At 72.4% G+C, this 225475-nt stretch carries 208 protein-coding genes, 7 tRNA genes, 1 rRNA gene and 1 riboswitch (2 of these 217 cut by a window edge); of the genes, 66 read left to right on the forward strand and 150 right to left on the reverse strand.

Features of this window, described 5'->3' with window-relative positions:
• Positions 1 to 228 (reverse strand): 16S ribosomal RNA (locus OG509_RS07715); it reaches 1297 nt to the left of the window's first position.
• Between the two features lie 718 nt (positions 229 to 946).
• On the opposite strand from OG509_RS07715, the gene OG509_RS07720 reads away from it, so the two are divergent.
• Together OG509_RS07720 and ptsP are read left to right on the forward strand one after the other, a co-directional pair.
• Positions 947 to 1396 (forward strand): PTS glucose transporter subunit IIA, encoded by a 450-nt coding sequence (locus tag OG509_RS07720; RefSeq protein ID WP_385591640.1) that lies wholly within the window; start codon positions 947 to 949, stop codon positions 1394 to 1396.
• A 75-nt stretch (positions 1397 to 1471) separates the two neighbouring features.
• A complete protein-coding gene (ptsP, locus tag OG509_RS07725) occupies positions 1472 to 3142 on the forward strand; it encodes a phosphoenolpyruvate--protein phosphotransferase (protein ID WP_406181196.1) in 1671 nt (556 codons plus the stop codon).
• A gap of 90 nt (positions 3143 to 3232) precedes the next feature.
• Here the strand turns inward: ptsP and OG509_RS07730 are convergent, their stop codons facing one another.
• Both OG509_RS07730 and OG509_RS07735 read right to left on the reverse strand, forming a co-directional pair.
• Positions 3233 to 4183, reverse strand: a complete 951-nt coding sequence (locus OG509_RS07730) for a hypothetical protein (protein WP_406181198.1) — start codon at positions 4181 to 4183, stop codon at positions 3233 to 3235.
• 63 nt (positions 4184 to 4246) lie between these two features.
• The gene (locus tag OG509_RS07735) at positions 4247 to 6229 is read right to left on the reverse strand and encodes an acetoacetate--CoA ligase (protein ID WP_406181200.1); all 1983 of its coding nucleotides are present in this window, start codon (positions 6227 to 6229) and stop codon (positions 4247 to 4249) included.
• 208 nt (positions 6230 to 6437) lie between these two features.
• On the opposite strand from OG509_RS07735, the gene OG509_RS07740 reads away from it, so the two are divergent.
• The gene (locus OG509_RS07740) at positions 6438 to 8831 is read left to right on the forward strand and encodes a glycoside hydrolase family 31 protein (protein ID WP_406181202.1); all 2394 of its coding nucleotides are present in this window, start codon (positions 6438 to 6440) and stop codon (positions 8829 to 8831) included.
• An 84-nt stretch (positions 8832 to 8915) separates the two neighbouring features.
• The gene (locus OG509_RS07745; RefSeq protein WP_406181204.1) at positions 8916 to 9452 is read left to right on the forward strand and encodes a hypothetical protein; all 537 of its coding nucleotides are present in this window, start codon (positions 8916 to 8918) and stop codon (positions 9450 to 9452) included.
• A 58-nt stretch (positions 9453 to 9510) separates the two neighbouring features.
• On the opposite strand, the gene OG509_RS07750 is transcribed toward OG509_RS07745, so the two are convergent.
• Positions 9511 to 10023, reverse strand: a complete 513-nt coding sequence (locus OG509_RS07750) for an NUDIX domain-containing protein (RefSeq protein WP_406181205.1) — start codon at positions 10021 to 10023, stop codon at positions 9511 to 9513.
• Positions 10024 to 10123: 100 nt separating this feature from the next.
• On the opposite strand from OG509_RS07750, the gene OG509_RS07755 reads away from it, so the two are divergent.
• From OG509_RS07755 to OG509_RS07765, 3 genes are read left to right on the forward strand one after another with little or no spacing between them, the layout of a single operon-like run.
• A complete protein-coding gene (locus OG509_RS07755; RefSeq protein WP_406181206.1) occupies positions 10124 to 10492 on the forward strand; it encodes an Mpo1-like protein in 369 nt (122 codons plus the stop codon).
• 41 nt (positions 10493 to 10533) lie between these two features.
• Positions 10534 to 11001 (forward strand): Zn-ribbon domain-containing OB-fold protein, encoded by a 468-nt coding sequence (locus OG509_RS07760; protein WP_406181207.1) that lies wholly within the window; start codon positions 10534 to 10536, stop codon positions 10999 to 11001.
• Entirely contained in the window at positions 10998 to 12188 is a 1191-nt protein-coding gene (locus tag OG509_RS07765) for a lipid-transfer protein (RefSeq protein WP_406181209.1), read from the forward strand. The genes OG509_RS07760 and OG509_RS07765 overlap by 4 nt, the downstream gene beginning before the upstream one ends.
• A gap of 272 nt (positions 12189 to 12460) precedes the next feature.
• Here OG509_RS07765 and OG509_RS07770 read toward each other — a convergent pair whose 3' ends face one another.
• From OG509_RS07770 to OG509_RS07785, 4 genes are read right to left on the reverse strand one after another with little or no spacing between them, the layout of a single operon-like run.
• On the reverse strand, positions 12461 to 13087 hold the full coding sequence (locus tag OG509_RS07770; protein ID WP_385591571.1) for an ATP/GTP-binding protein: 627 nt from the start codon (positions 13085 to 13087) through the stop codon (positions 12461 to 12463).
• Entirely contained in the window at positions 13068 to 13505 is a 438-nt protein-coding gene (locus OG509_RS07775; protein ID WP_385591572.1) for a DUF742 domain-containing protein, read from the reverse strand. Before OG509_RS07775 ends, OG509_RS07770 begins: the two co-directional genes overlap by 20 nt.
• A 10-nt stretch (positions 13506 to 13515) precedes the next feature.
• Entirely contained in the window at positions 13516 to 13953 is a 438-nt protein-coding gene (locus tag OG509_RS07780) for a roadblock/LC7 domain-containing protein (protein WP_030162639.1), read from the reverse strand.
• On the reverse strand, positions 13950 to 16700 hold the full coding sequence (locus OG509_RS07785; RefSeq protein WP_406181212.1) for a nitrate- and nitrite sensing domain-containing protein: 2751 nt from the start codon (positions 16698 to 16700) through the stop codon (positions 13950 to 13952). Before OG509_RS07785 ends, OG509_RS07780 begins: the two co-directional genes overlap by 4 nt.
• A 347-nt stretch (positions 16701 to 17047) precedes the next feature.
• Between OG509_RS07785 and OG509_RS07790 the strand changes: the two genes are divergently transcribed.
• The gene (locus OG509_RS07790) at positions 17048 to 17539 is read left to right on the forward strand and encodes a hypothetical protein (RefSeq protein WP_406181214.1); all 492 of its coding nucleotides are present in this window, start codon (positions 17048 to 17050) and stop codon (positions 17537 to 17539) included.
• A 49-nt stretch (positions 17540 to 17588) separates the two neighbouring features.
• Here the strand turns inward: OG509_RS07790 and OG509_RS07795 are convergent, their stop codons facing one another.
• From OG509_RS07795 to OG509_RS07805, 3 genes are all read right to left on the reverse strand, one after another.
• Positions 17589 to 22268: a hypothetical protein gene (locus OG509_RS07795; RefSeq protein WP_406181215.1), complete on the reverse strand. Its 4680-nt coding sequence runs from the start codon at positions 22266 to 22268 to the stop codon at positions 17589 to 17591.
• Positions 22269 to 22334: 66 nt separating this feature from the next.
• Positions 22335 to 23282, reverse strand: a complete 948-nt coding sequence (locus tag OG509_RS07800; protein WP_406181216.1) for a hypothetical protein — start codon at positions 23280 to 23282, stop codon at positions 22335 to 22337.
• Between the two features lie 139 nt (positions 23283 to 23421).
• Complete coding sequence (locus OG509_RS07805; protein WP_406181218.1) at positions 23422 to 24945, reverse strand: hypothetical protein; 1524 nt, start codon at positions 24943 to 24945, stop codon at positions 23422 to 23424.
• Positions 24946 to 25048: 103 nt separating this feature from the next.
• Here OG509_RS07805 and OG509_RS07810 point away from each other — a divergent pair, with 103 nt between their 5' ends.
• Genes OG509_RS07810 through OG509_RS07820 form a run of 3 tightly spaced genes read left to right on the forward strand, consistent with a single transcriptional unit; the run spans position 25049 to position 27323 of the window.
• Entirely contained in the window at positions 25049 to 25840 is a 792-nt protein-coding gene (locus OG509_RS07810) for a LamB/YcsF family protein (RefSeq protein ID WP_406181220.1), read from the forward strand.
• Positions 25837 to 26454, forward strand: a complete 618-nt coding sequence (locus tag OG509_RS07815; protein WP_406181222.1) for an allophanate hydrolase subunit 1 — start codon at positions 25837 to 25839, stop codon at positions 26452 to 26454. Before OG509_RS07810 ends, OG509_RS07815 begins: the two co-directional genes overlap by 4 nt.
• Positions 26451 to 27323: a biotin-dependent carboxyltransferase family protein gene (locus OG509_RS07820; RefSeq protein WP_406181224.1), complete on the forward strand. Its 873-nt coding sequence runs from the start codon at positions 26451 to 26453 to the stop codon at positions 27321 to 27323. Before OG509_RS07815 ends, OG509_RS07820 begins: the two co-directional genes overlap by 4 nt.
• A gap of 356 nt (positions 27324 to 27679) precedes the next feature.
• Here OG509_RS07820 and OG509_RS07825 read toward each other — a convergent pair whose 3' ends face one another.
• Together OG509_RS07825 and OG509_RS07830 are read right to left on the reverse strand one after the other, a co-directional pair.
• Entirely contained in the window at positions 27680 to 29077 is a 1398-nt protein-coding gene (locus OG509_RS07825; RefSeq protein ID WP_406181225.1) for a HEAT repeat domain-containing protein, read from the reverse strand.
• A 344-nt stretch (positions 29078 to 29421) separates the two neighbouring features.
• A complete protein-coding gene (locus OG509_RS07830; protein ID WP_387291487.1) occupies positions 29422 to 29844 on the reverse strand; it encodes an ankyrin repeat domain-containing protein in 423 nt (140 codons plus the stop codon).
• Between the two features lie 292 nt (positions 29845 to 30136).
• On the opposite strand from OG509_RS07830, the gene OG509_RS07835 reads away from it, so the two are divergent.
• The gene (locus OG509_RS07835; protein WP_030162614.1) at positions 30137 to 30331 is read left to right on the forward strand and encodes a hypothetical protein; all 195 of its coding nucleotides are present in this window, start codon (positions 30137 to 30139) and stop codon (positions 30329 to 30331) included.
• A 48-nt stretch (positions 30332 to 30379) separates the two neighbouring features.
• The gene (locus tag OG509_RS07840) at positions 30380 to 32047 is read left to right on the forward strand and encodes a hypothetical protein (protein ID WP_406181228.1); all 1668 of its coding nucleotides are present in this window, start codon (positions 30380 to 30382) and stop codon (positions 32045 to 32047) included.
• Between the two features lie 22 nt (positions 32048 to 32069).
• Here the strand turns inward: OG509_RS07840 and OG509_RS07845 are convergent, their stop codons facing one another.
• Entirely contained in the window at positions 32070 to 33572 is a 1503-nt protein-coding gene (locus OG509_RS07845) for a PLP-dependent aminotransferase family protein (protein ID WP_406181230.1), read from the reverse strand.
• A gap of 192 nt (positions 33573 to 33764) precedes the next feature.
• Between OG509_RS07845 and OG509_RS07850 the strand changes: the two genes are divergently transcribed.
• The 3 genes from OG509_RS07850 to OG509_RS07860 all read left to right on the forward strand — a co-directional run bounded on the left by OG509_RS07850 (position 33765) and on the right by OG509_RS07860 (position 36686).
• Positions 33765 to 34535, forward strand: coding sequence for a glycerophosphodiester phosphodiesterase family protein (locus OG509_RS07850; RefSeq protein WP_406181232.1), 771 nt, complete (start codon positions 33765 to 33767; stop codon positions 34533 to 34535).
• 67 nt (positions 34536 to 34602) lie between these two features.
• Positions 34603 to 35988, forward strand: coding sequence for an MFS transporter (locus OG509_RS07855; protein WP_406181233.1), 1386 nt, complete (start codon positions 34603 to 34605; stop codon positions 35986 to 35988).
• A 323-nt stretch (positions 35989 to 36311) separates the two neighbouring features.
• Complete coding sequence (locus OG509_RS07860; protein WP_007262928.1) at positions 36312 to 36686, forward strand: RNA polymerase-binding protein RbpA; 375 nt, start codon at positions 36312 to 36314, stop codon at positions 36684 to 36686.
• An 85-nt stretch (positions 36687 to 36771) separates the two neighbouring features.
• Here OG509_RS07860 and fxsA read toward each other — a convergent pair whose 3' ends face one another.
• From fxsA to OG509_RS07880, 4 genes are all read right to left on the reverse strand, one after another.
• The gene (gene fxsA / locus OG509_RS07865) at positions 36772 to 37350 is read right to left on the reverse strand and encodes an FxsA family membrane protein (RefSeq protein WP_406181235.1); all 579 of its coding nucleotides are present in this window, start codon (positions 37348 to 37350) and stop codon (positions 36772 to 36774) included.
• A gap of 61 nt (positions 37351 to 37411) precedes the next feature.
• Positions 37412 to 38221, reverse strand: a complete 810-nt coding sequence (locus tag OG509_RS07870; RefSeq protein ID WP_406181237.1) for a polyprenol monophosphomannose synthase — start codon at positions 38219 to 38221, stop codon at positions 37412 to 37414.
• Positions 38222 to 38547: 326 nt separating this feature from the next.
• Positions 38548 to 40182, reverse strand: coding sequence for an amidohydrolase (locus OG509_RS07875; protein ID WP_406181239.1), 1635 nt, complete (start codon positions 40180 to 40182; stop codon positions 38548 to 38550).
• A gap of 66 nt (positions 40183 to 40248) precedes the next feature.
• Positions 40249 to 40689 carry an Lrp/AsnC family transcriptional regulator gene (locus tag OG509_RS07880; protein ID WP_030011705.1) on the reverse strand — a complete coding sequence of 147 codons (441 nt, stop codon included), beginning with the start codon at positions 40687 to 40689 and terminating at the stop codon, positions 40249 to 40251.
• A gap of 217 nt (positions 40690 to 40906) precedes the next feature.
• On the opposite strand from OG509_RS07880, the gene OG509_RS07885 reads away from it, so the two are divergent.
• Complete coding sequence (locus OG509_RS07885; RefSeq protein ID WP_406181240.1) at positions 40907 to 41350, forward strand: hypothetical protein; 444 nt, start codon at positions 40907 to 40909, stop codon at positions 41348 to 41350.
• A 47-nt stretch (positions 41351 to 41397) separates the two neighbouring features.
• On the opposite strand, the gene OG509_RS07890 is transcribed toward OG509_RS07885, so the two are convergent.
• Together OG509_RS07890 and OG509_RS07895 are read right to left on the reverse strand one after the other, a co-directional pair.
• A complete protein-coding gene (locus OG509_RS07890) occupies positions 41398 to 42495 on the reverse strand; it encodes a phosphotransferase family protein (RefSeq protein WP_406181242.1) in 1098 nt (365 codons plus the stop codon).
• Positions 42496 to 42508: 13 nt separating this feature from the next.
• Positions 42509 to 43642 (reverse strand): hypothetical protein, encoded by a 1134-nt coding sequence (locus OG509_RS07895; RefSeq protein WP_406181244.1) that lies wholly within the window; start codon positions 43640 to 43642, stop codon positions 42509 to 42511.
• 583 nt (positions 43643 to 44225) lie between these two features.
• Here OG509_RS07895 and OG509_RS07900 point away from each other — a divergent pair.
• Complete coding sequence (locus tag OG509_RS07900; protein WP_406181245.1) at positions 44226 to 45041, forward strand: phytanoyl-CoA dioxygenase family protein; 816 nt, start codon at positions 44226 to 44228, stop codon at positions 45039 to 45041.
• A 73-nt stretch (positions 45042 to 45114) separates the two neighbouring features.
• Here the strand turns inward: OG509_RS07900 and OG509_RS07905 are convergent, their stop codons facing one another.
• Positions 45115 to 46287 carry an acyl-CoA dehydrogenase family protein gene (locus OG509_RS07905; protein WP_406181247.1) on the reverse strand — a complete coding sequence of 391 codons (1173 nt, stop codon included), beginning with the start codon at positions 46285 to 46287 and terminating at the stop codon, positions 45115 to 45117.
• 149 nt (positions 46288 to 46436) lie between these two features.
• Entirely contained in the window at positions 46437 to 47159 is a 723-nt protein-coding gene (locus tag OG509_RS07910) for a TetR/AcrR family transcriptional regulator (RefSeq protein ID WP_406181249.1), read from the reverse strand.
• 100 nt (positions 47160 to 47259) lie between these two features.
• Here OG509_RS07910 and OG509_RS07915 point away from each other — a divergent pair, with 100 nt between their 5' ends.
• A complete protein-coding gene (locus tag OG509_RS07915) occupies positions 47260 to 47898 on the forward strand; it encodes a DUF6230 family protein (RefSeq protein WP_406181251.1) in 639 nt (212 codons plus the stop codon).
• Positions 47889 to 48806: a DUF6114 domain-containing protein gene (locus OG509_RS07920; RefSeq protein WP_406181253.1), complete on the forward strand. Its 918-nt coding sequence runs from the start codon at positions 47889 to 47891 to the stop codon at positions 48804 to 48806. Before OG509_RS07915 ends, OG509_RS07920 begins: the two co-directional genes overlap by 10 nt.
• 25 nt (positions 48807 to 48831) lie before the next feature.
• On the opposite strand, the gene OG509_RS07925 is transcribed toward OG509_RS07920, so the two are convergent.
• From OG509_RS07925 to OG509_RS07935, 3 genes are all read right to left on the reverse strand, one after another.
• On the reverse strand, positions 48832 to 48984 hold the full coding sequence (locus tag OG509_RS07925) for an SCO1431 family membrane protein (protein ID WP_106977289.1): 153 nt from the start codon (positions 48982 to 48984) through the stop codon (positions 48832 to 48834).
• Positions 48985 to 49136: 152 nt separating this feature from the next.
• Positions 49137 to 49559: an SPW repeat protein gene (locus OG509_RS07930; protein WP_385582066.1), complete on the reverse strand. Its 423-nt coding sequence runs from the start codon at positions 49557 to 49559 to the stop codon at positions 49137 to 49139.
• A gap of 95 nt (positions 49560 to 49654) precedes the next feature.
• Positions 49655 to 51073, reverse strand: coding sequence for a peptidase C39 family protein (locus tag OG509_RS07935; RefSeq protein WP_406181255.1), 1419 nt, complete (start codon positions 51071 to 51073; stop codon positions 49655 to 49657).
• A 147-nt stretch (positions 51074 to 51220) separates the two neighbouring features.
• Between OG509_RS07935 and OG509_RS07940 the strand changes: the two genes are divergently transcribed.
• Together OG509_RS07940 and OG509_RS07945 are read left to right on the forward strand one after the other, a co-directional pair.
• Positions 51221 to 51856: a uridine kinase gene (locus OG509_RS07940; RefSeq protein ID WP_406181257.1), complete on the forward strand. Its 636-nt coding sequence runs from the start codon at positions 51221 to 51223 to the stop codon at positions 51854 to 51856.
• A gap of 378 nt (positions 51857 to 52234) precedes the next feature.
• Positions 52235 to 54184 (forward strand): AAA family ATPase, encoded by a 1950-nt coding sequence (locus OG509_RS07945; RefSeq protein ID WP_406181259.1) that lies wholly within the window; start codon positions 52235 to 52237, stop codon positions 54182 to 54184.
• Between the two features lie 52 nt (positions 54185 to 54236).
• Here OG509_RS07945 and OG509_RS07950 read toward each other — a convergent pair whose 3' ends face one another.
• From OG509_RS07950 to ribD, 10 genes are all read right to left on the reverse strand, one after another.
• Positions 54237 to 55310, reverse strand: a complete 1074-nt coding sequence (locus tag OG509_RS07950; RefSeq protein WP_406181261.1) for a hemolysin family protein — start codon at positions 55308 to 55310, stop codon at positions 54237 to 54239.
• The gene (locus OG509_RS07955; protein WP_406181263.1) at positions 55307 to 56776 is read right to left on the reverse strand and encodes a hemolysin family protein; all 1470 of its coding nucleotides are present in this window, start codon (positions 56774 to 56776) and stop codon (positions 55307 to 55309) included. Before OG509_RS07955 ends, OG509_RS07950 begins: the two co-directional genes overlap by 4 nt.
• A gap of 328 nt (positions 56777 to 57104) precedes the next feature.
• On the reverse strand, positions 57105 to 57569 hold the full coding sequence (locus OG509_RS07960) for a PH domain-containing protein (RefSeq protein ID WP_030157594.1): 465 nt from the start codon (positions 57567 to 57569) through the stop codon (positions 57105 to 57107).
• Between the two features lie 52 nt (positions 57570 to 57621).
• On the reverse strand, positions 57622 to 58470 hold the full coding sequence (gene hisG, locus OG509_RS07965; protein WP_053693951.1) for an ATP phosphoribosyltransferase: 849 nt from the start codon (positions 58468 to 58470) through the stop codon (positions 57622 to 57624).
• 77 nt (positions 58471 to 58547) lie between these two features.
• The gene (locus OG509_RS07970; protein ID WP_403740563.1) at positions 58548 to 58829 is read right to left on the reverse strand and encodes a phosphoribosyl-ATP diphosphatase; all 282 of its coding nucleotides are present in this window, start codon (positions 58827 to 58829) and stop codon (positions 58548 to 58550) included.
• 35 nt (positions 58830 to 58864) lie between these two features.
• Positions 58865 to 59350: a 6,7-dimethyl-8-ribityllumazine synthase gene (gene ribH, locus OG509_RS07975; protein ID WP_048475497.1), complete on the reverse strand. Its 486-nt coding sequence runs from the start codon at positions 59348 to 59350 to the stop codon at positions 58865 to 58867.
• An 81-nt stretch (positions 59351 to 59431) separates the two neighbouring features.
• Complete coding sequence (locus OG509_RS07980) at positions 59432 to 60730, reverse strand: bifunctional 3,4-dihydroxy-2-butanone-4-phosphate synthase/GTP cyclohydrolase II (RefSeq protein ID WP_406181267.1); 1299 nt, start codon at positions 60728 to 60730, stop codon at positions 59432 to 59434.
• A complete protein-coding gene (locus OG509_RS07985; RefSeq protein ID WP_406181269.1) occupies positions 60727 to 61380 on the reverse strand; it encodes a nicotinamide riboside transporter PnuC in 654 nt (217 codons plus the stop codon). The genes OG509_RS07980 and OG509_RS07985 overlap by 4 nt, the downstream gene beginning before the upstream one ends.
• A complete protein-coding gene (locus OG509_RS07990) occupies positions 61377 to 62000 on the reverse strand; it encodes a riboflavin synthase (protein ID WP_406181271.1) in 624 nt (207 codons plus the stop codon). The genes OG509_RS07985 and OG509_RS07990 overlap by 4 nt, the downstream gene beginning before the upstream one ends.
• Entirely contained in the window at positions 62001 to 63095 is a 1095-nt protein-coding gene (ribD, locus tag OG509_RS07995; RefSeq protein ID WP_406187503.1) for a bifunctional diaminohydroxyphosphoribosylaminopyrimidine deaminase/5-amino-6-(5-phosphoribosylamino)uracil reductase RibD, read from the reverse strand.
• Positions 63096 to 63347: 252 nt separating this feature from the next.
• A riboswitch (FMN riboswitch) is annotated at positions 63348 to 63477 on the reverse strand.
• Between the two features lie 278 nt (positions 63478 to 63755).
• Between ribD and OG509_RS08000 the strand changes: the two genes are divergently transcribed.
• The 3 genes from OG509_RS08000 (at position 63756) to OG509_RS08010 (ending at position 68055) form a co-directional block, all read left to right on the forward strand.
• Positions 63756 to 66113, forward strand: coding sequence for a chitinase C-terminal domain-containing protein (locus tag OG509_RS08000; protein ID WP_406181273.1), 2358 nt, complete (start codon positions 63756 to 63758; stop codon positions 66111 to 66113).
• 200 nt (positions 66114 to 66313) lie between these two features.
• The gene (locus tag OG509_RS08005) at positions 66314 to 67063 is read left to right on the forward strand and encodes an SDR family oxidoreductase (protein WP_406181275.1); all 750 of its coding nucleotides are present in this window, start codon (positions 66314 to 66316) and stop codon (positions 67061 to 67063) included.
• A gap of 17 nt (positions 67064 to 67080) precedes the next feature.
• Positions 67081 to 68055 (forward strand): CorA family divalent cation transporter, encoded by a 975-nt coding sequence (locus OG509_RS08010; protein WP_406187504.1) that lies wholly within the window; start codon positions 67081 to 67083, stop codon positions 68053 to 68055.
• 20 nt (positions 68056 to 68075) lie between these two features.
• On the opposite strand, the gene OG509_RS08015 is transcribed toward OG509_RS08010, so the two are convergent.
• Positions 68076 to 69233, reverse strand: coding sequence for an ROK family transcriptional regulator (locus OG509_RS08015; RefSeq protein WP_406187505.1), 1158 nt, complete (start codon positions 69231 to 69233; stop codon positions 68076 to 68078).
• A gap of 55 nt (positions 69234 to 69288) precedes the next feature.
• Between OG509_RS08015 and OG509_RS08020 the strand changes: the two genes are divergently transcribed.
• The 3 genes from OG509_RS08020 to OG509_RS08030 all read left to right on the forward strand — a co-directional run bounded on the left by OG509_RS08020 (position 69289) and on the right by OG509_RS08030 (position 72752).
• Positions 69289 to 70503: an MFS transporter gene (locus OG509_RS08020; protein ID WP_406181277.1), complete on the forward strand. Its 1215-nt coding sequence runs from the start codon at positions 69289 to 69291 to the stop codon at positions 70501 to 70503.
• 84 nt (positions 70504 to 70587) lie between these two features.
• Positions 70588 to 72018 carry a uracil-xanthine permease family protein gene (locus tag OG509_RS08025; RefSeq protein WP_406181279.1) on the forward strand — a complete coding sequence of 477 codons (1431 nt, stop codon included), beginning with the start codon at positions 70588 to 70590 and terminating at the stop codon, positions 72016 to 72018.
• Positions 72019 to 72110: 92 nt separating this feature from the next.
• On the forward strand, positions 72111 to 72752 hold the full coding sequence (locus tag OG509_RS08030) for a DUF5995 family protein (RefSeq protein WP_053693960.1): 642 nt from the start codon (positions 72111 to 72113) through the stop codon (positions 72750 to 72752).
• A gap of 81 nt (positions 72753 to 72833) precedes the next feature.
• Here OG509_RS08030 and OG509_RS08035 read toward each other — a convergent pair whose 3' ends face one another.
• Positions 72834 to 74531: a flavin monoamine oxidase family protein gene (locus tag OG509_RS08035; RefSeq protein WP_385582029.1), complete on the reverse strand. Its 1698-nt coding sequence runs from the start codon at positions 74529 to 74531 to the stop codon at positions 72834 to 72836.
• A 51-nt stretch (positions 74532 to 74582) separates the two neighbouring features.
• On the reverse strand, positions 74583 to 75383 hold the full coding sequence (locus OG509_RS08040; protein ID WP_406181281.1) for a carbon-nitrogen hydrolase family protein: 801 nt from the start codon (positions 75381 to 75383) through the stop codon (positions 74583 to 74585).
• A gap of 289 nt (positions 75384 to 75672) precedes the next feature.
• On the opposite strand from OG509_RS08040, the gene OG509_RS08045 reads away from it, so the two are divergent.
• Together OG509_RS08045 and OG509_RS08050 are read left to right on the forward strand one after the other, a co-directional pair.
• Positions 75673 to 76389 (forward strand): GNAT family N-acetyltransferase, encoded by a 717-nt coding sequence (locus OG509_RS08045; RefSeq protein WP_406181283.1) that lies wholly within the window; start codon positions 75673 to 75675, stop codon positions 76387 to 76389.
• Positions 76390 to 76483: 94 nt separating this feature from the next.
• On the forward strand, positions 76484 to 76801 hold the full coding sequence (locus OG509_RS08050) for a WhiB family transcriptional regulator (RefSeq protein WP_406181285.1): 318 nt from the start codon (positions 76484 to 76486) through the stop codon (positions 76799 to 76801).
• 88 nt (positions 76802 to 76889) lie between these two features.
• Here OG509_RS08050 and OG509_RS08055 read toward each other — a convergent pair whose 3' ends face one another.
• Positions 76890 to 77345 (reverse strand): Lrp/AsnC family transcriptional regulator, encoded by a 456-nt coding sequence (locus OG509_RS08055; protein WP_007262967.1) that lies wholly within the window; start codon positions 77343 to 77345, stop codon positions 76890 to 76892.
• Positions 77346 to 77355: 10 nt separating this feature from the next.
• Complete coding sequence (locus OG509_RS08060) at positions 77356 to 78828, reverse strand: amino acid transporter (protein ID WP_406181287.1); 1473 nt, start codon at positions 78826 to 78828, stop codon at positions 77356 to 77358.
• A gap of 333 nt (positions 78829 to 79161) precedes the next feature.
• Between OG509_RS08060 and OG509_RS08065 the strand changes: the two genes are divergently transcribed.
• The 7 genes from OG509_RS08065 to OG509_RS08095 all read left to right on the forward strand — a co-directional run bounded on the left by OG509_RS08065 (position 79162) and on the right by OG509_RS08095 (position 88679).
• On the forward strand, positions 79162 to 80193 hold the full coding sequence (locus OG509_RS08065) for a GDSL-type esterase/lipase family protein (RefSeq protein WP_406181289.1): 1032 nt from the start codon (positions 79162 to 79164) through the stop codon (positions 80191 to 80193).
• A gap of 125 nt (positions 80194 to 80318) precedes the next feature.
• A complete protein-coding gene (locus OG509_RS08070) occupies positions 80319 to 81284 on the forward strand; it encodes an SCO0930 family lipoprotein (RefSeq protein WP_406187506.1) in 966 nt (321 codons plus the stop codon).
• 122 nt (positions 81285 to 81406) lie between these two features.
• Positions 81407 to 82273: a LytR/AlgR family response regulator transcription factor gene (locus OG509_RS08075; RefSeq protein ID WP_406181291.1), complete on the forward strand. Its 867-nt coding sequence runs from the start codon at positions 81407 to 81409 to the stop codon at positions 82271 to 82273.
• A 167-nt stretch (positions 82274 to 82440) separates the two neighbouring features.
• Entirely contained in the window at positions 82441 to 82716 is a 276-nt protein-coding gene (locus tag OG509_RS08080) for a hypothetical protein (protein ID WP_385582009.1), read from the forward strand.
• A 115-nt stretch (positions 82717 to 82831) separates the two neighbouring features.
• Entirely contained in the window at positions 82832 to 84571 is a 1740-nt protein-coding gene (locus tag OG509_RS08085) for a cation acetate symporter (RefSeq protein ID WP_406181293.1), read from the forward strand.
• A complete protein-coding gene (locus OG509_RS08090; protein ID WP_406181295.1) occupies positions 84568 to 85803 on the forward strand; it encodes a histidine kinase in 1236 nt (411 codons plus the stop codon). The genes OG509_RS08085 and OG509_RS08090 overlap by 4 nt, the downstream gene beginning before the upstream one ends.
• 65 nt (positions 85804 to 85868) lie before the next feature.
• On the forward strand, positions 85869 to 88679 hold the full coding sequence (locus OG509_RS08095; RefSeq protein WP_406181297.1) for an AAA family ATPase: 2811 nt from the start codon (positions 85869 to 85871) through the stop codon (positions 88677 to 88679).
• On the opposite strand, the gene OG509_RS08100 is transcribed toward OG509_RS08095, so the two are convergent.
• Entirely contained in the window at positions 88625 to 89194 is a 570-nt protein-coding gene (locus OG509_RS08100) for a sigma-70 family RNA polymerase sigma factor (RefSeq protein ID WP_406181299.1), read from the reverse strand. The genes OG509_RS08095 and OG509_RS08100 overlap by 55 nt on opposite strands.
• 208 nt (positions 89195 to 89402) lie before the next feature.
• Positions 89403 to 90845, reverse strand: coding sequence for a GuaB1 family IMP dehydrogenase-related protein (locus OG509_RS08105; RefSeq protein WP_406181300.1), 1443 nt, complete (start codon positions 90843 to 90845; stop codon positions 89403 to 89405).
• A gap of 230 nt (positions 90846 to 91075) precedes the next feature.
• Here OG509_RS08105 and OG509_RS08110 point away from each other — a divergent pair, with 230 nt between their 5' ends.
• Positions 91076 to 91441, forward strand: a complete 366-nt coding sequence (locus OG509_RS08110; RefSeq protein ID WP_406181302.1) for a hypothetical protein — start codon at positions 91076 to 91078, stop codon at positions 91439 to 91441.
• A gap of 11 nt (positions 91442 to 91452) precedes the next feature.
• Here OG509_RS08110 and OG509_RS08115 read toward each other — a convergent pair whose 3' ends face one another.
• From OG509_RS08115 to OG509_RS08245, 27 genes are all read right to left on the reverse strand, one after another.
• Positions 91453 to 92610, reverse strand: a complete 1158-nt coding sequence (locus OG509_RS08115; RefSeq protein WP_406181304.1) for an XdhC family protein — start codon at positions 92608 to 92610, stop codon at positions 91453 to 91455.
• Entirely contained in the window at positions 92610 to 93935 is a 1326-nt protein-coding gene (locus tag OG509_RS08120) for an IS701 family transposase (protein WP_406181306.1), read from the reverse strand. Before OG509_RS08120 ends, OG509_RS08115 begins: the two co-directional genes overlap by 1 nt.
• 71 nt (positions 93936 to 94006) lie before the next feature.
• A complete protein-coding gene (locus OG509_RS08125) occupies positions 94007 to 94654 on the reverse strand; it encodes a TMEM175 family protein (RefSeq protein WP_403740627.1) in 648 nt (215 codons plus the stop codon).
• A 137-nt stretch (positions 94655 to 94791) separates the two neighbouring features.
• Positions 94792 to 95133, reverse strand: a complete 342-nt coding sequence (locus tag OG509_RS08130) for a nuclear transport factor 2 family protein (protein WP_383512019.1) — start codon at positions 95131 to 95133, stop codon at positions 94792 to 94794.
• A 15-nt stretch (positions 95134 to 95148) separates the two neighbouring features.
• Positions 95149 to 96663 carry an ATP-binding protein gene (locus tag OG509_RS08135; protein ID WP_406181309.1) on the reverse strand — a complete coding sequence of 505 codons (1515 nt, stop codon included), beginning with the start codon at positions 96661 to 96663 and terminating at the stop codon, positions 95149 to 95151.
• A complete protein-coding gene (locus OG509_RS08140) occupies positions 96660 to 97922 on the reverse strand; it encodes an MFS transporter (protein ID WP_406181311.1) in 1263 nt (420 codons plus the stop codon). Before OG509_RS08140 ends, OG509_RS08135 begins: the two co-directional genes overlap by 4 nt.
• A gap of 25 nt (positions 97923 to 97947) precedes the next feature.
• Positions 97948 to 98772, reverse strand: coding sequence for an FAD binding domain-containing protein (locus OG509_RS08145; protein ID WP_406181313.1), 825 nt, complete (start codon positions 98770 to 98772; stop codon positions 97948 to 97950).
• Positions 98769 to 101174 (reverse strand): xanthine dehydrogenase family protein molybdopterin-binding subunit, encoded by a 2406-nt coding sequence (locus tag OG509_RS08150; RefSeq protein WP_406181315.1) that lies wholly within the window; start codon positions 101172 to 101174, stop codon positions 98769 to 98771. Before OG509_RS08150 ends, OG509_RS08145 begins: the two co-directional genes overlap by 4 nt.
• A gap of 5 nt (positions 101175 to 101179) precedes the next feature.
• Positions 101180 to 101770, reverse strand: coding sequence for a (2Fe-2S)-binding protein (locus tag OG509_RS08155; protein ID WP_406181317.1), 591 nt, complete (start codon positions 101768 to 101770; stop codon positions 101180 to 101182).
• A complete protein-coding gene (locus tag OG509_RS08160) occupies positions 101755 to 102369 on the reverse strand; it encodes an NADPH-dependent F420 reductase (protein WP_406181319.1) in 615 nt (204 codons plus the stop codon). Before OG509_RS08160 ends, OG509_RS08155 begins: the two co-directional genes overlap by 16 nt.
• Before the next feature lie 68 nt (positions 102370 to 102437).
• On the reverse strand, positions 102438 to 103922 hold the full coding sequence (locus OG509_RS08165; protein ID WP_030157530.1) for an aldehyde dehydrogenase: 1485 nt from the start codon (positions 103920 to 103922) through the stop codon (positions 102438 to 102440).
• Positions 103923 to 103956: 34 nt separating this feature from the next.
• The gene (locus OG509_RS08170) at positions 103957 to 104697 is read right to left on the reverse strand and encodes a type 1 glutamine amidotransferase domain-containing protein (protein ID WP_406181322.1); all 741 of its coding nucleotides are present in this window, start codon (positions 104695 to 104697) and stop codon (positions 103957 to 103959) included.
• A 71-nt stretch (positions 104698 to 104768) separates the two neighbouring features.
• On the reverse strand, positions 104769 to 105512 hold the full coding sequence (locus tag OG509_RS08175) for a MinD/ParA family protein (RefSeq protein WP_385581967.1): 744 nt from the start codon (positions 105510 to 105512) through the stop codon (positions 104769 to 104771).
• Positions 105512 to 106780, reverse strand: coding sequence for a PP2C family protein-serine/threonine phosphatase (locus tag OG509_RS08180; protein ID WP_406181324.1), 1269 nt, complete (start codon positions 106778 to 106780; stop codon positions 105512 to 105514). Before OG509_RS08180 ends, OG509_RS08175 begins: the two co-directional genes overlap by 1 nt.
• Positions 106762 to 107226 (reverse strand): anti-sigma regulatory factor, encoded by a 465-nt coding sequence (locus tag OG509_RS08185; RefSeq protein WP_234318218.1) that lies wholly within the window; start codon positions 107224 to 107226, stop codon positions 106762 to 106764. The genes OG509_RS08180 and OG509_RS08185 overlap by 19 nt, the downstream gene beginning before the upstream one ends.
• Positions 107227 to 107231: 5 nt before the next feature.
• Positions 107232 to 107543, reverse strand: a complete 312-nt coding sequence (locus OG509_RS08190; protein ID WP_030157520.1) for an STAS domain-containing protein — start codon at positions 107541 to 107543, stop codon at positions 107232 to 107234.
• Positions 107544 to 107602: 59 nt separating this feature from the next.
• Positions 107603 to 109738 (reverse strand): glycogen debranching protein GlgX, encoded by a 2136-nt coding sequence (gene glgX / locus OG509_RS08195; RefSeq protein WP_406181327.1) that lies wholly within the window; start codon positions 109736 to 109738, stop codon positions 107603 to 107605.
• A complete protein-coding gene (locus OG509_RS08200) occupies positions 109735 to 110079 on the reverse strand; it encodes an STAS domain-containing protein (RefSeq protein ID WP_385581958.1) in 345 nt (114 codons plus the stop codon). Before OG509_RS08200 ends, glgX begins: the two co-directional genes overlap by 4 nt.
• 37 nt (positions 110080 to 110116) lie before the next feature.
• Positions 110117 to 111946, reverse strand: coding sequence for an AGE family epimerase/isomerase (locus tag OG509_RS08205; RefSeq protein WP_406181329.1), 1830 nt, complete (start codon positions 111944 to 111946; stop codon positions 110117 to 110119).
• Position 111947: 1 nt separating this feature from the next.
• Positions 111948 to 112394, reverse strand: a complete 447-nt coding sequence (locus tag OG509_RS08210; RefSeq protein WP_406181331.1) for a VOC family protein — start codon at positions 112392 to 112394, stop codon at positions 111948 to 111950.
• On the reverse strand, positions 112394 to 113005 hold the full coding sequence (locus OG509_RS08215) for a DJ-1/PfpI family protein (RefSeq protein WP_406181332.1): 612 nt from the start codon (positions 113003 to 113005) through the stop codon (positions 112394 to 112396). Before OG509_RS08215 ends, OG509_RS08210 begins: the two co-directional genes overlap by 1 nt.
• The gene (locus tag OG509_RS08220; protein WP_406181334.1) at positions 112998 to 114611 is read right to left on the reverse strand and encodes a GMC family oxidoreductase; all 1614 of its coding nucleotides are present in this window, start codon (positions 114609 to 114611) and stop codon (positions 112998 to 113000) included. The genes OG509_RS08215 and OG509_RS08220 overlap by 8 nt, the downstream gene beginning before the upstream one ends.
• Before the next feature lie 13 nt (positions 114612 to 114624).
• Positions 114625 to 115005 (reverse strand): nuclear transport factor 2 family protein, encoded by a 381-nt coding sequence (locus tag OG509_RS08225; RefSeq protein ID WP_406181336.1) that lies wholly within the window; start codon positions 115003 to 115005, stop codon positions 114625 to 114627.
• Between the two features lie 13 nt (positions 115006 to 115018).
• A complete protein-coding gene (locus tag OG509_RS08230; RefSeq protein ID WP_385581942.1) occupies positions 115019 to 115474 on the reverse strand; it encodes a nuclear transport factor 2 family protein in 456 nt (151 codons plus the stop codon).
• A 35-nt stretch (positions 115475 to 115509) separates the two neighbouring features.
• Positions 115510 to 115941, reverse strand: coding sequence for a nuclear transport factor 2 family protein (locus OG509_RS08235; RefSeq protein WP_389019772.1), 432 nt, complete (start codon positions 115939 to 115941; stop codon positions 115510 to 115512).
• A gap of 75 nt (positions 115942 to 116016) precedes the next feature.
• A complete protein-coding gene (locus tag OG509_RS08240) occupies positions 116017 to 117660 on the reverse strand; it encodes a thiamine pyrophosphate-binding protein (protein ID WP_406181338.1) in 1644 nt (547 codons plus the stop codon).
• An 8-nt stretch (positions 117661 to 117668) separates the two neighbouring features.
• Entirely contained in the window at positions 117669 to 118493 is an 825-nt protein-coding gene (locus OG509_RS08245) for a type 1 glutamine amidotransferase domain-containing protein (RefSeq protein WP_053693989.1), read from the reverse strand.
• 267 nt (positions 118494 to 118760) lie between these two features.
• Between OG509_RS08245 and OG509_RS08250 the strand changes: the two genes are divergently transcribed.
• The 5 genes from OG509_RS08250 to OG509_RS08270 all read left to right on the forward strand — a co-directional run bounded on the left by OG509_RS08250 (position 118761) and on the right by OG509_RS08270 (position 122228).
• A complete protein-coding gene (locus OG509_RS08250; RefSeq protein ID WP_385581934.1) occupies positions 118761 to 119033 on the forward strand; it encodes a UBP-type zinc finger domain-containing protein in 273 nt (90 codons plus the stop codon).
• The gene (locus OG509_RS08255; RefSeq protein ID WP_406181341.1) at positions 119030 to 120751 is read left to right on the forward strand and encodes an FAD-dependent oxidoreductase; all 1722 of its coding nucleotides are present in this window, start codon (positions 119030 to 119032) and stop codon (positions 120749 to 120751) included. Before OG509_RS08250 ends, OG509_RS08255 begins: the two co-directional genes overlap by 4 nt.
• A 54-nt stretch (positions 120752 to 120805) precedes the next feature.
• A complete protein-coding gene (locus OG509_RS08260; RefSeq protein ID WP_406181343.1) occupies positions 120806 to 121333 on the forward strand; it encodes a hypothetical protein in 528 nt (175 codons plus the stop codon).
• An 83-nt stretch (positions 121334 to 121416) separates the two neighbouring features.
• Entirely contained in the window at positions 121417 to 121752 is a 336-nt protein-coding gene (locus tag OG509_RS08265; RefSeq protein WP_030157498.1) for a putative quinol monooxygenase, read from the forward strand.
• The gene (locus OG509_RS08270; protein WP_406181345.1) at positions 121749 to 122228 is read left to right on the forward strand and encodes a group II truncated hemoglobin; all 480 of its coding nucleotides are present in this window, start codon (positions 121749 to 121751) and stop codon (positions 122226 to 122228) included. Before OG509_RS08265 ends, OG509_RS08270 begins: the two co-directional genes overlap by 4 nt.
• Positions 122229 to 122289: 61 nt before the next feature.
• Here the strand turns inward: OG509_RS08270 and OG509_RS08275 are convergent, their stop codons facing one another.
• From OG509_RS08275 to fmt, 8 genes are all read right to left on the reverse strand, one after another.
• Positions 122290 to 122697: a barstar family protein gene (locus tag OG509_RS08275; protein ID WP_406181347.1), complete on the reverse strand. Its 408-nt coding sequence runs from the start codon at positions 122695 to 122697 to the stop codon at positions 122290 to 122292.
• Entirely contained in the window at positions 122694 to 123152 is a 459-nt protein-coding gene (locus OG509_RS08280; RefSeq protein WP_406181349.1) for a ribonuclease domain-containing protein, read from the reverse strand. Before OG509_RS08280 ends, OG509_RS08275 begins: the two co-directional genes overlap by 4 nt.
• A 70-nt stretch (positions 123153 to 123222) precedes the next feature.
• Positions 123223 to 123444, reverse strand: a complete 222-nt coding sequence (locus OG509_RS08285) for a CarD family transcriptional regulator (RefSeq protein WP_030157491.1) — start codon at positions 123442 to 123444, stop codon at positions 123223 to 123225.
• 158 nt (positions 123445 to 123602) lie between these two features.
• A complete protein-coding gene (locus tag OG509_RS08290; protein WP_385582103.1) occupies positions 123603 to 124616 on the reverse strand; it encodes a sugar-binding transcriptional regulator in 1014 nt (337 codons plus the stop codon).
• 124 nt (positions 124617 to 124740) lie between these two features.
• The gene (gene rpe, locus OG509_RS08295) at positions 124741 to 125427 is read right to left on the reverse strand and encodes a ribulose-phosphate 3-epimerase (RefSeq protein ID WP_406181351.1); all 687 of its coding nucleotides are present in this window, start codon (positions 125425 to 125427) and stop codon (positions 124741 to 124743) included.
• Positions 125428 to 125530: 103 nt separating this feature from the next.
• Positions 125531 to 126412 (reverse strand): alpha/beta fold hydrolase, encoded by an 882-nt coding sequence (locus OG509_RS08300; RefSeq protein WP_406181353.1) that lies wholly within the window; start codon positions 126410 to 126412, stop codon positions 125531 to 125533.
• A 14-nt stretch (positions 126413 to 126426) separates the two neighbouring features.
• Positions 126427 to 127887, reverse strand: coding sequence for an RsmB/NOP family class I SAM-dependent RNA methyltransferase (locus tag OG509_RS08305; protein ID WP_406181355.1), 1461 nt, complete (start codon positions 127885 to 127887; stop codon positions 126427 to 126429).
• A gap of 98 nt (positions 127888 to 127985) precedes the next feature.
• Positions 127986 to 128930, reverse strand: a complete 945-nt coding sequence (gene fmt / locus OG509_RS08310; protein WP_406181357.1) for a methionyl-tRNA formyltransferase — start codon at positions 128928 to 128930, stop codon at positions 127986 to 127988.
• A 323-nt stretch (positions 128931 to 129253) separates the two neighbouring features.
• Here fmt and OG509_RS08315 point away from each other — a divergent pair, with 323 nt between their 5' ends.
• Positions 129254 to 129775, forward strand: coding sequence for a hypothetical protein (locus OG509_RS08315; protein WP_406181359.1), 522 nt, complete (start codon positions 129254 to 129256; stop codon positions 129773 to 129775).
• Positions 129776 to 129892: 117 nt separating this feature from the next.
• Here the strand turns inward: OG509_RS08315 and OG509_RS08320 are convergent, their stop codons facing one another.
• The 14 genes from OG509_RS08320 to pyrR form a co-directional block, all read right to left on the reverse strand.
• Positions 129893 to 132025, reverse strand: coding sequence for a primosomal protein N' (locus OG509_RS08320; protein ID WP_406181361.1), 2133 nt, complete (start codon positions 132023 to 132025; stop codon positions 129893 to 129895).
• A gap of 107 nt (positions 132026 to 132132) precedes the next feature.
• The gene (metK, locus tag OG509_RS08325; protein WP_030873691.1) at positions 132133 to 133341 is read right to left on the reverse strand and encodes a methionine adenosyltransferase; all 1209 of its coding nucleotides are present in this window, start codon (positions 133339 to 133341) and stop codon (positions 132133 to 132135) included.
• 197 nt (positions 133342 to 133538) lie between these two features.
• Complete coding sequence (gene coaBC, locus OG509_RS08330) at positions 133539 to 134768, reverse strand: bifunctional phosphopantothenoylcysteine decarboxylase/phosphopantothenate--cysteine ligase CoaBC (protein ID WP_406181363.1); 1230 nt, start codon at positions 134766 to 134768, stop codon at positions 133539 to 133541.
• 99 nt (positions 134769 to 134867) lie between these two features.
• Entirely contained in the window at positions 134868 to 135140 is a 273-nt protein-coding gene (rpoZ, locus tag OG509_RS08335) for a DNA-directed RNA polymerase subunit omega (RefSeq protein WP_004948662.1), read from the reverse strand.
• A 63-nt stretch (positions 135141 to 135203) separates the two neighbouring features.
• Entirely contained in the window at positions 135204 to 135767 is a 564-nt protein-coding gene (gmk, locus tag OG509_RS08340) for a guanylate kinase (RefSeq protein WP_134074642.1), read from the reverse strand.
• Positions 135768 to 135828: 61 nt separating this feature from the next.
• Entirely contained in the window at positions 135829 to 136152 is a 324-nt protein-coding gene (locus tag OG509_RS08345) for an integration host factor (RefSeq protein ID WP_008740406.1), read from the reverse strand.
• A 267-nt stretch (positions 136153 to 136419) separates the two neighbouring features.
• Positions 136420 to 137253, reverse strand: coding sequence for an orotidine-5'-phosphate decarboxylase (gene pyrF / locus OG509_RS08350; protein WP_406187507.1), 834 nt, complete (start codon positions 137251 to 137253; stop codon positions 136420 to 136422).
• Positions 137254 to 137276: 23 nt separating this feature from the next.
• Positions 137277 to 138386, reverse strand: coding sequence for a quinone-dependent dihydroorotate dehydrogenase (locus OG509_RS08355; protein ID WP_406181366.1), 1110 nt, complete (start codon positions 138384 to 138386; stop codon positions 137277 to 137279).
• A 156-nt stretch (positions 138387 to 138542) separates the two neighbouring features.
• A complete protein-coding gene (carB, locus tag OG509_RS08360) occupies positions 138543 to 141851 on the reverse strand; it encodes a carbamoyl-phosphate synthase large subunit (protein ID WP_406181368.1) in 3309 nt (1102 codons plus the stop codon).
• Positions 141844 to 143001 carry a glutamine-hydrolyzing carbamoyl-phosphate synthase small subunit gene (gene carA, locus OG509_RS08365; protein ID WP_406181370.1) on the reverse strand — a complete coding sequence of 386 codons (1158 nt, stop codon included), beginning with the start codon at positions 142999 to 143001 and terminating at the stop codon, positions 141844 to 141846. Before carA ends, carB begins: the two co-directional genes overlap by 8 nt.
• Positions 142998 to 143579 (reverse strand): hypothetical protein, encoded by a 582-nt coding sequence (locus OG509_RS08370; protein WP_406181371.1) that lies wholly within the window; start codon positions 143577 to 143579, stop codon positions 142998 to 143000. The genes carA and OG509_RS08370 overlap by 4 nt, the downstream gene beginning before the upstream one ends.
• Complete coding sequence (locus tag OG509_RS08375; protein ID WP_406181372.1) at positions 143576 to 144862, reverse strand: dihydroorotase; 1287 nt, start codon at positions 144860 to 144862, stop codon at positions 143576 to 143578. Before OG509_RS08375 ends, OG509_RS08370 begins: the two co-directional genes overlap by 4 nt.
• A gap of 2 nt (positions 144863 to 144864) precedes the next feature.
• Positions 144865 to 145854: an aspartate carbamoyltransferase catalytic subunit gene (locus OG509_RS08380; RefSeq protein ID WP_406181374.1), complete on the reverse strand. Its 990-nt coding sequence runs from the start codon at positions 145852 to 145854 to the stop codon at positions 144865 to 144867.
• Between the two features lie 161 nt (positions 145855 to 146015).
• Positions 146016 to 146585 carry a bifunctional pyr operon transcriptional regulator/uracil phosphoribosyltransferase PyrR gene (pyrR, locus tag OG509_RS08385; RefSeq protein ID WP_406181376.1) on the reverse strand — a complete coding sequence of 190 codons (570 nt, stop codon included), beginning with the start codon at positions 146583 to 146585 and terminating at the stop codon, positions 146016 to 146018.
• Between the two features lie 240 nt (positions 146586 to 146825).
• Here pyrR and bldD point away from each other — a divergent pair, with 240 nt between their 5' ends.
• Positions 146826 to 147326, forward strand: a complete 501-nt coding sequence (gene bldD, locus OG509_RS08390) for a transcriptional regulator BldD (RefSeq protein WP_007263032.1) — start codon at positions 146826 to 146828, stop codon at positions 147324 to 147326.
• Between the two features lie 153 nt (positions 147327 to 147479).
• Here the strand turns inward: bldD and nusB are convergent, their stop codons facing one another.
• The 17 genes from nusB to rpsD all read right to left on the reverse strand — a co-directional run bounded on the left by nusB (position 147480) and on the right by rpsD (position 164380).
• Positions 147480 to 147911, reverse strand: coding sequence for a transcription antitermination factor NusB (gene nusB, locus OG509_RS08395; protein ID WP_030157452.1), 432 nt, complete (start codon positions 147909 to 147911; stop codon positions 147480 to 147482).
• Between the two features lie 2 nt (positions 147912 to 147913).
• A complete protein-coding gene (efp, locus tag OG509_RS08400; protein ID WP_053694008.1) occupies positions 147914 to 148480 on the reverse strand; it encodes an elongation factor P in 567 nt (188 codons plus the stop codon).
• A gap of 59 nt (positions 148481 to 148539) precedes the next feature.
• Complete coding sequence (locus OG509_RS08405; RefSeq protein ID WP_385590356.1) at positions 148540 to 149649, reverse strand: aminopeptidase P family protein; 1110 nt, start codon at positions 149647 to 149649, stop codon at positions 148540 to 148542.
• Between the two features lie 109 nt (positions 149650 to 149758).
• A complete protein-coding gene (locus OG509_RS08410; RefSeq protein ID WP_406181379.1) occupies positions 149759 to 152146 on the reverse strand; it encodes an ATP-binding cassette domain-containing protein in 2388 nt (795 codons plus the stop codon).
• A gap of 61 nt (positions 152147 to 152207) precedes the next feature.
• A complete protein-coding gene (locus tag OG509_RS08415; RefSeq protein ID WP_406181381.1) occupies positions 152208 to 152564 on the reverse strand; it encodes a VOC family protein in 357 nt (118 codons plus the stop codon).
• Positions 152565 to 152646: 82 nt separating this feature from the next.
• Positions 152647 to 153426: an AAA family ATPase gene (locus tag OG509_RS08420; RefSeq protein WP_406181383.1), complete on the reverse strand. Its 780-nt coding sequence runs from the start codon at positions 153424 to 153426 to the stop codon at positions 152647 to 152649.
• Positions 153427 to 153506: 80 nt separating this feature from the next.
• Entirely contained in the window at positions 153507 to 153947 is a 441-nt protein-coding gene (gene aroQ / locus OG509_RS08425; RefSeq protein ID WP_030157440.1) for a type II 3-dehydroquinate dehydratase, read from the reverse strand.
• Entirely contained in the window at positions 153944 to 155035 is a 1092-nt protein-coding gene (gene aroB / locus OG509_RS08430; protein WP_406181385.1) for a 3-dehydroquinate synthase, read from the reverse strand. The genes aroQ and aroB overlap by 4 nt, the downstream gene beginning before the upstream one ends.
• The gene (locus OG509_RS08435) at positions 155032 to 155550 is read right to left on the reverse strand and encodes a shikimate kinase (protein WP_406181387.1); all 519 of its coding nucleotides are present in this window, start codon (positions 155548 to 155550) and stop codon (positions 155032 to 155034) included. Before OG509_RS08435 ends, aroB begins: the two co-directional genes overlap by 4 nt.
• Positions 155547 to 156731, reverse strand: coding sequence for a chorismate synthase (gene aroC, locus OG509_RS08440; RefSeq protein WP_053694014.1), 1185 nt, complete (start codon positions 156729 to 156731; stop codon positions 155547 to 155549). The genes OG509_RS08435 and aroC overlap by 4 nt, the downstream gene beginning before the upstream one ends.
• Positions 156732 to 156970: 239 nt before the next feature.
• Positions 156971 to 157792 (reverse strand): shikimate dehydrogenase, encoded by an 822-nt coding sequence (locus OG509_RS08445; protein ID WP_406181390.1) that lies wholly within the window; start codon positions 157790 to 157792, stop codon positions 156971 to 156973.
• Entirely contained in the window at positions 157789 to 159435 is a 1647-nt protein-coding gene (gene mltG / locus OG509_RS08450; RefSeq protein ID WP_406181391.1) for an endolytic transglycosylase MltG, read from the reverse strand. Before mltG ends, OG509_RS08445 begins: the two co-directional genes overlap by 4 nt.
• A 230-nt stretch (positions 159436 to 159665) precedes the next feature.
• Positions 159666 to 160136 (reverse strand): Holliday junction resolvase RuvX, encoded by a 471-nt coding sequence (gene ruvX / locus OG509_RS08455; RefSeq protein ID WP_030157428.1) that lies wholly within the window; start codon positions 160134 to 160136, stop codon positions 159666 to 159668.
• Positions 160137 to 160138: 2 nt separating this feature from the next.
• The gene (gene alaS, locus OG509_RS08460; protein ID WP_406181393.1) at positions 160139 to 162808 is read right to left on the reverse strand and encodes an alanine--tRNA ligase; all 2670 of its coding nucleotides are present in this window, start codon (positions 162806 to 162808) and stop codon (positions 160139 to 160141) included.
• A complete protein-coding gene (locus tag OG509_RS08465) occupies positions 162808 to 163149 on the reverse strand; it encodes a DUF6167 family protein (protein WP_030157424.1) in 342 nt (113 codons plus the stop codon). Before OG509_RS08465 ends, alaS begins: the two co-directional genes overlap by 1 nt.
• Before the next feature lie 8 nt (positions 163150 to 163157).
• The gene (locus OG509_RS08470; protein WP_406181395.1) at positions 163158 to 163589 is read right to left on the reverse strand and encodes a DUF948 domain-containing protein; all 432 of its coding nucleotides are present in this window, start codon (positions 163587 to 163589) and stop codon (positions 163158 to 163160) included.
• 179 nt (positions 163590 to 163768) lie between these two features.
• The gene (rpsD, locus tag OG509_RS08475) at positions 163769 to 164380 is read right to left on the reverse strand and encodes a 30S ribosomal protein S4 (RefSeq protein WP_030026606.1); all 612 of its coding nucleotides are present in this window, start codon (positions 164378 to 164380) and stop codon (positions 163769 to 163771) included.
• Between the two features lie 235 nt (positions 164381 to 164615).
• Here rpsD and OG509_RS08480 point away from each other — a divergent pair, with 235 nt between their 5' ends.
• A complete protein-coding gene (locus OG509_RS08480) occupies positions 164616 to 165326 on the forward strand; it encodes a DUF2470 domain-containing protein (RefSeq protein ID WP_406181397.1) in 711 nt (236 codons plus the stop codon).
• Between the two features lie 420 nt (positions 165327 to 165746).
• Here OG509_RS08480 and OG509_RS08485 read toward each other — a convergent pair whose 3' ends face one another.
• Together OG509_RS08485 and OG509_RS08490 are read right to left on the reverse strand one after the other, a co-directional pair.
• On the reverse strand, positions 165747 to 167099 hold the full coding sequence (locus OG509_RS08485) for a replication-associated recombination protein A (RefSeq protein ID WP_406181399.1): 1353 nt from the start codon (positions 167097 to 167099) through the stop codon (positions 165747 to 165749).
• A gap of 41 nt (positions 167100 to 167140) precedes the next feature.
• The gene (locus OG509_RS08490) at positions 167141 to 167755 is read right to left on the reverse strand and encodes a vitamin K epoxide reductase family protein (protein ID WP_406181400.1); all 615 of its coding nucleotides are present in this window, start codon (positions 167753 to 167755) and stop codon (positions 167141 to 167143) included.
• 137 nt (positions 167756 to 167892) lie between these two features.
• Between OG509_RS08490 and OG509_RS08495 the strand changes: the two genes are divergently transcribed.
• From OG509_RS08495 to OG509_RS08510, 4 genes are read left to right on the forward strand one after another with little or no spacing between them, the layout of a single operon-like run.
• The gene (locus tag OG509_RS08495; protein WP_406181402.1) at positions 167893 to 168774 is read left to right on the forward strand and encodes an ABC transporter ATP-binding protein; all 882 of its coding nucleotides are present in this window, start codon (positions 167893 to 167895) and stop codon (positions 168772 to 168774) included.
• Entirely contained in the window at positions 168771 to 169631 is an 861-nt protein-coding gene (locus OG509_RS08500; protein WP_406181404.1) for an ABC transporter permease, read from the forward strand. Before OG509_RS08495 ends, OG509_RS08500 begins: the two co-directional genes overlap by 4 nt.
• A complete protein-coding gene (locus OG509_RS08505; RefSeq protein ID WP_406181406.1) occupies positions 169607 to 170827 on the forward strand; it encodes a sensor histidine kinase in 1221 nt (406 codons plus the stop codon). The genes OG509_RS08500 and OG509_RS08505 overlap by 25 nt, the downstream gene beginning before the upstream one ends.
• A gap of 13 nt (positions 170828 to 170840) precedes the next feature.
• Positions 170841 to 171470 (forward strand): response regulator, encoded by a 630-nt coding sequence (locus OG509_RS08510; protein ID WP_385590394.1) that lies wholly within the window; start codon positions 170841 to 170843, stop codon positions 171468 to 171470.
• A 27-nt stretch (positions 171471 to 171497) separates the two neighbouring features.
• Here the strand turns inward: OG509_RS08510 and hisS are convergent, their stop codons facing one another.
• On the reverse strand, positions 171498 to 172757 hold the full coding sequence (hisS, locus tag OG509_RS08515) for a histidine--tRNA ligase (protein WP_406181409.1): 1260 nt from the start codon (positions 172755 to 172757) through the stop codon (positions 171498 to 171500).
• Positions 172758 to 172767: 10 nt separating this feature from the next.
• Positions 172768 to 173478, reverse strand: coding sequence for an MBL fold metallo-hydrolase (locus OG509_RS08520; protein ID WP_406181411.1), 711 nt, complete (start codon positions 173476 to 173478; stop codon positions 172768 to 172770).
• Between the two features lie 163 nt (positions 173479 to 173641).
• Here OG509_RS08520 and OG509_RS08525 point away from each other — a divergent pair, with 163 nt between their 5' ends.
• Positions 173642 to 174424: a peptidylprolyl isomerase gene (locus OG509_RS08525; protein WP_406181413.1), complete on the forward strand. Its 783-nt coding sequence runs from the start codon at positions 173642 to 173644 to the stop codon at positions 174422 to 174424.
• Positions 174425 to 174614: 190 nt separating this feature from the next.
• Positions 174615 to 175844, forward strand: coding sequence for a DUF349 domain-containing protein (locus OG509_RS08530; RefSeq protein ID WP_406181415.1), 1230 nt, complete (start codon positions 174615 to 174617; stop codon positions 175842 to 175844).
• A gap of 67 nt (positions 175845 to 175911) precedes the next feature.
• Here the strand turns inward: OG509_RS08530 and OG509_RS08535 are convergent, their stop codons facing one another.
• The 18 genes from OG509_RS08535 to pgsA all read right to left on the reverse strand — a co-directional run bounded on the left by OG509_RS08535 (position 175912) and on the right by pgsA (position 194027).
• Positions 175912 to 177054, reverse strand: a complete 1143-nt coding sequence (locus tag OG509_RS08535) for a caspase family protein (protein WP_406181417.1) — start codon at positions 177052 to 177054, stop codon at positions 175912 to 175914.
• Positions 177038 to 177466, reverse strand: a complete 429-nt coding sequence (locus OG509_RS08540; RefSeq protein ID WP_406181419.1) for a hypothetical protein — start codon at positions 177464 to 177466, stop codon at positions 177038 to 177040. The genes OG509_RS08535 and OG509_RS08540 overlap by 17 nt, the downstream gene beginning before the upstream one ends.
• Positions 177459 to 178889 (reverse strand): protein kinase domain-containing protein, encoded by a 1431-nt coding sequence (locus tag OG509_RS08545; RefSeq protein ID WP_406181421.1) that lies wholly within the window; start codon positions 178887 to 178889, stop codon positions 177459 to 177461. The genes OG509_RS08540 and OG509_RS08545 overlap by 8 nt, the downstream gene beginning before the upstream one ends.
• 45 nt (positions 178890 to 178934) lie before the next feature.
• Complete coding sequence (locus tag OG509_RS08550) at positions 178935 to 181373, reverse strand: RelA/SpoT family protein (RefSeq protein ID WP_406181423.1); 2439 nt, start codon at positions 181371 to 181373, stop codon at positions 178935 to 178937.
• A gap of 242 nt (positions 181374 to 181615) precedes the next feature.
• Complete coding sequence (locus OG509_RS08555) at positions 181616 to 182167, reverse strand: adenine phosphoribosyltransferase (protein ID WP_406181425.1); 552 nt, start codon at positions 182165 to 182167, stop codon at positions 181616 to 181618.
• Positions 182164 to 183222, reverse strand: coding sequence for a protein translocase subunit SecF (gene secF / locus OG509_RS08560; RefSeq protein WP_406181427.1), 1059 nt, complete (start codon positions 183220 to 183222; stop codon positions 182164 to 182166). The genes OG509_RS08555 and secF overlap by 4 nt, the downstream gene beginning before the upstream one ends.
• Before the next feature lie 3 nt (positions 183223 to 183225).
• The gene (gene secD / locus OG509_RS08565) at positions 183226 to 185007 is read right to left on the reverse strand and encodes a protein translocase subunit SecD (protein WP_406181429.1); all 1782 of its coding nucleotides are present in this window, start codon (positions 185005 to 185007) and stop codon (positions 183226 to 183228) included.
• 153 nt (positions 185008 to 185160) lie between these two features.
• The gene (gene yajC, locus OG509_RS08570) at positions 185161 to 185676 is read right to left on the reverse strand and encodes a preprotein translocase subunit YajC (protein WP_406181431.1); all 516 of its coding nucleotides are present in this window, start codon (positions 185674 to 185676) and stop codon (positions 185161 to 185163) included.
• A gap of 164 nt (positions 185677 to 185840) precedes the next feature.
• The gene (gene ruvB, locus OG509_RS08575) at positions 185841 to 186902 is read right to left on the reverse strand and encodes a Holliday junction branch migration DNA helicase RuvB (protein ID WP_406181433.1); all 1062 of its coding nucleotides are present in this window, start codon (positions 186900 to 186902) and stop codon (positions 185841 to 185843) included.
• A 67-nt stretch (positions 186903 to 186969) separates the two neighbouring features.
• Positions 186970 to 187602 (reverse strand): Holliday junction branch migration protein RuvA, encoded by a 633-nt coding sequence (gene ruvA / locus OG509_RS08580; RefSeq protein ID WP_406181435.1) that lies wholly within the window; start codon positions 187600 to 187602, stop codon positions 186970 to 186972.
• A complete protein-coding gene (gene ruvC, locus OG509_RS08585) occupies positions 187599 to 188129 on the reverse strand; it encodes a crossover junction endodeoxyribonuclease RuvC (protein ID WP_406181437.1) in 531 nt (176 codons plus the stop codon). The genes ruvA and ruvC overlap by 4 nt, the downstream gene beginning before the upstream one ends.
• Positions 188130 to 188238: 109 nt before the next feature.
• On the reverse strand, positions 188239 to 188991 hold the full coding sequence (locus OG509_RS08590) for a YebC/PmpR family DNA-binding transcriptional regulator (RefSeq protein ID WP_366106905.1): 753 nt from the start codon (positions 188989 to 188991) through the stop codon (positions 188239 to 188241).
• A gap of 57 nt (positions 188992 to 189048) precedes the next feature.
• A complete protein-coding gene (gene pdxT, locus OG509_RS08595; protein ID WP_406181439.1) occupies positions 189049 to 189639 on the reverse strand; it encodes a pyridoxal 5'-phosphate synthase glutaminase subunit PdxT in 591 nt (196 codons plus the stop codon).
• A 5-nt stretch (positions 189640 to 189644) separates the two neighbouring features.
• Positions 189645 to 190562: a pyridoxal 5'-phosphate synthase lyase subunit PdxS gene (gene pdxS / locus OG509_RS08600; RefSeq protein ID WP_030157377.1), complete on the reverse strand. Its 918-nt coding sequence runs from the start codon at positions 190560 to 190562 to the stop codon at positions 189645 to 189647.
• A 148-nt stretch (positions 190563 to 190710) separates the two neighbouring features.
• The gene (locus tag OG509_RS08605) at positions 190711 to 191250 is read right to left on the reverse strand and encodes a hypothetical protein (RefSeq protein WP_053694040.1); all 540 of its coding nucleotides are present in this window, start codon (positions 191248 to 191250) and stop codon (positions 190711 to 190713) included.
• Between the two features lie 43 nt (positions 191251 to 191293).
• Positions 191294 to 192457: a glycosyltransferase family 4 protein gene (locus OG509_RS08610; protein WP_406181440.1), complete on the reverse strand. Its 1164-nt coding sequence runs from the start codon at positions 192455 to 192457 to the stop codon at positions 191294 to 191296.
• Complete coding sequence (locus OG509_RS08615) at positions 192457 to 193362, reverse strand: phosphatidylinositol mannoside acyltransferase (protein WP_406181442.1); 906 nt, start codon at positions 193360 to 193362, stop codon at positions 192457 to 192459. The genes OG509_RS08610 and OG509_RS08615 overlap by 1 nt, the downstream gene beginning before the upstream one ends.
• Positions 193362 to 194027 carry a phosphatidylinositol phosphate synthase gene (pgsA, locus tag OG509_RS08620; RefSeq protein WP_406181444.1) on the reverse strand — a complete coding sequence of 222 codons (666 nt, stop codon included), beginning with the start codon at positions 194025 to 194027 and terminating at the stop codon, positions 193362 to 193364. Before pgsA ends, OG509_RS08615 begins: the two co-directional genes overlap by 1 nt.
• A gap of 243 nt (positions 194028 to 194270) precedes the next feature.
• Here pgsA and OG509_RS08625 point away from each other — a divergent pair, with 243 nt between their 5' ends.
• Positions 194271 to 196472 carry an elongation factor G-like protein EF-G2 gene (locus tag OG509_RS08625; protein WP_406181446.1) on the forward strand — a complete coding sequence of 734 codons (2202 nt, stop codon included), beginning with the start codon at positions 194271 to 194273 and terminating at the stop codon, positions 196470 to 196472.
• 138 nt (positions 196473 to 196610) lie between these two features.
• A complete protein-coding gene (locus OG509_RS08630; protein WP_406181447.1) occupies positions 196611 to 198278 on the forward strand; it encodes a hypothetical protein in 1668 nt (555 codons plus the stop codon).
• A 63-nt stretch (positions 198279 to 198341) separates the two neighbouring features.
• Here OG509_RS08630 and OG509_RS08635 read toward each other — a convergent pair whose 3' ends face one another.
• Positions 198342 to 198902, reverse strand: a complete 561-nt coding sequence (locus OG509_RS08635) for an HIT family protein (protein WP_406181449.1) — start codon at positions 198900 to 198902, stop codon at positions 198342 to 198344.
• 67 nt (positions 198903 to 198969) lie between these two features.
• Between OG509_RS08635 and OG509_RS08640 the strand changes: the two genes are divergently transcribed.
• Positions 198970 to 199659: a potassium channel family protein gene (locus OG509_RS08640; protein ID WP_406181451.1), complete on the forward strand. Its 690-nt coding sequence runs from the start codon at positions 198970 to 198972 to the stop codon at positions 199657 to 199659.
• A 16-nt stretch (positions 199660 to 199675) separates the two neighbouring features.
• Here the strand turns inward: OG509_RS08640 and thrS are convergent, their stop codons facing one another.
• The 3 genes from thrS to OG509_RS08655 all read right to left on the reverse strand — a co-directional run bounded on the left by thrS (position 199676) and on the right by OG509_RS08655 (position 203631).
• A complete protein-coding gene (gene thrS, locus OG509_RS08645) occupies positions 199676 to 201652 on the reverse strand; it encodes a threonine--tRNA ligase (RefSeq protein ID WP_403737618.1) in 1977 nt (658 codons plus the stop codon).
• Between the two features lie 144 nt (positions 201653 to 201796).
• A complete protein-coding gene (locus OG509_RS08650) occupies positions 201797 to 203041 on the reverse strand; it encodes a hypothetical protein (RefSeq protein ID WP_406181453.1) in 1245 nt (414 codons plus the stop codon).
• Entirely contained in the window at positions 203041 to 203631 is a 591-nt protein-coding gene (locus tag OG509_RS08655; protein WP_406181455.1) for a DUF4365 domain-containing protein, read from the reverse strand. The genes OG509_RS08650 and OG509_RS08655 overlap by 1 nt, the downstream gene beginning before the upstream one ends.
• 231 nt (positions 203632 to 203862) lie before the next feature.
• Here OG509_RS08655 and OG509_RS08660 point away from each other — a divergent pair, with 231 nt between their 5' ends.
• Positions 203863 to 204588: a 3'-5' exonuclease gene (locus tag OG509_RS08660; RefSeq protein ID WP_406181457.1), complete on the forward strand. Its 726-nt coding sequence runs from the start codon at positions 203863 to 203865 to the stop codon at positions 204586 to 204588.
• Between the two features lie 85 nt (positions 204589 to 204673).
• Here OG509_RS08660 and OG509_RS08665 read toward each other — a convergent pair.
• Both OG509_RS08665 and OG509_RS08670 read right to left on the reverse strand, forming a co-directional pair.
• A tRNA-Val gene (locus OG509_RS08665) sits at positions 204674 to 204745 on the reverse strand.
• A 39-nt stretch (positions 204746 to 204784) separates the two neighbouring features.
• The gene (locus OG509_RS08670; RefSeq protein ID WP_406181459.1) at positions 204785 to 205291 is read right to left on the reverse strand and encodes an SRPBCC family protein; all 507 of its coding nucleotides are present in this window, start codon (positions 205289 to 205291) and stop codon (positions 204785 to 204787) included.
• A 152-nt stretch (positions 205292 to 205443) separates the two neighbouring features.
• Between OG509_RS08670 and OG509_RS08675 the strand changes: the two genes are divergently transcribed.
• Entirely contained in the window at positions 205444 to 207810 is a 2367-nt protein-coding gene (locus tag OG509_RS08675; RefSeq protein ID WP_406181461.1) for an SCO7613 C-terminal domain-containing membrane protein, read from the forward strand.
• A gap of 64 nt (positions 207811 to 207874) precedes the next feature.
• Here the strand turns inward: OG509_RS08675 and OG509_RS08680 are convergent.
• Both OG509_RS08680 and OG509_RS08685 read right to left on the reverse strand, forming a co-directional pair.
• Positions 207875 to 207946: transfer RNA gene (locus tag OG509_RS08680), tRNA-Val, on the reverse strand.
• Positions 207947 to 207992: 46 nt separating this feature from the next.
• Positions 207993 to 208463 (reverse strand): TIGR02611 family protein, encoded by a 471-nt coding sequence (locus OG509_RS08685; protein WP_406181463.1) that lies wholly within the window; start codon positions 208461 to 208463, stop codon positions 207993 to 207995.
• Positions 208464 to 208640: 177 nt separating this feature from the next.
• Between OG509_RS08685 and OG509_RS08690 the strand changes: the two genes are divergently transcribed.
• Together OG509_RS08690 and OG509_RS08695 are read left to right on the forward strand one after the other, a co-directional pair.
• Positions 208641 to 209054 carry an SsgA family sporulation/cell division regulator gene (locus OG509_RS08690; RefSeq protein WP_030011909.1) on the forward strand — a complete coding sequence of 138 codons (414 nt, stop codon included), beginning with the start codon at positions 208641 to 208643 and terminating at the stop codon, positions 209052 to 209054.
• Positions 209055 to 209342: 288 nt separating this feature from the next.
• Complete coding sequence (locus OG509_RS08695; RefSeq protein ID WP_406181465.1) at positions 209343 to 209948, forward strand: CGNR zinc finger domain-containing protein; 606 nt, start codon at positions 209343 to 209345, stop codon at positions 209946 to 209948.
• 3 nt (positions 209949 to 209951) lie between these two features.
• On the opposite strand, the gene OG509_RS08700 is transcribed toward OG509_RS08695, so the two are convergent.
• Together OG509_RS08700 and OG509_RS08705 are read right to left on the reverse strand one after the other, a co-directional pair.
• Positions 209952 to 210131, reverse strand: a complete 180-nt coding sequence (locus OG509_RS08700; RefSeq protein WP_030157343.1) for a hypothetical protein — start codon at positions 210129 to 210131, stop codon at positions 209952 to 209954.
• Positions 210132 to 210239: 108 nt separating this feature from the next.
• Positions 210240 to 210746, reverse strand: a complete 507-nt coding sequence (locus tag OG509_RS08705; protein ID WP_406181467.1) for a hypothetical protein — start codon at positions 210744 to 210746, stop codon at positions 210240 to 210242.
• A 180-nt stretch (positions 210747 to 210926) separates the two neighbouring features.
• On the opposite strand from OG509_RS08705, the gene OG509_RS08710 reads away from it, so the two are divergent.
• Entirely contained in the window at positions 210927 to 211427 is a 501-nt protein-coding gene (locus tag OG509_RS08710) for a DsbA family protein (protein ID WP_385584518.1), read from the forward strand.
• 14 nt (positions 211428 to 211441) lie between these two features.
• Here OG509_RS08710 and OG509_RS08715 read toward each other — a convergent pair whose 3' ends face one another.
• The 3 genes from OG509_RS08715 to OG509_RS08725 all read right to left on the reverse strand — a co-directional run bounded on the left by OG509_RS08715 (position 211442) and on the right by OG509_RS08725 (position 214284).
• The gene (locus tag OG509_RS08715) at positions 211442 to 212266 is read right to left on the reverse strand and encodes a GNAT family N-acetyltransferase (protein WP_406181468.1); all 825 of its coding nucleotides are present in this window, start codon (positions 212264 to 212266) and stop codon (positions 211442 to 211444) included.
• Positions 212267 to 212387: 121 nt separating this feature from the next.
• A complete protein-coding gene (locus OG509_RS08720; protein WP_406181469.1) occupies positions 212388 to 213212 on the reverse strand; it encodes an aminotransferase class IV in 825 nt (274 codons plus the stop codon).
• Positions 213213 to 213228: 16 nt separating this feature from the next.
• Complete coding sequence (locus OG509_RS08725) at positions 213229 to 214284, reverse strand: chorismate-binding protein (protein ID WP_387290198.1); 1056 nt, start codon at positions 214282 to 214284, stop codon at positions 213229 to 213231.
• 180 nt (positions 214285 to 214464) lie between these two features.
• Between OG509_RS08725 and OG509_RS08730 the strand changes: the two genes are divergently transcribed.
• The 5 genes from OG509_RS08730 to OG509_RS08750 all read left to right on the forward strand — a co-directional run bounded on the left by OG509_RS08730 (position 214465) and on the right by OG509_RS08750 (position 214963).
• Positions 214465 to 214537 (forward strand) — tRNA-Gly (locus OG509_RS08730).
• 40 nt (positions 214538 to 214577) lie between these two features.
• Positions 214578 to 214651 (forward strand) — tRNA-Cys (locus OG509_RS08735).
• Position 214652: 1 nt separating this feature from the next.
• A tRNA-Val gene (locus tag OG509_RS08740) sits at positions 214653 to 214724 on the forward strand.
• Between the two features lie 34 nt (positions 214725 to 214758).
• Positions 214759 to 214830 (forward strand) — tRNA-Val (locus tag OG509_RS08745).
• A gap of 58 nt (positions 214831 to 214888) precedes the next feature.
• A tRNA-Val gene (locus tag OG509_RS08750) sits at positions 214889 to 214963 on the forward strand.
• Positions 214964 to 215015: 52 nt separating this feature from the next.
• Here OG509_RS08750 and OG509_RS08755 read toward each other — a convergent pair.
• The 3 genes from OG509_RS08755 to OG509_RS08765 form a co-directional block, all read right to left on the reverse strand.
• Entirely contained in the window at positions 215016 to 215321 is a 306-nt protein-coding gene (locus tag OG509_RS08755; RefSeq protein WP_366102179.1) for a zf-TFIIB domain-containing protein, read from the reverse strand.
• Positions 215322 to 215386: 65 nt separating this feature from the next.
• Entirely contained in the window at positions 215387 to 216427 is a 1041-nt protein-coding gene (locus tag OG509_RS08760) for a phosphotransferase (RefSeq protein WP_406181472.1), read from the reverse strand.
• 231 nt (positions 216428 to 216658) lie between these two features.
• Entirely contained in the window at positions 216659 to 216844 is a 186-nt protein-coding gene (locus OG509_RS08765) for a hypothetical protein (RefSeq protein WP_030157329.1), read from the reverse strand.
• Positions 216845 to 217400: 556 nt separating this feature from the next.
• Here OG509_RS08765 and OG509_RS08770 point away from each other — a divergent pair.
• Positions 217401 to 218666 carry a serine/threonine-protein kinase gene (locus OG509_RS08770; RefSeq protein WP_406181474.1) on the forward strand — a complete coding sequence of 422 codons (1266 nt, stop codon included), beginning with the start codon at positions 217401 to 217403 and terminating at the stop codon, positions 218664 to 218666.
• On the opposite strand, the gene OG509_RS08775 is transcribed toward OG509_RS08770, so the two are convergent.
• The 4 genes from OG509_RS08775 to cbiE all read right to left on the reverse strand — a co-directional run.
• On the reverse strand, positions 218663 to 219523 hold the full coding sequence (locus OG509_RS08775; RefSeq protein ID WP_406181475.1) for a TrmH family RNA methyltransferase: 861 nt from the start codon (positions 219521 to 219523) through the stop codon (positions 218663 to 218665). The two genes, OG509_RS08770 and OG509_RS08775, sit on opposite strands and share 4 nt — an antisense overlap.
• A gap of 58 nt (positions 219524 to 219581) precedes the next feature.
• A complete protein-coding gene (cobA, locus tag OG509_RS08780; protein WP_406181477.1) occupies positions 219582 to 220811 on the reverse strand; it encodes a uroporphyrinogen-III C-methyltransferase in 1230 nt (409 codons plus the stop codon).
• Positions 220812 to 221027: 216 nt separating this feature from the next.
• Positions 221028 to 224276 carry a nicotinate-nucleotide--dimethylbenzimidazole phosphoribosyltransferase gene (gene cobT, locus OG509_RS08785; protein ID WP_406181479.1) on the reverse strand — a complete coding sequence of 1083 codons (3249 nt, stop codon included), beginning with the start codon at positions 224274 to 224276 and terminating at the stop codon, positions 221028 to 221030.
• 250 nt (positions 224277 to 224526) lie between these two features.
• Positions 224527 to 225475, reverse strand: partial view of a precorrin-6y C5,15-methyltransferase (decarboxylating) subunit CbiE gene (cbiE, locus tag OG509_RS08790; RefSeq protein WP_406181480.1) — the 3' portion only. The gene runs 263 nt beyond the window's last position; only the last 949 of its 1212 coding nucleotides appear in the window; its start codon lies beyond the right edge, outside the window; the stop codon is at positions 224527 to 224529.

Consider the following 225475-nt stretch of genomic DNA (forward strand, 5'->3'; position numbering starts at 1 on the left):
CGGGCTCATCCTTCACCGCCGGAGCTTTCAACCCCCGCCCATGCAGGCAGGAGTATTATCCGGTATTAGACCCCGTTTCCAGGGCTTGTCCCAGAGTGAAGGGCAGATTGCCCACGTGTTACTCACCCGTTCGCCACTAATCCACCCCGAAGGGCTTCATCGTTCGACTTGCATGTGTTAAGCACGCCGCCAGCGTTCGTCCTGAGCCAGGATCAAACTCTCCATGAATGTTTACCGGTAATCCGGTACACACACTTAGAGCGGGTCAGTCATGTCGGAATATGACCGACTGACCACTGCGTCCTCGCTGTGTTGTTGCCTGCAAGCATCACCCGAAGGCGACCTCACAGGTCTTTTTCAAAGGAACCTCATCCACCGAAGTGGACGGGGTATCAACTTCTGGCGTTGATTTTTGGCACGCTGTTGAGTTCTCAAGGAACGGACGCTTCCTTTGTACTCACCCTCTCAGGCTTTCCTCCGGGCTTTCGTTCTTTCGTTCTTGCGTTTCCGACTCTATCAGAGTCAGTTCCGCTCGCTTTCCAGGTCGTTCACTTTCGCGTTTTCCCTTTCCAGCGATTCCGACTCTATCAGGGCTTTTCCGGCTCCTTGACCACTCACTCGATTTACCGGGAAGGCAATACGAAGAGCAGCACGGATCAAGACCAGCACTGAAGAGGAGGAGTCCCGTCCATCGGTTGTTCGCGAGAAGTTCACGCGGCACGTCCTGGCGGGAGTCACGACAGTACAGGGCCCGTGGTGCCCAAGCAAATCGATTCAGGCGTATGGTCTAGTCCACTACGTCGTCGCGGTCGCGCGTCGTGCCCTCCGGCAGGGGGTGCACATCGAGTGAACCGGGACATGTCGTGACATACCCTTCTGAAAGTACGTCGTCACAGCACGGGTTGTGACGACGACACGTAGAAGCACCACCCCTGGGAGGCCCCCCATGACCAGCGTGACGTCCCCACTTGCCGGGCAGGCCATCGGACTCGCGGCAGTGCCCGATCCGGTGTTCTCCGGCGCAATGGTGGGTCCGGGCACCGCTATTGACCCCGTGCGCGAGCCGTCGGAGGCGGTGGCCCCCGTCGACGGTGTGGTCGTCTCCCTGCACCCGCACGCGTACGTCGTCGTCGACGGCGAAGGGCACGGCGTACTCACCCACCTCGGGATCGACACCGTTCAGCTCAACGGCGAGGGCTTCGAGCTGCTCGTCAACAAGGGCGACACCGTGACCCGTGGGCAGGCCGTCATCCGTTGGAACCCGCAGGCCGTCGAGGACGCCGGCAAGTCTCCGATCTGCCCCGTCGTGGCGCTGGAGGCGACCCCGGACTCCCTGGGCGATGTCGTCGAGTCCGGAGACGTGAAGGTCGACGACGCCCTGTTCAGCTGGCAGTGACCTCGTCCGCCTGCACGGGCGGGTCGGACATCCACCGCGGCGGCTGGGCCCGCCGCTCAATCGGAGACGGGTGAAATGGAGACAACGCTGCGAGGCGTCGGCGTGAGCCACGGTGTGGCGATCGGCGAGGTGCGGCACATGGGCACGGCGGTTCTGGAGCCGCCGGCCAAGCAGATCACCGCGGACGAGGCGGAGCGCGAACAGGGGCGCGCCCGCAAGGCCGTGGAGGCTGTGTCCGCCGACCTGATCGCGCGCGGCCAGCTGGCAGGCGGCGAGGCCCAGCACGTGCTGGAGGCCCAGGCGATGATCGCCACAGACCCCGAGCTGATGGCGGACGTCGACCGGCGCATCGCCGTCGGCAGCACGGCCGAGCGCGGCGTGTACGACGCGTTCGCCTCGTACCGCGACCTGCTCGCGGGGGCCGGGGAGTACATGGCCGGCCGAGTGGCCGACCTGGACGACGTCCGGAATCGCATCGTGGCGCGGCTGCTGGGCGTGCCGATGCCGGGTGTGCCGGACAGCGACGAGCCGTACGTGCTGATCGCGAGGGACCTGGCCCCCGCCGACACCGCGCTGCTCGACCCGGCGCTCGTCCTCGGCTTCGTCACCGAGGAGGGCGGCCCGACCAGCCACAGCGCGATCCTCGCGCGGGCGCTGGGCGTGCCGGCGATCGTGGCGCTGCCGGGTGCCGGTGAGATCGCCGAGGGTACGGTCATCGCCGTCGACGGCAGCACCGGTGACCTGTTCGTCGAGCCCACCGCCGAGAAGCGGGCCGAGCTGGAGGCCGCGGCCGCCGAGCGCAAGGCCGCTCTCGCGTCCTCGTCCGGTCCGGGTGCGACCTCCGACGGTCACAAGGTGCCGCTGCTGGCCAACGTCGGCGGTCCGGCGGACGTGCCTGCGGCCGTGGAGGCCGGGGCGGAGGGTGTGGGCCTGTTCCGCACCGAGTTCCTGTTCCTGGACGACAGCAAGAAGGCGCCGTCCGAGGAGAAGCAGATCGAGTCGTACCGCAAGGTGCTCGAAGCCTTCCCCGAGGGTCGCGTCGTCGTACGTGTCCTGGATGCCGGCGCCGACAAGCCGCTGGACTTCCTGACTCCGGCCGACGAGCCGAACCCGGCGCTGGGCGTGCGCGGTCTGCGGTCGCTGCTGGACCACCCGGACGTGCTGCGTACGCAGCTGACCGCGCTGGCCAAGTCGGCCCAGGGCCTGCCGGTCCACCTGGAGGTCATGGCTCCGATGGTGGCCGACCGGACCGACGCGAAGGCGTTCGCGGACGCGTGCCGCGAGGCCGGGCTGCAGGCGAAGTTCGGCGCGATGGTGGAGATCCCCTCCGCCGCGCTCCGGGCGCGCTCGATCCTCCAGGAGGTCGAGTTCCTGTCGCTGGGCACGAACGACCTGGCGCAGTACGCGTTCGCCGCGGACCGTCAGGTCGGTGCGGTGTCGCGGCTCCAGGACCCGTGGCAGCCGGCGCTGCTCGACCTGATCGCCATGTCGGCCGAGGCCGCCAGGGCGGAGGGCAAGAGCTGCGGTGTCTGTGGTGAGGCCGCTTCCGACCCGCTGCTGGCCTGTGTGCTGACGGGTCTGGGTGTCACCTCTCTCTCGATGGGTGCCGCTTCGATTCCCTACGTGCGGGCGACGCTCGCCAAGTACACGCTGGCCCAGTGCGAGCGCGCGGCGGCCGCGGCGCGTGCGGCGGACAGCGCCGAGGAGGCCCGCGTGGCTGCCCAGGCGGTGCTGTCCGGCGAGTAGCCGAGCAGGGTGGTGTCGATCGAGGGGCCTTCGCCGGTGGCGGGGGCCCCTCGGTCGTGTCCGGTCGTGTCCGGTCGTGTCCTCCTTGGGTCAGTGGTTCGGGGTGGGGTCGTCCACCTCGTAGCCGGGGCAGTATTCGACGCCGGACTCGGGGGCCACGGGGTCCCCGGTGTCGGCGTCCGTGCAGTAGGCGTTGAACACGGCCGCCGCGGAGAGCGGGACCAGGCGGCCGCGGTCCAGGCGCCAGCCGTGGACCCGGTCGCCGAGGCCCTCGATGGTGCTGCGCAGCACCAGGCCCCCGGGACCGCCGAGGGCGAGGCCGGCGGCGAGAACGGTCACGAAGTCGAGTCCTTCGCGGCCCTCGATGCGCGGCGGACCGTCCCGGTCCGGGTCGACCTCGGCGTGCAGGACGGCGACGAGCTGTTCGTCCTGGGTCGGGACGCTGCAGACGAGGTGGTGGTGTCCCGGCCCGGCGCCGTCGACGAGGCGGGTGAGCGCCCCGCTCGCCCGGGTGAAGGAGGCGTGGCCGATGTCCTCGCCGCAGTCGGCGCAGCTGCCGACGCCGGCGAGCAGGGTGGTGGCGTACTCCCAGGTGGCCTGGCGGACGGCCTCGTCGACGAGGAGCGGGACGAGCTCGTCGATGGGCTGGCCGGTGTACGGCAGTAGGGCCCCGGCGCCGGCCAGTTCGGCCGTGAAGCGCGTACGGGCCCCGGCGGTGTCCGGGTCGATGCCGTGTTCCCTGCAGAACTCGGCGTACTCGTCGGGGTCGAAGAGGGCGACGGTGGTGTGGATGCCCTGAGCCGCGAGGGACCGGAGCAGGCCGTCGACGTGGCGGAGGTAGTCGCTGTAGTCGTCGTGGTGGTCGAAGGTGAAGCTGCGGTAGTCGCGCATGGCCGCGAAGTCCCCGGCGTCGGCCAGGAGGCCGACGGTGCTGGGGACTTCGCGGCGCAGCATGCGGCGCCGGGTGGTGCGGCCACCGGCCTGCGGGGCCTTTGCGGCCCTCCCGGTGGTCCGGCTGGTGTCGTGGCGTGTCCGTGGCATGGCTCCCCCTGAGTGACGCATTCGATTGCTCACTCACAGTAACCGTGACCACTGACAGTGACCTCAGTCGCGCGTGCGCGTACGGGCGAGCTCCTCGTAGAAGTGCAGGAGTTCGAGGTTGTCGACCGAGCCCGGGTTGACCGCCTTCGCCAGCGGCGTGCCCTGGAGGAGGCGCTTGACCGGGACCTCGATGCGCTTGCCCGTCAGGGTGTGCGGGATGGCCGGCACCTCGATGACCTCGTCGGGGACGTGGCGCGGGGAGAGCTCCTCGCGGATCGTGGCCTTGATCCGGCCGCGGAGGTCGTCGTCGAGGGTCGCGCCGGGTGCGAGGTGGACGAACAGCGGCATCCAGTAGCCCCCGTTGGGCTCCTCCAGGCCGATGACCAGGGACTCTTTGATCTCGGGAAGGCGTTCGACGGCCTCGTAGATATCGGCGGAGCCCATCCGGACGCCCTGCCGGTTGAGGGTGGAGTCGGAGCGGCCGTGGATGACGACGGAGCCGTGGTCGGTGATCGTGATCCAGTCCCCGTGGCGCCAGACGCCGGGGAACATCTCGAAGTAGCTGTCGCGGTAGCGACTGCCGTCCGGGTCGTTCCAGAAGTGGATCGGCATGGAGGGCATCGGGTTGGTGACGACCAGCTCGCCGACCTCCCCGATCAGCGGCTTGCCGGACGGGTCCCAGGACTGGAGGTCGGTGCCGAGGCAGGCGGCCTGGAGCTCGCCGATGTGGACGGGGAGGGTGGGGACGGCGCCGGCGAAGCAGCTGCAGACGTCGGTGCCGCCGCTGACGGAGGCGATCCAGAGGTCTTCCGCCACCTCGTCGTGCAGCCAGCGGAAGCCGTCGGGCGGCAGCGGGGAGCCCGTGGTCGCCACGCACTTCACGGCGGAGAGGTCGAAGTCCCGGCCGGGGTGGACCTCCGCCTTGCGGCAGGCCATGACGTACGCGGCGGAGGTCCCGTACAGGGTGGCCCCGGTCCGCTCGGCGATCCGCCACTGGGCCCCGGTGTCGGGATAGCCCGGGCTCCCGTCGTACAGGACGACCGTCGTCCCGGTGAGCAGGCCGGAGACGAGGAAGTTCCACATCATCCAGCCGGTGGAGGTGTACCAGAAGAACCGGTCCTCGGGACCGAGGTCGCAGTGCAGGCCGAGCTGCTTCAGGTGCTCCAGGAGGATGCCGCCCTGGGACTGCACGATCGCCTTCGGCAGGCCCGTCGTACCGGAGGAGTAGAGCACCCAGAGCGGGTGGTCGAACGGGACCGGCTCGAAGACGGGCTCGGCGGCGCCGGAGATCAGGTCCGCCCAGGCGACGGCGCCTTCGGGGGCCTCCGTGCCGAGCAGCGGGATGTGGACGACGGCGCGCAGCGAGGGGAGCTCGGCGCGCAGTTCGGCGACGGCGTCGCGGCGGTCGTGCTCCTTGCCGCCGTAGCGGTAGCCGTCGACGGTGAACAGGACGACCGGCTCGACCTGCTGGAAGCGGTCGAGGACGCTGCGGGCGCCGAAGTCGGGGGCGCAGGAGGTCCACACGGCGCCGACGGCGGCGGTGGCGAGGAGCGCGGTGACGGCCTCGGGGATGTTGGGGAGGTAGCCGCTCACCCGGTCGCCGGGGCGTACGCCGAGGGCGCGCAGCTCGGCGGCGAGTGCGCCGACCTGGCGGCGGAGCTCGGCCCAGGTGACGGGGGTGGCCTCGTGGGTCTCGTCCACGTACAGCAGCGCGGCGTCGTCCGCGCGCGCCGGGTCCTCGGCGGCGCGCAGGGCGTGCTCGGCGTAGTTGAGGGTGGCGCCGGGGAACCAGCGCGCGCCGGGCATGGAGCGGTCCGCGAGGACGGATTCGTACGGGGTGGTGAAGCGGACGTCGAACCACTCGGCGACGGCCTGCCAGAAGGTGTCGAGCTCGTCGACGGACCAGCTGTGCAGTGCGGGGTAGCCGCCGTCCGCGGGGGCTCCGAAGCGCTCTGCGGCCCAGGCCTGGAAGGCGGTGATGCGGGCCGCGGCGATCCGGTCGGGGCCCGGGGACCAGAGGGGTTCCGGCGGGGTGGCTGAGGTCATGGGTCGGCTCCCGGTCAAGTCTGCGGCTCGCGCGTCGTGTGCGTGATGTGTGCGTGGCGTGCGTACGGCGCCCCCGCGCGGTGGGTGTGCGCGGCGGCTCACAGGGACCATGCCATGTGATCCACCTCCGCACCAGGGGCCTCTTGGACGAGTGAACGGAAGTTGAACGCCGCCCGCTCGCCGGGCGGCCGGTGGCAGGGTGAGCAGCATGAACGGTCGTGATCTGGTGCGTGCGGTGAAGGAAATCGGTACGGAGCGCGGGCGGCGCGCGTGGCGCTCGGCCCTGCGCAACCGGCGCGCGGACGCGGTGGGGCTCCCGCGCCGGGGCGCGGAGCGGGCCCGCGTGCCGGGTCTGCTGACCGGTACGGAAGCACGGCCGGGCGGCGGGGTGCTCAAGTTCACGCGCTCGGAGCTGCTGGTACGGGTCACGGCCGGCGGTGCGGTGTTCTGGGGCTGGGACGGGGCCGGGCCGACCCCCTCGTACGCGCTGGTCGGCAGCGGGCCGGAGCCCGATCCGCGGGCCGTGCTGGAGCCGGACACCGGCGGCGGTTGGCGGGTGGTCTCGGAGCGGGTGACGGTGGCGGTGTCCCGGCACGGGGCGATCGAGGTCCGTACGCCCGGCGGGACGGTGCTGCGCCGGGAGCTGCCGCCGCGTTGGTGGGAGCCGGTCCAGCCTGTCGCCGGGGAGCCGGTCGAGTCGCGGTGGCTCCAGCGGGCGGAGGTGCCGGCGGACGCGCGGTTCTTCGGGCTGGGCGGGCGGGCCGGCGGTCCGCGGCTGCGCGACGGGGTGTACCGGCTGTGGAACACGGACCCCAAGGGCGGCTTCGGGCCCGGTGACGATCCGCTGTACATCACGATGCCCGTGCAGATGGTGGTCGCGGACGCGGGTACCCACCTGGTGTTCCACGACAACTCCTGGGACGGCCGGGTGGCGCTGCGCGAGGGCGAGGAGGGCGCCGGCTCGGGGGCGGACCGGCCGGGGGCGAGCGAGCTGCGCATGGAGGGCGGGCCGCTGCGCTGCTGGGTGCTGGTGGGAACGCCGGCGCGGGTGCTGCAGGGCTGGTCGGGGCTGACCGGCGGGGCCGCCGTACCGCCCGAATGGGCGCTCGGCTACCAGCACGCGCGGTGGGGGTTCGGGAGCGCGCAGGAGGTGCGGCGGGTGGTGTCGGGCTACACCGCGCGCGGGCTCCCGCTGTCGGGCGTGCACCTGGACATCGACCACTACGACGAGCACCGTGTCTTCACGGTGGACAAGGAGCGGTTCCCCGATCTGCCGGGGCTGGCGCGGGAGCTGGCGGAGCAGGGCGTACGGCTCGTGTCGATCGTCGACCCGGCGGTGAAGGCGGGCGACGCCGTCCACGAGGCGGGCCGTGCGGTGGGGGCGGGCGGGGCCTTCGTACGGGACGCCCGGGGGCAGGAGGTGCGGGGCGAGGTCTGGCCCGGCGAGTGCGCGTACCCGGACTTCACGGATCCGGCGGTGCGCACCTGGTGGGGCGGGCTGTACGCGGAGCGGCTGGAGCAGGGCTTCGCCGGGGTGTGGCACGACATGAACGAGCCGGTGTCCTTCGCCCCCTTCGGGGACATGACGCTGCCCCGTTCGGCGCGGCACTCGATGGACGGGGCGGGCGGGGACCACCGGGCCGCGCACAACGTGTACGCGCTCGGGATGGCGCGGGCGGGCTGGGAGGGGCTGGTCCGGCTGCGGCCCGCGGAGCGGCCGTTCCTGTTCTCCCGGTCGGGGTGGGCGGGGATGCAGAGGTACGGGGGCACCTGGTCCGGGGACGTGGAGACCGGCTGGGAGGGGCTGCGGGCCTCGCTGGCGCTGGTGCTGGGGCTCGGCCTGTGCGGGGTGCCGTACTCGGGCCCGGACGTGGGCGGTTTCGGGGGCTCGCCCTCGCCGGAGCTGTATCTGCGGTGGCTCCAGCTGGGGTCGTACCTGCCGCTGTTCCGGACCCACTCGGCGATCTGGGCCGGGCGGCGGGAGCCGTGGGAGTTCGGGCCGGAGGTGGAGGAGGCGGCGCGGGCCGTACTGGCGGAGCGGGAGCGGCTGCGGCCGTACTTCCTGACGCTGGCCCAGCTGGCGCGCCGGACCGGGGCCCCGTACGTGCGGCCGCTGTGGTGGGGGGCGCCGGAGGACCGGGCGCTGCGGGACTGCGAGGACGCGTTCCTGCTCGGCGACGCGCTGCTGGTGGCGCCGGTGCTGGAGTGCGGGGCGGACCGGCGGGCGGTCCGGCTGCCGCGGGGGCGCTGGTACGACACCGCGACGGGGACGGCGTACGAGGGCCCCGGACAGGTCCTGCTGGACGCCCCGCAGGGGCGGATCCCGGTGCTGGCCCGGGCGGGCTCGGTGCTGCCGGTCCGCCGGGCCGGTGAAGGCGGGGTGGCGTTGGAGGCGTGGGCTCCGGCCCGGGGGCGTACGGGCGGCGGGGTGGTGATCCGGGACCCGGGGCCGGGGTTCGAGGCGGGCGGGGTCGAGCGGTACGCGGTGCGGTGGGTGGAGGACGCGGTGGTGGTGGAGAACGAAGCCGGCGAGCCGGTCGAGGGGGTGGAGGTACGGGGGCTCGGGCTCGGGGCCGCGCAAGGCGTTCCGGGGCGGCTCTAGGAGCGTTCCAGGCGGCCGGGGGACCCTGCCCCTGCGCGCGGACCGGCCGCGCCGCCGTCGGAACCGTCGGTCAGGGGGTCAGTGGTGGTCTGGGCGAATCCGGCCGGCAGTCGTCCGCGCCGCCGGGACATCGCGCCGGGGTCCGAGGTCGTGGGCGCCTGCCAGCTGCTCCTGGCGTGGGGGCTGCTCGTCGCGGCGCGGCAGGCGTCGCCGGTCGCGTCCCTGGTGGTGTTCGGGGTCGGGTCGGTCGCCGCGGTGGCGGTGGGGTTCCTGCACGGGCTGCTTCTCGTCAAGCCGGTGGCGGTACTGGGGCGGCTGACGGCCCGTCTGACGGCGTGGCCGGAGCCGGTGGCGGTCCTGGTCATGACGGTGCCGGTCTCGGCGCCGCCGGCCCTGCTGGCCCACGGGTGGCTGAGCGGCCACCTGGCGTCGGCTCCCGGCTTCGGAGTGGTCTGGGCGAGCGCGGCGGCGAGCGCGGTGCTCCCGATGGTCGCGGGGGCTTGTCTGCGGGTCCGGCCGGTGCCGTTGCGCGCGCTGTGGGCGCGCGGTCTGGCCGTGACGGCAGTGGTGGCTGTGGCGGCGGTGGCCATGGCGGACTTCGTCCTGCCGTCGGGGGCGTGAGGTGCGGGCGCGCGAGCCGCATGGGCGTGAGCGCGGGTGCGAGCCGGGTCGCCCGGCGTCAGCCGGTGTAGCGGCCCGCGAACCAGGCTGCCGTGGCGCGGGTGTGGAGGGGGAAGGCCAGCTCCGTCGGGGTGCGCAGGACGTGCCAGCCCGAGGTCTCGTCCGTCGGGGCCGACGGCGGCAGGGATGCCGTCGGGCGCGGCGGCAGCAGCCCGAAGAGCAGCAGGTGGCCCGCCGGGGAGCTCATCGCGTCGGCCAGGGCCACCTCCGAGGCCGGGGCGCGGATGCCCGTCTCCTCGCGCAGCTCGCGGACGACCGCGTCGCGCCAGTCCTCGCCGAAGTCGATGAAACCGCCGGGCAGGGCGATGCCCCCGAGGGCCGGCTCGATGGTGCGGGTGATCACGACCAGCCCGGTGCCCGCCTCGTCCTCGACCGGGAGCAGCGTGATGGCCACCGGCAGGGGGTTGCGGTACGTGACGGCCCCGCACGAGGCGCACGTACGGGGCCAGGAGGTCGTGTCGAACAGCGATCCGCAGGTGGAGCAGTGCGAGTCCCTCTGCTGTGCCGGCATGCGGCGATCGTATGCCAAGGGGCATGGGGGCGCTCTCGGTTGTGCGAGTTCGGCTTTCCGGTCCCTGTCGTCCCCATCCGGCCGTGAGTACCGTGCCCGCATGACTTTCGCTTCGTACGAGGAGTTCTGGCCCTACTACGTCGCCCAGCACTCCCGCGCCGCCACCCGCTGGATCCACCTCACCGGCACGCTGACCGGGCTCGCCCTCACCGCGTACGGCCTGGCGCGGGGCCGGAAGCGGTTTCTCGCCGCGCTGCCCCTGATCGGGTACGGGACGGCCTGGCCGGCGCATTTCCTGGTCGAGGGGAACAACCCGGCCACCTTCGGGCATCCGGCCTGGTCGTTGCGCGGGGACGCGCAGATGATCCGGATGATGCTGGCCGGGCGCGACGCGGAGCTGGGGGCGATCGCACAGAAGTGGCTTGCCGAGAACCCGTGCCAGGACTGCCCGCCCGTGACAGACTTCTGACGATCCATCAGATTTCTGTGACCGGCTGGGGAGGGGTTCCCTTGGGACGTACACGTACACCCGTCGTGAGCGGGTGGTTCACCGAGGACGGACCGGAGGAGGGCGGCGGCTTCCGGCTGCTCGGCACCCGGTGTTCCGCCTGCGCCGCGGTGTTCTTCCCGCGCGAGGACGCGTACTGCCGCAATCCGCACTGCCCCGGCGACGGCCTGCTCGCCGAGGTGCCGCTGTCCCCGCGGGGCCGGGTGTGGTCCTACACCGACGGGCGGTACCGGCCGCCCGCGCCGTACGTGTCCGACGCGGACGCGCCCTGGGAGCCGTACTCCCTGGTCGCGGTGGAGCTGGAGGCCGAGGGGATGGTCGTGCTCGGGCAGACGGTCCCCGGGGTCACCGTCGCCGATCTGGCGGTCGGGATGGAGGTCGAGGTGGTCGGCGGCGTGCTGAACGAGGACCCGGACACCGGGACCGTCTGGACCACCTGGCGGTTCAAGCCGGCGGGAGGCGCCGCGTGAGCGCCGACATCGCCGTCCTCGGGGCCGGTATGCACCCCTGGGGCAAGTGGGGCCGCAGCTTCGTCGAGTACGGACGGGCCGCGGCCCGGACCGCGCTCGCCGACGCCGGGCTGGAGTGGGCCGACGTCCAGTCGATCGTCGGCGCCGACACCGTGCGCTCCGGGTACCCCGGCTACGTGGCCGGCGCGACCTTCGCCCAGGCCCTCGGCTGGCAGGGCGCGCGGGTGACCAGCGTGTACGCGGCCTGCGCCTCCGGGGCCCAGGCCATCGGGGCGGCGCGGGCGCAGATCCTGGCCGGGCTGGCCGACGTCGTCCTGGTCGTCGGCGCGGACGCGGCGCCCAAGGGGTTCTTCGCCCCGGCCGGCGGGGACCGGCCGGACGATCCGGACTGGCTGCGGTTCCGCGTCCTGGGCGCCACGAACCCGGCGTACTTCGCCCTCTACGCGCGCCGCCGGATGGCCGTGTACGGCGACACGCTCGACGATTTCGCGCAGGTGAAGGTGAAGAACGCCGCGGCCGGCGCCCTGAACCCGCTCGCCCGGTACCGCAAGCCCGTCACGGCCGAAGAGGTCGCGGACTCGGCGGTCGTCGCCGATCCGCTGCGGCTGCTCGACATCTGCGCCACCTCGGACGGGGGCGCGGCCCTGGTCCTGAGCAGCATGGACTTCGCGCGCTCGCGCGGGGTCGCCGATCCGGTGCGGATCCGGGCGGTGTCGACGGTGACGCCGACGTATCCCCGTACGGTCCTCGACCTCCCGGACATCGCCACGGACTCGGTGACCGCCGTACGGCCGGCGCCGGGCTCGTTCCGGGCGTCGATCGCGCGGGCCGCGTACGAGGAGGCCGGGCTCGGGCCCGGGGACCTCTCGCTCGCCGAGGTGTACGACCTGTCCACCGCCCTGGAGCTGGAGTGGTACGAGGACATCGGCCTGTGCGCCGAGGGCGAGGGGGCCAAGCTCGTACGGGAGGGCGCGACGGCGCTCGGCGGGCGGGTGCCGGTGAACACCAGCGGCGGACTGGCCTCCTTCGGGGAGGCGGTGCCGGCGCAGGCCATCGCCCAGGTGTGCGAGCTGACCTGGCAACTGCGCGGCACGGCCGGGGACCGGCAGGTGCCGGGGGCCCGGGCGGGGATCACCGCGAACCAGGGGCTGTTCGGGCACGGATCGGCCGTCGTCGCGGTGCGGTGAGGGCCCGTGGCCGGGGGCGGGGACGGAGGCGGCCACGTGACGCCGGCGGCTACGCCGGGGTGACGGCGGCCGGCCGGGTGCGGACCCTGAACAGGTGCTGTCGTCCGAACGCTTGACGACCCCCGGAGGCAGGTTCACACTCGCTCCACAGCCTCCCGCCGCGTACGACGCCGCGGCCGGGGCCCCCGTCCCCCCATGAGAGCCGCGGCCCGTACCCCAGTCGGCGGGGGTACGGGCCGCCTCCTGTGCGCCGGGGGCTCGGAGGGTGCCTCCTAGCTCCCCGCGGTCAGGCTCCGGCGGCGGGCCCGCGCCAGCGACATCGCGTGTTCCACCACCCCCACCAGCACGTCCTTGACGGACTCCCGGTCCCGGGCGTCGCACAGCAGGACCGGCACCTCGGGATCGAGGTCGAGCGCCTCCCGTACGGTCACCACCGGGTGGCGTTCGGCGCCGTCGAAGCAGTTGACGGCGACCGTGAACGGGATCCCCCGCCGCTCGAAGTAGTCGACTGCGGCGAAGCAGTCGGCGAGGCGGCGGGTGTCGGCGAGGACCACGGCGCCGAGCGCGCCCTGGGCCAGCTCGTCCCACAGGAACCAGAACCGGTCCTGTCCGGGCGTGCCGAACAGGTACAGCACCAGGTCCTCGCGCAGCGTGATGCGACCGAAGTCCATCGCCACGGTGGTGGTGCTCTTGCCCTCCACTCCCCCGGTGTCGTCGATGCCGACGCCCGGCTCGGACAGCAGTTCCTCGGTCCGCAGCGGTCTGATCTCGCTCACCGCACTGACCAGGGTGGTCTTGCCCACCCCGAAGCCGCCCGCGACCAGGATCTTCAGGGTCAGCGGCTCGACCGGTGACACGGCATGCATGGCACCGGTGCGGCTAGAGCGCCCGAAGGCCATCGATCACCTCACGCAGAATGGATTCATCGGGCAGTTCGGCCGGGGGTACCGGCCGGTTCACATGGACCAGTTCCTCATCGGCCAGGTCGCCGATCAGGACCCGTACGACCCCGACCGCGAGGTCGAGTTCGGCCGCGAGTTCGGCGACCGACTGCGGCCGCTCCCGGCACAGTCCGAGGATGTGGGAGTGCTCCGGGGACAGGGTCAGGTCCCAGACCGGATCGTCGGCCGCCGGTTCGGCGACGACGAGCGCGATCAGGTCGAGCCGGTGCTGGCCGGCGTGGCTGGTCCGGCCGCGGGTCATGGCGTACGGGCGCACGACGGGGCCGGCCTCGTCGTCGAACCAGTGCGGGTGGGCGGGGTCGTACGGCCGGCCCGGATCGTTCTCGGCCGGATGGTTCTGGCCTGGATCGCTCATGCCGTCCGCCTCACCCTCCGGCTGGCAGCCCGGAGCGGGGAGCGGTCGCCAGGTGGTCGCCTACCCGCTTGACCATGAGGGTCATCTCGTACGCGACCTGCCCGACGTCGGAGTCGGCGTCGGAGAGCACGGCCAGGCAGCTGCCGTCCCCGGCGGCCATGACGAAGAGGAAGGCCTCGTCCAGCTCGACCACGGTCTGGCGGACGCTGCCGGACTCGAAGTGGCGGCCGACGCCCTTGGCCAGGCTGTGGAAGCCGGAGGCCACGGCGGCCAGGTGCTCGCTGTCCTCGCGGGTCAGGTCCTTCGAGCTGCCCGTGGGCAGGCCGTCGCCGGAGAGGACCACGGCCTTGCGGATGCTGCCGACCCGGTCGACGAGCTCGTCGAGGAGCCAGTTGAGCGGACCGGAGCCGCGGCCCCGGGTGTCGTTGCCGGTCTGCGGTGCGGTCATCGACCGTCCCCCTCGTTCTCGTTTCCGGGACCTGTGGCGGCGGAAGTGCCTGCCCCGGTTCCGGACTGCTGCTGTGCCTGCTGGGTGCGGCCCGCCGTCCAGCCGCGCTGGAGTGCGGACATGCGCGTACGTACCTCTTCCGCGTCGCGGTGGACCACCTGGTCCGTGGCGGCTTCGGCGGGTGCGGCGGCCTGGGCGTTCTTCAGCTGGGGCGCCAGGTTGGCCTGGCGGACGCGCTTGGGCAGCCCGCCGGGGCCCGGGGCGGCCGGCTCCGGCTGCGCCGAGGTCTTCGGGACCGCGGTGACCGGGCGGGGCTCCACGCGGCGGCCGTGCTCGGCGACCAGCGTCGGGGTGGGCCTGCGGCGCGGCAGCGGCACGGCGCCGGGGGACCGGGTCCCGTCGGGGCGGGCGCCGCGGACCGGATCGGCGCGGTGGCTGTCCAGCCGGACCGGGCCGGTGGGGGCCAGCGGCTCCCGCTCGCGCTCCTGGCCGCCCTTGCGGTCGGTGTGCGCCCGGTCCGCCGGGCGGAGCCCCAGCAGGGCGCTGCGCGGGGTGCCGTTCGGCGGGGTCTCGTCGTCGAGGGTGGCCATGGCGGGGCGGCCGCCGACGCCGGTGAGCCCGGAGATCCCGGTGGTGATCTCGTCCAGGGCGGCCGGGTCGTCGAGGCCGAGCACGCCGAGCGGGGCTTCCAGTTCGACCGGGCCGCGCAGTTCGGGGGCGGCGAGGGAGCGGCCGGCCGGGGCGCGCTCCATGGCCGCCGGGGCGGGCCGGGCGGAGCCCTGGCCGTTCTTGGCTCCGAGGCCGGCCCGGGCGCCCTTGCCGTCTCCGAGGCGCAGGCCGGTGCCGTTGGTCTCGGGGGCCTCGGTGAGCAGGGCCGCCGGGAGGAACACCACGGCGGTGGTGCCGCCGTACGGGCTGGGCTGGAGGACGACCTTGACGCCGTGGCGCTGGGCGAGGCGGCTGACGACGAACAGGCCGAGGCGGTCGGTGTCGGAGAGCTCGAACTCGGGGGTCTCGGCGAGGCGGAGGTTCGCGTCGAGCAGCGCTTCCGGGTTCATGCCGAGGCCGCGGTCGTGGATTTCGAGGGTGAAGCCGTTGGCCACGCGTTCGCCGTGCACCTGGACGGCGGTGTGCGGCGGGGAGAACACGGTGGCGTTCTCCAGGAGTTCGGCGACGAGGTGGGTGACGTCGGCGACGGCGGGGCCGGCTATGCCGAGCCGCGGCAGCCTGCGTACCTCGATGCGCTCGTAGTCCTCGACCTCGGCGACGGCGGCCCGTACGACGTCCATGAGCTGGACGGGCTTGCGCCACTGGCGGGAGGGGGCCGCGCCGGAGAGGATCACGAGGCCCTCGGCGTGGCGGCGCATGCGGGTGGTCATGTGGTCGAGGCGGAAGAGGTCGGCGAGCTCCTCGGTGTCCTCGGTGCGCCGCTCCATGGTGTCGAGCAGGGTCAGCTGGCGGTGGAGCAGGACCTGGTTGCGGCGGGCGAGGTTGACGAACACCTCGGAGACGCCCCGGCGGAGCTCGGCCTGCTTGACGGCGGCCTCGACGGCGGCGCGCTGGAGGGTGTTGAGGGCTTGGCCGACCTGGCCGACCTCGTCCTTCTCGTACTCCAGGCGCGGGGCCTCGGTCTCGACGTCCACGTGTTCGCCGGCGGCGAGGCGGCGCATGACGGCGGGCAGCCGGACGCCGGAGACCTCGTGGGCCTCCTTGCGGAGCCGGGACAGGTCGCGGACCAGGTCTCGGCCGATGCGCACGGAGAGGACGACGGAGAAGACGAGGGCGATGAAGCCGAGGACGCCGGCGATGGCCGCCTGGACGAGGACGTCCATGGCGACGGGTTCGACGCGCTTCTGGTAGCGGTCACCGGCGGCGGTGCCCATGACGGCGAGGTCGTCGAGGACCTTGTTCGCGGCCTCGTCCCACTGGGCGGCGGTGATGCGCGGGTTCTTGCCGGAGCCGCCGGTGATGAACCGCTCCTCGGCGTCGCGCAGTGGTTTGCTCTCGGCGCCGCCCCAGTACTGCTCGAACTGCTCGCGGTCGTCGGCGGGGAGGATCGCGAGGTTGAACTCGTAGAGCAGGGCGCGGTTGGCGGCGAAGTCGGAGACGTGCCGGACGTCCGCGGGGGTGACGTTGCGGGCGGCGAGGGCGGCCGCGACGACGGCGTCCTCGCGGGAGAGCGTCTCGCGGGCGCGGGTGACGCCGACCAGGGCGCGGCCCTGCTTGTCCATCTCCACGTTCTCCAGGGCGTGGAGGTTGAGGAGGAAGTCGTAGCAGGGGTCGACGAGGCGGCTGTAGAGCTCCAGCGCCTGGTTCGGGTCGAGGGTGTTCTGGTCGACGGAGCGGCGCAGTGCGCCGATGCCGTGGAAGGCGTCGAGGATGGAGTCGAGGCGCTGGGCGGCCTCCGGGGCGAGCTCGTCGGAGACTTCGGGGTCCTTGGCGTTCTTGCCGATGCGGTCGACGAGTTCGTCGGTGGCGGCGCGGCGCTTGGCGAGTTCGGCGGTGGCGGTGGAGGCGCGGGGGTCGCCGAGGACGACGAGGGTCTGGCGGCGTTCCTTCTGGATGACGCGGACGACGTCCTCGACGGGGTAGCCGACCTTGTCGATGACATAGGCCACGTCGAGGAGTTCGAGGGCCTGGCGGCCGGTGAGCACGGTCGCGAAGCCCCAGAGGGCGGTGAGGGAGACGAGCGGCACAAGGAGCAACGCCACGATCTTCCGGCGGATGGACTTCCCGCGAAAGCGCATGGCCTCCCCAGCCTCCCCCAGCTCAACCCCGTTGTCGGGGGTCGGTGTTCCGTCATTTAAACGGCGTGAGCCTACTACTGCCGGGGAGCGGCTTCGAAGGCGTGTCCGGACGTTTTCGGCCGGGCGTCAAGGCGTAGATCACCAGTTGTCCGACACATCCGGTCAAGAGCGGCCCGTTATGTGGCAGATGACACTTGGTGGGGTGTCAGTTCCCGCAACCGAATGGATGGCTGGAATTCTTCGTTCCGGGATGGGCAGGTGCTGGGGAGAAGTCCGGTGGATACGGGAATCTCTCGGCGGTGTCGAACGTCTAGCTGGTTGAGGGGACGGGGCAGGGGGAGCGTGCGATGGGGATGTACGAGGAAGACGGAGCCATGGTGGGCGCGCGGGGGCGGTCGCTGTGGGAGGAGGAGCCGGCCCGTCGGCGCCGGATGCCGGATCCGGTGCGGGATTCGGCGGTGCGGGCGGTGCTGATCGTGGCCGTCACGCTGACCGGGGCGACGGTCGCCTTCTTCCTGATGGTGACCGGCTCCTGGCTGGCCCTCCCGATCGCGCTCTGCGCGATAGCGGGGACGGTCGTGGCCACCTGGGGCGTACTGGACGTGCTGATCACCCGGCAGATGTGGAACCAGCGGTACGGGGTGGTGTCCGAGCCGAGCAGCACGGCCCGGGACCGTCGGCGCGAGCGGCGCCGGGCCCGCCGGGACGCCCGCCGGGAGGCCCGCCCGGAGCCGGGCGCCGGGACGGGCCGAATACCGCGGGGCGGCGGCGAGGCCCCGGGCCCCCGGCCGGCCGCGTGGCCGCCGCCGGGCGCGGACCGGCGCTACCGGGCGGGCTGAGACCGGGGCTGACACCCGTGCGGGCCCGCCGGGAGGGCCGGGGCTGCGGTCAGGAAACGGTCGCGGAGCGGCGGAACATGCGGGTCGCCGTGATCTCTCCGTGGATGGTCTCCTCCTCCGGGGACTGCTGGGGCAGGCCCGGGCGCAGGTGCTCCTCGACGCTGATGTACTTCAGGCCCGCCCGCAGGTCCGCGTCGTTGCGCAGCCGGATGACCAGCGGGAACTCGGCGAGGGCCGTGGTGTCGAACAGGCCGGTCGTGTAAAGGAGCTGGACGCCGAGCGCGTCCGAGACGGCCCGCTGGAGTTCCAGCAGGTACGTGGCGTTCGCGCGCCCGATCGGGTTGTCGAGGAAGAGCGTGCCCGCGTGGCGGTGCTTGTCGCGGCCCCGGTCGTTGCTGCGCAGCGCCGCCATCGTGCAGTACAGCGCGATCGCGGCGGTCAGCAGCTGGCCGCCGGAGAACACATCGCCCATCTGGCCCACCGGGACGCGCTCGGCGCGCAGCACCGCGTCCGGCTTCAGGATCTCGACCGAGATGCCCTTGGGCTCCAGGGCCGCCTGCACTCCGCGGAGCAGCAGGGACATGCCGTCGCGGCGGCCCTCGCCGAAGGAGGCGCTGCTGTTCTTCTTCACGGCAGTGCGGGTCGCCTCGTCGATGACCTCGCCGAGGCGCTCCGTGAGGGTGGCCTGGTCCGGCTCCTCGAAGCGGATGCGCAGGAACTCCTGGCCCGACCACTCCCCCAGGCCCTCGGGGAGCTGGGAGAGCCGCTGGGCGGAGCGCAGGGTGGCCAGGGCGGACTCCACCAGTCCGCGCAGCCGGTCGACGATGCTGTCGCGATTGCGCTCCAGCTGGGCCAGCTCGTCGGTGAGGACGCGCAGCCGGGGCGCGAAGGCCGCCGCCCAGGCGGCGGCGTGCTCGGGCAGGGCGGAGGCGGGCAGTTCGCGGATCTGCTGGCGCGCGGGGGTGCGTACCTGCTCGTAGCGGTTGGCGTTGGCGTGGCGGACCAGGATGTCGCTCGCCTCGCGCACCGCCGACTCGGCGGCCGAGAGGTCGGCCGCGCAGCCGCGCAGGGAGCGGCGGGCCTCGGCGGCGGACTGCCGGGCCTCCTCCAGCGTGCCCGGGTGGGCGCCCGGCTCCTGCTCGTCGTCCTGGTGGGTGTGGTCGCGCAGCAGGTCCCGCAGCATCGCCGCGGTCTCGTCGAAGCCCCCGGCGCCGTCCTCGGCGGTGCGGTGGGCGCGCAGCAGGTCGGCGTGGGCGGCCCGGGCGGTCTCGACGGCCGCGGTGTGCGCGGCGAGCTGGGCGGTGGCGGTGCGCAGGAGGGCCTGGGCCTGCTCGACGTCGCCGGGGATCAGGTCCTCGGGCAGGTCGGTGTGGGCCTCGCCCTCGGCGGGGGCGTGCCGTTCGGCCTCGCCGCGGAGCCGGCCGAGCTGCTCGCTGGCGACCTGCGCGCGTGTCTCCAGCATCTGCACGAGGGACTCGGCGCGGGCGGCGGCCGCCTGCCGGGAGGGCCCGTCGGCGCCGTCGGTGCCTTCGAGGAGCTGGGCGGCCCGGGTGCGGACCTTGTTGGTGAGCCGGTCGAGTTCGGCGAGGGCGGCGCTCTCGTCGCTCTCGGCGCGGGCCTGTTCGGCGCGCAGGTCGGCGCCGACGCCGACCTTCTCGTACAGCCGGGAGGCGGCCCGGTAGGCCTCGCGCAGATCGGGCAGGGGCGCCTTGGCGGTCCCGTCCTCCTCGGGCAGGGCCTCGGGGGCGCCGGCGATCTCGGTGCGCTCGGCGCGCAGCGCGCGGGCGGTGCGGCGGGCGTCGTCGGCGGCGCGCTGGGCGGCGCGGCGGTCCTCGTCCGCGGCGCGGGCCCGGTCCAGGCAGACCTCGGCGCGGGCCTCGGATTCGGCGGCGTCGTCGGCGAGTTCACGGACCTTGGCCTGCCAGCCGGCGCGTTCGCGCAGCCGGAAGGCGAGCCCGGCCAGCGCGTCGGCGGCGCGGCGCGCCCGCTGGGCGGCGTCCTGGCGCTCGTCGCGGACGCGGGCGGCGTCGGCGGCGGCCTCGTCGGCCTCGGCGCGTACGGTACGGGCCTCCGCGAGCTCGGCGTCGGCCTCCTCGGCGAACGCGCGGGCAGCCTCGGCCTGCTGCGCGAGCTCGGCGAGACGGCCGGGCGGGCAGCCGGTGCGCCAGGAGGCGAGGCGGGCGGCGAGTTCGCGGTCCCCGGCGAGGCGGGCGGCCAGGTCCCGGATCTCGGTGTCGCGGGCGGTGGCCCGGGTGCGCAGCGCCTGGCGCTCCTCGTCGGCGGCGTGCTCGTCGTGCATGGCCGGGTTCGGCGGTACGAGGAACACCCCCGTTTCGGAGTGATCGGCGGGCGGCACCGGTGCCAGCAGGGCGGCGGCCGTACCGACGGCGACGGTGGAGCGGGGCAGCAGGGCGGCGCCGGAGAGGACCTCGCGGGCCCGGGCGTGGGTGTCGGGGTCGGTGATGACGACGCCGTCGACGAGCTCGGGGCGGGCCGCGAGGACGGCGGCGTGGTCGGCCGGGTCCACGGACTGGGCGAGGTAGCGCCAGCCGGGCAGGGCCGGAATGCCGTGTTCGCCGAGGTACTCGACGGTGGCGAGTACGTCGGGGCCGGGCGGCAGCAGTCCGCCGTCGCCGAGCGCGCCGAGGATGCGGGCGTCGTCGGCGGCGGCGGTGCGCAGCTCGAACAGTTGCCGCTCGGCCGCCCCGACTCCGTGGGTGAGCATCTCGCGCAGCTCGTCGGCGTTCCGGTCGAGGTCCGCGACCGTGAGCCCACCGCCCGCGTCGGCCGCCCCGGCGGAGCCGGCGGTTCCCGTCGGGCCGGTCGGCGTGCCGGATGCGGCGGGGGTGCCCGTGCGCGGGTGCGGGAGGAAGGCTTCGGGGACCGGCGGGAGGCCCAGGAGCTCCGCGAGGCGGGGGGAGGCGGCCAGGGAGCCGGCCGCCCGGTGCTCGGCGTCGTGCGCGGCCTCGGCCGCGTCGGCGGCGTCCGCCGCACGGGCGGCAGTGAGTTCGGCGCGGGACTCCGCGGCGGCGGCCTCGCGGGCGGCGTCGGCGGTGGTGCGGGCGGCCTCGCGGGACTCGTCCCAGGCGGCGACGGCGGTCTTCTCCGCGTCGGAGGCGGCCAGGGCCGCCCGCGCCGGGTCCGCGTCGGGCGCCGAGTCGTCGAGCCAGCCGGCCCGTACGGCCTCGGCCGTCTCCTGCTGGACCTCGGCGAGCCGGGCCCGCAGGTGTTCGGCCTCGCTGCGGGCCCGCTGGGCCGCCGTGGCGGCGGCGGTGGCATCGCGGTGGGCCGCCTCGCCCGCCTCCTGGAGGCCGGCGGAGCGCTCCTCCTCCTCGTTGGCGACTCGCTCCCCGTCCTCGGCGGCCGTGTGCAGGGCCCGTACGAGCGCGGCGGCGGCCGTGGCGCGGGCGGCCAGCGCCGGGGCGGCGTCCCGCTCGGCCTCCAGGATCGCGGCGGCGACCCGGGCGGAGCGGTCGGCGGCGGCGCGGTGGCGCAGCACGATCTCGGCGGCCTGCCACGCGGAGTGCAGGGTGCGGGCTTCGAGGAGCTCGCGGCGCTGGGCGGCGGCGGCCTTGTCGGCGACGGTCAGCGCGAGCGAGGCGTGCCGGTAGGCGAGTTCGGCGGAGACGGCGGCGCTGCGGGAGCGCGCGGACTCGGCGGAGGTGACCCCGTGGGCGGCGGCGGTGACCCGCTGTGCGAGGTCGGCGGCGCGGCCGCGCTCCTCGCCGGCGCGGGCGGACAGCCGCCGGGCGAGGGTGCGCGTACGGCGCTCGGCGCCCGCGTGGACGTCGCGGAGCCGGGAGCGGGTCTCGGCGGCCTCGACGATCTTGGTCAGGAGGTCCACCGAGCCGGCCGTGAACTCCCGTTCGGCCATCAGCTCGGCGCGGCGGCCGAGCTTGTTGCCGAAGCCGTGGACCAGGTCGGCGAGGCCCTCGGTGTCGCGGGTGTCGGTGACGGCGCGCAGCAGCAGGTCGGTGAAGTCGGAGTCCTTCTTGACCGCGAAGAGGCCGGCGGCCTCGCCCTCGTCGGCGTTCATCTCGCGCTGGTAGCGGAAGAGCTCGGGGTCGAGGCCGAGCTCGGTGAGGTGCTCGTTCCAGCGGTCGTGGATCTCCTCGAAGTACACCTCCAGGTGCGGGTACGCCTTGCCGGCCTCGGTGAGGGCGTCGCGGAAGCCCTTCATCGTGCGGCGGCGGCCCCGGGCGCCGGAGGCGCCTTCGACGGACGGTCGGACGGCGGTGGCCTCGGCGACGGGGAGGTTGTCCAGGCTCAGGCCCGGGCCGGGGCGGAAGGAGTACCAGGCCTCGGCGAACTTGCGCGGGTCGTTGGAGACCTGGCGGCCGCGCCATTCGCTGACCTTGCCGACGACCACGCACTCGCCGGTCTGGGTGTGCTGCCACTCCAGGGCCACGTGGCCGCAGTCGTCGGCGAGCAGGAACTTGCGCAGGACGCCGGAGCTGGCGCCGCCGAGGGTGTTGCGGTGGCCGGGGAGCATCACCGAGAAGATCAGCTTGAGCAGGACGGACTTGCCGCCGCCGTTCTCCAGGAAGAGCACGCCCGCGGGCGCCGGGCGGCGCGGCGGGCCGGTGGGCTCGTCCTCGAAGAACTCCGCCTGTGCGGGCGCCGGATGGGGCACCGGCTCGCCGACTCCGCGCAGGTCGAGCACGGTGTCGGCGTAGCGCGCACCGGCGGGCCCGATGGAGTAGAGGCGGATCCGGGACAGCTCGTACATGGCGGCGGACTCTCGTGAATTCTCGGTACGGAGGGCAGGTCGGGCGGCGGTGCTCGGCGGCGGGACTCAGGCGTGGAAGGGCAGGCCGGCGTCGGCGGCGAGCTCCAGGTCGTCGCCCTCGGGCGGCGGCAGGAGGCTGGCGGAGCCGTCGCTGACGGGGACCACGCCGAGTTCCAGGAGCTCGGCCATGGCCGCGCTGCCCGCCATGTCGCGGACCTGGAGCTGGTAGCGGGGGGTGGTGCGGTAGGTACCGCCGGCGTCGTCGCCGGTGCGCTGCAGGAACCCGGAGTCGGTGAGGAACGCGGCGGCCTTGCCGACGATGCCGGTGGTGGAACCGGCCAGGCGGCGGGCATCCTTGGTGGCGCCGGTCGCACTGCGGCGGGCGTAGACGCGCCAGGCGGCTTCGAGGCCGGGGGCGTCGGTGGCCGGGTCGGTGTTCTCGCCGAGCTCCTCGGCGCGCTCCTCCAGGCGGCGGCAGGTCTGCCGGACGAAGGCGTCGACCCCGTTGACGGTGATACGGCCGATGTAGCCGTCGTCGGCGAGGTCCTCGGGGCGGGGGAAGGCCAGGGCCGCGACGGCGAGGTGGGCGAGGCCGTGCAGGAACCGGTCGGCGGAGTCGGCGGTGGTACGGCGGGCGTAGTCGCCCATCCGGACGGCGAAGACGGAGTCCTCGCCGGCGGCGACGGCCATGCCGGCGCGCGGGGACACCTCCAGGACGACGAGGCCGAGGCCGGTGGCGACGGCGTCGGCGAGGCGGCCGAAGGCCGGGTCTTCGCGGTAGCGGCGCAGCAGTTCGGCGTACTCGGCGTCGCGGGCCGGGAGCAGCTTGGGCTGGAGCCCGAAGGCGACGAGCCGGGCCGCGTCCGCGGCATCGGCGGGGGTGACGGCCGCCGGCGCGACGGGCCCCCCGAAGGCGGGCGCGACGAAGGCGGGCGCCACGGAGGCGGGCGCGACGGAGGCCGACGGCGCGTCGGCCTCGCTCCACGCGGGGTTCTCGGCGTGGTGGTCGCTCACGGGTACTGCCTCTCGTGGTGTGCGGTGGTTGCGGCGGCGGGCCGGTGCTCTTCCCGGGCCGGCGCCTTCCCGCTGTGCTGGATCATGCTGCGCGTCCCGGCGCCGGTCCGCGGGCGCGGGCGGAGCCGTCGGCCGGGGGTCATGCCGCCTCCGTGCGGTCCGCGGCCATCGCGGCCGCGTCCAGGAGGGCCGTGCCGACGATCAGGTCCGCGCCGCCGAACTCCGGATCGTCGAGCTGCGTGCCGTCGTCCACGGCGAAGAGCAGCCGCTCCTCGCCCTGGCGGTACGCCGTGCCGACGGCCGGGCTCGCTGCGTGGACGGCCAGCAGGGCCACCAGGTACGGCAGGTCCGGGTCGCTGCGCCGGGCCTGCGCCAGCAGGCCCGAGAGCCGGCGCGGGGCGTCGTGCGGCAGGTCCAGGAGCTCCATCGCGGCGGCGAGCTGCTCCTCGCTGAACCGGCTGTCGTCCGGCGTCGCGATGAGGTCCGGCTCCGGCATCTCCACGCCGAGGTGCTCGCGCTCCACCGGCGGCGTCAGCAGTATCTCGACCAGGTCGGCGACGCGCACCGAGACCGGGGTCCGCAGCCCGACCGCCGACGCGAAGAAGGCGTCGGTGACCCGGGAGGCCTGCGCCAGCGGCAGCGGCAGCACGGGCGCCACGAGCTGCGCGTACAGGTCGATCCCGGAGCGCGGCGCCGGGGCCGCGAAGGCCTGCCGGTCCTGCTCGGCGCGGAACAGCGGGCCCGCGTCCAGGAGCCTCGACTGGAGCTGGGTGTGGCGGCGGATGCAGTCCTTGACGATGTCGACGAGCTCGGCGGCGCGCCGCTTGTTGTCGGCCGTCTTCGAATCAAACACAGCCTCGGCCTCGTCGCGCGCCCGGCGGATGTTCGTCAGGATCGCGTTCTCGTGCCGGTAGCGGTCGGCGACGTGGTCGAGTGCCTCCTCGATCATGTCCGGCACCGACTGCAACCAGTCCACCGCCCGCACGTTGCGCCGGGTCGCGTCCAGCGTGCGGCGCAGGGTCTCCGCGTACTGCACCGTGCGGTACCTGGCCTGCTCGGCGGCGAGCTGGGCGTCGGCCAGCCGGCCCCGGCTGATCAGGACCTCCAGCTTCACCTCGGCGGCGATCTGCGCGCTGGTGACGTCCGTGTCGAGGGCGCCGACCAGCACGTTGACGGCCTCGTCCGTCGTACGGAGGTAGACCGCCCCGCCGTAGCCGGGGACCTCTTCGATCAGCTTGAAGTCGTAGTCCCGGCGGACGTACACCCCGTCGGGGCCGAACGTGCCGTAGATCGCGCGGAAGCCCCGGTCGACGCTGCCTACGTTGATCAGGTTCTCCAGCACCCAGCGGGCCACCCGCTCGTGCTCGGCCGCCGGGCGGTGTGGTGCCTGCGCGGCGACGCGCGGCAGCAGACGGGCCACTATCTGCTCGTGGTCCGCGCCGGTGTCGAAGTCCATGTTGAGCGTGACCAGGTCGATCGCGGCGAGCGCGACCTCGGCCATCGCGTAGATCCCGTACTCGCCGGCGAGATTGGCCTTGCGTACGTCGAGGTCGTGCAGCGGGGCGGTGCAGGCGAGCGCGCGCAGCCGCCGGGCCAGGCCCTCGTCGGCAGCCGGGCCCGGCGCCGGGGACGGAAGGGTCTTCGCCGGGGCAGGGAGAGTCACGGACAAAGACTAGGCGCTGACACCGACAACATCCCAAACGGCATGGTTCGGCCGGATCGGTCCCACGCGCCCCGGCATGCGGGCGCTGTTCTACGCTCACCGCATGGCTTCCATGATCACACCTCTGATCACACCTCTGATCGACCTCAACGCCGATCTCGGCGAGGGCTTCGGGCGCTGGACGCTGACCGACGACGAGGCCCTGCTGTCCGTGGTCACCAGCGCCAACGTGGCGTGCGGCTTCCACGCCGGGGACCCGTCCATCATGCGCCGGGTCTGCGAGCTGGCCGCGGAGCGGAGCGTACGGATCGGCGCGCAGGTCTCGTACCGGGACCTGGCGGGCTTCGGGCGCCGCTCGATGGACGTGCCGGCGGGCGAGCTGGCAGACGAGGTGGCGTACCAGATCGGGGCGCTGGAGGTCTTCGCGCGGGCGGCCGGCTCCAGGGTGTCGTACGTGAAACCGCACGGTGCGCTCTACAACCGCACCGTCCACGACGCTGATCAGGCGGGCGCGGTCGTCGCCGGGGTCCGGACCGCGGCCGGGGCCGGTGACCTGCCCGTACTGGGCCTGCCGGGTTCGCTGCTGCTGGCCGCCGCCGAGGCGGCGGGGCTCACGGCCGTAGCGGAGGCCTTCGCCGACCGGGCGTACACGCCGGCCGGGACGCTCGTGCCGCGCGGCGAGCCGGGGGCGGTGCTGCACGACCCGGACGCCGTGGTCGCCCGGTCGGTCGCGATCGCGACCGAGGGCGCGGTGACGGCCGCCGACGGCTCCCGGGTGACGCTGGGGGCGCGCTCGCTGTGCCTGCACGGGGACACCACGGGGGCGGCCGGGCTCGCGCTGCGGGTCCGCGAGGCGCTGGACGCCGCGGGGGTACGGGTCGAGGCCTTCACGTGAGGCCCCTGATGATGGGCGGCGAGGCGCTGCTGATCGAGCTGGACTCGGCGGCCGAGGTGGCGGCGCTCCACGCGGAGCTGCTCCGGCGGCGGGACGCGGGCGAGCTGGGCGGCGTACGGGACCTCGTACCGGCCGCGCGGAGCGTGCTGCTGGACGGTGTCCGCGAGCCGGGCGCGCTGGCGGAGCGGATCGCGCGCTGGCAGGTGCCGCCGCTCGCGGAGACCGAGGGGCCGCTGGTCACCGTCCCGGTGCGGTACGACGGGCCGGACCTGGCGGAGGTGGCCCGGCTGTGGGGGGTCGCGGACGGGGAGGTGGCCGGGATCGTCGGCGAAACCGTCTTCCGGGTGGCCTTCTGCGGGTTCGCGCCCGGCTTCGGCTACCTGACCGGGCTGCCGGAGCGCTTCCACCTGCCGCGGCGGGACACGCCCCGTACGGCCGTCCCGGCGGGCTCGCTGGCCCTCGCCGGCGAGTACGCGGGGGTGTACCCGCGCTCCTCCCCCGGCGGCTGGCAGCTGATCGGGACGACGGACGCGGTGCTGTGGGATCCGCAGCGGGAGCCAGCGGCGCTGTTCGCGCCGGGGGTACGGGTGCGGTTCGAGGAGGTGGCGGGGTGAGGGGAGCTGCGCTGGAGGTGCTCCGGGCCGGGGCGCTGACCACGGTCCAGGACCTGGGGCGGCCCGGCCACGCGCACCTGGGGGTGCCGAGGTCGGGCGCGCTGGACGCGGGGGCGCACGGCCTGGCCAACCGGCTGCTGGGCAACCCTCCGGACGCGGCCGCCCTGGAGACCACCCTGGACGGGGTCTCCCTGCGGGCGCTGGCCCCCGTGACCGTGGCGGTCACGGGCGCGCCGTGTGCGGTACGGGTGTCAGGTCGCGCGGTGGCCTGGGGAGCGCCGGTATGGCTCCGGGCCGGGGCGGAGCTGGAGGTGGGCCGGGCGGAGTCGGGGGTCCGCAGCTACGTCGCGGTGCGGGGAGGGTTCGCCGTACCGCAGGTCCTGGGCAGTCGCTCGACGGACCTGCTGTCGGGGCTGGGGCCGCCCGTCCTGTCGGCCGGGACGCTGCTGCCGGTGGGCCCGGCCGGTCCGGATCCGGTCCGCGGGGCGGATGCGCCGGCGGCGCCTGGGATGCCGGCCGAACTGGTGCTGCCGGTGCGGCCGGGGCCGCGGGCGGACTGGTTCGAGCCGGCTTCGGTCGCGGCCCTGTGGCGTGCGCGGTTCCGTGTCTCGCCGGCGTCCAACCGCATCGGCCTGCGCACCGAGGCCGGGGCCCCGCTGGTCCGGGGCCGCGGCGGTGAACTCCCGAGCGAGGGCATGGTCCTGGGCGCGGTCCAGGTCCCCCCGGACGGCCTGCCGGTGGTCTTCCTGGCCGACCACCCGGTGACGGGCGGCTACCCGGTGGTGGGCGTGGTCCCCGCGGGCCCGGCCCTGGACGCGGCGGCCCAGGCCCGGCCGGGGGTGCCGGTGCGGTTCGTGAGGGCCCGATGAAACGCCCGGGGGGCTTGCGGCCAAGTACCGGGTGAGGGGGCCGACCGGGTCCCCGGCGCAGGGGAGGGGCCGGGTGCACAGCCCACGTCATGAGACCGGACCGCCGGATCTCACCACGCCCGAGGGGTTCGGGGCGTTCTACGAGGAACACGTCGACGCCGTCCTCGGCTTCGTCACCCGCCGGGTCTGCGACGCCCACCTGGCGGCAAGGCGCTCGGAAAGGCCCGCGAAGAGCCCGGCGCCCCGCAGTCGGCACCCCACGGCACGCCGTCTCCGCGGCCGTGACAACAGACCTGGGCCCGGCCCCCTCGTCAGGGGGCCGGGCCCAGGTCTGTGCAGCGGGGGCGGGCCGGGGCCTACACGGCCGACTCCGGTGTGATCCGGCTCCTGACCGCCGACTGGACGTCCTCTTCCTCGGCGGGGTCGGCCGCCAGGCGGCGCAGGCGCGGTGCGACCCGGGCGTCCGCGGTCTCCGCGTGGCGGGCCGCCACCTCGCGGGTGGTCTCCTCGCAGTCCCAGAGGCATTCGACGGCGAAGCCGGCCGCGAAGGACGGGTCCGTGCTGGCCAGGGCGCGCGCCGCGCGCCCGCGCAGGTGGGAGGAGGCCGTCTCGCGGTAGATGTGGCGCAGCACCGGTGCCGCGCAGCCGATGGACAGCCGGCCCGCCCCGTCGACCAGGGCGAACAGCCGCTGGGCGTCCGGCCCGGAGCCGCGGACCGTCGAGCGCAGGGCGCCCAGTACGAGTCCGGTATCCTCCGCTCCGCCCCGGGCCGCCAGCAGCGCGGCCGCGGCCGCGCCCAGTGCGTCGGGGCGGTGGATCCACTGCCGGGCCCGGTCGACGGCGGCGGGGCCGCACATGCGCTCGTAGGCGGCCACGGCGGGCTCGTCCCCGGCGGCTTCGATGAGGTCCAGTACGGCCGGGTTCTCCGGCTCGGCGAGGACCAGGTGGTGCAGGGCGGTGGCCCGGGCGGCCTCGCCGCCCGCGCCGGCGGCGGCCGCGAGGATCGCGGAGCGGTCCTCGGGCGCCGCGACGGCGGCGAGGCAGCGGGCGGCGGGTACGTGCAGCGGGGTGCCGCGGCGCAAGCCGTCGGCGGCCCAGTCGAAGACGGCCTGGACCCCCCAGCCGGGCCGGGGCCCGTTCGGGGTGAGCTGGCGCTGCCAGCGGTCGAAGGAGCCCTGCTGTCGGGCCGCGCGCAGGCGGTCGCCGTACTCGGGTGACTCTTCCCACAGACACCAGGGCCGGGGCTCGTAGGCGTCGCGGACGGCGGCGGCCAGCCGCGCCTCACCCTCGGCGTCGGCCGGGAATCTGGCGAGCACGGGCGCGGCGAGGCCGCGCAGCCCCTCGTCGTCGTCGCGCAGGGCGAGCTCGTCGAGGGCCCAGGCCCAGTTGGCGCCGGAGGCGGCGTAGCGGCGCAGCAGCATGAGCGCGTCGTCGCGGCCGTACGAGGCCAGGTGGCCCAGGACGGACAGGGCGAGGCCGGTCCGGTGGTCCGCGTCGTCGACGAGGTCGTCGGCGCTGAAGAGGTGGCTCTCGATCGCACCGAGGGGGCCGTCGAGATCCAGGTACAGGCGCGCGTAGTACAGCGAGCGGTTCTCGACCTGCCAGTCCTGGCGCGGGTCGCTGACCACGCACTGGTTGAGGGCCGCGAGGGCCTCCGCCCGGGGCGCCGCGAGGGCGTGCAGCGTACCGTCGCCGCGGCCCCGCTGGAGGAGCCCGAGCAGGGTGCCGCTTGGCGCTATGACTGGTTCGAACATGGGAATGGCCTCAAATCAAGCTGGGGACGCAACCGGGAATCGGGATTCACAGGGCCGCGTAACAGCATGTGAGGACGTCCGCCGTCATGTTCCGCTCGATGTAGACCATTGCCTTCTCACTCTCGTCGGTGCTCCGCGACCACGTCGGCCGGGTTTGCGCAGGGGATGGGCCCGGACACCCTTCGTGTCCTGCCCGCTCCTGCCCGTCCGCCGCGTTCGCGAATCGAATCCGTCGCCATGATGACCCAGCCGGTTTGTGCGCCGCGACCACATTTACGGCCGCCGTGACCATTCCGTGAGGTGGCGGACCGATCAGACCCTGCCAGGTCACGGGCAAAAACGGACTACTCGGCTCCGAACAGTTCCAGCAGGTCGGCCTTGGCGAACATGCGGGCGGTGTCCACGGCGGAGGGGGTTCCGGCCGTCGGGTCGGCGCCTCCGTCGAGCAGCGCGCGGATGACGGTCTCCTCACCCTTGAAGACGGCGCCGGCGAGCGGGGTCTGGCCGCGGTCGTTGGCGCGGTCGGCCTCGGCGCCGCGGGCGAGCAGGGCCGTGACGGTGGCGGCGTGGCCGTGATAGGCGGCCAGCATGACGAGGGTGTCGCCGCGGTCGTTGGTGAGGTTGGCCGGGACTCCGGCGTCCAGGTACGCGGTGAGCGTCTCGGTCTCGCCCTGCCGGGCGAGGTCGAAGATCTTGGTGGCCAGCTCGATGACGTCCTCGTCGGGAGCGCCCTGGGAGCCGCCCTGGGTGGGCTCGTGCTCGCTCATCTGTCGTACCGCCTTCCACTCGCTGTTGACGTGAGATTCCCCGCGCCGGGCGGGCAGGGGGGCGTACGGCACTGCGACCGTACGGGTGAATCGCCAGAGTAGCGCCCGGACCTGCACATACGGGGCCCCGGCCGAGGCAAGGATCCCCCTCGCGGCGGACGCGCCAGCCGGACTGCGCCGGGCAAGTGAAAAAAGACGGGATTCACCCGTATGCACCTTTTATCGCATTGATACTTCCTGTGAGCCTGGAACAACTGATGGTGACCGTCCCCTCCCACCAGGAGAACCTCTCATGATCCTGTCCATCTCAGGCGTCGTCCTGCTCGGCATCATCGCCTTCCTCTTCTTCAAGAAGGACGGGATGAAGCTGTCGCACGCGTTCGTCTGCGCGCTGTTCGGCTTCTTCCTCGCCGGTTCCGCCATCGCCCCGAGCATCACGGCGAGCACGGCGAGCCTCGCGAGCCTCCTCGGTGGGATCAAGCTCTAGCCCCCCAACCGCACCGTCCCGCACCGCACACAACTCCAGGAGACGACCGTGGCCCGGCGCCCACTCCCCCGCATCCTCAGCAACGGCACCACGTCGCTGGCACGGGGCCGCGACCTTGCTCGCACGGCCGCCGACAGCGCCACGGACGTCCTCCATCCGCTCCTCGTCATCGGGCGCGGCCTGCGCGTCCTGGCCGCGGCCGGGCGGCGCAAGTGGGCCCGGACGCCCAAGGACAAGCGTGGTCCCGCACTGTTCCTGGGCGCCGCCTGCGTCCTCGTGGTCGCGCTCGTCCCGTACGGCCCGCTGCTCGCCCTGATCACCCTGATGGCGGCCGCGGCCTGGCAGGGGCGCGACCGGGCCCCGGTGAAGACCGGGCCCAGCGAGGCCGAGACCGAACGGCTCGGCTCCCTCTACGAGGCGCTCGTGCCGTACTTCTCCATCCCCGAGGACCCGAACCCGCTCTTCGCCCACGGCGGGGAGTGGGACAAGGCCTTCAGCGACTACGCCTTCGACGAGGCGGGCCGTGTCACCCGCCTCCGGATCCGCTACCCCGCCTACTTCACCGACGGCGAGGCCGCCTCGCGGGCCCGGATCGAGACCCTGCTGCACGCCAAGTCCGGGCGCGGCCGGGAGTACCTCTTCGACTGGGACGAGGAGGGCAACCAGCTCGACCTGACCGTGCTCGCGCCGCTGCCGACGGGCATCGCCGCGCAGCCGTTCGTCACCTCGCCCGGCGAGACCGTGCTCGGCTTCACCGACGTCGGCGCCGTGCAGCGCACCCTGCCGGTCCTGGAGGACGACGAGCCGCGCGACGTGCCGCCGGTGATCTGGCGCACCGGCCCCCGCTCCACCGAGCCGCACCTGCTGGCCGTCGGCCGGCCGGGCAGCGGCACCTCCTCCCTGCTGCGCTCGATCGCCCTCCAGGCCCTCCACCACGGGGGCGACGTACTGATCGTGGAGGGCGGCGGCAGCGGGGAGTTCTCCTGCCTGTCCGGGCGTACGGGCGTCCTGGCCGTGGAATGCGGTCCGGCCGGGGCGCTGGCCACGCTGGAATGGGCCGCGCGCGAGACCGAGCGGCGGCTCATCGCCACGCACCGGGCCCGCGAGGCCGGCCGGCCGGCGCCCGAGGACACCCGGCGGCCGCTGTGGATCCTGCTGGACCGGCCCAGCGTGCTCGCGCACCTCGCGACCGCCGAGGGGAGCCCCGATCCGCTCTCCCAGCTCCAGGTACCGCTGCGGCACGGGCGCGCCGCGTACGTCACGGTCGTGGTGGCCGAGCAGTTCGACCACCTGGAGCTGCTGAACGACGCCGTCTGGCAGCACACCCGGGCCCGCATCGTGCTCGGCCCGGCCGCGAGCCAGCAGATCACCGACGTACTGGGGCTGCCGCCGCACACCACGCCGACGGCGCAGGTGCCGCCGGGGCGCGGGTACGCGCGGCTCGGCTCGGGTCCCGTGCACCGGTTGCAGGTGCCCGCCACGCCGGACCCGTACGACGACGCCACGCACCCGGGACACCGCCAGGCGGTGCTGGAGCTGCTGCCGGGGCGCCAGCTGCCGGCCCCGGGCGGACCGGGCCGGGTCACGCTGGCGAAGCCGCTGCACATCGTGCAGCCGCCGGCCCGGGCGCAGGGCCCGTCGATCGACGCCGCGGAGGCCGGGGAGGTCCCGGCCGAGGCCCCGCCGGCCCGCGGCCCCTGGCCGGTCGGCCCCTGACCCTCTTGCGCGACCGACCCTCTTACGCGACGAACGTGCGCGGGGGTTCCGCGCTGCTGCCCGCCGCTCCCGTGCCGACCAGGCGGGCGGCCGCAGCGAGGCGGACCGCGGCCTCCTCGGCCACCGGCCCGCCGACGGTGAACGGCAGCCGGACGTAGCCCTCGAAGGCCCCGTCGACGCCGAACCGCGGCCCCGAGGGGACCCGTACGCCGACCCGCTCCCCCACCTCGGCCAGCCGGGAGCCGGACAGCCCGCCCGCGCGGGCCCACAGGGTCAGCCCGCCCCGCGGCACCTCGAACTCCCAGTCCGGCAGCTCCCGGCGCACCGCGGCGACCAGCGCGTCCCGGTTGTCCCGGGCCTGGTCGCGGCGGATCTGCACGGCCTGCGCCCAGCCGCCGGTCCGCATCAGCCAGTTCACCGCGAGCTGCTCCAGCACGGGCGTGCCGAGGTCGGCGTACGCGCGGGCCGCGACGAGGCTGCGGATCACGTCGGGCGCCGCGCGGACCCAGCCGATCCGCATGCCGGCCCAGAAGGCCTTGCTGGCCGAGCCGACGGTGATCACCGAGGAGCCGGCCGGGTCGAAGGAGCAGACCGGACGCGGCATCTCCAGCGCCGGGTCGAGCTGGAGCTCGGCCATGGTCTCGTCGACGACGAGTACGGTGCCGGCCGAGCGGGCCGCCTCCACCATGGCGCGGCGCTGCTCGTCCGAGGCGAGCGCCCCGGTCGGATTGTGGAAGTCGGCGACGACGTACGCGAGGCGCGGCGCGGCGTCGCGCAGCACCTGCCGCCACACCGCCATGTCCCATCCGGCCAGCCCGTCGGCCATCGCGACGGGTACGAGCCGCACCCCGGCGGCGCGCATGAGCTGGAGGATGTTGGCGTAGGAGGGGGATTCGACGGCGATCCGCTCCCCGCGCCCGGCGAAGAGGCTGCAGATGGCGTCGATGGCCCCCATCGCCCCCGTGGTGACCATGATCTGCTCGGGCATGGTGGGGATGCCGCGCTCGGTGTAGCGGTCGGCGAGCATCCGCCGCAGCGCGGGCAGCCCGGCGGGGTAGTCCCCGTGGGTGTGCGCGTACGGCGGGAGCTCCTCCAGCGCGCCCTGTACGGCCTTGGTGAGCCAGGGCTCGGGGGCCGGGAGCGCGGCGCAGCCGAGGTCGATCATCGAGCCGAGGGATTCGGGCGGCAGCGGCTCCAGGCCGCGGGCGGGCAGCGGGTTCCCGGCCGGTACGGAGGTCCAGCTGCCGGCGCCGCGGCGGGACTCCAGGAAGCCCTCCCCGCGCAGGGCCTCGTACGCGGCGGCGACGGTGGTGCGGGAGAGGGAGAGGGAGACGGCCAGCTCTCGCTCGGCGGGCAGCCGGGCGGCGACCGGGACGCGGCCTTCGAGGACGAGGAGCCGGATGCCGTCGGCCAGGGTCCGGTACGCGGGGAGCTTGCGCGCGCCGGGGACGCCAGGGCGCGCCTGCTGGGAGGTGATGAGACGGGCGAGCTGTGCGGCACCCACCGCCGAAGTCCACTCTGCCATGCTGTCCGGTCCACCTTCGTCGAATTGGCCCCACCCGGCCCCGGGTGCGGCCGATATTGGATCGCTTCCGCCCCCACAGCCTGTCATGCCTGGGTCCACCGGGACCAGGGCGCCGCGGCGTTCACCGTGCGGCCACCGTGCGGCCATCCGGCCGCTCACTCCCGACGGGGCACACGGTGCATACTGCGACGGGTGACGCACGTACGCCTTCGCCATCCGTATCTGGACCACCCGGCTCCGATCCCCTTCGCGCACCGGGGAGGTGCCGCGGACGGGCTGGAGAACACCGCCGCCGCCTTCCGGCGGGCCGCCGACGCGGGATACCGGTACTTCGAGACCGATGTGCACGCCACCGCCGACGGGAAGCTCGTCGCCTTCCACGACTCCACCCTCGACCGGGTCACCGACGGGCAGGGCCGGATCGCGGAGCTGACCTGGAGCAAGGTGCGCCAGGCGCGGGTGGCGGGCTCCGAGGCGCTGCCGCTCTTCGAGGAGCTCCTCGAAGAGTTCCCGGAGGCCCGCTGGAACGTGGACATCAAGTCCGAGTCGGCCCTGCACCCGCTGGTCAACCTGATCGCGCGGGCGGGGGTCTGGGACCGGGTGTGCGTGGGCTCGTTCTCGGAGAGCCGGGTGGCCCGCGCCCAGAAGATCGCCGGCCCCCGGCTGGCGACCTCGTACGGGGTGCGCGGAGTGATCGGCCTGCGGCTGCGCTCGTACGCGATCCCCGCGGCGCTGCGGGTCGGGGCGGTGGCGGCCCAGGTTCCGGAGACCCAGGCGGGCATCCGCGTGGTCGACCGCCGGTTCGTACGCACCGCGCACGAACGGGGACTCCAGGTGCACGTGTGGACCGTGAACGAACCGGAACGCATGGAGGCGCTGCTCGACCTGGGAGTCGATGGCATCATGACCGACCAGATCGACATCTTGCGCACGGTGCTGGACCGGCGCGGGGCCTGGGCCTGAGCGCCCGTACGGCCACCGTGCCCGGTGGGGCGGCCGCAGCGGTACGGGGACCAGCGAGGGGGCACTCATGAGTGCGCAGACCACAGAGGAAGCGGAACCGGGCGCGGAGGACGGCAGAGCCGCCGTTGCCGCCAAGGCGGCCCGCAAGCGCGAGCAGCACGGCTGGTACTTCTACGACTTCGCCTGCTCGGTCTACTCGTCGACCGTGCTGACGGTGTTCATCGGCCCGTACCTCACGACGATGGCCGAGGCCGCCCAGGACGCGCACGGATACGTCCACCCCCTGGGGATCCCGGTCCGGTCGGGCTCGTTCTTCGCGTACGCCGTCTCGATGTCGGTGATCGTCGCAGTGCTGGCCATGCCGCTGGTGGGCGCGGCCGCGGACCGTACGGGCCGCAAGAAGCCACTGCTCGCGGCAGCGGCGTACACCGGCGCGGCGGCGACCACCGCGATGTTCCTGCTGGGCGGCGACCGCTACCTGCTGGGCGGTGTCCTGCTGATCGTGGCGAACGCCGCGATGTCGGTGTCGATGGTGCTCTACAACTCCTACCTGCCGCAGATCGCGGAGCCGGCGGAGCGGGACACCGTCTCCTCGCGCGGCTGGGCGTTCGGCTACACGGCGGGTGCGTTCGTCCTGATCCTGAACCTGGTCCTGTTCCAGTCGCACGAGTCCTTCGGGATCTCCAAGGACGCGGCGGTACGCATATGCCTGGCCTCGGCAGGGCTGTGGTGGGGCGCGTTCGCGATCATCCCGCTGCGCCGGCTGCGAGACCGGGCGGTGGTCCGCTCGGATGCCGACCACGCGGCCGCCGGGTCGGGGTGGAAGCAGCTCGTCGCCACGCTGAAGGACATGCGGCGGCACCCGCTGACGCTGTCGTTCCTCCTGGCGTACCTGGTCTACAACGACGGGATCCAGACCGTGATCTCGCAGGCGTCCGTCTACGGCAAGCAGGAGCTGAAGCTGGAGGACTCGACGCTGATCACGGCCGTGCTGCTGGTGCAGATCCTCGCGGTGGCGGGCGCGATGGCGATGGGCCGGCTGGCCGTGTCGTACGGCGCGAAGCGGACCATCCTCGGGTCGCTGGTGGCCTGGACCGTGACCCTGGCCGCCGGTTTCTTCCTGCCGGCGGGTGCGCCGGTGTGGTTCTTCGCACTGGCGTCGATGATCGGACTCGTGCTGGGCGGCAGCCAGGCACTGTCGCGCTCGCTCTTCTCGCACCTGGTGCCGGCGGGCAAGGAGGCCGAATACTTCTCGGCGTACGAGATGAGCGACCGCGGCGTGAGCTGGATCGGACCGCTGGTGTTCGGCCTGACGTACCAGGTCACCGGCAGCTACCGGGACGCGATCATCTCGTTGGTGGTCTTCTTCGCACTGGGTTTCGTGCTCCTGGCGCGAGTGCCGGTGCGGCGCGCGGTGGAGGCGGCGGGGAATCCTGTTCCCGAGCGGATCTGAGTGGATCCGGTGGCCGCTCCGACCGGGGCCACGACCCGGATCTTCATACGAATTCCGAACGGATTTCGACGTTGAAGCGAAGGGCCGGTAGTGTACGCCTTTGGCCTGCCAGCCGGACCGTTACTGCGCGCTAAAGAACTGAAGACGTTGGGTGACATCTGCTGCCAGATGTGACAAAACGGGCACTGGTGGGTACAACAAGGGGCGGCACGACGGGCGACGCATCAGCCGGAGCGGGAATCTATACCGCCGACCGGACGTTGACCGGATGACGACGACAGCGACACCTGTCCTGTGGGCGACAAGCCCGGGAGGCACGATTCATGAGTGAGCGAGCTCTCCGCGGTACGCGGCTCGTGGTTACCAGCTACGAGACGGACCGCGGCATCGATCTGGCCCCGCGCCAGGCGGTGGAGTACGCATGCCAGAACGGACATCGATTTGAGATGCCGTTCTCGGTTGAGGCAGAGATTCCGCCGGAGTGGGAGTGCAAGGCGTGCGGCGCCATGGCACTCCTGGTTGACGGGGACGGGCCCGAAGAGAAGAAGGGCAAGCCTGCGCGAACGCACTGGGACATGCTCATGGAGCGGCGCACCCGCGAGGAACTGGAGGAAGTGCTGGCCGAGAGGCTGGCGGTCCTGCGTTCCGGCGCCATGAACATTGCCGTGCATCCGCGGGACAGCCGCAAGTCCGCCTGACAGCCGGACGTGTAGCAGAACGAAGCCGAGGGCCCCCGCCACGAACTGTGGCGGGGGCCCTCGGCTTCGTTCCGTCCCTGCTCGCTCAGGGCGCCAGCGGCGGCCGGTACCCGGCGTCGGGCCCCGGCTGCTGCGGCTGCTGCCCGTCGCGGATGACCTCGCCCTGGACGATCTTGCCGTCGGGCTGGTGGATCCGGGCCTGCTGGAAGGCGTCGCCGAAGCTGCCGGCCGGAGCGGTGGCCATCTTGCGCTCCAGGGAGCCGGACAGTCTGCGGCCGGTCCATGCCCGGACGGGCGGGACCAGGAGGAGCAGGCCGACCACGTCGGAGAGCAGGCCCGGCAGCATCAGGAGCAGTCCCGCCAGCATGGTGAGGCCGTTGCCGCCGCCCGGCTGCTGCGGGGCGGGCTGCTGCCCCTGCTGGGCCTGCTGGAAGGTGTCCGCCAGGTTCTTGAAGGCCCGCCGCCCGGCCCGCTTGATGACCACGACACCGAGCACGATCCCGCCCGCGAGCAGCGCGGCGACGGTCAGCCCGCCGGCCGCGCCGGCGACCAGGCTCAGCAGCCAGATCTCCAGGATCAGCCAGGCGGCGACCGCCAGCGGAAGGAAGGTGCGGGCACGCGAGCGCCGCCGGGGGGCCGTCGAGAGGGGAGCGCCGGTCGTCATACCACCCAGTGTGCCTGGGGCGGCGTAAAAAGCGGCCTCAGCCGGAGGTACCGGACATCCCCTAAGGGGCGTCCGGGCCCTTGGCCGGGCCCTTGGTCAGGCCTTTGGGCTTGTCCTGGCCGGTCAGCTTCGCCGCGTGGCCCTTGAGCCCCCACTGGGTGACCCGCCACAGGGCCTCCACCACGATGTCCTTGCTCATCTTGCTGTCGCCGAACTCGCGCTCGACGAACGTGATGGGCACCTCGACGACGCGGAAGCCCTGGTGGACGGCGCGGCGGGCCAGGTCGACCTGGAAGCAGTAGCCCGCGGAGGCCACCTCCTCCAGACCCAGCCCCTCCAGGGTCGCGCGGCGGAAGGCACGGTAGCCGCCCGTCACGTCGCGGATCGGGACGTCCAGCATCAGCCGGGAGTACACCGAGCCGCCGCGCGAGAGGAACTCGCGGCTCTTGGGCCAGTTGACCACCCGGCCGCCCGGCACCCAGCGCGAACCCAGGACCAGGTCGGCCCCGGCCAGCGCGGTGAGCAGCCGGGGCAGCTCCTCCGGCTGGTGGGAGCCGTCGGCGTCCATCTCGACGAGCACGCCGTAGTCGCGCTCCAGGCCCCAGGAGAAGCCCGCCAGGTAGGCGGCGCCGAGGCCTTCCTTGCCCTTGCGGTGCAGGACGTGCACGTGGTCGTCGGCGGCCGCCAGCTCGTCGGCGAGCTTGCCGGTGCCGTCGGGGCTGTTGTCGTCCGCGACCAGGATGTGCGCCTCGGGCACCGCTGCGCGCACGCGGCCGACGATCGGCCCGATGTTCTCCGCCTCGTTGAAGGTCGGAATGATCACCAAGGCCGTGCCGAGCGGTCCGTGCCCTCGCTGTCCGCCGTCGCTCACTGAGTCCGCCTTCGTGTTCTTGTCCGTCCTGTCTCAGAGGATGACTTTAGAACAGTGGTCGGGGCCCGCGGTCCTTCGGGCCGGTCCGGCTCCCGCTGGCTGCGGGTCGCCGTGACCGTTGTCTACTGGACCGCGGGCCCCGACCGGGGCCACCTTCCCCCGAGCTCTTGGGGAGCAGGGAGGACCCCCTTCCCGGCGAAACCTTCCCTCGCCCCCGAGGCGCGGGCGCGCTGAGCAGACGGATCCGCCCGGTACGGACGTCCGGTGGTGGACCCGGCCGAACCTATCCGGGTCCGAGCGCCCGTACCGAACCGAGGCCGACCGGATCACCCCTGTGGCCGTACGAATACCTCCCGCCCGCCGACGACGGTGGCGAGGCACACCGGCAGATCGCCGCCGGGGGTGAGGTCGGGCAGCCCGGGGGTCCCCGAACGGGGGTCCGTGGACCAGCGGGCGACCCGGTCGTCGGGGGCCTGGACCACCAGTTCGGCGGTCTCCCACAGCGCGTAGTCGGCGGGGGCGCCGGGCACGAGCACACCGGCTCCGTCGCGTCCGAGGGCCCGCCAGCCGCCCCGGGTGTGGGCGGTGAAGGCGGCCCGTACGGAGATCCGGTGCTCGGGGGTGCGGTGGAAGGCCGCCGCCCGGACGGTGCCCCACGGGTCGAACGGGGTCACCGGGGCGTCGGAGCCGAAGGCGAGCGGCACACCGGCCTTGAGCAGGGCGGCGAAGGGGTTGAGCGTACGGGCGCGCTCCGCGCCCAGCCGGTCGGCGTACATGCCCTCCTCGCCGCCCCAGGCCGCGTCGAAGGCGGGCTGTACGGAGGCGGTGAGGCCGAGGTCCGCGAAGGCGGCGATGGTCTCGGGGGTCATCATCTCGGCGTGCTCGACGCGGTGCCGCGCGGCGCGGACGCGGGCGAGGCCGACCTTCTCGGCGGCGGCGCGCATGCCCTCGACGACGGCGGTGAGGGCCGCGTCGCCGATGGCGTGGAAGCCGGCCTGGAGCCCCGCCTCGGTGCACGCGGCGACGTGCTCGGCGACTTCGGCGGCGTCGAGGTAGCCGGTGCCGGTGTGGCCCGCGTCGGCGTACGGGGCGTGCAGGCAGGCGGTGTGGGAGCCGAGGGCGCCGTCCACGAAGAGGTCGCCCGCGGCGCCGATGGCGCCGAGCGCCTTGGCCTGTTCGAGGTCCCGGTCCGCCCAGTAGCCGAAGACGCGGGGTCCGGGCCGCTCGCGGGCGAGGTTGAGGAGGTCCGCGAAGTCCTCGGCCGAGGAGATGTCGGGTCCGCCGCACTCGTGGACGGAGCCGATGCCGAGGGAGGCGGCCCGGTCGAGGGCGGCCCGCTGGGCCTCGGCGCGCTGGGCGGGGGTGACGGCGGCGAGCGCGGCCCGGCGGACGGCGTGGTGGTCCTCGCGGGTCAGCGGCTCGTCACCGCGGACGGAGACGGCCGGTACGAGGTCCAGCAGGGCGGTGGTGACGACGGCGGAGTGCACGTCGATGCGGCTGAGGTAGAGCGGGCGTCCGGCGGCGGCCTCGTCGAGCTCCGCACGGTGGGGCGCACGGCGCTCGGGCCACCGGGAGGCGTCCCAGCCGTGGCCGAGGAGCACCCGGTCGGCGGGGCGGCGCTCGGCGTACGCGCGGACGAGGCGCAGGGCGTCGGCGAGGGAGGCGGCGCCGGTGAGGTCCAGCCCGGTGAGGGCGAGGCCGGCGGAGGTGGTGTGGACGTGCGCGTCGGTGAAGGCGGGTGTGACGAGCGCCCCGCCGAGGTCGACGACCTCGTCGACGCCTTGCGCGAAGGCGTCGGCGGCGCCTTCGGAGCCCACCCAGGCGATGTGTCCCCGCTCGACGACCATCGCGGTGGCGAAGGGGTCGGCGGGGCTGTGTACCTCGCCCCCGCGGAGGAGAACGGTCCGTTCGGATGCGGGGGCTCCGGCGGCGTCGGCGGAACTGGCGGTGCGGTCGGTCATGACCTTAGTTTCGCGGGTCCGCGGCCCCGCCTCGACCGCGCCCCCGGGGGCGCGGCGGAAAAGGCGTCACACCCGGGGCGGGCGGGCCTCGTACGGGGTGGAGAGGACCACCGTGGTGCGGGTGGAGACGTGGGCCAGGGCGCGCAGGCGGCCCAGGAGGTCCTCCAGCTCCAGCGGGGTCGCGACCCGGACCTTGAGGATGTAGTTCTCGTCGCCGGCGACGCTGTGGCAGGCCTCGATCTCCGGTACTCCGGCCAGCCGGTCGGCGATGTCGTCCGGCGCGCTCGGGTCGAAGGGCTTCACCGAGATGAAGGCCGTCAGGGGCAGGCCCACGGCTTCGGGGTCGACGACGGCCGCGTACCCGCGGATCACTCCGCGCTGTTCCAGACGGCGTACTCGCTGGTGGACCGCCGACGTGGACAGTCCCGTGGCCTTGCCCAGATCCGTGTAGCTCATCCGCCCGTCCCGCACGAGCAGATCCACGATCTGGCGGTCCAGCTCCTCCATTGCGCTCATAGCCGCTCAACCTAAGGCCCAAGGGCGCTCCAGGCACAGTGCTGTCCGGCCACAAGTGGCACCTGCGGCGGGCATGTGACCAAGGCCACAAGGGTATGGAGGCGTACGCCGGGATGTTGTGGTTACTCGTGCCGCGCGGCGGGAAGTGCTTGCTGTGGCCGAGGCCGTAGAACCTGCCCGCCCGGCCCACCCAAGGGGGAGTACATCCATGCTGAACACCAAGCGCGCCGGTCGCACCGAACCGGAGCCCCTGGAATTCGTCGACGCCGAGGACGGTGAGTACCTCGAAGACGCCGACGGGTTCGACGGCTTCGAGATCCACCACGCGATCTGCCCGGACTGCGGCCAGTCGATCGCCCTCGTCGCGGACGAGGAGTACCTGCCGGAGCACGCGCTCTGCCTGACCCCGTGGAACCCGTTCGGGCTCACGGTGTGCGCGGGCACGGGCCGCCCGGCCTCCGACGCGCTGCCGACGGTGGGCATGGCCCAGGGCGAGCCCCAGGAGCTGGAGGTCGTGCTGCTGGACCTGCCGCAGGGTCTGGACTGGCGGACGCAGCCGTTCTCGCACGTCGGCGGTCCCGGTTCGCGTCCCGTGCGGATGCCGGCGCCGGCGCTGCTGCCGCAGATGCGGCAGCACGCGCAGGCCGCCTGACGGCCTTCCCGGCCGCGGGCGCCGGATCCATCGGGATCCGGCCGGATCTACCAGTACGTGCCCTGCACCATGGCCCGGAGGCTGGCGTGGTGCAGGATCAGGCCGTCCGGATCCGCGGGGATCTCGACCTCCCCGAAGTGCGCCTGCCGGTAGGCGATGCGCAGCATCACGATCCCGTGCCGCAGCGCCGCGTACAGGGTGTGGAACTCCATGTCCCGCGGGGTGTGCCCGGTGAGTTCGGCGTACCGGCGCTCGATGTCCTCGCGGCGCAGGAAGTCCGGCAGGCCCCTCTGGCCGAAGCCGACGGTCAGGTCCTGGAAGAAGCGGTGGAGGTACACGGTCCAGCCGAGGTCGACCTCGCGCGGGGCGTACGCGGCCATCTCCCAGTCCAGGACGGCCACGGGCTCGAACCCGTCGGCCCGGTAGACGACGTTGCCGATGCGGGCGTCGCCCCAGTTGAGGACGGCCGGGCCCTCGTCCGCGGGCCACAGCTCCTCCAGGCGTTCGAAGGCCCGCTCCAGCAGCGGGGACGGCGCGAGTGCCTCGACCACCCAGGCGTAGTAGGCGCGTTGGGCGTCGACGTGTCGGCGCAGCGGGCTGCCGGCGCCCTCGGGGAGGAGGAACTCGGCCTCCTCGGCGGGGAACTGGTCGTGCAGCCGGGCCAGCAGCGAGATGCTCGCCTCCTGGAGTGCGGCGCGTTCGCGGTCGCCGGCGGCGTGCAGCCAGTTTCCCTCGTACGTGTAAGGCATGACGTCGGGCGGGACCCGGCCCTCGGCGCGGGCCATGACGAAGAAGGGCGCGCCGAGCGGCCCCGGGTCCTGTTCCAGCCAGAGCACGCGCGGGACGGGCAGGTCGGTGTGGGCGGCGACCAGGCTCATCACGCGGTGCTGGCGGGGCATGTCGTACGTGGGGAACACCGTGTAGGCGGCCGGGTCGGCGGCGAGCCGCAGGGCGCAGGCGCGGACCGGGGTGTCGGGGTGCTCTATGTCGAAGAGCAGGGTCTCGCTGGACATGCCGTTGGACGCGGGGACCGCGACGTTGGTGACCTTCGCGCCGGGGAGCCTGCCGTCCAGCCAGGCTGCGAGGCGGAGGCCGAGTTCCCCGGGCTCCCGGGTGGAGGTGCGCGGACGTGGTGCGGTGGCCATGTGAGCCCCTTCCCTACTGGGCGACGGAGGAGTAGTCGGCGAAGCCGCTCGGGTCATGGCGGCCGAAGCTGCCGTGCTCGAAGATCCCGAAGCCGGTGCGCCCGTCGAGGGTGAAGCGGGCGGAGTGATCGGTGACGCCGAAGGCGGCCATGGGGTGGGCGGCGGGGTCGGAGAGGTCGTAGACGCGGCGGTCGGTCCAGCCGCGGCCCTGCCAGGTGCCGTGCTGCCAGTCGGCGGCGGGCGGGTAGCCGGCGCCTACGGCGAGCGGGGAGGAGTTCAGGATCTCGACGCCGAGTTCGAGGGGTTTGCGGGCCGGGTCGGCGAGGTGGACGACGGCGCTCTCGGGGTGGCGGGTGCCGGGGCGGTAGCGGATCTCGGTCTGGGGCCAGCCGAGTTGTACGTCGTGGCGGCCGCTGTCCTCGGGGAAGACCTGGACGGCCTCGTTGAGCGTGCGGTGGCCGTCGGCGTCCTCCTGAGCGATGACCATGAGGAAGCGGTCCTCGAAGCGGACGGGGATCCAGAGCCAGTGGAAGCCCTCGGGCCGGTGCTCCTCGGCGGCGCGGCCGCCGTCCTCGCCGGGGACGGGGCGCACGCCCCAGCTGCGGTCGCGGGTTCCGGTCCACTCGCCGGGGGTGAGGGCGTACTCCTCGCCCTTGGCCCGGATGGTGCCGGTGACCTGGCCGGCCTGGACGAAGCGGCGGCCTTCGAGCATGAGGCGGTCGCCGCGGCGCTGGACGTGGTGGGGCTCCCAGACGGCGGGGAACCCGGCGGTCCAGGTGATGTCGTACGAGAGCCCGTCGGGGTCGGCGGGGTCGGCCTCGCACCGGAGGGTGATCCGCTTCAGGGGTTCGTCGACGGTGATCCGCAGCGGGCCGACGGAGAGGTTCATGCGGTCGTCGGTGAGGGCGTCGGAGGCGCGGACGGCGAGGAGTTCGTCGCCGGTGCGGAGGGTGGCGTAGGCGTCGATGACCCCGGCGTTGGGGTAGACGCCGAGGCCGAGGATGAGGACGGCGCGGCCGGCGTGGTCGAAGACGTGGAAGATGCAGCGGTCGTAGGCGTTCCGGTCCCCGGTGACGAGGTGCTTCATCGACAACGGGGCCTGGTGGACGGGGTATTCGTCGAGCGGTACGGGTCGGTCCGCGGGCATGGCAAGCCTCCTGGGGCAGCGGGCTCAGGCGGATATGACGGTACGTCAGATACCGGGTTCGGGGCCAGAGTTCTGTCACTCCCTGACAGCCCGGCACGTCTGGCCACTCGGAAGGGGTCCGGGGACCTCGGGGCGGGGGGTGGGGGCGGGGGCGGGGACATCTCGAACGGATACCCGGAGGGCGGGGGCGGTTACCCGTGCGTCGGGTGGCGCGTTGGCCGGGCATGACCACGCTCGAATCCCCTGGGGCAAGAACGGGACGGCGGCGGCGTCCGGCGCCTCCCCGCCACGAAGAATCGGTTCCTCGCCATGAAGAATCGGTTCAGCAACGGCAGCCGGACCCGCCGATCTACGATGCGCTGCTGGCCCGCTGGGCCGCCGACGGACGCACCCTGCCGGGCCGCCGCGATCCGGAGTGGTCCCGGGTCGCCACTTCCCCGATCTGGCCGTCGGGCCCGGCCTGATCCGAAAGACACGGCCTACGGCGGCCGCCGGCAGGAGCGGCCGGGGGTGACCCGGCGCACTCCCTGTGCGCTCCCCGTGCCGCCTCGCCCGGGCGGGGGCCGGGCTGCACCCTGGGCCCATGACGGACCCGAAGCGGCTCCTGGCCGAATACCGGCGCGACGGCTTTGTCGTCGTACCCCCGATGACCCCGCACGAGATCTGGGGCCCCCTGACCGAGGAACTGCCCGGCGTACTCGCGGAGGAGGGACCGCAGCGGTTCTTCGAGGAGGACGGCACGACCGTGCGCGCCGTCTACGGGCTCCACCGCAGGGGCGGTCCCTGGCAGGCACTGGCCGAGGCGTCACCGCTGACCGCGCTGGCCCGGCTGCTCCTCGGGGAGGACATGTACGTGTACCAGTGGAAGGTCAATCCGAAGGCGGCCCGGCGCGGCGACCGCTGGCAGTGGCACCGGGACTTCGACTTCTGGCGGGCCGCCGACGGGATGCGGCGCCCGGCGGCGCTGACCGCCGCCGTGTTCCTCGACGAGGTCACCGAGGAGAACGGGCCGCTGCGCCTGATACCTGGCACGCACACCGACCGGCCGGGGACGGCCGCGCCGGCCGGGAACACCGGGCCCGCGGAAGGCGGAGAGGGCGACTGGGCCTGGATCACGTCGAGCCGCAACGCCTACGCGCTCCCGGAGCCCTCGACCGAGGAGCTCGCCCGCACCCGGGGTGTGCACGGGGCCACCGGCCCCGCCGGCACGGTGGTCCTCTTCCACGGCAACCTGGTGCACAGCTCGGGCCCGAACCGCTCCACGCGCGCCCGTACCCTCGCCCTGATCAGCTACAACGCGGTGTCCAACGCCCCGCCGGCCGACCACCCCGCCGCGCGCCAGGACCTCTTCGTCAACCACGACGCGAAGCCACTGCCCGTCGGTGACGACCTGCCTTAGTCCGACTGGTGGCAGCCCGGCCGGTCGCCCGGCCGGGCCAGGGCCGGGCGTGCCCCGAGGGGCGGGTCGGCCGTCAGTGGGACTCGGGGCCCGCCAGGTGGCGGGCGATGACCATGCGCTGGATCTGGTTGGTGCCCTCGACGATCTGGAGGACCTTCGCCTCGCGCATCAGGCGCTCCACCGGGAAGTCCGCGGTGTAGCCGTAGCCGCCGAGGACCTGGACCGCGTCCGTCGTGACGGCCATGGCGGCGTCCGTGCAGAACAGCTTCGCCATCGCCGCCTGGCGGGAGAACGGCTTGCCCGCGTCGCGCAGCCGCGCCGCCGCCAGGTACAGCGCCCGGCCGGCCTCGATCTTGGTCGCCATGTCGGCGAGCATGAAGCGCAGGCCCTGGAAGTCCGCGATGGGGTGCCCGAACTGCTTGCGGTCCAGGGCGTACGTGAGGGCCTCGTCCAGGGCGGCCTGCGCGACGCCGATGGCGCAGGCGGCGATGCCCAGGCGGCCCGCGTCCAGGGCCGCCAGCGCGATGGTGAAGCCCTGGCCCTCCTCGCCGATGCGGCGGGTGTCGGGAACGCGGACCCCGTCGAAGTGCAGCTGGGCGGTGGGCGAGCCCTTCATGCCCATCTTCTTCTCGGGGACGGCGGCCGTCAGGCCCTCCGCGTCGCCGGGCACCAGGAAGGCGGTGATGCCTTTGGGGCCCTCGCCGCCGGTGCGGGCGAGGACGGTGTAGAAGTCGGCGACCCCGCCGTGGGTGATCCAGGCCTTGGTGCCGGTGATGACCCAGTGGTCGCCGTCGCGCACGGCCTTGGTGGTCAGCGAGGCGGCGTCGGATCCGGAGGCGGGCTCGGAGAGGCAGTACGCGCCGAGCAGGCCGCCGCCGAGCATGGCGGGCAGGTGGGCCTTCTGCTGCTCCTCGGTGCCGTATCCGGCCAGGCCGTGGCAGGCCAGGGAGTGCACGCTGACGCCGAGCCCGACCGTCAGGCGGGCCGCGGCGAGCTCCTCCAGGACCTGGAGGTAGACCTCGTACGGCTGCTCGCCGCCGCCGTACTCACCGGCGTACGGGAGACCGAGCAGGCCGGCTTCGGACAGGAGGGTGAAGATCGCGCGCGGGAACGTCCCGGCGTCCTCCTCGTCGGCGGCCACGGGGCGGATCTCCCGCTGCGCGATCTCTCGCACGAGCGCGAGAAGATCCCGGGACTCCTCGGTGGGCAGCTGACGGTCCACCGGCTGCGGGGCGCGGTCTGTCATGGCGGCGCTCTCCTCCCTCGTCGGGCACGGCGGCGGCACGTGAGGTGTGGGACGGGCCGCCGGGTCTCGGTGCTTCTCACAGCCGATACTGCCCTCCCGGATCACGGAAGCGGCAGATCAGTGGCTGCGGGCGGCTTGAGTATGCCCGATCAGGGACTTCCCGTCACTGGGGCAAGATCACCGGTCGGCTCGAACGCGTCTTCGGGCAGAGGTGGCGGCGGACACTCCGGGACGAACTCCCCGATCACCGTCAGCGTCGCGCGCAGCTGGCGGACGAGGAGGACCCCGAGCCGGTCCCGGTCGGGCTGCCGCGCGGCGGATTCCGCGTCGGCATCGGCATCCGTGTCTGCGGCCAGGGCACCGATCCACTCCAGCGTGGTCCCCTCGACCCCGGACAGCCAGCCCACCAGCGCGAGCCGGGCGAGCGGCGGGACGGCACGGCGCCCGTACGCGCCTTCGGCGATGGTGGCCACCAGTTCCTCGCGCACCGCGTCGCGGATCGCGAGCACCTCGGCGTCGGAGCCCACTCCCCCGGTGACGATGGTGCGGTAGGCGGCTTGGTGGTGCTCGGCGTAATAGAGGTAGCCGTCGATGGTGCGGCGCACCCGCTCGGCGTTGGGCAGGTCCGGTTCGCCGGCGGCGCGGGCGACGAGCTCGGCCACCGAGTCCTCGACGATGGCGAGGTAGTAGCCGCGCTTGCTCTTGAAGTAGTAGTAGATCAGCCCCTTGGCGACACCCGCCTGTTTGGCGATGTCGTCCATGGAGAGCGCGTCGTACGAGGTGTCGGCGAACAACTTGCGCCCGGTCGCTATGAGTTCGGCCCTGCGGACCTGCGAACGCTCGCTCGCGCCCCGCTGTTGACTATTATTCAAATTCGGCCCTAGCCTCGAACTGCCACAGGATGCCCGCAGTATGGCAGACCTGCCTCATGCACTTCCCCTGCGCACCGGACGACGTACGGGAGGCACTTCCATGAGCAAAAACAGCGGCGTGAACAGCGGCGCGGGAACGATCCGCGGTCGCGAAGGCCGGGTCAACTGGCGGAAGTCGGCCGCGGTCGCGGTGCCCGCGGACCTCGCGGTCGGGGCGATGGCCGTGGTCATGGCCCAGGGCGCGCTCGCCGCGTCGTTCGCCGTCTCGGGGACCGCCTTCCAGGTCTCCTCCTCGAAGCTGAGCAGCAAGGGCCTGGCCTCGTACGTGCAGACGGACCGATCCGTCGACGGCAAGGGGCATCCGGTCGCGCTGCTCGGCATCGGCGAGGCCACGCTCACCGACATCTGCCAGTCCGCCGAGGTGGACACCCCGCTGGGCACGGTGGTCTTCAAGCTGACCGCGGGCGGTCCGGCCGGGGAGGTCACCGCGAGCAACCTCGTCATCGACGGCGAGGACCTCGACGGCGACGCGACCTTCGGCACGGCGCAGATCGGCCGGGACGCCTCGACCCTCGACCAGGTGGAGGGGGTCAGGGGGGAGCCGGGGAAGTTCGGCCTCCAGGCCGGGGACATCGAGGTCGTCGGGGTGAAATCGCACGCCTGGTCCGCGACCGGCGGGAACTTCCGCCTCAAGGGCATGCGGGTGAGCGTCGGCCTGGACGGCAAGAAGTGCTTCTGAGCCGCCTTCGGCTGCGCGCCTGGCGCCGGACCCGGCCGTTCTGGGGCGGGCTGCTGGTCATCCTGGGCGGGGCCGAGCTGCTGCTGGTCCCGCTCTCCCCGCTGACCGTGCTGGTGAGCCTGGGCCTCGGCGGGATCGCGGCGATCGGGATCGGCGCCGCACTCGTGGTGGCGGGCCTGTTCCTGTGGTTCCTGCCGCAGGCCCGGGCGTACGTCTGCGTCCACGCCCTGCTGCTGTCGGTGCTGTCGTTCCTGGCGACCAACCTGGGCGGGTTCCTGGTCGGCATGCTGCTCGGGATCGCCGGGAGCGCGCTGGCCTTCGGGTGGACGCCGCTCCCGGAGGGAGCCGCGGACGGATCCGCGGACGAGGAGGCGTCGTACGAGCGCGGGCCGGGCGGTCCCGGTCCGCGGGTGCTCGCCGTCGTACTGCCGGTGCTGCTGGCGGCCGCGCCGGCGACGGGAGCCCCGCCGGCCAGGGCGGCTGCCCCGCCCCACGGGCCGCCGACGGCGCCCCGGACTCCCCCGACGGTCACCACCTCGCTCTTCGCCCCGCAGGGCTTCGCCTTCGCGGGCGTCACCGAGGTCGCGACGTCCGACGGGCCGCTGAGGGTGCTGGTGCTGAAGATGCGCGCGGCCTCGCTGGCCGACTACCGGCTGCGCACCCGCGACGGCCGCGAGGAGTACGGGCTCGCCGCCGCCTCCCTTGAGCTGCGGGGCAATGTGACCTTGTACCTGACCAAGTTCAGCGGCTGTATCGAAGGGCTGCTGTGCGTCACGTTCAGCCCGGACGGACTGCCCGCTCCCCCGGTGATCCCGCCGTTCGTCTTCATGACCCGGGTCAGCGCCGAACAGGCTCTGGTCACCTCGGACCTGATCGTCACGGACGGCCTGCGGCTGGAGGCCTTGTAGGCCTCGTCGGCGCAGGCCCCGGAGGTCAGAGCCAGCCGACCTGCGTGACGAACATGGCGACGACGACCACCAGCGTCCAGCCGAGCACGTGCTCCAGCCACTTGGAGTGGTCCTTGGGGCCACCGGTCCGGACGAGGTTCCGGGCGCGGGCGGTGAGGGAGGCGCTGTATGCGGTCATACCGTCCAATGTGACAGCGTTCGCGGCTTTGGCGGTAGAGACGATCGTCACGCGTGGCACGCGTCACGCCGCCCCGGCGTGCCACCGGGCCCCGGCCGCCTCGCGGTCGGGGCCCGGTGCGTACCGGGTGCACCACCCGGTGCGTACACGGGTCAGGTCGCGCGGTTGCGTCCCGCCATGCCCGCCATGGCGAGGGCGAGCAGCAGCGCGACGCCGCCGGTGATGACGTTGCTGACCACGGACCGGGTCGTGCTGACGTCACCGGCGATGACCCAGGGAGCCACGATCGTCCAGGCTCCGATGGCGACCGCCGTCCAGGCCATCGCGTGGGTGCGTTCGTAGGCGGAGCCGAGTCCGCTCATGCACAGGCAGTACGCGACGCCGGCGATCAGGTTGTTGATCGCCAGCGAGCTGAGTCCGCTGAACCCGGCGATCCAGGGCGAGGCCGCCAGGTACAGGCCCGTGATGAGGGCCAGTGCCTCCACGGCCTGCGCGGCGGGGGTGCTGGTGACCCGCTCGAACCGGGAGCGCATCTCGGCGAGGTCGGGGTGGTGTTCGATGCTGTGGGTGGTCATGGCGGGCCGCCTCCTGTAGAAGCCTTATCTGCCCTTTATGGCTTTATGTTCCGCTTATCTATGCTCGCGGTCAACGGGAACTTCCGGCACTCCGATCACAGCACTCCCACCGCCCGGAGGGCGGCGATCTGGGTGACGCTCGGGCGGGCCGGGGCGTACAGGTAGCAGATGCCCCCGGAGCCGGACGCGACCTTTCCGGCGGAATTGTGGCGCTTCGTCCGCAGCCAGACGTTCTCCCACTCCCGGCGCCCGTACACCCGGCGGACGGCCGTGTCGTCGGGCGAGTTCGGGTCGTTGGCGACCACGTCCCCGGCGGCGGTGAAGCCGACGACGGTCATCAGGTGGCCCGCGGTGCCGTAGCCCGCACCGGTGAGCTCCTCCGCAAGGAAGGACTGCGAGGTGATCACCGGGATCCCCGCCCCGACGAGGATCTCCAGCTCGGCGAGGGAGCGGAGCCGGGTGACGACCCCGGCGAGATCGGTGTACGTGGCGGCGTACGCGGCGTTGAACGGCCAGTTGCCGCAGCCCTTGTACGCGCTGTCGTACGTGAACCGGGCCGCGTGGCAGACCTGCGGGTCGGGGTAGCGGGAATCGACCCAGGCCAGGTCCCCGGCGGCGGGCTTGCGGCCCCAGTACTCGATGATCATCTGGGAGGAGGTGGGGCTGCACCAGGCCTCGCCGCCGTTGTCGTACTGGGGGTAGTGGCCCTTGTGGACCTCCTGCGAATAGCGGGGGACCTTCAGCTCGTGGGCCTTGCCCGAGGGGGCGGAGGCGGCGACGGTGAACCGGTCCGGGACGTCGGAGACCATGACCCCGGCCAGCCACACCGTCGGGCCCTGGGCGGCGCCGGGCTTGCGGTGGAGGGTCAGGCGCAGCTGCCAGTCGGCGATCCGTACGCCGCTCGCCCGCGCGGGGGCGTCGACGGCCAGGGTGTCGGTCCACACGGTGGTGCTGCCGTCGGTCTGGCCGTCCACGGAGGTGCGGCGGATGTCGCCGTCGCCGGAGGCCCAGCGGCCCATCACGTACCAGGGGGTGGCTGCGCCGCTGCCGTACGTGCCGCGCAGTTCCACCTGGATCCAGGTGCCCGCCGGGGTGTGGGCGTTCCAGGAGGCGATGGCCTCGGTGCCGGGCACTCCGGAGCGGTGCACCGGGGAGGTCCAGACCGCGTACTCCCAGGTGGCCTTCTTCGCAGTGTGCGGGTCGGTGTACTCGGTGCGGCCGGCCGGGGTGTCGATCACCAGGCCGGGGCGGGCGCCGGCGAGGGCGGCGGTGCCGCGGTGGGTGCCGGCCAGCCAGTGCGCGTACGAGTACCAGAACCGGTTGTCCACGGTCTTGGCCGCGGCTGCGCCTGCCGCCGCCCCTTCCGCTTCCGCCTCGGCCGGGCCATCGCCGGCGCCCGTGCCGGCCGGGGGCTTCGCGCCGGATGCCGAGGCCCGGCCGCCCGGGACGGTGGCCGCCGCGGCCGCGGCGAGCGCGAGGGCCAGCAGGGCACGGCGTGGTGTGGGTGCGGTCATCGGCGTGGCCCCCAAGGGTCGGTGCGGCTGGGTCGGCTCCCCCACCCTTCCAGTTCCCGCCCGCCGGACGGCGAAGCCACGGCCCCGTGTCGGGGTGACGCGGGACCGGAGCGGACCAGGGTAGGGCCGGGGCCCTACCCTGGCCGGGTGGAGCCTCACCAGTCACTTCAGTCACTCGCGCGCGAACTCGTCGCCCTGCCCCCGTCGCTGGGCCCGGTCCGGCTGATCGCCGTCGACGGGCACGCGGGGTCCGGGAAGAGCACCTTCGCCGGGCGGCTCGCCGAGGCCCTGGGCGGGGCGCCGGTGCTGCACCTGGACGACGTGGCCACCCACGAGGAGCTGTTCGAGTGGCCGGAGCGACTGCGCGCGCAGGTGCTGGAGCCGCTCGCGGCCGGTCGGCCGGCCCACTGGGCCCCGTACGACTGGGTGGAGCGCCGGTTCGGCCCCGAGCGGGTGCTGGAGCCGGTTCCGGTTCTGCTGATCGAGGGGGTCGGGGCCGGGCGGCGGGCACTGCGCCCGTATCTGGCGCGGCTGCTGTGGATGGAGACCCCGCGCGCGCAGTCCTGGGGGCGCGGGCGAAATCGGGACGGGCGTGAACTTTCCGACTTCTGGGACGGATGGGAGCGCGCGGAGCTCGCGCACTTCACGGACGATCCTTCGCGCCCCTTCGCGGACACTTTGGTACACCAGAGCGGTACGGGGTACGAGTGGACTTCCGAGACGGATGCGACCGCCGGAAGGGCCTCTTCCGTTACGGAAGGTGACGGATTCCCCCAGGCCTGAGCAGCTCGCGAGAACCGCCCGAGCGGGCCTGTACCGACTTGCTTGACCTGGGCCCCGCACCGGCCTTACGTTCTGAATGCGCGGTCTTTCCAGGCCGCAGCGGACGCGAAGCCCCCGATCGTTCCCCCGTGATCGGGGGCTTCGTTCTGCCCCGGGCCGGCTTCCCACCGGCGCCGCACGGGCCCGGTCTCCCCGAAATCTTCACCCTGAGTCACCTTGTGCGCCCCTGGTGCGCCTTCGACCGGTGTCCGCCGCACCCTACGTATGGTGCTTGGCCGCAGGTACGATGCATCCCTGATTTCATCGGCGCAGTGGACAACTCGCGGGCGCGACGCGGGGGTTGCTGTGCACCACGGGGGCAGGCTTGTGGGGGATGTGATGGACTTCGGCACGCCGGGCACGCACGCCCCGGCCGAACTCGCCTGGCTGCGCGGGGTGGACGCCTGCACCATGGGCGCCTATCCGCAGGCCGAGGAGGAGTTCCGGGCGGCCGTACGACTGGATCCCTCGATGGCCGACGCATGGCTGGGCCTGCACGCGCTCCGGGTGGACACCACGAACGCCTTATTGCGCATGTACGCCCACCGCGACCGCTTCGGCGAACAGCGGGCCCGCCACCGGCGGACCCTGAACTCCTGGTACTGGCTGGGCTGGTGGGTACAGCCTGTGCTGGAGAGCCGGCGGGACCTCCTGCTGGCCCACGCCTCGCACTGGCTGGACGGACGGCACGTCCCCGAGCTGGACCAGGCACTGGCGGCGCTGCCGCCGGTGGACACCGATACGCAGGTGCGGTTCCTGCACGCCTGCCGGTCCTACCTGGTCAAGGACTGGGAGCAGCTGGTGCGGCACACCGAGCCGCTGGTGGACGATCCGCTGCTGGGGATCGAGGCCGGCCTGTTCGGCGGGATGGCCCGGGTCCGCCTGGAGATGTACGGGCAGGCCGAGCCGATGCTGTCGGCGGCGCTGATGCGCTGCCGCAGCGAGCAGCCGCAGCGCAAGGAGCTGCGGTACTGGCTGGCGCGGGCGCACGAGGGGACCGGGCGCAGCGCGGCGGCGCTGCCGCTGTACCGGGCGGTGCACCGGGTGGACCCGGCGTTCATGGACACGGCGGCCCGGCTGACGGCGATCGAGGACAGCGACTACGTCGACGGGGCCGACGGATACGCCGGATACGCCGCGTCCGGCTACGAGGGGTACGCGGGCCACGATCTCTCGCCGGTCGGCGGGGACTTCGCGGCGGTGGCCCTCGGCGGCGGCCCCGTCCAGGACATCGCGGCGGACGGGCAGGCGGAGCCGGACCCGCTGATCGCGCCGGATCCGGACCCGCGGTTCGGGGCTCCGGGCGGCCCGGGCACCGGCCGGGTGGAGGGCGTACGCCGCAAGGTGGCGGTCCCGCCGCAGGCCGAGCCCGGGGGGCTGCCGGCCGGACCGGCCGATCCGGCGCTGCTCGCCGAGGCGCTGGCGGAGCTGGAGCGGATGGTGGGCCTGGAGCCGGTGAAGCGGCAGGTGAAGGCGCTCTCCGCGCAGCTGCACATGGCCCGGCTGCGGGCCGGGCAGGGGCTGCCGGTGCAGCCTCCGAAGCGGCATTTCGTCTTCTCCGGGCCTTCGGGCACCGGCAAGACGACGGTGGCGCGGATCCTGGGCCGGGTCTTCTACGCGCTCGGGCTGCTGGGCGGGGACCATCTGGTGGAGGCCCAGCGGGCGGACCTGGTGGGCGAGTTCCTCGGGCAGACCGCCGTGAAGGCGAACGAGCTGATCGATTCCGCGATCGGCGGGGTGCTGTTCGTGGACGAGGCGTACAGCCTCTCCAACACCGGGTACAGCAAGGGCGACGCGTACGGGGACGAGGCGCTCCAGGTGCTGCTCAAGCGGGCGGAGGACAACCGTGACCACCTGGTGGTGATCCTGGCCGGCTATCCGGCCGGGATGGACCGGCTGCTGGCCGCCAACCCGGGGCTGTCCTCGCGGTTCACGACCCGGGTGGACTTCCCCAGCTACCGGCCGCTGGAACTGACCGCGATCGGCGGGGTGCTGGCGGACGCGAACGGGGACTGCTGGGACGAGGAGGCCCTGGAGGAGCTGCGCAGCATCAGCGGGCACGTGGTGGAGCAGGGCTGGATCGACGAGCTGGGCAACGGCCGCTTCCTGCGCACCCTGTACGAGAAGAGCTGCGCGTACCGGGACCTGCGGCTGGCGGGTTTCCCGGGCGATCCCTCCCGGGAGGACCTGGCGACGCTGCGGCTGCCCGACCTGATGCAGGCGTACGGGGAGGTCCTGTCGGGGCGCGGCCCGCAGGACCGCGACCGGCAGGAGCCGCCGCCGCTGTAGCGGGGGCGGCTCCTGCCCCCGCCACAGCGGCGGCGCCTCACACTCCGTCCTCTCAGACCCCGGCGGTGCTGGTCTGCCGGGGGCCCGGGCGGCGGGCCGGGACGCGGTGCGCGGGGTCGCGCACCTCGCCGACCAGCATCTCCAGGACGTCCTCCAGGGCGACCAGCCCCAGCACCCGGCCGGCCGGGTCGGCGACCTGGGCCAGATGGGTGGCGTCCCGGCGCATGACGCTGAGCGCGTCGTCCAGCGGGAGGGTGGCGGACAGGGTGGTCATCCGCCGCCAGACCCGCTGGGGCACGGCCCGCTCCCGCTCCTCCAGGTCCAGTACGTCCTTGACGTGGACGTAGCCCATGAAGGCGCCGTTCTCGGAACGGACCGGGAAGCGGGAGTAGCCGGTGCGGACCGTCAGCTGCTCGATCTGGCGCGGGGTCGCCGAGGGGCCGACCGTGACGAGCCGGTCCCGGGCGAGCAGGACGTCGGTGACCGGGCGGCTGCCCAGTTCCAGGGCGTCTTCCAGGCGCTCCTGCTCGCCCGGCTCCAGGAGCCCGGCCTGCCGGGAGTCCTCGACGAGCCGGCCGAGCTGGGCGCTGGTGTAGACGGCTTCGACCTCGTCCTTGGGCTCCACCTTGAAGAGGCGCAGGACCAGGTGCGCGCAGGAGCCGAGCGCGGAGGTGACGGGGCCGCAGAGCCGGGCGAAGGCGACCAGGCCCGGGCTGAACCAGAGGGCGGTCTTCTCCGGTGCGGCCATGGCGAGGTTCTTGGGGACCATCTCGCCGATGACCAGGTGCAGGAAGACGACGGCGGCGAGCGCCACCGCGTAGCCCAGCGGGTGGATCATGCCCTGCGGGACGTGCGCCGCATGGAAGAGCGGCTCCAGCAGGCGGGCCACCGTCGGCTCGGCGACCGCGCCGAGGGTCAGGGAGCAGACGGTGATGCCGAACTGGGCCGCCGCCATCATCCGCGGCAGGTTCTCCAGCCCGTACAGCACCTGGCGGGCCCGCTTGGACTCCTTGGCCAGCGGCTCGATCTGGCTGCGCCGTACGGAGACGAGCGCGAACTCGGCGCCGACGAAGAAACCGTTGGCCAGCACCAGGAGCAGGGCGAAGAGCAGTTGGAGGGCGTTCATCGTCCGGCGCCTTCCAGCTGGGCCGACTGGGCCGGCTGCGGCGATCGCCCGTCCGGGGAGCCCTGCCGGCCCGGCCCGGTGCGTACGGAGCCGGCGTCGATCAGGACGGTGGCGCGGGTGGCCTCGGGGCCGGTCCCGTGCCCGGCGGCGGGGACGGCACCCAGCCTGACCAGCCTGACGCGTTCGGCGCGGTTGCGGCCGACCTGGCGGACGGACAGCTTCCAGCCGGGCAGTTCGGCACGGTCCCCGGGGGCGGGGATCCGGCCCAGCAGGTCCGCGACGAGGCCGGCGACGGTCTCGTACGGGCCCTCGGGCACCTCCAGGCCTATCCGGCGCAGGGTCTGCACCCGGCAGCTGCCGTCGGCCTCCCAGGAGGGGCGGCCGTCCTCGGCGGGCACGGCCGCCAGTTCGGGGTTCTCGTCCTCGGCGAGGTCGTGCTCGTCGCGGACCTCTCCGACGAGCTCCTCCACGATGTCCTCCAGGGTGACCACCCCGGCGGTGCCGCCGTACTCGTCGACGACGACGGCCATCGGCTGCTCGCTGCGCAACCGTTCCAGCAGCGGCTGCACCGGCAGGGAGCCGGGCACCAGCAGCGGGGCGACGCAGATCCGGCTCACGGTGGTGCGGGCGCGCTCGGACTCGGGCACGGCGAGGGCGTCCTTGAGGTGGACGACCCCGGTGACCTCGTCGATGCGCTCCCGGTAGACCGGGAACCGGGACAGCCCGGTGGCGCGGGTCAGGTTCAGCACGTCGGCCGCGGTGGCCGTGTGCTGGAGGGCGCTGACCTTCACCCGGGGGGTCATGACGTGCTGGGCCGTGAGCTCGCCCAGCGAGAGGGTCCGTACGAAGAGGTCGGCGGTGTCCTGTTCGAGGGCGCCGGCCTGGGCCGAATGGCGGACCAGGGAGACCAGTTCGCCGGGGGTGCGGGCGGAGGCCATCTCCTCGGCCGGCTCCACGCCGAGCGCCCGTACGAGACGGTTGGCGACGGCGTTGAGGCCGGCGATGACCGGCCGGAAGGCACGGGAGAAGACCTGCTGCGGGCCGGCCACGAACCGGGCCACCTGCAGCGGCCGGGAGACCGCCCAGTTCTTCGGGACGAGCTCGCCGACGACCATCTGGACGGCGGAGGCGAGCAGCATGCCGATGAAGACGGCGACGCCGGAGACGGCTCCCGCGGGCAGGCCGGTGGCCGCGAGCGGCCCGGCCAGCAGTCCGGCGAGGGCCGGTTCGGCGAGCATGCCGACCACGAGGGAGGTGATGGTGATGCCGAGCTGGGTGCCGGAGAGCTGGAAGGACAGCTCCCGCAGGGCTTCGACCACCGTGCGGGCACGGCGGTCGCCGTCGGCTGCGGCGCGTTCGGCCTCGGGCCGTTCCACGGTGACGAGGCCGAACTCGGCCGCCACGAAGAAGCCGTTGGCGAGGATCAGGGCGAATGCCGCCACGAGCAGGAGTAGCGGGATGGTCATGCCGCCGCCTCCGTGGGGAGGGCGGCGCGGGTACTACCGGACGATCCGTCCATTGCTGGAGGGAGTCACTCCTCAAGTCGCAGGTGCCCGCGGGCCTCGGGGTCCCGGGGCCGGTGGGAGGGCGTTGGGGTGCGCCCCGCCACCAGGGTAGTCACTGAGATCGCCGCCGCAATGGGACGCAGCCGTCGGCTGTGGCTCCGGTGCTTCGTCCGAGAGCCGCTCAAGGCCTGTTCGAGGCCCGTTCCACGACTGTTCGCCGAGTGTTCGAGCTCCGCTGTCCGGGCGTGCGTCCGTGGGAGGTCCGTGGGACGTCCGTGCGGCGGACGGGTCAGTGGTGGTGCGGCCCGGTTCCCCGGGCCTCGGCGAGCGCGCGCAGCGCGCGGGCGTCGCCGATGGCCTGCTGCTTGGCCACGCCGGGCTGGATGCCGAGGGCGGGCAGGCTCGTACCGTCGCTCAGGTCCAGGAACACCCACGGATCGCCCGGGCGGAGGTTGACGCGCAGGATCTGCGCCCACTCCAGGCGGCGGGTGTTGGTCAGGTTCACGACGGTGACGCCCGCCTCGTCCGCGACCACCTTGGGGCGGCTGAGCAGGACGAGTACGGACGACAGCAGGACGGCGGTGAAGATGAAGCTGATCCGCTCCCCCGGGCCGAGGTTCTCCAGCAGGAGGGCGATCGCCGTGATGGTGGCGAACATGGCGAGCCCGACGCCCAGCAGGACGGCCCGGGTACGGGTCGGCCGGAAGGTGACCGGCAGAGCGGGCAGTGCGGGCTGGGCGGCGGACTCGGCCATGATGCGGGAGATGCCTTCGGGAGGGGGCGTACGGATCGGAAGGACGTACGGGTCAGAGACGGCAGGCGTGGATCGAGGTGGTGAGGATCGCGCGCGCGCCGAGCTCGTACAGGTCGTCCATGATCCGCTGCGCCTCCTTGGCCGGGACCATCGCACGGACGGCGACCCAGCCCTCGTTGTGCAGCGGGGAGATGGTCGGCGACTCCAGGCCCGGGGTGAGGGCGACGGCCCGCTCCAGGTGCTCGGCGCGGCAGTCGTAGTCCATCATCACGTAGCTGCGGGCCACCAGGACGCCCTGGAGGCGCCGCAGGAACTGCTGGGCCTGCGGGTTCTCGGCGTCGGCCCCGTTGCGGCGGATGACCACGGCCTCGGAGGTGAGGATCGGCTCGCCGATGACCTCCAGGCCGGCGTTGCGCAGGCTGGTGCCGGTCTCGACGACGTCCGCGATGACCTGGGCGACGCCGAGCTGGATGGCGGTCTCGACCGCGCCGTCCAGGTGCACGACGGAGGCGTCGATGCCCTGCTCGGCGAGGTGCTTGGCGACGATTCCCTCGTACGAGGTCGCGATCGTCATCCCCGTGAAGTCCTCGGGGCCCTTCGCCGTGCCGGGCTTGGTGGCGTAGCGGAAGGTGGAGCGGCCGAAGTTCAGCGGGAGGATCTCCTCCGCGCTGGCGCCGGAGTCGAGCAGCAGGTCACGGCCGGTGATGCCGATGTCGAGCTTGCCCGAGGCGACGTAGATCGCGATGTCCTTGGGGCGGAGGTAGAAGAACTCCACCCCGTTCTCGGGGTCGAGGACCACGAGCTCCTTGGACTCCTTGCGCTGGCGGTAGCCGGCCTCATGGAGCATCGCCGACGCCGCTCCGGAGAGTGAACCCTTGTTGGGGACGGCGATGCGCAGCATGGGTCTTCCTTCAGTGCGTGGATTGCGAAAGGTGTGGGGTGAGCGGCGGGCGGGGGACCTGCGGGACGGGCTCCGGCCTAGAGGTGCGCGTAGACGTCGTCGAGGGAGATCCCGCGCGCGACCATCATCACCTGGACGTGGTACAGCAGCTGGGAGATCTCCTCGGCGGCGGCTTCCTTGCCCTCGTGCTCGGCGGCCATCCAGACCTCGGCGGCCTCCTCGACGATCTTCTTGCCGATGGCATGGACGCCCTTGCCGACGAGCTCGGCGGTGCGGGAGGAGCCGGGGTCGCCGGTGGCGGCCTTGAGCTGGAGCTCGGTGAAGAGCTCTTCGAAACTCTTGGAGGGTGTGTTCGCCATGATGGTCCTCAGAATACGGGGTCCCCCGTCGCCACTCAGCGCCAGGGTTCGCTGACGGACCGCAGGGTCGCAGCAGTCGAGACGGCGGCGATGACCGCTTCGTGTCCCTTGTCCTCGTTCGACCCCTCGAGCCCGGCGCGGTCCAGCGCCTGCTCGTCGTTGTCGCAGGTCAGTACGCCGAAGCCGACGGGGACTCCGGTGTCGATCGACACCTGCACCAGGCCTTGGGTGACGCCCTGGCAGACGTATTCGAAGTGCGGGGTGCCGCCGCGGATGACGACTCCGAGGGCGACGATGGCATCGTAACCGCGACCGGCCAGTACCTTCGCCACGACCGGGAGCTCGAAGCTGCCCGGGACGCGGAGCAGGGTGGGCTCGTCGATGCCCAGTTCGTGCAGGGCGCGCAGGGCGCCGTCGACGAGCCCGTCCATGACCTTCTCGTGCCACTGGGCCGCGATGACGGCGACCCGGAGGTCTCCGCAGTTCCTGACACTCAGTTCGGGTGCGCCCTTGCCGCTCACAGCTGTGCTCCTCGGTTCTTCGTGGTTCGTGGTTCGTGGTGTGTGCTGGTGCTGGTGCTGGTGCTGGTGGTTCGTAGGTGCTTACTGGTTGCCGCAGGCGGAGGTGGTCACGGCCTGGTCCAGCCAGGGCAGGTCGTGACCCATCCGGTCCCGCTTCGTGCGCAGGTACCGCAGATTGTGCTCGCCCGCCTCCGTGGGCATGGCCACCCGGTCGTTGACCGCGATGCCGTGCCGTACGAGGGCGGCGGACTTGTCGGGGTTGTTGGTCAGCAGCCGGACGCTCTTGACGCCGAGGTCGGCGAGGATCTGCGCGCCGGCGCCGTAGTCGCGGGCGTCGGCCGGCAGGCCGAGTTCCAGGTTGGCGTCCAGGGTGTCGCGGCCGCGCTCCTGGAGCTCGTACGCGCGCAGCTTGGACACCAGTCCGATGCCGCGGCCCTCGTGACCGCGCAGGTAGACGACGACGCCGCGGCCCTCCTCCTTGATGCGGGCCATGGAGGCGTGCAGCTGGGGGCCGCAGTCGCAGCGCAGGGAGTGGAAGATGTCGCCGGTCAGGCACTCGGAGTGGACTCTGACCACGATGTCCTGGCCGTCGCCGATCTCGCCGTGGACGAGGGCCACGTGCTCGACGCCGTCGGAGATGGAGCGGTATCCGTACGCCGTGAAGTCGCCGTGGGCGGTCGGCAGGGCCACCGTGGCCTCGCGGCGCACGGTCGGCTCGGCGGAGCGGCGGTAGGCGATCAGGTCCTCGATGGAGATGATCGTCAGGCCGTGCTTGCGGGCGAACGGGATCAGCTCGGGCAGGCGCAGCATGACGCCGTCCTCGCCGGCGATCTCCACGATCGCGCCGACGGGGCGCAGGCCCGCGAGGCGGGCGAGGTCGACGGCGGCCTCGGTGTGGCCGTTGCGGACCAGGACGCCGCCGGGCTTGGCGCGCAGCGGGAAGACGTGGCCGGGGCGCACGAAGTCGGACGGCTCGCAGACCCCGTCGGCGAGCATCCGCAGGGTGGTGGAGCGGTCGGCGGCCGAGATGCCGGTGGTGACGCCGTGGGCGGCACTGGCGTCGACGGAGACGGTGAAGGCGGTCTGCATCGACTCGGTGTTCTTCTGGACCATCTGGGGCAGTTCGAGCCGCTCCAGCTCGGGGCCCTCCATGGGGGCGCAGATCAGGCCCCGGCACTCGCTCATCATGAACGCGACGATCTCGGGGGTGGCCTTCTCGGCGGCGATGACGAGGTCGCCCTCGTTCTCGCGGTCCTCGTCGTCCACGACGACCACCGGCCGGCCGGCCGCGATGTCGCGGATGGCCTGCTCGACGGGGTCGAGCCGGAAGACGGCGTCGAGGACGGCGTCGATGTCGGGCACGGGCTTGAGGGTGGTCATGCCGTTGCTCCTTCCAGGGCCGTGGCGGGGGTGGTGCGCGAACGCTGGTACCAGTCGTGGGCGCCCCACAGGACGAGCGCGAAGTAGACGACGTAGACGAGGCCGGAGAAGGCCAGTCCGTTGGTGAAGGCGAGCGGGACGCCGACCAGGTCGACGAGGAGCCAGGCGAACCAGAACTCGACGAGGCCCCGGGCCTGGGCGACCATCGCGACGATCGTGCCGACGAAGATGTAGGCGTCGGCCCACGGGCTCCACGACAGGTTCGGGAAGAGCGTGAACAGGCCGCCGACGGCCAGGGTGCCGAGGGCCGCCCCGCCGAGGAGCAGTCCGCGCTCCGTCCAGGTGGCGGTGCGCACCGCGAGGGTGCCGTCCTGGGCCTGCCGGCGGCCGCGCTGCCAGGCGCGCCAGCCCCAGGCTGCCACGCCGATGACGAGGAGCTGCTTGCCGACGCCGCCGGTGAGGTGGGCGGAGGCGTACGCGGCTATGAGGATCAGGCCGGACAGGAGCTGGGCGGGCCAGGTCCATAGGGAGCGCCGCCAGCCGAGGGCGAGGGCCGCCAGGCCCATCAGGTTGCCGATCATGTCGGACCAGATGACCTTCTGGCCGAAGACCGCGAAGGCCTCCGCGTTGAGCCAGGTCAGGGCGGTCACGGCTGGTCCTCCTTGGCGGTCAGCGGGTCCACGCCCGAAGCCAGCAGGCGCTCGACGTACTTCGCGAGGACGTCGACCTCCAGGTTGACCGGGTCGCCGGGCTGCTTGAGGCCGAGGGTGGTCAGCGCGAGGGTGGTGGGGATGAGGCTGATGGTGAACCAGTCCGCGGCGGCCTCGACCACGGTCAGGCTGACGCCGTCCACCGTGATGGAGCCCTTCTCCACGACGTACCGGGACAGGTTCTGCGGGAGCGAGACCTTGACGATCTCCCAGTGCTCGGAGGGCGTCCTGGACAGGATCTCGCCGGTGCCGTCCACGTGCCCCTGGACGAGGTGTCCGCCGAGCCGTCCGCCGAGGGCCATCGGGCGCTCCAGGTTGACCCGGGAGCCCGCGTGGAGGGCGCCGAGGCTGGAGCGGTTCAGGGTCTCCTGCATGACGTCCGCGGTGAACTCGCCGTCGCCGGTCTCCACGACGGTCAGGCAGACGCCGTTGACGGCGATGGAGTCGCCGTGCTTGGCGCCGTCGGTGACGACGGGTCCGCGCAGGCGGAAGCGGGAGGCCTCCGAGAGTTGCTCGACGGCGGTGACCTCGCCCAGTTCTTCGACGATTCCGGTGAACACTCAGTGCTCCTTGGGGGCGGTGGGGGTGGGGACGGCTTCGGACACGGGTACGGCGGTGATGCGGAGATCGGTGCCGACGCGGACGGCCTCGGTGATGTCGAGGCGCACCGCGCGGGTGATGTCGGTGATGCCGGCGTCGGCGAGGGCGGCGGGGCCGGAGCCGAGGAGGGCCGGGGCGAGGTAGCCGACGACGCGGTCGACGGCTCCGGCTTCGAGGAAGGCGCCCGCGAGGGTGGGGCCGCCTTCCAGGAGGAGGGAGCGCACACCGCGGGCGTACAGCCGGCCGAGCAGGTCGTGGACGGCGATGCGGCCGTCGTGCAGGGGGAGCCGGAGCAGGTCGACGCCCGGCAGGTGCCGGGTGTCGGCGTCCTCGCCGACGACGAGCAGCGTGGGCGCGGCGTCGTCGAGGATGCGGGCGGTGGGCAGCAGGCCGGCGCGGGTGTCGAGGGCGATGCGCAGGGGCTGGGTGGCGGCGGTGGTGCCGGCGAGTCCGCGTACGGCCAGGTGCGGGTCGTCGGTGCGCAGGGTGCCGCCGCCGACGAGGACGGCGTCGGCCTCGGCGCGCAGCCGGTGGACGTCGGCGCGGGACTCCGGGCCGGTGATCCAGCGGCTGCTGCCGTCCGCGGCGGCGCTGCGGCCGTCGAGGGTGGCGGCGTACTTCCAGGTCACGTGCGGGCGGCCCAGGCGTACGGAGGTGAGCCAGGCGGCGTTGCCTGCCGCGGCCTCGGCCTCCAGGAAACCGCCCTCGGCCTTGATCCCGGCGGCGCGCAGGGTGGCGGCGCCGCCGCTGGCCTGTGGGTTCGGGTCCGGGACGGCGTAGACCACGCGGGTGACGCCGGCCTCGACGAGCGCCTGGGCGCAGGGCCCCGTACGACCGGTGTGGTTGCAGGGTTCGAGGGTGACGTACGCGGTGCCGCCGCGGGCCGCTTCGCCGGCGGCGCGCAGGGCGTGGACCTCGGCGTGCGGGCCGCCGGCCCGCTCGTGCCAGCCCTCGCCGACGACGGTGCCCGCGGCGTCGGTGATGACGCAGCCGACGACCGGGTTGGGGCTGGTGGAGCCGAGGCCGCGGGCGGCGAGCTCGACGGCGCGGCGCATGGCCTGCGCGTCGGCGACGGCGCCGGCGTCGACATCGGGCTCGCCGAAGGCGTCGTGCGGTGCGTGCGCGGCGTGGTTCGCCACCGGGTCCTCCTGCCTCGTCGGGCACGGACTCCGGGGCCTGTCGGGATACGACAGATGAAGCGGTACAGCACACACGGGGACGCCGAGGCCGGAGAAACGGTCCGTCCGGACGTATCCGCAGGGATACGCCGATGAACCGCCGACGGCGGCGTACCGGTGACTGGCCCGCCGCGCACTGCCTCCCATCCGGACTTTCACCGTCGGTCCAGGAATTTCACCTGATCAACCGGCCGCTGGCTGCGGACGGGTCGCGGACTATACCGCCGGTTCGGAATTACACCGACCCCGGAGTGCGCTGCTTACTGGTACTGCTGCCAGTTTGCCACGGGTGATCGGCGGCCATGCGAGCGAGGGACTGTGGCCTGGGTCACAGGGAGCCCGTCGCGCGGGAGTCCGTCAAGTAGGCCCGCTATTGGTCCAGACCTATTGACGGGGTGGTCTAGTCCTCTTAACGTTCCCTTCATCTTCCCCGGGAGGCAGCCCGTCAGATGTGCGCACGTCACGGGCCAACACGCACCACTTCTCCGCCTGTTGTGTCCTTCGTGTCCTGCCATCCTCCCCTCCCCAGGAGGCACCATGCTGTCCCCCACACGTACGAGAGCGATGCTCCTGGTATCCGGCGCGGCGATCGCCGGACTGCTGGTGGGCGGGCTCTCGGCGGGCGTTTCACACGCTGCCGACAACGAGAGCTGTCGCCCGGACGGGCTGTACAAGACGGCCGGCGTCGACGTCCCGTACTGCTCCGTCTACGGCTCCGAGGGCCGCGAGAAGATGGGCGCCGATCACCAGCGGCGGGTCATCGGATACTTCACCGGCTGGCGGACCGGCAAGGACGGCACCCTCGCCTACCTCGCCAACAACGTCCCGTGGTCCAAGGTCACCCACCTGAACTACGCCTTCGCCCACGTCGGCTCCGACAACAAGATCTCGGTCGGCACCGACAACGCGAACAACGCCGCCACCGGGATGACCTGGCCGGGCGTGGCGGGCGCCGAGATGGACCCGGCCCTCCCGTACAAGGGCCACTTCAACCTGCTGAACAAATTCAAGAAGCAGTACCCGAACGTCAAGACGCTGATCTCGGTCGGCGGCTGGGCCGAGACCGGCGGCTACTTCGGCGACGACGGCAACCGCGTCGCCTCCGGCGGCTTCTACTCCATGGCCACCAACGCCGACGGCTCCGTCAACCAGGCCGGCATCGACACCTTCGCGGACTCCTCCGTCGAGTTCATCCGCAAGTACGGTTTCAACGGCGTCGACATCGACTACGAGTACCCGACCACCATGAAGGACGCGGGCAACCCGCTGGACTGGCAGCTCTCCAACGCCCGCCGGGCCGGCCTCGTCCAGGGCTACGCCGCCCTGATGAAGTCGCTGCGCGAGAAGCTCGACCGCGCGGGCGCCGCCGACGGCAAGCACAACCTGCTCTCCGTCGCAGCCCCCTCCTCCGGCTACCTGCTGCGGGGCATGGAGACGTTCCAGATGCAGCAGTACCTGGACTACGTCAACATCATGTCCTACGACCTGCACGGCGCCTGGAACGAGTACGTCGGCCCGAACGCCTCGCTCTTCGACGACGGCAAGGACGGCGAACTGGCCGCCGCCGGCGTCTACTCCACCTCCCAGTACGGCGGCATCGGCTACCTGAACTCCGACTGGGCCTACCACTACTTCCGCGGCTCCATGCCGGCCGGCCGCATCAACATGGGCCTGCCGTACTACACCCGCGGCTTCAAGAACGTGCAGGGCGGCACCGACGGACTGTGGGGCAAGGCCCCGTCGGCCACCTGCCCGGCCGGCGCGGGGCTGACCAAGTGCGGCGACGGCGCGGTCGGCATCGACAACCTGTGGCACGACCTGGACACCAACGGGGTCGAGTCCCCGGCGGGCTCCAACCCGATGTGGCACGCGAAGAACCTGGAGAAGGGTGTCGTAGGCGACTACGTCACGAAGTACGGCTTCCCCGCGAACACCACGCTGACCGGCACCTACGTCCGCAAGTACGACTCCACGCTGGTGGCGCCGTGGCTGTGGAACGCCCAGAAGAAGGTCTTCCTGTCGACGGAGGACGAGCAGTCGGTCGCCGCCAAGGCCGACTACGTGGTGGACAAGGGCATCGGCGGCACGATGGTCTGGGAGCTGGCGGGCGACTACGGGTACAACGCCGCCAAGGGCCAGTACGAGATGGGTGACACCCTCACCTCCCTGATGTACGAGAAGTTCAAGTCGGCCGCCCCCTACGGCGCGAGGAAGGCGGGCGCGGCCCTGCCCGCCCAGGCCGTGGACATCAAGACGGAATTCACCGAGTTCAAGCTGGGTGACGCCAACTACCCGATCACCCCGAAGCTCAAGATCACCAACAATACGAAGACCACGCTGCCGGGCGGCACCGAGTTCCAGTTCGACTACGGGACCTCGGCCCCGAACAACGCCTCCGACCAGTCCGGCTTCGGCACGAAGGTGATCACCAGCGGCCACACCGGCACCAACGTCGGCGGCCTGAAGGGCGACTTCCAGCGGGTCTCGCTGAAGCTCCCGGCATGGCAGACGCTGGCTCCCGGCGCCTCGGTCGACCTGGCGTTCAACTACTACCTGCCGGTCTCCACGCCCTCCAACTGGACGGTGAACATCTCCGGCACCACCTACGCCCTCGCCGGGGACCTGGCGCGCGGCACGACGGTGACGGAGCCGGGCGGCACCCAGCCCCCGACCACCCCGCCCACCACTCCCCCGACGACGCCGCCGACGACTCCCCCGACCACACCGCCGGGCGGGACCTGCACGAGCCCGGCGTACGTCGCGGGCACGGTCTACAACAGCGGGAACCTCGTCTCGCACAAGGGCCACACCTGGAAGGCCCAGTGGTGGACGCAGAACGAGGAGCCCGGCACCACCGGCGAGTGGGGCGTCTGGAAGGACCAGGGCGCCTGCTGACACCGCGCAGGTGCCGCAGGTGAAGGGACGTGAGGACCCGGTGGCCCGGCGGCCACCGGGTCCTCGCACGTCCGGCCGCGGGGTGCGGGGTGTGGCGAATCCGGAGAAGCTGGAACTCCGTCAGCGGCAGCCGTCACATTTCCCGGGGCTGTCCGGTCTCACCTGGTGAACGGAAACCCTGCAGGGAAGGAACGGACGCCATGAGCACGATCCTGGTCACCGGAGGCACCGGAAACCTCGGCGGGGCGGTCGTCACCCGGCTGCGGGCGGCGGGCCACGACGTACGGGTCCTGAGCCGCCGCGCGAAGGACTACCCGGTGGATCTGCGGGACGGCAGCGGGCTGGACGCGGCGATGGCCGGCGCGCAGGTGGTCGTGCACTGCGCGAGCACCCCGCGCGGCGGCGACGACGTGGCCGCCGGGCACCTGATCGAGGCGGCCCGGCGGGCCGGGACGGTCACGAACATCGTCTACATCTCGATCGTCGGGGTGGACGCGGTCCCGTTCGGCTACTACACGATGAAGTACCAGGTCGAGCGGATGCTGGAGGCGTCGGGGCTGGGTGTCACGATCCTGCGGACGACGCAGTTCCACGACCTGGTGGCGATGCTGGTGGACGCGCTGGCGAAGGTGCCGGTGGTGCCGGTTCCGCTGCCGAAGGGCGTCCGGGTGCAGCCGATCGCCGTCGAGGAGGTGGCGGACCGGCTGGCGGAACTGGCCGTCCCCACCCCGGCGGGGCGGGTCACGGACATGGGCGGCCCGGAGATCCACACGCTGGTGGAGCTGGGCCGGGCGTACCTGGCGGCGACGGGGCGCAGGCGCAAGGTGTTCGCGCTGCCACTGGCGGGGAAGGCGTACGCGGCCTTTCGCCGCGGCGGCAACCTGGCCCCGTCCCACGCGGTCGGCAAGATCACCTTCTCCGAGTTCCTGACGGCCCGGGCGGCACGGTGATCGTTTCGGTGGTGTCCATGCCGGAGGGCATCGTGCGGCGCACCTCGGTGTCGGAGGCCCGTGAGCGGCTCGCGGAATCCCGTTTCCTGTTCGTGGACGCGGAGCTGCCCGAGGTGGCCCCGCCCGGGGAAGAGCCGGTCGCCCACCTGCTCGGGCTGGAGGCCGAGGACCTGGCGTGGCTCGGCCGGGAGGAGGAGGCCGCCCGCGCCGAGTACCTCGGGGACGCCGCCGCGTTCGTCGTCCCCGCGATCGAGGCGGGCGAGATCATCCACCTCCACGTCCTGGCCACCGAGCGGTACCTGGTCACCGTGCACCGGGGACCGGCCGGGCTGGTGGAGAGCCTCGTCGCCCGCTTCAAGCACGAAAGGCCGCCCGACGCCGTGGCCACGCTGTTCCTGTTGCTCGGCGAGGCTCTGGAGACCTATCGGCGGTCAGCCGTCCGGGCCCTTCTGGAGGTGGAGGACCTGGAGGACGAAATGTTCCGGCAGCGGGAGCCGGAGCAGCTCTACCGCCTGGCGCGGCTGCGCCGGACCGCGGCGCTCCTGCACCAGACCCTCCTCCCCTACCGCCAGGCGGCGGAGGAGGCCATCACGCGCCGGGTGCTGAACCGCGACTTCCCGGAGGAGCGCAAGCGGCTCGCTCGTGAGTACCAGCGCACGTCGGGGCTGGTCCTCACGGACATCGAGGCACTCCAGGAGGCCGCCCGGCGAGGCTTCAGCACCTACTCCTCGCTGGTGTCCGGCGAGCAGAACGGTGTGATCAACCGGCTGGCGATCGTTTCCACGATCTTTCTGCCGCTGAGCTTCGTGACGGGGTTCTTCGGCATGAACTTCGCCTACCTGTCGGACGAGCTGGAGAGCCGGGCCATCTTCTGGGTGCTCGCCGTGGGCCTCCAGGTGATCTTCCTGGCCGGCGCGCTCTTCCTCCTGCACCGCACCCGCATCTGGCGCAGGCTCCGCGACGACGAACGCATCGAAGACGACGGCGGGTAGGCCGTCCGGTCCGGTGCGGTTCAGGGAGCGAAGAGGTCCGCCTGGGCGGCTTCGCGGGCGGCCAGGCGGGCACCCGTGAGGACCGCCGGGTCGCCGAGTGCGGTGGCGCGGACCTCCATCGGCACGGGGGTCAGCTCGGCCAGCCGGCGGGCGACCGCGGCCGCAAGGCCCGCGCCGCCCGCGTGGCCGAGCGCGCCCGCCAGGACCAGGCATCCCGGGTCCAGGACGGCCGCGACGGCGGCCGCACCCAGGGCCAGCCGCTGGGCCAGCGCCTCCAGGAAGGCCTCGCCCGCGGCGCCCGCCACCGCCTCCTCGACCGGCCCGGCGTAGCCGTGCTCCGCGGCGAGCGCGGCCACGGCGTCCCGGCCGACCAGCGCGTGGAAGCCGCCGCCGCAGTCCGTGGCGGAGGGCAGCCGGCCCGTGCCCGGCACCGGGAGGAAGCCGATCTCGCCCGCGCCGCCGGAGGCTCCGCGGCGCAGCCGCCCGTCCAGCACGACCGCCGCGCCGACGCCCGCGCCGAGCCACAGCAGTACGAAGGAGTCCAGGTCCCGGGCCGCGCCGACCCGCTGTTCGGCGAGGGCCGCCAGGTTGGTCTCGTTCTCCACGACGACCGTGGCCGTCAGCCGCCGCTGGAGGGCCGCCACCAGGTCCCGGTGCCAGGCGGGCAGTCCGGCGGTGCTGTGCAGCTCCCCGGCCGGGGCCACCAGACCCGGGGCGCCGACCACCACCGTGTGCAGCCGGTCCGCGCCTGCCTCCCGGGCGAGGTCCTCCAGCCGGGTCACGGCCTCGTCGACGGCGTCCACCGGGAGCGCGGCCCGGGCCAGCGGGCGGCCGAGCAGGTCCGCGACCACCGCCGTCGCGCTGTCCGTCCGTACGTCCAGGGCCGCCAGGTACGCGCGGCGGGCGACGATCCCGTACAGCCGGGCGTTGGGGCCGCGGCGCTGCTCGCCCGACTCCCCCACCACCTCGATCAGCCCGGCGTCGGTGAGCCGCTCGACGAGATCGGCGACCGAGGGGCGGGACAGGCCGGTCATGGCCTTGAGCTGAGTGGCGGTCAGCGGCCCCTGCTCCTGCAGGAGTCCCAGGGCCAGACGGTCGTTGATGGCCCGGGCCGTGCTCGGCGAGGCGGGCGACGGGGCGGCGGGGGTCAGGGCCTTGGCAGGAGTCACGGCGCCCATCTTAGGTAGCTCGGGCATGCTAACTATCAGGCAGGGTCCCTGATAGTTTAAATCCATGACAGGGGAAACAGACCTCAGCCCGGCGCGCCTGCGCCATGCCCGCTTCGCCATCGCCGCCGTCTTCTGCACCCACGGGGCCGTCACCGGCTCCTTCGCCACCCGTATCCCCTGGATCCAGGACCACGCCCAGCTCAGCGCGGGCACCCTGGGCCTCGCCCTCGCCTTCCCGGCCCTGGGCGCGGCGGTCGCGATGCCGCTGGCCGGCCGGATCAACCACCGCTTCGGGGCCCGCGCCGCGCTGCGCGCGCTGCTGGTGCTGTGGACCCTGTCCCTGATCCTGCCGAGCCTCGCCCCGAACCTGGCCACCCTGTGCTTCGCCCTGTTCGTCTACGGAGCGACCGCCGGGATGGCGGACGTGGCGATGAACGCGCTGGGCGTGGAGACCGAGAACCGGCTCGGCCGCTCGATAATGTCCTCGCTGCACGGCATGTGGAGCGTGGGCGCGCTGATCGGTTCGGCGGCCGGCACGGTCGCCGCGCACGCCGGGGCCGACGCCCGGCTGCACCATCTGGTCGCCGCGCTCGCCCTGACCGCGGCCGGGCTGGTCGCCGTACGAGGGGTGCTCGATCTGCACAGCGCCGCGGGGGCTCAGGCCCCGCCGCACTTCGCGCTGCCCCCGAAGTCCGCGCTGCTGATCGGCGCGATCGGGTTCTGCGCGGTCTTCGCGGAAGGCGCGAGCATGGACTGGTCCGCGGTCTACCTGCGGGACGTGCTCGACACCAACGCCGGGGACGCGGCCGCCTGCACCACCGCGTTCGCGCTCACCATGGCGCTCGCCCGGCTCGTCGGGGACCGGGTGGTGGACCGGTTCGGGGCGGTGCGCACGGTCCGGGCGGGCGGGCTGCTGGCCACCGCGGGCGGGGTGCTCGTGGTGGCGGCCGGGGATCCGGCCGTGGCGATCGCGGGCTTCGGGCTGATCGGGCTCGGCATCGCGGTGGTGGTCCCGCTGGCCTTCGCGGCGGCCGCGCGCAGCGGGCCTGCCCCGGCGCAGGCCATCGCGGGCGTCGCGACGATCACGTACACCTCGGGGCTGATCGCACCGTCGGCGATCGGCGCGGTGGCGGACGCGACCTCGCTCGTGGTGTCCTTCGGGCTGGTCACGCTGCTCGCGTTCGCGCTGGTGGCGGGGGCCGCCGTACTGCGGCAGAAGCCGGCGGCGGCCGGGGCCGTGCCCGTGGATCGGGACGAACCGGCGGGTATCCGACCGTAAAATGGCGCCGGCCGCCGGGGCATGCCCCGGCGGCCAGTTGCTTGACCAATCGGTGTCGTTCGGTTCGACGGAAGTGGTGGAGACATGGGCCTCGGCGTGCGCTGGACCCTGCACGGAGACGGGCGGACCCCCGCCCCCGGAGCGGTGGTGCGGCCGGACGAGCGGCTGTCGTGGCCGCGGACCGCCGGGCTCGGTGCCCAGCACGTCGTGGCGATGTTCGGGGCGAGCTTCGTCGCGCCGGTCCTGATGGGCCTGGACCCGAACCTGGCGATCATGATGTCGGGTGTCGCGGCGGCCATCTTCCTGCTGGCCACGCGCGGGCGGGTGCCCTCGTACCTGGGCTGCTCCCTCGCCTTCGTGGGCGTCGCGGCGGCGATCCGGGCGGGCGGCGGGGACAGCGCGGTCGTCACGGGAGCGGTGTTCGTGGTCGGCGTGGTCCTGTTCCTGGCGGGGCTCGCCGTGCAGCGCTTCGGGGCACGGATCATCCACGCGGCGATGCCGCCGGTGGTGACGGGCGCGGTGGTGATGCTGATCGGCTTCAACCTGGCGCCGGTGACGGCCTCGACGTACTGGCCGCAGGACCAGTGGACGGCGCTGCTGACCATGCTGTTCACGGGGATGGCCGTGGTCTGCCTGCGGGGTTTCTGGTCGCGGATCGCGATCTTCCTCGGGCTGATCTTCGGGTACGCCATCTCCTGGGTCTTCGACCTGGTCTTCGGCAAGATCCACTCGACGGTGGGCGGGGCGGAGGCCGTCGACCACTGGCGGCTCGACCTCTCCGGGGTCGGCAAGGCGGACTGGATCGGGCTGCCGAGCTTCCACGCGCCGCAGTTCGAGTGGTCGGCGATCCTGATCGCGCTGCCGGTGGTGATCGCCCTGATCGCCGAGAACACCGGGCACATCAAGGCGGTCGGCGAGATGACCGGCGACCCGCTCGACGACAAGCTCGGCACGGCGATCGCGGCCGACGGCGCCGCGTCGATGCTGTCCACGGCGGTGGGCGGCCCGCCGAACACCACGTACTCCGAGAACATCGGCGTGATGGCGGCCACCCGCGTCTACTCGACCGCGGCCTACTGGGCGGCGGCCGGCTTCGCGCTGCTCTTCGGCGTGTGCCCGAAGTTCGGCGCGGTCGTCGCCGCGATCCCCGGCGGGGTGCTCGGCGGGATCACCGTCATCCTGTACGGGATGATCGGCCTGCTCGGCGCGCAGATCTGGATCAACGGCGGGGTGGACCTGCGCAATCCGCTGAACCTGGTGCCGGCCGCGGCGGGCATCATCATCGGCATCGGCGGGGTGAAGCTGCAGTTCACGGACAGCTTCGAGCTGGGCGGCATCGCCCTCGGCACGATCGTGGTGATCACGGGCTACCACGCGCTGCGGTACTTCGCGCCCGCGCACCTGAAGCAGCAGGGGCCCCTGCTCGACTCGGGCACGTCGGCGTACGACACCGGCGACGCGGACACGGCCGCGGACCTGGACGAGGGCGACGCCGCCCGGGGCACCCGCCCCTGAGCGAGCCGGCGAGCGGTCCGGGTTCGCCCGAACCGGCGAAGCACACGGCCAAGTTCCCCGGATCCGCACCGCCGGCTGCGACGCTGCCACCCATGGAAGCGGTACTCGCGCGGATGCGCGCCCTGGACGAGCGGCTCCCCGCGCAGGACGGTGTCGCCGTCTTCAACCGGGTGTACCTGACGGTGACGGAGACGCTGCACGCGCGCATCTCCCACGGGGAGTTCCCGGCGCCGCGGCGGGCGGAGGCTCTGAGCGTACGGTTCGCGGAGCGGTACCTGACGGCGGTGGAGGCGGACCGGGCCCCGGCCTGCTGGCGCCCACTGCTCCAGTACCGCCGCCACCCCGGGGTCCGGCCGCTGCAGCACGCGCTGGCCGGGATCAACGCGCACATCGGGCACGACCTGGCGCTGGCGGTGGTGGCCACCTGCCGGGCCCTGGACTGCGAACCGCGGGCTCTGGAGGCGGACTTCGACCGGGTCGGCGACACCCTGGTCTCCCTGGAGGAGCACATCCGGGAGGACCTGATGCCCGGCCCGGACCTGCTGGAGATCGCGGACCCGCTGACCCATCTGCTCGGTTCCTGGAGCCTGGACCGCGCCCGCGGCGCCGCCTGGTCGGCGGCCCGCCTCCTGTGGACCCTGCGCCGCTCGCCCGACCTGGCCGAGGAGTTCACGGACTCCCTGGACGCCGGCGTGGGCCTGGTGGGCCGCTGCCTCCTGACCCCGACCTCCTGAGCGGGCGCATGAAGACGGGCCGCCGCCGCGCTCGTGGCGCGGGGGCGGCCCGTGGTCATGGGGCCGGAGTGACCGGGTGGGTCAGTCCTCCGGGAGTTCGACCGGGGCTATCTCGTCGTAGAGGTCGCCCGGGCCGGGGTTGGTGGCGTCGGTGGAGCCGCCGAGGTGGTGCATGACGCCCCAGACCGCGTTCAGCGCCGTCTGGACCGCGCCCTCGGCCCAGCCCGCCGTCCAGGAGATGTCGTCGCCCGCGAGGAAGATGCCGCGCTTGTCCTCGGGGAGGCGGTCCTGCATGAAGTGGGTGAACAGGCGCCGCTGGTAGCGGTAGTGGCCCGGCAGGTTGGCCTTGAACGCGCCCATGAAGTAGGGCTCGTTCTCCCAGGACACGGTCACCGGGTTGCCGATGATGTGGCGGCGGATGTCGACCTTCGGGTAGATCTCGCCGAGGGACTTCAGCATGACCTCCATCCGCTCGTTCGCGGACAGCGGCAGCCACTTCAGGCTGTCGTCGCACCACGTGTACGAGAGGCAGATGACGGCCGGCTGGTCCGGGCCGTTGTCCAGGAGGTACGTACCGCGCGTCATGCGGTCCGTCAGGGTCATCGACATGACGTCGCGGCCCGTCTCCTCATCCTTGTCCAGCCAGAACGGCCGGTCCACGGGAATGAAGAGCTTGCTGGACTCCATGTAGTGGGTGCGCTCGATCGCCGTCCAGTGGTCGATCGGGAACAGCGTGTCGTCGCACTCGATCTTGGACAGGAGCATCCAGGACTGGGCGGTGAAGATCGCGGCACGGTACGTACGGATGTCGCCGGAGGCGTCGGTGACCGTGATGCGGTTGCCGGCCGTGCGGTGCAGGCGGGTCACCGCCGGGCGCGGGGCGCCCTCGTGCAGGGTGGACAGCGAGGTGCCCTGCGCCCAGTGGACGATCTTCTCGGGCTCGCGCTCCCACAGCCGCACCGGCAGCTGCTGCGAGCCGCCCACGATGCCGCGGTGGTGGTCGTCCGCCTCGGTGTAGACGACGCGCAGGATCTCCAGGATGGAGTTCGGGAAGTCGGTGTCCCAGCCGCCCGTGCCGAAGCCGACCTGGCCGAAGATCTCGCGCTTGCGGAAGGACTGGAAGGCCTCGGACTTGCAGAGGAAGCCGTAGAAGGTCTCGTCGTCGAGCTTCTCGACGAGCTTGGCCCAGATCTCGCGGATCCGCGGGACGTCCCGCTCGCGCATCGCCTGGTTCATGTCGGAGAAGTCGGCGCCCTCGTCGAGGCAGGCGTTCCACGCGGCCGACACGTCGCGGTAGACCTGCGGGAGGTCGGCGATGGTCTCGGCGTAGTGGGTCTCGCCCTTGAGGTCCACGACCGTCGAGGGGGTGGACTCGGCGAGCGGGTTCGGGAAGGGCTCGGTGACCAGGCCGACCAGGTCGATGTAGTGCTGGAGCGCGGTGGAGGACGGCGGGAAGCGCATGGCGCCCATCTCCGCCGTCAGACCCTCGGTGCCGGCGCCCTCGAAGCCGACGGTGCGCAGCCGGCCGCCGATCTGGTCCGCCTCGTAGACGACGGGCTTGAGGCCCATCTTCATCAGCTCGTAGGCGGAGATGATGCCGGACAGCCCGCCGCCGATGACGGCGACCTCGGTGCCGAACTCGGTCGCCGGGATCTGGCCCAGGCCCGCGGGGTGGGCGAGGAAGTCGTCGTACGCGTACGGGAAGTCCGGGCCGAACATGGTGATCGGCGGCTGTCCGTCGCTGTGCGGGACGGCGGTGGTGGGCACCGTGGACGTCATGGGGTACGGCTCCTTGCGGGGGTGGGGCAGGGGGGAGGGCGCTGGCGGGGCTCAGACGAGGGAGGCGTAGAGCCCGGGGCGGCGGTCGCGCAGGTACGGGTTGGTCTCGCGCGAAGCGCGCAGCAGCTCGGGATCGGCCTCGCCGATCACCAGCTCCTCGCCGCGCCCGGCCCGGGTGCGGGTCGCCCCGTCGGGGCTCGCCAGGCAGCTGAGTCCGACGAACTCGAACTCGCCTTCCGGACCGGTGCGGTTGACGTACGCGATGTACATCTGGTTCTCGAAGGCCCGTACGGGGACGAGCTGTTCGGCGACGAACTGGAACGGGTGCATCTGCGCGGTCGGCACCAGGAGGAGGTCGGTGCCGGCCAGGGCGTGGGCCCGGACGTTCTCCGGGAACTCCACGTCGTAGCAGATCATGATGCCGATGCGCAGGCCGTTCAGCTCCGCCTGGACGACGGGGGTGTCGCCGGGGGTGAAGGCGTCCTGCTCGAAGCAGCCGAAGAGGTGGGTCTTGCGGTAGTTCGCGAGCCGGGCCCCGTCGGGGCCGATGAGCTGGGCCGCGTTGTAGACGGTGTCGCCCTCGCGCTCGGGGTAGCCGTACAGGACGGCTACGCCGTGGCGGCGGGCGATCTCGCCGATGGCGCGGGCCGACATGCCGTCGGCGGCCTCGGCGAGGGCGGCGACGTCCTCGACCTCCAGCGCGTAGCCGGTCAGGAACATCTCCGAGGTCACGAGGAGCCCGGCACCCGCCCGTGCGGCGCGTTCCGCAGCCCCGTCGAGCGCCTTCAGGTTCTCGGCGGTGTCGCCGAGCCGTCCGGAGCTCTGGAGGAGGGCGGTGCGCAGCGGGGGCATGGGCGTACCTCTGTGGCAGGAGGGGAGTGGGTCCTATTGAAGGTACGTTCACCCGTTCGACGCCGACAAGCCATGACTGTTGCGCTCCGCGCATCGATTCGTTGCGCGTTTCACGGCTCGGACGGAGATTCGTTGTGCGGGGCCGTTCATTCCCTGCCGACGGGCGCGTAGCGACTGCCGGGGTGTGAGGGGCATAAACGCGACCGCGCCGGATGCTGACCTTCTTGACCGTCCTCATGACCGTCGTCACCAGCAGAAGTCGTCACCAGCAGAAGGAGTCTCCCACCTCATGGCGCCCGACATCGACACGGCCACCCCGCTCCACGTACTCGACAACCCGGTCTGGGCCGCCCTGAGCGGCCCGAGCAGCGCCTTCGCCGAGACCGGGCCCCGGGGGCTCGCGGCCCGGTACGTCGCCGACACCTCGCCGTTCGTCGCGCTCGCGGACCCCGAGGACCCGGAGGCCTGGGCCGATCTGGCCGCGCTGGCCGGGCCGGGCCAGACGGTCTGGATCACCGGCCTGCCGACGCCGCCCGCGGGGTGGACGACGGAGGACTCGATACCGGGCGTGCAGCTCGACGGCGGGGCGGTACGGGCCGAGTCCGCGCCCGAGGCGGTCCTGCTGGGGCCGGCCGACGTACCGGAGATGCTGGAGCTGGTCCAGCTCACGAAGCCGGGGCCGTTCGCGCGGCGCACCGTCGAGCTGGGCACGTACCTCGGGATCCGCCACGAGGGCCGGCTCGTCGCGATGGCGGGGGAACGGATGCGCCCGCCGGGCTGGTCGGAGATCAGCGCGGTGTGCACGCACCCGGACCACCGGGGCAAGGGGCTCGCGGGCCGGCTGATCCGGGCGGTGTCCGCCGCGATCCGCGAGCGCGGCGACCGCCCGTTCCTGCACGCGGCGGCGGAGAACACGGGTGCCATCGCCCTCTACGAGTCGATGGGCTTCACCCTGCGCCGCCGCCCGCTCTTCATCGGAGTCCGCACCCCGGACACGACGGACTGACGCAGGGCCTCGTACGGCCGGAGGAACCCGGCGGGCAGGTTTCGCGGAGCGGAGAGCGGTCAGACGCGTCGGTAATCCACGGAAAGGAACTGCCATGACCGACGTCTCAAGGCTGCCCGGCTCCGCGCACCATCACTGGCAGTGGCAGCTGCGCGCGGCCTGCCGGAACCTGGGCCCCGGGCGCTTCTACCACCCGGCGGGTGAGCGGGGCGAGGAGCGCGAGGACCGCGACGAGGCCGCGAAGCGGGTGTGCGCCGTCTGCCCGGTCCGTGCCGCGTGCCTGGAGCACGCGCTGCGGACCCGGGAGCCGTTCGGGGTGTGGGGCGGGCTGACCGAGGAGGAACGCCGTCCCCTGCTGGTGTCGGCCGGCCGCCGCACCGATGCGGCCCACGTGAGTGCCGGGCACCGCTGAACGCCGCCCGCGGGACCCCGGACGCGGCTGCGCCCCGGCATAGGGATGCCGGGGCGCAGGGGTGTCCGGGGTGCGGGGGGTACGACCTCTAGGCCGGGGCGCCCGAGGTGAAGCGGCGCAGGAGTGGGGACAGGACCAGCACCGACTTGGTGCGCTCCACGAACGGTTCGCCCGCGATGCGCTCCAGTACGCGCTCGAAGTGGCGCATGTCGGAGGCGAAGACCTGGACGAGGGCGTCCGCGTCGCCGGTGACGGTCGACGCGGACACCACCTCGGGGTACCGCTCCAGCCCTCGCCGGATGTCGTCCGGCGAGGTGTTGTGGCGGCAGTAGATCTCTATGAAGCCCTCGGTCTCCCAGCCCATGGCGGCGGGGTCGACGCGGACGGTGAAGCCCGTGATGGCTCCCTCGGCCCGCAGCCGGTCCACGCGACGCTTCACGGCCGGGGCCGAGAGTCCGACCTCGGAGCCGATGTCGGCGTAGGAGCGGCGGGCGTCCTCGGCGAGGGCGTGCACGATGCGTTCGTCGAGATCGTTCAGTCGCACTGCGGGTGGATCACTTTTCTGCTGTGGCCACTTCTGCCGTGGCCAGTCGGGAGCGGCGGATGCCGTACAGGAAGTAGACCACGAGGCCGACGGCCATCCAGACACCGAAAGCGATCCACGTGGCGGTCGGCAGGCTGTACATCATGTAGCCGCAGGCGAGGAAGCCGAGGATCGGCGTGACCGGGAAGAGCGCCACGTTGAAGGTGCGCGGCATGTCCGGCTTGGTGCGGCGCAGGATCACGACGGCGATGTTGACGAGGGCGAAGGCGAAGAGGGTGCCGATGCTGGTCGCGTTGGCCAGCTCACCCAGGGGGATGAACGCCGCGAGCGCGCCGCAGAAGAGGGAGACGATCACCACGTTGGCGCGGGGGGCGCCGGTCTTCTCGTCGACCTTGGCGAAGACCTTGGGGACGAGGCCGTCGCGGGACATCGCGAAGAGGATGCGGGTCTGGCCGTAGAGGACGGCGAAGACGACGGAGGCGATGGCGACGACCGCGCCGGCGGCGAGGACGACGCCCCAGAAGGAGTCACCGGTGACGTTGGTCATGATCTGCGCCAGCGCGGCCTCGGTTCCCTCGAAGTCCTGCCACGGCATGGCGCCGACGGCGACGAAGGCGACGAGGCAGTACAGGATGGTGACGATGCCCAGCGAGAGCATGATCGCGCGGGGCAGGTCCTTCTTCGGGTTCTTGGCTTCCTCACCGGCGGTGGAGGCGGCGTCGAAGCCGATGTACGAGAAGAAGAGCGTGGAGGCGGCGGCGCTGATGCCGGTGACGCCGAGCGGGGCCAGCGGGGCGTAGTTGCCGGACTTGATGCCCATGACGCCGATGCCGATGAAGAGCACCAGGGTCACGATCTTCACGACGACCATGATCGTGTTGATCCGGGCGCTCTCCTTGGCGCCGCGGAGCAGGAAGACCATGGCGAGCAGGACGACGACCAGGGACGGCAGGTTGATGATGCCGCCGTCGCCCAGCGGGGCGGCGGAGAGCTTCTCGGGGAGCGTGACGCCTATGGTCCCGTCGAGGAGCTCGTTGAGGTACTGGCCCCAGCCGACGGCGACGGCCGAGACCGAGACGGCGTACTCCAGGACCAGGCACCAGCCGCAGACCCAGGCGATGAACTCGCCCATGGTGGCGTACGAGTACGAGTACGAGGAGCCGGAGACCGGCACCGATCCGGCCAGCTCCGCGTAGGAGAGGGCCGAGAAGAGGGCGGTCAGGCCCGCGATGATGAAGGAGATCGTGACGGCCGGGCCGGCCTTGGGGGCCGCCTCGCCGAGGACGACGAAGATGCCGGTGCCCAGGGTGGCGCCGATGCTGATCATGGTCAGCTGCCACATGGTGAGCGAGCGGCGCAGGTTTCCGCCCTCGCCCTGGCCGCCCTCGGCGACCATCTGCTCGACCGGCTTGCGGCGCAGCAGAGGGTTCACAGGCTTGCGGGGCCCGGAGGTGAGCGGTGGCGCCTGGCCGGTTTCGAGCACGAGGGGACTCCTTTGACACTGCGGATGGGGACTGAGGCATCGACCGCAGCGGTCCGGAGCAGGACACAGACAAGGAGCCTGGGCATGGGGGGACCGCCGAGCAGGCGGTCCGCGCCACTCCACGTACAGCGAGTGAGCCTACGAGCTGAGTGATACCGCCCGTAATGCACCATCCTTGCACATTGCCGCACGATCGTTGCGCGGATCTGTCCTGGATGGTCCTTTGTTGCGCACGGATGATCGATCAATGCGTACGCCCCCTTTGTCCCTTCCGTTGACACCTCGTCAGATCTGCCGCAGCATGCCGCCGGGACCGACGACCGGAGGCGCGCCGTGAACGCCGAGAACGCCGTGAACGCCGAGAGCACCGCCACGCACTGGCTGGACCCGGGGCCCTTCCTGCGCGGGGTCGCCTGGCTGGACAAGGGGCGCCCGGTCCGGGCCGACCCGGAGGACGGCATGCGGCTGCCCTGGGACACCGGGGAGCGGGCCACCCTGCCGATAGGGGTGCGTCTGGAGTTCACGGCGCACGCGGCGCACGCCGTGGAGATCCGCTACCGGGCGACCGTGCCCGGCCCCACCGACGCGCTGCGCGACCTCGCGCACTGCTTCGCCCTGTGGGACCGGCACGGGGTGGTCCGCGAGGTCTGGACCGACCCGGCCGCGGAGGCCGTCGTACGGATCGAACTGCCCGGCGGGAGCGGCCCGTTCACCCTCCACCCGCCGGAGGGGCAGTCCCCTCTGATCCTCGGCCTGCGCGGGGTCGGCGGTGCCGTGGCCCCTGCTCCGGCCGGCCCGCGCTGGGTGGTGCACGGCGATTCGATCACCGAGGGCTGGTGGTCGACCCGGCCCGCCCACGGCTGGCCCGCGGTCGCCGGGCGGGCGCTGGGCTGGGACACGGTCAACCTCGGGTACGCGGGCGCCGCCCGCGGGGAGCTCGCCACCGCCGAGCAGATCGCCGGCCTGCCCGCCGATGTCCTCACCCTCGCGTTCGGCACCAACTGCTGGTCCCGCGTGCCCTTCTCGGCGCCCCTGCTGTACGAGACCACCCGCGCGTTCCTCGACCTGGTCCGCCAGGGGCATCCCCGCACCCCGCTGCTGCTGGTCTCCCCCGTACTGCGGCCCGACGCCGAGCGCACCCCGAACCGGCTCGGCGCCACCCTGGGCGCCCTGCGCGATGCGATGGAGCGGGCGGCCCACGACCGGATCGCCGCCGGGGACGACCGTCTCGCCCTGCTGCCGGGCCGTGACCTGCTGGGACCGGAGCACCTGGCGGACGGACTGCACCCCAACGACTCCGGACACCAGGTCCTCGGCCTCGCTGTGGTCACGGCTCTGCGGCGCTCCGGGTTCGGTCCCGGGTGAGTGAAACAGCCCACAGGAATCCGCTTGAACAGATCGACCCCAACAGGGCGTGTCCTGAGCACAGTTGCCGACGCACCGCGGAAACGGGCGGCGGACACGGAGACACCGACGTGGGAGAGATCAAGATGGGCATCAAGCGCGGAACCACCCTGGCCGCCGTCGCAGTCGTCGTCGCCCTGACGGCGACCGCCTGCGGCGGGGACGACAAGGCGGGCGATGCGAAGCCGGCCGGGGCCGCGGCCCAGGCTCCCGCCGCCGCTTCCGGCGCCGGCGCCTACGGCTCCGACTACGGTTCCGACTCCGGCGCGGGAGCCGCCGCCGGCGCGGACGCCAAGGGTGCCGGACAGCTGGCGGTCGCCCAGAACGAGCAGATCGGCGCCCTCCTCACCGACAGCGCCGGCTTCACCCTCTACCGCTTCGACAAGGACACCGCCAAGCCGCCGAAGTCCAACTGCGACGGGGACTGCGCGAAGGCCTGGCCCGCCGTACAGGCCGGCGACGCCACCGCGGCCGCGGGCATGGACGCGTCGCTGCTGGGCGAGGTCGTGCGCACCGACGGCAGCAAGCAGCTGACGGTGGCCGGCTGGCCGGTGTACCGGTACAGCAAGGACACCAAGGCGGGCGAGACCAACGGGCAGGGCGTCGGCGGGACCTGGTTCGCCTTCGCCCCCGACGGCAAGAAGGCCGCCAAGGCGGCCCCGGCGCCGGCGCCGGCCGGTGCGGGCCAGGCCTCGGGCGCGCTGACCGTGGCCAAGGACCCCAAGCTGGGCGAGCACATCGTCGACGGCAACGGGATGACCGTCTACCGGTTCAAGAAGGACACCGCCTGGCCGATGGCCTCCAACTGCACCGGCGACTGCGTGGCCAAGTGGCCGGTCGTGCCCCCGGTGGACAAGGCCAACGCCAAGGGCATCGTGGAGAAGGGCTACTCGGTCCTGGACCGCCCCGACGGCATGAAGCAGCAGGCCATCGACTGCTGGCCCGTCTACACCTTCACCGGTGACAAGAAGGCCGGCGACATCAACGGCCAGGGCGTCGGCGGCACCTGGTACGCGGTGTCCCCCGACGGCAAGCTGATCACCACTTCCTGATCCACCGCCCCTCCCCCGTATCCCCCCACACCCGAAACCGCGCGGCCCCCTGCCCCTCTCCCCCCTGGCAGGCGGGCCGCGCACCGTTCCGCCCCGGCGCGCTCGTCCATACACTCCACCGCATGCTGCGCGTACTGGCCGTCGACGACGAGAAGCCGCTCCTGGAGGAGCTCCTCTACCTGCTGAGCTCCGACCCCCGGGTGCTGAGCGCCGAGGGCGCCTCGGACGCCACGGAGGCCTTGCGGCGGATCACCCGGGCCCTGGAGAGCGGCCCCGAGGGGCCCGACGGCATCGACGTCGTCTTCCTCGACATCCACATGGCGGGGCTGACCGGCCTGGACATCGCCCGGCTGCTGGCCGGGTTCGCGCGGCCGCCGCTGATCGTGTTCGTCACCGCCCACGAGGGGTTCGCCGTCCAGGCCTTCGACCTCAAGGCCGTGGACTACGTGCTCAAGCCCGTCCGCCCGGAGCGGCTCGGCGAGGCCGTCCGGCGGGCCTGCGCCCAGCTGGGCCGGGCCGCCGCGCAGCCGCCCGAGCCCGCGGAGCCGGCCGGGACCGCCGGTCCGGCCGGCCGGGCCGGTCTCCCCGCTCCCCCCGGCCCCTCCGTCCCGCCGCAGCGCCGCCCCGCCCCCGAGCTCACCGTCGCCGACCGCACCGCGGACCAGATCGCCGTCGAGCTGGGCGGCGTCACCCGGTTCGTGGCGATCGCCGACATCGCGTACGTCGAGGCCCAGGGCGACTACGCCCGGCTGCACACCGACGAGGGCAGCCACCTGGTCCGCATCCCGCTCTCCACGCTGGAGGAGCGCTGGGCGGCCCGCGGGTTCGTCCGCATCCACCGCCGCCACCTGGTGGCCCTCGGCCGGATCGACGAGCTCCGGATGGACGCCGGCACCACCAGCGTCCGCGTCGGATCCGCCGAGCTCCAGGTCAGCCGGCGCCACGCCCGCCAGCTGCGGGACCTGCTGATGCGCCAGGCGACCGGCTAGGCCGTGTCGGCCGCCGACCGTCCGGCGTGCCCGTGTGCCGTTCGTCGCGCCGAACGGGACGTACGGCGCCCCGCGCCCGCCGTCGGTCGCAGGGCGGTCGCCGCCGCCCGCAGCCGACCGGCCCCGGACCTATGGTGGAGCCGCCGGGAACGAGCTGGGGGGTGCGGATGGCCGAGATCCAGGCGCTGCTCGACGCGCTGGCCGTACTGCCCCGGACCCCGCCCGCCGGCCCCGCCGAGGCCGAGCTGCTGCTCGCCCGGCTGCGCAGCGCCGCCGCCCGCTGGGCCGACGTCCTGTACGAGGCCAACGAGGGCGTCCGCCAGCAGCTCCCGCCCCGCGCGGAGGCGGCGCTGACCCTGGCCTTCCGCCGCGCCGAAGACTCGTACGTGGAACTGGAGATCGCGCTGCGCGACTGCGCAGAACACCGCGACCCCGCCCGCTGACACCCCTTTTCGGCCGGTGGGAGGGGGTGGGATCGGCCCGGTTCGCGTCTGTTGCGGGGTCCGGGGCCGTGCGTAGACTCCGGTACCCCCTTCCCCGGGCGATGAGGACCGAGCCTTGAACCAGACGTACGCGCTGACCGCGGTCACCGTCGTCGTCCTGGTCACGGTGCTGGTCGGTGCGCTGGGGCTGCGGATATCGCGGACCACCTCCGACTTCTACGTCGCCTCGCGGACGGTGGGGCCCCGGCTCAACGCGGCGGCGATCAGCGGGGAGTACCTCTCCGCGGCCTCCTTCCTCGGGGTGGCCGGGCTGGTGCTGCTGCAGGGGCCCGAGATGCTCTGGTACCCGGTCGGCTACACCGCCGGATACCTGGTGCTGCTGGCGCTGGTGGCGGCCCCGCTGCGGCGCTCGGGGGCGTACACGCTGCCCGACTTCGCCGAGGCCCGGCTGGAGTCGCAGGCGGTGCGCCGGGTCGCGGTGCTGTTCGTGGTGGGGGTGGGCTGGCTGTACCTGCTGCCGCAACTCCAGGGCGCCGGGCTGACCCTGGAGATCCTGACCGGGGCCCCGCACTGGGTGGGCGGGGTGGTCGTCGCGTTCGTGGTGACCGCGGCCGTCGCGGCCGGCGGGATGCGGAGCATCACCTTCGTGCAGGCCTTCCAGTACTGGCTCAAGCTCACCGCGCTGCTGGTGCCCGCCTTCTTCCTGCTCGCCGCCTGGGCCGGTGACGGGGCCCCGCGCGCCTCCTTCGACGCCCCGGCGGTCTTCCGCGAGCACACCGCCGTCACGCTCGCCGAGGACGTACGGCTGTCGCTGGACGTGCCGTTGGCGGTGAAGGTCACCGGGCAGGTCGACGGGCGCGGCTACACGGCGGCCCCGCTGACCCTGGAGCCCGGCGAGCACTCCGTACGGGCCAGGGCGCGGCTGGAGTTCGCCCCGGACACCCGGGTTCCGCAGACCCGGGCGAAATCCGGGCGGGACACCGCCCGCTGGTCCGAGCCGATGGACGGGGACCGGCCGGCGCTCGGCCTGTACGCGACGTACGGGCTGGTGCTGGCCACCTTCCTCGGCACGATGGGCCTGCCCCATGTGGCGGTGCGCTTCTACACGAGCCCGAACGGCCGCGACGCGCGGCGCACCACGCTGGTGGTGCTCGGGCTGCTCGGCTTCTTCTACCTGCTGCCGCCGGTGTACGGGGTGCTCGGCCGGACCTACGCCCCGGAACTCGCCCTCACCGGGGACGCGGACGCGGCGGTGCTGGTGCTGCCGGAGCGGATGGTGGGCGGGGTGCTCGGCGATCTGCTGGGGGCGCTGGTGGCCGGGGGCGCGTTCGCGGCGTTCCTGTCGACGGCTTCGGGGCTGACCATGGCGGTGGCCGGGGTGCTGCACCAGGACATCCTGGCGACGCGCGGGGTGCGGACGTTCCGGCTCGCGGTGCTGGTGGCGATGCTGGTGCCGCTGGGCGGGAGCATGCTGCTGACGGACGTGCCGGTGGCGGACGCGGTGGGGCTGGCCTTCGCGGTGTCGGCCTCGTCGTTCTGCCCGCTGCTGGTGCTGGGCATCTGGTGGCGCGGGCTGACCCCGCCGGGCGCCGTGGCCGGGCTGGTCGCCGGGGGCGGGGCGGCGCTGGGCGCGGTGCTGGCGACCCGCGCGGGGCTGCCCCCGGCGGGGTGGGTGCACACGCTGATGGCGTGGCCGGCGGCGTGGTCGGTACCGCTGGGGTTCCTGACGATGGTGCTCGTATCGCTGGCCACCCGGTCGCGGATACCGGCCGGGACGGCGGCGACGCTGGCCCGGCTGCACCTTCCGGAGAGCGTGACCGGGGCCGGTGCGGCCGGTGCGGGCGGTGCTCCATGACCGGAGCGGTGCTCTCGGCCCTCGCGGTGGCGGGCGCGGCCCTGCTGCTGGGCCTGGGCTGGGCCGGCGGCCGCTGGCACGCCCGGCGCGGTGAACGGGCGACCGGCCTGGCCCTCGGCACCCCCGTGGAGCGAGCCACCTTCCACACCCTGCACACCGCCTCGCTGGCCGCTCCCCCGCTGCGTGCCGGGCTCACCGAGGACGCCGCCCGCAAGGCCGCGAAGCGGCTGCGCTCGTTGCTGGGCACGGAGGCGCTGTGCCTCACCGACCGGCGGTCCGTGCTGGCCTGGGACGGGCCGGGCGCCGACCACCACGAGCGGCGGGCGATGGCCCGGGTCGCCGTCATGCTGGACTCCGGCCGCAGCATGAGCGTACGGACGGAGTGCACCCGCCCCGACTGCCCGCTGAAATGGGCGGTGTTCGCCCCGCTCACCGGAGAGGACGGGGTGCTCGGCGCCCTCGTGGCCTACGGTTCGCGGGAGTCGGCGGTGCTGGTGCGGGCCGCCACGGAGCTGGCCCGCTGGGTCTCCGTCCAGCTGGAGCTCTCCGAGCTGGACCGTTCGCGCACCCGCCTGATGGAGGCGGAGATCAAGGCGCTGCGCGCGCAGATCTCCCCGCACTTCATCTTCAACTCCCTCGCCGCGATCGCCTCGTTCGTCCGGACCGACCCGGAGCGGGCCAGGGACCTGCTGCTGGAGTTCGCCGACTTCACGCGCTACTCCTTCCGGCGGCACGGCGAGTTCACCACGCTCGCCGAGGAGCTGCGGTCCATCGAGCAGTACCTGGCCCTGGCCGGGGCCCGGTTCGGGGACCGGCTGAAGGTGACCCTCCAGGTGGCGCCCGAGGTGCTCCCGGTGGCGCTGCCGTTCCTGTGCCTGCAGCCGCTGGTGGAGAACGCCGTCAAGCACGGGCTGGAGGACTCCACCGGGGAGTGCCTGATCACCATCGCCGCCCGGGACGCGGGCGCGGAGGCGGTGATCACCATCGAGGACAACGGGGTCGGCATGGATCCGGCCGTGCTGCGCCGGATCCTGGCCGGTGAGCGCGGCGCCTCCTCGTCGGGCATCGGGCTGACGAACGTGGACGAGCGGATCCGGCAGGTGTATGGGGACGCGTACGGCCCGGTGATCGAGACGGGGGTCGGCGCGGGCATGAAGATCTCCCTGCGCATACCCAAATACCGCGCGGGCGTGCACAGTTCGGGTCCGGGGCAGCAGCCGCCCCGGTACTGAGGCACGGACCGACCGCCGGGGCTTCCCCGGCGGCAGCCGGGGGACAGTCGGGGAGGTTCGCCGAGGTGCGGGTCGGGCGGGAACAGCAGCGCGAGGAGTTACGGGACTGGGTGCGCGGCAGTGCGCGGGGCCCCGGTGGCCGCCTGGTCGTGGAGGGCGAGCCCGGCGCGGGCCGGACGGCGTACGTGCGCGAGGCGCTGGCCGAGGCGGCCGCGCTGGGCTGCCGGGTGCGCTACGGGGCTGCCGATCCCTTCACGGCGGAGCTGCCGCTGCGGTCCGCACTGGACTGCCTGCACCCCGAGGGCCCCGATCGGGCGGCCGTGGTCGCCCTGCTCCGGGAGGCCCGGGATGCGGAGCAGCCCGGCGGGGCGTGGCTCGCCGCCATGGACCTGCTGGTGTCCGGGGTCGAGGGGTGGTGTGCGCGGGGCCCGCTGCTGCTGGTGCTGGACGACCTGCACTGGGCGGACCCGGCCAGCCTGCTGCTGTGGCGGCGCCTGGGCCGGGTGGCGGACCGGCTGCCGCTGCTGCTGGCGGCGACCCGAAGAACGCTGCCCCGGCGTCCCGAGGTGGAGCAGCTGTGCGCCGGGCTGGGCGCGGGCCCGGGCGGGCACACCGTACGACTGGAGCCGCTGACCGGGCCGGAGTCCGCCGGGCTCCTCCACGGGCTGCTGGGCGCACCCCCCGGCCCGCGGCTGCGCCGGGCCGCCGACCAGGCGGGCGGCAACCCCCGCCTCCTGCAGGAGCTCGCGGCGCACTGGTCCCGGGCCATCGAGATCACCGCAACCACCGCCGAACTGTCCGTCGCGGAGGAGGAGCTGCCCGATCCGCCCGGCTCCCTACCCCGGGGCCTCGGCTACCTCTCCCGCGCCGCCTACACCACCCTGCGCCACGCGGCGCTGCTCGGGCCGGCCTTCACCCCGCGCGAGCTGGCCCTCGTACAGGCCAGGCCCGCCCGCGAGGTGCTGGCCGAGCTGGAGGAGCCGCTGCTCGCCGGGCTGTTGGAGGACACCGGCGAGCAGCTGCGCTTCCGGCATCCCGCGCTGCGCCGGGCCCTGTACGCCGAACTGCCCCGGCCCGCCCGCTCCGCCCTGCACCAGGAGGCGGCCCTGGCCCTCGCCGAGGCCGGGCACGATCCGGCCCGGACCGCCGAACAGCTGCTGGCCGGGGGCGCCTTGGACCGCTGGGCGGTGCACTGGCTGGCGGACTCGGCGCGGGCCCTGATCGCGGCGGCGCCCGGAGCGGCCGCCGAGCTGCTGGAGCGGGCCGTGGGCCAGGCCGACCGCGCGGACCGGGACGCCCTGGAGGGGAGCCTCGCGGACGCCGCCCTGATGCTGCGCCGCCCCGAGTCGGCGGAGCTGCTGACCACCCTGCACCGGCGGGCGGCGGATCCCGCGGCCCGGGCGGCGCTGGCCTTCAAGCTGGTGTCGGCGCTGATGATCGAGGGGGACATGGGCCGGGCGCTGGCCGTCACCGAGGACGCGCTGGAGCAGCCGGTCCCCTCCCCCTCGCTGCGGCTGCGGCTGGAGGCCTGCCGGGTCCTGGCCCTGGCCGAACGGGGCTGCCCGGCGCAGGCCCACGTCCTGGCCGTCCCGGTGGTGGCGGAGGCGGCCCGGCTGGGCGATCCGCTGTGCGGGGCGGAGGCCCACCACGCGATGGCCTTCGCCCTGTTCCACCTGGGCCGCGGCCGGGAGTCGCTGCGCCATGTCGCCGAGGGAATCGCCTGGGCCCGGCGGGACCCCGAGGCCAACGACATGCGGCTGCTGCTCCTGGCCAACCAGGCCGAGGGCCATGGGCAGTTCGACGAGCCGGAGCCCGTCGCGGCGGCGCTGCGCGAGGCGCGGGAGCTGGCGCTGGCCACCCGCTCGACGGGGCGGCTGGTGGTGACCGAGGCGCTGCACGCCGAGTTCCACTACCGGCTCGGCGACTGGGACGCCGCGCTCGCCGGGGTGGCCCGGGCGGACGGGCTGCCCGTCTCGGACGGCTGGCTCCCGGTGGTGGTGCACGGGCTGCGGGCGCTCGTACGGGGCCACCGGGACGAGCGCGAGGCGGCGCAGGCCGAGCTCGCACTGCTCCCGCCGGCCGCGTTCACGGCCCCGGCGGCCCGCCGCTACAGCGGGCACGTACTGCTGGCCCGGGCCCTGCTGGCGGAGCGGGCGGGCCGGCCGGCCGACGCGGTGCGCGAGCTGCTGCCGGCGCTGGCGGACGGCCCGGACGAGGCGAGGACGTACGAACGCCCCTGGATGCTGTCGGAGATCGTCCGGCTGTCCCTGGAGTGCGGGGACACGGCGACGGCCCGGGCGGCGGTGGCGGCCTGCGGGCGGACGGCGGCGGCGCTGGCCGAGTACCCGGGCCCGGCGCTGGCGCTGTTGCGCTGCGAGGGCCTGTTCGCGCAGGACCCGCAGCTGCTGGCGCGGGCGCTGGAGCGGGCGGAGCGCAGCGGTCGGCCGCTGGTGCTGGGCCACGCGTGGGAGGACCTGGCGGTGGCCCGGGCCTGGCACGGCGATCTGGCGGCGGCGCGGTCGGCGCTGACGCGTGCGGTGGCCGCGTACGAGGAGCTGGGCGCGCGGTGGGACATCGCGCGGGCCGACGCCCGGCTGCGGAGCCTGGGGGTGCGGCGCGGCAGCCGCTCGGCGCGGCGGCGGGCGGCCAGCGGGTGGGAGGCGCTGACTCCGGCGGAGCTCAAGGTGGCCCTGCTCGTCGCGCAGGGCCGCTCGAACCCGGAGATCGCGAGCGCCCTGTTCCTGTCCGTGCGGACGGTCCAGACGCACGTTTCGCACATCCTGGCGAAGCTCCAGGTCCGCTCGCGGGCGGCGGTGGCGGCTCAGGCGGCGACGCGATGGGCGGGGCCGGGCCCGACGCCGAGGCCCGGGCCGTAGCCGGGCATGGCCTCCCTCAGTGCCCGCAGGGCGTAGTACGTACGGGACTTGACGGTCCCGGCGGGGACGCCGAGCGCTTCGGCCGCCTCGCAGACCGATGCCCCGCGGAAGTAGATCTGCACGAGCACCGCGCGGTGCTCCGGGCTGAGTAATCTCAGCGCGTCGCGCACGTCCAGGACGGTGACGGCCTGTTCGGTGCCGTCGTCGGCGACGGGCGCGTGGGTGTCGAGCGCGTCCGGCCCGACCTCGGCGGGCCGTACCTGGCGGGCCCGCCGTGCGTCGATGGCGAGGCGCCGGCCGACGGTGTAGAGCCAGGGCCGCATGGAGGCGTGGTCGCTCTCCAGCACCTCGGGGTGTTTCCAGGCGCGGAAGAGGGTCTCCTGGAGGAGGTCCTCGGCGCGGTGCCGGTCGCCGAAGGTGAGACCGAGGAGGAAGCCGTAGAGGGCTTTGCCGTGTTCGCTGTGCAGTCGCGCGAGGGCGTGGGCGTCGGTGCGGCGGCAGAGGGTCGTGGTCACGGGATGCCCCTTCCGGGTCGGATGACCTGAGCGTGACGGACCCGGCGCCCGGAGTTATCCGCCGCATGGCGTATCCGCCCGCCACCTGCGCCCACCGGTCGAACGGCTCGCCGAACGGTTCCGGCCGAACGCCGGTGGCCCCGGGCCACGTCCGCGGAGGACGGGCCCGGGGCCACCGGGAAAGCGGGGAAAGCAGTGAATGCGGGGACTAGCTCCAGCTGGCGTGCAGCGGCTTGCCCTCGGCGTAGCCCGCCGCCGACTGGACGCCGACCACGGCCTTCTCCTCGAACTCCGCGAGGGAGCCCGCGCCCGCGTAGGTGCAGGACGAGCGCACGCCCGCGATGATCGAGTCGATCAGGTCCTCGACGCCCGGGCGGGCCGGGTCCAGGAACATCCGCGAGGTCGAGATGCCCTCCTCGAACAGGCCCTTGCGGGCCCGGTCGTACGCCGACTCCTCGGACGTGCGGTTCTGCACGGCACGCGCCGAGGCCATGCCGAACGACTCCTTGTAGAAGCGCCCGTCGGCGGCCTGCTGGAGGTCGCCCGGGGACTCGTACGTCCCGGCGAACCAGGAGCCGATCATCACGTTGGACGCACCGGCGGCCAGCGCCATCGCCACGTCGCGCGGGTGGCGGACGCCGCCGTCGGCCCACACGTGCTTGCCGTACTTCTTCGCCTCCGCCGCGCACTCCAGCACCGCGGAGAACTGCGGGCGGCCCACACCGGTCATCATGCGGGTGGTGCACATGGCGCCGGGGCCCACACCGACCTTGATGATGTCGGCGCCGGCCTCGACGAGGTCCTTGACGCCCTCGGCGGCCACGATGTTGCCCGCCACGATCGGGACCTGCGGGTCCAGCGCGCGCACGGCCTTGATCGCGCTGATCATCGACTCCTGGTGGCCGTGGGCCGTGTCGATGACGAGCGTGTCCACGCCCGCGTCGAGCAGCTGCTTGGCCTTCTGCACGAAGTCGCCGTTGATGCCGACGGCCGCCGCGATGCGCAGCTTGCCGTTGGCGTCGGTGGCCGGGGTGTAAAGGGTCGCGCGCAGCGCGCCCTTGCGCGTGAGGAGGCCGACGAGCTTGCCGTCCTTGTCGACGGCAGGGGCCAGCTTGCGGTGGCCGGCGTCGAGCTTGTTGAAGGCCTCGCGGGGGTCGATGTCGGCGTCGATGAGCAGGAGCTCCTTCGACATGACCTCGGAGAGCTGGGTGAAGCGGTCCACGCCGGTCAGGTCGTGGTCGGTGACCACGCCGACCGGGCGGCCTTCGGCATCGACGACGACACCGGCGCCGTGCGCCCGCTTGGGCAGCAGGGACAGCGCGTCGGCGACGGTCTGGGTGGGCGCCAGGGTGATCGGGGTGTCGAGCACGTGGTGGCGGGTCTTCACCCAGGAGATGACGTCGGTGACGACCTCGATGGGGATGTCCTGCGGGATGACCACGATGCCGCCGCGGCGGGCGACCGTCTCGGCCATGCGGCGGCCCGCGATGGCGGTCATGTTCGCCACGACGAGCGGAATGGTGGTGCCGGTGCCGTCGGGCGAGGACAGGTCCACGCCCTGGCGGGAACCGACCGCGGAGCGGCTCGGCACCATGAACACATCGTCGTACGTCAGGTCGTACGGCGGCTTCTGGTCATTGAGGAAACGCACGTGCTGAACATCCCAGTCGATCGAAGGATCCGGCTGCGGCCCCGGCGGGCGGCCGAGGAAACGCACGTACTTCATTCTCCCATGGCCCGGGATTAATGCCGCCCGGGCTGATCGTCCAGGACATACCGGGCCGCCTGGTCTTTTCCTACGGGACCTTGGTCCCGTAGGCGAGCGGGATGCGCCGGACAAGCGGAGAGTGGGGAGCAAGGGAAGAGGAGAGGACGGACACCATGGCCGGAGTAACGCGCGACGAGACTCCCGTCGTCATCGAGGGCGGCGGCCTGGAGGTCCGGGCCAAGGAGATCGGCGGAGAGTTCAGCGTCGGCTTCTTCCGCCTGCCGGCGGGCACGGACATGACTGCGGCGGTCAAGGGGCTGCAGGATGACATGTGCCCGTGCCCGCACTGGGGCTATCTCCTCAAGGGCCGGCTGATGATGCGCACCGGCGACGGGGACACGGTGTACGAGGAGGGGCAGGCCTTCTACTGGGGGCCGGGCCACATCCCGGTGGCGCTCACCGACACCGAGTACGTCGACTTCTCCCCGACCGGGGAGTTCGACAAGGTCGTCGCGCACGTGAAGGCCCAGGCCGGATAGCAGCTGCGCCGTCATCCCCTCCCCGCCGCCCGGGCGACCTGCCTCGTATGCGTGTGCACCGGGCCCGGGCGCTGTGCCAGGGGAACGACGGATCCGCCGTAGCGGACCGCCGTGAACTCGGCGGCGATCGACAGGGCCGTCTCCTCGGGCGTGGCGCCGCCGAGGTCCAGTCCGATGGGCGAGCGCAGGCGGGCGAGCGCGGACCGCGGCACCCCCTCCTCGCGCAGCCGCTGCTCGCGTGCGGCGTGGGTGCGCCGCGATCCCATGGCTCCGACGTAGCCGAGCGGCAGCCGCAGGGCCAGCGCCAGCAGGGGTACGTCGAATTTGGCGTCGTGGGTCAGGACGCAGACCGCCGTACGGGAGTCCACCCGGCCCGCCTCCCACTCCGCGGCCAGGTGCCGGTGCGGCCAGTCCACGACCACCTCGTCGGCGTCGGGGAAACGGGCCGGCGTCGCGAAGACGGGCCGGGCGTCGCAGACGGTCACCCGGTGCCCGAGGAAGGCCCCGATCCGGGCGAGGGCGGCGGCGAAGTCGATGGCCCCGTAGACGATCAGCCGGGGCGGTTCGGCGGCCGATTCGACCAGCAGTGTCAGCGGCTGCCCGCACAGCCCGCCGGCCGTGCCGAGTTCGGCCGTCCCGGTGCGCCCGGCCAGCAGCAGGTCCCGTACGTGCACGGCGGCGGCCCGGTCCAGGGCCGCACCCCCGCCCAGGCAGCCCTCGTACGATCCGTCGGGGTGGACGGCGAGCGCCCGGCCGAGCTGCGGCGGCGGGCCGGAGACCACCCGGGCCAGCGCGGCCCGGGCCCCGCCGGCGGCGGCCTCCAGCACGGAGCCGAGGACGGGCCGCACCGGATCGTGCCCGCGCACCGGGGTGACCAGCACGTCCAGGACCCCACCGCAGGTCAGGCCGACGGCGAAGGCGTCGTCGTCGCTGTATCCGAAGCGGTGCACCCCGCCCTCGCCGGAGGTGATGGCGTCGAGGCACAGCTCGTGCACGGCGGATTCCACGCAGCCGCCCGAGATGGAGCCGAGCGCGGTGCCGCCGGCGTCGACGGCGAGCGAGGCGCCCGGGCCGCGCGGCGCGCTCCCGGTGACGGCGACCACGGTGGCCAGGGCGAATTCCCGGTGCGCGGCACACCACGCGCGTAGCTCGTCGGCGATGTCGAGCATCAGCGGATGTACTCGCGTCTCGCGCTCTGGCCGGGGATCAGCGGCCGCGGCGGCAGCACCGGCGGGCCGGTCCGCGGCACGGGTCCGGGCGCCCCGGTGCGCGGCCGGGGAGCCGGCGCCCCACCGATCGCGGGCCGGCCGGGCGGGGGGAACCCGTCGGGGACCCGGCCGCGGGCGCTGAGCAGCTTCGACGCGTGGGCGACGCTCGCGAGCGTGGCGTGGTGGTGCCAGCCACGGAAGGAGCGGCCCTCGAAATCACGGATGCCTACGGGTTCGCAGGTCTCGGTGAAATCGAGGGATACCCGGTCGGTGAGTTTGGCGAGCAGGAACAGCTGGGCCAGCGGCCGGTCCCCGATGTTGGTGATCCAGAACTCGGAGGGCAGCAGGGCGGCTTCGGTCCAGGCGCCGACGAGCAGCAGCGGAGTGGGCGGCATCGGTATGGGGCGGTCCTCGCCGGGGGTCGCGAGGATGGCGGCCGAGGTCAGCAGGGTCACTGCCCCTTCGGCGCGGCCGTGCCGGGTCCATTCGACGACGCGCCGCTGGGAGCGCAGGGAGTCGATGAGTTCGCGGGCGGGGGCGGTGTTCGGTCCGGGCTTGTGCCGGCCGGCGCCGCCGAAGGAGACGGGCAGCGAGCCGTCGACCTTGAAGACGAAGGGGATGTCCTGCAGGGCGAAGGACTCGATGCTCTGCGGGATGTCGGTGTTGGCGACCTCCATCACCACGGGCCGGCGCTGGAGTTGCCAGGTGGCGGCCATCCGCTGGACGGCGTGTACGGCGTCCTGGGCGGGGGTGAGCGAGCGGGCGGTGTCGGGGATGCCGGCCCGCCTGCGGCGCATCAGCTCGTTCGTCCAGGGCCCCGGGAGGGTGAGGGTCCATTCGACGGGGAAGCTGGCCTCGCTGGAGGCGAGCCAGATGCCGCTGGCCTGCTGGCAGTTGGCGGTGCGGCCGAGCTGGGGGACGAACTGCCGGCCGACACCGACGGAGCGGTCGCCGGCCTTCTCTATGACCATGGGCTGGACCACCCAGGCCAGCGGGCGCTGGGCGGTGCGTTCGAGGTACTGGGCGAGGGAGCGGCGCACCGGCGTCCAGTCCCACGGTGACTTGCTGATGAACTGCTGGAGGCTCTGCTCGACGGAACTGGCCCCGGTTCCGGCGATGTTACGGATTGTTTTCTTCCCGCTGGTCCGCACGAGGCCGTTGAGATAAACGCGGGCCCAGTTTCGCTGGTCCCGCCGGGGTAAGGATTCGAAGAAAAGAGAGATCAGGACGTCGATCAATTCGGAGATTTCCTTGGTGGATTCCTCCGGCAGGACTGCGCGAGCCATCTGGGCCTCCCCCGCGACCACTAGATCCAATACCCTACTTGACCGTACTGAGCGGCCGTAGGCCCCCGCGGCTACTTCCTGAGGTCGCTCGCAGATTCGAGCCGCTCTTCCTCTACCACGAGGGGGATGGGGATCTGGTTCGCCGCATAGTAGAGCGCGATCAGGAAGTGTGTGGCGAGAGTGAGGGGAGCGGAGAAGAAGGACAGGAGAACGGTCAAGGGGTAGGCCACGGCGCCGAGGCCGAAGCGCACGCGGGTGGCCCGGGCGCCTTCCTTGTCCACCCGCTCGTGGAACAGGTGGCCGACCCGCGTGACGTACCACCAGAAGGCCAGGAACGCCAGCGCGTAGGCGACGGTGACCGAACTGTAGAGGACCGCGGCGGCGTTGGCGGAGCCGCCCTCCTCGACAAGGTGCTCGGCGAGCACGGTGGTGGTGTAGGGAATCACCGATACCACCATCAGCACCAGGAGATTCAGGAACAACAGCGGCCGGTCCACCCGCTTCAGGTGACTGAAGATGGTGTGGTGATTCACCCACATCACGCCGATGATGAGGAAACTCACCACGTATGCGGCATAGTGCGGCCACTGTTCCGACACCCCGTGCCAGAAGTCCGATCCCTTTTCCTCCGGAACCTTGAGTTCCAGGACCAGAATCGTGATGACGATGGCGAATACACCGTCACTGAATGCCTCGACACGTCCGGTTTCGCGTTCCATGACCTCCCCTTTGCCATTTCACGAGCCAAGCCGTGCCGGGCGGGGCCGAGCCCGGTCCCCGGTCGCCGGAAGGGCTTGCACGTACGGGGAGGGCGCTGCCTCCGCCCTCCCCGCACACGCTACCCAGATATCGTTGGTCAGCCGCCGAAACCGGCGGTCTGGCGCCAGATCCGGCCATCGCGGACCACCAGTGTCCCGAACGCGTGCTCCGGTTCGCCGTTCAGGTTCATGATCGCGCGGTAGAAGATCGTGTCCTCGGTCTCGATGTACTCCTGGAGCTCCACCAGGGTCGGCTTCACCGTCAGGTAGCCCGTGAACGTCTCGCGCACGGCGTCGATGCCGACGGAGACCCCCTCGAAGCGCAGCAGCACCGCGTCGTCGGTGTAGTTCTTCATGACCGCCTCGATGTCCAGGGCGGCCAGCGCCTCCATCTGGCGGACGAACACCGGGTGGAGCTTGGAGATGTCGTACTTGGCCATGTCGACTCCGTTCGTTCAACTGGTGGTGGAGTGGTTGGAGCTGGCTTCATCAGGTGTTTCGGCGCAGGCGGCGGCCGCGGTGAGCGGCAGCCGGACAACCATCCGGGTCTCGCCGGGACGCGAGCGGGCGGTGATCGAGCCGTGGTGTCGCTGGGTCACGATGCGATAGCTGAGGTGCAGTCCGAGGCCCGTTCCCTTGCCCACGTCCTTGGTCGTGTAGAAGGGTTCGAAGATCCGCGGCAGGGAGTCCTCGGGGATGCCCCGCCCGGTGTCGGCGATCTCCACGACCAGGCACACGCCTTCGGCGCGCACCCGCAGGGTGAGGGTGCCGGCGCCCTCCATGGCCTCGGCGGAGTTGTCGACCAGGTTGGTCCACACCTGGTTCAACTCGCTGGGATAGCCCGTCAGTTCGGGCACATCCGGTTCGTACTCACGCACGATGGTGATCCCGGAGAGCTTGGCACGCAGGACGACCAGCGTGTTCTCGATCCCGTCGGCCACCGCGAAGCGCTGTTCGGGTGCCCGGTCGAGATTGGCGTAATCCCGGGTGGCGGCGACGAGTTGGGAGATCCTGGGGCCGGCCGCGCGCAGCTCCGCGGCGAGCGAGCGGATCTCCAGCAGGGCCGCCAGGTGGTCGAGGGCGGCGGGCAGGGCCGGCTCCCCGACCCCTTCCAGCCGCTCCAGCAGCCAGCCCAGTTCCAGTCCGAGGTCCGAGATCCCCGAGCCGAGCAGTCCGGGCCGCTCGGTGCCCGCTTCCTCGGCCCAGTCGGCGATCTCCTCCTCGGCGTCGGCCTGGGCGAACGGATCGGTGGTGACCGGCGGCGGCAGCTTGTCGAGCTCCTCGGCCAGCCGGTCGAGTACGGAGCGCTCCGCGCCCGTCGCCGCGGCGCCCCAGGCCTGGGCGGTCCGCGTGAGGCCCTCCAGGGCCGGTGCCAGCTCCTGCGCGGCCCGGGCCACGGCGGCCGCCGGGTTGTTCAGCTCGTGCGCGAGGCCGGCGGCCAGGGTGCCGAGCGCCTCGACGGTGGCCCGCTTGCGGGCCTGCACCTCCGAGGACTTGATCCGCCAGGCCAGCACCGGGATCAGGACGGCCGCCACCCCGTGGCAGCGGGTCAGCATCTCGAAGAACACCGGCTTCGGGTAGGCGACGATGGTGGTCGCCGGCCCGCTCGCGGCGGCGGTGGCCACGTACGCGCCGTCCGTCAGCAGCGGCAGCTCGCCGGTGAAGCGGTGCGCGGCGGAGGGCTTGCCGTCGTGCTCCTCGGCGGCGGCGCTCTCCTCCTGCGTGGAGTGCCGGGTCAGCACCTCCTCCCGGCCGTCGACGACCTTGGTGACGACCAGCCCGCCCGCGAGCAGGACGTGGAAGCCGGTGGCCTCCTCGCCGTCCCGGAACAGGACCTCCCCGTCGCCGAGGACCCGGGGCTCTGAGACGGAGACCAGCCAGTCCAGCTGGTCCTCGGTGAGTCCGGCGAAGATCTCCAGCCCGATCAGGGCCGACCGCAGCTCCGCGGTGCTCATGTCGGCAGCCTTCATGTCGTGCTCCCTTCGGCCCGGGTGCGGGCGGCCAGCCGCAGTGTGACGAACAGGGCCAGCGCGCACACCCCGGCGACGGCGGCCATGAAGCCGACCGAGGTGCGGTGCAGGCCGTGGATGTTGGTGAGCATTCCGGCGAGGACCGCCGGCACGCTCATCGCGAGGTACGCGAAGACGTATACGGCGGCGGTGAGTTCGCCTCGGTGCGCCGGGTCGGCGAGCGCGCTCAGCGCCCGGAAGGAGCCGAGGAACGCCGCGCCCCAGCCGCCGCCGAGGACGGCGGTGCCCACGAGGAACACGGGCGCCGAGCGGAGGCCCAGCGCGAGCAGGACCAGGCCCAGTCCGGCCAGCAGCCCGCACAGGCCCAGGACGGCGGTGCGCAGGGGCTCGAAGCGGCCCAGCAGCAGCTGGGCCGCGGTGGCGGCGCCCGCGAGCAGGGCCACGGTGGCCCCGCCGACCAGGTAGTTGGAGCTGCCGAGCAGCGAGAGGGCCAGGTGCGGCCCGAGCGAGAGGTAGAAGCCGCCGACGGACCAGACGGCGACGATGGTCAGGACGAGGACCGCGAACCGGCCCCGTACGGCGGCCGGTACGTGGATCCGGCGGGCGCTGATCCGCATCCGGCCGCCGGATCGGGCATCGGGAGCGCTCTCACGCATCCTGAACACCCCCACCAGCGTGACCGCGAAGGCGGCGACCAGCAGCAGGTAGCTGAGCACGGTCGGGGCGGGTGCGTACTGGACGAGCAGCCCGGCCCCGATCCCGCCGAGCCCGATCCCCACCGTCGGCCCCGCGCTGTTGACCTGGGCGCCGAGCGCCGGCCGTGAGCTGGGGCTGAGTTCGAGCAGGGCGGCGCCCATCGCCCCGGTGGCCAGGCCCACCGCGAGGCCCTGCACCGCGCGGGCGGCGAGCAGCAGCCCGAGCCCCTGCGCCCCGGCGAACAGCCCCATGGAGACGATCGCCAGGACCAGGCCGACGCCCAGCACGGGGCGCCGGCCCAGGGTGTCCGAGAGGGACCCGAACAGCAGGAGCCCGATCAGCACGGTGACGGCGTACAGGGCGAAGACCACCGTGATCATGCCGGAGGACAGGCCCCATCTCTGCTGGTAGAGCACGTAGAGGGCGGAGGGTACGGACGAGGAGAGCATCAGCAGGACGAGCACCGCCCCGACCACCCAGAAGCCGGAGCCTCTGGGGGCCGCGGCCGCCTGGGCGGCCGGCCCGGCCGGAACCCCCGTGGTCGTCCTGGACAATTCGGCCACTGCGTCAACTCCCCGTGGTGGGCGGTCAGGCGAGGGCCTGGTCTGCCCTCTGCAGCGCGCGGGCGGCGAGCACCCCCGCGAGGTGGCCGAGGTACTCGGCCGAGGTGCCGCGCCCGGGGACGAACAGCTCCCTGGGCTCGGCACGGAAGGCCGCGAGCACGGCCTCCGTCGTGTACGGGCCCCCGCGCAGCCGGTCTTCGACCCCGCGCAGCCGCAGCGGGCGGGCGGTGGCCCCGGTGACCGCGATGCGCGGCCCGTCGGGGGTGATCCGTACGGCGGTGGCGCACACCGGGTAGCGGGTGGCCCGGTCGGCGGTCTTCTCGAAGGCGGCGGCCCGCCCGGCGGCGGGCACCAGCAGTGCGGTGACCACGGCCCCGGCCGGCACCCCGGAGACCGCGAACTCCTCGGCGGGCACGGTCCAGCGCCCGCCCGGTCCGGCCAGTTCGACCAGGGCGTCCGCGGCGATGGCCGCGACCGGCAGGTCGGTGGCTCGCCCTGTGGCGGCGAGGTTCCCGCCGGCCGTGCCGAGGTTGCGGACCTGGGGGTCCCCGTTGGCCCGGGCGGCGGCCGCCAGTTCCGGGGCCTCGGCCAGCACGGCCGCGTGGCCCGCGAGCTCGGCGAGGGTGGTCAGCGCGCCGATCCGGATCACGGCGGCGGTCCGCTCGATGCCGCGGAGCTCTTCGAGGTGGCGTACGTCGACGAGCAGACGGGCGGTGTCCTCCCCGGTGCGCAGCCCGGGCAGCAGGCTCTGGCCGCCGGCCAGCACCCGGGCGCCCCGGGTGCCGGAGAGCAGGGTCAGGGCCTCTTCGAGGCCGACGGGCCGGACGTAGTCGAACTCGGTGAGGATCACTGGGCTTCCCCTCTCAGGCGGCGCCAGACCTTCTCGGGGGTGAGCGGCATGTCGATGTGCTGTACGCCCAGGTCGGACAGGGCGTCGACGACCGCGTTGACGACGGCCGCGGCGGGCGGCACGGTGGCGATCTCGCCGGCGCCCTTGGCGCCCAGCGGGTTGTGCGGGCTGGGCGTGGTGGTCTTGTCGAGCGTGAAGAACGGCACGTCCGCGGCGCGCGGCAGGGCGTACTTGGTCAGGTCCGAGCTGAGCAGCAGGCCCTGTTCGTCGTATACGGCGGCCTCCATCAGCGCCTGGCCCAGGCCGTGCGTGATGCTGCCCTCGATCTGCCCTAGGACGATCTTCGGGTTGCCGATGTTGCCGGCGTCGTCGACGGCGGTGTAGGCCACCACCTCGGTCTCGCCGGTGAGTTCGTCGACCTCGACGACCGCCACGTGCGTGCCGAAGGGGTAGTTGAAGTCCGGCGGGTCGAAGTGGGTGGTCTCGTCGAGGGCCGGTTCGATCTCGTGGGGCAGCCCCCAGCCGTACCACATGGCCATCGCCAGCTCGGCGAAGGTCTTGGTGTTCTCCTCGTTGCCGTCCTCGTAGACCTTGCCGCCCGCGTAGACGACCTTGTCCTCGGGGACGCCGAGGAACACGGCCCCGGCCTTGACCAGCTTCGCCTTGATCTTCCGGGCGGTGAGGGCGACGGCGGGCGCGGCCATGCTATAGGAGCGCGAGCCGTACGTGCCCTGCCCGTACGGGGCCTTGAGCGTGTCCCCCTCGTACACCTGGACCAGCGCCGGGTCGATGCCGAGCTCGTCGGCGGCGACCTGCGCGAAGACCGTGTGGTGGCTCTGGCCGGTGGAGGCGGAGCCGACGGTGACGGTGACCTCGCCGGTCGGGTGGACGCGGATGTTCGCGCTCTCCCAGGTGCCGCCGAGCATGCCCTCCTTGGACATCCGGGTGGAGGGGCCGACCCCGCAGATGGCCACGTAGGTGGCGATGCCCACGCCGAGCCGCTTGCCGCGGGTGCGGGCCTCGGCCTTGCGGGCGGGCATGTCGGCGTAGCCCGACAGCTCCATCGCCTTGTCGAAGTTGACCTGGTAGTCCCCGGAGTCGTACGTCCAGCCGAGGCCGTTGTCGTACGGGAACTTCTCGTTCGGCACCAGGTTCTTGCGCCGGACGACGGCCGGGTCCATGCCGATCTCGGAGGCGAACCGGTCGACGAGCCGCTCCATCAGGAAGGCCGCCTCGGCGCGCCCGCTGCCGCGCTGGGCGCCGAGCGAGACGGTGTTGGTGAACGCGGCGTACACCTCGCAGAAGGCGGCCGGGATGTCGTACATGCCGCTGATGGAGCGGCCCATCAGGGCGGTGGCGACACCGGGGCCGATGGTGGAGGGGTACGCGCCGAGGTTGGCGTAGCTGGTGGCCCACAGGCCGGTCATCCGGCCGTCGCGGGTGCCGGCGAGCACCACGTGCTGGCGGTGGTCGCGGCCCTGGACGGTGGAGTTCATCAGCCCGGTGCGGGTGTCCACCCATTTCACGGGCCGGCCGAGCGCCTTGGAGAGCAGGAGGACCAGCGCCATGTCGGGGTACAGGTACCCCTTGGTGCCGAAGCTGCCGCCGACGGTCGGGGCGATCACCCGGAGCTTGTTGAACGGGATGCCGAGGACCAGCGCGGCGAGCAGGAAGCGGTGGTTGTGCGGGCCCTGGGTGGAGGCGTACAGCGTGTACTCGTCGGTGGCGGCGTTGTAGTCGCCGACCGCGCCGCGCGGCTCGATGGGGCTGTTGATGGTGCGCTGGTTGACCAGGTCCAGCTCCACCTTGACCTCGGCCTCGGCGAGGGCCGCTTCGGTGCGTTCCTTGTCGCCGCAGGTCCAGTACGCGTTCAGGTTGCCCGGTACGGCTTCGTGCAGCTGGGGCGCGCCCTCGGCGAGTGCCGCGTCGGCCCGGGTGACCACGGGCAGCGGTTCGTACTCGACGGCGATGGCGGCCAGGGCGGCGGTGGCCTGGCGCGGGGTCTCGGCGACGACGACGGCGATCGGGTCGCCGACGTGCCGGACGGTGTCGCCGGTCAGGACCGGGCGGGCGCCGGGAAGTCCGTACGGGTGGGGCGGGAAGTGGCTCTCGACCCCGCCGGGGATCCAGATGCAGGGCAGCGGCATCACGTCGGTGAAGTCGGCCGCGGTGGCCACCTTCAGCACGCCGGGCATCTGCTCCGCGGCCTTGGTCTCGATGGAGAGGATCTTCGCGTGGGCCACCGGGCTGCCGAGGATCGCCATGTGGGCGGTGCCCGGCAGGTTGATGTCGGCCACGTACTTCGCCTCGCCGCGCAGCAGCTGCGGATCCTCGCGGGCGTCCAGCGGCCGGCCGAGCAGGCCCGATCCCTGGAGGGGTGCCTCCCCCGTCACTGCGGTCATCTCCCTCACACCTCCTTGCCGGACGCGGACGCGGACGCGGAGGCGGACACGGACGCCGGCCGGGGCTCGGGCTCGGCGGGCGCGGAGACGGCGGCGCCCCCGCTGATCTCCTCGGGTATCTCGGTCCGGGCGGCGGAGCAGGCGCGCTGCACGCCCCGTACGACGCTGTGGTAGCCGGTGCAGCGGCACAGGTTGCCGGTGAGCCACTCGCGGATCTCGGGCTCGGTGGGCGCCTCGCGGTCCGCGGTGTTCTCGACGAGCTCGCCGAGGGCCATCACCATGCCGGGGGTGCAGAACCCGCACTGGGTCCCGTGCTCCTGGCGCAGGGCTTCCTGGAGGCCGTTGAGTTCGCCGCCGCGCGTGGTGACCCCTTCGATGGTGGTCACCCGGGAGCCGGTGGCGGACGCGGTGAGGATCAGGCAGCTCTTGACCGACCGTCCGTCGAGCTGGACGACGCAGGTGCCGCACTGGCCGGTGTCGCAGCCGACCTTGGTTCCGGTCAGCCCGAGGCCGTCGCGGAGCCGTTCCACGAGCAGTTCGTTCGGCTCGGCCGAGAACTGCTCGGGTCTTCCGTTCACGTTCAGTGAGAGATCCATGCCAGCGCCTGCGCTTCCGTGAGCGGCCGGTTGAAAAGGGGCCCGCCGGGCTGCTGGAGAATTCCTCCGGAGTGCAGCGAGCCGGTGTCGACGGGCGCGAATCCCAAATCCGCGATGATTCCCGCGACGATTTCCTTCGCCTTCTCGTCGTCGCCCGCCGTGAAATGGGCCAGGCGTTCGCCCTCCAGGCGGCCGGCGACGGCGAGGGTCTCGAAATGCATGGTGTTCAGGGATTTCACGACCCGGGCTCCGGGATACCACTCGGCGACCAGTTCGCTGGAGGCGCGCCCGCCCAGGTCGGCGGGGGCGCCGCCGCCGCTGAACGCGTTCGTGGCGTCCACCAGCACCTTGTCCTGCACGGCCGCGGACGGGAGGAGTCCTTGGACGCTCGCGTACGGCACCATCAGCACCAGCAGTTCGGCCTGGTCGGCGGCCTCGGCGGGGTGCGCCGCCGAGGCCGCCGGGCCCAGTTCGGCCAGTAAGGGGCCGAGGGACCGGGGGCCGCGGGCATTGGCCAGTAAGACCTCGTGCCCGGCCGCCACCAGGATCCGCGCGAGGGTGGAACCGATCCGCCCGGTGCCGATGATGCCTGTGCGCATTGCCGCTCCTACTCGGTCGGTCGCTCAGTCGGTCGGTCGGTCGCTCGGCCGGTCAGCCGGCCGGGCGCTCAGTCCATGCCGATCCAGACCGACTTGGTCTGCGTGTAGCTCTCCAGGGATTCCGGTCCGCACTCGCGCCCGTATCCGGAGGCCTTGTAGCCGCCGTACGGCACGGAGGGGTCGTACTGGTTGTAGCAATTCACCCAGACCGTGCCGGCCTTGATCTGGGAGGCCACCCGGTGGGCGCGCCGCAGGTCCTTGGTGTGGACGCCCGCAGCGAGCCCGTACGCGCTGTCGTTGGCGATCCGGATCGCGTCTTCCTCGGTGTCGAAGGGGATGATCGACAGGACCGGGCCGAAGATCTCCTCCTGCGCGATCCGCATGCCGTTGTCGACGCCGGTGAAGATCGTCGGCAGGAAGTACAGGCCCTGGCTGGAGGCCCCCTCCGGGGTCCAGCCGGTGCCGCCGGTGCGCAGGACCGCGCCTTCCTTCTCGCCGATCTCGATGTACGAGCTGACCTTCTCGAACTGGCCGCGGTGGGCCAGCGGCCCGAACAGGGTCTCCGGGTCGCGCGGGTCACCGGGCTTGAGGGCCGCGGCCCGGCTCACCAGGCGTTCGACCAGTTCGTCGTGGATGGGGCGCTGGAGCAGCAGGCGCGAGCCGGCGGTGCAGATCTCGCCCTTGTTGTAGTAGATGCCGAAGAAGGCGAGCTCCTCGGCGGCGTCCAGGTCGGCGTCGGCGAAGACGATGTTGGCGGACTTGCCGCCGAGCTCCATCGTCACCTTCTTCAGGGTGCCGGCCGACTTGCGGATGATCGTCTGACCGACCGCGGTGGAGCCGGTGAAGGCGATCTTGTCGATGTCGGGGTGGCCGGTGAGGGTCTCACCGAGCTCCACGCCCGGCCCGGTGATCACGTTCAGCACGCCGTCCGGGATCTCCGCCTCCTGGAAGAGTTCGGCGATCTTCAGCGCGGTGAGCGGGGTGGCCGGGGAGGGCTTGTGGACGACCGTGTTGCCCGCCGCCAGCGCCGGTGCGATCTTCGTCATCGACAGCAGCAGCGGGAAGTTGAACGGGGTGATGGCGCAGACCACGCCCAGCGGCTCGCGCAGGGTGTACGCGAGCTGCCCGCCGGCCGGGGCCCGCGAGGAGCCGTCGACCCGGGTCACGGCGCCGGCGTAGTAGTGCATGAGCTGGGCGGCCATGGGGGCGTCGACCGTGCTGGAGAAGGCGAACGGCTTGCCCATGTCCACCGTCTCCAGCAGGGCGATCTCCTCCAGGTCGCGCTCGATGAGCTCGCCGACCCGGTTCAGCCGCAGCGCGCGTTCCTGGGCCGAAAGTCTGCTCCAGGGACCTTCCTCGTACGCCTGGCGGGCGGCGGCCACGGCCGCGTCCGCGTCCGCGGCGGCGGCCTGGGCCACCGGTACGATCTCCTGTCCGTCCACGGGACTGATGTCCGGCTCGGTACGGCCGTCTTGGGCCGAGACCCATGTGCCGCCGATGAACAGCTTCCCGGGGTTGGCCAAGGGCTGGTCGCTGAGCGCGCGCTTGGTCATGGCTGCCTTCCGGTGTCGGATGCGGGGGCGTTCTCTATCCCTTGGCGAGCTGCTCCAGGAACGTCTCGGCAAGGGCCTTGGAGGAGTACGGGTTCTGGCCGGTGGTGAGCTTGCGGTCCACGACCACGTGCGAGTCCCAGATCTTCTCGGCCTTCTCGTAGCGCGCGCCGAGCCGGGTGAGCTCGGCCTCCAGGATCAGCGGGAGACGGCCGGCCATGTTGGTGACCATCTCCTCGCTGTGCGAGAAGGCCGTCATCCGGTAGCCCTCGAACGGCCAGCGGCCTTCGCCGTCGCGCAGCGCGAGCAGCGAGGTGTGGCCGTGGCAGACGGTGGCGAGCGGCTTGTCCTGGGCGAGGGCCCAGCGCAGGATCTGGGCGAGCTCGTCGGAGTGGGGCAGGTCTCCGATCGCGCCGTGGCCGCCGCTGACGTAGATGCCGTCGTACTCGGCTATGTCCTTCTCTCCGAGGGACTCCAGGGCGAGGGGGTTCGTGAGCTGGGGGGTGCTCTCGACGACTCTCACGTACTCGGCGGCATTGGCCGCGTCCTCGTCGGGCGAACCCTCGGGGCGGACCCACTGCAGGAACTGGGGGTCGATGCTGGTCTGGTCGACCGTGGGGGCCTGGCCCCCGATCGTCGCCACGTCCACGGTGTGGCCTGCGGCCTTGAAGAGGGTGTAGGGAACGACGAATTCCTCGGCCCAAAAACCCGAGGGGTGTTGTTCCCCGTCCAACAGGTGGAGCGTTGCCTTGGCCGTCATGACGACGAGAATCTTCATGACTGTTCTCCTTGTTCTGGAATCGCTGCCGATTCAACACGCCCCCCGCAGGGGGCGTAAGGGGGGGAGCGTCAGGCGCGCGATACTTCGTGAGGTGCGTCCAACGCGGAGATGATGGTGCGGAATTCACCGACCAGGGGGTGGTCGGGATGGGCTTCGGCGAATATGCGTTCGCCGTACAGGGCGGCCATTTCCGGCACATAGGGAAGGATTCCGGCCAGGGGGGCGCCGTACACCTCCTCGGCACGCCGGCGGATCCGCTCCCCGTCGATGCCCTCGGGGGCCATGCTCATGACCAGAGCCCGCCGGCAGGCCAGCCGCCCGGCGAGGGCGATGGTCTCCTCGACCCCGGAGAGGTCGATCCGGTCGGCCCGAGCCATGATCATGAGTACGTCGGCGCTCGCCATGGCGGTCACCGACTCGTTGTTCAGCCCGGCGTGGGTGTCGAGCAGCAGCACGTCGAGGGCGTAGCGATCGACCAGCCGGTCGAAGCCCTCCGGCAGCAGCCCCACGTCGTAGCCGCTGGTCATGAGCTCACGCAGGGCCGCCGTCCCGGTCCGTGCCGGTACGACGTACAGCCCGGGCACGCCGACCTGCTGGGCCGTGGACTCGATCTCGCAGCGCCCGAGCAGGTAGTCGGCCAGGGAGGGACCCGGGCCGAGCCGGAAGAGCAGGTCCAGGGTGGGCGACTGGATGTCCGTGTCGACCACCCCCACCCGGCGCCCCTCGCCCGCGATGAGCAGGGCGAGGTTCGCCAGTACCGAGGACTTGCCGGTGCCCCCGCGGTGCGAGTGCACCACGATGGTCCGGGCCATCAGGCCACCGCCGCACGGGCCGCCGCCGTGGTCCGGTCCCCGTGCGGCCCCCGCGCCGCACGTGGCCGGTGCAGGGCCAGCATGGTGACATCGTCGTGCTGTTCGGCCGTTCCGGTGTGCTCCCGTACCGCGGTGTCCATGAGGTCGACCACCTCCCTGCCGCTCCCCGGGGGGCCGGCGAGCAGCTCCAGCATCCGCTCGTCACCGAGGAAGCTGCCGTCGGGACAGCGGGCCTCCGGCACTCCGTCGGTGAACACGAACAGGGTGTCGCCGGGGTTCAGCTGGGCGTAGCCGAGCGTGTACACGCAGTCCGGCAGCACCCCGACGGCGGGTCCGGTGACCTCCAGGGCGAGCGGCTCGCCGCCGTCGGCGCGCAGCAGCAGCGGCGCGTTGTGGCCCCCGTTGATGTACACGAGGCTGCCGGTCACGGGGTCGAGCACACCGAAGAACAAGGTTGCGAAGTAGCCCTGTCTCAGGTGGTTGCGGGTCAGGTAGCCGTTGGTGGCGGTGACCGCGTTGAGCAGCGGTGTCGCGCCGACCACCGGGATCCGCCGGCTGCCGCCCGCGCGCCCGGCCGCCACCAGGTGCTGGAGTCCGCTGTTCTCCGCGGTGTGCCGCAGCAGCGAGCGGATCAGCGCCATGAACAGCGCGGCGCCGACCCCCTTGTCGCAGACGTCGGCGACGACGAAGGCGAGGCGGCGGCCGCGGGAGATCTCGAAGACGTCGTAGAAGTCCCCGGCGACCTGCCGGGCGGGCCGGAAGCAGACGTCGATCTCCCAGCCTTCGGGGACCGGCAGCGATTCGGGCAGGAATCCGGCCTGGATCTCCCGGCCGATCTCCAGCTCCTTCTCGTAGCCCATGAGTTCGGCGCGGGCGTCGGCTTCGCGCAGGGTGCGGCCGAGTCCGGCGCGCTCCGAGCAGCTGTGCAGCCGGGCCCCTACGAGAGCAGGCAGGAAGGGCGGTACGAGGTAGTCGTGGCCGAGCCGGACGTGCTCCTCCAGGGCGGCGAACTCCGTCACCGTCCAGACGACCACGATGGGAGCCCCGGCCCAGCGGCGCAGCCGCCGTACCGCGAGGCGCACCGACTCGCCGTCGGCCTCGGCCGGGGCGAGCAGGACGTCGGCGACGGGCAGCTCGTCGAGCGGGCCGCCCCGCAGTTCCGCCAGGGTGCGGGTGACGAGCTCCGCGTCCATCGAGCGCAGCGCGTCGAGCAGTTCGAGCGGAGGCGGCGGGTACTCATCAAGGATGATCACGGTCGTGGAGGGCATGGGTCCGTCCCCTCAGCGTTCACAGTCAGCGTGCTGATGTTGCGGCCGTCCCTGCGTACGTAGCTGAATTCGTCCACGCTGGTCAGCGCCAGGTGGATGCCGAGTCCGCCGATCCTGCGCCGCTCGGGGGGAACCCCGGGGGCGGGGGGCAGGCAGCCCTCGACGGGGTCGAACGCCGGCGCGGAGTCCGCTATGGAGATCTGCACCCGGCCGGGACCGGAGCGGCCGCGGACGGTGATCCGCCCGTCGCCGCCCCGGTACCCGTGCATCACGATGTTCGTGGCCAGTTCGTCCACGGCCAGCCGGATCCGGTACGCGGGCCCCTTGCCCAGGCCCGCCCGGCCGGCCAGCCGCAGGACGAACGAGGCGATGTCGCCCAGTGCCCCCAGCGTGGCGGGCACCTCCAGTTCGGCGGGCGTCCTCGCCAGTTCGACCATGTCACTCATGCGATTCACTCATCGGAGAGCACGATGCTGCGGTCCAGCCCGGCCGTCCGGATGGTCCGGGACACGGGCTCGATCGCGCCGACCACCTTGATGGTCACGTGGTTCGCGACCTTCTGCTGGGCGAAGACCAGGGACCGCAGTCCGGCACTGGCCATGTAGCCGACACCGGCCATCCTGATCTCGACCGTGCCGGTGCCGTGCCCGGCGGCCTTCTCGATGGTCTGGTGGAAGTCCGGCGCGGTCTTGGCGTCCAGCTCGCCCGCCAGCTCGATCACGGTGGTGTCGCCCTCGATGCTCAGGGACACGGAAAGCGGCATGTCAGGTCTCCTTCGGCGCTGCGGTTGGAGCGTTCGGTGGGATCAGGGAGCGGGTGCGGCTAGAGCTCGGGATCGGGCGTCCGGCCGACGAGGATCACGACCGAGCGCGGACCGATCAGGTACTTCCCGGCGTTCTCCAGCTCGGGCTCGCCGCCCGGGGTGCGGATGTCGTGCGGGGCCTCGGCCCCCGTGTCCGCGAACAGGTGCCAGCTGCGCCCGTGCGGCAGCGCGGGCAGCTCCAGGTCGTGCGCCTCCCAGTGCGAGTTCATGGCCACGTACACCACGTCGTCGTCCCCGGTGCCGCAGCGGGCGACCGCCAGCAGCCGGCTCTCCGCAGACCAGTCCGGCTGCCAGGCCCGCTCGCCGTGCCAGCTGATGTCCGGAAGGCCGAGGCTCTCGCGGACCTGGCCGGTGGGGTGGGAGGTGGAGCGCAGTTCGCGGTGGTGCCCGCGGAAGGCGATCATCTCCCGGGTGAACCGGAGCAGTTCGGCGTTCTCGTCGACCTGGTCCCAGTCGAACCAGGACAGCTCGTTGTCCTGGCAGTACGTGTTGTTGTTGCCCTGCTGGGTGCGGGCGACCTCGTCGCCGGACAGGAGCATCGGGATGCCCTGGCTGGTCATGAGGATGGCGATCGCGTTCTTCATCTGGCGCGTGCGCAGCCGGTTGACCTCGGGGTCGTCGGTCGGCCCCTCGGCCCCGCAGTTCCAGCTGGCGTTGTCGTTGCCGCCGTCGTTGTTGCCCTCGCCGTTCGCCTCGTTGTGCTTGTCGTTGTACGAGACGAGGTCGGCCAGGGTGAAACCGTCGTGGGCGGTGAGGAAGTTGACCGAGGCGGAGGTGCCGCGGCTGGAGTACAGGTCGGGAGAGCCGGCGATGCGGGTGGCCAGCTCCCCGGTCACCCCGGGGTCGCCCTTGAGGAAGCTGCGCACGGTGTCGCGGTACTTCCCGTTCCACTCCGCCCAGCGCCCGTACGCCGGGAAGTTGCCGACCTCGTAGAGGCCGCCCGCGTCCCAGGCCTCGGCGATGAGCTTGGTGTGCCGCAGGACGGGGTCGTAGGCGAGCAGCTCCAGCAGCGGCGGGTTGGGCAGCGGGGTGCCGTCCAGGGCCCGGCCGAGGATGGCCGCGAGGTCGAAGCGGAAGCCGTCGATGTGGTAGTCGGCGACCCAGTGGCGCAGGCAGTCGAGCACGAAGTTGCGCACGACGGGATGGTTGCAGTTGACCGTGTTGCCCGTGCCGCTGAAGTTGAAGTAGTACCCCTCCGGCGTGAGCATGTAGTACGTGGCGTTGTCGAGCCCCTTGAAGGAGATCGTCGGGCCCTGCTCGTTGCCCTCGGCGGTGTGGTTGAAGACGACGTCGAGGATGACCTCGATGCCGGCCGCGTGCAGGTCCTTGATCAGGGTGCGGAACTCGTCACCCTGCATCCCGTAGCGTCCGGTGGCCGCGTAGCCGGCCTTCGGCGCGAAGAACGAGACGGTGTTGTAGCCCCAGTAGTCGAAGAGGTGCTCGCCCGTTTCCGGGTTGGAGCGCATGTTGTCGCTCTCGTCGAACTCGAACACCGGGAGCAGTTCGATGCAGTTGACCCCGAGCTCCTTCAGGTACGGGATCTTCTCACGCAGCCCCGCGAACGTGCCGGGGGCGGTGACCTGCGAGGAGGGGTGCCGGGTGAAGCCGCGCACGTGGGTCTCGTACACGACGAGGTCCTCGGCGGGGAGCCTCAGCGGCGTGTCGTCCCCCCAGTCGAAGTCCTGGAGGCAGACCCGCGAGCGGTACTGGTAGCCGCGGCTGCGGTCCGGCTCCACGCCCCACACGTCACGGCCGGAGATCAGCCGGGCGTAGGGGTCGGAGAGGACCTGGCGGGCGTCGAAGCGGTGCCCGGAGACCGGGTCGTAGGGGCCGTCGGCCCGGTACCCGTACTCGATGTTCTCGTGGTCGAGGCCGAAGACCGTCATGGCGAAGACGCTGCCGGTGCGGAACTCCTCGGGGAATTCCAGCTCGGCCATCGGCTCGGGCTCTCCGCGCTTGAAGATGACCAGGGTCATGGAGGTCGCCTGGTCGGAGAAGACGGAGAAACTGACCCCGCCGGGGACCACGTTGGCCCCGAAGGGGAACGGCTTGCCGGCGCGGACGCGGTACCCGCCCACTTCGTGGGTCGGGTACGCGTCGACGCGCAGCACCTGCTCGGACTGGGCCTCGGTCATCGCGCGGCCTTGGCCTTGGCGCTCGCCGCGACGGCCTCGCCGGTCTCGAAGAAGTCGAGGAAGCCGGTGGCCGACATGACGAACCGGACTTCCTCGCTCACCCCGTACAGGGTGACGGCGACACCGGCGTGCTGGGCCTCGCGGTAGACGACGAGCAGGGTGCGCAGGCCCGCGCTGGACACGTACGTGACGGCCGTGAGGTCGATCCGCAACGGCCGGCCCTCGCGGACCAGCGGCAGCAGGGTCTGCAGCAGCTGTCCGGAGGTCTCACTGTTGATCTCGCCGGTGGCGACGAGGACGGTACCGCCCTTGTTGCGGCGTTCCTTGACGTTCAGAGACATTGCTTTCCCCTCTAGTCGGGGCGCCCCCCGTTGAGCGCTATGAAGTCACCGGGCGCAGCCGGACCTTGACCTTGATCCGCCCCTGGACGTCCGGCAGCCGGACGGTCAGGCCGTCGGCGTCGAAGTCCCGGTACGGCTTCTCGTCGATCTCGACGGACGCGATCTGCACGGAGCCGGCGGGCAGCAGGTCGGGAGAGACGCGCAGCACGCGGTCGGGCAGGTTGGTCGGGTCGGGCTTGAAGTGGAAGTCCATCTCCCGCTTGTTGATCAGCAGGTTGTTGTAGACGGCGGACAGGTAGCAGAGCTCCGCCGAGTGGTACATGGACATCGAGTGGCTGCCCTTGAGCCGCTCCGTGCCGAGCAGGTACGGCGTACCGCTGGCGAGCACGTTGAAGTAGACGGCTCCCTCGTCGTGGTCGAGGAAGAACGTGTTGTAGAAGGCCTCCGCCTGCCGGGCCTCGCGCAGGAAGGCGTCGCCGCCGACCGTCCCGTTCAGGATGAGGTAGGCGAGGATCGCCTGCTCCTGCTGCCACCAGGCCTTGCGGTCGTGCCAGGCGAAACGATACGTCTCCTGCCCGTCCTTGCTGGTGGACTTGACCCGCTCGACGACGTCGTACCAGCCGCCGCGCTGCACGTCGCTGCCGACCGCCGGCATGATCTCGCCGATCTTCTTGGCGAGGTCCTCGTACGCCGGCTTGGCCTTCAGCGAGTTCATCCGCATCAGGTTCCAGGCGATCTTCAGGTTGTGCCCGACGACCGCGCGGTTCTGCTGCCAGCTGTGCGCGGTGTCGTGCGACCAGTCGCGGAAGAAGCGCTCCTGGACGAAGGGGCTGTTCTTGTAGTCCGGGAACTTGTCCGCGATGGTGTCGAAGGTGTACTCCAGGAAGTCGGCGTACTTCTGGTCGCCGGTCGCCAGGTACAGGTTGATCAGGTACGCGGGCGCGTGGTCGCCGACCGAGTTCCAGTTCTTGCGCTCGGCGTTCTCGCCGAGGGACTCGTGGTCCGCGCTGAACAGGATCGGGTCGATGTGCGAGTAGTAGCCGCCCTGCTCCGGGTCGAAGAAGAACTTGTCGAACAGCCGGATGGTGGCGTCCGCGTCGTTCTTGATCCGTATGTCACCGGTGACCCGGTAGGTCTGGATCGGGCCGGCCAGCGCGTAGATCTGCTCGTACATCGGGATCGCGTCGTAGTCGTCGGAGAACTCCGAGGTGAACAGCTTGCGCTCGCTGTCCCCGTCGACGCTGATGCCGTGGTACCAGAAGACCACGTCCTCCTCGCTGTCCACGACCCGCATGTGCTTGCGCAGGTACTCGGTGCCGCGCTCGGCGACCTCCAGGTACTCGTCCTTGCCGGTCAGCAGGTAGGCCGAGGCCATGCCGTAGACCAGGCGGGAGATCGTGTCGGTCTCCTGGACGTGGCTGGCGGTCTTGTCGCCGCCGAGCCGGATCTCGGTGCGGTACTCGGTGAAGTCCACCGGCCCGTCGCCGAACTGCGCCCGCTTGTAGAAGTCGGCCAGCGACTCGATCTGCTTGACCCACCAGCTGGGCTCCTCGAACCGGTAGTCCTCGGCGCCGCGGCCCAGGAACACCAGGCGTTTGGCGTCGAAACGCCCGCCGTGCTCCGGGTAGTGGACGCCGTAGACGAAGAGGAACCGGCCCGGGGAGAGCATCTCGTCGATGTGCCCGGAGGCGTCGATGTACGGCTCGTCCAGGTTGCGGACCAGCTCGGCACTCGGGTCCCCGGCCAGGGAGACGTCGAACTCGCGCCCGTCCGAGGTCTTCAGCCGCAGCACGCGGGACTCGGAGTCGAAGCGGCCGACGTAGCCGGCGATGGTGTCGGAGAAGGAGAAGCTCACGGCGTCCGCCATGTCATGCACCGTCCTTGTCGTGTGAGCGGTCGTCCTCGAATCCCTGGCTGACCTCGACGATCACCCCGTCGGGATCGCGGACCCACACGGTCCGCCAGCCGCAGATGAAGTCGTCGAAGTCCAGCGGCCCCAGGGTCACTTCGGCCGCGTCACCCAGCTCGGCCAGGAACGCGTCCACGCTGTCGGTCTGGAAGGCCAGGTGTCGCATCCGGCCCGGGGCCTGCGGCCCGTCGTCCTGCGCCGGCCGGGCCGCGGGGGTGCCGGCCGCGAAGAGCTCCAGGTACGCGTCCCCCTTGCGCAGGAACACGATCCGCGCCTCCCCGAGGTCGACCACCCGGGCCCGGGTGAAGCCGAAGTACCGGGTGTAGAACTCCTCGGTCGTCTTCTGGTCCGTGCAGTTCAGGCCCACGTGCGACCAGACCATCACGCGTTCCCCGGCGCCGGGCATCAGGCGCTCCCCCGGCCCCGCCCCGCCGCGATCAGCTCGATGATCCGGCGGGCGAAGAGGTGGTGGTGGGCGCCGGTGCGGCCGGTGACCAGGTCACCGTCGACCACCACGTCCTCGTTGACGTACTCGGCGCCCATGTTCCGGACGTCGCCGATGAGGTTGTTGTGGCAGACCACCTTGCGGCCCTGGATCTTGTCCGGGATCGAGGCGGCCAGCCACATGCCGTGGCAGATGATCCCCTTGAGGACCGTCGGCTCCTCGAAGGCCCGGCGCAGCAGCTCCGTGGCCGGAGCCAGCACGTCCACGTCCTCGGTGTAGCGCAGCCGGTCGGCCACCATGCCCGAGGGCACGATGATCGCCGCGTACCGGCGCAGCTCCTCGTCGCCGAGCCCCTCCAGGGACTTGTCGGCGGTGAACGGCGCCCGGTACTCGTGCCCGGAGAAGGTGATGGAGTCGTTGCCCCACAGCCGGGTCAGGAAGTCGACCTCGGCGCCCTCCTCGGCGAACCGGTGCTGGTAGTAGAAGATCTCCGGCTCGTAGAAGTCGCTCTCGACCAGGACCGCGATCCGGGTCCCGCTCAGCGCACCCTCGCGCAGTACGGCGTCAGGCACGGGAGGTCCCCCTCAGGAAGTCCGCCGCGCGCTCGGCGATCATCGCGATGGCGGTGTGGCAGTTGCCCGACGGGACGGCGGGCATCACGCTGGCGTCGACGACGCGCAGGTTGCGTACGCCGTGCACCCGCAGCTCGGGGTCGACGACGGAGAGGTCGTCGATGCCCATGCGGCAGGAGCCGGCCTGGTGGTGGTAGCTCTCCGACTTCTGCTTCGCGAAGGTCCGCAGGTCCTCGTCGGAGACGAAGCCGGGACCGGGCTGGAGCTCCTGCTTGTACCAGGGCGAGAAGGCAGAGGTCGCGAAGATCTCCCGGGCCAGCTTGATGCCCTGCACCATCCGCTCCAGGTCCCACCGGTCGCCCAGGTAGTTCGGGTTGATCAGCGGGTGGGCCAGCGGATCGGCGCTCGCGAGCCGGATCCAGCCGCGCGAGACGGGGCGTACGACACCGGGAAGGATGCTCACCGTGTTCGGGTGGTCCTTGCCGACGATCACGTCGAACGGCACGTGGACGAAGGCGATCTGCAGGTCGGGCGCGGGAAGACCGGGCCGGGACGAGAGGAACAGAGCGCTCTCCGACAGGTTCTGCGCCGGGGGCGGGAGTTCCTGGGTGACCTCGGCCATCAGCCCGGTCAGGACGTGGTTGTGGAAGTTCTCGCCGACCCCGGGCAGCGCCGCGACCGTCCCGATGCCGTGCTCGCGCAGCTGCTCGGGGTTGCCGATGCCGGAGAGCAGCAGCAGCTTCGGGGACTCGATCGCCCCGGCGGCCACGATCACCTCGCGGCGGGCCCGTACGGAGTGCGTACCCGGTGCGGTGGCCGCGCTGTGGCTGTCGCGGACGGTCCGGCCGGGGATCTCCGCGGGCGGTGCGAGCTGCGTGTACGCGACGCCCGTGCAGGTGTCGCCGTCGAAGAGCAGCCGGGTGGTCTGGGCGCTGGTGCGCAGCGTCAGGTTGGAGCGGTCCAGCGCCGGCTCCAGGTAGGCCGCGAGGGTGCCCTGGCGGCGCCCTTCGGCCACGTCGATGTGGTGCCAGCCGGTGCCGAAGAGCCCGCGCCGGGGCCCGTCGGTGTTGAAGTCGGCGATCTCCTCGTGGCCGAGCTCGACGGCCGCGTCGATGAAGGCGCGGGAGACCGGGTTGGGGCCGTGCTGCCCGGCGTTGGTGATGCGCTGCGGGCCGCGGGTGCCGGTGGTGGGCGCGGTGGCGTCCTCCTGGCCCTCCAGGAGGGCGAAGTACGGCAGGACGTCCTCGTACCCCCAGCCGGCTGCGCCCTGGTAGGCCCAGTTGTCGAAGTCCGAGGCGTGGCCCCGGATGTGCATCATGATGTAGAGGTTGCTGCTGCCGCCGGGGGCCTTGCCGCGCGGTTCGTACGTACGGCGGCCGTCGAGCCCGGGCTGCGGGACGCTGGTGTAGCCCCAGTCGACGGGCCCGCCGAGCAGCTTGTACCAGGAGGACGGGTCGTCCACCTCGGGCGGGATCCGGTTGCCGCCCGCCTCCAGGACCAGGACGGAGACGTCCGGGTCCGCGGAGAGCCGGTTCGCGAGGACGCTGCCCGCGGTGCCGGATCCCACGATGACGTAGTCGTACTCTTCTCTCTCGGCGATCGCCACGAGTCGGCCCCCCTCAGCCCTGGTTCAGCACCTGGAAGGGGACGGTGTCGTGGTAGTTCGCCATGTAGGCGATCTTTCCGTCCACGATCCGGAAGAAGTTCATGACCTCGGCCTCGATCGCCTCGCCGGAGGCGCTGACGGCGCTGAGGTGGGAGACGGCCGCGGCCTTCTCCCCGTCGACGAGGAAGTGCACGGGCTTGTTCCGGAAGACGCGGTACATCGTCCCCATGCCCTTCATCATCGAGCGCAGGAGCTCCAGGCCCTCGACGTGTCCGGCGAGCTGCTCGTCCATGACCTGGTCGTCGGCGAACAGGTCGCACCAGCGGTCCCAGTCGCCCGCGTTGGCGTACTCGTAGTACTTCTCAAGGATCTGTCGTGCGTCCACAGCGCTCATCGCGCTCCTCCCCCTATCGGTCCCGGCGGGTTCCGTCGGGCGCGAACGGCGCCCAGAACTGGCTGAAGGCGGTCGCCGAGTCCCCGAAGAGCCCGTCGCGGCCCTCGATGATCCGGCCGTCCCGCCACCGCATGAAGTGGAAGACGGGGTAGTCCATGCGCTCGTACGGGGACTGGCTCGCCGGGTCCGCGCCGTCGCGCACGGCGACGTTGCGGCAGACGTCGGCGCTGCAGTCCTCGCCGACGAGGACCGCCTGGATGTCCATCCGGAAGGTGCCGCCGGTGAGCTTGTGGGTCTGCCCCATCAGCTCCAGGAAGGCGTCCAGGCTCTCGTACCAGCCGGCCAGCGGGTGGCTGCCCGGCACCAGCCAGCGCAGGTCCTCGGAGTAGTACTCCAGGATGCGGGCCCGGTCGCCGGAGCCGAGGGCCGCGTACGCCGCCTCGACCCGCTCCCGTGTCACTTCGGTCATCGTCGCTTCTCCTTCGCCTGAGCCTGCGCCCGCGCTCAGAGCGAGCCGGAACCGGGCATCGGGGCCAGGTCGTTGACGGTGTACTGCTTGATCAGCGGTCCGTCGGGGCCGGCCACGACCGTCCAGGTCTGGTCGGCGTCGAAGCCGAGCCACTCGCTGCGGGCGGCCGGCGGGTCCCAGATCTTGGCCTGCCAGTTGACCAGGACCCGGACGACGGCCCGGTCGCCCTCGATGACGGGCTCCACCTTCGTGACGGTGTGGACCTCGTCGAAGAAGCGGTTCGTGACCGCCTCGTACCAGCGGCCGAAGCCCTGGTGTCCGAGGAAGGTGTCCTCGGGGACCTTGAACTCCAGGTCCCCCGTGATGAGGGGGAGCACCTGGTCCAGCGGAAGGTGCTGGTCCAGGGCCACGTACCAGTTCTCCGCGAAGGTGCGGATCGCGTCCTCGGTCAGCCGCTCGGCGGGCATGCGGTCTCCTCCTGTCCGTGGTGGTTGCTGTGCGGTGGGTGGCGGCGGTGCGGTGCGGTGCGTCGCGGCGGAGCGTCAGATCTGTACGTCGACGAGGAACGGTCCGGGGTGGTCGAGCATCCGGGCCACGGCGGCGACCGCCTCGTCCGGCTTCTCCACCCGCATCCCCTCGGCGCCGAGCGCCCGCGCCAGCCCGGCGAAGTCGATCTCGGGGTGGGAGAGGTCGAAGGAGCCCGGGAACCCGTGCTCCGGGATGTCCCGCTCCCGCCAGTACTGGGCGATGTTGTCGTCCAGCAGCCGGTACTTGCGGTTGTTGCAGACCACGAACTTGGCGTCGATGCCGTGCCGGACCGCGGTCCACAGCGCCTGGTACGTGTACATCGACCCGCCGTCGCCCGCGAAGCCGACGACCAGGCGGTCCGGACGGGCCAGCTTGGCGCCGACCGCCCCCGGGAAGCCCACCCCGAGCGAACCGCCCCGGGTGAGGTGGTAGTCGCCGGGGCGCTCCGCCGGCAGGTACCGGGTGACCAGCGGCGAGGTGGTCAGCGCCTCGTCGAAGACGATCAGGTCCCCGCCGGTGCGCTCGGCCAGGGTCCGCAGGAAGACGGCCATCGGCGTGCCGTCCTGCTCGGTGTCCCCGCCCCTGGCGGACAGCGCCCGCTCGCGGGTGCGGGCGTCGAGCCGGGCGGCCGCGGCCGCCCGCCGCTGCGGGCTCAGCCGGCGCTCCAGTACGCCCGCCAGCGCGCGCAGGGCCTGCTTCGGGTCGGCGGCCAGGCCCAGGTCCACCGGGTGGTTCTTGGCGATCTCGTACGCGTTCAGGTCGATGTGGACGACCTTGGCGCCGGCCCGGAAGGGGCTGTCCAGCTCGGGGAACACCTCCGGGAAGACATAGGTGCCGACGATCAGCACCCCGTCCGCGCCGGCCACGAGCTCCTTGCTGTGCGGGCCGAACATGTGGCCGGTCTGGCCGCGGCGCAGCGGGTGCGAGGCCGCGATGTTCACCTCGGAGGAGTCGACCTCGTACACGTCGGCGCCCAGCAGCTCGGCGACGGCGGCGAGTTCGCGCTGGGCTCCGGAGAGCGAGACCCCGTCCCCGACGAGGATCACGGGCCGCTCCGCGGAGGCGAGCAGCTCGGCCGCCCGCCCCACCGAGGCCGGCGAGGGCGCCACGTCCGTGAGCGGCACCGCGGCGGGCAGGACGGGCTCGGAGTTCAGCTCGTCCAGCACGTCCATGGGCAGCGCCACGAAGACCGGGCCGCGCGGAGGGGTCAGGGCGATCTTGACCGCCCGCCGGATGGTGCGCAGTACGGAGTGCCGGTCGGTGACCCGGGTCGCGTACTTCGTCACCGGCTTCGCCATCGCCACCAGGTCGCAGGCCATCTGCGCGTCCATGGCGTCGTAGCGGACCCCGGCGTCGCCGGCGACCACGACGAGCGGGGTGTGGCCGCGCAGCGACTGGTAGAGCATCCCGATGCCGTTGCCCAGCCCCACCCCGGAGTGCAGCTGGAGCAGGGCCGCGCCGCCGGTGGCCCGGGCGTAGCCGTCGGCGATGCCGGCGGCCACGGTCTCCTGGAGGGCGAGGACGTAGTGGAAGTCCTCCGCCGCGTCCACCGCGTCGAGGAATCCCTGTTCCACCGTCCCCGGATTTCCGAACATCACATTCAGGCCGTCGGCCTTGAACTGCTCGATCAGCCTTTCCCGTCCGGGAGTGGCTTCCATGATTCCCCCTACCACCCGTAACGGGTGAGACCGTCCTCCAGGACTTCCACGATCTTCTGCCCCGTCAGATACGAATCAGGGGTGGAACGGCCGGTCACGAACGGGTAGTCGACGATCACCGAAAGCGGGTGGCCGAAATTCCCGTGATAGGCGCCGCGCGGCCCGGTGGCATCGCGCAGGATGTACTCCAGCGGGTACGGCGGCGGACCCATGTTGAAGTCGGTACCGAGGAATCCGGTGCCGTCCTTGTAGTCGTACTCCTTGCAGTGGCCGGTCACGTGCTTGCCCCAGATGATGCTCTTGCGGTCGCCCCAGTCGCGGGCGAAGGCCAGGCAGGCCACGCCGTAGCACTCGGCGGCCACGACCTTGCCGGCGTTCTTGAAGGCCAGGATCAGCGCGTGGACGCGCTCGTTGTTGGCGAGGTCGACGATGGGGCCGCTGCCGCCGACGATGAGGAGCGCGTCGTAGCCGGCGATGTCGGCCTCCAGCTTCTCCAGATCGCGGTGGTACTGCTCCAGCTTGCGCAGGTAGCCCTCGTCGCTCGTGTACGGGCGCTCGGGTGCCCACGCCTCGATGTCGAGCGGCGTGTCCAGCCGGCTCGACTGCTCGAACTCCCGCCCCAGCCGGGCGTTCTCCTCGGTGGTGACCGAGCGCCCCAGTGGAGGGTCGATGAAGTTCGCGTCGAGGCTCGGCGGAAGAGCGTGCGGACGCTTTCCGGTCGGCGTGGCGAATACGACTTCGTAGCCCCGCTCGTCGAACTTCGAAACCGGGCCTATCAGTTCTTCGGCCCAGTAACCGTGTTCGGAGACAATGACCAGAATCTTTCTGCTCACGGATTCCTCCAGGCGCCGCCTGTTGTCGTTGGCCTGACCCACACTGCTTGTGCCCGAGGGCTGCGTCAAAGCGCCCGTATGCGACTTCATGAGGTGGGAGGGCAGGTCGCGGGGCCACTTCAGGTAGTCGCTTCCGGAGGTCATGAAGTAGCCGCAGGACTTCATGACCTCGGCCGAATCACTGAACCATTACGGGGGCACCGCCCTATGGTCTGGACGCGCCGTGAATCAGGGGTGCGCGAAGGATCGAGGAGAGGGACGGGGACGATGACGACGGACCTGTTGTGCACACACATCGATCAGATACGTCCGGTGGAACCAGGCACCGAGGGCTGCGAGGAGTGCCTCGCCCTCGGCGACAGCTGGGTGCACCTGAGGATGTGCCTCAGCTGCGGGCACGTCGGATGCTGCGACTCCTCCAAGAACCGCCACGCCACCAAGCACTACCGCACCAGCGAGCACCCCATCGCCGCCTCGCACGAGCCCGGCGAGGCGTGGGCCTGGTGCTACGCCGACAAGCTGATGCTGGACGCGGCGTGAGCGCGGCCCCGGAGAGCGCCACCGCCCCCGCCACGGCGGCCGCGACCGAGCGCGCCGAGAGCAGGAAGCCCGTCATCCTCGCCGTGGACGACGATCCGCAGGTGCTGCGGGCCGTCCGCCGCGACCTGCGCAGCGCGTACGGCGACCGCTACCGGGTGCTCGGCGCCTCCTCCGCCGCCGACGCCCTCAAGATCCTGGACTCCCTCGACGAGCGCGGCCACGACCCGGCGCTGTTCCTCGTGGACCAGCGGATGCCCGACGTGACCGGCGTCGAGTTCCTCCTGGAGGCCGTCAGCCGCTTCCCGGACGCCCGCCGCGTGCTGCTCACGGCGTACGCGGAGACGGACGCGGCGATCACCGCCATCAACCGGGTGCGGCTCGACTACTACCTGCTCAAGCCGTGGGACCCGCCGCACGAGCGGCTCTTCCCGGTCCTGGACGACCTGCTCTCCGACTGGCTGGCCACCTACCGCCCCGCGTACGACGGCATCATCGTCGCCGGGCACCTCGTCTCCCCCGGCACGCACGCCGTCCGGGACTTCTTCACCCGCAACGGCCAGCCGTTCCGCTTCCTGAACGTGGAGCGGGATCCCGAGGCGCTGACCCTGATCGCCGCCCAGCCCGACGCGGCGCTGCCCCTCGTCCGGTTCCCGGACGGGGCGGTGCTCTCCGCGCCGTCCGACACCGAGCTCGCCCAGCGCCTCGGGCTGGCCACCACCGCCTCGCGCCCGCACTACGAGTGCGTCATCGTCGGAGCGGGCCCCGCGGGTCTGGCGGCCGGGGTCTACTCGGCCTCCGAGGGCCTCTCGACGCTGATGCTGGACTCCCGCGCCCCGGGCGGCCAGGCCGGCACCTCCAGCCTGATCGAAAACTACCTGGGCTTCCCCTCGGGCCTCTCCGGCGGCGACCTGACCCGCCGGGCCACCATCCAGGCCTCCCGCTTCGGCGCCGAGATCCTGCACCCGGTGGAGGTGGTCTCGCTGACCCGGGACGACCCGGCGAAGATCCTGACCCTGGCCGACGGCACGGAGATCAGCGCCGAGACGGTGCTGCTGGCCACCGGGGTCTCGTACAACCGTCTGGAGGCCCCCGGCGCGGACCGCTTCGAGGGCGCCGGGCTCTACTACGGCGCGGCGACGACGGAGAGCTCGGCGTGCATCTCGCAGCACGTGTTCATCGTGGGCGGTGCGAACTCGGCCGGCCAGGCGGCGGTGCACTTCGCCAAGTACGCGGCCAAGGTGACCATCCTGGTCCGCGCCGAATCCCTGGACGCGAGCATGTCCCGCTACCTGATCGACGAGATCGACCGCACCCCGAACATCGAGGTCAAGGTCCGTACGACGGTGGTCCGGCTGGACGGCGACGAGCACCTGGAGAGGCTGACCCTCCACGACGCGACGACGGGCGGGAACACCGAGGTCCCGGCCCGGTTCATGTTCACCTTCATCGGCGCCCGCCCGCACACGGACTGGCTGTCGGGCGTGGTCGAGCGCGACGAGTACGGCTTCGTGCTCACCGGGTCCGACCTGATCGCCAACGGCGGGGAGCTCCCGGCGGAGTGGAGCCTGGAGCGCGCCCCGTACCCGCTGGAGACGAGCGTCCCCGGCGTCTTCGCGGCCGGCGACGTGCGGGCCCACTCGGTCAAGCGCGTGGCCTCGGGCGTGGGCGAGGGGGCGATGGCGGTCTCGCTGATCCACCGGTACCGCTCGATGGGCTGAGAGCGAACACGAATCGCTTGCGATCAAGCGAGCATCGGATGCAACGTTAATTACATGATTACATCCGAGCAGAGCGAGCAGCTTCGCGCGTGGTTCGCGGACCGCCTTCCGGTGGACGTGTACGAGTCCCTGGTCGACGTGGCGGTCGACCGCGAGGAGATCACGGTCGTCGGCACCATCCCGGCGACCGAGTCCGTCAAGGAGTTCCGCGAGCGCACCCGGGAACAGCGCATCGAGGTGGCGCGGGAGGCGGAGGAGCTCTACCGCCGCAAGGTCGCCTGGGCCGTCCAGTCCGGCGACGACCGCGTCCTGTTCACGCACCTGGCGGTCCCGGTGATGACGCGCCTGCGCCAGCCGGAGCGCAAGGTCCTCGACACCCTGGTGGCGGGCGGCGTCGCCCGCAGCCGGGCCGACGCCCTCGCCTGGTGCGTCCGCCTCGTCGGCCGCAACACCGACGAGTGGCTGACCGAGCTCCGCGACTCGCTGGCCAAGGTCCAGCAGGTCCGCGCGGCCGGCCCCGACGTGGCGGAGGCCTCCGACGCCTCCGAGGCCACGGACTCCAAGAAGTCTGAGTCGGAATGACGAAAGTCCTCCCCACCGGGGCATGATCACGCAAGTCTGACAGCGAGCCGACCGGCACCCGATCACAGGGAGAGGCACGCCCCATGACCACCACCGTCGAATACATCCGCTACCGGATCGCATTGGACGACCAGCAGGCCTTCGAGGACTCGTACCGGCAGGCCGCGGAGGCCCTGGCCGCGTCACCCGAGTGCATCGACTACGAGCTGGCCCGCTGCGAGGAGGAGAACGACCGGGAGCGCTACATCCTCCGCATCCGCTGGACGTCGGTGGACGCCCACCTCAACGGATTCCGCAAGGGCGAGCACTTCCCGGCGTTCTTCAGCGCGATCCGCCCGTACGTGAAGGCCATCGAGGAGATGCAGCACTACCGCGTCACCGACGTGGCCGGCCCCGGAAAGGCCGCACCCCAGTCATGAGCACCACACCCGGCACCACTCCCACCATCTACGAGTGGATGGGCGGGGCAGAGGCGATGAACCGCCTCACCGACGCCTTCTACGCGCACGCCCTGCAGGACGAGATCCTGGCCCCGGTCTTCGCGGGCATGGACTCGGAGCACCCCCAGCACGTCGCCGTCTGGCTGTCGGAGGTCTTCGGCGGCCCGGCGGAGTACACGGCCCACCACGGCGGCCACCAGCACATGGCCACCAAGCACCTGGGCCGCGGCATCACCGAGAAGCAGCGCCGCCGCTGGGTGGACCTGCTGATGGACACGGCGGACGAGGTCGGCCTCCCGGCGGACCCCGAATTCCGAGCGGTGTTCGCGTACTACATCGAGTGGGGCACCCGCATGGCCCTGATCTACTCGGGCCCCAACCCGCCACCGGTGGACGCGGCCAAGATCCCGGTCTGGTCCTGGGGCCAAACGCCCCCGTGGATCCCGAAGGGTTAGTCCCCGTGGGGGGCGGGGGCGAGGCCCCCGCCCCCCACGGCCATGTCCGTCCCGCCCCGGCTCAACGCCCGGACGGCTCGTGCGCGGTCCCCTCGGGCGACCCGCCCGGAGCCTCGGCGAGCAGCACGGTCAACTCGCCGTCGGCGCCCTCGCGCCAGAAGTCGACGGCCTGCTCCAGGATCTCCTGCAAGGTCTCCCAGTCCCCCGGCCGGACCTGTGCGTACGACCGCCAGGACGTCACCGCCACCAACCGCCCCGGGGCCCGCGGCAACCACGACAGGTCCATCAGCGCATCGGCCAACGCGTCCCAGTTCCCGCCGAACCAGGACGGCACCTGGAGCGCCGCCCCCCACCGCCGCATCAGCTCGGCCTTGCCGCGTACGCCGGCCAGGTCCACCCGGAGCGTCGTCCAGCCCGCTTCCTCGGCGGCGGCCAGCGCCGGCCCGAGCGGCCGCGGATCCAGGGTCATCGCAGGACCGCCTTGAAGGTGTCGTAGTGGTCGTCCGTGTAGTAGAACTCCCCACCCTCACCGGTCACGATCCGCCGCGCCCCGCGGTCGCCTTCCCCCGGCGTCTTCACCGTGAACTCGTGGTAGTACCCGCGCTTCTGCTTCGGCAGGGCCTTCTCGAAGTTCCCGAACACGGTGCCGTCCTGCCGGTACGGATACGGGCCGCCCGTGTCGATGAGCACGAGCAGGTCCCGGGCCTGCGCCGGCAGCGCGTCCGCCCGTACGGTCGCCATCCCCTTGGCCCAGACGGGCGGCGCGGAAACAGCGGAACCCGGTACGGAAGCCGACACCGAGGGGGCGGCGGACGGCGCGGCCTTCTCCCCACCACACCCCGCCACGCCGATCAGCGCAGCGCACAGGAACACCGTCCCCACGACCAGACGCAGCAACGACCGGGGCACGTCCCTGAAGATCATGCACCGATCGTGCCAAATATCCGATTCGCTCGCGAATCGCGCGGCGACGGTGCCCGCGGCGGCGACAGCCTCAGAGCGCGGACATCTTGGTGTAGGGACTCAGGATTCTCTTCTGGACCGACCCGAAGTCGACCAGTACAGCGATCCCCTCCTCGATACCGACGACACGGCCGAGGCCGTGCTCATCGTGAGAGACCCGGTCGCCGACGCTGAACTGCCGGAGCGGCGGTTCCACGGGGGCCTTGAACGGGCTGGACGGCAAATGGCGGCGAGGTACTGCTGACTTTGTCATTGAGACCAGTATGCGCCCCACAGGCCCCCGCAGAGGCCGCCGTTCGGATCTCAATTGCGGCACCATCCGCCCGGGGGCCCGCCCCAGGGCCCGCGCCGGGCCCGGGCAGGGCGGCGGCGCGGGGGCGGCGCACACGATCCGCAAAAGAACCCGAGGACTCAGTCGTCCGGGTCGGCCCGCTCCAGCGCCGGCCGCAGTCCCGGCTCCGACTCGGTGAGCAGGTAGTCCGCGACCGCCGTGTCGGTGACCAGGCTGGTCACCAGCCCGGACCGCAGCACCGCCCCGATCGCGGACGCCTTGCGCAGCCCGCCCGCGATGGCCACGACCTCGGGGATCCGCCGCAGCCGGTCCGCCTCGACGGTGATGCAGCGCTCGCCGAGGTCCCGCCCGACGCGGCGCCCCTCGGAGTCGAACAGGTGGGCGGACATTTCGGCCGCGACACCGAGCGAGGCGTAGTGCGCCCGCTCCTCGTCGGTGAGCATGTCGTGGACGGTCGAGATGCCCGGTTCCCACGACCCGATCGAGACCGCGGCGACCGTGACCTTGTCGAAGTACTCGAAGGCCCGGGCGATCCCCGTCTGACTGCGCAGCGCGGCCGCGGTCGCCGGATCGGGGAGCAGCATCGGCGCGTAGATCGGGTGCGCGTCGCCGCCCGAGACCTGGGCGGCCCGCCGTACGGCCTCCACGGACCCGCGCTCGGCCGTACCGGCGTCGTACACGCCCGTCAGCTGCACCACGGTGCACGGCGGCAGCCGGTGCAGGGAGGCGGCCATGTGGATGGTCGACCGCCCCCACGCCAGGCCCAGTACGTCGCCCTCGTTGACGAGCTCGCCGAGCAGGTCGGCGGCGACCGCGCCCAGGTTCTCCGGATCCGGCGCGTCCTCGGTCGCGTCGGCCGGGGACTCGACCACCACCGCGTGCCGGAGCCCGTACCGGGCCCGCAGCGCGTCGGACCGCTCCGCGTCGAGCTCGGCCGGCACCCGGATCTCGATCCGTACGAGGTCGCGCTCAAGGGCGGTCTCCAGGACCCGGGCCACCTTGAAGCGGCTCACGCCGAACTCCTCGGCGATCTGGATCTTGGACTTGCCCTCCAGGTAGAAGCGGCGGGCCATGGCCGCCGCCTGCACCAGCTCCGCGGGTCCCATCCGCAGGGCTGACCGTCCCGCCGACATTGCAGACACCGCGTTCTCCTCACTGCTGTTCACACTCTCGACTCGCCGTTCATCCTGTCAGATCCGGCGGCCGTTGATCAGCCTGGACAGCTCCCGTTCACCGAGCTGTTCACCAACTCTCGTTTCAGTGGTCGCAAGCCCAGGGCGCCGCGGCGATCGCGACGTCCGCCCGCTCCCGCAGCGTACGTACGGCCGCGGCCGGGTCGACCGCCCCGTAGACCGCGCTCCCCGCGACGAACACGTCGGCGCCGGCCTCCGCGCACCGCTCGATCGTCGTGGCCGAGACCCCGCCGTCGACCTGGAGCCACAGCTCCAGGCCGTGCTTGGCGATGAGCTCCCGGGTACGGCGGATCTTGGGGAGCATGATGTCGAGAAAGGGCTGGCCGCCGAAGCCGGGCTCGACCGTCATGATCAGCAGCATGTCCAGCTCGGGGAGGATGTCCTCGTACTGCTCGATCGGCGTGGCGGGCTTGAGCGCCATGGACGCCCGCGCCCCCTTGGCCCGGATCTCCCGCGCGAGGCGCACGGGCGCGGCGGCGGCCTCGGCGTGGAAGGTGACCGATCCGGCGCCGGCCTCGACGTACTGCGGGGCCCAGCGGTCCGGGTCCTCGATCATGAGGTGCAGGTCCAGCGGGATGTCCGTGGCGCGGCTCAGGGACTCCACGACGGGCATGCCGAGGGTGAGGTTCGGGACGAAATGGTTGTCCATGACATCGACATGCAGCCAGTCGGCCCCCTCGACGGCCTTCGCCTCCTCGGCGAGTCGGGCGAAGTCGGCGGACAGGATGCTGGGATAAATCTGAGCGGCCATGCCCCCAAGCCTGCCATGCCGTGGCGCAGTTCCGGCCACGACCCCGGAACTGAGGACGGGCGTAGCAACGCTTAACCAAAACCGATGAACGATCAATACATTCTTACAGATCGCTGTCGGCGTGATCCGCGGCGGTGTGTCCGAGGATCGCCGGGACGATCACGGCCCGGTCGGCCCGCTCGACCCCGTGCCCGGCGCCCTCCAGGACCAGGAGTCTTGCCCCGGGGATCCGCTCCGCGAGGGCCTCGCCGTGCGGGAGCGGGAACATCGGATCGGCGGTCCCGTGGATCACCAGCGCGGGCACGGCGATCGAGGACAGGGGCGCGGAGGGGAGCTCGCCCTCCGGGAGCACGTCGTGGTTGCGGACCGCGGCGAAATCGTGCGCGCGCTCGACGTCGCGGCGGACGAGAGCGCGGGCGGCGGCCTCGTCGAACGGGCGCCGGCCGCCCGCGAGCACGCGCGCGTAGGCGACCTGGTACTCGACCACCGAGTCGGCGTCCGACCAGTCCACGTGCGCGGCCGCGACGAACCGCAGGAACTCGGCGGTGGGCGGCGCGGGCGCGCGCTCGCCGCCGGGGACGGCCGAGGACGCGCTGATCGAGGACGTGCTGATCAGGACGAGGGACAGGACGCGGTCGGCGCGGTCGAGCGCGAGCCGCTGCGCGAGCGCCCCGCCGGCGGAGACGCCCACGACGTGTGCGGCCGGGATGCCGTACGCATCGAGGACCCGGGCGGCGTCACCGACCAGGTCCGCGCCCGTGTACCCGGGACGGCCCGGCGCGTACGTGACGGATCGGCCGGTGTCGCGGTGGTCGTACCGGATCACGAAGCGCCCGCCCCCGGCGAGCATCCGGCAGAAGCCCTCGTCCCACCAGAGCATCGAAGCCCCCGTCCCCATGACGAGCAGGACGGGCGGACGGGCCGGATCCCCGAAGGACTCGGTGCACAGCGTGACGCCGTCCGCCTCGACCACGCGCTCGGCCACGGTCGCCGCCCCCGCTACCCCGTGCGGCGGATCAGTGCCAGGTACATCGCGTCCGTCCCGTGCAGATGCGGCCACAGCTGTACGTCCGGGCCGTCGCCCAGGGCCGGGACGCCCGCCATGTACGGCCTGGCGTCGATCAGTTCGGCGTCCACCGGCGAGGCGCCCGCGCCGCGGCCGCGCAGGACGTCGTCCACGACGACCCGGGTCTCGGCCAGGTGCGGCGAGCAGGTCGCGTAGCCCACGACCCCGCCCACCCGGACCGCCGACAGCGCCTCGCGCAGCAGCGCGCGCTGGAGCGGGGCGAAGCCCTCCAGGTCCTCCGGGCGCCGCCGCCACCTGGCCTCCGGGCGGCGGCGCAGCGCGCCCAGCCCGGTGCAGGGGACGTCCATCAGGACCCGGTCGAAGGAGCCCGGCCGCCACGGCGGGCGGGTGCCGTCCGCCGCGATGACCTGGTACGGGCCGGGATTGCCGGCCAGGGCGCGCTCCACGAGCCGCGCCCGGTGCGGCTGCTTCTCGGAGGCCAGCAGGAACGCCCCGCGCTGCGCCGCCAGGGCGCCCAGCAGGGCCGCCTTGCCGCCGGGTCCCGCGCAGCCGTCCAGCCAGCGCTCGTCGCGCCCCTCGACCGGCGCGGCCGCGAGGGCCATCGCCACCAGCTGGCTGCCCTCGTCCTGGACGCCCGCGCGCCCCTCGCGGACCGCCTCCAGCGCGCCCGGTTCGCCGCCCTCGGCCATGCGCACGGCATACGGCGACCAGCGCCCCGGCAGCGCCGAGTCCTCGCCGACCGCCACCAGCAGCTCCTCGGGCGTGGACCGCCCGGGCCGCGCCACCAGGGTGACCTCGGGCCGCTCGTTGTCGGCTTCGAGGAGGTCCTCGATACCGGCCCGGCCGCCGCCGAGGGCGTCCCACAGGGCGCTGACCACCCACCTCGGGTGCGAGTGGTACACCGCGAGGTGCTCCTCGGCGTCCTCCTCGTACGGCGGGGCCACCCGCTCCAGCCAGCCGTCCAGGTCGTGCGCGGCGATCTTGCGCAGCACGGCGTTCACGAACTTGGCGCGCCCGTCCCCGAGCACCACCCGGGCCAGCTCCACGCTGGCCGACACCGCCGCGTGCGTCGGGATCCGGGTCCCCAGCAGCTGGTGGGCGCCGAGCGAGAGCACGTCCAGCACCGGCGGGTCCACCTCGCGCAGCGGCCGGTCGATGCAGGCCTTGATGACCGCGTCGTACGTGCCCTGGCGGCGCAGCGTCCCGTAGACGAGCTCGGTGGCCAGCGCCGCGTCCCGCGCCTCGAAGCCCTCGCTCTGGCGGGCCTTGCGCAGCAGCGGGGGCAGGACGAGGTTCGCGTACGCGTCGCGCTCGTCCACCGCCCGCAGGGCCTCGAAGGCCAGCATCCGGACGGGGTCCTTCTTGGGGCGGCGGTACGGCTTGGCCTGCCGCTGGCCTGCGGCGCTGCGCGGGGGTCGGGACTGATCGCTCACGTGAAAGGTGCTCCGGGTTTACGGGGTCTACGAGGTGGCGCCGGCGTACGGGGTGCCGCCGGCGGCGGGCCGGTGTCCGACTCGGACACCGGTACGGATCAGCCTACGTCCGCGGCGCCGAGGCGCTCGCCGGCGGCGATCCGCACCCCGCGGGCCCAGTCGGCGCCGCGCATCGGCTTCTTGCCCTGGGGCTGCACCCAGAGCAGCTCCACGGCGTGCGAGCCGGTGCCGACGTACACGTTGTTCTTGCCCGGGGAGAGCTCTCCGGGCGCCAGGTCCGTGCGGTCGGTGACCAGGCCGACGGAGATCAGCTTGAGCCGCTCCCCGCGGAAGACGGTCCAAGCGCCGGGCGCGGGCGTGCAGCCGCGCACCACGCGGTCGGCGCGCATCGCCGGGGCGTTCCAGTCGATGCGGGCGTCCTCGACGGTGATCTTGGGTGCGAGCGAGATGCCGTCGGCGGGCTGCCCGACGGCGCGCAGCGTGCCGTCCTCGATGCCGTCCATGGTGGCGGCCAGCAGGCCGGAGCCGGCGAAGGCGAGGCGGGTGAGCAGGTCGCCGCTGGTGTCGGTGGGGCGGATCTCCTCGGTCAGGTGCCCGTAGACGGGCCCGGAGTCCAGGCCCTCCTCGATGAGGAAGGTGGAGGCGCCGGTGACCTGGTCCCCGGCCATGATCGAGTGCTGTACGGGCGCGGCCCCGCGCCACGCGGGCAGCAGCGAGAAGTGCAGGTTGACCCAGCCGTGCCGGGGGATCTCGATGGCGCTCTTGGGGATCAGCGCCCCGTACGCGACGACCGGGCAGCAGTCCGGGCCGATCTCGCGCAGCCGGGCCTGGAACTCCGGGTCGCGGGGCCGGGCGGGCTTGAGGATCTCGATGCCGGCCTCTTCGGCGCGCTCGGCGACCGGGCTGGCGACGAGCCGGCGGCCGCGGCCGGCCGGTGCGTCGGGCCGGGTGACGACGGCGGCGACCTCGTGCCGCCCGGAGGCGATGAGGGCGTCCAGGGCGGGCACGGCGACCTCGGGGGTGCCTGCGAAGACGAGCTTCACTGGGGTCCTACCTCGCTATCTCGGCTGTCAGCAGCGCACCAGTCTATGTTCCCGGCGCCGTTGGGGGCGCCCGGCCCGTTGGGCGGGCGCCCCAGGGGCCCGCCCACGGGGCTGCCCAGGGGACCGCCGAGGGGTCCCGGACGGCCCGTCAGGGGGCGTACGCACACACGCGCGCCTCTCGCATATGCCGACACGCCCCCGGTGCGTGACTTCAGTGGCGTTTGGCGCGTTGGTCAAGAGAGATTGACCGAAACCGGGCCGCGCGATGAGATCGGTGTCTGCGGCCCGATCCGCTCTTCAGCACCGGTTCGAGAGGCTTCTTCATGGCCGACCACGCCACCCACGACGCCCAAGCACGGGCCAGCCTGCATCTCCTGGTGCGGGACATCGAGCGGGTTCGCCGGCAGGTGGATGCTCTGCGTACGCTCACCGCCCAGCTCGGCAATGTATACCGCCCGCGCCGCTCCGGTCCCTCCACGGGCTTCGTCGTCTATGGCCGGGCCCCCGCGCCCACCGTCCGCCTCGCGCAGGAGCTGCGGGACAGCGTCGAGACGCTGGTGACCGCAGCGGTGGACTTCGACCGCTCGCTCGGCTTCTCGTGGGACGCGGTGGGTTCCGCGCTCGGCGTCACCAAGCAGGCCGTGCACCGGCGGTACGGGGCCCGGCGGGCCCAGGCCGCGGAGTCCGCGGAGCCGCTGGCCGAGGGCACGACCACGCGGACCCTCGGGCCGCTGCCCACGGTCCCGGCGGCCCGCTCGGTGCCGCCGCAGCCGCTGCGCGAGGAGTCCCAGGCCGCGGCCTCGTCCCGCTCCGCGGCCGCCCTCCCGGGCCCCCGCAACGGCTGATCCGACGCCGGGCGTCGGGACGCCGACCTCCGACGGCCGGCCCGCCGACCACCGCCCCCGGCGGGACACCCCGTCCCGCCGGGGGCGTTCGGCTGCACCGGGCCGGGGCAGGGGCCCTCAGCCGATGTCCGGCGGGTCGATGCGGACGCGGACCGACTCCGCCGCCGGGACTCCGCGGGCCAGCCGGGCCGCCTGGGCCGACTTCAGGGCGGCCGCCAGCGCGGCCCCGCTGCCGGGCGGGACGCGGACCAGGGCCCGCTCCCCCGGCGAGGGCTCCCCGCGCCGCCCCGGCACCGGGACCGGGCCCAGCACCTCCGCGTCCGGCGGCAGCCCGGCTCCGGCCAGGAAGGCCTCCACCGCCTCGCCCCGACCGGCCACGGCCGCCATCCGGGAGACCGGCGGGAACCCGAGCTGGGCCCGCTCCGCGAGCTCCCGTACGGCATGGCCCACCGGGTCCCACCGCACGAGGGCCTGGACCGGCCGCAGCGTCGGCTCCGCGACCACGACGACCTGCCCCTCCCCGCGGACCAGCGAGGCGGCCGCGATCCACCGGCGCAGCGCGTCCTCCCCGGCCCGCAGGTCGGGCCGGGTCAGCATCGCCCAGCCGTCCAGCAGCAGCGCCGCCGCGTACCCGGCGCCGGCCGCGACCGGCTCGGCTCCCGGGGTGCACACCACCAGCGCGGGCCGGTCCGGCACCTCGTCCAGGATGTGGTCGCGCCCCGAAGTCCGTACGGGCACGGCCGGGAAGGCCCGCCCGAGCTCCTCGGCCGTCCGCCGGGCGCCCACCACCTGGGCGCGCAGCCGGAAGGACCCGCACTCCTCGCAGTGCCAGGCGCTCTCCTGCCGTCCGCACCAGCCGCAGTGCAGCTCCCGCGCGTCGGGGGCCTCCAGCGGCCCCGCGCAGACCTTGCAGCGGGCGGGGGCGCGGCAGCGCTCGCAAGCCAGCCGCGGCGCATAGCCGCGCCGGGGCACCTGGACGAGCACGGGCCCGGACTTCAGCCCCTCCCGTACGGTCTCCCAGGCCAGGCTCGGCAGCCGGGCGGCGCGGGCCGCCTCGTCCCGGGCCAGGAGTTCGTCGCCCACGGTCCGGATCCGGGGCGCGCAGGCCCGTACCGTCTCGCGGTCGGCGACGAGCGGTCGCGCCCAGCCCGTCTCGACCAGCTGGGCGGCCTCCACGGTGCAGCTGGTGCTCCCGGCCAGGAATCCGCAGCCGTCGCCGACGGCGCGCAGCTCCAGCACTTCCCGTACGTGCGGGAACGGCGCGTGGTCGTCGCCGTGGCTGGAGTCTCCGTCGTCCCAGACGGCGACCAGCCCGAGGTCCCGTACGGGCGCGAACATCGCGGCCCGGGTGCCGATGACGGCCCGCACCGAGCCCCGGTGCACGGCGAGCCACTGGCGGTAGCGCTTCTCGGGGCCGGACTCGGCGGTCAGCAGCGCGTGCCGCCCCTCGCCGAGCAGGGCGGTCAGCGCCGCGTCGACCCGGGCCGCGGTGCGCCCGTCGGGCAGGACGGCGAGGGCGCCGCGGCCGGAGGCGAGGGTGGCGGCCATGGCCCGGGCCAGCTCGTCGGCCCAGCCGGGGCCGGGCAGGGCGGTCCATACGGCGCGCGGCGCGGCGCCCGTGGCCAGCGCGCGCAGGAAGGCGGGGCCGGAGCCGTACCGCGCCCAGCCGCCCGGTTCGGGCGCGGGAGGCGGGGGCAGCGGCTCCGGTGAGGGCTTGGCCTCGGCGCGGGCGCTGCGCGCGGGCAGGGCGAGCTGGAGTACGTCGGCCAGGCTGCCGGCGTACCGGTCGGCGACGGCCCGGGCCAGGGCCAGCATGCCGGGAGTCAGCACGACCTCGGGCGAGACGACGTGGGCGAGGGCGGCCAGGACGCCGTTGTAGTCGGATTCGGCGCGGCGCTCGACGATGAACCCGTCGATGAGGCCGCCGCCCTCGCGGCGGCCGCCGTGCACCTGGTGGGAGCCGGCGCCGAAGCGGACCCGGACGCGCACGCCCGGCTGGGCGGCCTCGGAGAGCTCCTCTGGAACGGCGTAGTCCCAGAGCTGGTCGAGGTGGAGCACGCCCTTGTTGACCAGGATCCGCGCGACCGGCAGCTCCTTGGCCAGGGCGGCGCCGCGCCAGGTGCGCGGTTTGGCCTTGGGGGCCTTGGCCTTCGCCTCGGCGACCATCTCCCGCATCAGCGCGAGCTGCTCCGGCGGACCGCCGGGACTCTCGTCCCCGCTCCGCTGCCCGGATTCGTTCGTGCTGCTCACACCCGCATTCTTACCAAACCCCACCGACACCGGACGGCCCCGGACCACAGGGGTCCGGGGCCGTCCGTACAGCGGGTCTTGCTCGATACCGCAGGTCCTGCGTGTTCCTACAGGCCGGCGGCCGCGCGCAGCGCGTCCACGCGGTCGGTGCGCTCCCAGGTGAAGTCCGGCAGCTCGCGGCCGAAGTGGCCGTACGCGGCGGTCTGGGCGTAGATCGGGCGCAGCAGGTCGAGGTCGCGGATGATCGCGGCCGGGCGGAGGTCGAAGACCTGGCCGATCGCGTCCTCGATCTTCTGGACCTCCACCTTGGCGGTGCCGAAGGTCTCGACGAAGAGGCCGACGGGCTCGGCCTTGCCGATGGCGTACGCGACCTGGACCTCGCAGCGCGAGGCGAGGCCGGCGGCGACCACGTTCTTGGCGACCCAGCGCATGGCGTACGCGGCGGAGCGGTCGACCTTGGACGGGTCCTTGCCCGAGAAGGCGCCGCCGCCGTGGCGGGCCATGCCGCCGTAGGTGTCGATGATGATCTTGCGGCCGGTGAGGCCGGCGTCGCCCATCGGGCCGCCGATCTCGAAGCGGCCGGTCGGGTTGACCAGCAGGCGGTAGCCCTCGGTGTCGAGCTTGATGCCGTCCTCGACGAGCTGGGCGAGCACGTGCTCGACGACGAACTCGCGGATGTCCGGGGCGAGCAGCGAGTCCAGGTCGATGTCCGAGGCGTGCTGCGAGGACACGACGACGGTGTCGAGGCGGACGGCCTTGTCCCCGTCGTACTCGATGGTGACCTGGGTCTTGCCGTCGGGGCGCAGGTACGGGATGGTCCCGTTCTTGCGGACCTCGGACAGGCGGCGCGAGAGCCGGTGCGCGATGTGGATCGGGAGCGGCATGAGCTCGGGGGTCTCGTCGCACGCGTAGCCGAACATCAGGCCCTGGTCGCCGGCGCCCTGCTTGTCGAGCTCGTCCTCGTCGCCCTCGACCCGCTTCTCGTACGCGGTGTCGACGCCCTGCGCGATGTCCGGGGACTGCGCGCCGATGGACACCGACACGCCGCAGGAGGCGCCGTCGAAGCCCTTCTTCGAGGAGTCGTAGCCGATCTCGAGGATCTTGTCGCGGACGAGCTGCGCGATCGGCGCGTACGCCTTCGTCGTCACCTCACCGGCGATGTGGACGAGACCGGTGGTGATGAGGGTCTCCACGGCCACACGCGAGGTCGGGTCCTCGGTGAGAAGTGCGTCGAGGATCGTGTCGCTGATCTGGTCAGCGATCTTGTCGGGGTGACCCTCGGTGACGGACTCCGAGGTGAACAGGCGACGGGACACAACGCTCCCTGGGGTTGCAGCGGCTGCTGGCTGATCATTTGGCGGAACCACACCGGGGGCTGCGCCCGATCACGTTCCAAGTGTGCAGTTTATCGGTCGCCACCGTTTACCGGACCACCTGTCTCGCCCAATGGGAGCCATGTGACCTGCGGCACTCCATTCTGGCTCATGGAATCGGCTACGAGAAGAGCCGTCGCTCAGGCGCGTCGGGGGGCGAGTCGCGGGGAGACCCGATCCCAAATCGCCTCCGCCAGGGCCTCCTTGGGACCATAGGGAACCGGGGTCTCCGTCCCATCGGAAGACAGGATGATCGCCTCGTTCTCCTCGGAACCGAAGGTCTTGGTCTCGCCGACCTCGTTCACGACGAGAAGATCACACCCCTTGCGGAGCAGTTTGGCGCGGCCGTTCGCGAGCACGTCGTCCGTTTCGGCGGCGAAACCGACCACGACCTGGCCTTCCCGGGCCCGGTCGGCCGAGATCTCCGCGAGGACGTCGGGGTTGCGCACCAGCGCCACCGGGGCCGGATCCTGCCCGTCCTTCTTCTTGATCTTGCCGCTCATGTATTCGGCCGGCCGGAAGTCGGCCACGGCTGCGGCCATCACCACGGCGTCGGCGTCGGCCGCCGCCTTGAGCACGGCCTCGCGCAGCTGTACGGCCGTCCCGACCCGTACGACGTCCACCCCGGCCGGGTCGGCCAGGGCGGTGTTGGCCGCGACGAGGGTGACCCGGGCCCCGCGGGCGACGGCGGTGCGGGCCAGGGCGTAGCCCTGCTTGCCGGAGGAGCGGTTGCCCAGGAAGCGGACCGGGTCGAGCGGCTCCCGCGTGCCGCCCGCGCTGATCACCACGTGCCGGCCGGCCAGGTCGGGCCCGGCCGCCCCGCGCGCCAGACCGTGCCTCCTCAGGACGCCACGGCACACCTCGAAGATCTCCTCGGGGTCGGGCAGCCGCCCCTTGCCGGTGTCCTTGCCGGTGAGCCGGCCGACGGCGGGCTCGATGACGACGGCGCCGCGGCGGCGCAGCGTGGCCACGTTCTCCTGGGTGGCGGGGTGCTCCCACATCTCGGTGTGCATGGCGGGGGCGAACACCACCGGGCAGCGCGCGGTGAGCAGCGTATTGGTGAGCAGGTCGTCGGCGAGGCCGTGGGCGGCCTTGGCGAGCATGTCGGCGGTGGCGGGGGCGACGACGACGAGGTCGGCACTCTGCCCGATGCGGACGTGCGGGACCTCGTGGACGGTCTCCCAGACCTCGCTGCCCGCCGGGTTCCCGGAGAGCGCGGCCCAGGTGGCCTCGCCCACGAAGTTCAGGGACGCCGCCGTGGGGACGACCCGTACCTCGTGCCCGGACTCGGTGAGCCGGCGCAGCAGCTCGCACGCCTTGTACGCGGCGATGCCGCCGCTGACTCCGAGCACGACCTTCGGCTTACCCACCACACACGCCCCTATCGCTGATCGTCGTACGTGTCTATGACACACCACAGGCCCGGCAGATGTTCTGCCGGGCCTGTGGTGAAAGGAATTCTCGGTGCCTTACTGGGCCGGGGCCTCGATGGCCTCGGAGGTCAGCAGACCCGCGTTGATCTCGCGCAGCGCGATCGAAAGCGGCTTCTCGTGGACGTGGGTGTCCACCAGCGGGCCGACGTACTCGAGCAGGCCCTCACCGAGCTGCGAGTAGTACGCGTTGATCTGACGCGCGCGCTTGGCCGCGTAGATCACGAGGCTGTACTTCGAGTCCGTGGCCTCGAGCAGCTCGTCGATCGGCGGGTTGATGATGCCCTCGGGCGCAGTGATGGAAGAGGACACGCTCTACCTTCCGAAGAATGGGTGAATGATCAAGCATTGATCGAAATGAACATCGATCAACGATCAGACAACTTCCATCAAGGCTAGCAGCTCGCGCGCCACGTCCTCGACGGAGGTGTTGACCAGGGTGGTGTCGAACTCGGACTCGGCAGCGAGCTCGACCTTGGCGGTCTCCAGCCTGCGCTGGATGACCTCGGGCGATTCGGTGCCGCGGCCGGTGAGCCGGCGGACCAGCTCGTCCCAGCTCGGCGGCGCGAGGAAGACGAGCTGGGCCTCGGCCATGGACTCGCGGACGAGTCGCGCGCCCTGGAGGTCGATCTCCAGGAGAACGGGCTCGCCGTTCTCCAGTCGTTCCACCACCGCGCCGCGCGGTGTGCCGTAGCGGTTGCCCGCGAATTCGGCCCACTCCAGCAGCTCGCCGTTGGCGATCAGCTTGTCGAACTCGTCGTCGTTGACGAAGAAGTAGTGGACTCCGTGTCGCTCACCGGGCCGCGGCTTGCGGGTGGTGGCCGACACCGAGAGCCATACCTCGGGGTGGACCTTGCGCATATGCGCGACGACCGTGCTCTTGCCGACCCCCGAGGGGCCGGAGAGCACGGTCAGCCGCGGACGAACCTCTGCTGCCATAGAGCGATTATCCAGGTTCTCGGGACTGCCTGAGAACGCCGGGAGAACTTCAGGCAACGCGTCAGCCGGCAGGAGTGCCGAACTCACGCTCCAGAGACGCGATCTGGTTGGAACCGAGACCTCGGACACGCCGGGATTCGGAGATGCCGAGGCGCTCCATGATCTGCTTGGCGCGGACCTTGCCCACGCCAGGCAGGGACTCCAGCAGGGCGGAGACCTTCATCTTGCCGATGACGTCGTTCTCCTGGCCCGTCTTGATGACCTCTTGGAGCGAGGCGCCGGAGTGCTTGAGTCGATTCTTCACCTCGGCCCGCTCCCGGCGAGCCGCGGCGGCCTTTTCGAGCGCGGCTGCGCGCTGTTCAGGGGTAAGGGGCGGAAGAGCCACGCCTACGTCACCTCGGATGTCGAACTGTCGGATACGGACCGGTGGGGAACCCTAGGGCGCCACACCAGGCGAATGCCCGAACAGCGGTGGAACTCGTTCGCTGCTCGTCACTCTGATCGGAGACTAGCGGCCATGACCGCTCCAGTCAGCGCAAACGGACGAAAAGTCCTGGTCAGCCTCCACTGAACCGTACATCACGGACAAACTACCCCGGTTTTGTCCGAGGAAAGACGTTCGATTTTCGTCAGGCCGTACGACGTGAGGTGCTCAGGCGGAGACCGCCTCGCGGATTTCGTCCGCGAACCGGGTGGCCGAGGCGCGCAGGGCGGCGGCGTCCGGACCGTGCTTCAGCACGCCCCGCGAGACGTTCGGGACCACATTGCGGACGGCCGCGCCGAAGACCGCCGGGAGGTCGGCCGCCGTCGCGCCCTGCGCACCGATGCCGGGGGCCAGCAGCGGACCGTTGATGTCCAGGTCGAAGGAGGACAGGTCGCCGAGCGTGGCGCCGACCACCGCCCCGAAGGAGCCCATCGGGGAGGCGCCCGCGTTCTCCGCCGCGAGGTGCCCGAGCATCGTCGCGCCGATCGTGCGGCCGTCCTCGCGCACCGCGCGCTGGACCTCGGCGCCCTCCGGGTTCGAGGTGAGGGCGAGGACGAACAGACCCGCGCCCGAGCGGCGGGCCAGCTCCACCGCCGGCTCCAGCGAGCCGTAGCCCAGGTACGGGGAGACGGTCAGGGCGTCGGAGAACAGCGGGGAGGACGGCGACAGGAAGGTCTCCGCGTACGCGGCCATCGTCGAGCCGATGTCCCCGCGCTTGGCGTCCATCACGACCAGCGTGCCGGCGGCGCGCGCGTCGGCCACGGTCCGCTCCAGCACCGCGATGCCCTTCGAGCCGAAGCGCTCGAAGAAGGCCGCCTGCGGCTTGAAGACGGCCACCGAGTCGGCCAGCGCCTCGACGACCGTGCGGGAGAACTTCTCCAGGCCCGCGATGTCGTCGTTCAGGCCCCAGGACGAGAGGAGGGCCGCGTGCGGGTCGATGCCCACGCACAGCGGGCCGCGCGCGTCCATCGCCGCGCGCAGGCGGGTGCCGAAGGGGGTCACGGTCTCGGTCACGGGGGTCTCGGTCACTGCATGGCCTTTCGGGTTTCGGCGCCGACGGCCTCGGCGAGGGTCGCGTACGGGCTGACGGCCAGGCGCGCCGCCAGGCCCTTGTGGATCGCGCGGGCGTAGAACGGGCCCTCGTAGATGAACGCGCTGTACCCCTGGATCAGGGTGGCGCCGGCCAGGATCCGCTGCCAGGCGTCCTCGGCGTTCTCGATGCCCCCGACGCCCACCAGCACCAGGCGGTCGCCCACGCGGGCGTACAGGCGGCGCAGGACCTCCAGGGAGCGCTCCTTGACCGGGGCGCCGGACAGGCCTCCGGTCTCCTTCACGAGGGCCGGGGCGGACTTCAGACCCAGTCCCTCGCGCGCGATGGTGGTGTTGGTCGCGATGATGCCGTCCAGGCCGAGCTCCAGCGCCAGGTCGGCGACCGCGTCCACGTCCTCGTCCGCGAGGTCCGGGGCGATCTTGACGAGCAGCGGGACCCGGCGGTCGGTCACCGTGCGGTCCGCCGCCTCCCGTACGGCCGTCAGGAGCGGGCGCAGGGACTCGGTGGCCTGGAGGTTGCGCAGGCCCGGCGTGTTCGGCGAGGAGACGTTCACGACCAGGTAGTCCGCGTGGCGGGCCAGGCGCTCGGTGGAGGCGACGTAGTCCGCCACCGCCTCCTCCTCCGGCACGACCTTGGTCTTGCCGATGTTGACGCCCACGACGGTGTTGAAGACCGGCACACGGGCCGCCAGGCGGGCCGCCACGGCCGCCGAGCCCTCGTTGTTGAACCCCATGCGGTTGATCAGCGCGCGGTCCGGCACGAGCCGGAACAGCCGCTTCTTGGGGTTGCCCGGCTGCGCCTGCGCGGTGACCGTGCCGATCTCGATGTGGTCGAAGCCGAGCATCGACATGCCGTCGATGGCGACGGCGTTCTTGTCGAAGCCCGCCGCGAGGCCGAAGGGGCCGTGCATGCGCAGCCCGAGCGCCTCGGTGCGCAGTTCCTTGTGCCGGGGGGCCAGGGCCGCGGCGACGAAGGTCCGCAGCACGGGGGTGCGGGCCGCGAGCCGGATCCAGCGGAAGGCCAGGTAGTGGGCCTGCTCCGGGTCCATCCGCTTGAAGACGAGGTCGAAGAAGAGTTTGTACATGTCGAGAAGATCCCTTGTGCGCTCATGACGAGGGGGACACCGACGCGCATCGCGCATCCGTGCCCCCCTCCTCGTACGGGCTGGCAGGGGGTGTCCGGCGGATCATGGCCGGGCCCGGGGCGCCTGGCGATCCGACCCTGATCCGCCGGACGCCCCCTACTCGCGGGCCGCGGTCAGGTGCTCCGCGTGCTCCTGGAGCGAGCGCACGCCCACGTCGCCGTGGTTGAGCGCGTCGATGCCCTGGACGGCCGCGGCGAGCGCCTGGACCGTGGTCAGGCACGGGACGCCGCGGGCCACGGCCGCCGTGCGGATCTCGTAGCCGTCGAGGCGGCCGCCGGTGCCGTACGGGGTGTTGACGATCAGGTCGACCTGGCCGTCGTGGATGAGCTGGACGATGGTCTTCTCGCCGCCCGGGCCCTCGCCCTCGCTGAGCTTGCGCACGACGGTGGCGTTGATGCCGTTGCGGCGCAGCACCTCGGCGGTGCCGGAGGTGGCCATCAGCTCGAAGCCGTGGTTGACGAGCTCGCGCGCCGGGAAGATCATCGAGCGCTTGTCGCGGTTGGCGACGGAGATGAACGCGCGGCCCTTGGTGGGCAGCGGGCCGTAGGCGCCGGCCTGCGACTTGGCGTACGCCGTGCCGAAGACCGAGTCGATGCCCATGACCTCGCCGGTGGAGCGCATCTCCGGGCCGAGGACGGTGTCGACGCCGCGGCCGTGGATGTCGCGGAAGCGCGACCACGGCATGACGGCCTCCTTGACGGAGATCGGCGCGTCGAGCGGCAGGGTGCCGCCGTCGCCGGTCTTCGGGAGCATGCCCTCTTCGCGCAGTTCGGCGATGGTGGCGCCGAGCGAGATGCGGGCGGCGGCCTTGGCGAGCGGGACCGCGGTCGCCTTCGAGGTGAAGGGGACGGTGCGGGAGGCGCGCGGGTTGGCCTCCAGGACGTAGAGGATGTCACCGGCCATCGCGAACTGGATGTTGATCAGGCCGCGTACGCCGACGCCCTTGGCGATGGCCTCGGTGGAGGCGCGCAGGCGCTTGATGTCGAAGCCGCCGAGGGTGATCGGGGGCAGCGCGCAGGCCGAGTCGCCGGAGTGGATGCCGGCTTCCTCGATGTGCTCCATGACGCCGCCGAGGTAGAGCTCGGTGCCGTCGTACAGGGCGTCGACGTCGATCTCGATGGCGTCGTCGAGGAAGCGGTCGACGAGGACGGGGCGGGTCGGCGAGATCTCGGTGGATTCCGCGATGTACGAGGACAGCCGGTCCTCGTCGTAGACGATCTCCATGCCGCGGCCGCCGAGCACGTACGAGGGGCGTACGAGGACCGGGTAGCCGATCTCGTCGGCGATGGCCTTCGCGCCCGCGAACGTGGTGGCGGTGCCGTGCTTGGGGGCCGGCAGGCCGGCCTCGGCGAGGACCTGGCCGAACGCGCCGCGGTCCTCCGCGGCGTGGATGGCCTCCGGCGGGGTGCCGACGACCGGCACGCCGTTGTCCTTGAGCGCCTGGGCGAGGCCGAGGGGGGTCTGGCCGCCGAGCTGGACGACGACGCCGGCGATGGGGCCGGCCAGCGACTCGGCGTGGACGATCTCCAGCACGTCTTCGAGCGTGAGCGGCTCGAAGTACAGGCGGTCGGAGGTGTCGTAGTCCGTCGAGACGGTCTCCGGGTTGCAGTTGACCATCACGGTCTCGTAGCCGGCGTCGCTGAGGGCGAAGGAGGCGTGGACGCAGGAGTAGTCGAACTCGATGCCCTGGCCGATGCGGTTCGGGCCGGAGCCCAGGATGATCACCGCGGGCTTCTCGCGGGGCGCGACCTCGCTCTCCTCGTCGTACGAGGAGTAGAAGTACGGGGTCTTCGCGGCGAACTCGGCGGCGCAGGTGTCGACCGTCTTGTAGACCGGGCGGACGCCCAGCGCGTGGCGGACCTCGCGGACGACGTCCTCGCGCAGGCCGCGGATCTCGGCGATCTGGGCGTCGGAGAAGCCGTGGCGCTTGGCCTCGGCGAGCAGCTCGGGGTGGAGCTTCTCGGCGGCGGCCAGCTCGTCGGCGATCTCCTTGATCAGGAAGAGCTGGTCGACGAACCAGGGGTCGATCTTCGTGGACTCGAAGACCTCTTCCTGGGTGGCGCCGGCGCGGATGGCCTGCATGACGGTGTTGATGCGGCCGTCGGTGGGACGGACGGCGGTGGCGAGGAGTTCTTCCTTGTCGCCGACCGGGCCGACGAAGGTGAACTGCGAGCCCTTCTTCTCCAGGGAGCGCAGGGCCTTCTGGAGGGCCTCGGTGAAGTTGCGGCCGATGGCCATGGCCTCGCCCACCGACTTCATGGTGGTGGTGAGGGTGGCGTCGGCGAGCGGGAACTTCTCGAAGGCGAAGCGCGGGGCCTTGACGACGACGTAGTCGAGGGTCGGCTCGAAGGAGGCCGGCGTCTTCTCGGTGATGTCGTTGGGGACCTCGTCGAGGGTGTAGCCGATGGCCAGCTTGGCGGCGATCTTGGCGATCGGGAAGCCGGTGGCCTTCGACGCGAGCGCCGAGGAGCGCGAGACGCGCGGGTTCATCTCGATGACGATGACGCGGCCGTCGACCGGGTCGATCGCGAACTGGATGTTGCAGCCGCCGGTGTCGACGCCGACCTCGCGGATGATCGCGATGCCGATGTCGCGCAGCCGCTGGTACTCGCGGTCGGTCAGGGTCATGGCCGGGGCGACGGTGATGGAGTCGCCGGTGTGGACGCCCATCGGGTCGAAGTTCTCGATGGAGCAGACGACGACCACGTTGTCCTTGGTGTCGCGCATCAGCTCCAGCTCGTACTCCTTCCAGCCGAGGATGGACTCCTCCAGGAGCACCTCGGTGGTCGGGGAGAGCGTGAGGCCCTGGCCGGCGATGCGGCGCAGCTCCTCCTCGTCGTGGGCGAAGCCGGAGCCGGCGCCGCCCATGGTGAAGGAGGGGCGGACGACCACGGGGTAGCCGCCGAGCGTCTCGACGCCCGCCAGGACGTCGTCCATGGAGTGGCAGATGACCGAGCGGGCGGACTCGCCGTAGCCGATCTTGGCCTTGACGGCCTCGACGACGCCCTTGAAGAGGTCGCGGTCCTCGCCCTTGTTGATGGCCTCGACGTTGGCGCCGATGAGCTCGACGCCGTACTTCTCCAGCACACCCTGCTCGTGCATGGAGATGGCGGTGTTGAGCGCGGTCTGGCCGCCGAGGGTCGGGAGCAGCGCGTCGGGGCGCTCCTTCGCGATGATCTTCTCGACGAACTCGGGGGTGATCGGCTCGACGTACGTGGCGTCGGCGATCTCCGGGTCGGTCATGATCGTCGCGGGGTTGGAGTTCACCAGGATGACCCGCAGGCCCTCGGCCTTGAGGATGCGGCAGGCCTGGGTGCCGGAGTAGTCGAACTCGGCGGCCTGTCCGATGACGATCGGGCCGGAGCCGATGACCAGGACGGACTGGATATCGGTGCGCTTAGGCACGCTCGGCCTCCATCAGGGCGGTTTCCATCAAAGACGTGAAGCGGTCGAAGAGGTACGCGGCGTCGTGCGGGCCGGCGGCCGCTTCGGGGTGGTACTGGACGGAGAAGGCCGGCTGGTCGAGCAGCTGGAGGCCTTCCACGACGTTGTCGTTGAGGCAGACGTGGGAGACCTCGGCGCGGCCGTAGGGGGTCTCGGACACCTTGTCGAGGGGCGCGTCCACGGCGAAGCCGTGGTTGTGCGCGGTGATCTCGACCTTGCCGGTGGTGCGGTCCTGCACCGGCTGGTTGATGCCGCGGTGGCCGTACTTCAGCTTGTACGTGCCGAAGCCCAGCGCGCGGCCCAGGATCTGGTTGCCGAAGCAGATGCCGAAGAGCGGGGTCTTGCGCTCCAGGACGCCCTGCATGACGGCGACGGGGCCGTCGGCGGTGGCCGGGTCGCCCGGGCCGTTGGAGAAGAACACGCCGTCCGGGTTGACCGCGTACACGTCCTCGACGGTGGCGGTGGCGGGCAGCACGTGCACCTCGATGCCGCGCTCGGCCATCCGGTGCGGGGTCATGCCCTTGATGCCGAGGTCCACGGCGGCCACGGTGAAGCGCTTCTCGCCGATGGCGGGGACGACGTACGTCTCCTTGGTGGCGACCTCGGCGGAGAGGTTCGCGCCCTTCATCTGCGGGGCTTCCAGGACGCGGGCCAGCAGGGCGGCGTCATCGGCGATGCTCTCGCCGGAGAAGATGCCGACGCGCATGGCGCCGCGCTCGCGCAGGTGGCGGGTCAGGGCACGGGTGTCGATGCCGCAGATGCCGACGACGCCCTGCTTGACCAGCTCCTCGTCCAGAGAGCGCTGCGAGCGCCAGTTGGACGGGACGCGGGCGGGGTCGCGTACGACGTACCCGGCGACCCAGATGCGGGAGGACTCGGGGTCCTCGTCGTTGACGCCGGTGTTGCCCACGTGCGGGGCGGTCATCACGACGACCTGCCGGTGGTACGACGGGTCGGTGAGGGTCTCCTGGTAGCCGGTCATGCCGGTGGAGAACACGGCCTCGCCGAAGGTCTCCCCCACGGCGCCGTAGGCGCGGCCGCGGAAGATCCGACCGTCCTCCAGGACGAGTACGGCGGGAGCTTTGGCTGCTCCCCTGGTGGAGGTCGTCATCGTTCGGCGCCTTCCGTCGTGATGGATTGGTTCATGAGATTGATGGCTTCGACCCAGGCGGCGTGTTCGGCCGCGCGGTCGGAGCGGAATCCGGAGTCGATCAGCTTGTCGCCGTGCGCCCACGTGACGACGAGGAGACCGCCCTCGGTGAGTACCTTGCCCGCGATTCCCTTGTCGAGGCGGGCGCCGCGCAGCTGCGCGGCCGGTACGAAGAAGTCGGTGGCACCCGGACGGACCACGTCGAGGCCCGCGTCGGTGAGCGTGAGCTCGACCCGGCTGCGCACCCCCAGGCCGTGGGCGACGATCCGGTCGAGCCACTGCCCGGCGGTGGTGGACCCGTGGTACCGGCCGGTCAGGGCCAGCCGGTGCTCGGGGAGGCCGCCGGGGGCGGCGGGCAGCTCCGGCAGATCGCTCTGCAGGGCGCCGCGCCATTTCCAGCCCTGCCGCATCAGCCAGTACACGAACGCGATGAAGACGAGCAGACCGACCACCCACGCGATGCGTGCGCCCCAGTCCGTCACCTCCGCCGACCGTCGCTCGGCAGCCTCTGCGGCCAGTTGGATTACTGCAGGTGTCACGCCAGATTCCCGTCCACGACCGTTGCCCGGCCCCGCAGGAAGGTGTGAGTGACGCGTCCCGGCAGCTCACGGCCCTCGTAAGGCGTGTTGCGGCTGCGGGAGGCGAAGTGTGCGGGGTCCACGACACCACGGTACGAGGTATCGACCAAGGTCAGGTTCGCGGGTTCACCTGCCGAGACGGGGCGGCCGTGGTTGTCCAGGCTGCCGATCCGCGCCGGGGCGAAGGACATCCGCTCGGCGACGCCCGCCCAGTCGAGCAGTCCGGTCTCCACCATCGTCTGCTGGACGACGGAGAGCGCGGTCTCCAGGCCGACCATGCCCATGGCGGCGGCGGCCCACTCGCAGTCCTTGTCCTCGTGCGGGTGCGGGGCGTGGTCGGTGGCGACGATGTCGATCGTGCCGTCGGCGAGCGCCTCGCGCAGGGCCATGACGTCGCGCTCGGTGCGCAGCGGCGGGTTGACCTTGTAGACCGCGTTGTACGAGCGGACGAGCTCCTCGGTGAGGAGCAGGTGGTGCGGGGTGACCTCGGCGGTGACGTCGATGCCGCGGGACTTGGCCCAGCGGACGATCTCGACGGAGCCGGCCGTGGAGAGGTGGCAGATGTGCACGCGGGAGCCGACGTGCTCGGCGAGGAGGACGTCGCGGGCGATGATCGACTCCTCGGCGACGGCCGGCCAGCCGCCGAGGCCCAGCTCGGCGGAGACGACGCCCTCGTTCATCTGGGCGCCCTCGGTCAGGCGGGGCTCCTGGGCGTGCTGGGCGACGACGCCGCCGAAGGCCTTCACGTACTCCAGGGCGCGGCGCATGATCACGGCGTCGTCGACGCACTTGCCGTCGTCGGAGAAGACGGTGACGCGGGCGGCGGAGTCGTGCATGGCGCCCAGCTCGGAGAGCTGCTTGCCCTCCAGGCCGACGGTGACGGCGCCGATGGGCTGCACGTCGCAGTAGCCGGACTCCTTGCCGAGGCGCCAGACCTGCTCGACGACGCCGGCGGTGTCGGCGACGGGGAAGGTGTTCGCCATGGCGAAGACGGCGGTGTAGCCACCGGAGGCGGCGGCGCGGGTGCCGGTCAGGACGGTCTCGGAGTCCTCGCGGCCGGGCTCGCGCAGGTGGGTGTGCAGGTCGACGAGGCCGGGGAGGAGGACCTGGCCCTCGGCCTCGATGACGGTCGCGCCCTCGGCGGACAGCCCGGTTCCGACCTCGGCGATGGTCTCGCCGTCGATCAGGACGTCCTGCGCCTCGCCACCGAGTACCTTCGCCCCACGGATCAGGATCTTGCTCATCTTTACTTGCTCTCCTCGATACGGGGCGTGCTGGTGGTGGTGACGGCCGGCTCGGAGCCTCCGAGCAGCAGGTACAGGACGGCCATCCGGGTGGAGACGCCGTTGGCGACCTGCTCGACGGCCGTGCAGCGCTCGGAGTCGGCGACCTCGGCGGTGATCTCCATGCCGCGGTTCATCGGGCCGGGGTGCATGACGATGGCGTGCTCGGGCATCTTGGCCATGCGGTCGCCGTCGAGCCCGTACCGGCGGGAGTACTCGCGCTCGGTCGGGAAGAAGGCGGCGTTCATGCGTTCGCGCTGCACACGCAGCATCATGACCGCGTCGGACTTCGGCAGCACCTCGTCGAGGCTGTACGAGACCTCGCAGGGCCAGCTCTCGACGCCGATCGGGACCAGGGTGGGCGGGGCCACCACGGTGACCTCGGCGCCGAGCGTGTGCAGCAGCTGCACGTTGGAGCGGGCCACGCGGCTGTGCAGGACGTCGCCGACGATGGTGATGCGGCGGCCGTTCAGGTCCTTGCCGAGGCCCGCGTCGCGGCCGACCAGGCGGCGGCGCATGGTGAAGGCGTCCAGCAGGGCCTGGGTGGGGTGCTCGTGGGTGCCGTCGCCGGCGTTGACGACGGCGGAGTCGATCCAGCCGGAGGTCGCGAGCCGGTAGGGGGCGCCGGAGGCGTGGTGGCGGATGACGACGGCGTCGGCGCCCATGGCCTCCAGGGTCAGCGCGGTGTCCTTGAGGGATTCACCCTTGGAGACCGAGGAGCCCTTGGCGGAGAAGTTGATGACGTCGGCGGACAGTCGCTTGGCGGCCGCTTCGAAGGAGATCCGGGTGCGGGTCGAGTCCTCGAAGAAGAGGTTGACGACGGTGAGGCCGCGCAGGGTGGGCAGCTTCTTGATCGGCCGGTCCGCGACGCGTGCCATCTCCTCGGCGGTGTCGAGGATGAGGACGGCGTCGTCGCGCGTGAGATCGGCGGCCGAGATGAGGTGGCGCTTCATCAGGGTGCTCCGTTTGTCGATGAGGTCAGAGCGGCGGGGAGGGCGGGGCGGCGGGGAGGGCGGGGCGGCGGGGAGGCCAGGGCCGCGGACGGGGTGGGAGTGCGGCCCGGCGGGCAGGCTCGCGCACGGGCCCCCGCGTTCGGGGCCCCCACCCGTACGGGCTACTGCCCGGCGGCCGGGTCGGTCCGCTGGCCGAGCAGCACGGCGTCTCGGCCGTCCTCCTCCTGGAGCTGGACCTTGACGGTCTCCCGCAGCGACGTGGGGAGGTTCTTGCCGACGTAGTCGGCGCGGATCGGCAGCTCGCGGTGGCCGCGGTCGACGAGGACCGCGAGCTGCACGGCGCGGGGGCGGCCGAGGTCGCCCAGCGCGTCGAGGGCGGCTCTGATGGTGCGGCCGGAGAAGAGCACGTCGTCGACGAGGACGACGAGGCGTCCGTCGATGTCGTCGCCGGGGATCTCGGTGCGGCCGATCGCGCGGGCGGGCTTCAGCCGCAGATCGTCGCGGTACATGGTGATGTCGAGGGATCCGACCGGGATCTTCGTGCCGGTGATCTCTTCGAGCTTGGCGGCCAGCCGGCGGGCGAGGTACACACCGCGGGTGGGAATGCCGAGGAGCACCACATCGTCGGCGCCCTTGGCGCGTTCGACGATCTCGTGGGCGATGCGGGTCAGTACCCGCGCGATGTCCTGCGCCTCCAGAACGGGGCGCGCATCGCTCTGCTGAGCGTCCATGAAAGGACCTCCTTCTCCGCCTCACGGGACGGTTCTTAAAGGACGTCTGGCTTTACGGCCTCCACGGTACCAGGGGCCCGGCCCCGCACCGGCACCGGGCTCGGCGGGGGCCGCTCGAAGGGGGGCGGCCAAGACCATTCGGCTTGACGCATCCAAGTAACGCTGCGTAACCTCACAGTGAGTTACCAGCCGCGCGGCGGTGCCGCACGTGGTCATGTCGTCACAGCGTCCGGGAGCGTTATGTCCAGCGAATACGCCAAACAGCTCGGGGCCAAGCTCCGCGCCATCCGCACCCAGCAGGGCCTCTCCCTCCATGGTGTCGAGGAGAAGTCCCAGGGCCGGTGGAAGGCCGTGGTGGTCGGGTCGTACGAGCGCGGGGACCGCGCCGTGACCGTCCAGCGCCTCGCCGAGCTGGCGGACTTCTACGGGGTTCCGGTGCAGGAGCTTCTGCCGGGCACGACTCCGGGCGGGGCCGCCGAGCCGCCGCCGAAGCTGCGCCTCGACCTGGAGCGCCTCGCGGGCGTGCCCGCCGAGAAGGCCGGCCCGCTGCAGCGGTACGCCGCCACCATCCAGAGCCAGCGCGGGGACTACAACGGCAAGGTGCTGTCGATCCGCCAGGACGACCTGCGCACCCTGGCCGTCATCTACGACCAGTCCCCCTCGGTCCTGACCGAGCAGCTGATCAGCTGGGGCGTGCTCGACGCGGATGCGCGTCGCGCCGTGGCGCACGAGGACATCTAGTCCCCGCGCCCAGGACCAGCAGAAACGTTACCGGCGTGGGCCGGGAGCCAGGAGTGGCTCCCGGCCCACGCCGGTATTCGCGTACCTGAAACGACGGAGGGCCCGCAGCGCGCGTGCGCTGCGGGCCCTGCCGTTCTCGCCGAACCGCGTGGGCTACTCGCCCCGGCGCAGACTCGGCTTCAGGTCCTTGAAGCGGGCCAGCAGCCCGTTCACGAACGAGGGGGACTCGTCCGTCGAGAACTCCTTGGCCAGCTGGACGGCCTCGTCGATGGCCACGGCGTCCGGGGTGTCGTCCACCCAGATCAGCTCGTAGGCACCGAGCCGCAGGATGTTCCGGTCGGCGACCGGCATGCGGTCGAGCTCCCAGTCCACGGCGTAGGTGACGATCAGGTCGTCGATGCGGTTCACCTTGTCGGCGTATCCCTCGACGAGATCCATCGTGAAGGCGCTGACGGGCGGCTGCCGGTCGTCCGACCGCGCGTGGCGGATCCAGTCCGCGAGGACCTCGCGCACGGGCACCCCGCGCTGGTCGGCCTCGAACAGGATCTGGAAGGCGCGCTTGCGCGCGTTGCTGCGGGCAGCCACGGTTAGCTGTTCACCCGGCCGAGGTAGTCGGAGGTACGGGTGTCGACCTTGACCTTCTCGCCGGTGGTGACGAAGAGCGGGACCTGGATCTCGTAACCGGTCTCCAGCTTGGCGGGCTTGGTGCCACCGGTGGAGCGGTCGCCCTGGACGCCCGGGTCGGTGTGCTCGATGACCAGCTCGACGGCGGCCGGGAGCTCGACGTAGAGCACCTCGCCCTCGTGCTGGGCGACCGAGGCGGTGAAGCCCTCGATGAGGAAGTTGGCGGCGTCGCCGACGGCCTTGCGGTCGACCATCAGCTGGTCGTAGGTCTGCATGTCCATGAAGACGAAGTACTCGCCGTCCATGTACGAGAACTGCATGTCGCGGCGGTCGATGGTGGCCGTCTCGACCTTCGTGCCGGCGTTGAACGTCTTGTCGACGACCTTGCCGGAGAGCACGTGCTTGAGCTTGGTGCGCACGAAGGCCGGGCCCTTGCCGGGCTTGACGTGCTGGAACTCGACGACGGACCAGAGCTGGCCGCCGTCGAGCTTGAGCACCATGCCGTTCTTGAGGTCGTTCGTGGAAGCCACGGTTGCGGAATCTCCTGCACTGGAAGACCACGGGTGCGCGCACAGTCCGCCGCGGCGGACTAGAGCGCGAGCAGCTCCTTGGTCGTAATGGTGAGTAGCTCGGGACCGCCGTCCGCCTCGGGGCGCACGACGAGCGTGTCATCGATCCGGACACCTCCCCGGCCCGGGAGGTGAACCCCCGGTTCGACGGTGACCGGCACGCAAGCGTCCAGTTTACCCATTGCCGTAGGTGCAAGCTGCGGGTCCTCGTCGATTTCGAGGCCGACGCCGTGTCCGGTCGACGGAGCGATGGCCTCACCGTGGCCCGCGGAGTCCAGTACGGAGCGCGCCGCGCGGTCGACTTCGCGGTACGCCGCGCCGGGCAGGAGCGCCTCCCGGCCCGCCCGCTGGGCCGCGAATACAAGATCGTAGAGCTCGATCTGCCAGTCGGCCGGGCTGGTGCCGATCACGAAGGTCCGGCCGATCTCGCAGCGGTAGCCGCGGTAGTTGGCTCCGAGGCAGACGGAGAGGAAGTCTCCCTCCTCGACCCGGCGGTCGGAGGGCCGGTGCCGGGAGCGGCCGGAGTTCGGCCCGGTGCCGACGGAGGTCGGGAACGCGGGCCCGTCGGCCCCGTGGTCGACGAGACGGCGCTCCAGCTCCAGGGCGAGGTGGCGCTCGGTCCGGCCCACCAGGATCGACTCCAGCAGCTCACCGAGGGCCTGGTCGGCGATCTCCGCGGCGATCCGCAGGCAGGCGATCTCCTCCTCGTCCTTGACGAGGCGCTGCAGCTCCACGGTGGTCCCCAGGTCCACGAGCCGCAGCTTGGGCGCGACGGAGCGCAGGGCGCGGTGGCGGGCGACGGTGAGGTGGTGCTCCTCGACGGCCAGCGACTCGACGCGCAGCGAACCGGCCATGTCCCCGGCCGCGACGGCCGCGTCGCTGCCGGGGCCCGCCAGGACGGAGAGCCTGAGCCGCTCGTCGAGGCGCCCCTCGTCGGCCTCGCCGGTGGGCGGGCCGACGGTGAACAGCATGTCCTCGCCGTCCGGCCCGACGAGCAGGACGGCGGACGGCGGGGACGCCCCGGTGAGGTAGCGGACGTTCGCCGGACGCGTGATCAGTGCGGCGGCGTTCCCCGCGGCGGCACAGCGGTCGCGAAGCAGGCCCCGGCGGGCCGCGTACACGTCTGACATGTCTTCGAGCGTACGAGCGCCCCGCGCATCCGGCCTGGTGAGCACACCCGTACGGGGCCCGGTCCGGCGGCGGCCGCGGCCGCCGGACCCGGGCCGGGCCACGCCCCCGTCAGCCGCCCACGTACGCCGCGAGGTGCTCGCCGGTGAGGGTGGCGCGCTTGGCGACGAGCTCGGCGGGGGTGCCCTCGAAGACGATCCGGCCGCCGTCGTGGCCCGCGCCGGGCCCGAGGTCGATGATCCAGTCGGCGTGCGCCATGACCGCCTGGTGGTGCTCGACGACGATCACCGACTTCCCGGAGTCGACGAGCCGGTCGAGCAGGCCCAGCAGGTGCTCGACGTCGGCGAGGTGCAGGCCGGCCGTCGGCTCGTCGAGGACGTAGACCCCGCCCTTCTCGGCCATGTGGGTCGCCAGCTTCAGCCGCTGGCGCTCACCGCCGGAGAGGGTGGTGAGGGGCTGGCCGATGGTGAGGTAGCCGAGGCCGACGTCGGCGAGGCGCGCGAGGATGCGGTGCGCGGCGGGGAGGTGCCCGTCCCCCGACCCGAAGAACGCCTCGGCCTCGGTCACCGACATCGCGAGCACCTCGCTGATGTCACGGCCGCCGAAGTGGTAGTCGAGGACCGAGGAGTCGAACCGCCTGCCCTCGCACTCCTCGCAGGTGGTGGCGACCCCGGCCATCATCGCCAGGTCGGTGTAGATGACCCCGGCGCCGTTGCAGGTCGGGCAGGCGCCCTCGGAGTTGGCGCTGAACAGGGCCGGCTTCACGTCGTTGGCCTTGGCGAACGCCTTGCGGATCGGGTCGAGCAGTCCGGTGTACGTCGCCGGGTTGCTGCGCCGGGACCCCTTGATGGCGCCCTGGTCGACCGACACCACGCCCTCGCCCGCGGCCCCCGACTTCCGGGGCAGTGAGCCGTGCACGAGCGAGCTCTTGCCGGAGCCCGCGACACCCGTGACGACGGTGAGCACCCCGAGCGGAATGTCCACGTCGACGTCGCGCAGGTTGTGGGTAGCGGCCCCGCGGATCTCCAGCGTCCCGGTGGGCCTGCGCACGCTCTCCTTGACGGAGGCCCGGTCGTCGAAGTGCCGGCCGGTGATGGTGCCGCCGGTCCGCAGCCCCTCGACGGTGCCCTCGAAGCAGACGGTGCCGCCGCCCGAACCGGCGCCGGGGCCGAGGTCGACGACGTGGTCGGCGATCGCGATCGTCTCCGGCTTGTGCTCCACGACGAGCACCGTGTTGCCCTTGTCCCGCAGCCGCAGCAGGAGGCCGTTCATCCGCTGGATGTCGTGCGGGTGCAGGCCGGTGGTGGGCTCGTCGAAGACGTACGTGACGTCGGTGAGCGAGGAGCCGAGGTGGCGGATCATCTTGACGCGCTGCGCCTCGCCGCCCGACAGCGTGCCCGAGGCGCGGTCGAGCGAGAGGTAGCCGAGACCTATCTCGACGAACGAGTCGAGGGTCTCCAGCAGCGTCGCGAGCAGCGGCGCCACCGAGGGCTCGTCCAGGTCCCGGACCCATTCGGCCAGGTCCCGGATCTCCATCGCGCACAGGTCGGCGATGTTCTTCCGCTTGATCTTCGAGGAGCGCGCTCCCTCGTTCAGGCGGGTGCCCGCGCAGTCGGGGCAGGTGGTGAAGGTGACCGCCCGCTCCACGAACGCCCGGATGTGCGGCTGCATGGACTCCGTGTCCTTGGACAGCATCGACTTCTGGACGCGCGGGATCAGGCCCTCGTACGTCATGTTGATGCCCGCGATCTTCATGCGGGTCGGCTCGCGGTGCAGGAGGTCCTGCAGCTCCTTCTTGGTGTACTTGCGGATCGTCTTGTCCGGGTCGAAGAAGCCCGACTCGATGTAGAGGCGGGAGTTCCAGCCGCCCCCGGTGTACCCGGGGATCGTGAACGCGCCCTCGTTCAGCGACTTGGTGTCGTCGTAGAGCTGCGTGAGGTCGATGTCGGTGACCGCGCCGCGGCCCTCGCAGCGCGGGCACATGCCGCCGGTGACGCTGAAGGTGCGCTTCTCCTTGACCTCCTGGCCGCCGCGCCGGACGGTGACCGCGCCGGCCCCGCTGATCGAGGCGACGTTGAAGGAGAACGCCTTGGCCGAGCCGATGTGCGGCGTGCCGAGCCGGCTGAAGAGGATGCGCAGCATGGCGTTGACGTCGGTGGCGGTGCCCACCGTGGAGCGCGGGTCACCGCCCATCCGCTGCTGGTCGACGGTGATCGCGGTGGTCAGACCGTCGAGTACGTCGACCTCGGGCCGGCCCAGCGTCGGCATGAACCCCTGGACGAAGGCGCTGTAGGTCTCGTTGATCAGCCGCTGCGACTCGGCGGCGATCGTGTCGAACACCAGCGAGCTCTTGCCCGAGCCGGAGACACCGGTGAACACCGTCAGGCGGCGCTTCGGGATCTCGATGCTGACGTCCTTGAGGTTGTTCACCCGCGCACCGTGCACGCGGATCAGGTCGTGGCTGTCGGCATCGTGCAGCGCGGGCCTGGCCATGCTCATCGTGTCTCCGTCTGTCGGGTCGGGCAGCCTGGCTCGATCTAACCAGCTGTGCGCGGCGCGCTCACTGGTCCTGGAGCAGCCCGAGGACGTTGCCGTCGGGGTCGGTGAAGGTGGCCACGAGGCGGCCGCCGCCGACGTCGCGCACGGGGTCCTTGACCTTGCCCCCGGCGGCGGTCACCTCGGCGAGCTTGGCCTCGATGTCCGGCACGTGCCAGTGGGCCACGGGCCCGGTCATGCCCTGGGCCGCGCCGCCGGGGACGAGGCCGATCTGCTGGCCGGCGGCCTCGTAGCCGACGTAGTACGGCTCGTCGCTCGTCGGCGCGACGCCGAGCAGCGCGGTGTACACGTCCTTGGCGGCGGCCAGGTCGGAGACGGGGTGCAGGACGGTCTTGATTCCCTGGGTGGGAGAGGTGGTCATGATCACTCCTGGTGCGGTGGGGTTGGCGTGGAATTCACGCTAGCCGCGGCACGCGGCCCCACGCTTCTCCAAACCTGACCGCTTAGAAACCAGGGGTGGCCAGGGCCCGGGCCAGGGCCTCGTCGAGGGCCCGGGAGGTGGCCTCCACGTCCAGGTCCGAGTTGTCGATGATCGGCAGGCCGGAGCCGTACCAGCCCGCCATGCGGCCGTGGATGCGGGCGACCTCCTCGTCCGAGAGGCGCCGGTTGCCCGAGCGGGCGGCATTGCGCTCCAGGACGATCTCCAGGCCGGGCAGGAGGACGACCGGCAACAGGGCGGGGCCCACGTGCCGCTTCCAGCCGCCCAGGCCCACCACCGGCCGGTCCGGGAACACGGCGTCGTCGAGGATGCAGGAGATCCCGTTGGCCAGGAAGTTGCGGGCGGCGAAGCCGCAGGTGCGGCGGGCCAGCCGGTACTGGGCCTCGGAGTGGTCGTTCCAGCCCGCCTGCGGGTCCGCGAAGCCCGAGCACACCCACTCCCGGACGTCGTCCAGGCTCACGTGCGCGGTCGGCACCGGCCGGGTGCTCGCCCAGTGCCGGGCCACGGTGGTCTTGCCCGCGCCCGCCGGGCCGATCAGCAGCACGGCCAGCGTGGCCCCGCCGGTCCCGGCCACGGCGGGCGGGAGCGGGATGTGCCCCGTGGCCTCGGCGCCGGGCGGCGGTGAATACGGCGGCGCGTGCGGAGCCTGTGCCTGCGGGGGCGCGGCCGGCGCCGCCGGCACCGGCCACCCCTGCGCAGGGGGTATCGGCGGCTGCGGGGGCACGGCCGCATGATGTCCCGGCTGCCCCCAGCCCGCGCCGCCGCCCCCCACTCCTTGCTGCATCCGCTGCCACTCCGTCTCGTTCCACCGACTGATGCGAGAACGTTATATGACCACGGGGGCGGAGCCGCCCACCAGCACCGTCAGAGCGCGACTTCGTCCGCCAGCGCGCGCAGCGCCAGCCGGTACGAGCCGATGCCGAAGCCCGCCACCGTCCCGGTCGCCACCGAGGCGATGACCGACGTGTGCCGGAACTCCTCGCGGGCGTACGGGTTGGAGATGTGCACCTCGATCAGCGGCGCGGTGCGCTGCGCCGCCGCGTCCCGCATGGCGTACGAGTAGTGCGTGAAGGCGCCCGGGTTGATCACGACCGGGATCTTGCCGTCCGCCGCCTCGTGCAGCCAGCGCACTATGGCCCCCTCGTCGTTGGTCTCGCGGACCTCGACGTCGAAGCCGAGCTCCTCGCCCAGCGTGCGGCAGCTCTCGACGAGCCCGGCGTACGAGGTGGCCCCGTACACGTCGGGTTCGCGCGACCCGAGCCGGCCCAGGTTCGGCCCGTTCAGCACGAGCACCTTGCGGCTCACGCCGACACCTCGCCGTACGCCGCGATCAGGTGCGCCGGGTCGGGGCCCTCCAGGACGGTGGGCTTGGCCAGGCCGTCGAGGACGATGAAGCGCAGCAGGTTGCCGCGGGACTTCTTGTCGACCTGCATGGTCTGGAGCAGCTTGGGCCACTGGTCGCCGCGGTAGGTCAGCGGCAGCCCGACCGCGGCCAGGATCTCCCGGTGCCGGTCGGCCGTGGCGTCGTCGAGCCGGCCCGCGAGCCGGCCGAGCTCGGCCGCGAAGACCATGCCGACCGACACGGCCGCGCCGTGCCGCCACTTGTAGCGCTCGTTCTTCTCGATGGCGTGCGCGAGCGTGTGCCCGTAGTTGAGGATCTCCCGCAGCCCCGATTCCTTCAGGTCGCTGGAGACGACGTCCGCCTTGACCTGGATCGAGCGCACGATGAGCTCCGCGGTGTGCGGGCCGTCGGGCGTGCGGGCCGCGGCCGGGTCCGCCTCGATCAGGTCGAGGATCACCGGGTCGGAGATGAATCCGGCCTTGATGACCTCGGCGAGGCCGCTCACGTAGTCGTTGACCGGCAGCGAGTCCAGCGCCGCCAGGTCGCACAGCACGCCGGCGGGCGGGTGGAAGGCTCCCACCAGGTTCTTGCCCTCGGCGGTGTTGATGCCGGTCTTGCCGCCGACGGCCGCGTCCACCATCGCCAGGACGGTGGTCGGTACGGCGATCCAGCGCACCCCGCGCAGCCAGGAGGCCGCGACGAAGCCCGCGAGGTCCGTGGTGGCCCCGCCGCCGACGCCGACGATCACGTCGGTGCGGGTGAACCCGGACTGGCCGAGCGCCTTCCAGCAGTACGCCGCGACCTCGATGGTCTTGGCCTCCTCGGCGTTCGGCACCTGGATGGCGACCGCCTCGTAGCCCTGCTCGGCCAGGTCGTCGCGCAGTGCCTCACCGGTCGAGGCCAGCGCCTCGGGGTGGATCACGGCGACCCGCTGGGCCTTCGTACCGATCAGGCCGCCCAGCTCGCCGAGCAGCTGCCGGCCCACCAGCACGTCGTACGCGTCGTGTCCGGCGCTGGCGCCGACCTGGATGCGCGTCACCTGGTCTGTCATACGTCCTTCAACTCCAGAGCGTCGAGGACCGCCTGGGCGACCTCTTCGGGGGTGCGGTCGTCGGTGGCCACCACGACGCGCGCGACTTCGGTGTACAGGGGGCGGCGGGCCTCCATCAGCTCGCGCCACTGGCGGCGCGGGTTGACGGCGAGCAGCGGGCGAGCGGCGCCCAGCCCGACGCGCCGGACGGCTTCCTCGACGTCCATCGACAGATAGGCGACGGGCAGGCCGGCCAGCAGCTCCCGGGTGCCCGCGTCGAGGACGGCGCCGCCGCCGAGGGCGAGGATTCCGGTGTGCTCGGCGACCGCGGCGGCGACCGCCCGGCGCTCCAGCTCACGGAAGTACGGCTCGCCCTCGTCGACGAAGAGGTCCGAGACCTCGCGGCCCTGGGCCGCGACGATGTCGGCGTCGGTGTCCCGGTAGGGGACGCCGAGCCGCTCGGCGAGCAGCGCCCCCACGGTGGACTTGCCGGACCCCATGGGCCCGACGAGGACGACCAGTGGTCCGCCCGTCACCGGATCTGCAGGTTGTCGAGGTACGACCGGACGTTGCGCCGGGTCTCGGGCACCGAGTCGCCGCCGAACTTCTCCACGACCGCGTCCGCGAGGACGAGGGCGACCATCGCCTCGGCGACGATGCCCGCCGCGGGGACGGCGCAGACGTCGGAGCGCTGGTGGTGGGCGGCGGCGGCCTCGCCGGTGGCCACGTCGATCGTGGCGAGCGCCTTCGGGACCGTCGCGATCGGCTTCATGGCCGCCCGTACGCGCAGCAGCTCACCCGTGGTCAGACCGCCCTCGGTGCCGCCGGAGCGGCCGGAGGTGCGCTTGATGCCCTCGGGGGTGGCCACGATCTCGTCGTGCGCCTGCGAGCCGGGGACGCGGGCCAGGTCGAAGCCGTCGCCGACCTCGACGCCCTTGATGGCCTGGATGCCCATCAGCGCGGCCGCGAGGCGCGCGTCCAGGCGGCGGTCCCAGTGCACGTGCGAGCCGAGGCCGACCGGGACCCCGTACGCGAGGACCTCGACGACGCCGCCGAGGGTGTCGCCGTCCTTGTGGGCCTGGTCGATCTCCGCGACCATCGCCTTCGACGCGTCAGCGTCCAGGCAGCGCACCGGGTCCGCGTCCAGCTTCTCGACGTCGGCCGGGGTCGGGTACACGCCGTACGGGGCCTTGGCCGTGGCCAGCTCCACCACGTGCGAGACGATCTCGATGCCCGCGACCTCCTTGATGAAGGAGCGGGCGACGGCGCCGAGGGCGACACGGGCGGCGGTCTCACGGGCGCTCGCGCGCTCCAGGATCGGCCGGGCCTCGTCGAAGCCGTACTTCTGCATGCCCGCCAGGTCGGCGTGGCCCGGGCGCGGGCGGGTCAGCGGCGCGTTGCGGCCGGTGTCCTTGAGCAACGACGGGTCGACCGGGTCGGCCGACATGACGGTCTCCCACTTGGGCCACTCGGTGTTGCCGATCATGACCGCGATCGGGGAACCCTGGGACAGGCCGTGGCGGACGCCGCCGAGGAAGGTGATCTCGTCCTGCTCGAACTTCATCCGGGCACCGCGGCCATAGCCGAGCCGGCGCCGGGCCAGGTGGTCGGCCACCAGCTCGGTGGTGACCGGAACGCCGGCGGGAAGGCCCTCCAGCGTCGCGACCAGTGCCGGTCCGTGCGACTCTCCTGCGGTCAGCCAACGCAACCTGCTCAACGATGCTCCTCATGCTCGCGCCTGGTACTGCGGCGGCGCGGCCGGGTGCTCGGCCCGGACCCGCCATACCCGATCCTCCCATGTCCGGGCCGGTGCACCGCCCTCCGGTCCAGCTGGCGGACGGCCGTGCACCCGGGCCCACCCTGGCGAGTGCGGCCGTACGCGGGCAAGATCGGCCCGCGCAGTGCATCAGGTGCGGCGGCAGCGGGTACGGCGGAGGCAGGTGCGGCGCCGGCCGGTCAGTGGCGGGCTCGCAGCGCGGCCTCGCCCGCGGCCCGCATGGCGGCCAGCGGCGCGGTGTGCCGGCCGGTCATCTGCTCGACCTGGAGCACCGCCTGGTGGACGAGGAGGTCGAGGCCGCCGAGGAGCCGGCCGCCACGCTCCGACCAGGCCGCCGCGAGCGCGGTCGGCCAGGGGTCGTACAGGACGTCGAAGAGGGTCCCCGCACCGGCCGGTACGTGGGCGGCCAGCCAGTCCGTGGCCCGTGCCGGGGTCGTCGCGATGACCAGCGGCGCGCCCAGACCGTCGGCGGCGTCGGCCCAGTCGGCCGTACGGACGGCCACGTCGAGGCGCTCGCCCCACTCCTGCATCTCGTCGGCGCGGGCCCGGGAGCGCACGTACACGGTCACCTCGCCGGAGCAGGTCCGGGCGAGCGCGGCCAGGGCCGAGGAGGCGGTGGCCCCGGCGCCGAGGATGGTGGCGCGCTCCACCTTGTCGACGCCGCGCTCGTGGAGCGCGGAGACGATCCCGGGGATGTCGGTGTTGTCGCCGAGGCGCCGGCCGTCCCGGGTCAAGACGACCGTGTTGACCGCCTCGACCGATGCGGCGGTGTCGCTGATGCCGTCGAGCAGCGGGATCACCGCGCGCTTGAGCGGCATCGTCAGCGACAGCCCGGCCCACTCGGGGCCGAGGCCGGCGACGAACTGCGGGAGCGCGTCCTCGTCCATCTCGAAGCGGTCGTACGACCAGTCGTCGAGGCCGAGCTCCTGGTACGCGGCGCGGTGCAGCACCGGTGAAAGGGAGTGCTCGATCGGTGAACCGAGCACGGCTGCGCGTATCACTGCCCTTCCTTCTTCCTCTCCTCTTCGTACTTCTGGCGGTTCCTGTTGTGCTCTTCGTTGGTCACGGCGAACAGGGTCTCGTTCTCGTTCACCGACACGAAGTAGTACCAGGGACCGGTGGCCGGGTTGATCGCCGACTTGAGGGCGTCGGGGCCCGGGCTGCCGATCGGTCCGGGCGGCAGGCCCTTGATCTTGTAGGTGTTGTACGGGTCGTCGAGCTTGCGGAGGTCGTTGACCGACCCCACGTCCAGGGTGCTCTGGCCCCTCATGTAGTTGACCGTGGAGTCGAAGTCGAGCAGACCGTAGGTCTCCGTGTTGCCCGGCTTGAGCCGGTTGTAGACGACCCGGGAGATCTTGTCGAAGTCGTGCTGGTACTTGCCCTCGGCCTGGACGAGGCTCGCGACGGTGACGAGCTGCAGCGGGCTGGAGAGGCCCAGCTTGGAGGCCTGGCCCTTGACGTCCGCGCTCTCGTAGGCCTGGTTGGACTTGGCGACCATCTGCTTGAGCATCGACTGCGGGGTCGCGTCCTTGCTCAGGTCGTAGCGGGCCGGGTAGAGGAAGCCCTCCAGCGGGTCCTTGAGGTCCTTGTTGCCGGCCCAGTCGGGCAGACCGAGGTTCTTCGCCTCCTTGGTGGCGACGTCCTTGGTCGTGCCCTCCTTGAGCTTGAGCCGCTCGTCGATGGCCTTGTAGACCTGGCTGGTCTTCCAGCCGGGGATGACGTCCAGCGCGTTGACGCCGGCGCCGCCCACCATCAGGTCGACGGCCGCCTTGCCCGACATGTGCTCCTTCATCGTGTAGGAGCCTGCCTGGATGGCGCCGCCCTTGGGGTTGGCCTTGGCGGCGGCGACGAACGCGTCGGCGCTCTTGACGACGCCGTGCGCCTTCAGGATGCGGCCCATCTCCCCCGTGCCGGCGCCCTTGGGGATGTCGATGGTGACGGAGCCCTCGCCCTCGCCGGCGTAGTCCTCGCCGGTGCTGAACTTGGACTTGAGGTAGTCCAGGCCGTAGTAGCCGCCACCGCCGAGGACGCCGACGATCACGACGGCGGCGATCAGGCACGCCGCGCCGTTGCGGCCCTTGGGCTTCTTGTCCTTCGAGCGGCCGCGGCGTGCGCCGCCGCCCGGGGTGTCGGAGTCGGCGTCCTCGCCGGGCGCCTCCGCGGAGGCCTCGTCGGCCGTCTCGTCGGCGTACTCGGCTTCCGGCTCCTGGTCCTGCTCCTGCTCCGTGACCAGGTGGCGCCGGCCCGGGGGCTGCGGCGGCGGGTAGGCCTCGGGCGTGCCGTAGAGGTCGGGGGCCTCGCCCGGGTAGCCGCCGACGGGCTGCTGGGCGTACGGGTCGGCGCCGAGGTACGGGTCGGCCTGCGGGACGGCGGCGTACTGGGCCTGGGCCTGCGCCTGGACCTGGCCGGTGTCCCAGCCCTGACCTTGGCCCTGGCCGTCGTACATCGGCTGCTGCGGCTGCTGCTGGTAGAGCTGCTGTTGGGCCTGGTGCGGGGCATAGCCCTGCTGCTGGTCCGGGTACTGGCCCTGCTGCACGTACTGCTGCTGGTACTGCGGATCCTGCTGGTACTGCGAGTACTGGGGATCCTGCTGGTACTGCGGCTCCTGCGGGTACTGCTGCTGGGGGCCACCGGCGTAGGGCATCTGAGCCTGCTGGCCCTCGTGCCCGGTCCACCCTTGGTCCCCGTACAGGGGATCCTCCGGGTGCCACGGTTCGGGGCCACGGCCCCGGCCATACTCAGTCATCGGTCCCCTAGAGCCGCGAGACGGAGGCAACGGCCCTGTCCGCCGCGGCACCCGGTTCCGCCTCTGAAGTGGTGGGCGACGACTTGTTCGAATGCCGCCGCATCGCGCGGAACGTTACCGTATCGCGATCAGACAACCACTTCGACGCACTCACCGGGAGGATTACCTGATACCCGTTCGGTCTCAAGAGCGTTCTGAAGGATCACCACAGCGGCCGCCTGATCGATCACCGAGCGGCCCTTCTTGGCGTTCCGTCCCGAGGCCCGCAGCCCCTGGGCGGCGGTGACCGTGGTCATCCGCTCGTCCACCAGACGGACCGTCACCGGCTTGATGCCCTTGGCCAGTTCCATGGCGAAGGCGCGCACCTTGGCCGCGGCCGGCCCCTCCCGCCCGCTGAGCGAGCGGGGCAGGCCGACCACGACTTCGAGGGGCTCGTACTCCTCGACGAGCTGCCGCAGCCGCCGGTGGGCGAAGGGGATGTCCCGCCCCGGAACGGTTTCCACCGGTGTGGCGAGAACCCCATCGGGGTCGCACGAGGCGACCCCGATCCGGGCGTCCCCGACGTCGATGGCGAGACGGCGGCCACGGCGCAGCGTCATGGTCAGACCGTCTCGACGACGAGACGCTCGACCGCGGCGATGGCCTCGGGGATGGCGGCCGGGTTCTGGCCGCCGCCCTGGGCCACGTCCGGCTTGCCGCCACCGCCGCCGCCGAGGGTCTTGGCAGCGGTACGGACCAGGTCACCGGCCTTGAGGCCGCGCTCGCGGGCCGCCTCGTTGGTGGCGATGACGGTCAGCGGGCGGTCGTTCGCCGTGGTGAAGAGGGCCACGACGGCCGGGCGGTCACCTTGGATGCGCCCGCGCACGTCGAGGACCAGCTTGCGCAGGTCGTCGGCGCCGGTGCCGTCCGGGACGGTGCCGACGACGAGGGCGACGCCGTGGATGTCCTGGGCGTTCGCGGCGAGACCGGCGGCGGCCTGGAGGACCTTCTCCGCGCGGAACTTCTCGATCTCCTTCTCGGCGTCCTTCAGCTTGCCGAGCATGGAGGCGATCTTCTCCGGCAGCTCCTCCGGACGGCCCTTGACCAGCTCCTGGAGCTGGGCGACGACCGTGTGCTCCTTGGCGAGGAAGTTGTACGCGTCCACACCGACGAGGGCCTCGACACGGCGCACGCCGGATCCGATGGAGGACTCGCCGAGCAGCTTCACCAGACCCAGCTGGGCGGTGTTGGCGACGTGCGTACCGCCGCACAGCTCCTTGGAGAAGTCGCCGATGGTCACGACGCGCACGCGCTCGCCGTACTTCTCGCCGAACTCGGCGATGGCGCCCTGCTTCTTCGCCTCGTCGATGCTCATGATCTCGGCGGTGACGTCGAGCTCGCGGGAGAGCACGTCGTTGATCTTCTGCTCGACGTCGGTGAGGACCGTGCCGGGGACGGCGTTCGGGGAGCCGAAGTCGAAGCGGAAGCGGCCGGGCGAGTTCTCGGAACCGGCCTGGGCGGCCGTCGGGCCCAGCGCGTCGCGCAGGGCCTGGTGGGTCAGGTGCGTGGCCGAGTGGGCGCGGGCGATGGCCCGGCGGCGGTTGATGTCGATGGCGGCGTACGCGGAGGCGCCCACCGTCACCTCGCCGACCTGGACGGAGCCCTTGTGCACGGAGACGCCCGGGACCGGCTGCTGCACGTCGCGGACGACGATGACGGCGCCCGAGTCGAGCTTGATCCGGCCCTGGTCGGCGAGCTGGCCGCCGCCCTCGGCGTAGAAGGGGGTGCGGTCGAGGACGACCTCGACCTCGTCGCCCTCGGAGGCGGCGGGCGCGGAGACGCCGTTGACCAGCAGGCCGACGATGGTGGACTCGCCCTGGGTGGTGGCGTAGCCGGTGAACTCGGTGGCGCCGGAGCCGTCGGCGATCTCCCGGTAGGCGGACATGTCCGCGTGGCCGGTCTTCTTGGCCTTGGCGTCGGCCTTGGCCCGGTCGCGCTGCTCCTGCATCAGGCGGCGGAAGCCGGGCTCGTCCACGGAGAGGCCCTGCTCGGCGGCCATCTCCAGGGTGAGGTCGATCGGGAAGCCCCAGGTGTCGTGGAGCAGGAACGCCTTGTCGCCGGAGAGGACCGTGCCGCCGGCGGCCTTGGTGTCGGTCACGGCGGTGTCGAGGATGTTCGTGCCGCCCTTGACGGCCTTGAGGAAGGCGGCCTCCTCGGCGAGCGCGACGGTCTCGATGCGCTTGCGGTCGGTGACGAGCTCCGGGTACTGCTGGCCCATCGTGTTGATCACGACGTCGACCAGGTCCTGGACGACCGGGCCGGTGGCGCCCATGAGGCGCATGTTGCGGATGGCGCGGCGCATGATGCGGCGCAGCACGTAGCCGCGGCCCTCGTTGCCGGGGGTGACGCCGTCGCCGATGAGCATGACGGAGGTGCGGATGTGGTCGGCGACCACGCGCATCGAGACGTCGGTGTTCTGGGCGGCGCCGTACTGCACGCCGGTCAGCTCGGTGGCCTTGTCCATGACCACGCGCAGGGTGTCGGTCTCGTACATGTTCTGCACGCCCTGCAGGATCATCGCGAGGCGTTCGAGGCCGAGACCGGTGTCGATGTTCTTCGACGGCAGGTCGCCGAGGATCGGGAAGTCTTCCTTCCCGTCGCCGGCGCCGCGCTCGTACTGCATGAAGACCAGGTTCCAGATCTCCACGTAGCGCTCGTCGTTGACGGCCGGGCCGCCCTCGACGCCGAACTCGGGGCCGCGGTCGTAGTTGATCTCCGAGCACGGGCCGCAGGGACCCGGGACGCCCATGGACCAGAAGTTGTCCTTCTTGCCCAGGCGCTGGATGCGCTCGGCGGGCACGCCGATCTTCTCGCGCCAGATCTGCTCGGCCTCGTCGTCGTCGAGGTAGACGGTGATCCAGAGCTTCTCCGGCTCCAGGCCGTAGCCGCCGTCCGCCACGGAGCTGGTGAGCAGCTCCCAGGCGTACTTGATGGCGCCTTCCTTGAAGTAGTCGCCGAAGGAGAAGTTGCCGCACATCTGGAAGAACGTGCCGTGGCGGGTGGTCTTGCCCACCTCTTCGATGTCCGGCGTACGGACGCACTTCTGCACGCTGGTGGCCCGCGGGGCCGGCGGCTTGGTCTCACCGAGGAAGTACGGCTTGAACGGGACCATGCCCGCGTTGACCAGCAGCAGAGTCGGGTCGTCCGCGATGAGCGACGCCGAAGGGACAACGGCATGACCGCGCTCCTCGAAGAAGCTCAGCCAGCGGCGGCGGATTTCAGCCGACTCCATCAGTGGTCCTCATTCCGGTTGTACGAAAGGTTCGAGTGGGTGGTCTTGTCGTTCTGGATGGCCCGCAGCCGCCGCGGCCCCGGGAGGGCGGTGACGTTGTCCGGCCGGTCGGGATCCTGGTGCAGTCCCAGTGCGTCGTTCAGCTCGTCCTCGCGCTGGGACATTCCCGCCTTGACGTCGAGGGCGAAGTCCTTGAGGCGGTGGCCCGCCTCCACGGCCTTGTCGGCGGCCTGGGCGGCGAGGCTCTCCGGTGTCAGCTTCTTGAGCTGGCGGTTGACCTTGGTGGTGGCCCATACGCCAGCGGCTGCGCCGGCGGTGAACCAGAAGGCTCGGCGGAACATCGGAGGTTTCAGCCCTTCTGCTTCCGGCGCCGGGCCGCCGGCACCGTACGGCCAACGATCACAGTACGTCGGGACTCCCGCTGCGGCGCGGCTTCCGTGGATTTGCCCAGTGCCTTGCGGACGCCGTAGCCGAAGGCCGCGACCTTGACCAGCGGCCCGCCGAAGGTGGAGGCCACGGTGGAGGACAGCGCGGAGGCGTTCGAGGTGACTTCCTGGACGTCGCTCGCGATCGCGTCGACCCGGTCGAGCTGGGTGCGCGCGGAGCGGACGGTGGTGGAGGCGTCCGCGAGCAGCGGGACGGCCTGCTCGGTCACGTCGGCCACCAGCTTGGTGGTCGCCTTGAGCACCTGGGCCAGCCTCACCAGCACCACGGCGAGGAAGGAGACCAGAATGGCCCAGAAGACGGCCACGAGGATCCCGGCCACCTCTCCACCGGACACGTTGCACCGCTCTCTGCAGGTCTCTGCATGTGATCACTGGACAAGTCTTTCTCCGACCCTATCGCGCCGGAGATCCACCGCCGTACCGGAATTCGGGGTCCGCCGAAAACAGGAAGCCCGCCGGCTCCCCCAGAGGGGAACCGGCGGGCTGACCAGCCTGTGAGGCTACGGCCGCTGGATCAGCGGGCGTAGTACTCGACGACGAGCTGCTCGTCGCAGATGACCGGGATTTCCTTGCGGTTCGGGTCGCGGTCCAGGCGGAAGGCCAGGGCCTTCAGGTTGACCTGCAGGTAGCGCGGGGTCTCGCCCTCGCCTGCGTAGCCACCCTCACGGGCAACCTGGAACGGAACCTTCTCGCGGCTGCGCTCGCGCACGGTGATGACGTCGTCCGGGCGGACACGGAACGACGGCTTGTCGACCTTGGCACCGTTGACCTCGATGTGGCCGTGAACGACCATCTGGCGGGCCTGGTAGATGGTGCGGGCGATGCCCGAACGCAGGACCAGGGCGTCGAGGCGACGCTCGAGCTCGACGACCAGCGCCTCGCCCGTCTTGCCTTCGGCCTTCTTGGCGCGGTCGTACGCGCGGGCCATCTGACGCTCAGAGATGTCGTACTGAGCGCGCAGACGCTGCTTCTCCAGCAGACGGACCTTGTAGTCCGAGTTCTGCTTGCGGCCACGGCCGTGCTCGCCCGGCGGGTAGGGGCGGGCCTCGAAGTACTTGACGGCCTTCGGGGTCAGTGCAATGCCGAGGGCACGCGACTTCTTGACCTTGGGTCGCTTCTGGTTCACGGGGAACCTACCTCCATGTAAGTTAGGTGAGGCTTACCTTATCGAGGAGGACGTAATGTCTCGACCACATGGGATCCCCCTGCCCAGTGCGCAACGCAGTTCGGATTCAGACGAAACAGAATCCGCTTGCGCCGACGATAAGCAAGGTCAGCCGCGTCCCAGGGAAGGCGTTCGGCAGCTCACCGGAGCCGAACGCGTACGAACCCTCGTAGAGTCCAACGCCTCAGTATCCCTCATGCTGCCGGGTGCTTTCGACCAGGTGCGATCGCTTGACCAGGCAGAGTTCGGGGCAGGGGTGCCGGCCGCGCGGACCGTCACCCCGGACGGGGACGTGATTCTCCTGGTGTCAGGGGAATCCGCGGCTGCCAGGGCGGCCGCTTACGCCCAGGACGACGACCTCACCGCCGTGATCGAGATCACGGACGTGGCGCCGGTGTCCGTTCCACATCGTATCCGAGGCCGTGCGTGGCTCGCCGGGTGGCTGACCCGGGTGCGCGGGGACGACCGCGCGGCCTGCGCCGCACTGCTCGCGGAGCGCCGGCCGGTGGGCGAGCTCCTCGGGCTGCACGGCCGCCCGTCCTTCGTGATGCTGCGCCTGGAGGTCGGCGAGATCTCGGTGGAGGACCTGTGGGGCGCCGAGCACGTGGACCCCGAGGAGCTGGCCGCGGCGGAGCCCGACCCGATGGTGAACCACGAGACGGAGCTCCTCCAGCACCTGGCCGCCGCGCACCGCGACCGGATCGCGGACCTGTGCGCGCTGCTGGGCCCGCGGTCGAGCGCCGGCACGACCGCGGTCCCGCTGGCCCTGGACCGGCTGGGCCTGCCGGTCCGCTTCACGGGCGACGGCTCCTCCTTCGACGCCCGCTTCGACTTCCCGGCGCCGGTACGCGACGTCTGCGAGCTGCGCCGGGCGATGCACACCCTGTTCGCGGCGACGGGCGGCTAGTCGGCGCCCAGCCGGCGTTGGCGGCCGGGCAGGTCCCGAGCATCCCCTGCAGGGCGGTCTTCTCCGGCGGGGTGACGGACAGCCCGTACTTGGCCTTGATCCCGACGTAGCGGCGGGCGTACTCGCAGCGGTACGCCGCGCGGGGCGGCCGCCACTTGTCGGCGGTCCTGCTGCCCTTGTCCTGGTTGGTCTGCTTGTCCACGGCGAGCAGGACGTCCAGGTCGTTCGCGGCCGGCAGCCAGGCCCGAGGTCCCATGCCCGGAGCGTATGGTCCGGGCATCGTGCCCGCACGCCGAGCCTTCTCCCCGCCCCGCCCTTCTCCCTCCCCCAGACTTCGTCCGGGAGGGACCCCCAACCGGGGCTCCGCCCCGGACCCCGCGCCTCAAACGCCGGCGGGGCCGATACGTACCGCCGGCGGGGTCAGGCTCCGCCGCGGAGTCGCTCGCGCACCTTCTCCACCACGTCCGCGTAGCGGGCCTCGGCCCCGTAGCGGGTCGGTTCGTAGTACCGCTTCCCGTGCACCGCGTCGGGGGCGTACTGCTGCGCCGCGATCGCGCCCGGGACGTCGTGCGGGTACACGTACCCCACCGCGTGGCCCAGCTTGGCCGCGCCCTTGTAGTGGCCGTCCCGCAGATGCGTCGGCACCGGGCCGGCCAGGCCCGCCCGGACGTCCGCCAGGGCGGCTCCGATCGCGGTCGTCGCGGTGTTCGACTTCGGGGCCAGGGCCAGCGCGATCGTCGCGTGCGAGAGGGTCAGCGCCGCCTCCGGGAAGCCGATCATCGCCACCGCCTGCGCCGCCGCCACCGCGAGGGGCAGCGCCGTCGGGTCCGCCAGCCCGATGTCCTCGCTCGCCGAGATCATCAGGCGGCGCGCGATGAACCGCGGGTCCTCCCCGGCCTCGATCATCCGCGCCAGGTAGTGCAGCGCGGCGTCCACGTCCGAGCCGCGGATCGACTTGATCAGCGCGCTCGCCACGTCGTAGTGCTGGTCGCCGTCCCGGTCGTACTTCACCGCCGCCCGGTCGACCGCCTCCTCCACCGTCCGGAGGCTGATCTCCGGCTCCCCCTTGGCGATCGCCGACCCGGCACCCGCCTCCAGCGCCGTCAGCGCCCGCCGGGCGTCGCCGCCCGCGATCCGCAGCAGGTGCGCCTCCGCGTCCGCCGACAGGGTCACCGCCCCGCCCAGCCCCCGCTCCTCCGTCAGCGCGCGCCGCATCAGCGCGCTGAGGTCCTCGTCCGTGAGCGGCTCCAGCGTGAGCAGCAGCGACCGCGATAGCAGCGGGGAGATGATCGAGAAGTACGGGTTCTCGGTGGTCGCGGCGATCAGCGTCACCCAGCGGTTCTCGACGGCGGGGAGCAGCGAGTCCTGCTGGGCCTTGCTGAAGCGGTGGATCTCGTCGAGGAAGAGGACCGTGTCCTTGCCGTACCCGCCGGCCGCCCGCTTGGCGCCCTCGATGACGGCGCGTACTTCCTTCACGCCCGCCGTGATCGCCGACAGCTCCACGAACCGCTTCTGCGTCGCCTGGCTCACCACGTACGCGAGGGTGGTCTTGCCGATGCCCGGCGGGCCCCACAGGATCACCGAGGAGGCTCCGGCCGGACCGCCCGCCCCGTCCCCCACCAGGCGCCGCAGCGGTGATCCGGGCTTCAGCAGGTGCTGCTGGCCGACCACCTCGTCCAGGGTGCGCGGGCGCATCCGGACGGCGAGCGGGGAGCTCGCAGGGTCCTTCTCCCGGCGGTCTTCGGCAGCGGCGGTGAACAGGTCTGGTTCCACACAGGAAGCCTAAGCGAGCCCGCCGACAGCGGGCCGCGCCCTCAGGAGGTCCAGAAGTCCCACCAGCGCGTCAGGATCAGCATGCCGATGATCCCGACGTGCAGCACCGGCAGCACCCAGGTGAACTCGTCGAGGAAGGCCCGCAGCCAGCCCGGGGCGGGCAGCAGCCGCTCGCGCACGTTGAACGCCGTGACGTACCAGAACATGAAGATCGTGGCGACCCAGGCCAGGGAGCACCACAGGCACAGCGAGTTGATGTTGTACAGCGACTGGTACATCAGCCAGGTGCAGAACCCGACGCCGAACAGCATGCCCGCGTTGAGGGTCAGCCAGTACCAGGGCCGGAACCGGGCCCCGGCCAGCACGCTCATGCCGACGCAGACGACGATGCCGTACGCGACCAGCCCCAGCATCGGGTTCGGGAAGCCGAAGGCGGACGCCTGCTCGCTCTTCATGATGTTGCCGCAGGAGACGATCGGGTTCAGGCTGCAGCCCGGCGTGAAGTTCGGGTCCTCCAGCAGCTTGAACTTGTCGATCGTGATCACCCAGGCCGCGAGCAGTCCCAGGGCGCCCGTGATCACCAGGAGCACGGCCAGGGCCTTGCTCGCGCCGACCGTCCGCGGGGCGGTGTCTGCGTCCGTACCTCGTGTCGTCATACCGCCCGCTCCACATCTGCAAGGTCAACAAGCACCGGCCATTGTGCCGTACGGAGCTGTGTGTCCACCGTTCGGTGGACATAAGGACGTACGCACGGGGGGACCGGTGGAGCCCGTTCCGCCAGACCATTTGAGGCATGACACAGAACGCGGTGGAAGTACGGGGGCTTCGCAAGCAGTACGGCGAGGTCACCGCGGTGGACGGACTCGATCTGACGATCCGGCAGGGCGAGGTCTTCGGCCTCCTCGGGCCCAACGGCGCCGGCAAGAGCACCACGGTGGAGATCCTTCAGGGCCACCGGGAACGGGACGGGGGCGAGGTCAGTGTGCTCGGCGCGGACCCGGCCGGCGCCGGTCGGGCCTGGCGCTCGCGCGTCGGGATCGTCTGGCAGGACGAGTCGGCGCCCGCCGAGCTGACGGTACGGGAGACGGTCGAGCACTTCGCCCGCTACTACCCGGCCCCGCGCGACCCGGCCGAGGTCATCGCCCTGGTCGGCCTGGAACAGAAGCGCGACCAGCGCGTGAAGGGGCTCTCGGGCGGCCAGCGGCGCCGGCTCGACGTGGCGCTCGGCGTCATCGGCGATCCCGAGCTGCTGCTCCTCGACGAGCCGACGACCGGCTTCGACCCGGCGGCCCGCCGCCAGTTCTGGGACCTGATCCGGCTGCTCGCCGGCGAGGGCACCACCATCGTGCTCACCACGCACTACCTGGAGGAGGCCGAGGCCCTCGCCGACCGCCTGGCCGTCATCGCGAGCGGCAAGGTCGTCGCCGAGGGCGAACCGGCCGAGCTGCGCTCCCGCTTCGGCACCGGCGCCACCGTCGAGTGGACCGGGGCCGACGGCACCCCGCAGAGCATCGCCACCGAGACCCCCACCCGTACGGTCGCCGAGCTCATGGCCCGCTTCGAGGGCGAGATCCCGGGGCTGAAGATCGGCCGGCCCACCCTGGAGGACGTGTACCTGCGCCTCACGGGCCAGCTCGTACCCACGACCGCGCAGCAGCCGGAGGACGCACGATGACCACCACCACCGCCACGACCGCGAAGACCGGCGGCCGGGCCGCCGCGGCCGCGAAGGCGCTGCCCGGCGCCTGGACCCTGGGCCTGAGCCGAGGGGCCCTGGAGATCAAGCAGTTCGTCCGCCAGCGGGACGCGATGATCTTCACCTTCGCCTTCCCCATCGTCTTCCTCGCCCTCTTCGCCTCGATCTTCCGCGACAGCGTGGAGAACACCGGCGTCACCGCCTCACAGCTGTACGCGGCCGGCATGGTCGCCGCGGGCATCATGTCCACCAGCTTCCAGTCGCTCGGCATCTCGATCGCCGTCGAACGGGACGAGAAGGTGCTGCGCCGGCTGCGCGGGACCCCGATGCCCCCGGCGGCGTACTTCCTCGGCAAGGTCTGGATGGTGCTCGCCACCGGACTCGCCGAGACCGCGATCCTGTTGCTCGTCGGCTCCACCCTGTTCGACCTCGACCTGCCGGCCTCGGCCGCCAAGTGGCTCACCTTCGGCTGGATCTTCGCCCTCGGCCTCACCGGCTGCGCACTGCTCGGCATCGCCATCAGCAGCCTGCCCAAGTCGGGCAAGAGCGCGAGCTCGATGGTCGTCCTTCCGTTCCTGATCCTCCAGTTCGTCTCCGGCGTCTTCATCCCGGTCAACGCGATCCCGGACTGGCTGCTGAACATCGGCGCGCTGTTCCCGCTGAAGTGGATGTGCCAGGGTCTGCGCGGGGTGTTCCTGCCGGAGTCCGCGGCCGTCCTGGAGCAGGCGGGCAGCTGGGAGTACGGAAAGGTCGCCCTGGTCCTGGGGGCCTGGGTCGTCGGAGGGTTGGTCCTGTGTCTGCTGACCTTCAAGTGGAAGAACCATCGCGACGGCTGAACGGCTTCACCGGGACGGCCGGGGCGCGTGAATCCCACGTCTGGGACCGCGCGTTCGGGCCGTGGGACCTCTACTTCGGCCTCGTGTGGGCCGCGACCGTGGCCTTCGTCCTGGGCGCGGACTTCCCCTCGCTGTCGTACCGGGTCCCCGCCGCCGTCCTGCTCACGCTGCTGATCCCCTGGTACGCGTGGGCCGGCCGGCCCCTGCTCCTGAAGGATCCCTGGACCGAACCGCGGCGGTCCCTGCGCTACCTGGGCGTGATGCTGGCCCTGTTCCTGCCCGCCGCCTTCCTTGTGGGCGAGACCCGGCTGATCACCTTCGCGCTCGCCCCGCACTGCTTCATGCTGCTGCCGCTGCGCCGGGCGATCGGCGCGATGGCGGTGGTGGCGCTGCTGCCGGTGGCCGGGTGGGCGCTGCTGTGGCGGCCGGCCGGCCACATCGTCTTCATCAACGCGGCCAGCTCGTTCGTCACCTTCGCCTTCTCCTCCTTCTTCGGCGCCTGGATCATCCGGATCATCGAGCAGAGCCAGGAGCGGGCCTCGCTGATCGCCGAACTCGACGCCAGCCGGGAGGAGGTGGCCCGGCTCTCCGCCGCACAGGGCGCCCACGCAGAAAGGGAACGCATGTCCCGCGAGATCCACGACACCCTCGCCCAGGGCTTCACGAGCCTGCTGATGCTGGTGCAGGCCGTGCAGTCGGAGCTGGACACCGACCCGGAGCAGGCCCACCGGCACCTGGAGCTGATGGCCGCCACCGCCCGGCAGAACCTCTCCGAGGCCCGGGCCCTGGTCGCGGGCGGCGTCCCCGCCGACCTGGACGCCGGCTCCCTGCCGGACGCCGTACGCCGCCTCGCGGCCAGGCAGGACCCGCCGGCGGCGGTCTCGGTGACCGGGGAGGTGCGGCCGCTGGCCGCGGCGCTGGAGGTGGTGGCCCTGCGGTCCTGCCAGGAGTCGCTGTCGAACGCGGCGAAGCACGCGGGGGCCGCGGCGCACTGCTCGGTGTCCCTGGCCTACGGTGACGGCGAACTGGCCGTCACCGTCCGGGACACCGGTCGCGGCTTCGACCCGGCGGCCCCGGCGTCGGGCTACGGCCTGCGGGGGCTGCGCGCCCGCGCGGCGGAGGTCGGCGGCACGGCGGCTGTCGAAAGCGCCGCAGAGGCAGGCACCACCGTCACCGTGACACTCCCGATCCGCTGAGGAGCCGCAGAACATGATCCGTATCCTGCTGGCCGACGACCACCCGGTGGTACGGGAGGGCCTGCGCGGCATGCTGAGCGCGGAGCCGGACCTGGAGGTCGTCGCGGAGGCCGCGAACGGCCCGCAGGCTGAGGCGCTGGCCGCGGAGCTGCTCCCCGGCGGCCTGGACCTGATCCTGATGGACCTGAGGATGCCGGGCGGCGACGGCGTCGAGTCGATCGCCCGGATGAGCGCGGCCGGGCTGCCGGTCAGGGTCGTGGTCCTGACGACGTACGAGAACGACCGGGACATCCTGCGGGCGGTGGAGGCGGGGGCGGCCGGCTACCTGCTGAAGGACATGGCGCGGGCGGAGCTGGCCGACGCGATCCGCGCGGCCGTGCGGGGCGAGACGGTCCTGGCCCCGTCGGTCGCGGGCCGCCTGGTCGACCGCCTGCGCACCCGCCCCGAGCGCCCCCGCCTCTCCGACCGCGAGGTCGCGGTCCTGCGACTGGTCGCGGAGGGCGCGACGAACGCGGAGATCGGCCGCCGCCTGTTCGTCGCGGAGTCCACCGTCAAGACGCACCTGCTGCGCATCTTCGGCAAGCTGGAGGTGACGGACCGCACGGCCGCGGTGACCACGGCCATGCGGCACGACCTCCTCTGACGGACCCGCCCCGGGGGACGGCTTCCGTCAGGCCAGCTTGGTGCGCAGGAGGGCCACCACGTCCGTCACGGTGACCGGGGACTGCTCCCCGGACTCCATGTCCTTCAGCTGGACCACGCCCTCGGCGAGGTCGCGGTCGCCCGCGACGATCGCGAAGCGCGCGCCCGACCGGTTGGCGTCCTTCATCGCGCCCTTGAGGCCCTTGCCCCCGTACGAGATGTCCGCCGCGACACCGGCCTTGCGGAGCTCCGTGACCAGCCCGAACAGCACCGGCTTCGCCTCGCCCAGCGCCACCGCGAACACCGACGTCGCCGGCGGGATGTCCAGCTCGACACCCTCCGCTTCGAGCGCCAGCACCGTACGGTCCACGCCCAGGGCCCAGCCCACCGACGGCAGGGCCGGTCCGCCGATCATCTCGGACAGGCCGTCGTAGCGGCCGCCGCCGCCGACCGCGGACTGCGAGCCCAGCCCGTCGTGCACGAACTCGAACGTGGTCCGCGTGTAGTAGTCCAGCCCGCGCACCAGCTTCTCGTCGTCCTCGAAGGCGACCCCGGCGGCCGTGATCAGCGCCCGGACCTCCTCGTGGTACGCCTTGCACGCGTCGCACAGGTAGTCCCGCAGCATCGGCGCGCCGACCAGCTGCTTCTGTACCTCGGCGCGCTTGTCGTCGAGGACGCGCAGCGGGTTGATCTCGGCCCGGCGCACGGTCTCCTCGTCGAGGTCCAGCCCGCCCAGGAAGGCCTGGAGCGCCTCCCGGTACACCGGGCGGCACTCCTTGTCGCCCAGCGAGTTCAGCAGGATCCGGAAGTTGCGCAGGCCCAGCGTGCGGTACGCCTGGTCGGCCAGGATGATCAGCTCGGCGTCCAGCGCCGGGTCCTCGGCGCCGATGGCCTCGGCACCGACCTGCGAGAAGTGGCGGTAGCGGCCCTTCTGCGGGCGCTCGTAGCGGTAGTACGAGCCCGAGTACCAGAGCTTGACCGGCAGGCCGCCGGCCTTGTGCAGGTTCGCCTCCAGCGCCGCGCGCAGCACGGACGCGGTGCCCTCGGGACGCAGCGCGAGGTTGGCCCCGCCCTTCGTCGTGAGGGTGTACATCTCCTTGGTCACGATGTCGGTGGACTCGCCGACACCGCGCGCGAACAGGTCGACGTCCTCGAAGCCCGGCGTCTCGACGTACCCGTAGCCGGACAGCCGCAGGGGGCCGGAGATGGCGTCGCGGACGGCCAGGTACTTCGCCGAGTACGGCGGGATCAGGTCGTACGTGCCCTTGGGGGCCTTGAAGGTGCTCACGAAACTCTCGTCACATTCCTCGTCGTGGAGACGTGAATCCGTCTCCCAGGCCGGCGGCCACCTGCCGCAGGTACGGGTTGGTGGCGCGCTCACGGCCAATGGTCGTGTGCTCGTTGTGACCGGGCAGCACCACGGTCGAGTCGTCGAGCGGCAGGCACACGCGGGCCAGCGACTCGAGCATGTCCGCGTGGCTGCCGCCCGGGAAGTCGGTGCGTCCGATGGAGCCGGCGAAGAGCAGGTCGCCCGAGAACAGCAGCGGCGGGATGTCCCCCGCCTCGGGCATCCCGAAGGTCACCGACCCCCTGGTATGCCCGGGCGCGTGCGACACGGTGAGCTCCATGCCCGCCAGTGCCAGCTTCGCGCCGTCGCTGAGCTCCTTCACGTCGGAGGGCTCCCCGACCGTGAGCTCGCCCATCAGCTGCGCTCCCAGGGAGCGGCCCAGCGCCTTCTCCGGGTCGCTCATCATGAAGCGGTCCTCGGGGTGGATCCAGGCCGGTACGTCGTGCGCTCCGCACACCGGGACCACCGAGGCCACGTGGTCGATGTGGCCGTGGGTGAGGACGACCGCGACGGGCTTGAGCCGATGCTTCTTCAGCGTCTCCTCGACACCCTGGGTGGCCTGGTGGCCCGGGTCGATGATGACGCACTCCTCACCGGCGGCGGGGGCGACCACGTAACAGTTGGTCCCCCAGGCCCCGGCGGGGAACCCGGCAATCAGCACGTTCGTCCTCAATCGTCGTCCGGCGGGAGCTCCAGCAGCGGCCGAGATCGGAATGCTGCTGCTCAGAGCCTACCGGCGCCGCTCGTTCCACAGCGAACCCATATACGGTACGGCCTAACCGAGCCCGGACAGCGGTGCCATACACGTACAAGGAGACGACCCGGTGGTCACGAGCGATCAGCGGCGGCGACAGCTCGCCAGGGAGAAGTACGAGCGCCAGCAGAAGCGCCGGGTCGAGGCCCGCCGCAAGGCACGGCAGCGGGCGGCGGTGATCGGTGCGGCGGTGGCCGTGGTGGTCGCGACGCTGGTGGGCCTCGTCGTGGGCGGCGTCTTCGACAAGGACAAGAAGGACAGCGCGGCGGACCCGGCGGCGAACCCGTCGGCCTCGCCCTCGCCGAAGACCTCGCCCGCGCCGGCGATGGCGATCGACAAGAACGCGAAGTACACGTTCGACCTGAAGACCACCGCGGGTGAGATCAAGTTCGAGATGGACGCGGCGAAGACGCCGGAGACCGTCAACTCGTTCAAGGCGCTCGCGGACAAGGGCTTCTTCGACAACACCAAGTGCCACCGCCTGACCACTTCCGGGATCTTCGTGCTGCAGTGCGGCGACCCGGAGGGCACGGGCATGGGCGGCCCCGGCTACACGATCGCGGACGAGAACCTCGACTCGCTGGGCAAGCCGAACGAGCAGGGCCAGGTGATCTACCCGGCGGGCACGGTGGCGATGGCCAATACCGGCCAGCCGCACAGCGGCGGCAGCCAGTTCTTCCTGGTCTACAAGGACAGCCCGCTGGCTCCGTCGTACACGCCGTTCGGCAAGATCGACGCGGCGGGTCTGAAGGCGCTGGAGGAGGTGGCCAAGGCCGGTACGGCCGACGGCGGCCAGGACGGGGCCCCGAAGACCCCGGTGACCGTCCAGAAGGGCGCCGTCACCCAGAACTGACGGGTTCCGGCGGCCTCGGGCCCGGCCGGCGTCCGGCCCGTACGGCGATATTCCGTCGTGCGGGATGCGGACAGCCGGCCCGGCGGTCGCCTATGTTGGCGTTGTGCAGGGCGGGCGCTGCCCGCCCCCGGAAACTGTGGACGATGCCCAGGGGGTGAACCCCTCGCAGGCATCAGGTGGAGGAGGCGCTGTGAGCAGCGACCCGTGGGGCCGTGTCGACGAGACGGGCACCGTGTACGTGCGTACTGCCGAGGGCGAGAAGGTCGTCGGCTCCTGGCAGGCGGGCACCCCTGAGGAGGCCCTGGCCTACTTCGAGCGCAAGTACGAGGGCCTGGTGGTCGAGATCGGCCTCCTCGAACGGCGGGTGCGGACCACCGATCTGTCCGCCAAGGACGCGCAGACGGCCATCGACCACCTGCGCACGCAGGTGGAGGAGCACCACGCCGTCGGCGACCTCGACGCCCTGCGCGTCCGGCTGGACAAGCTGGTCGCGACCGTGGACTCGCGGCGCGAGGAGCGCAAGGTCCAGAAGGCCAAGCAGACGGACGAGGCCCGTGCGGCCAAGGACGCGCTGGTGGCCGAGGCCGAGCAGCTGGCGCAGAGCGACCAGTGGCGCAGTGCGGGCGAGCGGCTGCGGGCCCTGGTGGACACCTGGAAGGGTCTGCCGCGCCTGGACCGCAAGTCGGACGACGAGCTGTGGCACCGCTTCTCGCACGCCCGTTCCGCTTTCTCCAAGCGCCGCAAGGCGCACTTCGCCTCGCTCGACGCGCAGCGCGAGGACGCCCGCAAGGTCAAGGAGAAGCTGGTCGCGGAGGCCGAGTCGCTGTCGAAGTCGACCGACTGGGGTCCGACGGCCGCCCGCTACCGCGAGCTGATGGCGGACTGGAAGGCGGCGGGCCGGGCGCAGCGCGAGTCCGAGGACGATCTGTGGAACCGTTTCCGCGGTGCGCAGGACGTGTTCTTCGCGGCGCGCGGCGAGGTGTTCGCGGAGCGTGACGCCGAGCAGGTGGAGAACCTGAAGCTGAAGGAGGAGCTGGCCGAGGAGGCCGAGAAGCTCGTCCCGATCACGGACCTGAAGGCCGCCCGGGCCGCGTTCCGCTCCCTCAACGAGCGCTGGGAGGGCATCGGCCACGTGCCGCGCGACGCCCGGCCGAAGGTCGAGGGCCGGATGCACACGGTGGAGCGGGCGATCCAGGAGGCCGAGGAGGGCGAGTGGCGCCGTACGAACCCGGAGGCGCGGGCCCGTGCGGCCGGTCTGACGGGTCAGCTCCAGGCGGCGGTCGACAAGCTGCGTGAGCAGATCGACGCGGCCCGCGCCGCGGGCAACAACGCGAAGGCCGACAAGCTGGCCCGCGAGCTGGAGGGCCGCCAGGCCCTGCTGGACCAGGCCCTGAAGGGCCTGGAGGAGTTCGGCGGCTGACGCCCCCGGGATCTCGGAGCAGCCCCGGTACGGATCCTCGTACCGGGGCTTTTCGGTGTTCCGGTGGTCACGGCAGGGCCCGGCTGCCGTCCTGGAGCAGGTCCAGGGCGTGTTCGAGCACCTCGCAGGCCTGGATGTGGTTGCCGGACTCCTGGAGCAGCGAGGCAAGGCGGCGGCACACCCGCACGGCTTCGGGACCGTAGAACCGGTGGACCTGCTGGAAGGCCTGCTCCAGCACCTCCATCGCCTCACGGGTCTGTCCGGTCTCCTCCAGCATGTCGGAGAGTTCGAGCTGTGCGGCGAGCGGGTCCCCCTCGCCGTCGGGCGCCCGTTCCTGGAGGGCGAGGCGCAGCACGGGCAGGGCGTCTCGGGTGCGGCCCGCGGCACGCAGTGTGCGGGCGAGGCCGAGCCCGGCGACGACCATGGCGGAGCGGATGTCCGCGGCCAGGACGGGTCCGGCCGGGGTGCCGCGTACGGCGCGCGCCCGGTTGCGTACCAGCCGCAGGCGGCCCATGCCCATTTCCTGTGCGTGCTGCGGAAGCGGACGGTTCTTGCCGCGCAGCCGGGCCTCCATGGTGCGGCACAGGGTGTCCAGGTCGATCAGTTCGGGTCCGTCGTGGATCCCGTGGCGCAGGATGGTCAGCAGTTCGCCGGTGAAGGCGGTGTGCCGCTCGCCGTACGGGGACAGGGCCACGGCGTCGCGGGGGGACGCGGTGAGGACGTACGCGCCCTCGACCGCTGCCTGGGCGGCCAGCGCGTCCTCCTCGCCGGCGAGGGTGCTGGCGGCCCGGCCGCTGAAGCAGCAGTCGAGCAGCACCACCTTGCGCCGGGCCGACGAGTCGCGCAGGGCGGCCCGCAGGTGCTGGTAGGCGACGGCGGTGTAGCCGACGTGCTCGCGGGAGCCTTGGAGGGCGAGGTAGAGGTCGGCCGTCGCCGCGTCCCGCATGCCGTGCCCGGAGTAGTAGACCAGGAGCGTGTCGGTGGCCTCCTCCCCCGCGCGGTTGACCGGGTCGAGCACCTCGGCGGGATGCTGGGGGTCGAGTACCTGCGTGCAGTGCTGCTCGGGCAGTCCCCAGATCGTCGCGTCGCACAGCTCGGCGGCCAGGTCCTTGACGTTGCACTCGACGGACGGGAGCGCGGCCAGGTGCCGGTAGCCGGCGCTGCCGATGAGGACCGCCCGCGAGGCCGCCGGGTCAGGCAGTCCCGTCATCGGCCCCGTCCTCGTCCCCGCTTCCGTTCTCCAGCGCCGCGATGATGCGCCGCAGGCCTTCGGGGTCGGCGGCCTCGTCCCCGGTGAGCGTGATCTCGTACGGGCCACGGCGCACGGTGAGCGCCGGAGGCCGGCGGCGGGACGCCTGCCACTGGAGCACGGCGAACAGCAGTGATCCGGCGGACAGGCCGCTGCCGACGGCCAGTTGCAGGAGGTCGAAGCCGGGCGAGCCCATCGGCGTGCCATACGCTGCCGGCGCCGGTGCCGGTGTCGGTTCGCCGCTCCGAATCCGTCCGCGTACGTCGCGGCGGAGCGACTCGTCCTCCTTCAACCAGAGCAGCAGGGAACGCAGTTCGGTCTCCGGGCCCTGCCCCGCTCTGTGCGGGTCCACCTGTAACTCGTACTCATGCATCCTCGGTGCCCCTCCCCTGTCCGTGATGGGCGCTGACCCGGGCGAACAGCTCCAGCGCCTGTGGTGCCCTGCCCAGCCGGGCCAGGCACACAGCCTGCCAGTACTGGCAGGCGAGCGTGGTCGGATGGGCCGGGCCCAGCGTCTCCACGCAGAACGCTCCGAGTCCGCCGAGCAGGTCCAGGGCCTCCCGCAGGTTCCCGCGCTGGATCAGGCCGACCGCCTCGCGCTGCCGGGACAGTGCGGTCTGCTCGGTCATCCGGCTGCGCACCAGGCGGCGGGTGCTCTGGCTGAGGGTGACGTGTCCGGTCCGGAACGAGTGGTTCTGAGCGGGCTGGACGTCGACCAGGCCCCAGTCGTACTGGGGAACCTCCGCAGGCTCCTCCTCATCGAGCCTCGGCGTGGCCGCGGGCACGGGCATCGGCACCTGCGGCGGCCCGGGCGGCCGCGGCGGAACGGGCGGCCCGGAAGCGTGGTCGTCCAGGGCGAAGGCCTCCTCCCCGGCAGCGTGGTGGTCCAGGGGACGGATTTCCATCCCGGAGGCGTGGTTGTCCAGGGGGCGGACTTCCTGCCCGGCGCGGTCCGGCATGACGTCCTCTTCGTCCGTCCAGGGCCGGATCAGGGCCTCCGCGGCGGCGGCGCTGGGGGTGCGCGCATCCAGGTCCCGCGCGCTGAGGGCGTCGACCGCGTCCGCGAGCCGGAGCGGGATCGCCACGGGGCTGTCGTGCAGCGAGGGCATTCCCTCGCGGATGACCCGGTCGAGCAGCACTTCCACGTGGTGTGCCTCACCGAATGGTGAGGCGCCGGTCAGCATGAAGTGCAGGCAGGCCCCCACCCCGTACACGTCGGAGGCGGCCACGGGCAGCTCGCCCCTGATGCGTTCCGGGGCCATGTACTGAGGGGTTCCGAGCAGGTCGCCGGCGATGCTGATGGCGACCTCGCCGGTCAGCCGGGCCAGCCCGAAGTCGTAGAGGACCACCCGGCCGCTCGCGGTGACCCGGATGTTGGCGGGCTTGACGTCGCGGTGGAGCACTCCCCTGTGGTGCGCGGCGCCGAGGCCGGCCAGGGTGTCGGCGGCGATCCGGCAGGCCTCGCCCACGGGGAGCGCACCGCCCGCGCGAACCAGCTCGGAGATGTCCGATCCGTCGAGGAACTCCATCACGAGGTAGGGCGTGCCCTCGTCGACCCCCGCGTCGTAGACGCCGACCACGTTGGGGTGGCTGATCCGGGCGAGGGCCCGCGCCTCGGCCTCGAAGCGCCTGGCCGCCGCCTCGCCCACCGATCCGTACACCGTCAGGACCTTGACCGCGACACGCCGCCGCAGCAGCGTGTCCTCGGCCTCGAAGACGGTGCCCATGCCACCCCGGCCGACGGGTCGTACGGGTTCGAAGCGCTGGGCGAGCCCGCGCGGGAAGACATCGGCCACGTGTTCCCCCCGGGGTGGCGTCAGAGAGCGGCGGTCAGGCCTTGGTCAGGGCCTCCTTGCAGATGTCACACGGTAGACGTCGTACACGCCCTCCACACCCCGAACGGCCTTCAGGACGTGGCCCAGGTGTTTCGGGTCGCCCATCTCGAAGGTGAAGCGGGAGGTGGCCACGCGGTCGCGGGAGGTCTGGACGGCCGCGGAGAGGATGTTCACGTGCTGGTCCGACAGGACCCGCGTGACGTCCGACAGCAGCCGGGAGCGGTCCAGGGCCTCGACCTGGATGGCCACCAGGAAGACCGAGGACTGGGTGGGGGCCCACTCGACCTCCAGCATCCGCTCGGGCTCCTGGGAGAGGGAGTCCACGTTGACGCAGTCCGCCCGGTGAACCGATACGCCACTGCCCCGCGTGACGAAGCCGACGATCGGGTCCCCCGGCACCGGGGTGCAGCAGCGGGCCAGCTTGACCCACACGTCGTCGACGCCCTTGACGACGACGCCCGGGTCGGCGTTCTTGCGGCGCGAGCCCCGGGTCCGGGAGGGCGGGACGCTCTCCTCGATGTCCTCGTTGGCGGCCTCCTCGCCGCCGAGGGCCTGCACCAGCTTCTGTACGACGCCCTGCGCGGCCACGTGGCCCTCGCCGATCGCCGCGTACAGGGAGGAGATGTCGGGGTAGCGCATCTCGTGCGCGAGGGTGACGAGCGAGTCGCCGGTGAGGATGCGCTGGATCGGCAGGTTCTGCTTGCGCATGGCCCGCGCGATGGCGTCCTTGCCGTGCTCGATGGCCTCCTCGCGGCGCTCCTTGGAGAACCAGGCGCGGATCTTGTTGCGGGCCCGCGGGGACTTGACGAAGCCCAGCCAGTCCCGGGACGGGCCCGCGCCCTCGGCCTTGGAGGTGAAGACCTCGACGAGGTCGCCGTTGTCGAGGGTCGATTCGAGCGGGACGAGGCGGCCGTTGACGCGGGCGCCTATCGTCCGGTGGCCGACCTCGGTGTGGACGGCGTACGCGAAGTCCACCGGGGTGGCCCCGGCGGGCAGCGCGATGACGTCGCCCTTGGGCGTGAAGACGAAGACCTCGTTGCGGGAGAGGTCGAAGCGCAGCGAGTCGAGGAACTCGCCCGGGTCCTCGGTCTCCTTCTGCCAGTCCAGCAGCTGGCGCAGCCAGGCCATGTCGTTGACCGTGTCCTGGCCGGCGCTGCCCTTGGCGGCCTGCGGGACGTCGGTGCGGACCTTGGAGGTGCCCGCGACGGTCTGCTGCTTGTACTTCCAGTGCGCGGCGATGCCGTACTCGGCGCGGCGGTGCATGTCGAAGGTGCGGATCTGGAGTTCGACGGGCTTGCCGCTGGGTCCGATGACCGTCGTGTGCAGCGACTGGTACATGTTGAACTTGGGCATCGCGATGTAGTCCTTGAACCGGCCGGGGACCGGGTTCCAGCGCGCGTGCACCGTGCCGAGGGCCGCGTAGCAGTCCCGGACGGTGTCGACGAGGACGCGGATGCCCACCAGGTCGTAGATCTCGGCGAAGTCGCGGCCGCGGACGATCATCTTCTGGTAGACGCTGTAGTAGTGCTTGGGGCGGCCGGTGACGGTGGCCTTGATCCGGGCGGCGCGCAGGTCGGTCTGGACCTCGTCGGTGACGACGGTGAGGTACTCGTCGCGCTTGGGCGCGCGCTCGGCGACGAGGCGGACGATCTCGTCGTACATCTTGGGGTAGAGGATCGCGAAGGCGAGGTCTTCGAGCTCCCACTTGATCGTGTTCATGCCCAGCCGGTGCGCCAGCGGGGCGTAGATCTCAAGGGTCTCGCGGGCCTTCTTCTCCTGCTTCTCCCGCTTGAGGTAGCGCATGGTGCGCATGTTGTGCAGGCGGTCGGCGAGCTTGATGACCAGGACCCGCGGGTCCTTGGCCATGGCGACGACCATCTTGCGTACGGTCTCGGCCTGCGCGGCCTCGCCGAACTTGACCCGGTCGAGCTTGGTGACGCCGTCGACGAGCAGGGTTACGGCGTCGCCGAAGTCGCGGCGCAGGTCCTCCAGCCCGTACTCGGTGTCCTCGACGGTGTCGTGCAGCAGTCCGGCCATCAGGGTGGCCGGGTCCATGCCGAGCTCGGCGAGGATGGTGGTCACCGCGAGCGGGTGGGTGATGTACGGGTCGCCGCTCTTGCGCTTCTGACCGCGGTGCCAGCGCTCGGCGACCTGGTACGCCTGCTCGATCTGGCGCAGCGTGGCCGTCTCGATCTTCGGGTCGTTGCTGCGGACTATGCGGAGCAGGGGTTCCAGTACCGGGTTGTACGGGTTGGAACGCTGGACGCCGAGGCGGGCGAGCCGGGCGCGCACGCGGTTGGAGGACCCGGCCGACTTCGCGGGCGCCGGCTTCGCGGGCGCGGGCTTCACGGGCGGGGCCGGCGGGGGCGTGGCGGGGGGCGTCGCGGCCCGTTCGGCCTGCGGGTCGGGCTGCGCGGCGGAGAGTGGCTGGACCTCGTCTGGCAAGAGCGCTCCTCAGGGGGTCCCCCCGGACGGAGTCGGGGGAGGATCCGGTGCCCCGGTCAGGTCCGGACAACCAATGGTAGCGAGGGTTCCCCCACCCCGTTCCCCGAGCCCGGCTCCTTCGGACCGGCCGGAGCGTCGCAGGCCCGTCCCTGGCCCGTCGCAGGCCCGCGCGGCGGCCGCCCACGCAGAAGCGGGCGGGCACCGGGATGTCCCGGTGCCCGCCCGCTTCGCGTTCGGCTTCGTCAGACGACGATCAGGGCGTCCAGCGGGGCCTGCGCAAGGGCGCCGGCCAGCCGCTCGCGGCCTGGCAGGAACGACAGCTCCATCAGGACCGCCACCCCGGCGACCTCCGCCCCGGCCCGCCGGATCAGCGAGAGCGAGGCCTCGGCGGTGCCGCCCGTGGCCAGGACGTCGTCGATGACCATGACCCGGTCACCGGCCGACAGGTCCTCGGCGTGGACCTCGATCTCCGCCGTCCCGTACTCCAGCTCGTACGACTGCGCGAGCGTCGCGCCCGGCAGCTTCCCGGCCTTGCGCACCGGCACGAAGCCGATGCCCGCCTGGACCGCCACCGGCGCCGCGAGGATGAACCCGCGCGCCTCCAGCCCGACGATCTTCGTCGCGCCGTACTGCCCGGCCAGCTCCACCAGCGCGTCCGTCAGGGCCGCGAAGGCCTTCGGGTCGGCCAGCAGCGGGGTGATGTCCTTGAACATCACGCCCGGCTTCGGGTAGTCCGCCACGTCCTTGATCCGGCCGAGCAGCAGCTCGCGGACCTCGGGGGAGAGCGCGCTCACCGGCGCCGCCCGGCGCGGCCCTGGGCCACGACCTGCGCGGTGTCGGTGGCCTCGTAGCCCTCGTCCTCCGGGGACTCGCCCTTGGCCGCCGCGGCCGCCCGCTTCGCGAGCACCCGCTTCTTCAGGGCCTTCATCGCCGGCTCGCGCTCCTTGAGGTCCACGACCAGCGGGGTCGCGATGAAGATCGAGGAGTACGCACCGGCCGCGAGGCCGACGAACAGCGACAGCGAGATGTCGTTCAGCATGCCGGCGCCCAGGAAGCCGCCGCCGATGAAGAGCAGCGCCCCGACCGGGAGCAGCGCCACGACGGTGGTGTTGATCGAGCGGACCAGGGTGCCGTTGATGCTGCGGTTGGCGATCTCGCTGAACGTGTAGCGGGTCTGCTTGGTGATGTCCTTCGAGCCCTCCTTCAGACCGTCGAAGACGACGACGGTGTCGTAGAGGGAGTAACCGAGGATCGTCAGCAGACCGATCACGGTGCCCGGCGTGACCTCGAACCCGACCAGCGCGTACACGCCGACGGTGATGGTGAGGTCGTGGATCAGGGCGATCAGCGCGGCGACCGCCATCCGCCACTCGAAGGCGATGGCGAGGTAGATCACCACGAGGACCATGAAGATGCCGAGGCCGGTCCAGGCCTTGTTCGCGATCTGGTCGCCCCAGCTGGGGCCGACCAGGTCCGCGTTGATGTCGGCCTCGGAGACCTTGAGGTCGGTGGCGAGCTGCTTCTTGACGCCCGCCGCGTCGTTCGTGTCCAGACCCGAGATCTGGATGCGCAGGCCGCCGGTGCCGAGCTCCTGGACGATCGCGTCGTGGCCCGAGGCCTCCTCCGACACCTCGGTCGCCTTGGCGACGGAGACGGCCGTCTTCGGGGTGGTGAAGACGGCACCGCCCTTGAACTCGATGCCCATGTTGAGGCCCTGAACGGCCAGGGCCACGATCGCCGTGATGGTGATCAGGATGGAAACGCCGTACCAGATGAAGCGCTTGCCGACGAAGTCGTAGCCGACCTCACCGCGGTACAGCTTGGCGCCGAGATCTCCCAGCTTCGACATCTCTCACGCCTCCTTTACGTCGACGGGAGCGGTGACGGAACCGGAGCCGGTGCGGCGGGACCGGCGCAGCGGCGGCTTGGCGCCGAGCCGCTTCGGGTCCAGTCCGGACCAGGGGTGACCGCTGGAGAAGAACTTCGTACGGGCCATCAGCGTCATGATCGGCTTGGTGAAGAGGAACACCACGACCACGTCGAGCACGGTCGTCAGACCCAGGGTGAAGGCGAAGCCCTGCACCTTGCCGACGGTGACGATGAACAGCACCGCGGCGGCCAGGAACGACACGAAGTCGGAGACCAGGATGGTGCGCCGGGCGCGCGGCCAGGCCCGCTCCACGGCGGGACGCAGGGTGCGGCCCTCGCGGATCTCGTCGCGGATGCGTTCGAAGTACACGATGAACGAGTCCGCCGTGATGCCGATCGCGACGATCGCACCGCAGACGGCGGGCAGGTTCAGCGCGAAGCCGATGCCCTTTCCGAGCAGCGCCATGATCGTGTACGTGAGGATCGCGGACACCAGGAGGCTGACGATGGCGATGAAGGCCAGGCCCCGGTAGTACACGAGCAGGTAGATCACGACGAGGATGAGGCCGATGGCGCCGGCGATGAGGCCGGCCTTCAGCTGCTCGCCGCCGAGCGCGGCGGTGACGGTGGTGACACTGTCCTCGCTGAAGGAGAGCGGCAGGGCGCCGTACGAGAGCATGTTGCCCAGGTCCTGCGCGGTCTGCTGGGTGAAGCCACCGGAGATCTCGGCGTTGCCGCCGGTCAGCGCCTGGCTGACGGACGGGTCGGAGACGACCTCGCCGTCGAGCACGATCGCGAACTGGTTCTGCGGCATCTGCTTGGTGGCGAGCTCACCGGTGATCTTGGCGAACTTGTCGGCGCCCTTGTCGGTGAACTGCATGGTGACGATCCACTGGCCGCGCTGCGGGTCGATGACACCCTTGGCGTCCTTGACGTCCGTACCGGCGACGCCGGCCGGGCCGAGGATCCACTTGCCCCAGGTGTCGCCGCGCTTGCCACAGGCGAGCGTCGCGTCCTCGGGCTTGGCACCCTTGCCGACCGCGGCGCGCTGCGCCTCGTTGGTGCAGTCCAGCGCCGCGAACTTCGCCTGGAGATCGGCGGCGGCCGCCTCGACGCCCGACGGGGCCGGGGTGGGGGCCGGAGCCTTGTCGTCTGCCTTCTTCGACTCGCTCGCCGAGGGCGAGGGAGAGGCGGTGGCGGCCGGGGCCTTGAGGGCCTCGCTGAGCACACGGCCCTGGGAAGTGGCGCTGGACGACGGGGTGGCCGGGGAGCTGGGCTTGCCGCTGCCCTCGGCCTTCGGGGCGCCGGAGCTGCTCGCGGACGGGCTCGGCGTGGCCTCGGGGGCCGCCGGAGCGCCGTCGGCGAAGGCCAGGACCGGGCGGAAGTACAGCTGGGCGGTGGTACCGACCTGCTCGCGGGCCTGCTTCTCGTTCGTCCCCTTGGGGATGTTCACGATGATGTGGTCGCGGCCCTGCGTCTGGACCTCGGCCTCCGACACGCCGAGACCGTTGACGCGGCGCTCGATGATGCCGACCGCCGTGTTCATGTTGGTCTCGTTGATCGCGTCCGGCTTGCCGGGCTCGCTCTTGGCCTTGAGCGTGATGCTCGTACCGCCCGCGAGGTCGATGCCGAGCCGGGGAGTCGTCTGCTTCGTGAGGAACATCCCCGCGGTGAGCGCCACCATCGCGATCAGGATGATCGCCAGGGCGCGCCCCGGCCTCCCCTGAGCCCCCGTGGGCCGCCGGCCCTTCTTCGGTGCTGCCACCTTGTCGTATCTCCCTGTCCAACCGCCCCGCGCCGGGTCAGCGCGCGGACGGCCACGAAATGTGTGGTGGGGACCCCTGCCCCCCGCAGAAGTGTCACTGACGGGGACCGCGGCGGCCGCCGGTCAGGCGCCTGCCCGGTCCCCGGCCGCGCGCTACTTCGCGCCGGCCTCGCCGTCGCCCTTGCCGTCCTTGGGCTCGTCGCCCTTGGGCTCGCCGTCCTTCGGCTCGTCGGCCTTGGGCTCGTCCTTCTTGCCCAGGTCGAGCTTCGGGGCGTCGGTCCCGGACTCGTCGGCGCTCTTGTCCGCGTCCTTGTCCGCGTCCTTGTCCAGGGTCAGCGAGGAGGCGTCGTCCGGAACGGCCGGCGTGTCGATCGTCAGATCATCACTGATGCCGTGGACGATGCGGTTGTACTCCGCGTCATCGAGGACGGCGCCGATGGAGTTCTTCGCGTAGATCGCGTGGACACCGGGGGCCACCTCGAGGGTGACGGTGTCCTCGCCGATCTCCTTCACCGTGGCGTACATGCCGCCGATGGTGCGGACGCCGGTGCCGGGCGACATGTGGTCACGCATCTGCGCGGCCGCCTGCTGCTTCTTCTTCGCGGAGCGGGTCATCAGGAACATGGCCCCGATGAGCACGATGAACGGGAGGAGTGTCACGAGATTCACGGGACGGAGATCCTTCGCACGACCGCACGGGAGACGGCCAATTTCTACGGGGGTGGGCACGCCGACCTGAAGGGTCGGCATCGGCGGAGTCTAGGCGAGTCCGCACCGATGGAACAACGCCCAGCATGGCACCGCAGTTCCTGACCGGGCGAACCTCCGCGCCGTCACCCCCCGAACAAGCCCTGTTGTCCGCTTGATCCACTCCCCTGCTGCGGGGGCGGGACAAGGCCCAGGTGAGCCCATGCGGCGGGGGTCGCGACCCGGCCGCGCGGGGTACGGGCCAGCAGGCCTTCCCGTACGAGGAACGGCTCGGCGACCTCCTCGACGGTCTCGCGCTCCTCGCCGACGGCGACGGCGAGCGTGGACAGGCCCACGGGGCCGCCGCCGAACAGCTTGAGCAGGGCTTCGAGCACGGCGCGGTCGAGGCGGTCGAGCCCGCGCGCATCGACCTCGTACACCTGGAGGGCGGTGCAGGCCACCTCGCGGGTGATCACCCCGTCGGCCCTGACCTGCGCGTAGTCGCGGACGCGGCGCAGCAGGCGGTTGGCGATGCGCGGGGTGCCGCGGGAGCGCCCGGCGATCTCGGCGGCGCCGGCGGTGTCGATCTCCACGTCGAGGAGGCGGGCGGAGCGGTGGATGACGCGTTCCAGCTCCTCGGGGGCGTAGAACTCCATGTGCCCGGTGAAGCCGAAGCGGTCGCGCAGCGGGGGCGGGAGCAGGCCGGCCCGGGTCGTCGCCCCGACCAGGGTGAAGGGCGGCAGCTCCAGCGGGATGGCGGTGGCCCCGGGCCCCTTGCCGACGATCACGTCGACGCGGAAGTCCTCCATGGCCATGTAGAGCATCTCCTCGGCGGGCCGGGACATGCGGTGGATCTCGTCGAGGAAGAGGACCTCGCCCTCCTGGAGGGAGGAGAGGATGGCGGCGAGGTCGCCGGCGTGCTGGATGGCGGGGCCGGAGGTGATCCGGATGGGCGCGCCCATCTCGGCGGCGATGATCATGGAGAGGGTGGTCTTGCCGAGCCCGGGCGCTCCGGAGAGCAGCACGTGATCGGCGGTGGCGCCGCGCTGGCGGGCCGCCTTCAGCACCAGGTCGAGCTGCTGGCGGACCTTCTCCTGGCCGACGAACTCGCCGAGGTCCTTGGGCCGCAGGGCCGCCTCGACGGCGGTGTCCTCGCCGTCCGCAGCCGCCGCCACGATCCGGTCGTCGCTCTCGTCATCCCAGTTCACGCTGTCAGTCTGCCTTGTCGTTCGTACGGTGGATTTCCGGAGCGGTCCCGCGCGGCGGCGCGCCCCGTCAGCGGGCGCGGTTCAGGGACTGGAGGGCCGCCCGCAGCAGCTGGGGCACCGGGGCCGATCCGCCGGCGGCGATGGCCGCCTCCGCCTGCGGAGTCACCACCGTCACCGCCTCCTCCGCTTCCCGCGACGCATAGCCGAGGCCGATCAGCGCGGCGGTGAGCTGCTCGGTCCATGGGGCGGGCCCGGTCGCCGCGGCGCGCTGCGCACCGACCAGGCCGCTCGACCCCAGCGGTGCGCCCAGCTTGTCCTTCAGCTCCAGCAGCAGCTTCTGGGCCCCCTTCTTGCCGATGCCGGGCACCGCCGTGAGGGCCTTCTCGTCACCCGTGGAGACCGCCAGGCGCAGCGCGTCCGGGCTGTGCACCCCGAGCATCGCCTGCGCCAGGCGCGGCCCCACCCCGCTCGCCGTCTGCAGCAGTTCGAAGACCTGCCGCTCGTCGTCGTCCGCGAAGCCGTACAGCGTCAGCGAGTCCTCCCGTACGACCAGCGAGGTGGCCAGCCTCGCCGTCTCCCCCATCCGCAGGCCGGCGATGGTGTTCGGCGTGCACTGCACGGCCATGCCCACTCCCCCGACCTCGATCACGGCCAGGGTGGGGGCGAGCGCGGCGACCGGGCCGCTGACGAAGGCGATCATGAGGGGCGGCCTTTCGAGGCGTGCAGGGCGACCGCCTGCTGGAGGCGGTTCTGGGCGGGGGCCCGCCAGATGTGGCAGATGGCGAGGGCGAGGGCGTCCGCGGCGTCGGCGGGCTTGGGCGGGGCGGACAGCCGCAGCAGCCGGGTCACCATGGCCCCGACCTGCGCCTTGTCGGCCCGGCCGGTGCCGGTGACGGCGGCCTTGACCTCGCTGGGGGTGTGCAGGGCGACCGGTATCCCGCGGCGTGCCGCGCACAGCATGGCAACGGCGCTCGCCTGGGCGGTGCCCATCACCGTGCTGACGTTGTGCTGGCTGAACACCCGCTCCACGGCGACGACTTCGGGCCGGTGACGGTCCAGCCACTCCTCGATGCCCTGCTCGATCGCGACGAGCCGGTGTCCCAACTCCGCGTCCGCGGGCGTCCGTACGACCCCCACCCCGAGCATCGTGAGCGGGCGGCCGGCGACGCCCTCGACCACGCCGACACCGCACCGGGTCAGCCCCGGGTCCACGCCGAGTACGCGCACTGCGCCCCCACCCTCCTTCGATCGCCGGTGCGTGCAGGCTAACCGGTGGCACTGACAAAGCAGCGGGCCGGCGGGGTGTGTTCCCCGCCGGCCCGCCGCTGATGCCGGATCAGGCGTCGACCTTCTCCATGACCTCGTCGGAGACGTCGAAGTTGGCGAAGACGTTCTGCACGTCGTCGCTGTCCTCCAGCGCGTCGATCAGCTTGAAGATCTTGCGCGCGCCCTCTTCGTCGAGCTCGACCTGCATGGTCGGGACGAAGCTGGAGTCGGCCGAGTCGTAGTCGATGCCCGCCTCCTGGAGCGCGGTGCGGACCGCGACCATGTCGGTGGGCTCGCTGATGATCTCGAAGGTGTCGCCGTTGTCGTTGACCTCTTCGGCACCGGCTTCGAGCACCGTCTCCAGGACGTCGTCCTCGGAGAGCTCACCCTTGGGCAGCAGGACGACACCCTTGCGGTTGAACAGGTACGAGACCGAGCCCGGGTCGGCCATCGAGCCGCCGTTGCGGGTCATGGCGACGCGGACGTCGGACGCGGCACGGTTGCGGTTGTCGGTGAGGCACTCGATGAGCACCGCGACACCGTTCGGGCCATAGCCTTCGTACATGATCGTCTCGTAGTCGGCGCCGCCGGCCTCAAGGCCACCGCCGCGCTTGACCGCGGAGTCGATGTTCTTGTTCGGGACCGAGCTCTTCTTGGCCTTCTGGATGGCGTCGAAGAGGGTCGGGTTGCCCTCGATGTCGGCACCGCCCATACGGGCCGCGACCTCGATGTTCTTGATCAGCTTCGCGAAGAGCTTGCCGCGCTTGGCATCGATCACGGCCTTCTTGTGCTTCGTCGTAGCCCATTTAGAGTGGCCGGACATCCGCCTGTCTCCTTCGCGTAACCAACAGTGTGCACCTCAGATCCTACCGGGACCTGTTTACAGCCCCGCGCGCACCATGTCGACGAAGTACGCGTGGACCCGGTCATCTCCGGTCAGCTCGGGGTGGAACGAGGTGGCGAGGACGTTGCCCTGGCGCACGGCGACCGTGTGGCCGTCGTACGTGGCGAGCACCTCGGCGGCGGCGCCGACCGACTCGACCCACGGGGCGCGGATGAAGACGCCCTCGACGGGACCGTCCTCTATGCCCGCGAAATCGATCTTCGCTTCGAAGGATTCGTTCTGGCGGCCGAAGGCGTTGCGGCGCACGATCATGTCGATGCCGCCCAGGGTCTCCTGGTCGTCACGGCCGTCGAGCAGCTTGTCGGCGAGCATGATCATGCCGGCGCAGGTGCCGTAGACCGGCATGCCGGCCCGCACGCGCTCGCGCAGCGGCTCCAGCATGCCGAACAGGACGGCGAGCTTCGACATGGTCGTCGACTCGCCGCCGGGGATCACCAGGGCGTCGACCTCGGCGAGCTCCTCGGGACGCCGGACCGGCCTGGCCACGGCGTCCGCCGCGGCCAGGGCGATCAGGTGTTCCCGTACGTCGCCCTGGAGGGCCAGGACACCGATGACGGGGTTGGTCATGGTGACTACCAGCCGCGGTTGGCGTAGCGCTCGGCCTCGGGCAGGGTGTCGCAGTTGATGCCGACCATGGCCTCGCCCAGGTTGCGGGAGGCATCCGCGATGATCTTCGGGTCGTCGTAGAAGGTGGTGGCCTTCACGATGGCGGCGGCGCGCTTGGCCGGGTCGCCCGACTTGAAGATGCCGGAGCCGACGAAGACGCCCTCGGCGCCGAGCTGGCGCATGAGCGCGGCGTCGGCCGGGGTGGCGACGCCACCGGCGGAGAACAGCACGACCGGGAGCTTGCCGAGCTCGGCGACTTCCTTGACCAGCTCGTACGGGGCGCGCAGCTCCTTGGCGGCGGCGTACAGCTCGTTGTTGTCGAAGCCGCGCAGCTTGGCGATCTCGTTCTTGATCTGGCGCAGGTGGCGGACGGCCTCGACGACGTTGCCCGTGCCGGCCTCACCCTTCGAGCGGATCATGGCCGCGCCCTCGGCGATGCGGCGCAGGGCCTCACCGAGGTTGGTGGCACCGCAGACGAAGGGGGTGGTGAACGCCCACTTGTCGGAGTGGTTGACCTCGTCGGCCGGGGTCAGGACCTCGGACTCGTCGATGTAGTCGACGCCGAGGGACTGCAGGACCTGGGCCTCGACGAAGTGGCCGATGCGGGACTTGGCCATGACCGGGATGGAGACGGCCTCGATGATCTCTTCGATCATGTTCGGGTCCGACATGCGCGCGACGCCGCCGTCCTTGCGGATGTCGGCGGGGACCCGCTCCAGGGCCATGACGGCCACGGCGCCGGCGTCCTCGGCGATCTTCGCCTGCTCGGCGTTGACCACGTCCATGATCACGCCGCCCTTGAGCTGCTCGGCCATGCCGCGCTTGACGCGGGAGGTGCCGATCGCGGACTCAGCGGACTGCGGGGTGGAGGGAAGCGTGCTCACGGATTGACCTCACTCGAAGGGAAGACGGGTGCTGCGGTGGTACTGCGCCGAGCAAACCGTCCCCGACCAGTCCACCGCAAGGGCCAATGAGGAGCCGGTGGCCCCTTTCAACTTGGCCTTTGGGTACAACTGGGACCGCTGGGCACCGCTACGGGCGGTCGGCAAGATCCACCGGAGGCTCGTCGTCCATTTCGAAGGCGAGCGGGAACGGGGCGTGGCCGGCCAGCCGGAACCAGCGGACCTTGCGGTGCCGGCGCAGCGCGCGGGCCGCCCGTACGGCGTCGTTGTGGAACCGCCGCGCCATGGGCACCCGGCGGACCGCCGCGGCCAGCTCCTCGGCGGCCGCCTCGCCACCGGGGGCCGCCTTGAGCAGATCCACCTGGGCGGCGTCGGCGAACACCGCGCGCAGCGCCTGGCTGAGCTCGCTCTCGGCGACCTCGCGCTGCTCCTCCTCGGCCTGGCGGGCGCCGTGGGCGGCCTCGTACAGGACGATCGAGGAGGCGGGGTCGAGCACTCCGGAGGTGGCCACTTCGAGCACCACCGAGGCGCGCCGTACGAGCTGCGCGTCGAGGGCGGCGCGGGCGGCGTCCATCCGCGAGTGCAGCCGGTCCAGCCGTCCGGCGGTCCAGCTGAGGTAGACCCCGATGACGCCGAGCGCCAGGGCGGTCCAGACAAGGGTTTCGATCACGCCGCGCGACAATACCCTCCTTCCGGAGGCACCCCCGGCGCGGCTACGTGTCCCGGCTCAGGCCCAGGCGGGTGCGCAGGCGGACGCGCTCGTCCGTGGCCACCGCCGCCGCGCCGTCCGTCACCGTCTCGTAGACCGCCAGGATGTCCGCGCCGACCGTCGACCAGTCGAAGCGGCGCACGTGCGCGGAGCCGTGGGCGCTCAGCTCCGCGCGCCGCTGCGGATCGCGGAGCAGGGCCACCGCGCCGGCGGCCAGCGCGTCCGCGTCCTCATTGGCGAAGAGCTCCCCCGCCGCCCCCTGGTCCAGGACCTGCGCGAACGCGTCCAGGTCGGAGGCGAGCACCGCGGCCCCCGCCGACAGGGCCTCGACCAGGATGATGCCGAAGCTCTCGCCGCCCGTGTTCGGGGCCACGTACACGTCGACGCTGCGCAGCAGCCGCGCCTTGTCCTCGTCGGAGACCATGCCGAGGAACTCCACCCGCGCGCGCAGATCGGCGGGCAGGGAGGCCACGGCCTCTTCCTCGTCGCCGCGGCCCGCCACGAGGAGCCGTACGTCCGGGCAGGCCTCCACGATCTTGGGGAAGGCCGCCATCAGGACGGGGAGGCCCTTGCGGGGCTCGTCGATCCGGCCGATGAAGCCGAGGGTCTGCCCGCCCCACTCAGGCTTCGGCTCGGCCGAGGCGAAGAAGTCCACGTCGACCCCGTTGGGGATCACGACGGCGTCCCCGCCCAGGTGCTCCACGAGCGTGCGGCGCGCGTACTCGCTCACCGCGATCCGGGCGCTGATCTTCTCCAGCGCCGGCTGGAGGATCGGGTACGCCGCGATCATGGCCCGCGAGCGCGGGTTCGAGGTGTGGAAGGTGGCCACGATCGGCCCCTGCGCCGCCCAGCAGGACAGCAGTCCCAGCGAGGGCGAGGCCGGCTCGTGGATGTGGATCACGTCGAAGACGCCGTCGTGCAGCCAGCGACGCACCCGCGCCGCCGACAGGAAGCCGAAGTTCAGCCGGGCCACCGACCCGTTGTACGGCACCGGCACCGCCCGCCCCGCCGAGACCACGTACGGCGGCAGCGGAGTCTCGTCGTCCGCCGGGGCCAGCACCGACACCTCGTGGCCGAGGCGGATCAGGTGCTCGGCGAGGTCGCGGATGTGGAACTGAACGCCGCCCGGTACGTCCCAGGAGTACGGGCACACGATGCCGATCTTCACTACGCGCGCTCCTCCAGGTCGTCCAGCCACAGCCGCTGCAGCATGTGCCAGTCCTCCGGGTGCTCGGCGATCCCCTGCGCGAAGGCGTCGGCCACCGCCTGGGTCATGACGGCCGTCTTCTCGGCCCGGTCCCCGGTCTTCGGCACCTCCACCTCGGGGTGGATCCGGCCGAACATCTTCGGCGATTCCCCGTAGTGCAGGGTCGCCGGGAGCAGCACCGCCCCCGTCTGCTGAGCCAGCAGCGCCGGCCCGGCCGGCATGCGCGCCGCCGAACCGAAGAAGTCCACCTCCACCCCGGAGGCCGACAGGTCGCGATCCGCGACCAGGCACACCAGACCTCCGGAGCGCAGCCGCCGGGCCAGGGTCCCGAAGGCCGCCCCGCCGCTGTGGGGCAGCACCTCCATGCCGAGGCTCTCGCGGTAGGCCACGAAGCGGTCGTACAGGCTCTCCGGCTTGAGCCGCTCGGCCACGGTGGTGAACGGGACGCCGATGTGGCCGATCGCCCAGGCCCCGGCGAGATCCCAGTTGGCCAGGTGCGGCAGGGCGACGACGACCCCGCGCCCGGAGGCGAGTGCCTCGCGCAGGAGGTGCTCGTCCTTGAACTCGACGTCCGTGCCGAAGCGCTTCGGGTCCATGGTCGGCAGCCGGAAGGACTCCATCCAGTAGCGCATGTACGAGCGCATGCCGGCCTTCGAGAGCTCGCGCAGCCGCTCCGGTCCGGCGTCCGGTACGACGCGGGCCAGGTTCGATTCCAGCCGAAGCACGCTCTTGCCGCGCCTCTTCCACGCATAGTCCGCGATCCGGCGCCCGAGGGCCACCGCGGCCGGCTCCGGCAGCTTCTTCACCCCGGCCCAGCCGAGCCCGTACAGCCCGTCGACCAGCCTGTCCTGCACCCGGCCGGCCATCAGGCCGCGCCGCCCTCGGCCACGGCGGCCGCGGCGTCGGCCTCCGCCGCCTCACGGCGTACGGTGACCACCCGCTGGATCAGCGTGACCAGCGAGCCCACGGCGACGACCCACAGTGCGATCGGCAGCAGCACCCCGATCCACGGGGGCGCGCCGAAGGTCTGCAGCCCGGCCAGACCGGCCGCGACCAGCGAGATCACCAGCCGCTCGGCGCGCTCGATGAGCCCGTTGACGGCCACCGGCAGGCCGATCGACTCGCCGCGGGCCTTGGTGTACGAGACCACCTGGCCGCTGGCCAGGCAGAAGATCGCCACCGCGCACAGCGCGTTGTCGTTCCCGGAGCCCGCGTACCAGAGCGCGAGGCCGCCGAAGATCGCCGCGTCGGCCACCCGGTCGAGCGTGGAGTCGAGGAAGGCGCCCCAGCGGCTGGAGACGCCCGCCTGGCGGGCCATGTTCCCGTCCACCAGGTCGGAGAACACGAACAGGGTGATGGTGATGGTGCCCCAGAAGAACTCCCCCCGGGGGAAGAAGACCAGCGCTCCCGCCACCACTCCGGCCGTGCCGATCAGGGTGACCGCGTCCGGGCTCACCCCCCGCCGGAGGAGGAATGCGGCGAATGGCGTGAGAACACGCGTGAAGAAAGCACGCGCGTACTTGTTCAGCATGGCCTTCCCGGAGGGTCGCTGGGCCGCACGGCCACATCGGCCACCGGCTGGCCCATCGTAGCCAGCGCCCCGGGCCCCCGGCGCCGCGCACCCACCGGTTCGGGCCGGGCAATCGCCGGTCCATGCCCGCGTCACGCTCCGGACAGTGCCGGGTACTACGTATGGACGCAGTGTGACGCCGGTGCAAAGCTCGAAGGACCCCGATTCAACCTCCTCACCGTCACACCGGGAGGCACGAGCATCATGGGAGCCACATCACACCAAGCCGGAGCCGCCGGCAGGGCACCGACGGCCGACCGCCCGTCGTCACTGCGGAACGTCGTGCTGGTCGGCCACAGCGGAGCCGGCAAGACCACGCTCGTCGAGGCCCTGGCCCTGACGGCGGGCGCCGTCAACCGGGCCGGCCGGGTCGAGGACGGCACCGCCGTCTCCGACTACGACGAGATCGAACACCGGCAGCAGCGGTCCGTACAGCTGTCCCTCGTCCCGGTCGAATGGGCCGGCATCAAGATCAACATCCTGGACACCCCCGGATACGCCGATTTCGTCGGCGAGCTCAGGGCCGGTCTGCGCGCCGCGGACGCGGCCCTTTTCGTCGTCTCCTCCTCGGACGGGATCGACGGCGCCACCCGCATGCTCTGGGACGAGTGCGCGGCCGTCGGCATGCCCCGCGCCATCGTCGTCACCCATCTGGAGGCAGCCCGCGCCGACTACGCACAGATGACCACCGTCTGCGGGGAGATCTTCGGAGCCGAGGACCCCGACGCCGTCATCCCGCTCTACCTGCCGCTGTACGGGCCTCCCGGCCCCGACGGGCACACCCCGGTCGCCGGCCTCCTCGGCCTGCTCTCCCGGCGCGTGTACGACTACACCTCCGGGGAGCGCGTGGAGCGCGACCCCGAGCCCGCCGAGCTCGCCCTCATCTCCGACGCCCGCTCCCGCCTCATCGAGGGGATCATCGCCGAGAGCGAGGACGAGAGCCTCATGGACCGGTACCTCGGCGGCGAGGACATCGACTTCAAGACCCTCGTCGACGACCTGGAGCGCGCCGTCGCCCGCGGCACCTTCCACCCCGTCCTGATGGCCGCCCCCGCCCCCGCCGCCGACGGCGCCCGCCAGGGACTCGGCACCGTCGAACTCCTGGAACTGATCACCGGCGGCTTCCCCACCCCGCCGGAGCGCGCCGCCGTGGCCGTCACCGCCCCGGACGGCGCCGAGCGACCGGCCGTCACCTGCGATCCCGACGGGCCCCTCGTCGCCGAGGTCGTCAAGACCTCCTCCGACCCCTACGTCGGGCGCGTCTCCCTCGTCCGCGTCTTCTCCGGCACCCTGCGCCCCGAGGAGACCGTGCACGTCAGCGGCCACGGGCTGACCGACCGCGGGCACGAGGACCACGATGTCGACGAGCGGATCGGCGCCCTCACCTCCCCCTTCGGCAAGCAGCAGCGCACCCTCACCCAGGTCATCGCCGGGGACCTGGCCTGCGTGGCCAAACTCACCCGCGCCGAGACCGGCGACACCCTCTCGGCGAAGGACCGGCCCCTGCTCATGGAGCCCTGGCCGATGCCCGACCCGCTGCTCCCCCTGGCCATCGCGGCCCACAGCAAGGCCGACGAGGACAAGCTCTCCCAGGGCCTGGCCCGGCTCGTCGCCGAGGACCCCACGATGCGGCTGGAGCAGAACCCCGACACGCACCAGGTCGTCCTGTGGTGCCTCGGCGAGGCCCACCAGGACGTGGCCCTCGAACGGCTGCGCACCCGCTACGGGGTCCAGGTCGACCCCGTCCCGCACAAGGTGAGCCTGCGCGAGACCTTCGGCGCCAAGGCCGCCGGCCGCGGCCGCCACGTCAAACAGTCCGGCGGGCACGGCCAGTTCGCCGTCTGCGAGATCGAGGTGGAACCGCTCCCGCCGGGCAGCGGCATCGAGTTCGTCGACAAGGTCGTCGGCGGCGCCGTGCCCCGCCAGTTCATCCCGTCCGTCGAGAAGGGCGTACGCACCCAGGCCGCCCGCGGGGTCGCCGCCGGCTATCCGCTGGTCGACGTACGCATCACCCTGCTCGACGGCAAGGCGCACTCGGTGGACTCCTCCGACGCCGCCTTCCAGACCGCCGGCGCGCTCGCCCTGCGCGAGGCCGCCGCCGAGGCCCGCATCCACCTCCTCGAACCGGTCGCCGAGCTCGCCGTCCTCGTCCCCGACGAGTACGTCGGCCCCGTCATGAGCGACCTCGCCGGCCGCCGCGGCCGCGTGGTCGGCACCGAACAGGCCGGCTCCGGCCGTACGCGGGTTCGCGCCGAGATCCCCGAGATCGAGATCGGCCGGTACGCCGTCGAACTGCGCTCGGTGTCGCACGGCACGGGCCGGTTCACCCGCGCCTACGCCCGCCACGAGCCCATGCCGCCCCAGATCGCCGACAAGATGCGCGAACAGGCCGAGAAGGGAACCTGATTGACACAGCGCCAGGAGCCGCCCACCCAAGCCGCTTGCGGTGGGCGGCATTTCCCTGTCCCATGACCATGGGAAGAGATACGCCGATAGGCTCATCTGCGCGGCAAAAGAGCACAACGCACAGCGATGGGGGCAACGGTGGCGGACGACGGATTCGACTTCAGGCCCGGGGCACAGGTCCCCCTCCAGGGGGGCGGCGGCCAGACGGCGGCGACCAACGCCCTCGCGTCGGCCGCGTACCGGGACGGCGGCAAGGACACCAAGCTGTCCGACATCGCGAAAGCCGACAACGAGTACCACAAGTCCACGGTCAAACCCCCGAAGATCTCGCTCTTCGAGCCCAACCTGGGCGAGGCCTTCTGCCGCGCCGTCGAGGCCCGCACCCTCGGCGCCGGCCGCAAACCGCTCATCCAGTCCTTCGGCCTCGACCCGCAGACCGTCGTCGAGCACTGCCTGGCCGCCTCCCGCATCCGCAAGGAGCGCGACCGCAAGCTGCGCCTGATCATGCTCGTCGCCGGCGTCGTCTTCCTGCCCGGCCTCCTGCTGTGGCTCGGTCTGTTCCAGCTCCGCAAGACGCTGGCCAAGGGTGACGGCAAGCGCTCGTCCTGGCTGGGCACCCTGCTGCTCGTGGGCGTCGCCGTCGTGGCGGCCGTGCTGATGTTCCGGCTGCCGTTCACCGGCTTCCTCGGCCTCTATCTGCGCGGCATGATCATCGCCCCCGCCGTGGGCTGGCTCCTCGCCCGCCGGATCTGCGAGGCCACCGCCACCGACCTGCGCTCGCGCTGGGACGGACTGCTGGCCGGCAGCGGCATCGGCGCCAAGATCCCGGAGGCGGTGCCCGGCAACCCGGACGAGAAGGCCCGGGAAGACCTGCGGCACTCGCTCGCCAAGCTCACGGCCGAGGACCGCAGCAACTCCGTCTTCTACGCCGGCCCCAAGGGCATCCTCGGCATGGGCACCCGCTGGGGCAGCTGGCAGATGGCCGAGGAGCTCGCGCCCAAGACCGAGGGCATGGAGATCCACCCGTTCCGCAGCTGGGACGTCATACGAGCGATCGACACCGAACTGCGCAAGCTGGAGCGCGGCCCGCTGCACACCGGCGGCCTGCCGCCCGCCTCGATCCAGCACTGGATCGTCACCCCGGTCGGCGAAGGCGCCGGAGAGGTGGCCCGCCCCACCGGCGCCGACGTGGACACCTTCCTCGTCAAGCCGCACGAGATCACCCGGATCTGCAACGAGCAGCAGTTCAGCGGCGGCAACCGGCACTACCTCGGCATCCAGTACCCGCTCTGGGACGGCCAGTTGGTGATCACGATGCTGGTGACGGTCACCGTGCTGTACAAGACCCTGCGCGTCGAGGTGACCGGCCACGCGCTCGGGCCGGTGCACGGCCTGTTCACCAGCAAGTCGGCCGCCCCGAAGGTCGAGGTGCCGAAGTCCATCCGGTTCTGGGAGACCGTCGAGCGGCCCCTGCCGCTGGTGGACGCCCAGGAAGTGGTCCGCCTCGCCGTCCGCGCCCCGCTGACCTGGTTCCCGCCGATCCTCGAATTCTTCGGCGGCAAGCTGGTCCTGCCCGAGCCCTTCGGCCTGCGGCACGTCTGGGCGGGCCAGCCCTGGCGCCACCGCTTCATGGCCGACGACGCCCTGCGCGCCGCGACTCCGGTCCTGCGGGCGGTGCACGCGGCGGCGCTGCGGGTGCTGGAGGAGAACGGCGCCGACATCGAGCGCTTCACCAACCGCTCGATGATGGTCAGCGGGCTCGTCCAGGACGCCGCCCCGCGCAAGGCGGACGCCTACGACGCGTAGCCGGCGGGTCCCGGGGCCGATCCGCGGCCCCGGGACCCGCCGGTCGTCGTCCTGCTCGTCGTCCTAGTCGGTGGGCCAGGCGTCGGCGAGCATCTGGCGGGTGTCCGCGAGGAGTTGGGGCAGCACCTTGGTGTGGCCGACGACCGGCATGAAGTTCGTGTCCCCGCCCCAGCGGGGCACGATGTGCTGGTGCAGGTGCGCCGCGATGCCGGCCCCCGCTGCCGCGCCCTGGTTCATGCCGATGTTGAAGCCGTGCGCCCCGGACGCCTTGCGCAGCGCGACCATCGCCCGCTTCGTGAGCTCGGCCAGCTCGGCCGTCTCGGCGGCGTCGAGCTCCGTGTAATCGGCGACGTGCCGGTACGGAACGACCATCAGGTGGCCGCCGTTGTACGGGTACAGGTTCAGCACGGCGTAGACGTGCTTGCCCCGGGCCACGATCAGGCCGTCCTGGTCGGACATCTCCGGAATCCCGCAGAAGGGACAGCCGTCCCCGGCCTCCGGACCGGTCGGCTTGTTCTCCCCCTGGATGTACGCCATCCGGTGGGGCGTCCACAGACGCTGGAACGCGTCCTGCGTGCCCACACCGATCTGCTGCTCCGGCTCAGTCGTCATGGGATGCAGCATATGACCTTGCCCCCGGCGGGCGTGTCGCCGGGGCAGGGACCGGTACCGGGCCCGCGATGCTGGGCCCATGCGCGAACAAGCCGAGACCGGGGACGCAGTCTGGGAGCGCCGTACCGAGCTGCCCCTGTTCTACGCCTCACTGATCTTCCTCGCCGGGTACGCGGTCCGCGTCCTGGCCACCGACGCCCACCGCCTCTGGCGGCAGATCGCGACCGTCGTGGTCCTGGTGACCTGGCTCTGCTTCATCGTGGACTTCCTGGTGCGGCTCGTCCTCAGCCGCCAGCGGCCACGGCGTTTCATCCGCCTGCACTGGCTGGACGCCCTGGTCGTCCTGCTGCCGACCCTGCGGCCGCTGCGCATGATCAAGGTCCACGACGCCGTCCAGGCCAAGCACGACCGCCCGCGTCGCAGTCTCTACCCGCGCGTGATCATGTACGCCGGTCTCTCGTCGCTGCTGCTCGGCTTCTCCGGCTCGCTCGGCATGTACCACGTCGAGCGGCAGGACCCGGCCTCGCCGATCCAGACGTTCTGGGACGCGGTGTGGTGCGTGTGCCAGACGCTGTCGACGGTCGGCTACGGCGACGTGGCCCCGGTGACCCCGGAGGGACGGCTGATCGCGGTCGGGCTGATGGCCTGCGGCCTGGCCCTGCTGGGCGCCGTGACGGGTTCCTTCTCGTCCTGGCTGATCCAGACCTTCCGTCGGGAGGGCGAGGAAGAGGGGCCCTCGGGAGACGGAAGTTCTCCCGGGGCCCCTTGACGAGCCGCTGCGCCGGTCAGACCTGGACGCGGTCCTCGACGACCTTGGCCAGCTTGGCCAGCGCCTCGTCCTTGGCGATGCCGTTCTCCTGCGAACCGTCGCGGTAGCGGAAGGAGACGGTGCCCGCGGCCATGTCCTCGTCACCGACGATGATCATGAACGGGACCTTGAGCTTCTGGTGGTTGCGGATCTTCTTCTGCATCCGGTCGGAAGAGGCGTCCACCTCGACGCGCAGGCCCTTCTTCTTCGCCTCGGCGGCGAACTCCTGCAGGTACTCCACGTGCCCGTCGCCGATCGGGATGCCGACCGCCTGGACCGGGGCCAGCCACGGCGGCATGGCGCCCGCGTAGTGCTCCAGCAGCACGGCGAAGAACCGCTCGATGGAGCCGAACAGGGCGCGGTGGATCATGACCGGGCGCTGGCGGGAGCCGTCGGGCGCGGTGTACTCCAGGTTGAACCGCTCCGGCAGGTTGAAGTCGAGCTGGACGGTCGACATCTGCCAGGTACGGCCGATGGCGTCGCGCGCCTGCACGGAGATCTTCGGGCCGTAGAACGCCGCGCCGCCCGGGTCCGGGGTCAGCGGGAGGCCCTGCTTCTCGGCGACCTGCTGGAGGACGGCGGTGGCCTCTTCCCAGACCTCGTCCGAGCCGACGAACTTCTCCGGGTCCTTGGTCGACAGCTCCAGGTAGAAGTCGGTCAGACCGTAGTCGCGGAGCAGGTTCAGCACGAAGGTGAGGGTGCGGTCGAGCTCCTCGGCCATCTGCTCACGGGTGCAGTAGATGTGCGCGTCGTCCTGGGTGAACCCGCGGGCACGGGTCAGGCCGTGCACGACGCCCGACTTCTCGTACCGGTACACGGTGCCGAACTCGAACAGGCGCAGCGGGAGCTCACGGTACGAGCGGCCGCGCGCGTCGAAAATCAGGTTGTGCATCGGGCAGTTCATGGGCTTGAGGTAGTAGTCGGTACCACCGTCGAGCTGCATGGGGGGGTACATGCCCTCCGCGTACCAGTCCAGGTGACCGCTCTTCTCGAAGAGCGCGCCCTTGGTGGCGTGCGGGGAGTAGACGAACTCGTAGCCCTCTTCCTCGTGCCGGCGGCGCGAGTAGTCCTCCATGGTCCGGCGGATGATGCCGCCGCGCGGGTGGAAGACGGCCAGGCCGGAGCCGATCTCGTCCGGGATGGAGAAGAGGTCCAGCTCGTTGCCGAGCTTGCGGTGGTCGCGCTTCTCGGCCTCGGCGAGGAAGTCGAGGTGGGCCTTCAGCTCTTCCTTCGACGGCCAGGCGGTGCCGTAGATGCGCTGGAGCATCGGGTTCTTCTCGCTGCCGCGCCAGTAGGCGGCCGCGTTGCGCATCAGCTTGAACGCCGGGATGTTGCGGGTGGTGGGCAGGTGGGGACCGCGGCAGAGGTCCTTCCAGCACAGCTCGCCGGTCTTGGCGTCGAGGTTGTCGTAGATGGTCAGCTCGCCGCCGCCCACCTCGACGTTCGCGCCGTCGTCGGTGGACGCGGAGCCCTTGATGCCGATGAGCTCCAGCTTGTACGGCTCGTCGGCGAGCTCCTCGCGGGCCGCCTCGTCGGAGACCACGCGGCGGGCGAACTTCTGCCCGCGCTTCTGGATCTCCTGCATCTTCTTCTCGATGACCTTGAGGTCCTCGGGGGTGAAGGGCTTGGCGACGTCGAAGTCGTAGTAGAAGCCGTCCCGGACCGGCGGGCCGATGCCCAGCTTGGCCTCGGGGAAGAGCTCCTGCACGGCCTGGGCCATGACGTGCGCGGTCGAGTGGCGCAGGATGTTCAGGCCGTCCTCGGAGGAGATCTCCACCGGCTCGACGGTCTCGCCGTCCTTCACCTCGTACGCGAGGTCCTTCAGCTCACCCGCGATGCGCGCGGCGACGATGGTGCGCTCGCCGGCGAAGAGCTCGGCCGCCGTAGTGCCCGTGGCCACCACGCGCTCGTCCCGCTCGGAATCGCGTTGGATGATCACACGGACGTCTGACACCGGTCTCTCCTGACTCAGGGGGTGCGCGAGCGAACACTGCGCGCCTGAATCGTACCGAGCCGAGCGGCTCACCCGCGAAACGGTTAAGCCTCCGCCGCCCCGGGCCTGCGGGCCGGAGCGGACGGCGGGCGGCGGCGGGGTCGGTCAGTCGTCCGTCGGGAGGACGTCCGCGGGGTCCAGGGACTCGTCCAGGGACTTCATCAGGCGGTCGCGCTCGACCTCGTCCAGCGGGACCGGGCTCACGTCGGTGGCGTCCGTGAGCCGCCGGAACCCGCCCCGGCGCTGGAGCCGCCCGCTCACCCGGATCGGCACGCCGACCAGATGCGCGTGCCCCGCCACCCGGTACGCCTCCTCGTCCAGCACCGCCCGTACGTACGGCACCTCCGCCCCCGCCAGGACGCGCAGCCGGATCGTGCCCCCGCCGCCCGGCGCCGAGCGCCGCATCCGGACCACCGCGCCGGCCACCCGTACGGGCACCGCCGGTTCGTCGCGGGTGTAGCGCGCCGCCGCCTCCCGGAGCACCGGCAGATCCCCGGGCGAGAACTCCACCGGCTCGGGACGTGCCGCGCAGCCCGCCGGGACCCCGGCCGCCGGCGCCCAGGCCAGTGCGATCCGGGCCCCCTCCGAGCCGCGCACCAGCGCGATCAGCGCATCGGCCAGCTCCCGGCTGACCCCGGCCTCGACCGCCGCGTCGAAGGCTTCCATGCCGCCGGTGGCCCGCCGGTAGTCCACGGCCTCCCGGGCCGCGTGCAGCGCGTGGTGCAGCCGGGTCACGGTGCCCCGCCCGCCGTCCACCGGGACGTACGCGGTGAGCCGGCGCCCGCCGGGGGCCGGCCCCACCAGGACCCCGTCCAGGGCGCGTTCGGCCTGGCCGCGGTGGCGGGCCCCGTAGTACCCGGCCCTGGCCCGGTCCGCGAGGGCCCCGGCCAGCAGGAGCTGCCGGGCGGCCGAGCGGAGCTGTTCCTGCACGGTCCACGCGGCCGCGCCCTGCGGCCCGTACGGTCCCTCGGGTCCCTCCGGGATCCGCCGCTCCCAGCGGATCTCGTCGCTGGGCACGCTCAGTCCGTACAGCACCTCCCGCGCGGACGGCAGCGCGCTGCGCGAGAGGGCGGTCAGCGCCTCCTCCAGCAGGTCGGAGCAGTCGGGGAAGGCCCGGCTCTCGGGGACGAGGAGGCTGCTCCCCCCGCCGGCCGACCCGTACGGGGCCGGCGGCGTCCAGCGTCCGTACCGCCCGGCGGCCCCGCCCCGGCGCTGCCAGCCGTGCCGGTGCAGCAGGGCCCCCAGTACGGCCGGGTCGACGTGTGCGGGATCGGGCGTCCCGGAGTCCGAAAAGTCCCCGTACTCCGACGGGGACCTCAGCGGTTCCAGGTTCGGTGAGTGCCAGTGCATCAAGGTGTCCCTCCCGACCCGACCCGGGTCATGATCTCGCACAGCGCCCGGTCGTCGAAGATCCGCGAGGTCGGGATCCGTACGGTGGTCCGGCGCCGGCCGGTCACGGGGTGCCCGGCGAGGTTGGTCCAGTAGCAGCAGTGCCGCAGGTCGAGCCGGTCGTGGCCGGCGGCGAGCCACTGGTCGCGCTCTCGCGGGACGAGCATCACGACGAGGATCTTGTGGACGGCGACCGGCGTGCGCGCCAGCTTCACCAGGTGCTCGTTGTCGAGGGTGAAGGCGAACGTGGGCCCCGCCGGTCTGGGCGGTACCTGGTAGGTCGCCTTCAGCTGCACCTTGATGGTGACCTCGTCGTCGACGACGTGCTCGGGCGCGCCGTGGTTGACCTGCCAGTCGATGCCGTTGTCCGGAAAGGGCTGGGAGAGCGAGCAGCCGGCCGCGGCCGCGACGGCGTGCAGGTATCCCACCTGGAGGGTCTCCATGCAGGCGGTGGTGGCGAGCGTGCCGCGCAGCGGTCCGGTCCGGTCGTCGTTCCGCGGATCGGTCCTCCCCTGCAGCATCCCGCCCGGTTCGGGCTGCGCGAGCGCCATGGCCGGCTCCCCATGCCTTCCGGGCTCTGCCGAATGAGGGTGGTGTGGTGGGTGGGGTGACGACCGGTCATGTGTGCGGTCCCCCAGGAAAGTTGTCTCCGCACCGGACCGCCCGCAAACGGCGTACGGCGCAAACAGGCCGGGTATCACCGATGCGGGCGGGGGTGGCACGTTCCGAGGCGGCGGCGCCCGGGTGCGCCCCGACTGCCGATCGGGAACGAGGAGTTCGCCATGACGCGCTGGTATGAGGGGCCGCTGGCCGCATTCGACACGGAGACGACCGGGGTGGACGTGGAGCAGGACCGGATCGTGTCCGCCGCTCTCATCGTGCAGGAGTGTGCGGGCGGCCGGGTCCGCTCCACCCGCTGGCTGGTCAATCCCGGGATTCCGGTGCCCCCCGGGGCCACGGAAGTGCACGGTCTGACCGATGAGCACCTCCAGCGCAACGGGCGGTGGCCGGCGCCGGTCGTGGAGGAGATAGCCCGTGCGCTCGGGGAGCAGCTGGTGGCGGGCCGGCCGGTGGTGGTGATGAACGCGCCGTTCGATCTGACGCTGCTGGACCGGGAGTTGCGCCGGCACCGGGCGTCGACGCTGGCACGGTATCTGGACAACCGGCCGCTGACGGTGCTGGATCCGCGGGTGCTGGACAAGCACCTGGACCGGTACCGCAAGGGCCGCCGGACGCTGACGGACCTGTGCGCGCACTACGGGATAGAGCTGGAGGGCGCGCACGACGCGGCGGCGGACGCGCTGGCCTCGCTGGAGGTCGTACGGGCGGTGGGGCGCCGGTTCGCGGCCCGGCTGGAGCGGCTGTCCCCGGCGGAGCTGCACACGCTCCAGGCGGTGTGGCACGCGGCGCAGGCGCGCGGGCTGCAGGCGTGGTTCGCGCGGCAGGGGACGCCGGAGTCGGTGGATCCGCACTGGCCGCTGCGGCCGGAACTGCCGGCGGCGGCGTAGGCCACGGCCCGGGACGAACACGCGGGCAACGGGCCCCGGACATGCGGAAGGCCGGCCCGTCGTGAGACGGACCGGCCTGACCCGGTGGGCGATACTGGGATCGAACCAGTGACCCCTTCGGTGTGAACGAAGTGCTCTCCCGCTGAGCTAATCGCCCGGGAACGGGTTGAACAATACAAGAGGCACGGGGTCTGGTTCAAACCGCTTCCGGCGAGGTGGCCAGGCGCGCCGCGAGCGCGTGCCGTCCGGCCCGCATCATCAGGGCGTGGTTGAGGCGGAACGCGGGCCGCACGGGCACCGAGAGACGCCTCAACAGGGGGCTGCGCACCTCGACCTCCTGCTCGTACAGGGCCCGGGTCCCGCGGCCGCCCGCTCCCCGGCGGGCCCGTACGGTCCACCGCGCCCAGCCCTCGATGTCCCCGTGCAGGGCCGCCTCCAGGAGGCCGAGCCCGGGATCGCGGAGCAGTTCGGTGGCGGTCATCCGGATCTCGTACGGGAGGAGGGAGCGGATGAGCAGGGTGCCGTTGTACCCGACGTGGTCGCCCTGCCCGTCGATCTGCTCGACCGCGCGGACCTGGGGCCACCAGCGCGGGTAGTCGCCGGCCTGCTCCAGTACGGAGTAGACCCGCGCGGGCGGGGCGTCGAGGTCCCACACGGTGCTGAAGCGGTAGCGGTTCCAGCGGTCCAGGCGGCTGCGGTCCATGGCCCCAGTCTGGACCGGCGGGGCGGCGCGCGGGGCCCGCTCCGCCGTATCCACCCTTCCGTGGGTACGGCCGCGTACTCCCGTGTACTCAGCGCGGATCTGAGTACGCGCACCCATGTCCTGACGGCGTGACGGGCGCCACACTCCGGAACATGGCGACTCCACCACCACCCGGCATACCGCTGCCACCCGACCGCGAGCTGGCGCTCATCGACCGGGAGCTGGCTCAACTCGACGCCCGGCGCAGCTACTTGCTGGCCCGGCGGGACTGGCTGCTGCGGCTGCCGGCACCGAACGGCTGGGCGCAGGCCCCTTCCGTCTCCCCGGCCCGCCCGCAGGAGACCTCGGGCCCCGGTGCGCAGAACGTGCTGCTGACGTTGGGTGCGGTGCTGCTCGCGGTGGCCGCGCTGGCGTTCACACTGGTCAGCTGGGGGTCCCTGGGGATCGCCGGGCGCAGCGCGGTGCTGGCCGTGGTGACGGCGGCGGCGCTGGGCACGCCCGCGCTGCTGCTGCGCCGCGGGCTGCGGTCGACGGCCGAGTCGGTGGCGGCGGTGGGGCTGCTGCTGACGGTGCTGGACGCGTACGCGGTGTACGCGGTCGCGACGCCGCGGACCGACGGCACGGCGTACGCGGCGGGGGCGGCGGCCGTACTTGCGGCGCTGTGGGCGGGGTACGCCCGGGTGCTGCCGGGGCTGGTGGTCCCGCTCCCGGCGGCGGTGCTGACGGCGCAGCTCCCGCTGCCGCTGGCGGCGGTGGCCGCGGCGGCGGGGCCGGTGGGGTGCGGCTGGGCGCTGCTGGCGACGGCGACGCTGGACGCGGCGCTCGTACTGCTGGTGCCCGGGGCCCGGGCGCGGGCGGCGGTGTTCGGCCCGCCGGCGTTGAGCGCGGCCGTCCTGGGGGCGGGCGCCCTGCTGAGCGGGCTGTCGCAGATGGCGCAGGCGGGTTCGGCGGGGGCGGCGGCCGGTCCGGCGCTGCTGCTGGCGGCCTGCGCGGCGCTGGGCGTCGCGGTGGCCTGGCGGGAGCCCTCGGCGATGGCGGCCTCGGTCGTGGGCGCCCTCGCCGGGGTGGCGGCGCTCGGCGGCCCGGTCCGGCCGCTGCTGGCGCGGGACTGGGCCGTGGTGGTGTTCCTGCTGCTCGCCCTGCCACTGCTGGCTGCGGTACGGGCGAGGATGCTCCCGGCGGCGGTCCGGCGCGGCCTGGCGCGGGCCGGGGCGGGGGTGGCCGCCCTGGCGGCGCTGTCGGCGCTGGTGGCGGCGGTGGGCTCGCTGGGGTCCCGGGTCGGGGTGCTGGGCGAGGTGTGGGCGGCGACGACCCCGTCCCGGGACGCGTACGGGCCGGGCCCGGCGGCCGCGGTGACCCTGCTGCTGGCCGCGGGGGCGGCCGGGTGGCTGGCCCGGGTGCTGCCGCGCCCGGAGCCGGGCGTGATCGCGGTGGTGCTCGGCTGGGCGGGGCTGTTCACGGCGCCGCTGCTGTCGGGGCTGCCGGTGGCGGCGGTGCTCGCGGCCCAGCTGGCGGTGACGGCGGCGGCCGGGGTGTGCGCGCTGCGGCTCGGGCGCGGTCCGGGGTATGCGGCCGCGGTGTGCGCGGTGGTGGGGGCGCTGAACCTGTCGGTGGCCGCGCTGGACGGCCGTACTGCCACCTTCGCGGTGTTCGGGCTGCTCGGTGCGGGCTGCGCGGCGGGGGCGGCGCGGCGGCCCGCTCCGCTGCCCGTGCGGGCCGGGGCGGCGGCGGGGGCCGTCGGGTACGCGGCGGCACTGACGGCGGCCCTGGGGGCGCTGTGGGGGCTCGCGGTGTCCTGGTGGGCGCTGCCGCTGCTGACGGTCCCGGCGGCGGTGGCCGCGGCCGGCCCGCGGCTGGGCCGGGTGCGGCTCCCTGCGGAGGCCGCGGCGGGCGCGGTCGGTGCGGTGGCCCTGCTCCTCGCGAGCTGGCCCTGGGAGCCGGCCCGGGCGGCGCTCGTGTGCGCGCTGGCCGGGGTGGTCTGCGCGGGGGCGGCGGTACGGGCGGAGCGGCGCGGGCTCGGCTGGGCGGCCGGAGCCCTGTTCGTGGCGGCGACGTGGATCCGCCTGTCGGCGTCGGGGGTGCAGGTGCCGGAGGCGTACACGCTGCCGGTGACGGTGTCCGCGCTGGCGGTGGGCTTCGTACGCCGCCGCCGGGACGGGCAGGCCTCGTCGTGGACGGCGTACGGGCCGGGGCTGGGCGCGACGCTGCTGCCGAGCCTGCTCGCCGCCTGGGGCGATCCGCACTGGCTGCGGCCGCTGCTGCTGGGCCTGGCGGCGCTGGCGGTGACCCTGCTCGGCGCGCACCGGCGGCTCCAGGCCCCGCTGCTGCTCGGCGGCGCCACCCTCGCGGTGGTGGCCCTGCACGAGCTGGCCCCGTACGTGGTCCAGGTCGTCGACGCGCTGCCGCGCTGGCTGCCGCCGGCGCTGGCGGGGCTGCTGCTCCTGGTGGTGGGGGCGACGTACGAGAAGCGGCTGCGGGACGCGCGTCGGCTGCGGGCGGCGCTCGGCCGGCTCAGGTAGCGGCGGGAACGGGGAAACGCCAAGGGCCCGGAGACGGTGAAAGTCTCCGGGCCCTTGGTCCGGGTGGGCGATACTGGGTTCGAACCAGTGACCCCTTCGGTGTGAACGAAGTGCTCTCCCACTGAGCTAATCGCCCGGACGCACCGCAAACATTACCCCATGTCAGCGGTGGTTCCCGACCATCACTGGTCCTTGAGGTCCCAGGGCATCGTGAGCCCGTACTTCCACAGGTAGAAGCCGATCAGCACGCCCGCGATCACGAGCCCGACGCTGGTCAGGATGATGTTGCGGCGGCGGACCCTGGGGTCCAGCGCCTTCTGCGCGGCCTCGGTGACCTTGCGCTTGGTCCAGCGGAGCACGAGCGACGCCCAGGCGAACTCGGTGGCCCAGATCGCCAGGCCGGCGAAGATCGCGACCCAGCCGGGGCCGGGCAGGACGAGCATGGCGACGCCCGCGCCGATCACGGCGAGTCCGACGATGAAGACGCCGACCTGCCAGCTGATGTGCAGGGTGCGGCGCGACTTGATGAAGGCGGGAGCCTTCGATACGTGCGGCGCTTCTTCCGTGGTCTGCTGAGTGGCGTCGTCGGCTGCGGACTCGACTTCGGACTCGGCTGGGGACTCTTGGGCCCCGCGGTCACTCCCCGTATTCATGAGCTCGAATCTACCGGAGCCGGAAGCACACGTGAATGGCGCTTTGGATCCGCCGTCCGAGGGACCCAGAGGTCCGCAAAACGGTCAGAGGGGTTTACAACGGCACCGTAGGTGGCATGTCGATTTCGCCGACGTGCGAATCCCCGAGCGCACACTGAGCGAAAGGCCCTGGCGCTTATGAACACCACGGTCAGCTGCGAGCTGCACCTGCGCCTCGTTGTGTCGAGCGAGTCCTCACTGCCTGTCCCGGCGGGCCTGCGGTATGACACGGCCGATCCCTACGCCGTGCACGCCACCTTCCACACCGGCGCCGAGGAGACGGTCGAGTGGGTTTTCGCCCGAGACCTCCTCGCTGAGGGCCTCCACCGGCCCACCGGAACCGGAGACGTCCGCGTCTGGCCGTCCCGCAGCCACGGTCAGGGCGTCGTCTGCATCGCCCTGAGCTCACCGGAGGGAGAAGCACTGCTCGAAGCACCCGCCCGCGCACTCGAATCGTTCCTCAAGCGGACGGACGCCGCGGTTCCACCCGGGACCGAACACCGGCACTTCGACCTCGACAAGGAGCTCTCCCACATCCTGGCCGAAAGCTGAGCCAGGCCCTCAGGGAGCACCTCCCGGCACGCGCCGGGGGCCACTCCGCACCGTCCGACTCGGGGCGACGGTGCGGGCTGGACGAAAACCTCATACGGCAGTGCCGGCGCTGTTCTTGCGGAAGCCGTCCGCAAGGGCGGCGCCGGTGTGCGTGGCGGGGTCCACCTCGCCGCTGGTGACGCGTCCGTCACTGGGGTCCCTCCCGGTTCCGGCCGGTCACGGCTAGAGTCGGCCCCCAGCGGCGGCACTGGTCCGTCGCCGCAGGCCCGGCCCCCAGGGAGCGACCCCGTGCAGATTCCCCACGACACCCGTCGCGCGCTCGACGTCGTCGTCGCGCTGGTGAACACCGCGGCCGAGACGGACCACCCCGACGGACTGGCGGACGTCGGCTCACTGCGCGAATTCGTACGCGAGTACAAGATCAGCGACATCGGCGAGCTCGGCGCCCGCGACCTCTCCGGCGTACGGACGGTCCGCGGCAAGTTCGCCCAGGTCTTCGGCGCGCCCAACCCGCGGACCGCGGCCGGGCTCATCAACGAGCTGGTGGCGACCGCCGGCACCACCCCACAGCTGACCGACCACGACGGCTACGACTGGCACGTCCACTACTTCGCGCCGGGCGCCTCGCTGGGCGACCACCTCGCGGCCGACGGCGGCATGGCGCTGGCCTTCATCGTGGTCTCCGGCGAGCAGGAGCGGCTGCGCCGCTGCGAGGCCCCCGACTGCCGGCGGGCCTTCGTGGACCTGTCCCGGAACCGCTCCCGGCGCTACTGCGACAGCCGGACCTGCGGGAACCGGCTGCACGTGGCCGCGTACCGGGCGCGACGCAAGGAGGCCGACGCAGGGCCTGCGGAGCCGGACGCCCAGCAGGACGCACAGCCGGACGCGCAGTAGGGCTCACAGCAGGAAGAGGTCGTGAACGGCGGCCAGCAGCAACAGGGTGCCGATCACCCCTAGGAAGATCATCAGGGGCGGCTGGGAGAGCGCGAAGAGGCAGCCTCGCGGCTCGTCGGCGACGGGGGCGGGGACCGGGGCCGGTGCGGGAACCGGCGGGTCGCCCTGCGATGTGTCGAGCATGTCCGGGCGATGATCGCGCAGGGTGCGCGCGAACGGCCCCCAACACGCCAGCCTTTACGCGGGAGTTCACCCCTTCTTGTCAGGCCCGCGGCGATACCGCTCCCGAGCTCAGATGCCGTGCTTCTTCAGAATCGCTTCGATGTCGGAGAAGTCGTCCGCAGGAGTGGCGGGGGCCTGGCGGGACGCCGGCTGCGGAGGGGCGCCCTGACCCAGCGAGGGGGCGGACGCGGCCGGGGCCACGGCCTCCTGCGCGGGGCTCCCCTTGGCCGCCTTCGGGGCCTTGGCCGGCTTGACGGGCTTGGCGGGCTCCTCCCCCGCGCCGAGCCGGCGCCGCTCGATGGCGCGCGTGGTCATGAACAGCACCCAGGAGAGCCCGAGCAGCCCGAAGCCCGCCCAGACGGTCGGGTCGAAGACGATCTTGGACGCCCATTCCACGAGGCCCGTCAGCACCAGGGCGACCGGCACCAGCGCGTACGCCGCGATCCGCGTGGCGGTGAGGAAGCGCTTGCGGTACGCGGTCACCGCGGCGATGCCCAGGCCCGCCGCGGACACCGCGGAACATATGGTCTCGGCCAGCATGCGGTCCTCCAGGGGTGGGCGATCTGTCCCTTCCATCCTGCACCGGTCACCACCGCAGCGGCCATGGCCCGAGTGGACCCGGCGCCGATCTCCGGGAGATCTCGGGGTCGCGCCTCCTCCTCAGGGGGTGCGCGAAGGGGTCCGGGAGGGGGCGCGGCGGGGGCGCGACAGGGGTGCGTTTCGATGGGCTCGACCGGCGGCTGGGACACTGGACCCATGACCGATTCCGTGATCCTCGACGTCTGGTGCGAACTCCAGTGCCCGGACTGCCACCGCGCCCTGGACGACGTACGCGCCCTGCGGGCCCGCTACGGCGACCGGCTGGACATCCGGCTGCGCCACTTCCCGCTGGAGAAGCACAAGCACGCCTTCGCCGCGGCGCAGGCCGCCGAGGAGGCCGCCGAGCAGGGCCGGGCCTGGCCGTACGTGGAGGCCGTACTGGCCCGCACCGCGGAGCTCGGCGAGCGCGGCGAGGCCGTCCTGCTGGACGTGGCGCGTGAACTCGGCCTCGACGCCGAGGAGTTCGACACCGCGCTGATCGACGGCCGGCACATCCTGATCGTCGACGCCGACCAGGCCGAGGGCAAGGCCATCGGCGTGACCGGCACCCCGACGTACGTCATCGACGGCGAGCGCCTCGACGGCGGCAAGAGCCAGGACGGCCTGCGCACCCGCATCGAGGAGATCGCGGACCGCCTGCTGGCGGAGAACGCCTAGCTAGCTGCCGACGGCTAGAGCAAGTCCTTGGCGTAGTTGACGTTCGTCGTCCGGTAGCCGAGGGACTCGTACAGCCGCAGGGCCGGGGTGTTGCCCGCGAAGACATTGAGACCGAGGACGCGGTGGCCCCCGGCGAGGGCCGCGCGTTCGGCGAGGAGCATCAGGTCGCGCCCGTGGCCCCGGCCCCGGTGCTCCTCGGCGACGGCGACGTCGAAGACGTACGCGCCCTCTCCGTTCGGCGCCGCCCACACGTGGCCGACGCGGACGCCGTCCGCCTCCAGGACGGCCAGGGTGGTGCCCTCGGTGGCCAGTCCGTGGGGCAGCGCCCGTTCGTGGTCGGCCACCGCCTTCGCCCGCGCGGCCTCCTGCGGCATGCCGCGGGTGGTCCAGTCGGCGGCGTAGCCCTCGATCGCCGCGACGAGCCAGACCTCGTACTCGGCCTGCGTCATGGGTCGCCCGACGACCCCCTGCCGGAGCTCGGGCGGCTCGGCCGGGAGGTCCTTGGCCATGTTGCGGCTGTACTCGGTGTACCCGAGCGCCTGGGCCATCCGCAGTCCGCCCGGGGACTGCGCGGGCACGGAGACCCGCACGCGGCGGCAGCCCCAGCCGCGCAGCACCTCCTCGGCGGCGAGCGCCCCGACCGTGGCGCGGCCGCGCCGCCGGTCGGGCTCGTCGACGGCGAGATCCCGGATCTCGCCGACGGTCGGCCCGAAGGGCGTGTCGCAGGCGACCAGCAGCGCGCCGACGCGCCTGCTGTTGACCCGGATCTCGTACGGGCGCGACCGCGCGCCCCCGGTGCTCTGCTGAAGCGGCCCGCTCGGCCGCAGGGTGGTGGTCATCACTCGTGTTCTACCCGCCCTGCGGCCCCGTGCGACAGCCATTAAACGGGCGGTTCGGGCGCTGCCCCTTCCCCGGCCCCGCCCGTCCCACCTGTCCCACGCGTCGCACCGGTCACCCGGCTCAGGGGTCCAGGTCCGCCCCGGCGTGCGCGTCGAAGATCCGCATCGCCTCGGCCGTGACCGGCCCCGGCACGGCCGCGGCCACGGCCCGCCCGTCGACCCGGTGGACGGCCTGCACATCGCGCAGCGTGGAGGTCAGGAAGATCTCCTCGGCCTGCTCCAGCGCCTCGAAGGGCAGGTCCGCCTCCTTGGCGCCGACCCAGTCCACGACGAGGGCCCGGGTGATGCCGGCGAGGCAGCCGGAGGCGAGGGGCGGCGTGTACAGCTCCCCGTCCAGGACGACGAACACATTGGAGCCGGTGCCCTCGCAGAGCCGTCCGACGGTGTTCGCGAAGAGGGCCTCGGAGGCCCCGGCGCGGTGCGCGGCGGCCAGCGCGACGACGTTCTCGGCGTACGAGGTGGTCTTCAGGCCGGCCACGGCGGAGCGCTCGTTGCGGACCCAGGGCACCGTGATCACGGCGGTGGTGTCCGGCCGGCGGATCTCTTCCGCCACGGCCACGACGAGGGTGGGGGCTGCGTCGCCGCGGTCGGATCCGAGCGGGGACACACCGCCCGTGTACGTGATGCGCATGCGGCCGAGCGGCAGCGGATTGGCCTCCAGGACGGCCGCGCAGGCCCGGCGCACCTCGTCCGGATCGGGGTCGGGCAGTCCGAGGCCGCGGGCCGAGCGGGTCAGCCGGTCCACGTGGCGGGTGAGGGCGAAGGCGGCGCCGCGCTCCGCCTTCACCGTCTCGAACACTCCGTCGCCCACGGTCAGCCCGTGGTCGAAGACGGACACCTGTGCGCTGTCGGCGTCCCGCAGCGCGCCGTCGAGCCAGATCCTCACCGTACGATCCCTCCGCTCACCCAGGGGTGCCGGTCACCTCATGGGTTCCCGACGCTACCCTGAGCAACCGGGCGGCCTTCAGCTCCGTCTCGGCCCATTCGCGATCGGGGTCGGAGCCCCAGGTGATGCCGGCGCCGGTGCCGAAGAGCAGGCTCGGGCCGCCCGGGCGCCGGCGGTCGATCCAGAAGGTGCGGATGCCGACGGCCAGCTCGGCGGTGCCGCGGTCGGCGTCGACCCAGCCGATGCCCCCGCAGTAGGGGCCGCGGGGGGCGGTCTCCAGCGCCTCGATGATCCGCAGCGCGGAGGACTTGGGGGCGCCGGTGACGGAGCCGGGCGGGAAGGTGGCGGCGAGCAGCTCGGGCCAGCCGGCGCCCTCGGCGAGTTCGCCGCTGACGGTGGAGACCAGGTGGACCAGGCCCGGGTGCTCCTCGACGGCGCACAGCTCGGGGACGGAGACGGAGCCGGTGGCGCAGACCCGGCCGAGGTCGTTGCGTACGAGGTCCACGATCATGACGTTCTCGGCGTGGTCCTTGGGCAGGAGGTCGGCGGCGGTGCGGCCGGTGCCCTTGATGGGGCCGGACTCCACGTGGCGGCCGGCCCGGCGCAGGTACAGCTCGGGGGACGCGGTGGCGATCTCGACGCCGTGGGCCGGCAGCCGAATCGTTCCTGCGTACGGGGCGGGGTTGCCGCGGGCGAGCAGGGCGGTGAGGGCGTCGACGTCGGCGCGGTCCGGGTCGGGCAGCGGCGCGGACATCACGCGGCAGAGGTTGGCCTGGTAGACCTCGCCGGCCGCGATGTATTCGCGGATGCGGCGTACGCCGGCCGTGTAGGCCGCGCGGTCGAGGGAGGAGGACCACTGGTCGGCGGCGGGGCCGCGCCAGGCCCCCGGGACGGGCGCCGGGACGGGGTCGGGGCGTATGTCGCCGAAGCGGGCGCAGACCAGACGACCCTCGAAGTCGGCGGCGACCGCCCAGAAGCCCGTCGAGTCGAGGGCGGAGGGGTCGCTGGTGACGTCTCGGAGGTCGGTCGCGAGGAGGCCGCCGAAGCGGGCCAGGGGAAGCAGGTCGTGCACGGCTGCGAGTCTATGACCGGTGACGCCGCGGCGCCGGTGAGGTGACCGCCGGGTGACCGGTGGTGATCGAGTGGCAGCACGCTGCGGAAACGCGTTTTTGAGCTGGCCGGGGAATCCGCTAGAGTTCAACACGTCGCCAGGGAGCGAAGGGGGAAAACCCCGGAGCGAACACGGTGACCTGCGGACGTAGCTCAGTTGGTAGAGCACCACCTTGCCAAGGTGGATGTCGCGAGTTCGAGTCTCGTCGTCCGCTCGAAGTGGGGGATCTTCCCGAGAACCCCTACCAGCTCCATGGTGGAGTGGCCGAGAGGCGAGGCAACGGCCTGCAAAGCCGTCTACACGGGTTCAAATCCCGTCTCCACCTCCAAGGACGATTAGCTCAGCGGGAGAGCGCTTCCCTGACACGGAAGAGGTCACTGGTTCAATCCCAGTATCGTCCACTGGTCCGTAAGGACCTGGTCCGCAAGGATCCCCGCGCGATTAGCTCAGCGGGAGAGCGCTTCCCTGACACGGAAGAGGTCACTGGTTCAATCCCAGTATCGCGCACGCAGTATCCGCAACACCGGCACCACTTGCTCCACCTGCGGTTTCGCACCGTGGTCCCGCGCGATTAGCTCAGCGGGAGAGCGCTTCCCTGACACGGAAGAGGTCACTGGTTCAATCCCAGTATCGCGCACCACCTCCGGAAGCCCCGGCCGTTTCGACGGCCGGGGCTTCCGCGTTGTGGCCGCTCAGGAGGAGAAGAGCATCCGGCCGAAGCCGCCCTTGTGGTGGCCGTGGTGACCGTGGCCGTGGCCGCCGTGGTGCGGGGCGCCCCAGGCCGGGGCGGGGGCGTGCGCGGCCGGGTAGGGGGCCGGGGGCGCGGCCGGCGGCGGGACCTGGCCGTACTGGCCGCCGGTGAACTGGGACTCCAGGCGGGTCAGCGCCTCCAGCTCGCCGTAGTCGAGGAAGATGCCGCGGCAGTTGCTGCACTGCTCGATCTGGACACCGTTGCGGTTGTAGGTGTGCATCATCGCGTGACACTTCGGACACTGCATGACCGGATCAACTCCTCGCCGTCTGCTTCGACACCGGATGCATGCCCGGTGGCGTGAAGCTCACCCTACGACGGAGCCCGCGCCTCCAAGTCGGGCGGGAGGGAGGCAATTCGGGCACAGGACTCCACCATCAGCCGCTCCACGTCATCGAGTCGGCGACGGCTTTCCGCCGATTTGGCCAGGGCGAGGGCGGCGGTCTGCACGGTCAGGGCACGGGCGGCGAGGTCCAGTTCCGGCCAGGGGTCGGAGCCGGGCGGCCCGGCCGCGGGGCCGCCGGCGGAGCGGTAGGAGTCGAGGAAGCGGACCCAGGTGCCGGTGTCGAGCAGCCCGGCGGCGTACCAGGCGGCGGGCCGCGCCAGATCCCAGGCGGGGGTCCCGATGCCGAGGTCGTCCACGTCGATGAGCCGCCAGCCCCCGTCGGGGCCGGGCCCCCGCACCAACTGCCCGAGGTGCAGGTCCCCGTGGCACAGGGCCCCGCCACGGGGCGCCGGCGCCTCCCCGCGCACCCAGGCGGGCAGGGTCCGCGCAGCGGCCCGTACGAGGTCGCCGGCGGGCCGGCCCTCGGCGGGTCCGGGCACGAGCGCGGCCCCGGACCGCGCCCCTGCGGGACCACGGGCGCCGTCGGGGCTTCGGACCCCGCCGGCACTCCGGACCCCGTCGGGAGCCGTGGCCCGGGACAGGCGGCGCAGGGCGCGGGCGAGCTTGGCCGGGCCGCGCATCGGGGGGACCGGGCCGGGCAGCCGGTGCACGGGCACCTGGTGCAGGGCCGCCAGCAGCCGCCCCGCCGCCTCCCAGGGGGCGTCCTCGGGACGCTCCGGGTCGACCGGAGCCCCGTACGGCCACAGGGACACCGGCCGGCCCCCGAGGTAGCCGATCTCGGGGTGCAGCGGGGCCAGCAGCACCCCGGCCAGCGCCTCGTCCGCGGCGATCCGCATCCGTACGGCGAGGCCCGCGCGGTCGCTGTCCCCGGCGTGCGCCTTGGCGACGATCTCGCCGCAGCGCACGACCGTGCCGTCCTCGCGCTCGGCGAGCAGCTCGTACGGGGCGCCCCGCTCCCCCGCGCCGGCGTACGCCGCGAGGGCGGCGGGCAGTGGCTCCTGGTTCATCGCGGCTCCACGGCTCCCGTCGCTGGCGTCTCGGAAGCAGGTTACGGAACCTCGGGGGCGCATGAAGCGGCGGACGGCGGTGTGGGAGGGCATGAAAAAGGGTGCTGCCCGTCCGACTCCCCAGTCGTACGGGCAGCACCCTTCACCTGCCGTCCGTCGCGCCCCCGTCCCCACGGGGTTCGACAGGCCGATGTCCCGGTCCGGGCCGCTCTCCCGGACCCGGGGCGCCGCTCAGCGCCCCAGCATCACGCCCACGGACGACGCCTGTGCCGCCACCTGGTCGAATCCCCCGAAGAGGAAGAGCAGGAGGGCGGCCAGGGGGAGCACCATGGCCGCGGCCACCAGTGGGTGTCGCGTGCCGGACTCATGGCCGTTGAACGCGAATGCCTTGCGTCCGTGCCGCGTGATGTCCGCCATGGTCCTCTCCCTGTCGGTTGGCAGCGGCGGGCTTGTGACCTCGGGGGACGAGTGCGCCACCCGCCGCTTGTCTTCAACACTAGGCGCGGCGAAGTCCCCTGGCGTCCTGCCCTCGTACCCCTTGGCAGGCCTCCAAGAGGATGACGGGCCGTCGTGCGCGTACTCCCCTGGGTGGAGACCGGTCCCCCGTTCTGAGGGTCATCCCGGAGGGGATGACCGGAGGGTAGTGAGTTCGCTCACTTCCGTCACTCCCCGCGCATGCGTGTCCGCTGCCGGGGTACCTGCAAGATCACCCCGCGCGCCCGCCCGGCGCACGCGCTCCAGGGCGCCGCGCGCCCCGCGCACCACCCCGGCCGGATGCCCAATCCCCTTGGCCCGAGGGCCGTTTGGCCGTACGGGCAAGTGCCGTACGGCCAGGGGTCCGTGCGGGTGAGGAACCCTCAAGTGGGTTGGCCCGCACTGACAATCGATTCCTCCGGCGAGGGCGCGGCCTCTGAGCGCTCGTGGCGGATGGTCCGTAAGCTGTGGCACGTCAACAGGACGACCGGTCAGCGGGGTGGACATGGCGATGATGCGGCTCCGGCGCGAGGACCCGCGTGTCGTCGGCTCATTCAGGCTGCACCGACGCCTCGGCGCCGGCGGCATGGGCGTGGTCTACCTGGGATCGGACCGGCGCGGCCAGCGGGTCGCGCTGAAGGTGATCCGGCCCGACCTGGCCGAAGACCAGGAGTTCCGCTCGCGCTTCGCGCGCGAGGTGTCCGCCGCCCGCCGGATCCGCGGTGGGTGCACCGCGCGCCTGGTGGCCGCGGACCTGGACGCGGAGCGCCCGTGGTTCGCCACGCAGTACGTGCCCGGCCCCTCCCTGCACGACAAGGTGGCCGAGGAGGGTCCGCTCACGGCCGCGCAGATCGCCGCGATCGGGGCCGCGCTCTCCGAGGGACTGGTCGCCGTGCACGAGGCGGGGGTCGTCCACCGCGATCTCAAGCCTTCGAACATTCTTCTGTCCCCCAAGGGCCCCCGGATCATCGACTTCGGGATCGCCTGGGCCACCGGCGCGAGCACCCTCACCCATGTGGGTACGGCCGTCGGCTCCCCCGGCTTCCTCGCGCCCGAACAGGTGCGCGGGGCCGCCGTCACCCCGGCGACCGACGTGTTCGCACTGGGAGCCACCCTCGCCTACGCGGCGACCGCCGACTCGCCCTTCGGGCACGGCAGTTCCGAGGTCATGCTCTACCGCGTGGTGCACGAGGAGCCGCATCTGGTGGGGGTCCCGGACGCGCTGGCGCCCCTCGTGCAGGCCTGCCTGGCCAAGGATCCCGAGGAGCGGCCCAGCACGCTCCAGCTGTCGATGCGGCTGAAGGAGATCGCGGCCCGCGAGGCGCAGGGGCTGTCCGACGGGCGCCCGCCGGCGCAGCGCGTGCGGGCCGACCGGCCGACGGGGCGGCTGGCGGAGCGGGCCGATGAATACGCAGACCAGCGCACGGAGCGCCGTACGGGCGGCACTCCCGCGCCCCAGACGCCGGACCATGGCCACGGACAGGGACAGGGACACGGGCAGGGTCAGGGCCCGAACAGCGGAGGGCACGCGCGGCCCTCGTCCTCCCGGCCCTCTTCCCCGCGCCCCTCGTCCTCGCGGAACCCGGGCGGCCCGTCCTCCCGGCCGACGGCGGGGCGTACGGGGGGCCGCCAGGCCCCGCGCACGACAGGAGCCGGGCGGCGTCCCTCTCGGCCGGACCCCCGGCTGATGCGCCAGCGGCTCATCGTGTTCGTCGTGGTCACGCTGATCGTGGCGCTGGGGATCGCCGCCGCCCAGAAGTTCTAGCCGGCTTCCAGGTCCTGGGGGGCCGGGGCCTGGGCCTGGGGCGGGCGGGTCGCGTAGAAGGCCACCGCCGAGGCCGCGGCCACGTTCAGGGAGTCGATCCCCTCCGCCATCGGGATCCGGACCCACTCGTCGGCGGCCCGCAGGGCGTACGTGGACAGGCCGTGGCCCTCGGAGCCGAGCATGATCGCGGAACGCTCGAAGCGCTCCGGCGGGACCTGGTCCAGCGGGGTGGCCTTCGGGCTCGGCGTCATGGCCAGGATCCGGTAGCCCGCCTCGCGGACCTTCTCCAGATCGGCGGGCCACTGGTCCAGGCGCGCGTACGGAACCGAGAACACGGACCCCATCGAGACCTTGATGGCGCGCCGGTAGAGCGGATCCGCGCAGTCCGGGGAGAGCAGTATCGCGCTGATGCCGAGGGCCGCGGCGCTGCGGAAGGCGGCGCCGAGGTTGGCGTGGTCGACGAAGCCCTCGAAGACGGCGATCCGGTGACCCGCCCCCGCCCCCTCCGCCGCGAGCAGCTCGTCGGCCGCCGGCAGCGGCTTGCGCTGCATCGAGGCGAGGGCGCCGCGGTGCACGTGGTAGCCGGTGACGCGTTCGGCGAGCTCCGGGGTGACGGCGTAGACCGGGGCCGGGAGCTCGTCGATGACGTCGCGCATGACGTCGACCCACTTGGCGGAGAGCAGCATCGAGCGCATCTCGTACCCGGCGTCCTTGGCCCGTCTGATGACCTTCTCGCCCTCGGCGATGAACAGGCCTTCCGCGGGCTCGCGCCGGCGCCGGAGTTCGACGTCGGTCAGGCCCGTGTAGTCGTGCAGGCGGGGGTCGTCGGGGTCTTCGACGGTGATGAGATCAGCCACAGGGTGATACTGCCTTGTCCGGGGTGTGGTGCCAACGGCCGTGCGGGGCGTGGGTGTTTCAGGCGGTGGGGGCCGTGGGGGCGGTGTGGGCCCCGACGTTGACGACTTCGCCGATGACGATGACCGCGGGCGGACGGATCTCCTCCGCCCGTACCGTCTCGCCGATGGTGGCGAGGGTGGCGTCCACGCGGCGCTGGGTGGCCGTGGTGCCCTCCTGGACGACCGCGACCGGGGTGTCGCCGGGCCGGCCGTGGCGGACGAGGGCCGCGGCGATCAGGCCGATCTTGTCCACGCCCATCAGGATCACCAGGGTGCCGGTGAGCTTGGCGAGGGAGGCCCAGTCCACCAGGGACCGCGGGTCGTCGGGGCCGACGTGCCCGCTGACCACGGTGAACTCGTGCGCCACACCGCGGTGGGTGACCGGGATGCCGACGGCGCCGGGCACCGAGATGGAGCTGGAGATGCCGGGGACGACGGTGCAGGGGATGCCGGCCTCGGCGAGGGCCTGGAGCTCCTCCATGCCGCGGCCGAAGACGTACGGGTCCCCGCCCTTGAGCCGGACCACGGCCTTGCCGGCCTTGGCGTGCTCGATCAGGGCGTTGTTGATGGCCTCCTGGGCCATGTAGCGGCCGTACGGGATCTTCGCGGCGTCGATGACCTCTACGTGCGGCGGGAGTTCGTCGAGCAGGTCGCGGGGACCGAGCCGGTCGGCGATGACCACGTCGGCCTCGGCGAGGAGGCGGCGCCCGCGGACGGTGATCAGGTCGGGGTCGCCGGGGCCGCCGCCGACGAGGGCGACGCCGGGGGTGCCGGTGCGGTTCGAGGTGAGGGAGCCGTCGCGCAGCCCCTCGACGACCGCGTCGCGGACGGCGGCGGAGCGGCGGGGGTCGTTGCCGCTCAGCACGGCGACGGTGACGCCCTCGACGCGGCCGGTGGCCGGGGTCCAGGCGGTGGCCGCCTCGGCGTCGTCGGCGCGCACGCACCAGACCCGGCGGCGCTCGGCCTCGGCGGAGGCGGAGTCGTTGGCGGCCCGGTCGCGGGTCGCGATCAGCGCGTACCAGGCACCGTCCAGGTCCCCGTCCTGGTAGCGGCGGCGCTCCCAGCGGATCTCGCCGGTCTCGGCCATGGCGTCCACGGAGGGCGTGGCGGAGGGCGAGACGAGGAGGACGTCGGCGCCGGCCGCGACGAGCGCGGGCAGCCGGCGCTGGGCGACCTGGCCGCCGCCGATGACGACGACACGGCGGCCGGCGAGACGGAGTCCTACGGGGTAGGCGGAGTGTTCGGCCATAGCGGTGCGGCTCCTGGTGCGGCGGGCGGTTTCTGCGGGCCGCTGCTGCGCTGGAGCGGCTGGGTTCGGGGTGGGTGACGTGCGCTTTCCCTCTCCGGGTCCAACGATACGGCCCGCGCCGCCGCCCCCGGGGCTCCACCCCCGGGCTCCCCGGCCCCCGTACGTGCGCTCCGCCGCGCGAGGTCCGGGGCAAAGCCCCCGCGCGGCGGTGACGGGCTACTTCTCGGTGACTCCGGCCGAGTCGAACGTGGCGACCTCGTGCATCGCGCGGGCGGCGCTCTGGACCAGCGGGAGGGCCAGCAGCGCGCCCGTGCCCTCGCCGAGGCGCAGGTCCAGGTCGACCAGCGGGCGCAGGCCCAGCTTGTTCAGGGCCGCCACGTGGCCCGGCTCCGCGCTGCGGTGGCCCGCGATGCACGCCGAGAGGGATTCCGGGGCGATGGCGCGGGCCACCAGGGCTGCCGCGCCGGCGCTGACGCCGTCCAGGATCACGGGGGTGCGGAGGGAGGCTCCGCCCAGGAGCAGGCCGACGATCGCCGCGTGCTCCAGGCCGCCGATCGCCGCGAGGACGCCGATCGGGTCCGCCGGGTCCGGCTGGTGGAGCTCCAGTGCGCGGCGTACGACCTCGACCTTGCGGGCGTGCGTCTCGTCGTTGATGCCGGTGCCGCGGCCGGTGACCTCCGCCGGGTCTACCCCGGTGAAGACCGAGATCAGGGCAGCCGACACCGTCGTGTTCGCGATGCCCATCTCGCCCGTCAGCAGCGCCTTGTTGCCCGCCGCCACCAGGTCGCGGGCCGTTTCGATGCCCACCTCGATGGCCGCGATCGCTTCCTCGCGGGTCATCGCCGGGCCCGTGGAGAGGTCCGCCGTGCCCGGGCGGACCTTGCGCGGGAGCAGGCCGGGGGTGGCGGGGAGGTCCCCGGCGACGCCGACGTCGATCACGCAGACCTCGGCGCCCACCTGGTTGGCGAACGCGTTGCAGACCGCGCCGCCGCCCAGGAAGTTGGCCACCATCTGTGTGGTGACCTCCTGCGGCCACGGGGTGACGCCCTGGGCGTGGACCCCGTGGTCGCCCGCGAAGATCGCGACCGCGGCCGGCTCCGGGATCGGCGGCGGGCAGACGCGGGAGAGGCCGGACAGCTGTGCGGAGATGATTTCGAGCATGCCCAGGGCTCCGGCGGGCTTGGTCATGCGCTTCTGGCGCTCCCATGCCTCGCCCAGCGCCTTCGCGTCGAGCGGGCGGATGCTGGCGACCGTCTCCGAGAGCAGGTCGTGCGGCGCCTCGCCGGGCAGCGCGCGGCGCCCGTACGTCTCCTCGTGCACGACCCAGGCCAGCGGCCGGCGCTGCGACCAGCCGGCCTGCGCGAGCTCCGGCTCCTCCGGGAACTCGTCGACGTAGCCGACGCACAGGTAGGCGACGACCTCCAGGTGCTCGGGCAGGCCGAGCTCGCGGACCATCTCGCGCTCGTCGAAGAAGCTGACCCAGCCGACGCCGAGGCCCTCGGCGCGCGCGGCGAGCCAGAGGTTCTCGACCGCGAGGGCGGAGGAGTACGGGGCCATCTGCGGCTGGGTGTGCCGGCCGAGGGTGTGGCGGCCGCCGCGGGTGGGGTCGGCGGTGACGACGATGTTCACCGGCGTGTCGAGGATGGCCTCGATCTTGAGTTCCTTGAACTGCTTCGCCCGGCCCTTGGGCAGCGACTTCGCGTAGGCCTCGCGCTGGCGCTGGGCGAGCTCGTGCATGGTCCGGCGGGTCTCGGCCGAACGGATGACGACGAAGTCCCAGGGCTGGGAGTGGCCCACGCTGGGCGCGTGGTGGGCGGCCTCCAGGACGCGCAGGAGCACCTCGTGCGGGATGGGGTCGGTGCGGAAGCCGTTGCGGATGTCGCGGCGTTCGCGCATGACGCGCAGGACCGCCTCGCGTTCGGCGTCGGCGTACGCGGGGGCCGCCTCGCCCGTGGACGGCTCCACGACGGGTACGAGGGGGACGACGGGCTCGGGCTCGTGCTCGTGCTCCGTGACGGCCTCGGCCACCGGCTCGGCGGCGGGTACGGAAACCGGCTCGGGCGCCGGCACGGCGACCGGCTCCGGCGCGGGCTCGGGAGCGGCTTCGGGCTCCACCGCCCCGGCCTCCGGGGCCGCCTCCGGTACGGGCTCCAGGGCGATGGGGGCCGCGGGGGCCTCGGGAGCGGCGGATTCGACGGCCTCGGGGGTCTCGGGGGCCTGGACCACCGTTTCCGCGGGCAGGGCCGCCGGCTCCGGCTCGGCGGCCGGCGCCTCCACCACCGGTACCTCCACCACCGGCACCTCCAGCGGCGCGGCCTGGGCCACGACCGGCTCCGGCGCCGGCTCCACGGCGGGCGCCGCCGGGGCTTCGGCGGGGACCTCGGCGACGGGCGCCTCGGCGACGGGCTCCGGCTCGGGCTCCACGACGGCCACGGCGACGGCGACCGGCTCGGGCTCCACCGCCACGACCGGCTCCGGCTGAGGGGCCTGCGGGGCGGCCGGGGATTCGGCGGGGACCTCGGCGGCCGCCGGCGCCTCGGGCGCCATGACGGGCTCGGGCACCACCGCGGGCGCGGGCGCCATCACGGGTTCGGGCGCCATTACGGGCTCGGGTACGACGACGGGCTCCGGGGCGGCCACCGGCTCCGGGGCCGGCTCCGCCGTCCACGGGGCGCCGGCCTGCGGCGGGACCTCGCCCGGCTGCGGCGCGGCCGCTACGCCGGCGGCCTCGGGACCCGGGACGTCCAGGTACTCGGGGCCCACGGTCGGCGGCCCGGCCACCTGGACCGGAATCGGCGCCACGGGAGCTGCGGCCTGCACGGCCACGGGAGCTGCGGGAGCCGTCACCTGCGCCACGGGCACTGCGGGAGCCACCGGAGCGGCGGCCGGACCCCGGTCGGCGAGGGAACGTACGACCCCGCCGGTGGCCTCGGGCACGGGCGGGCCCATGTGCAGCGGCCGGCGGGAGGGCGCGGCAGCGGCCACGGCCGCGGCCGGAGCCACCGGGGCGGCGGCCGGCGGCGGGACCACGAGGCCGCCGAGGTCGAGCGCGCCGGAATCGCGGCCGCCGGCCTCGTGCGCGCCCGCGCTGTACGAGGCGTCGCCGTAGGAAGGGTCGGGGAACGCGACCGGGGCGGGGTAGGCGGGCTCGGCGTACGCGGCCGGCGCCTCGGGGTACTCGGCGTAGGGCGCGTCGCCGTAGGAGGTCTCGACCGGGAAGACCGGCGCCGGCGGGACGACCTGCGGGTCGCTCCACGCGCCCTGGCCGCTCGGCATCAGCAGCAGTTCCTCGTCCTCCGGCTCGGCCGGGTTGTCCACGAGGTCCTGGAAGGCGTAGCCGCCCTGGACGGGAGCGGGGGCGGGGACGGGGCCCGGGTGCTGGACCGGAGCGGGAATGCCCTGCTGATCCACCATGCCCGCGTTGTCCGGGAGACCCTCGCCCGGTACCTGGCCGGTGTCAGTCATGCGTACCCCTCGCCCATCGGTTGTGCGTCTTCGATCGCCCGGCGCCCGAGCGGGGTTGCCGTACGACGTGTCCGTCGCGCGCACGACCCGTGCGACAACCCGTAAGCATTGTCGCGCCCGTTAGACACCATGGCGGCCATAACCGGCATGGTGCACTGTGGACTGCGCCACGTCGCGCGTCCGGCGGTGTCGTCACCCCCGGAGATGCCAGGGCGGTACGACGATCGGCCAGCCTACCCCGGCCTCCGCGCTAGCGGTTCACGGGGCGTTCGGCTGCCAGGAGGAAGACGACGGAACGGTCCTGTTCGCTCCAGGTACGGGTGTCCAGGCCCACCGACTGGAGGAGCGCGCACTCGACGGTGTAGCCGCCCTCGGTGAGCGCGCGGCCGATGGCCTCCGCCTCGTCGCGGGTGGAGGCGTGGCTGACGATCCGTTCGGGGCGGCGGTCGGCGACGGCCCGGGCGACCGCGGCTCCCCCGCCGCCGACGCGGACGACGTCGGGTTCGGGGAGGTCCTCCAGTACGTGCGGTGCGCGCCCGGCGACGACCTGGACCTGTACGCCCCGGTTGCGGGCGGCGGCAGTTGCGCGTGCGCAGGCGTGCGGGTCGGCGTCGACCGCGATGACGGCGGCGCCGAACGCGGCGGCCTCCACGGCGAAGGCGCCGGAGCCGGTGCCGATGTCCCAGACGAGGTCGCCGGTGCGCGGGCCGAGGCGGGCTAGCTGGGCTGCGCGCAGCAGCGCCGACTCCCCCTCGCCTCCCTCGGCTCCGGGCCGGGCCCAGCCGCGCGGGCCGGTGTGGCCGGCGCTCTGGCCGAGCAGCCAGGCCGGGTCGGCGGCCGCGGCGGGGGCGGCGGCGGCCTGTCCGCCGATGACGATCACGACGTTGGGGTCGCGCCAGCTGTGGTCGGCGACCCGGTCGGAGGTCAGGACGGTCACCTGCTCCTTGGCGGTGCCGAGCTCCTCGCAGATGACGAAGGTGCGGTGGACCCCGCCGAGCAGCAGGGCGAGTTCGGCGGGGCCGGCGCCGGGCGAGGTGAGGACGGCGACCTTGCCGTGGGCGCGGCAGACGTTGACGGCGCGGCGCAGCGTACGGGGGTGGGCGACGACGACCTGGGCGTCGTCCCAGGGCATCCCGGCGCGGGCGAAGGCGGCGGCGACGGCGGACACGGCGGGGACGACCTCGACCTCCAGGCCGTGC

The organism is Streptomyces sp. NBC_01006 (assembly GCF_045162725.1).
GTDB lineage: Bacteria > Actinomycetota > Actinomycetes > Streptomycetales > Streptomycetaceae > Streptomyces.

Excerpts from the sequence above, each read along its gene's own strand:
- OG509_RS07720 (WP_385591640.1), top strand. The coding sequence starts at position 947 with ATGACCAGCGTGACGTCCCCACTTGCCGGGCAGGCCATCGGACTCGCG.
- ptsP (WP_406181196.1), top strand. The coding sequence starts at position 1,472 with ATGGAGACAACGCTGCGAGGCGTCGGCGTGAGCCACGGTGTGGCGATC.
- OG509_RS07730 (WP_406181198.1), bottom strand. The coding sequence starts at position 4,183 with ATGCCACGGACACGCCACGACACCAGCCGGACCACCGGGAGGGCCGCA.
- OG509_RS07735 (WP_406181200.1), bottom strand. The coding sequence starts at position 6,229 with ATGACCTCAGCCACCCCGCCGGAACCCCTCTGGTCCCCGGGCCCCGAC.
- OG509_RS07740 (WP_406181202.1), top strand. The coding sequence starts at position 6,438 with ATGAACGGTCGTGATCTGGTGCGTGCGGTGAAGGAAATCGGTACGGAG.
- OG509_RS07750 (WP_406181205.1), bottom strand. The coding sequence starts at position 10,023 with ATGCCGGCACAGCAGAGGGACTCGCACTGCTCCACCTGCGGATCGCTG.
- OG509_RS07755 (WP_406181206.1), top strand. The coding sequence starts at position 10,124 with ATGACTTTCGCTTCGTACGAGGAGTTCTGGCCCTACTACGTCGCCCAG.
- OG509_RS07770 (WP_385591571.1), bottom strand. The coding sequence starts at position 13,087 with ATGGCCTTCGGGCGCTCTAGCCGCACCGGTGCCATGCATGCCGTGTCA.
- OG509_RS07775 (WP_385591572.1), bottom strand. The coding sequence starts at position 13,505 with ATGAGCGATCCAGGCCAGAACCATCCGGCCGAGAACGATCCGGGCCGG.
- OG509_RS07780 (WP_030162639.1), bottom strand. The coding sequence starts at position 13,953 with ATGACCGCACCGCAGACCGGCAACGACACCCGGGGCCGCGGCTCCGGT.
- OG509_RS07785 (WP_406181212.1), bottom strand. The coding sequence starts at position 16,700 with ATGCGCTTTCGCGGGAAGTCCATCCGCCGGAAGATCGTGGCGTTGCTC.
- OG509_RS07790 (WP_406181214.1), top strand. The coding sequence starts at position 17,048 with ATGGGGATGTACGAGGAAGACGGAGCCATGGTGGGCGCGCGGGGGCGG.
- OG509_RS07795 (WP_406181215.1), bottom strand. The coding sequence starts at position 22,268 with ATGTACGAGCTGTCCCGGATCCGCCTCTACTCCATCGGGCCCGCCGGT.
- OG509_RS07810 (WP_406181220.1), top strand. The coding sequence starts at position 25,049 with ATGGCTTCCATGATCACACCTCTGATCACACCTCTGATCGACCTCAAC.
- OG509_RS07825 (WP_406181225.1), bottom strand. The coding sequence starts at position 29,077 with ATGTTCGAACCAGTCATAGCGCCAAGCGGCACCCTGCTCGGGCTCCTC.
- OG509_RS07830 (WP_387291487.1), bottom strand. The coding sequence starts at position 29,844 with ATGAGCGAGCACGAGCCCACCCAGGGCGGCTCCCAGGGCGCTCCCGAC.
- OG509_RS07835 (WP_030162614.1), top strand. The coding sequence starts at position 30,137 with ATGATCCTGTCCATCTCAGGCGTCGTCCTGCTCGGCATCATCGCCTTC.
- OG509_RS07845 (WP_406181230.1), bottom strand. The coding sequence starts at position 33,572 with ATGGCAGAGTGGACTTCGGCGGTGGGTGCCGCACAGCTCGCCCGTCTC.
- OG509_RS07855 (WP_406181233.1), top strand. The coding sequence starts at position 34,603 with ATGAGTGCGCAGACCACAGAGGAAGCGGAACCGGGCGCGGAGGACGGC.
- OG509_RS07860 (WP_007262928.1), top strand. The coding sequence starts at position 36,312 with ATGAGTGAGCGAGCTCTCCGCGGTACGCGGCTCGTGGTTACCAGCTAC.
- fxsA (WP_406181235.1), bottom strand. The coding sequence starts at position 37,350 with ATGACGACCGGCGCTCCCCTCTCGACGGCCCCCCGGCGGCGCTCGCGT.
- OG509_RS07875 (WP_406181239.1), bottom strand. The coding sequence starts at position 40,182 with ATGACCGACCGCACCGCCAGTTCCGCCGACGCCGCCGGAGCCCCCGCA.
- OG509_RS07880 (WP_030011705.1), bottom strand. The coding sequence starts at position 40,689 with ATGGAGGAGCTGGACCGCCAGATCGTGGATCTGCTCGTGCGGGACGGG.
- OG509_RS07885 (WP_406181240.1), top strand. The coding sequence starts at position 40,907 with ATGCTGAACACCAAGCGCGCCGGTCGCACCGAACCGGAGCCCCTGGAA.
- OG509_RS07890 (WP_406181242.1), bottom strand. The coding sequence starts at position 42,495 with ATGGCCACCGCACCACGTCCGCGCACCTCCACCCGGGAGCCCGGGGAA.
- OG509_RS07895 (WP_406181244.1), bottom strand. The coding sequence starts at position 43,642 with ATGCCCGCGGACCGACCCGTACCGCTCGACGAATACCCCGTCCACCAG.
- OG509_RS07900 (WP_406181245.1), top strand. The coding sequence starts at position 44,226 with ATGACGGACCCGAAGCGGCTCCTGGCCGAATACCGGCGCGACGGCTTT.
- OG509_RS07905 (WP_406181247.1), bottom strand. The coding sequence starts at position 46,287 with ATGACAGACCGCGCCCCGCAGCCGGTGGACCGTCAGCTGCCCACCGAG.
- OG509_RS07915 (WP_406181251.1), top strand. The coding sequence starts at position 47,260 with ATGAGCAAAAACAGCGGCGTGAACAGCGGCGCGGGAACGATCCGCGGT.
- OG509_RS07925 (WP_106977289.1), bottom strand. The coding sequence starts at position 48,984 with ATGACCGCATACAGCGCCTCCCTCACCGCCCGCGCCCGGAACCTCGTC.
- OG509_RS07930 (WP_385582066.1), bottom strand. The coding sequence starts at position 49,559 with ATGACCACCCACAGCATCGAACACCACCCCGACCTCGCCGAGATGCGC.
- OG509_RS07935 (WP_406181255.1), bottom strand. The coding sequence starts at position 51,073 with ATGACCGCACCCACACCACGCCGTGCCCTGCTGGCCCTCGCGCTCGCC.
- OG509_RS07945 (WP_406181259.1), top strand. The coding sequence starts at position 52,235 with ATGGACTTCGGCACGCCGGGCACGCACGCCCCGGCCGAACTCGCCTGG.
- OG509_RS07950 (WP_406181261.1), bottom strand. The coding sequence starts at position 55,310 with ATGAACGCCCTCCAACTGCTCTTCGCCCTGCTCCTGGTGCTGGCCAAC.
- OG509_RS07955 (WP_406181263.1), bottom strand. The coding sequence starts at position 56,776 with ATGACCATCCCGCTACTCCTGCTCGTGGCGGCATTCGCCCTGATCCTC.
- OG509_RS07960 (WP_030157594.1), bottom strand. The coding sequence starts at position 57,569 with ATGGCCGAGTCCGCCGCCCAGCCCGCACTGCCCGCTCTGCCGGTCACC.
- hisG (WP_053693951.1), bottom strand. The coding sequence starts at position 58,470 with ATGCTGCGCATCGCCGTCCCCAACAAGGGTTCACTCTCCGGAGCGGCG.
- OG509_RS07970 (WP_403740563.1), bottom strand. The coding sequence starts at position 58,829 with ATGGCGAACACACCCTCCAAGAGTTTCGAAGAGCTCTTCACCGAGCTC.
- OG509_RS07980 (WP_406181267.1), bottom strand. The coding sequence starts at position 60,730 with ATGACCACCCTCAAGCCCGTGCCCGACATCGACGCCGTCCTCGACGCC.
- ribD (WP_406187503.1), bottom strand. The coding sequence starts at position 63,095 with ATGCGCCGCGCCGTCGAGCTCGCCGCCCGCGGCCTCGGCTCCACCAGC.
- OG509_RS08000 (WP_406181273.1), top strand. The coding sequence starts at position 63,756 with ATGCTGTCCCCCACACGTACGAGAGCGATGCTCCTGGTATCCGGCGCG.
- OG509_RS08005 (WP_406181275.1), top strand. The coding sequence starts at position 66,314 with ATGAGCACGATCCTGGTCACCGGAGGCACCGGAAACCTCGGCGGGGCG.
- OG509_RS08010 (WP_406187504.1), top strand. The coding sequence starts at position 67,081 with ATGCCGGAGGGCATCGTGCGGCGCACCTCGGTGTCGGAGGCCCGTGAG.
- OG509_RS08015 (WP_406187505.1), bottom strand. The coding sequence starts at position 69,233 with ATGGGCGCCGTGACTCCTGCCAAGGCCCTGACCCCCGCCGCCCCGTCG.
- OG509_RS08020 (WP_406181277.1), top strand. The coding sequence starts at position 69,289 with ATGACAGGGGAAACAGACCTCAGCCCGGCGCGCCTGCGCCATGCCCGC.
- OG509_RS08025 (WP_406181279.1), top strand. The coding sequence starts at position 70,588 with ATGGGCCTCGGCGTGCGCTGGACCCTGCACGGAGACGGGCGGACCCCC.
- OG509_RS08030 (WP_053693960.1), top strand. The coding sequence starts at position 72,111 with ATGGAAGCGGTACTCGCGCGGATGCGCGCCCTGGACGAGCGGCTCCCC.
- OG509_RS08035 (WP_385582029.1), bottom strand. The coding sequence starts at position 74,531 with ATGACGTCCACGGTGCCCACCACCGCCGTCCCGCACAGCGACGGACAG.
- OG509_RS08040 (WP_406181281.1), bottom strand. The coding sequence starts at position 75,383 with ATGCCCCCGCTGCGCACCGCCCTCCTCCAGAGCTCCGGACGGCTCGGC.
- OG509_RS08045 (WP_406181283.1), top strand. The coding sequence starts at position 75,673 with ATGGCGCCCGACATCGACACGGCCACCCCGCTCCACGTACTCGACAAC.
- OG509_RS08050 (WP_406181285.1), top strand. The coding sequence starts at position 76,484 with ATGACCGACGTCTCAAGGCTGCCCGGCTCCGCGCACCATCACTGGCAG.
- OG509_RS08070 (WP_406187506.1), top strand. The coding sequence starts at position 80,319 with ATGGGCATCAAGCGCGGAACCACCCTGGCCGCCGTCGCAGTCGTCGTC.
- OG509_RS08075 (WP_406181291.1), top strand. The coding sequence starts at position 81,407 with ATGCTGCGCGTACTGGCCGTCGACGACGAGAAGCCGCTCCTGGAGGAG.
- OG509_RS08080 (WP_385582009.1), top strand. The coding sequence starts at position 82,441 with ATGGCCGAGATCCAGGCGCTGCTCGACGCGCTGGCCGTACTGCCCCGG.
- OG509_RS08090 (WP_406181295.1), top strand. The coding sequence starts at position 84,568 with ATGACCGGAGCGGTGCTCTCGGCCCTCGCGGTGGCGGGCGCGGCCCTG.
- OG509_RS08110 (WP_406181302.1), top strand. The coding sequence starts at position 91,076 with ATGGCCGGAGTAACGCGCGACGAGACTCCCGTCGTCATCGAGGGCGGC.
- OG509_RS08115 (WP_406181304.1), bottom strand. The coding sequence starts at position 92,610 with ATGCTCGACATCGCCGACGAGCTACGCGCGTGGTGTGCCGCGCACCGG.
- OG509_RS08120 (WP_406181306.1), bottom strand. The coding sequence starts at position 93,935 with ATGGCTCGCGCAGTCCTGCCGGAGGAATCCACCAAGGAAATCTCCGAA.
- OG509_RS08125 (WP_403740627.1), bottom strand. The coding sequence starts at position 94,654 with ATGGAACGCGAAACCGGACGTGTCGAGGCATTCAGTGACGGTGTATTC.
- OG509_RS08130 (WP_383512019.1), bottom strand. The coding sequence starts at position 95,133 with ATGGCCAAGTACGACATCTCCAAGCTCCACCCGGTGTTCGTCCGCCAG.
- OG509_RS08135 (WP_406181309.1), bottom strand. The coding sequence starts at position 96,663 with ATGAAGGCTGCCGACATGAGCACCGCGGAGCTGCGGTCGGCCCTGATC.
- OG509_RS08150 (WP_406181315.1), bottom strand. The coding sequence starts at position 101,174 with ATGACCGCAGTGACGGGGGAGGCACCCCTCCAGGGATCGGGCCTGCTC.
- OG509_RS08155 (WP_406181317.1), bottom strand. The coding sequence starts at position 101,770 with ATGGATCTCTCACTGAACGTGAACGGAAGACCCGAGCAGTTCTCGGCC.
- OG509_RS08160 (WP_406181319.1), bottom strand. The coding sequence starts at position 102,369 with ATGCGCACAGGCATCATCGGCACCGGGCGGATCGGTTCCACCCTCGCG.
- OG509_RS08165 (WP_030157530.1), bottom strand. The coding sequence starts at position 103,922 with ATGACCAAGCGCGCGCTCAGCGACCAGCCCTTGGCCAACCCCGGGAAG.
- OG509_RS08170 (WP_406181322.1), bottom strand. The coding sequence starts at position 104,697 with ATGAAGATTCTCGTCGTCATGACGGCCAAGGCAACGCTCCACCTGTTG.
- OG509_RS08175 (WP_385581967.1), bottom strand. The coding sequence starts at position 105,512 with ATGGCCCGGACCATCGTGGTGCACTCGCACCGCGGGGGCACCGGCAAG.
- OG509_RS08180 (WP_406181324.1), bottom strand. The coding sequence starts at position 106,780 with ATGCCCTCCACGACCGTGATCATCCTTGATGAGTACCCGCCGCCTCCG.
- OG509_RS08185 (WP_234318218.1), bottom strand. The coding sequence starts at position 107,226 with ATGAGTGACATGGTCGAACTGGCGAGGACGCCCGCCGAACTGGAGGTG.
- OG509_RS08190 (WP_030157520.1), bottom strand. The coding sequence starts at position 107,543 with ATGCCGCTTTCCGTGTCCCTGAGCATCGAGGGCGACACCACCGTGATC.
- glgX (WP_406181327.1), bottom strand. The coding sequence starts at position 109,738 with ATGACCGAGGCCCAGTCCGAGCAGGTGCTGCGCGTCGACGCGTACCCG.
- OG509_RS08200 (WP_385581958.1), bottom strand. The coding sequence starts at position 110,079 with ATGTCTCTGAACGTCAAGGAACGCCGCAACAAGGGCGGTACCGTCCTC.
- OG509_RS08205 (WP_406181329.1), bottom strand. The coding sequence starts at position 111,946 with ATGGCGGACGCCGTGAGCTTCTCCTTCTCCGACACCATCGCCGGCTAC.
- OG509_RS08210 (WP_406181331.1), bottom strand. The coding sequence starts at position 112,394 with ATGCCCGGCGCCGGGGAACGCGTGATGGTCTGGTCGCACGTGGGCCTG.
- OG509_RS08225 (WP_406181336.1), bottom strand. The coding sequence starts at position 115,005 with ATGAGCGCTGTGGACGCACGACAGATCCTTGAGAAGTACTACGAGTAC.
- OG509_RS08230 (WP_385581942.1), bottom strand. The coding sequence starts at position 115,474 with ATGACCGAAGTGACACGGGAGCGGGTCGAGGCGGCGTACGCGGCCCTC.
- OG509_RS08235 (WP_389019772.1), bottom strand. The coding sequence starts at position 115,941 with ATGCCCGCCGAGCGGCTGACCGAGGACGCGATCCGCACCTTCGCGGAG.
- OG509_RS08240 (WP_406181338.1), bottom strand. The coding sequence starts at position 117,660 with ATGGAAGCCACTCCCGGACGGGAAAGGCTGATCGAGCAGTTCAAGGCC.
- OG509_RS08250 (WP_385581934.1), top strand. The coding sequence starts at position 118,761 with ATGACGACGGACCTGTTGTGCACACACATCGATCAGATACGTCCGGTG.
- OG509_RS08260 (WP_406181343.1), top strand. The coding sequence starts at position 120,806 with ATGATTACATCCGAGCAGAGCGAGCAGCTTCGCGCGTGGTTCGCGGAC.
- OG509_RS08265 (WP_030157498.1), top strand. The coding sequence starts at position 121,417 with ATGACCACCACCGTCGAATACATCCGCTACCGGATCGCATTGGACGAC.
- OG509_RS08270 (WP_406181345.1), top strand. The coding sequence starts at position 121,749 with ATGAGCACCACACCCGGCACCACTCCCACCATCTACGAGTGGATGGGC.
- OG509_RS08275 (WP_406181347.1), bottom strand. The coding sequence starts at position 122,697 with ATGACCCTGGATCCGCGGCCGCTCGGGCCGGCGCTGGCCGCCGCCGAG.
- OG509_RS08280 (WP_406181349.1), bottom strand. The coding sequence starts at position 123,152 with ATGATCTTCAGGGACGTGCCCCGGTCGTTGCTGCGTCTGGTCGTGGGG.
- OG509_RS08285 (WP_030157491.1), bottom strand. The coding sequence starts at position 123,444 with ATGACAAAGTCAGCAGTACCTCGCCGCCATTTGCCGTCCAGCCCGTTC.
- OG509_RS08290 (WP_385582103.1), bottom strand. The coding sequence starts at position 124,616 with ATGTCGGCGGGACGGTCAGCCCTGCGGATGGGACCCGCGGAGCTGGTG.
- rpe (WP_406181351.1), bottom strand. The coding sequence starts at position 125,427 with ATGGCCGCTCAGATTTATCCCAGCATCCTGTCCGCCGACTTCGCCCGA.
- OG509_RS08315 (WP_406181359.1), top strand. The coding sequence starts at position 129,254 with ATGGCCGACCACGCCACCCACGACGCCCAAGCACGGGCCAGCCTGCAT.
- gmk (WP_134074642.1), bottom strand. The coding sequence starts at position 135,767 with ATGGCAGCAGAGGTTCGTCCGCGGCTGACCGTGCTCTCCGGCCCCTCG.
- OG509_RS08355 (WP_406181366.1), bottom strand. The coding sequence starts at position 138,386 with ATGTACAAACTCTTCTTCGACCTCGTCTTCAAGCGGATGGACCCGGAG.
- carA (WP_406181370.1), bottom strand. The coding sequence starts at position 143,001 with ATGACGACCTCCACCAGGGGAGCAGCCAAAGCTCCCGCCGTACTCGTC.
- OG509_RS08375 (WP_406181372.1), bottom strand. The coding sequence starts at position 144,862 with ATGAGCAAGATCCTGATCCGTGGGGCGAAGGTACTCGGTGGCGAGGCG.
- OG509_RS08380 (WP_406181374.1), bottom strand. The coding sequence starts at position 145,854 with ATGAAGCGCCACCTCATCTCGGCCGCCGATCTCACGCGCGACGACGCC.
- pyrR (WP_406181376.1), bottom strand. The coding sequence starts at position 146,585 with ATGGACGCTCAGCAGAGCGATGCGCGCCCCGTTCTGGAGGCGCAGGAC.
- bldD (WP_007263032.1), top strand. The coding sequence starts at position 146,826 with ATGTCCAGCGAATACGCCAAACAGCTCGGGGCCAAGCTCCGCGCCATC.
- OG509_RS08405 (WP_385590356.1), bottom strand. The coding sequence starts at position 149,649 with ATGTCAGACGTGTACGCGGCCCGCCGGGGCCTGCTTCGCGACCGCTGT.
- OG509_RS08410 (WP_406181379.1), bottom strand. The coding sequence starts at position 152,146 with ATGAGCATGGCCAGGCCCGCGCTGCACGATGCCGACAGCCACGACCTG.
- OG509_RS08415 (WP_406181381.1), bottom strand. The coding sequence starts at position 152,564 with ATGACCACCTCTCCCACCCAGGGAATCAAGACCGTCCTGCACCCCGTC.
- OG509_RS08420 (WP_406181383.1), bottom strand. The coding sequence starts at position 153,426 with ATGCAGCAAGGAGTGGGGGGCGGCGGCGCGGGCTGGGGGCAGCCGGGA.
- aroB (WP_406181385.1), bottom strand. The coding sequence starts at position 155,035 with ATGACAGACCAGGTGACGCGCATCCAGGTCGGCGCCAGCGCCGGACAC.
- mltG (WP_406181391.1), bottom strand. The coding sequence starts at position 159,435 with ATGCCCTACGCCGGTGGCCCCCAGCAGCAGTACCCGCAGGAGCCGCAG.
- ruvX (WP_030157428.1), bottom strand. The coding sequence starts at position 160,136 with ATGACGCTGCGCCGTGGCCGCCGTCTCGCCATCGACGTCGGGGACGCC.
- alaS (WP_406181393.1), bottom strand. The coding sequence starts at position 162,808 with ATGGAGTCGGCTGAAATCCGCCGCCGCTGGCTGAGCTTCTTCGAGGAG.
- OG509_RS08465 (WP_030157424.1), bottom strand. The coding sequence starts at position 163,149 with ATGTTCCGCCGAGCCTTCTGGTTCACCGCCGGCGCAGCCGCTGGCGTA.
- OG509_RS08480 (WP_406181397.1), top strand. The coding sequence starts at position 164,616 with ATGCTGCCGGGTGCTTTCGACCAGGTGCGATCGCTTGACCAGGCAGAG.
- OG509_RS08490 (WP_406181400.1), bottom strand. The coding sequence starts at position 167,755 with ATGACGACACGAGGTACGGACGCAGACACCGCCCCGCGGACGGTCGGC.
- OG509_RS08495 (WP_406181402.1), top strand. The coding sequence starts at position 167,893 with ATGACACAGAACGCGGTGGAAGTACGGGGGCTTCGCAAGCAGTACGGC.
- OG509_RS08500 (WP_406181404.1), top strand. The coding sequence starts at position 168,771 with ATGACCACCACCACCGCCACGACCGCGAAGACCGGCGGCCGGGCCGCC.
- OG509_RS08510 (WP_385590394.1), top strand. The coding sequence starts at position 170,841 with ATGATCCGTATCCTGCTGGCCGACGACCACCCGGTGGTACGGGAGGGC.
- OG509_RS08535 (WP_406181417.1), bottom strand. The coding sequence starts at position 177,054 with ATGACGGGACTGCCTGACCCGGCGGCCTCGCGGGCGGTCCTCATCGGC.
- OG509_RS08540 (WP_406181419.1), bottom strand. The coding sequence starts at position 177,466 with ATGCATGAGTACGAGTTACAGGTGGACCCGCACAGAGCGGGGCAGGGC.
- secF (WP_406181427.1), bottom strand. The coding sequence starts at position 183,222 with ATGTCGAAGCTGGGAGATCTCGGCGCCAAGCTGTACCGCGGTGAGGTC.
- ruvA (WP_406181435.1), bottom strand. The coding sequence starts at position 187,602 with ATGATCGCCTTCGTCAGCGGCCCGGTCGCCGCGCTCGCCCCCACCCTG.
- OG509_RS08590 (WP_366106905.1), bottom strand. The coding sequence starts at position 188,991 with ATGTCCGGCCACTCTAAATGGGCTACGACGAAGCACAAGAAGGCCGTG.
- pdxT (WP_406181439.1), bottom strand. The coding sequence starts at position 189,639 with ATGACCAACCCCGTCATCGGTGTCCTGGCCCTCCAGGGCGACGTACGG.
- OG509_RS08615 (WP_406181442.1), bottom strand. The coding sequence starts at position 193,362 with ATGGCCGGCCGGGTGCAGGACAGGCTGGTCGACGGGCTGTACGGGCTC.
- pgsA (WP_406181444.1), bottom strand. The coding sequence starts at position 194,027 with ATGCTGAACAAGTACGCGCGTGCTTTCTTCACGCGTGTTCTCACGCCA.
- OG509_RS08625 (WP_406181446.1), top strand. The coding sequence starts at position 194,271 with ATGGGAGCCACATCACACCAAGCCGGAGCCGCCGGCAGGGCACCGACG.
- OG509_RS08635 (WP_406181449.1), bottom strand. The coding sequence starts at position 198,902 with ATGCTGCATCCCATGACGACTGAGCCGGAGCAGCAGATCGGTGTGGGC.
- OG509_RS08640 (WP_406181451.1), top strand. The coding sequence starts at position 198,970 with ATGCGCGAACAAGCCGAGACCGGGGACGCAGTCTGGGAGCGCCGTACC.
- OG509_RS08650 (WP_406181453.1), bottom strand. The coding sequence starts at position 203,041 with ATGCACTGGCACTCACCGAACCTGGAACCGCTGAGGTCCCCGTCGGAG.
- OG509_RS08655 (WP_406181455.1), bottom strand. The coding sequence starts at position 203,631 with ATGGCGCTCGCGCAGCCCGAACCGGGCGGGATGCTGCAGGGGAGGACC.
- OG509_RS08660 (WP_406181457.1), top strand. The coding sequence starts at position 203,863 with ATGACGCGCTGGTATGAGGGGCCGCTGGCCGCATTCGACACGGAGACG.
- OG509_RS08670 (WP_406181459.1), bottom strand. The coding sequence starts at position 205,291 with ATGGACCGCAGCCGCCTGGACCGCTGGAACCGCTACCGCTTCAGCACC.
- OG509_RS08675 (WP_406181461.1), top strand. The coding sequence starts at position 205,444 with ATGGCGACTCCACCACCACCCGGCATACCGCTGCCACCCGACCGCGAG.
- OG509_RS08685 (WP_406181463.1), bottom strand. The coding sequence starts at position 208,463 with ATGAATACGGGGAGTGACCGCGGGGCCCAAGAGTCCCCAGCCGAGTCC.
- OG509_RS08690 (WP_030011909.1), top strand. The coding sequence starts at position 208,641 with ATGAACACCACGGTCAGCTGCGAGCTGCACCTGCGCCTCGTTGTGTCG.
- OG509_RS08700 (WP_030157343.1), bottom strand. The coding sequence starts at position 210,131 with ATGCTCGACACATCGCAGGGCGACCCGCCGGTTCCCGCACCGGCCCCG.
- OG509_RS08705 (WP_406181467.1), bottom strand. The coding sequence starts at position 210,746 with ATGGAAGGGACAGATCGCCCACCCCTGGAGGACCGCATGCTGGCCGAG.
- OG509_RS08710 (WP_385584518.1), top strand. The coding sequence starts at position 210,927 with ATGACCGATTCCGTGATCCTCGACGTCTGGTGCGAACTCCAGTGCCCG.
- OG509_RS08715 (WP_406181468.1), bottom strand. The coding sequence starts at position 212,266 with ATGACCACCACCCTGCGGCCGAGCGGGCCGCTTCAGCAGAGCACCGGG.
- OG509_RS08755 (WP_366102179.1), bottom strand. The coding sequence starts at position 215,321 with ATGCAGTGTCCGAAGTGTCACGCGATGATGCACACCTACAACCGCAAC.
- OG509_RS08760 (WP_406181472.1), bottom strand. The coding sequence starts at position 216,427 with ATGAACCAGGAGCCACTGCCCGCCGCCCTCGCGGCGTACGCCGGCGCG.
- OG509_RS08765 (WP_030157329.1), bottom strand. The coding sequence starts at position 216,844 with ATGGCGGACATCACGCGGCACGGACGCAAGGCATTCGCGTTCAACGGC.
- cobA (WP_406181477.1), bottom strand. The coding sequence starts at position 220,811 with ATGGCCGAACACTCCGCCTACCCCGTAGGACTCCGTCTCGCCGGCCGC.
- cobT (WP_406181479.1), bottom strand. The coding sequence starts at position 224,276 with ATGACTGACACCGGCCAGGTACCGGGCGAGGGTCTCCCGGACAACGCG.